This is a genomic window from Billgrantia campisalis (genome assembly GCF_022341425.1).
Taxonomy (GTDB): domain Bacteria; phylum Pseudomonadota; class Gammaproteobacteria; order Pseudomonadales; family Halomonadaceae; genus Halomonas; species Halomonas campisalis.
In genome coordinates this window covers 110697-336244 of the sequence record NZ_JABFUC010000002.1, presented here as the reverse complement: position 1 = coordinate 336244, position 225548 = coordinate 110697, and the positions used below count along the sequence as shown (strand labels likewise).

Annotated in this window: 212 protein-coding genes and 1 other RNA gene (1 of these 213 only partly in view); 115 read left to right on the top strand and 98 right to left on the bottom strand. The window is 66.8% G+C overall.

What is annotated here, in order from left to right; all coding sequences use genetic code 11:
• Positions 1 to 15: 15 nt before the first annotated feature.
• From HOP52_RS03555 to norR, 3 genes are all read right to left on the bottom strand, one after another.
• Positions 16 to 2127, bottom strand: coding sequence for an adenosylcobalamin-dependent ribonucleoside-diphosphate reductase (locus HOP52_RS03555; RefSeq protein ID WP_238975888.1), 2112 nt, complete (start codon positions 2125 to 2127; stop codon positions 16 to 18).
• A gap of 35 nt (positions 2128 to 2162) precedes the next feature.
• On the bottom strand, positions 2163 to 2645 hold the full coding sequence (ubiT, locus tag HOP52_RS03550) for a ubiquinone anaerobic biosynthesis accessory factor UbiT (protein ID WP_238975887.1): 483 nt from the start codon (positions 2643 to 2645) through the stop codon (positions 2163 to 2165).
• A gap of 216 nt (positions 2646 to 2861) precedes the next feature.
• Positions 2862 to 4391: a nitric oxide reductase transcriptional regulator NorR gene (norR, locus tag HOP52_RS03545; protein WP_238975886.1), complete on the bottom strand. Its 1530-nt coding sequence runs from the start codon at positions 4389 to 4391 to the stop codon at positions 2862 to 2864.
• A gap of 152 nt (positions 4392 to 4543) precedes the next feature.
• Here norR and ytfE point away from each other — a divergent pair, with 152 nt between their 5' ends.
• The gene (gene ytfE / locus HOP52_RS03540; protein ID WP_238975885.1) at positions 4544 to 5197 is read left to right on the top strand and encodes an iron-sulfur cluster repair protein YtfE; all 654 of its coding nucleotides are present in this window, start codon (positions 4544 to 4546) and stop codon (positions 5195 to 5197) included.
• Between the two features lie 74 nt (positions 5198 to 5271).
• Here ytfE and hemN read toward each other — a convergent pair whose 3' ends face one another.
• Positions 5272 to 6657, bottom strand: a complete 1386-nt coding sequence (gene hemN / locus HOP52_RS03535) for an oxygen-independent coproporphyrinogen III oxidase (protein ID WP_238975884.1) — start codon at positions 6655 to 6657, stop codon at positions 5272 to 5274.
• A gap of 114 nt (positions 6658 to 6771) precedes the next feature.
• Positions 6772 to 7908, bottom strand: coding sequence for an NnrS family protein (locus HOP52_RS03530; RefSeq protein ID WP_238975883.1), 1137 nt, complete (start codon positions 7906 to 7908; stop codon positions 6772 to 6774).
• A 100-nt stretch (positions 7909 to 8008) separates the two neighbouring features.
• Here HOP52_RS03530 and HOP52_RS03525 point away from each other — a divergent pair, with 100 nt between their 5' ends.
• The 12 genes from HOP52_RS03525 (at position 8009) to HOP52_RS03470 (ending at position 18826) form a co-directional block, all read left to right on the top strand.
• A complete protein-coding gene (locus HOP52_RS03525; RefSeq protein WP_238975882.1) occupies positions 8009 to 8431 on the top strand; it encodes a YbaN family protein in 423 nt (140 codons plus the stop codon).
• 47 nt (positions 8432 to 8478) lie between these two features.
• Positions 8479 to 8916, top strand: a complete 438-nt coding sequence (locus tag HOP52_RS03520; protein ID WP_238975881.1) for an Rrf2 family transcriptional regulator — start codon at positions 8479 to 8481, stop codon at positions 8914 to 8916.
• Between the two features lie 142 nt (positions 8917 to 9058).
• On the top strand, positions 9059 to 9370 hold the full coding sequence (locus tag HOP52_RS03515) for a c-type cytochrome (RefSeq protein WP_238975880.1): 312 nt from the start codon (positions 9059 to 9061) through the stop codon (positions 9368 to 9370).
• A gap of 281 nt (positions 9371 to 9651) precedes the next feature.
• Positions 9652 to 11796, top strand: coding sequence for a transcriptional regulator NosR (nosR, locus tag HOP52_RS03510; RefSeq protein WP_238975879.1), 2145 nt, complete (start codon positions 9652 to 9654; stop codon positions 11794 to 11796).
• Between the two features lie 3 nt (positions 11797 to 11799).
• The gene (nosZ, locus tag HOP52_RS03505) at positions 11800 to 13695 is read left to right on the top strand and encodes a TAT-dependent nitrous-oxide reductase (protein ID WP_238975878.1); all 1896 of its coding nucleotides are present in this window, start codon (positions 11800 to 11802) and stop codon (positions 13693 to 13695) included.
• Positions 13696 to 13747: 52 nt separating this feature from the next.
• Positions 13748 to 15043, top strand: coding sequence for a nitrous oxide reductase family maturation protein NosD (locus HOP52_RS03500; protein WP_238975877.1), 1296 nt, complete (start codon positions 13748 to 13750; stop codon positions 15041 to 15043).
• A complete protein-coding gene (locus HOP52_RS03495) occupies positions 15040 to 15966 on the top strand; it encodes an ABC transporter ATP-binding protein (protein ID WP_238975876.1) in 927 nt (308 codons plus the stop codon). The genes HOP52_RS03500 and HOP52_RS03495 overlap by 4 nt, the downstream gene beginning before the upstream one ends.
• Positions 15963 to 16787, top strand: coding sequence for an ABC transporter permease (locus HOP52_RS03490; RefSeq protein WP_238975875.1), 825 nt, complete (start codon positions 15963 to 15965; stop codon positions 16785 to 16787). The genes HOP52_RS03495 and HOP52_RS03490 overlap by 4 nt, the downstream gene beginning before the upstream one ends.
• A 31-nt stretch (positions 16788 to 16818) precedes the next feature.
• Entirely contained in the window at positions 16819 to 17373 is a 555-nt protein-coding gene (locus HOP52_RS03485) for a nitrous oxide reductase accessory protein NosL (RefSeq protein ID WP_238975874.1), read from the top strand.
• Between the two features lie 58 nt (positions 17374 to 17431).
• Entirely contained in the window at positions 17432 to 17824 is a 393-nt protein-coding gene (locus HOP52_RS03480; protein ID WP_238975873.1) for a c-type cytochrome, read from the top strand.
• 64 nt (positions 17825 to 17888) lie between these two features.
• Entirely contained in the window at positions 17889 to 18443 is a 555-nt protein-coding gene (locus HOP52_RS03475; protein ID WP_238975872.1) for a hypothetical protein, read from the top strand.
• Positions 18443 to 18826 carry a DUF6164 family protein gene (locus tag HOP52_RS03470; RefSeq protein WP_238975871.1) on the top strand — a complete coding sequence of 128 codons (384 nt, stop codon included), beginning with the start codon at positions 18443 to 18445 and terminating at the stop codon, positions 18824 to 18826. The genes HOP52_RS03475 and HOP52_RS03470 overlap by 1 nt, the downstream gene beginning before the upstream one ends.
• Before the next feature lie 56 nt (positions 18827 to 18882).
• Here HOP52_RS03470 and HOP52_RS03465 read toward each other — a convergent pair whose 3' ends face one another.
• Complete coding sequence (locus HOP52_RS03465; RefSeq protein WP_238975870.1) at positions 18883 to 20850, bottom strand: TonB-dependent copper receptor; 1968 nt, start codon at positions 20848 to 20850, stop codon at positions 18883 to 18885.
• Between the two features lie 514 nt (positions 20851 to 21364).
• Between HOP52_RS03465 and HOP52_RS03460 the strand changes: the two genes are divergently transcribed.
• Both HOP52_RS03460 and HOP52_RS03455 read left to right on the top strand, forming a co-directional pair.
• Complete coding sequence (locus HOP52_RS03460) at positions 21365 to 22048, top strand: sulfite exporter TauE/SafE family protein (protein WP_238975869.1); 684 nt, start codon at positions 21365 to 21367, stop codon at positions 22046 to 22048.
• Between the two features lie 11 nt (positions 22049 to 22059).
• Positions 22060 to 23034: a sigma-54 interaction domain-containing protein gene (locus HOP52_RS03455; RefSeq protein ID WP_238975868.1), complete on the top strand. Its 975-nt coding sequence runs from the start codon at positions 22060 to 22062 to the stop codon at positions 23032 to 23034.
• 81 nt (positions 23035 to 23115) lie between these two features.
• Here HOP52_RS03455 and HOP52_RS03450 read toward each other — a convergent pair whose 3' ends face one another.
• From HOP52_RS03450 to HOP52_RS03405, 10 genes are all read right to left on the bottom strand, one after another.
• A complete protein-coding gene (locus HOP52_RS03450; protein WP_238975867.1) occupies positions 23116 to 23529 on the bottom strand; it encodes a copper-binding protein in 414 nt (137 codons plus the stop codon).
• Between the two features lie 71 nt (positions 23530 to 23600).
• On the bottom strand, positions 23601 to 24155 hold the full coding sequence (locus tag HOP52_RS03445; protein ID WP_238975866.1) for a hypothetical protein: 555 nt from the start codon (positions 24153 to 24155) through the stop codon (positions 23601 to 23603).
• Between the two features lie 72 nt (positions 24156 to 24227).
• Positions 24228 to 24611, bottom strand: coding sequence for a cupredoxin domain-containing protein (locus HOP52_RS03440; RefSeq protein ID WP_238975865.1), 384 nt, complete (start codon positions 24609 to 24611; stop codon positions 24228 to 24230).
• Positions 24612 to 24640: 29 nt separating this feature from the next.
• Positions 24641 to 26308 (bottom strand): NapC/NirT family cytochrome c, encoded by a 1668-nt coding sequence (locus tag HOP52_RS03435; RefSeq protein WP_238975864.1) that lies wholly within the window; start codon positions 26306 to 26308, stop codon positions 24641 to 24643.
• A 167-nt stretch (positions 26309 to 26475) separates the two neighbouring features.
• Entirely contained in the window at positions 26476 to 28092 is a 1617-nt protein-coding gene (locus HOP52_RS03430) for a cytochrome D1 domain-containing protein (RefSeq protein ID WP_238975863.1), read from the bottom strand.
• 171 nt (positions 28093 to 28263) lie between these two features.
• Positions 28264 to 29004, bottom strand: a complete 741-nt coding sequence (locus tag HOP52_RS03425; RefSeq protein ID WP_238975862.1) for a Crp/Fnr family transcriptional regulator — start codon at positions 29002 to 29004, stop codon at positions 28264 to 28266.
• A 28-nt stretch (positions 29005 to 29032) separates the two neighbouring features.
• Positions 29033 to 29926 carry a c-type cytochrome biogenesis protein CcmI gene (ccmI, locus tag HOP52_RS03420; RefSeq protein WP_238975861.1) on the bottom strand — a complete coding sequence of 298 codons (894 nt, stop codon included), beginning with the start codon at positions 29924 to 29926 and terminating at the stop codon, positions 29033 to 29035.
• Between the two features lie 16 nt (positions 29927 to 29942).
• Positions 29943 to 30440 (bottom strand): cytochrome c-type biogenesis protein, encoded by a 498-nt coding sequence (locus HOP52_RS03415; protein ID WP_238975860.1) that lies wholly within the window; start codon positions 30438 to 30440, stop codon positions 29943 to 29945.
• On the bottom strand, positions 30437 to 30988 hold the full coding sequence (locus HOP52_RS03410) for a DsbE family thiol:disulfide interchange protein (RefSeq protein WP_238975859.1): 552 nt from the start codon (positions 30986 to 30988) through the stop codon (positions 30437 to 30439). The genes HOP52_RS03415 and HOP52_RS03410 overlap by 4 nt, the downstream gene beginning before the upstream one ends.
• The gene (locus tag HOP52_RS03405) at positions 30985 to 32991 is read right to left on the bottom strand and encodes a heme lyase CcmF/NrfE family subunit (RefSeq protein ID WP_238975858.1); all 2007 of its coding nucleotides are present in this window, start codon (positions 32989 to 32991) and stop codon (positions 30985 to 30987) included. Before HOP52_RS03405 ends, HOP52_RS03410 begins: the two co-directional genes overlap by 4 nt.
• A 501-nt stretch (positions 32992 to 33492) precedes the next feature.
• Here HOP52_RS03405 and HOP52_RS03400 point away from each other — a divergent pair.
• Complete coding sequence (locus HOP52_RS03400) at positions 33493 to 34023, top strand: peptidylprolyl isomerase (protein ID WP_275298061.1); 531 nt, start codon at positions 33493 to 33495, stop codon at positions 34021 to 34023.
• A gap of 108 nt (positions 34024 to 34131) precedes the next feature.
• Here HOP52_RS03400 and HOP52_RS03395 read toward each other — a convergent pair whose 3' ends face one another.
• On the bottom strand, positions 34132 to 34533 hold the full coding sequence (locus HOP52_RS03395) for a VanZ family protein (RefSeq protein ID WP_238975857.1): 402 nt from the start codon (positions 34531 to 34533) through the stop codon (positions 34132 to 34134).
• Positions 34526 to 35608 (bottom strand): uroporphyrinogen decarboxylase, encoded by a 1083-nt coding sequence (gene hemE / locus HOP52_RS03390; protein ID WP_238975972.1) that lies wholly within the window; start codon positions 35606 to 35608, stop codon positions 34526 to 34528. The genes HOP52_RS03395 and hemE overlap by 8 nt, the downstream gene beginning before the upstream one ends.
• Positions 35609 to 35776: 168 nt before the next feature.
• On the opposite strand from hemE, the gene ribA reads away from it, so the two are divergent.
• Positions 35777 to 36412, top strand: coding sequence for a GTP cyclohydrolase II (gene ribA, locus HOP52_RS03385; protein ID WP_238975856.1), 636 nt, complete (start codon positions 35777 to 35779; stop codon positions 36410 to 36412).
• A gap of 9 nt (positions 36413 to 36421) precedes the next feature.
• Here the strand turns inward: ribA and dxs are convergent, their stop codons facing one another.
• Genes dxs through HOP52_RS03370 form a run of 3 tightly spaced genes read right to left on the bottom strand, consistent with a single transcriptional unit; the run spans position 36422 to position 39546 of the window.
• Positions 36422 to 38350, bottom strand: coding sequence for a 1-deoxy-D-xylulose-5-phosphate synthase (gene dxs, locus HOP52_RS03380; protein WP_238975855.1), 1929 nt, complete (start codon positions 38348 to 38350; stop codon positions 36422 to 36424).
• 28 nt (positions 38351 to 38378) lie between these two features.
• Positions 38379 to 39269, bottom strand: coding sequence for a farnesyl diphosphate synthase (locus tag HOP52_RS03375; protein WP_238975854.1), 891 nt, complete (start codon positions 39267 to 39269; stop codon positions 38379 to 38381).
• On the bottom strand, positions 39253 to 39546 hold the full coding sequence (locus tag HOP52_RS03370) for an exodeoxyribonuclease VII small subunit (RefSeq protein ID WP_238975853.1): 294 nt from the start codon (positions 39544 to 39546) through the stop codon (positions 39253 to 39255). Before HOP52_RS03370 ends, HOP52_RS03375 begins: the two co-directional genes overlap by 17 nt.
• A 211-nt stretch (positions 39547 to 39757) precedes the next feature.
• On the opposite strand from HOP52_RS03370, the gene serA reads away from it, so the two are divergent.
• A complete protein-coding gene (serA, locus tag HOP52_RS03365) occupies positions 39758 to 41008 on the top strand; it encodes a phosphoglycerate dehydrogenase (protein ID WP_238975852.1) in 1251 nt (416 codons plus the stop codon).
• Between the two features lie 221 nt (positions 41009 to 41229).
• Here serA and HOP52_RS03360 read toward each other — a convergent pair whose 3' ends face one another.
• Positions 41230 to 43200, bottom strand: coding sequence for an ATP-binding protein (locus tag HOP52_RS03360; RefSeq protein ID WP_238975851.1), 1971 nt, complete (start codon positions 43198 to 43200; stop codon positions 41230 to 41232).
• 156 nt (positions 43201 to 43356) lie between these two features.
• Positions 43357 to 43680, bottom strand: coding sequence for a hypothetical protein (locus tag HOP52_RS03355; protein WP_238975850.1), 324 nt, complete (start codon positions 43678 to 43680; stop codon positions 43357 to 43359).
• A gap of 190 nt (positions 43681 to 43870) precedes the next feature.
• Between HOP52_RS03355 and HOP52_RS03350 the strand changes: the two genes are divergently transcribed.
• Positions 43871 to 44791, top strand: a complete 921-nt coding sequence (locus HOP52_RS03350) for a DMT family transporter (protein ID WP_238975849.1) — start codon at positions 43871 to 43873, stop codon at positions 44789 to 44791.
• Positions 44792 to 44795: 4 nt separating this feature from the next.
• Here HOP52_RS03350 and HOP52_RS03345 read toward each other — a convergent pair whose 3' ends face one another.
• Complete coding sequence (locus HOP52_RS03345; RefSeq protein WP_238975848.1) at positions 44796 to 46040, bottom strand: amino acid deaminase; 1245 nt, start codon at positions 46038 to 46040, stop codon at positions 44796 to 44798.
• 113 nt (positions 46041 to 46153) lie between these two features.
• On the opposite strand from HOP52_RS03345, the gene HOP52_RS03340 reads away from it, so the two are divergent.
• The 4 genes from HOP52_RS03340 (at position 46154) to paaX (ending at position 49705) form a co-directional block, all read left to right on the top strand.
• A complete protein-coding gene (locus HOP52_RS03340; RefSeq protein WP_238975847.1) occupies positions 46154 to 46945 on the top strand; it encodes an enoyl-CoA hydratase in 792 nt (263 codons plus the stop codon).
• A 133-nt stretch (positions 46946 to 47078) separates the two neighbouring features.
• Positions 47079 to 47924 carry an IclR family transcriptional regulator gene (locus HOP52_RS03335; protein WP_238975846.1) on the top strand — a complete coding sequence of 282 codons (846 nt, stop codon included), beginning with the start codon at positions 47079 to 47081 and terminating at the stop codon, positions 47922 to 47924.
• Complete coding sequence (locus tag HOP52_RS03330; RefSeq protein ID WP_238975845.1) at positions 47921 to 48439, top strand: Lcl C-terminal domain-containing protein; 519 nt, start codon at positions 47921 to 47923, stop codon at positions 48437 to 48439. Before HOP52_RS03335 ends, HOP52_RS03330 begins: the two co-directional genes overlap by 4 nt.
• Before the next feature lie 339 nt (positions 48440 to 48778).
• On the top strand, positions 48779 to 49705 hold the full coding sequence (paaX, locus tag HOP52_RS03325) for a phenylacetic acid degradation operon negative regulatory protein PaaX (protein ID WP_238975844.1): 927 nt from the start codon (positions 48779 to 48781) through the stop codon (positions 49703 to 49705).
• A gap of 103 nt (positions 49706 to 49808) precedes the next feature.
• On the opposite strand, the gene paaY is transcribed toward paaX, so the two are convergent.
• Together paaY and paaN are read right to left on the bottom strand one after the other, a co-directional pair.
• Complete coding sequence (gene paaY / locus HOP52_RS03320; RefSeq protein WP_238975843.1) at positions 49809 to 50423, bottom strand: phenylacetic acid degradation protein PaaY; 615 nt, start codon at positions 50421 to 50423, stop codon at positions 49809 to 49811.
• A gap of 241 nt (positions 50424 to 50664) precedes the next feature.
• Positions 50665 to 52344: a phenylacetic acid degradation protein PaaN gene (paaN, locus tag HOP52_RS03315; RefSeq protein ID WP_238975842.1), complete on the bottom strand. Its 1680-nt coding sequence runs from the start codon at positions 52342 to 52344 to the stop codon at positions 50665 to 50667.
• A 397-nt stretch (positions 52345 to 52741) separates the two neighbouring features.
• Between paaN and paaF the strand changes: the two genes are divergently transcribed.
• From paaF to paaZ, 12 genes are all read left to right on the top strand, one after another.
• Positions 52742 to 53515, top strand: a complete 774-nt coding sequence (gene paaF, locus HOP52_RS03310; RefSeq protein ID WP_238975841.1) for a 2,3-dehydroadipyl-CoA hydratase PaaF — start codon at positions 52742 to 52744, stop codon at positions 53513 to 53515.
• A gap of 16 nt (positions 53516 to 53531) precedes the next feature.
• A complete protein-coding gene (gene paaG / locus HOP52_RS03305) occupies positions 53532 to 54323 on the top strand; it encodes a 2-(1,2-epoxy-1,2-dihydrophenyl)acetyl-CoA isomerase PaaG (protein ID WP_238975840.1) in 792 nt (263 codons plus the stop codon).
• Between the two features lies 1 nt (position 54324).
• Complete coding sequence (gene paaH / locus HOP52_RS03300) at positions 54325 to 55854, top strand: 3-hydroxyacyl-CoA dehydrogenase PaaH (RefSeq protein WP_238975839.1); 1530 nt, start codon at positions 54325 to 54327, stop codon at positions 55852 to 55854.
• Positions 55847 to 56314, top strand: a complete 468-nt coding sequence (gene paaI, locus HOP52_RS03295; RefSeq protein ID WP_238975838.1) for a hydroxyphenylacetyl-CoA thioesterase PaaI — start codon at positions 55847 to 55849, stop codon at positions 56312 to 56314. Before paaH ends, paaI begins: the two co-directional genes overlap by 8 nt.
• Complete coding sequence (gene pcaF / locus HOP52_RS03290) at positions 56311 to 57516, top strand: 3-oxoadipyl-CoA thiolase (protein ID WP_238975837.1); 1206 nt, start codon at positions 56311 to 56313, stop codon at positions 57514 to 57516. Before paaI ends, pcaF begins: the two co-directional genes overlap by 4 nt.
• Before the next feature lie 38 nt (positions 57517 to 57554).
• Positions 57555 to 58868, top strand: a complete 1314-nt coding sequence (gene paaK, locus HOP52_RS03285) for a phenylacetate--CoA ligase PaaK (protein ID WP_238975836.1) — start codon at positions 57555 to 57557, stop codon at positions 58866 to 58868.
• Between the two features lie 225 nt (positions 58869 to 59093).
• On the top strand, positions 59094 to 60050 hold the full coding sequence (gene paaA, locus HOP52_RS03280; protein ID WP_238975835.1) for a 1,2-phenylacetyl-CoA epoxidase subunit PaaA: 957 nt from the start codon (positions 59094 to 59096) through the stop codon (positions 60048 to 60050).
• A gap of 12 nt (positions 60051 to 60062) precedes the next feature.
• A complete protein-coding gene (gene paaB / locus HOP52_RS03275) occupies positions 60063 to 60350 on the top strand; it encodes a 1,2-phenylacetyl-CoA epoxidase subunit PaaB (RefSeq protein ID WP_238975834.1) in 288 nt (95 codons plus the stop codon).
• A 19-nt stretch (positions 60351 to 60369) separates the two neighbouring features.
• The gene (paaC, locus tag HOP52_RS03270) at positions 60370 to 61134 is read left to right on the top strand and encodes a 1,2-phenylacetyl-CoA epoxidase subunit PaaC (protein WP_238975833.1); all 765 of its coding nucleotides are present in this window, start codon (positions 60370 to 60372) and stop codon (positions 61132 to 61134) included.
• 23 nt (positions 61135 to 61157) lie between these two features.
• Complete coding sequence (gene paaD / locus HOP52_RS03265) at positions 61158 to 61697, top strand: 1,2-phenylacetyl-CoA epoxidase subunit PaaD (RefSeq protein WP_238975832.1); 540 nt, start codon at positions 61158 to 61160, stop codon at positions 61695 to 61697.
• Positions 61698 to 61705: 8 nt separating this feature from the next.
• Positions 61706 to 62803, top strand: coding sequence for a 1,2-phenylacetyl-CoA epoxidase subunit PaaE (gene paaE / locus HOP52_RS03260; RefSeq protein ID WP_238975831.1), 1098 nt, complete (start codon positions 61706 to 61708; stop codon positions 62801 to 62803).
• A gap of 270 nt (positions 62804 to 63073) precedes the next feature.
• Positions 63074 to 65116: a phenylacetic acid degradation bifunctional protein PaaZ gene (gene paaZ, locus HOP52_RS03255; RefSeq protein WP_238975971.1), complete on the top strand. Its 2043-nt coding sequence runs from the start codon at positions 63074 to 63076 to the stop codon at positions 65114 to 65116.
• A gap of 64 nt (positions 65117 to 65180) precedes the next feature.
• Here paaZ and HOP52_RS03250 read toward each other — a convergent pair whose 3' ends face one another.
• The 8 genes from HOP52_RS03250 to HOP52_RS03215 all read right to left on the bottom strand — a co-directional run bounded on the left by HOP52_RS03250 (position 65181) and on the right by HOP52_RS03215 (position 72507).
• Positions 65181 to 65570, bottom strand: coding sequence for a hypothetical protein (locus HOP52_RS03250; RefSeq protein WP_238975830.1), 390 nt, complete (start codon positions 65568 to 65570; stop codon positions 65181 to 65183).
• A 178-nt stretch (positions 65571 to 65748) separates the two neighbouring features.
• Positions 65749 to 67044 (bottom strand): TRAP transporter large permease, encoded by a 1296-nt coding sequence (locus HOP52_RS03245; RefSeq protein WP_238975828.1) that lies wholly within the window; start codon positions 67042 to 67044, stop codon positions 65749 to 65751.
• Positions 67037 to 67579 carry a TRAP transporter small permease gene (locus HOP52_RS03240; protein ID WP_238975827.1) on the bottom strand — a complete coding sequence of 181 codons (543 nt, stop codon included), beginning with the start codon at positions 67577 to 67579 and terminating at the stop codon, positions 67037 to 67039. The genes HOP52_RS03245 and HOP52_RS03240 overlap by 8 nt, the downstream gene beginning before the upstream one ends.
• A 30-nt stretch (positions 67580 to 67609) precedes the next feature.
• Positions 67610 to 68665 carry a TRAP transporter substrate-binding protein gene (locus HOP52_RS03235; RefSeq protein WP_238975829.1) on the bottom strand — a complete coding sequence of 352 codons (1056 nt, stop codon included), beginning with the start codon at positions 68663 to 68665 and terminating at the stop codon, positions 67610 to 67612.
• Positions 68666 to 69062: 397 nt separating this feature from the next.
• Positions 69063 to 69572 carry a MarR family winged helix-turn-helix transcriptional regulator gene (locus HOP52_RS03230; protein ID WP_422677680.1) on the bottom strand — a complete coding sequence of 170 codons (510 nt, stop codon included), beginning with the start codon at positions 69570 to 69572 and terminating at the stop codon, positions 69063 to 69065.
• Positions 69573 to 69594: 22 nt separating this feature from the next.
• Positions 69595 to 70890: a TRAP transporter large permease gene (locus HOP52_RS03225; protein WP_238975828.1), complete on the bottom strand. Its 1296-nt coding sequence runs from the start codon at positions 70888 to 70890 to the stop codon at positions 69595 to 69597.
• The gene (locus tag HOP52_RS03220; RefSeq protein WP_238975827.1) at positions 70883 to 71425 is read right to left on the bottom strand and encodes a TRAP transporter small permease; all 543 of its coding nucleotides are present in this window, start codon (positions 71423 to 71425) and stop codon (positions 70883 to 70885) included. Before HOP52_RS03220 ends, HOP52_RS03225 begins: the two co-directional genes overlap by 8 nt.
• 26 nt (positions 71426 to 71451) lie before the next feature.
• Complete coding sequence (locus tag HOP52_RS03215) at positions 71452 to 72507, bottom strand: TRAP transporter substrate-binding protein (RefSeq protein WP_238975826.1); 1056 nt, start codon at positions 72505 to 72507, stop codon at positions 71452 to 71454.
• Positions 72508 to 72858: 351 nt separating this feature from the next.
• On the opposite strand from HOP52_RS03215, the gene HOP52_RS03210 reads away from it, so the two are divergent.
• The 8 genes from HOP52_RS03210 (at position 72859) to HOP52_RS03175 (ending at position 81568) form a co-directional block, all read left to right on the top strand.
• Positions 72859 to 73827: an MBL fold metallo-hydrolase gene (locus HOP52_RS03210; protein WP_238975825.1), complete on the top strand. Its 969-nt coding sequence runs from the start codon at positions 72859 to 72861 to the stop codon at positions 73825 to 73827.
• Positions 73828 to 73948: 121 nt separating this feature from the next.
• Positions 73949 to 75685 carry an FAD-dependent oxidoreductase gene (locus HOP52_RS03205; protein ID WP_238975824.1) on the top strand — a complete coding sequence of 579 codons (1737 nt, stop codon included), beginning with the start codon at positions 73949 to 73951 and terminating at the stop codon, positions 75683 to 75685.
• Entirely contained in the window at positions 75672 to 75887 is a 216-nt protein-coding gene (locus HOP52_RS03200) for a DUF2783 domain-containing protein (RefSeq protein WP_238975823.1), read from the top strand. The genes HOP52_RS03205 and HOP52_RS03200 overlap by 14 nt, the downstream gene beginning before the upstream one ends.
• 40 nt (positions 75888 to 75927) lie before the next feature.
• Positions 75928 to 77238: a homogentisate 1,2-dioxygenase gene (hmgA, locus tag HOP52_RS03195; protein ID WP_238975822.1), complete on the top strand. Its 1311-nt coding sequence runs from the start codon at positions 75928 to 75930 to the stop codon at positions 77236 to 77238.
• Between the two features lie 51 nt (positions 77239 to 77289).
• A complete protein-coding gene (locus HOP52_RS03190) occupies positions 77290 to 78324 on the top strand; it encodes a fumarylacetoacetate hydrolase family protein (RefSeq protein WP_238975821.1) in 1035 nt (344 codons plus the stop codon).
• Positions 78325 to 78345: 21 nt separating this feature from the next.
• Positions 78346 to 78990, top strand: coding sequence for a maleylacetoacetate isomerase (maiA, locus tag HOP52_RS03185; protein ID WP_238975820.1), 645 nt, complete (start codon positions 78346 to 78348; stop codon positions 78988 to 78990).
• Between the two features lie 140 nt (positions 78991 to 79130).
• Positions 79131 to 80354 (top strand): multidrug effflux MFS transporter, encoded by a 1224-nt coding sequence (locus tag HOP52_RS03180; protein WP_238975819.1) that lies wholly within the window; start codon positions 79131 to 79133, stop codon positions 80352 to 80354.
• The gene (locus tag HOP52_RS03175) at positions 80351 to 81568 is read left to right on the top strand and encodes an MFS transporter (RefSeq protein WP_238975818.1); all 1218 of its coding nucleotides are present in this window, start codon (positions 80351 to 80353) and stop codon (positions 81566 to 81568) included. Before HOP52_RS03180 ends, HOP52_RS03175 begins: the two co-directional genes overlap by 4 nt.
• 125 nt (positions 81569 to 81693) lie before the next feature.
• Here HOP52_RS03175 and HOP52_RS03170 read toward each other — a convergent pair whose 3' ends face one another.
• From HOP52_RS03170 to HOP52_RS03110, 13 genes are all read right to left on the bottom strand, one after another.
• The gene (locus HOP52_RS03170) at positions 81694 to 82905 is read right to left on the bottom strand and encodes a DcaP family trimeric outer membrane transporter (protein ID WP_238975817.1); all 1212 of its coding nucleotides are present in this window, start codon (positions 82903 to 82905) and stop codon (positions 81694 to 81696) included.
• Positions 82906 to 83076: 171 nt separating this feature from the next.
• The gene (locus HOP52_RS03165) at positions 83077 to 84708 is read right to left on the bottom strand and encodes a thiamine pyrophosphate-binding protein (RefSeq protein ID WP_238975816.1); all 1632 of its coding nucleotides are present in this window, start codon (positions 84706 to 84708) and stop codon (positions 83077 to 83079) included.
• Between the two features lie 34 nt (positions 84709 to 84742).
• Entirely contained in the window at positions 84743 to 86209 is a 1467-nt protein-coding gene (locus tag HOP52_RS03160; protein WP_238975815.1) for an aldehyde dehydrogenase, read from the bottom strand.
• A gap of 17 nt (positions 86210 to 86226) precedes the next feature.
• Positions 86227 to 87024, bottom strand: a complete 798-nt coding sequence (locus tag HOP52_RS03155; protein ID WP_238975814.1) for an aspartate dehydrogenase — start codon at positions 87022 to 87024, stop codon at positions 86227 to 86229.
• 20 nt (positions 87025 to 87044) lie between these two features.
• Positions 87045 to 87839 (bottom strand): SDR family oxidoreductase, encoded by a 795-nt coding sequence (locus HOP52_RS03150; RefSeq protein WP_238975813.1) that lies wholly within the window; start codon positions 87837 to 87839, stop codon positions 87045 to 87047.
• Positions 87840 to 87848: 9 nt separating this feature from the next.
• A complete protein-coding gene (locus HOP52_RS03145) occupies positions 87849 to 88688 on the bottom strand; it encodes an alpha/beta fold hydrolase (RefSeq protein WP_238975812.1) in 840 nt (279 codons plus the stop codon).
• A gap of 31 nt (positions 88689 to 88719) precedes the next feature.
• Positions 88720 to 89241: a cupin domain-containing protein gene (locus tag HOP52_RS03140; RefSeq protein WP_238975811.1), complete on the bottom strand. Its 522-nt coding sequence runs from the start codon at positions 89239 to 89241 to the stop codon at positions 88720 to 88722.
• Positions 89242 to 89498: 257 nt separating this feature from the next.
• Positions 89499 to 90416, bottom strand: coding sequence for a VOC family protein (locus HOP52_RS03135; RefSeq protein WP_238975810.1), 918 nt, complete (start codon positions 90414 to 90416; stop codon positions 89499 to 89501).
• 98 nt (positions 90417 to 90514) lie between these two features.
• Complete coding sequence (locus tag HOP52_RS03130) at positions 90515 to 91315, bottom strand: IclR family transcriptional regulator (protein ID WP_238975809.1); 801 nt, start codon at positions 91313 to 91315, stop codon at positions 90515 to 90517.
• Between the two features lie 408 nt (positions 91316 to 91723).
• Entirely contained in the window at positions 91724 to 93040 is a 1317-nt protein-coding gene (locus tag HOP52_RS03125; protein ID WP_238975808.1) for a TRAP transporter large permease, read from the bottom strand.
• Between the two features lie 25 nt (positions 93041 to 93065).
• Positions 93066 to 93578, bottom strand: coding sequence for a TRAP transporter small permease (locus tag HOP52_RS03120; protein WP_238975807.1), 513 nt, complete (start codon positions 93576 to 93578; stop codon positions 93066 to 93068).
• A gap of 73 nt (positions 93579 to 93651) precedes the next feature.
• On the bottom strand, positions 93652 to 94647 hold the full coding sequence (dctP, locus tag HOP52_RS03115; protein WP_238975806.1) for a TRAP transporter substrate-binding protein DctP: 996 nt from the start codon (positions 94645 to 94647) through the stop codon (positions 93652 to 93654).
• A gap of 46 nt (positions 94648 to 94693) precedes the next feature.
• On the bottom strand, positions 94694 to 95824 hold the full coding sequence (locus tag HOP52_RS03110) for an FAD-dependent monooxygenase (protein ID WP_238975805.1): 1131 nt from the start codon (positions 95822 to 95824) through the stop codon (positions 94694 to 94696).
• Between the two features lie 331 nt (positions 95825 to 96155).
• On the opposite strand from HOP52_RS03110, the gene HOP52_RS03105 reads away from it, so the two are divergent.
• From HOP52_RS03105 to HOP52_RS03060, 10 genes are all read left to right on the top strand, one after another.
• Positions 96156 to 97067, top strand: a complete 912-nt coding sequence (locus HOP52_RS03105; protein WP_238975804.1) for a LysR substrate-binding domain-containing protein — start codon at positions 96156 to 96158, stop codon at positions 97065 to 97067.
• A gap of 367 nt (positions 97068 to 97434) precedes the next feature.
• Positions 97435 to 98415 (top strand): Bug family tripartite tricarboxylate transporter substrate binding protein, encoded by a 981-nt coding sequence (locus HOP52_RS03100; RefSeq protein WP_238975803.1) that lies wholly within the window; start codon positions 97435 to 97437, stop codon positions 98413 to 98415.
• 76 nt (positions 98416 to 98491) lie between these two features.
• The gene (locus tag HOP52_RS03095) at positions 98492 to 98941 is read left to right on the top strand and encodes a tripartite tricarboxylate transporter TctB family protein (RefSeq protein ID WP_238975802.1); all 450 of its coding nucleotides are present in this window, start codon (positions 98492 to 98494) and stop codon (positions 98939 to 98941) included.
• Between the two features lie 72 nt (positions 98942 to 99013).
• On the top strand, positions 99014 to 100537 hold the full coding sequence (locus HOP52_RS03090) for a tripartite tricarboxylate transporter permease (RefSeq protein ID WP_238975801.1): 1524 nt from the start codon (positions 99014 to 99016) through the stop codon (positions 100535 to 100537).
• Between the two features lie 38 nt (positions 100538 to 100575).
• A complete protein-coding gene (locus HOP52_RS03085; protein ID WP_238975800.1) occupies positions 100576 to 102867 on the top strand; it encodes a xanthine dehydrogenase family protein molybdopterin-binding subunit in 2292 nt (763 codons plus the stop codon).
• Positions 102860 to 103726, top strand: coding sequence for an FAD binding domain-containing protein (locus tag HOP52_RS03080; protein WP_238975799.1), 867 nt, complete (start codon positions 102860 to 102862; stop codon positions 103724 to 103726). Before HOP52_RS03085 ends, HOP52_RS03080 begins: the two co-directional genes overlap by 8 nt.
• Positions 103727 to 103730: 4 nt before the next feature.
• Positions 103731 to 104207, top strand: coding sequence for a (2Fe-2S)-binding protein (locus tag HOP52_RS03075; protein ID WP_238975798.1), 477 nt, complete (start codon positions 103731 to 103733; stop codon positions 104205 to 104207).
• Positions 104197 to 104907 carry an SRPBCC family protein gene (locus tag HOP52_RS03070; protein ID WP_238975797.1) on the top strand — a complete coding sequence of 237 codons (711 nt, stop codon included), beginning with the start codon at positions 104197 to 104199 and terminating at the stop codon, positions 104905 to 104907. Before HOP52_RS03075 ends, HOP52_RS03070 begins: the two co-directional genes overlap by 11 nt.
• A gap of 21 nt (positions 104908 to 104928) precedes the next feature.
• Positions 104929 to 105948, top strand: coding sequence for an XdhC family protein (locus HOP52_RS03065; RefSeq protein WP_238975796.1), 1020 nt, complete (start codon positions 104929 to 104931; stop codon positions 105946 to 105948).
• Positions 105949 to 105951: 3 nt separating this feature from the next.
• Positions 105952 to 106551 carry a nucleotidyltransferase family protein gene (locus tag HOP52_RS03060; protein WP_238975795.1) on the top strand — a complete coding sequence of 200 codons (600 nt, stop codon included), beginning with the start codon at positions 105952 to 105954 and terminating at the stop codon, positions 106549 to 106551.
• 230 nt (positions 106552 to 106781) lie between these two features.
• On the opposite strand, the gene HOP52_RS03055 is transcribed toward HOP52_RS03060, so the two are convergent.
• The 9 genes from HOP52_RS03055 to HOP52_RS03015 all read right to left on the bottom strand — a co-directional run bounded on the left by HOP52_RS03055 (position 106782) and on the right by HOP52_RS03015 (position 113872).
• Positions 106782 to 107012, bottom strand: a complete 231-nt coding sequence (locus tag HOP52_RS03055; RefSeq protein WP_238975794.1) for a DUF2798 domain-containing protein — start codon at positions 107010 to 107012, stop codon at positions 106782 to 106784.
• Positions 107013 to 107104: 92 nt separating this feature from the next.
• Positions 107105 to 108310, bottom strand: coding sequence for an NAD(P)/FAD-dependent oxidoreductase (locus tag HOP52_RS03050; protein WP_238975793.1), 1206 nt, complete (start codon positions 108308 to 108310; stop codon positions 107105 to 107107).
• A gap of 12 nt (positions 108311 to 108322) precedes the next feature.
• Complete coding sequence (locus tag HOP52_RS03045) at positions 108323 to 109078, bottom strand: SDR family oxidoreductase (RefSeq protein WP_238975792.1); 756 nt, start codon at positions 109076 to 109078, stop codon at positions 108323 to 108325.
• 1 nt (position 109079) lies between these two features.
• On the bottom strand, positions 109080 to 110111 hold the full coding sequence (locus HOP52_RS03040) for an aromatic ring-hydroxylating oxygenase subunit alpha (RefSeq protein ID WP_238975791.1): 1032 nt from the start codon (positions 110109 to 110111) through the stop codon (positions 109080 to 109082).
• Positions 110112 to 110164: 53 nt separating this feature from the next.
• Positions 110165 to 110509 (bottom strand): recombinase-like helix-turn-helix domain-containing protein, encoded by a 345-nt coding sequence (locus HOP52_RS03035; RefSeq protein ID WP_238975790.1) that lies wholly within the window; start codon positions 110507 to 110509, stop codon positions 110165 to 110167.
• A gap of 4 nt (positions 110510 to 110513) precedes the next feature.
• Entirely contained in the window at positions 110514 to 110831 is a 318-nt protein-coding gene (gene nirD, locus HOP52_RS03030; RefSeq protein WP_238975789.1) for a nitrite reductase small subunit NirD, read from the bottom strand.
• Positions 110832 to 111000: 169 nt separating this feature from the next.
• On the bottom strand, positions 111001 to 111789 hold the full coding sequence (locus HOP52_RS03025) for a GntR family transcriptional regulator (RefSeq protein ID WP_238975788.1): 789 nt from the start codon (positions 111787 to 111789) through the stop codon (positions 111001 to 111003).
• A 182-nt stretch (positions 111790 to 111971) separates the two neighbouring features.
• A complete protein-coding gene (locus HOP52_RS03020; protein WP_238975787.1) occupies positions 111972 to 112178 on the bottom strand; it encodes a DUF2783 domain-containing protein in 207 nt (68 codons plus the stop codon).
• The gene (locus tag HOP52_RS03015; RefSeq protein WP_238975786.1) at positions 112175 to 113872 is read right to left on the bottom strand and encodes an FAD-dependent monooxygenase; all 1698 of its coding nucleotides are present in this window, start codon (positions 113870 to 113872) and stop codon (positions 112175 to 112177) included. Before HOP52_RS03015 ends, HOP52_RS03020 begins: the two co-directional genes overlap by 4 nt.
• Positions 113873 to 113963: 91 nt before the next feature.
• Between HOP52_RS03015 and HOP52_RS03010 the strand changes: the two genes are divergently transcribed.
• The 7 genes from HOP52_RS03010 (at position 113964) to HOP52_RS02980 (ending at position 122076) form a co-directional block, all read left to right on the top strand.
• Positions 113964 to 114785, top strand: a complete 822-nt coding sequence (locus HOP52_RS03010) for a LuxR C-terminal-related transcriptional regulator (protein ID WP_238975785.1) — start codon at positions 113964 to 113966, stop codon at positions 114783 to 114785.
• Positions 114786 to 115140: 355 nt separating this feature from the next.
• Positions 115141 to 116703 (top strand): quinohemoprotein amine dehydrogenase subunit alpha, encoded by a 1563-nt coding sequence (peaA, locus tag HOP52_RS03005; RefSeq protein WP_238975784.1) that lies wholly within the window; start codon positions 115141 to 115143, stop codon positions 116701 to 116703.
• Between the two features lie 21 nt (positions 116704 to 116724).
• Entirely contained in the window at positions 116725 to 118152 is a 1428-nt protein-coding gene (peaB, locus tag HOP52_RS03000) for a quinohemoprotein amine dehydrogenase maturation protein (protein WP_238975783.1), read from the top strand.
• The gene (qhpC, locus tag HOP52_RS02995) at positions 118149 to 118502 is read left to right on the top strand and encodes a quinohemoprotein amine dehydrogenase subunit gamma (protein WP_238975782.1); all 354 of its coding nucleotides are present in this window, start codon (positions 118149 to 118151) and stop codon (positions 118500 to 118502) included. Before peaB ends, qhpC begins: the two co-directional genes overlap by 4 nt.
• A gap of 14 nt (positions 118503 to 118516) precedes the next feature.
• A complete protein-coding gene (peaD, locus tag HOP52_RS02990) occupies positions 118517 to 119602 on the top strand; it encodes a quinohemoprotein amine dehydrogenase subunit beta (protein ID WP_238975781.1) in 1086 nt (361 codons plus the stop codon).
• 87 nt (positions 119603 to 119689) lie between these two features.
• Entirely contained in the window at positions 119690 to 121390 is a 1701-nt protein-coding gene (locus HOP52_RS02985; RefSeq protein WP_238975780.1) for an ABC transporter ATP-binding protein, read from the top strand.
• Positions 121381 to 122076: a S8/S53 family peptidase gene (locus HOP52_RS02980; RefSeq protein ID WP_238975779.1), complete on the top strand. Its 696-nt coding sequence runs from the start codon at positions 121381 to 121383 to the stop codon at positions 122074 to 122076. The genes HOP52_RS02985 and HOP52_RS02980 overlap by 10 nt, the downstream gene beginning before the upstream one ends.
• Here HOP52_RS02980 and qhpG read toward each other — a convergent pair.
• The 3 genes from qhpG to HOP52_RS02965 are packed head-to-tail and all read right to left on the bottom strand — an operon-like array spanning position 121995 to position 126191.
• Positions 121995 to 123350, bottom strand: coding sequence for a flavin-dependent monooxygenase QhpG (qhpG, locus tag HOP52_RS02975; protein WP_238975778.1), 1356 nt, complete (start codon positions 123348 to 123350; stop codon positions 121995 to 121997). The genes HOP52_RS02980 and qhpG overlap by 82 nt on opposite strands.
• Positions 123350 to 124651, bottom strand: a complete 1302-nt coding sequence (locus tag HOP52_RS02970; RefSeq protein WP_238975777.1) for a hypothetical protein — start codon at positions 124649 to 124651, stop codon at positions 123350 to 123352. Before HOP52_RS02970 ends, qhpG begins: the two co-directional genes overlap by 1 nt.
• A gap of 55 nt (positions 124652 to 124706) precedes the next feature.
• On the bottom strand, positions 124707 to 126191 hold the full coding sequence (locus HOP52_RS02965; protein WP_238975776.1) for an aldehyde dehydrogenase family protein: 1485 nt from the start codon (positions 126189 to 126191) through the stop codon (positions 124707 to 124709).
• Between the two features lie 228 nt (positions 126192 to 126419).
• Here HOP52_RS02965 and HOP52_RS02960 point away from each other — a divergent pair, with 228 nt between their 5' ends.
• The gene (locus HOP52_RS02960) at positions 126420 to 128348 is read left to right on the top strand and encodes a sigma-54-dependent Fis family transcriptional regulator (RefSeq protein ID WP_238975775.1); all 1929 of its coding nucleotides are present in this window, start codon (positions 126420 to 126422) and stop codon (positions 128346 to 128348) included.
• A 59-nt stretch (positions 128349 to 128407) separates the two neighbouring features.
• Here the strand turns inward: HOP52_RS02960 and HOP52_RS02955 are convergent, their stop codons facing one another.
• A complete protein-coding gene (locus HOP52_RS02955) occupies positions 128408 to 128827 on the bottom strand; it encodes a hypothetical protein (protein ID WP_238975774.1) in 420 nt (139 codons plus the stop codon).
• Between the two features lie 226 nt (positions 128828 to 129053).
• Between HOP52_RS02955 and HOP52_RS02950 the strand changes: the two genes are divergently transcribed.
• Together HOP52_RS02950 and HOP52_RS02945 are read left to right on the top strand one after the other, a co-directional pair.
• Positions 129054 to 130085 carry an aspartate carbamoyltransferase gene (locus HOP52_RS02950; RefSeq protein ID WP_238975773.1) on the top strand — a complete coding sequence of 344 codons (1032 nt, stop codon included), beginning with the start codon at positions 129054 to 129056 and terminating at the stop codon, positions 130083 to 130085.
• A gap of 91 nt (positions 130086 to 130176) precedes the next feature.
• Entirely contained in the window at positions 130177 to 130824 is a 648-nt protein-coding gene (locus HOP52_RS02945; RefSeq protein ID WP_238975772.1) for a hypothetical protein, read from the top strand.
• Positions 130825 to 130834: 10 nt separating this feature from the next.
• Here the strand turns inward: HOP52_RS02945 and ruvX are convergent, their stop codons facing one another.
• Genes ruvX through gshB form a run of 4 tightly spaced genes read right to left on the bottom strand, consistent with a single transcriptional unit; the run spans position 130835 to position 133781 of the window.
• Complete coding sequence (gene ruvX, locus HOP52_RS02940) at positions 130835 to 131290, bottom strand: Holliday junction resolvase RuvX (RefSeq protein WP_238975771.1); 456 nt, start codon at positions 131288 to 131290, stop codon at positions 130835 to 130837.
• A 28-nt stretch (positions 131291 to 131318) separates the two neighbouring features.
• The gene (locus HOP52_RS02935) at positions 131319 to 131876 is read right to left on the bottom strand and encodes a YqgE/AlgH family protein (RefSeq protein WP_238975770.1); all 558 of its coding nucleotides are present in this window, start codon (positions 131874 to 131876) and stop codon (positions 131319 to 131321) included.
• A 28-nt stretch (positions 131877 to 131904) separates the two neighbouring features.
• Positions 131905 to 132795: an energy transducer TonB gene (locus tag HOP52_RS02930; RefSeq protein WP_238975769.1), complete on the bottom strand. Its 891-nt coding sequence runs from the start codon at positions 132793 to 132795 to the stop codon at positions 131905 to 131907.
• 26 nt (positions 132796 to 132821) lie between these two features.
• Positions 132822 to 133781, bottom strand: coding sequence for a glutathione synthase (gene gshB, locus HOP52_RS02925; RefSeq protein ID WP_238975768.1), 960 nt, complete (start codon positions 133779 to 133781; stop codon positions 132822 to 132824).
• A gap of 159 nt (positions 133782 to 133940) precedes the next feature.
• On the opposite strand from gshB, the gene HOP52_RS02920 reads away from it, so the two are divergent.
• Complete coding sequence (locus HOP52_RS02920) at positions 133941 to 134486, top strand: VOC family protein (RefSeq protein WP_238975969.1); 546 nt, start codon at positions 133941 to 133943, stop codon at positions 134484 to 134486.
• An 18-nt stretch (positions 134487 to 134504) separates the two neighbouring features.
• Here the strand turns inward: HOP52_RS02920 and HOP52_RS02915 are convergent, their stop codons facing one another.
• The 4 genes from HOP52_RS02915 to HOP52_RS02900 all read right to left on the bottom strand — a co-directional run bounded on the left by HOP52_RS02915 (position 134505) and on the right by HOP52_RS02900 (position 137062).
• Positions 134505 to 135263 (bottom strand): CvfB family protein, encoded by a 759-nt coding sequence (locus HOP52_RS02915; RefSeq protein ID WP_238975767.1) that lies wholly within the window; start codon positions 135261 to 135263, stop codon positions 134505 to 134507.
• Between the two features lie 63 nt (positions 135264 to 135326).
• Positions 135327 to 136055, bottom strand: coding sequence for a 16S rRNA (uracil(1498)-N(3))-methyltransferase (locus HOP52_RS02910; RefSeq protein WP_238975766.1), 729 nt, complete (start codon positions 136053 to 136055; stop codon positions 135327 to 135329).
• A gap of 26 nt (positions 136056 to 136081) precedes the next feature.
• On the bottom strand, positions 136082 to 136609 hold the full coding sequence (secB, locus tag HOP52_RS02905; RefSeq protein ID WP_238975765.1) for a protein-export chaperone SecB: 528 nt from the start codon (positions 136607 to 136609) through the stop codon (positions 136082 to 136084).
• A 30-nt stretch (positions 136610 to 136639) separates the two neighbouring features.
• Positions 136640 to 137062 carry a rhodanese-like domain-containing protein gene (locus HOP52_RS02900; RefSeq protein ID WP_238975764.1) on the bottom strand — a complete coding sequence of 141 codons (423 nt, stop codon included), beginning with the start codon at positions 137060 to 137062 and terminating at the stop codon, positions 136640 to 136642.
• Between the two features lie 288 nt (positions 137063 to 137350).
• On the opposite strand from HOP52_RS02900, the gene gpmI reads away from it, so the two are divergent.
• The 3 genes from gpmI (at position 137351) to HOP52_RS02885 (ending at position 141470) form a co-directional block, all read left to right on the top strand.
• Positions 137351 to 138925 carry a 2,3-bisphosphoglycerate-independent phosphoglycerate mutase gene (gene gpmI, locus HOP52_RS02895; RefSeq protein WP_238975763.1) on the top strand — a complete coding sequence of 525 codons (1575 nt, stop codon included), beginning with the start codon at positions 137351 to 137353 and terminating at the stop codon, positions 138923 to 138925.
• Between the two features lie 13 nt (positions 138926 to 138938).
• Positions 138939 to 140108, top strand: a complete 1170-nt coding sequence (locus HOP52_RS02890; protein WP_238975762.1) for a murein hydrolase activator EnvC family protein — start codon at positions 138939 to 138941, stop codon at positions 140106 to 140108.
• 69 nt (positions 140109 to 140177) lie between these two features.
• A complete protein-coding gene (locus HOP52_RS02885; protein ID WP_238975761.1) occupies positions 140178 to 141470 on the top strand; it encodes a S41 family peptidase in 1293 nt (430 codons plus the stop codon).
• Here HOP52_RS02885 and HOP52_RS02880 read toward each other — a convergent pair.
• The 4 genes from HOP52_RS02880 to HOP52_RS02865 form a co-directional block, all read right to left on the bottom strand.
• A complete protein-coding gene (locus HOP52_RS02880) occupies positions 141467 to 142738 on the bottom strand; it encodes a UbiH/UbiF/VisC/COQ6 family ubiquinone biosynthesis hydroxylase (protein WP_238975760.1) in 1272 nt (423 codons plus the stop codon). The genes HOP52_RS02885 and HOP52_RS02880 overlap by 4 nt on opposite strands.
• A 1-nt stretch (position 142739) precedes the next feature.
• Positions 142740 to 143951, bottom strand: coding sequence for a 2-octaprenyl-6-methoxyphenyl hydroxylase (ubiH, locus tag HOP52_RS02875; RefSeq protein WP_238975759.1), 1212 nt, complete (start codon positions 143949 to 143951; stop codon positions 142740 to 142742).
• 85 nt (positions 143952 to 144036) lie between these two features.
• Positions 144037 to 145374 (bottom strand): Xaa-Pro aminopeptidase, encoded by a 1338-nt coding sequence (gene pepP / locus HOP52_RS02870; protein WP_238975758.1) that lies wholly within the window; start codon positions 145372 to 145374, stop codon positions 144037 to 144039.
• A gap of 28 nt (positions 145375 to 145402) precedes the next feature.
• Positions 145403 to 145978 (bottom strand): UPF0149 family protein, encoded by a 576-nt coding sequence (locus HOP52_RS02865; protein ID WP_238975757.1) that lies wholly within the window; start codon positions 145976 to 145978, stop codon positions 145403 to 145405.
• Positions 145979 to 146191: 213 nt separating this feature from the next.
• Between HOP52_RS02865 and HOP52_RS02860 the strand changes: the two genes are divergently transcribed.
• From HOP52_RS02860 to HOP52_RS02850, 3 genes are all read left to right on the top strand, one after another.
• Positions 146192 to 146509 (top strand): cell division protein ZapA, encoded by a 318-nt coding sequence (locus tag HOP52_RS02860; protein ID WP_238975756.1) that lies wholly within the window; start codon positions 146192 to 146194, stop codon positions 146507 to 146509.
• Positions 146510 to 146545: 36 nt separating this feature from the next.
• A non-coding RNA gene (gene ssrS / locus HOP52_RS02855) (6S RNA) lies at positions 146546 to 146730 on the top strand.
• A gap of 9 nt (positions 146731 to 146739) precedes the next feature.
• Positions 146740 to 147381 carry a 5-formyltetrahydrofolate cyclo-ligase gene (locus HOP52_RS02850; RefSeq protein ID WP_238975755.1) on the top strand — a complete coding sequence of 214 codons (642 nt, stop codon included), beginning with the start codon at positions 146740 to 146742 and terminating at the stop codon, positions 147379 to 147381.
• A 372-nt stretch (positions 147382 to 147753) separates the two neighbouring features.
• Here the strand turns inward: HOP52_RS02850 and ilvA are convergent, their stop codons facing one another.
• The gene (gene ilvA / locus HOP52_RS02845; RefSeq protein WP_238975754.1) at positions 147754 to 149268 is read right to left on the bottom strand and encodes a threonine ammonia-lyase, biosynthetic; all 1515 of its coding nucleotides are present in this window, start codon (positions 149266 to 149268) and stop codon (positions 147754 to 147756) included.
• A 337-nt stretch (positions 149269 to 149605) separates the two neighbouring features.
• Between ilvA and rpiA the strand changes: the two genes are divergently transcribed.
• Positions 149606 to 150280, top strand: coding sequence for a ribose-5-phosphate isomerase RpiA (gene rpiA / locus HOP52_RS02840; protein WP_238975753.1), 675 nt, complete (start codon positions 149606 to 149608; stop codon positions 150278 to 150280).
• A 34-nt stretch (positions 150281 to 150314) separates the two neighbouring features.
• On the opposite strand, the gene waaA is transcribed toward rpiA, so the two are convergent.
• From waaA to HOP52_RS02825, 3 genes are read right to left on the bottom strand one after another with little or no spacing between them, the layout of a single operon-like run.
• Complete coding sequence (gene waaA / locus HOP52_RS02835) at positions 150315 to 151616, bottom strand: lipid IV(A) 3-deoxy-D-manno-octulosonic acid transferase (RefSeq protein WP_238975968.1); 1302 nt, start codon at positions 151614 to 151616, stop codon at positions 150315 to 150317.
• 2 nt (positions 151617 to 151618) lie between these two features.
• Positions 151619 to 153049, bottom strand: a complete 1431-nt coding sequence (hldE, locus tag HOP52_RS02830) for a bifunctional D-glycero-beta-D-manno-heptose-7-phosphate kinase/D-glycero-beta-D-manno-heptose 1-phosphate adenylyltransferase HldE (RefSeq protein WP_238975752.1) — start codon at positions 153047 to 153049, stop codon at positions 151619 to 151621.
• Positions 153039 to 154139 (bottom strand): glycosyltransferase family 9 protein, encoded by a 1101-nt coding sequence (locus HOP52_RS02825; RefSeq protein WP_238975751.1) that lies wholly within the window; start codon positions 154137 to 154139, stop codon positions 153039 to 153041. Before HOP52_RS02825 ends, hldE begins: the two co-directional genes overlap by 11 nt.
• Here HOP52_RS02825 and HOP52_RS02820 point away from each other — a divergent pair.
• On the top strand, positions 154138 to 154848 hold the full coding sequence (locus HOP52_RS02820) for a 3-deoxy-D-manno-octulosonic acid kinase (RefSeq protein ID WP_238975750.1): 711 nt from the start codon (positions 154138 to 154140) through the stop codon (positions 154846 to 154848). The genes HOP52_RS02825 and HOP52_RS02820 overlap by 2 nt on opposite strands.
• A gap of 15 nt (positions 154849 to 154863) precedes the next feature.
• Here the strand turns inward: HOP52_RS02820 and HOP52_RS02815 are convergent, their stop codons facing one another.
• Complete coding sequence (locus tag HOP52_RS02815; protein ID WP_238975749.1) at positions 154864 to 155613, bottom strand: protein kinase family protein; 750 nt, start codon at positions 155611 to 155613, stop codon at positions 154864 to 154866.
• Between the two features lie 158 nt (positions 155614 to 155771).
• Between HOP52_RS02815 and HOP52_RS02810 the strand changes: the two genes are divergently transcribed.
• Positions 155772 to 157451, top strand: a complete 1680-nt coding sequence (locus tag HOP52_RS02810; protein ID WP_238975748.1) for a sulfatase-like hydrolase/transferase — start codon at positions 155772 to 155774, stop codon at positions 157449 to 157451.
• Between the two features lie 38 nt (positions 157452 to 157489).
• Positions 157490 to 158305, top strand: a complete 816-nt coding sequence (locus HOP52_RS02805) for a glycosyltransferase family 2 protein (RefSeq protein ID WP_238975747.1) — start codon at positions 157490 to 157492, stop codon at positions 158303 to 158305.
• Positions 158306 to 158375: 70 nt separating this feature from the next.
• Here HOP52_RS02805 and HOP52_RS02800 read toward each other — a convergent pair whose 3' ends face one another.
• A complete protein-coding gene (locus tag HOP52_RS02800; RefSeq protein WP_238975746.1) occupies positions 158376 to 159482 on the bottom strand; it encodes a CDP-glycerol glycerophosphotransferase family protein in 1107 nt (368 codons plus the stop codon).
• Positions 159483 to 159691: 209 nt separating this feature from the next.
• On the opposite strand from HOP52_RS02800, the gene glyQ reads away from it, so the two are divergent.
• The 3 genes from glyQ to gmhB all read left to right on the top strand — a co-directional run bounded on the left by glyQ (position 159692) and on the right by gmhB (position 163540).
• Entirely contained in the window at positions 159692 to 160666 is a 975-nt protein-coding gene (gene glyQ / locus HOP52_RS02795) for a glycine--tRNA ligase subunit alpha (protein ID WP_238975745.1), read from the top strand.
• 2 nt (positions 160667 to 160668) lie between these two features.
• Positions 160669 to 162741: a glycine--tRNA ligase subunit beta gene (glyS, locus tag HOP52_RS02790; protein ID WP_238975744.1), complete on the top strand. Its 2073-nt coding sequence runs from the start codon at positions 160669 to 160671 to the stop codon at positions 162739 to 162741.
• 241 nt (positions 162742 to 162982) lie between these two features.
• Positions 162983 to 163540, top strand: a complete 558-nt coding sequence (gene gmhB, locus HOP52_RS02785; RefSeq protein ID WP_238975743.1) for a D-glycero-beta-D-manno-heptose 1,7-bisphosphate 7-phosphatase — start codon at positions 162983 to 162985, stop codon at positions 163538 to 163540.
• A gap of 195 nt (positions 163541 to 163735) precedes the next feature.
• On the opposite strand, the gene gyrB is transcribed toward gmhB, so the two are convergent.
• The 4 genes from gyrB to dnaA form a co-directional block, all read right to left on the bottom strand.
• Positions 163736 to 166156 carry a DNA topoisomerase (ATP-hydrolyzing) subunit B gene (gyrB, locus tag HOP52_RS02780; RefSeq protein WP_238975742.1) on the bottom strand — a complete coding sequence of 807 codons (2421 nt, stop codon included), beginning with the start codon at positions 166154 to 166156 and terminating at the stop codon, positions 163736 to 163738.
• Positions 166157 to 166159: 3 nt separating this feature from the next.
• Complete coding sequence (recF, locus tag HOP52_RS02775; RefSeq protein ID WP_238975741.1) at positions 166160 to 167284, bottom strand: DNA replication/repair protein RecF; 1125 nt, start codon at positions 167282 to 167284, stop codon at positions 166160 to 166162.
• 57 nt (positions 167285 to 167341) lie between these two features.
• A complete protein-coding gene (dnaN, locus tag HOP52_RS02770) occupies positions 167342 to 168445 on the bottom strand; it encodes a DNA polymerase III subunit beta (protein WP_238975740.1) in 1104 nt (367 codons plus the stop codon).
• Between the two features lie 71 nt (positions 168446 to 168516).
• Complete coding sequence (gene dnaA / locus HOP52_RS02765; RefSeq protein WP_238975739.1) at positions 168517 to 169989, bottom strand: chromosomal replication initiator protein DnaA; 1473 nt, start codon at positions 169987 to 169989, stop codon at positions 168517 to 168519.
• Positions 169990 to 170495: 506 nt separating this feature from the next.
• Between dnaA and rpmH the strand changes: the two genes are divergently transcribed.
• The 5 genes from rpmH to HOP52_RS02740 all read left to right on the top strand — a co-directional run bounded on the left by rpmH (position 170496) and on the right by HOP52_RS02740 (position 175339).
• Positions 170496 to 170630, top strand: a complete 135-nt coding sequence (gene rpmH / locus HOP52_RS02760) for a 50S ribosomal protein L34 (RefSeq protein ID WP_010626003.1) — start codon at positions 170496 to 170498, stop codon at positions 170628 to 170630.
• Between the two features lie 7 nt (positions 170631 to 170637).
• On the top strand, positions 170638 to 171018 hold the full coding sequence (gene rnpA / locus HOP52_RS02755) for a ribonuclease P protein component (RefSeq protein WP_238975738.1): 381 nt from the start codon (positions 170638 to 170640) through the stop codon (positions 171016 to 171018).
• A gap of 112 nt (positions 171019 to 171130) precedes the next feature.
• Positions 171131 to 172819 carry a membrane protein insertase YidC gene (yidC, locus tag HOP52_RS02750; RefSeq protein WP_238975737.1) on the top strand — a complete coding sequence of 563 codons (1689 nt, stop codon included), beginning with the start codon at positions 171131 to 171133 and terminating at the stop codon, positions 172817 to 172819.
• A 101-nt stretch (positions 172820 to 172920) separates the two neighbouring features.
• On the top strand, positions 172921 to 174291 hold the full coding sequence (gene mnmE, locus HOP52_RS02745) for a tRNA uridine-5-carboxymethylaminomethyl(34) synthesis GTPase MnmE (protein ID WP_238975736.1): 1371 nt from the start codon (positions 172921 to 172923) through the stop codon (positions 174289 to 174291).
• Between the two features lie 232 nt (positions 174292 to 174523).
• Entirely contained in the window at positions 174524 to 175339 is an 816-nt protein-coding gene (locus tag HOP52_RS02740; RefSeq protein ID WP_238975735.1) for an EAL domain-containing protein, read from the top strand.
• Positions 175340 to 175447: 108 nt separating this feature from the next.
• Here HOP52_RS02740 and HOP52_RS02735 read toward each other — a convergent pair whose 3' ends face one another.
• From HOP52_RS02735 to rdgB, 4 genes are all read right to left on the bottom strand, one after another.
• A complete protein-coding gene (locus tag HOP52_RS02735; RefSeq protein ID WP_238975734.1) occupies positions 175448 to 176293 on the bottom strand; it encodes a 23S rRNA (adenine(2030)-N(6))-methyltransferase RlmJ in 846 nt (281 codons plus the stop codon).
• Positions 176294 to 176369: 76 nt separating this feature from the next.
• Positions 176370 to 177056, bottom strand: a complete 687-nt coding sequence (locus HOP52_RS02730; protein ID WP_238975733.1) for a YiaD family glycine zipper/OmpA-like lipoprotein — start codon at positions 177054 to 177056, stop codon at positions 176370 to 176372.
• 40 nt (positions 177057 to 177096) lie between these two features.
• Positions 177097 to 178308 carry a radical SAM family heme chaperone HemW gene (hemW, locus tag HOP52_RS02725; protein WP_238975732.1) on the bottom strand — a complete coding sequence of 404 codons (1212 nt, stop codon included), beginning with the start codon at positions 178306 to 178308 and terminating at the stop codon, positions 177097 to 177099.
• Positions 178305 to 178916 carry an RdgB/HAM1 family non-canonical purine NTP pyrophosphatase gene (gene rdgB, locus HOP52_RS02720; protein ID WP_238975731.1) on the bottom strand — a complete coding sequence of 204 codons (612 nt, stop codon included), beginning with the start codon at positions 178914 to 178916 and terminating at the stop codon, positions 178305 to 178307. Before rdgB ends, hemW begins: the two co-directional genes overlap by 4 nt.
• A gap of 727 nt (positions 178917 to 179643) precedes the next feature.
• Here rdgB and HOP52_RS02715 point away from each other — a divergent pair.
• Positions 179644 to 180321: a response regulator transcription factor gene (locus tag HOP52_RS02715; protein ID WP_238975730.1), complete on the top strand. Its 678-nt coding sequence runs from the start codon at positions 179644 to 179646 to the stop codon at positions 180319 to 180321.
• A 183-nt stretch (positions 180322 to 180504) separates the two neighbouring features.
• Here the strand turns inward: HOP52_RS02715 and hemL are convergent, their stop codons facing one another.
• The 4 genes from hemL to HOP52_RS02695 all read right to left on the bottom strand — a co-directional run bounded on the left by hemL (position 180505) and on the right by HOP52_RS02695 (position 185060).
• Entirely contained in the window at positions 180505 to 181794 is a 1290-nt protein-coding gene (gene hemL, locus HOP52_RS02710; protein ID WP_238975729.1) for a glutamate-1-semialdehyde 2,1-aminomutase, read from the bottom strand.
• A 219-nt stretch (positions 181795 to 182013) separates the two neighbouring features.
• Positions 182014 to 182844 carry a bifunctional hydroxymethylpyrimidine kinase/phosphomethylpyrimidine kinase gene (gene thiD, locus HOP52_RS02705; RefSeq protein ID WP_238975728.1) on the bottom strand — a complete coding sequence of 277 codons (831 nt, stop codon included), beginning with the start codon at positions 182842 to 182844 and terminating at the stop codon, positions 182014 to 182016.
• Positions 182844 to 183275 carry a protoporphyrinogen oxidase HemJ gene (gene hemJ, locus HOP52_RS02700; protein ID WP_238975727.1) on the bottom strand — a complete coding sequence of 144 codons (432 nt, stop codon included), beginning with the start codon at positions 183273 to 183275 and terminating at the stop codon, positions 182844 to 182846. Before hemJ ends, thiD begins: the two co-directional genes overlap by 1 nt.
• A gap of 9 nt (positions 183276 to 183284) precedes the next feature.
• A complete protein-coding gene (locus HOP52_RS02695) occupies positions 183285 to 185060 on the bottom strand; it encodes a chloride channel protein (RefSeq protein ID WP_238975726.1) in 1776 nt (591 codons plus the stop codon).
• A gap of 139 nt (positions 185061 to 185199) precedes the next feature.
• Between HOP52_RS02695 and argC the strand changes: the two genes are divergently transcribed.
• The 16 genes from argC (at position 185200) to mgtE (ending at position 200574) form a co-directional block, all read left to right on the top strand.
• Positions 185200 to 186234: an N-acetyl-gamma-glutamyl-phosphate reductase gene (gene argC / locus HOP52_RS02690; RefSeq protein WP_238975725.1), complete on the top strand. Its 1035-nt coding sequence runs from the start codon at positions 185200 to 185202 to the stop codon at positions 186232 to 186234.
• Positions 186235 to 186382: 148 nt separating this feature from the next.
• Complete coding sequence (erpA, locus tag HOP52_RS02685) at positions 186383 to 186736, top strand: iron-sulfur cluster insertion protein ErpA (RefSeq protein WP_238975724.1); 354 nt, start codon at positions 186383 to 186385, stop codon at positions 186734 to 186736.
• Positions 186737 to 187469: 733 nt separating this feature from the next.
• Positions 187470 to 189365 carry a tRNA uridine-5-carboxymethylaminomethyl(34) synthesis enzyme MnmG gene (mnmG, locus tag HOP52_RS02680; RefSeq protein WP_238975723.1) on the top strand — a complete coding sequence of 632 codons (1896 nt, stop codon included), beginning with the start codon at positions 187470 to 187472 and terminating at the stop codon, positions 189363 to 189365.
• On the top strand, positions 189362 to 190027 hold the full coding sequence (gene rsmG, locus HOP52_RS02675) for a 16S rRNA (guanine(527)-N(7))-methyltransferase RsmG (RefSeq protein ID WP_238975722.1): 666 nt from the start codon (positions 189362 to 189364) through the stop codon (positions 190025 to 190027). Before mnmG ends, rsmG begins: the two co-directional genes overlap by 4 nt.
• Before the next feature lie 40 nt (positions 190028 to 190067).
• Entirely contained in the window at positions 190068 to 190838 is a 771-nt protein-coding gene (locus HOP52_RS02670) for a ParA family protein (protein ID WP_238975721.1), read from the top strand.
• Between the two features lie 53 nt (positions 190839 to 190891).
• Positions 190892 to 191815, top strand: coding sequence for a ParB/RepB/Spo0J family partition protein (locus tag HOP52_RS02665; protein WP_238975720.1), 924 nt, complete (start codon positions 190892 to 190894; stop codon positions 191813 to 191815).
• 197 nt (positions 191816 to 192012) lie between these two features.
• Positions 192013 to 192417 carry an ATP synthase subunit I gene (locus HOP52_RS02660; RefSeq protein WP_238975718.1) on the top strand — a complete coding sequence of 135 codons (405 nt, stop codon included), beginning with the start codon at positions 192013 to 192015 and terminating at the stop codon, positions 192415 to 192417.
• 9 nt (positions 192418 to 192426) lie between these two features.
• Entirely contained in the window at positions 192427 to 193254 is an 828-nt protein-coding gene (atpB, locus tag HOP52_RS02655; RefSeq protein ID WP_238975716.1) for a F0F1 ATP synthase subunit A, read from the top strand.
• A 68-nt stretch (positions 193255 to 193322) separates the two neighbouring features.
• On the top strand, positions 193323 to 193550 hold the full coding sequence (gene atpE, locus HOP52_RS02650) for a F0F1 ATP synthase subunit C (protein ID WP_195861500.1): 228 nt from the start codon (positions 193323 to 193325) through the stop codon (positions 193548 to 193550).
• 75 nt (positions 193551 to 193625) lie between these two features.
• The gene (locus HOP52_RS02645; protein ID WP_238975714.1) at positions 193626 to 194096 is read left to right on the top strand and encodes a F0F1 ATP synthase subunit B; all 471 of its coding nucleotides are present in this window, start codon (positions 193626 to 193628) and stop codon (positions 194094 to 194096) included.
• Positions 194097 to 194108: 12 nt separating this feature from the next.
• Positions 194109 to 194645: a F0F1 ATP synthase subunit delta gene (locus tag HOP52_RS02640; protein WP_238975711.1), complete on the top strand. Its 537-nt coding sequence runs from the start codon at positions 194109 to 194111 to the stop codon at positions 194643 to 194645.
• 16 nt (positions 194646 to 194661) lie between these two features.
• A complete protein-coding gene (gene atpA, locus HOP52_RS02635) occupies positions 194662 to 196206 on the top strand; it encodes a F0F1 ATP synthase subunit alpha (protein ID WP_238975709.1) in 1545 nt (514 codons plus the stop codon).
• 70 nt (positions 196207 to 196276) lie between these two features.
• Complete coding sequence (gene atpG / locus HOP52_RS02630; protein WP_238975707.1) at positions 196277 to 197158, top strand: F0F1 ATP synthase subunit gamma; 882 nt, start codon at positions 196277 to 196279, stop codon at positions 197156 to 197158.
• Between the two features lie 65 nt (positions 197159 to 197223).
• Entirely contained in the window at positions 197224 to 198600 is a 1377-nt protein-coding gene (gene atpD / locus HOP52_RS02625) for a F0F1 ATP synthase subunit beta (protein WP_238975705.1), read from the top strand.
• Between the two features lie 25 nt (positions 198601 to 198625).
• Entirely contained in the window at positions 198626 to 199054 is a 429-nt protein-coding gene (locus tag HOP52_RS02620) for a F0F1 ATP synthase subunit epsilon (protein ID WP_238975703.1), read from the top strand.
• Between the two features lie 140 nt (positions 199055 to 199194).
• A complete protein-coding gene (gene mgtE, locus HOP52_RS02615) occupies positions 199195 to 200574 on the top strand; it encodes a magnesium transporter (RefSeq protein ID WP_238975701.1) in 1380 nt (459 codons plus the stop codon).
• 95 nt (positions 200575 to 200669) lie between these two features.
• Here the strand turns inward: mgtE and HOP52_RS02610 are convergent, their stop codons facing one another.
• A complete protein-coding gene (locus tag HOP52_RS02610; protein ID WP_238975699.1) occupies positions 200670 to 200816 on the bottom strand; it encodes a hypothetical protein in 147 nt (48 codons plus the stop codon).
• Positions 200817 to 200887: 71 nt separating this feature from the next.
• Entirely contained in the window at positions 200888 to 202084 is a 1197-nt protein-coding gene (locus HOP52_RS02605; protein WP_238975697.1) for a cation diffusion facilitator family transporter, read from the bottom strand.
• Between the two features lie 245 nt (positions 202085 to 202329).
• Here HOP52_RS02605 and HOP52_RS02600 point away from each other — a divergent pair, with 245 nt between their 5' ends.
• The 6 genes from HOP52_RS02600 to HOP52_RS02575 all read left to right on the top strand — a co-directional run bounded on the left by HOP52_RS02600 (position 202330) and on the right by HOP52_RS02575 (position 209964).
• The gene (locus HOP52_RS02600; protein WP_238975696.1) at positions 202330 to 203142 is read left to right on the top strand and encodes an undecaprenyl-diphosphate phosphatase; all 813 of its coding nucleotides are present in this window, start codon (positions 202330 to 202332) and stop codon (positions 203140 to 203142) included.
• A 33-nt stretch (positions 203143 to 203175) separates the two neighbouring features.
• Positions 203176 to 204246, top strand: a complete 1071-nt coding sequence (locus HOP52_RS02595) for an FAD:protein FMN transferase (protein ID WP_238975694.1) — start codon at positions 203176 to 203178, stop codon at positions 204244 to 204246.
• An 83-nt stretch (positions 204247 to 204329) separates the two neighbouring features.
• Positions 204330 to 205697 carry a bifunctional UDP-N-acetylglucosamine diphosphorylase/glucosamine-1-phosphate N-acetyltransferase GlmU gene (gene glmU, locus HOP52_RS02590; protein ID WP_238975692.1) on the top strand — a complete coding sequence of 456 codons (1368 nt, stop codon included), beginning with the start codon at positions 204330 to 204332 and terminating at the stop codon, positions 205695 to 205697.
• A 26-nt stretch (positions 205698 to 205723) separates the two neighbouring features.
• Positions 205724 to 207559 (top strand): glutamine--fructose-6-phosphate transaminase (isomerizing), encoded by a 1836-nt coding sequence (gene glmS, locus HOP52_RS02585; RefSeq protein WP_238975690.1) that lies wholly within the window; start codon positions 205724 to 205726, stop codon positions 207557 to 207559.
• A 41-nt stretch (positions 207560 to 207600) separates the two neighbouring features.
• Positions 207601 to 208422: a DUF72 domain-containing protein gene (locus HOP52_RS02580; protein ID WP_238975967.1), complete on the top strand. Its 822-nt coding sequence runs from the start codon at positions 207601 to 207603 to the stop codon at positions 208420 to 208422.
• 189 nt (positions 208423 to 208611) lie between these two features.
• Entirely contained in the window at positions 208612 to 209964 is a 1353-nt protein-coding gene (locus tag HOP52_RS02575; protein ID WP_238975687.1) for a sodium-dependent transporter, read from the top strand.
• Positions 209965 to 210075: 111 nt separating this feature from the next.
• Here the strand turns inward: HOP52_RS02575 and HOP52_RS02570 are convergent, their stop codons facing one another.
• Positions 210076 to 210273, bottom strand: coding sequence for a PA3496 family putative envelope integrity protein (locus tag HOP52_RS02570; protein ID WP_238975686.1), 198 nt, complete (start codon positions 210271 to 210273; stop codon positions 210076 to 210078).
• 183 nt (positions 210274 to 210456) lie between these two features.
• Here HOP52_RS02570 and hexR point away from each other — a divergent pair, with 183 nt between their 5' ends.
• From hexR to HOP52_RS02555, 3 genes are all read left to right on the top strand, one after another.
• Complete coding sequence (gene hexR, locus HOP52_RS02565) at positions 210457 to 211320, top strand: transcriptional regulator HexR (RefSeq protein WP_238975684.1); 864 nt, start codon at positions 210457 to 210459, stop codon at positions 211318 to 211320.
• Between the two features lie 231 nt (positions 211321 to 211551).
• Positions 211552 to 213774: a DNA helicase II gene (gene uvrD, locus HOP52_RS02560; protein ID WP_238975682.1), complete on the top strand. Its 2223-nt coding sequence runs from the start codon at positions 211552 to 211554 to the stop codon at positions 213772 to 213774.
• A gap of 130 nt (positions 213775 to 213904) precedes the next feature.
• Entirely contained in the window at positions 213905 to 214993 is a 1089-nt protein-coding gene (locus HOP52_RS02555) for a TRAP transporter substrate-binding protein (protein ID WP_238975680.1), read from the top strand.
• 72 nt (positions 214994 to 215065) lie between these two features.
• Here HOP52_RS02555 and HOP52_RS02550 read toward each other — a convergent pair whose 3' ends face one another.
• On the bottom strand, positions 215066 to 215467 hold the full coding sequence (locus HOP52_RS02550; protein ID WP_238975679.1) for an acyl-CoA thioesterase: 402 nt from the start codon (positions 215465 to 215467) through the stop codon (positions 215066 to 215068).
• Positions 215468 to 215621: 154 nt separating this feature from the next.
• Here HOP52_RS02550 and HOP52_RS02545 point away from each other — a divergent pair, with 154 nt between their 5' ends.
• The 6 genes from HOP52_RS02545 to HOP52_RS02520 all read left to right on the top strand — a co-directional run bounded on the left by HOP52_RS02545 (position 215622) and on the right by HOP52_RS02520 (position 221529).
• Positions 215622 to 216587, top strand: coding sequence for a PstS family phosphate ABC transporter substrate-binding protein (locus tag HOP52_RS02545; protein ID WP_422677682.1), 966 nt, complete (start codon positions 215622 to 215624; stop codon positions 216585 to 216587).
• A gap of 43 nt (positions 216588 to 216630) precedes the next feature.
• On the top strand, positions 216631 to 217764 hold the full coding sequence (locus tag HOP52_RS02540; RefSeq protein ID WP_238975674.1) for an ABC transporter permease subunit: 1134 nt from the start codon (positions 216631 to 216633) through the stop codon (positions 217762 to 217764).
• The gene (gene pstA / locus HOP52_RS02535; protein ID WP_238975672.1) at positions 217761 to 219347 is read left to right on the top strand and encodes a phosphate ABC transporter permease PstA; all 1587 of its coding nucleotides are present in this window, start codon (positions 217761 to 217763) and stop codon (positions 219345 to 219347) included. Before HOP52_RS02540 ends, pstA begins: the two co-directional genes overlap by 4 nt.
• Before the next feature lie 42 nt (positions 219348 to 219389).
• Positions 219390 to 220193, top strand: a complete 804-nt coding sequence (gene pstB, locus HOP52_RS02530) for a phosphate ABC transporter ATP-binding protein PstB (protein ID WP_422677681.1) — start codon at positions 219390 to 219392, stop codon at positions 220191 to 220193.
• 26 nt (positions 220194 to 220219) lie between these two features.
• Entirely contained in the window at positions 220220 to 220948 is a 729-nt protein-coding gene (gene phoU, locus HOP52_RS02525) for a phosphate signaling complex protein PhoU (RefSeq protein ID WP_238975667.1), read from the top strand.
• 92 nt (positions 220949 to 221040) lie between these two features.
• Complete coding sequence (locus tag HOP52_RS02520) at positions 221041 to 221529, top strand: copper chaperone PCu(A)C (RefSeq protein ID WP_238975665.1); 489 nt, start codon at positions 221041 to 221043, stop codon at positions 221527 to 221529.
• 10 nt (positions 221530 to 221539) lie between these two features.
• Here HOP52_RS02520 and phoR read toward each other — a convergent pair whose 3' ends face one another.
• The 4 genes from phoR to HOP52_RS02500 all read right to left on the bottom strand — a co-directional run bounded on the left by phoR (position 221540) and on the right by HOP52_RS02500 (position 225146).
• Positions 221540 to 222835, bottom strand: coding sequence for a phosphate regulon sensor histidine kinase PhoR (gene phoR / locus HOP52_RS02515; protein ID WP_238975663.1), 1296 nt, complete (start codon positions 222833 to 222835; stop codon positions 221540 to 221542).
• 1 nt (position 222836) lies between these two features.
• Positions 222837 to 223526, bottom strand: coding sequence for a phosphate regulon transcriptional regulator PhoB (gene phoB / locus HOP52_RS02510; protein WP_238975661.1), 690 nt, complete (start codon positions 223524 to 223526; stop codon positions 222837 to 222839).
• Positions 223527 to 223653: 127 nt separating this feature from the next.
• Positions 223654 to 224547, bottom strand: a complete 894-nt coding sequence (ubiA, locus tag HOP52_RS02505; protein ID WP_238975659.1) for a 4-hydroxybenzoate octaprenyltransferase — start codon at positions 224545 to 224547, stop codon at positions 223654 to 223656.
• A gap of 29 nt (positions 224548 to 224576) precedes the next feature.
• On the bottom strand, positions 224577 to 225146 hold the full coding sequence (locus tag HOP52_RS02500; protein ID WP_238975658.1) for a chorismate--pyruvate lyase family protein: 570 nt from the start codon (positions 225144 to 225146) through the stop codon (positions 224577 to 224579).
• 108 nt (positions 225147 to 225254) lie between these two features.
• On the opposite strand from HOP52_RS02500, the gene HOP52_RS02495 reads away from it, so the two are divergent.
• Positions 225255 to 225548 carry the start of an FAD-dependent oxidoreductase gene (locus HOP52_RS02495; RefSeq protein WP_238975656.1) on the top strand. 867 nt of this gene lie beyond the right edge of the window, so only the first 294 of its 1161 coding nucleotides appear in the window; the start codon lies at positions 225255 to 225257; the stop codon falls past the right edge of the window.

The window sequence follows — 225548 nt, the reverse complement described above, 5'->3', positions numbered from 1 at the left end:
GCAGTAGGTCGTGGCTTACCACTTGCCATAGGTGCCTTCCTTCAGCGCGTCATAGAGGTTCGCCGCATTGTGCTCCTCGCCGTCATAGATCACCTTCTCGTCGCCCGCGAGCTCCACCGTCTCGCCATTCTCCAGTTCGAAGACGTAGGTGGTGTTCTTGAGGTCGTCCTCGCGCACCAGCACGCCCTGGAAGGCTTCCGGGTTGAAGCGGAAGGTGGTGCAGCCCTTGAGCTTGCTCTCGTAGGCGTCCAGGTAGAGGTCCTGGAACGACTCGAAGGGGAACTCGGTGGGCACGTTGACCGTCTTGGAGATCGCCGAGTCGACCCACACCTGGGCGGCGGCCTGCACCGCCACGTGCTGCTTGGGCGTCACCGCATCGGCGGTGACGAAGTAGTCCGGCAGGTCGCTCTCCACGGCGTCGGCGGCGATGAAGTGGCGATAGGCGGCCAGCTCGAAGGAGCACACCTCGACCTGCTCCTTGGTCTTCTTGCCCGCCTGGATGACGTTGCGGAAGTAGCGGTGCGAGAACGACGGCTCGATGCCGTTCGACGCATTGTTGCCCAGCGACAGGGAGATGGTCCCGGTGGGGGCAATCGAGCTGTGGTGGGTGAAGCGCGCACCGTGCTCGGCCAGCGCCGCCACCAGCTCCGGCTCCACCTCGGCGATCTTCTGCATGTAGCGGCTGTAGCGGGCGTGCAGGATGCGGCCGGGCACCTTGTCGCCGATCTCGTAGCCGTCCTTGGCGAGTTCCGGGCGCTCGCGCAGCATCTTGGGCGTGATCTCGAAGTCCTCGGCCAGCACCGGCGCCATGCCCTTCTCGCGGGAGAGCTCCAGCGCCTGCTTCCAGCCCTCGAGGGCCAGGTTGCGGCTCACCTCCTCGGTGAAGGCCAGCGACTCGGCGGAGCCGTAGGGAATCTTGAGCATGGTCAGGGTCGAGCCCAGGCCCAGAAAGCCCATGCCGTGGCGGCGCTTGGCCTCGATCTCGCGGCGCTGGCCCTCCAGCGGCAGGCTGCTGATCTCCACCACGTTGTCGAGCATGCGGGTGAAGATCGCCACCACCTTGCGATAGCGCTCCCAGTCGAAGCGCGGCTTCTTACCGAAGGGGTCGATGACGAAGCGGGTCAGGTTCACCGAGCCCAGCAGGCAGGCGCCCTCCGGCGGCAACGGCTGTTCACCGCAGGGATTGGTCGCGCGGATCTCCTCGCAGAACCAGTTGTTGTTCATGCGGTTGACCTGGTCGATCAGGATGAAGCCCGGCTCGGCGAAGTCGTAGGTGGAGCGCATGATGGTGTCCCACAGCTCGCGCGCCTTGATCACCTCAACGACGCGGCAGGCCACGCGGCCCTCGTCGTCCACGGTGTAGCCGTCCTCGATCACCGGCCAGTCCCGGTAGATCAGGTCCTCGGGCTTGACGTCGTCCTTCTCGCCGGCGTGCAGCGGGAAGGCCAGTGGCCAGTCGGCGTCGTTCTTCACCGCTTCCACGAACTCGTCGGTGATCAGCAGCGAGAGGTTGAACTGGCGCAGCCGGCCCGCCTCGCGCTTGGCCTCGATGAAGGCGCGCACGTCGGGGTGGCCGACGTCGAAGGTGCCCATCTGGGCGCCGCGGCGCCCGCCCGCCGAGGCCACCGTGAAGCACATCTTGTCGTAGATATCCATGAACGCCAGGGGGCCGTTGGTGCCGGCCCCGGCGCCGAACACGAAGGCGCCCTTGTGGCGCAGGGTGGAGAACTCGTAGCCGATGCCGCAGCCGGCCTTGAGGGTCATGCCGGCGTCCACCACGGAGTCGAGGATGTCGTGCATCGAATCGCGGATGGTGCGCGACACCGTGCAGTTGATCAGGCTCACCGCCGGCTTGTAGTCCTCGGCGCCGGCGTTGGACATGATGCGCCCCGCCGGGATGGCGCCGTTCTCCAGCGCCCAGCGAAACTTGGGCAGCCACTCATCGGCCTTACCGCCCTCCACCGCCGCCAGGGCGCGGGCCACCCGCTCCCAGGTGGCCGCCACGTCCTTGTCCACGGCGCGCCCGTGACGATCCTTGAGACGATACTTGGCGTCCCAGATGTCGCGGGAGGGCACCTGCAGCGGCACCTCGTTGGATGACTTGACGGCCTTGGTGGATGTGCTCATGTAGGGCTCCGGCAGTTCCTTGGATAGGGGCAGGGTCAATCGTCGCGGCGCGCCATGCGCTCCAGGCGTGTCAGCCAGTCGCCGAGCCGTCCCTGGGCCAGGCCCTCCTCGCGGCTGTCGAGGAGGTTCTTGACCATCAGGCCGAGCTCGGTATCACCCTCGATCAGCAGCCGGCGCTGGAAGAACAGCGCATCGGGATCCTCGCGGCGCGTGGCCAGGCACAGGAACTCCCGCCAGCCGCCGCGGATGGTGGCCTCGCCGGCCTCGCGGGTGAGCACCAGGCGCTGGTCCTCGAGGCTCAGCGTCAGCACCACCCCGAGGTCTTCCACGTTGAGGGTGATACGCCGCCCCTCCAGGGCGTCGAACTCGCCCTCGGCGAGAGGCTCGGCGAAGGTGCGGTTGAGCACCGGCTCGACCACGCGCTTCTTGATCGGCAGGGGCACCCGGGGGTCAATGGCGCGAATCAGTTGGGTCGGGGCGGGCGGACGCGGCAGGAATGACAACGGCAACAGGGACATCGCTACTCTCCATGGAATCGAGCCTGTGGAATCGCATGCGGCCACGATAGGCCGTCGAACCGATCATCCTAGGCGCGATACCGGCCGCCTGCACTGATATGCGTCAAGCTCATGCCACTGCCCCGACCGGGGCCTGCGTACCATATATAGACCAGATTCGATGATCAAGCACCATATCTGGATAAAAATTTGCTTTTCCCTCTTGCTTTCCGGTAACTATTTGATCCCCAAGCGGCGCGCAAGTTTATGCAGATTGCTGGGATCGACGGCCAGCCGCCGGGCCGCTTCCGCCCAGCGTCCCTCGCTGGCGCTCAGCGCCTGGCGGATGGCGTGCCGCTGGGCCTGGTCGACCTGCGCGCGCAGCGGCGGCGCCTTCGCGGGTGGCTCCGAATCACTGGCCACCGCCGGCGCCTGGCGTGCCGCACCGGCGGCGACCGGCAGGTCTAGCCCCGCCGCCGCCAGGGTCACGATATCGTCGCGGCGCGCCCCCTGGCTCAGGGCCTTGATCGCTGCCCGGCTGATGACATGCTCGAGCTCGCGCACATTGCCCGGCCAGGCGTAGGCGAGCAGCGCCACCTCGGCGTCCGCCGAAAGCCGCAGGCTGCGCACGCCGAGCCGGGCCCGGTTGATCTCCAGGAAGTGGCCGGCCAGTACCAGGATATCGCCGCCGCGCTCGCGCAGCGGCGGAATCACCACAGGGTAGACCGAGAGGCGATGATAGAGGTCGGCACGAAAGTGGCCGTCGCGCACGCTATCGGCCAGGTGGCGATTGGTGGCGGCGATGATGCGCACGTCGACGCGCCGCGGGGTGTCCTCGCCCAGGCGCTGCACCTCGCCGTTCTGAAGCGCGCGCAGCAGCTTGGCCTGGATGCTCGAGGGCAGCTCGCCCACTTCGTCGAGAAACAGGGTGCCGCCGTCGGCGGCCTCGAAGCGTCCGGCCCGGTCGGCGCTAGCCCCGGAGAAGGCCCCCTTCACATGCCCGAACAGCTCGCTTTCCGCCAGCGACTCGGGCAGCGCCGCGCAGTTGACCTGCACCAGGGGCGCCTCGCCCCGGGACGAGCGCCGGTGCAGGCGCCGGGCGAAGAGCTCCTTGCCGACCCCGGTCTCACCGCTGAGCAGTACCGGCAGGTCGGACTCCGCCACCACGTCCAACTCGCCGAGCAGCCGCTGCAGCACCGGGCTATGGCCGAGGATCTCGCCTCCCTCGCCGGGCTCGACCGCTACCACCTGGCCGTGGTTCGCCATGCGCAGCGCCCGCAGGTCCTGCTCCAGGCGCGTCACCCGCACCGCCGCCTCGATCAGCAGCGCATAGCGTGCCAGCGCCTCGCAAGCGGCCTCATCGAAGGTACCCGCCACCAGCGCATCCAGGGTCAGCACGCCCCAGGGCTCGCCCTCGACGTGCAGGCTGATGCCCATGCAGTCGTGGACGTGCAGCGGCTCACCCGGCCGCTGCTCCACCAGGCCGTCGTAGGGGTCAGGCAGCGTCGAGTCCGGCGGAAAGAGGGTGGTGCGCCGGCTGGTGAGAATGGTCGCCAGGCGCGGATGGCGGGCCACCTCGAAGCGCCGTCCCAGCGCCTCGCGCACCAGGCCGTCCACCGCGACCGGCGCCAGCACACCATCGCGAAGCCGCAGCAGGCAGACCGCTCCGCAGCGAAAGCCCTCTCGCAGGGTACGTACCAGCCGCTGCAGCCGCACGGCGCTGGGCAGGTCGGCGGCCAGGTCCGCCAGCAGGGTGTCGCTCAACACGGTAAAAATCACCTCATAAGGTCAATACAACCCGACTTCATCGCGGTCATTATAACCCCATCCGGCACGACTTCCTTGATAGTCAACGAATTAGAGCCTGGCACGCGTCTTGCTTATCCAACAGGCAACCGCTCACCTTGGAGGAGTCCACCATGACCCTGCTGGAACAATCCGTCGGCCGCATCGCCCTGTCGCTGCCCGGCGCCACGCGCGTCTTCCACGCCCACAGCATCGACTTCTGCTGCGGCGGCAAACTCACCCTACGCGACGCAGCCGAGCGCGCCGGCCTGGATGCCAACAAGCTGGTCGACGCTCTGCAGGCCCTGCCGGCCGGCAGCCCCGACGAGCGCGACTGGCGCGAGGCCAGCAACGCCGAGCTGATCGACCATATCCTGACCCGCTACCACGACGTCCACCGCCAGCAGCTGCCGGAGCTGATCCGCATGGCCCGCCGGGTCGAGCAGGTGCACGGGGAACGCGACACCTGCCCCAACGGCCTGGCCGACCTGCTGACGGTCATCTACCAAGCGATGGAGAGCCATATGCAGAAGGAGGAGCAGATCCTCTTCCCGATGCTGCGCAACGGCATGGCCGCCCAGGCCCAGGGACCGATCGCGGTGATGCGCCACGAGCATGACGACCACGGCGAGAACCTCGAGCAGGTGATGGCGCTGACCGACGACATCACCCCGCCCAAGGGGGCCTGCACCACCTGGCGCGCCCTCTACACCGGGCTCAACGAATTCCGCGAGGACCTGATGCAGCACATTCACCTGGAGAACAACCTGCTGTTCGAGCGAACCTGAAGCGCCGCCTCTTCCCCGCCCACGAAAACGGCGCCCCGCGGGGCGCCGTTTTCGTGTGGTCCCACCACAGGCCGTCACACCGTACGCGAGTAGCGGTTCTCCTCAGGCTTGAGGTAGGCGTCGAAGGCCATGGCCATGTTGCGCATCATCAGCCGCCCGGTCGGCAGCACCTCGATATCGCCGTCGCGGATGGCGAGCAGGCCGTCATCCTGCATTTCCGCCAGCTGCGCCAGGGCGTCGGCGAAGTAGTCCCGGAAGGCGATCCCATGGCGCGCCTCGATGTCGGCGAAGTCGACCCGGCCGTGGCACATCAGGGCGTTGATCACGTCGCGACGCAAGCGGTCGTCGTCGTTGAGCCGGTAGCCGCGCATCACCGGCAGCCGGCCGGCCTCGAGCCGCGCCTGATACTGGGCGGTCTCCTTGACGTTCTGGCTGTAGCTATCGCCCACCTTGCCGATGGAGGTGTTGCCGAGCCCGATCATGTCGCAGTCGGCGTGGGTGGAATAGCCCTGGAAGTTGCGCTGCAGAGTGCCATTCTCCCGGGCCAGGCTGAGCTCGTCCTCGGGCAGGGCGAAGTGGTCCATGCCGATATAGACGTAGCCGGCCTCAGTGAGGCGCCGGATGGTCAGCTCGAGTAGCTCCATCTTGCGCTCCGGGGGCGGCATGTCCTCGGGACGGATCAGCCGCTGGGCCTTGAACAGGTCCGGCAGGTGCGCATAGCTGTAGGTGGCGATGCGGTCCGGGCGCAGGGCGATGATCTTGTCCAGGGTGGCATCGAAGCTGGCCACGGTCTGCAGCGGCAGGCCGTAGATCAGATCGACGCTGACCGAGGCGAAGCCGGCCTCGCGGGCCGCCTGGACCAGCTCGACCACCTGCTCCTCGCTCTGGATGCGATTGACCGCCGCCTGGACATCGGCATCGAAGTCCTGCACGCCGAAGCTCAGGCGGTTGAAGCCGAGCGCATGCAGCTCATGAATCTGCCCCGGGGTCACGGTACGCGGGTCCACCTCCAGGGAGAACTCGCGCTCGGCGGGCGGCGCGAAGTGGAAGGCGTCGTCCAGGGCCGCCATCAGCTCGCCCAGCTGCGCGTTGGTCAGGTAGGTGGGCGTGCCGCCACCCAGGTGCAGCTGGGTCATCCGACGCGAGTCGTCGAACAGCGCGCCCTGGACCTCGACCTCCCGCTTCAGCCAGGTGAGGTATTCGGCGGCGCGCTCGGTGTTGTGGGTGATGATCTTGTTACAGGCGCAGTAGTAGCACAGGCTCTTGCAGAACGGGATATGCACGTAGACCGACAGCGGCTTGGGCGAGGCGGCGCGGTTGCTGCGCTCAGCGGCGGCGCGATAGTCGTCCTCGGCGAAGGCCGTATGGAACTGCGGCGCAGTGGGATAGGAGGTATAGCGCGGCCCCGGGCGGTCGTACTTCTCCACCAGGGGGCGATTGAACAGCAGCGTGTCTTGCATGATCGGAAACAGCCTCTTGAGAAGGGGGCATGGAGCTGGCCATCGCCTCATGCCGTCAGTATGCCATCGGCGGCCGACCCCGTCGCCCGAGGCGCGCCTCATCCTTGCCCGGGGTCAAGTCTGGCGAGGTCGCGCGGGCGGAAGACGCGACAGCCAGTGGCACAGCCGCCAGGCCACCAGCAGCCAGGCCAGACCCCAGGCCGCCGCCGAGCCCCACAGCACCACCAGCCAGGAGCTGCCCGTCTCCAGCGCCCACAGCCGCAGCAGGGCCGCCAGGGCAAACAGCACGGCCAGCGGCACCAGGCTCCACTCCGCCTCGGGGCGCCCCTTGGCGCGCAGGATCACGTGGCGCAGCATGATGGTACTGGCCAGGGTGCCCAGGGCCCCGATGGTGAAGGCGTGCAGCGCGGTGCTGGCGTGGGCCGGCAGCCACCAGGCCCGCGCCAGCAGCAAGAGCCCGATGCCCAGCCAGCCGTAGCCGAGCATCAGCACCAGCAGATCCCGCCGCCCCCGACACAGGCCCGGCCGCCAGCCGCGGATCCTCCACAGCACCAGCAGGCCGGCGGCGGCCACCAGCAACGCGGCCAGCGACTGCAGCCGGGGCCAGAGCATGACGAAGGGCGCCAGCCCCAGCAGCAGAATCAGCGCTGACTCAATGCGCGGCTGGACCCCGGCGCCGGCGAGGCGATGTCGCTGCATCAGGTGGCCGTTGACCGCCGGGGCGATGATCCGCCCGCCCATGAAGGTCATTAGCAGCACCAGCCACAGCACGCTCTGGTGCATCAGCGGGGCCGTGCTGGGCATGTCGTCGAGATAGCGCCAGGTAAGGGTCACCACCGCCAGCAGGCAGATCAGCCCCAGCAGCGGCGACAATAGACGGTTGCGCCACTTCTTGGCGGCGAGAAAGCGCGGCACCAGCAGCGACGCTACCCACAGGGCGAAGGCGCCATCGGCCAGGCTCGCCACGACGCTGCCGGGCCACTCCAGCACCCCCAGCCGCCCCACCAGCCACAGCCCCACCAGACAGCCGAGCCGGGGGCGCGAAATCGGACCTAGCAGGTAGCCGGCGATCACCGCCAGGGCGAAGCCAAACAGCAGCTCCCGCGCATGGGCGGCGGGCGAGGCCAGCTGCGGCACCACATCCAACTGGTGGTAGAGCGAGAGCAGCGACAGCGGCACCATCAGCGCCGCGTGCAGCGCCGCCAGGGGAAACAGCCAGCGCCAGGCCGGCAGCGGCGGGGGAGCCGACACCCGACGATGGTGGGACTGCGCGCGCGCGGGCTTTACATCGACTCGAAACATGCATATAAAATACTACTTAGACGAACCGCTGCCAATCCGCGAGGTCTGAATGACGTCCGTGGTGTCACGACTGGCCTGGCGCTGCCTGGCCTATGGCTGTATCGGGCTGGGCACCGCCGGCCTGGTGGTGCCGCTGCTGCCCACCACCCCCTTCCTGCTGGTGGCCGCCTGGGCGGCCCCCAAGGGGTCGCCGCGCCTGGCGCGCTGGCTGTGGCAGCACCCTCGCCTGGGCCCCACCCTGCACGCCTGGCAGCACCAGCGCGCCGTGCCCCGCCGCGCCAAGCGGCTCGCGGCGGGACTGCTGATGCTGAGTTGGCTGGTGCTGTGGCTGGGCGGCGCGCCGGCGCCGGTGCTGGGACTGACCGCGGTGATCTTCTGCTGCGTGGGCGCCTTCGTGCTGACGCGACCGGATGCCTCACCCCATGACACAGCGCGCATCACCAGGGCGGATGATAGAATATGCCGCTTTTAATGCTTTTTTCTTGATGAGCATCAAGCCCCGATAGTGATGAGACAACCATGCACCTGACTCGCTACACCGACTACGCCCTGCGCGTGCTGATCTACCTCGCCGTGAAGGACCAGGAGCGGGCCACCATCACCGAGATCGCCGAGACCTTCGGCGTGTCGCGCAATCATCTGATGAAGGTGGTGCAGGATCTCAGCCACCGCGGCTATATCACCACCATTCGCGGCAAGAACGGCGGGCTGCTGCTCAATCGCCCGGCGGAGGAGGTGAGCCTGGGCGAGCTTGTCCGGGCGACCGAGCAAGAGCTCGGCCTGGTGGAGTGCTTTCGCGATTCGAACGAGTGCATCATCACCCCGGCCTGCCGGCTCAAGCCGATACTCAATGAAGCACTCGGCGCCTTCATGGCCGTGCTGGACCGCTATACGCTGGCCGACATGCTCGGCCGCCGCCAACCCCAGCTGGCGCAGCTGCTGCAAATCAAGGAATGAGTGAGCGCAGGCACTGCCCTGCGCCGCTATTCTTGTCTACTCTTGATCTACCAAGCAGTATGCATGGAAATATTTCCCAACCCGGCCTCTTGCCCCGTCGGGGCCAGGCCATACCGTGAATAGCACGACCAGGAGAACCTTGATGAACAAGCTGACCACTGCCCTGTTGACCGGCGCCGCCGCCCTGGCCTTCACTGCGTCGGCCCAGGCCGAGCCCGACGGCGAGGCCATCTACAACCAGGCCTGCATGGCCTGTCACATGACCGGCGCCGCCGGCGCGCCCATCAAGGGCGATGAAGCCGCCTGGGCCCCGCGCCTGGAGAAGGGCATGGACGTCATGTATGAACACTCCATTGAGGGCTTCCAGGCCATGCCGGCTCGCGGCGGCCATCCCAACCTGAGCGACGAGGAAGTCAAGGCCGCCGTGGACTTCATGCTCGAGCCGGTGCTCTAAACCACTAGACGAGCGAGGTACCATCGCCTCCCCAATTGTGCCCGCACTCCCCTCAGGCGCCCCTGCTCCAGGCAGGCGGCGCCTTTTTTTGCTCACGCCCCACCCCATGCTTTGTTCGCTACCGACAATGCGGTGCCCGCCTCACACTCACCAGCGAACATGACCCACGTCAATTCGACTTTGCAGGGCAACTGGCATGATGGCACCACAAAGATTCATTTCAGATACATGTTGAAGCCGCTGGGCTGCTCATAGCGGACCCAGCGCTCAAGGGACAGCCCATGTCGACCCGGCACGCCGCCTTCCTGAAACACTCCCTTTCCTGGCTCCTCGGTCTAACCCTGCTGGCGGCCCTGCTGCCCGCCCAGGCCATCGAGCTCGACCAGGTCAAGCCTGGCTTCCCGGAGGCCACGCGACTCTCCGCTGCCGAGGGTGAGCATCCCGCCAAGGCGGTCTATGCCGGTGAGACCCTGCTGGGCTACGCCTTTAAAACCGACGATGTCGCGCCTATTCCCGCCTATTCCGGCAAGCCGATCAACATGCTGGTGGGCTTCGACCTGGAGGCCCGGCTCACCCAGGCCACCATCCTCGGCCACGAGGAGCCAATCATGCTGGTGGGGATCCCCGAACAGCGCCTGATCGACTATGCCGATGCCCACATCCCCCATCACGTCAGCGAGCGGCTGCGCGTGGGCGAGAACCTCGACGCCATCTCCGGCGCCACCGTTACGGTGATCGTGCTCACCGAGACGATCATGCGCGCGGCCCGCCGGGTCGCCGCCGAGCAGGGGCTGATCGACGACCCGCTGGCGACCCCGCCGGCCAAGGTGCGCCACGACGTGTTCGAGCCGGCCGACTGGGAAACCCTGGTGGGTGACGGCACCATTCGCCGGCTTCACCTGACCCACGGCCAGATCGACGAGGCCTTCGTCGGCACTCCCGCCGAGGCCTACGCCAGCGGCGAGGATCCCGAGAGTACCTTCATCGACCTCTACGTGACCTACCTGAATGCTCCGACGGCCGGCCGCAACCTGCTCGGCGACGTGGTATATGATCAGCTCATGGAGCGCCTCGACGAAGGCGAGCACGCCATCGGCGTGATGGCCCGCGGCGACTACTCCTTCAAGGGCTCGGGCTATGTACGCGGCGGCATCTTCGACCGCATCGAGGCCGGCCAGGGCAATACCGCCATCGCCTTTCAGGACAGCGACCACCGTCGCATCGTGCGCATGGGCATCGATGGCGCACCGCGGCTGACCGAGCGAGATATCTTCATCATCCGGGAGGACGCCCAGTTCGACCCCGGCGAGCCCTGGGAGCTGGGCCTGCTGGTGCGCCGGGCCACCGGCGCCCTGGATACCGAGTTCGTGCGCTTCAATGCCGACTACAGCATCCCGGAAGCCTATATCGAGCGCTTCGAACCGCCCGTCGAGGAGGCGCTGTGGGTACAGGTATGGCGCGACCGCACCTTCCAGATCGTGGTCCTTGGCATCGGCCTGACCGTGCTGACCGCCATCATGCTGTTCCAGGACGTGCTGGTGCGTTACCCGCGCATCCTCGAGCCGCTGCGCATCGGCTTTTTGATCTATACCGTCACGTTCATCGGCTGGTACTCGCTGGCCCAGCTCTCGGTGGTCAACATCCTCACCTTCATCCACTCCTTGATGGGCGGCTTCAGCTGGGAGTCGTTCCTGATCGACCCGATGATGTTCATCCTCTGGTCGTTCGTGGCGGTGACGCTGCTGATGTGGGGCCGCGGCGTCTTCTGCGGCTGGCTGTGCCCCTTCGGGGCCATGCAGGACCTGATCAACAAGGCCGCTCGCAAGCTCAAAGTGCCACAGTTCGAAGTGCCCTTCGCCGTGCACGAGCGGCTGTGGGCCATCAAGTACATCATCCTGCTGGGCCTGTTCGCGGTATCGCTTCACTCGCTGGGACAGGCCGAGCGGTATGCCGAGGTCGAGCCCTTCAAGACCGCCGTGACCATGCGCTTCCAGCGTGAGTGGGCTTTCCTGCTCTACGCCCTGGGCCTGCTGGCGATCTCCGCCTTCACCCACAAGGCCTACTGCCGCTACATCTGCCCGCTGGGCGCGGGACTCGCGATTCCCGCCCGCCTGCGCCTGTTCGACTGGCTCAAGCGCCATCGCGGCAGCTGCGGTACCCCCTGCCAGATCTGCGCCAACGAGTGCGAAGTGGCGGCCATCCACCCCGACGGCCGCATCAATGCCAACGAGTGCCACTACTGCCTGGACTGCCAGGTGACCTACCACGACGACCAACGCTGCCCGCCGATGATCAAGCGTCGCAAGCGCTACGAGAAAGCCGCCAGGGTTTCCTCGAAGTCAGGTGGCGTCGAAACGTACCCGGCCGATGCTGCGCAGGGCAGCGGGGCCAAACTGCAGCGCATCCCCACTCTTCAGGAGGAGTGAACCATGAGCGACAAGAACGACCACATCAAAGACCTCAGCCGCCGGCACTTCCTGCGCAACAGCGCGATCACCGGCGTGGCCGGAGCGGGTATCGCCGGCGGCTTCGGCGCCGGCGCCATGATGGGCAGCCGGCCGGCCGAAGCCGCCTCGAACAACGACCACCACGTCGAGCCGGGCGAACTCGACGAGTACTATGGCTTCTGGAGCGGCGGCCACTCCGGCGAAGTGCGCATTCTCGGCGTGCCCTCCATGCGCGAATTGCTTCGAATCCCGGTCTTCAACGTCGACAGCGCCACCGGCTGGGGGATCACCAACGAGTCCAAGCGCGTGCTGGGCGAGAACGCCCCGCTCAACGGCGACACCCACCACCCCAAGGTGAGCTACACCGACGCCCGCTATGATGGCCGCTACTGCTTCATCAACGACAAGCTGAACACCCGCGTGGCGCGTATCCGCCTGGATATCATGCGCGCCGACAAGATCGTCACCATCCCCAACGTCCAGGCCATCCACGGCCTGACCCTGCAGCGGGTACCGAAGACCGAGGACGTCTTCGCGGTAGGCGAGATGATCGTACCGCTGAACAACAACGGCCAGAACATGGACGACACGTCCGAGTACTGGACCATGATGACCTGCCTCGACGCCGACACCATGGAGATCAAGTGGCAGGCGATCGTCGATGGCAACCTCGACAACTGCGACACCGACTACACCGGCCGCTTCGTCGCCGCTTCCTGCTACAACTCCAGCCGCGGCATGACCCTGCCGGAGATGATGGGCCCGGAGCGCGACTGGACGGTGATCTTCGACGTGCCGGCCATCGAGCAAGCGGTCGCCAACGGCAACACCACCACGCTCGGCGACTCGCCGGTCCCGGTGGTCGACGCCCGCGAGCAGGCCCATGACGGCCGCAACCCCTTCGCGCTCTACGTGCCGACCCCGCGCAGCCCCCACGGCGTCAACACCATGCCTCCGGAAGGCAAGTACTGCGTGGTCAGCGGCAAGCTCTCGCCAACCTGTACCGTCATCGAGTGGTCACGGGTCGCCGAATGGTTCGACGGCGGGCTCGACGACCCCCGCGACACCGTGGTCGCCGAGCCGGAAGTGGGCCTGGGGCCGCTGCACACCACCTTCGACGACCGCGGCAACGCCTACACCTCGCTGTTCCTCGACAGCCAGGTGGTCAAGTGGAACGTGGAAGATGCCATCCGTTCCTACAACGGCGACGAGGTCAACTACATCCGCGACCGCATCGACGTACACTACAACATCGGCCACATCAAGGCATCGCTCGCCTGTAGCCGCGACGTCGACGGCAAGTACCTGACCGCGCTGTGCAAGTTCTCCAAGGACCGGTTCCTGCCGGTGGGCCCGATGCACGCCGAGAACGACCAACTGATCGACATCACCGGCCAGCAGATGAAGCTGGTGCACGACGGCCCGACCTATGCCGAGCCCCACGATGCGCTGATGATCCGTGCCGACCAGCTCAACCCGTCACAGGTCTATACGCGGGACGATCCGTACTTCGCCGAAACCGTGGCCATGGCCGAGGCCGACGGCATCGAGCTGGAGACCGCCAACACGGTGGTTCGCGACGGCAACAAGGTGCGGGTCTACATGACTTCGGTCGCGCCGAACTTCGGTCTCACCGAGTTCCGCGTCAAGCAGGGTGATGAAGTCACGGTGGTGGTCACCAATATGGACAACATCGCCGACGTGAGCCACGGCTTCGCCATGGTCAATCACGGCATCAACTTCGAGATCCACCCGCAGCAGACCTCCTCGGCCACCTTCATCGCCGAGAAGCCTGGCGTACACTGGTACTACTGCAGCTGGTTCTGCCATGCCCTGCACATGGAGATGTCCGGCAGGATGCTCGTGGAACCCGCGTGATGTCCCGGGCCGGCCCTGCGGGGCCGGCCCCACAACGATTGAGGTAGCCGCTTTGCTACGACTTATCCTCGGCTGCTGCCTGCTGATGCTGGCAACGCAAGCATTCTCCGCCCAGCGAGTCACCCCCGATGGCGATGCCCTGCAAGCGCGTATCGATAGCGCCCCTGCCGGCAGCGAACTGCTGCTCAGCGAAGGGGTACATTCCGGCGGCATCCTGATCGACAAGCCGCTGACCCTGCGCGGCGAGCCTGGCGCCATCCTCGACGCCCAAGGCGAAGGCGACGTGATTCGCGTCACCGCCCCGGATGTGCGTATCGAAGGCCTGACCCTGCGCAACTCGGGTTTCAACCTGACTGACATGAACGCGGCCGTCCACGCCGAGCGTGGCGCCCACCGAATTCACATCGAAGACACCGTGATGGAGAACGTGGCCTTCGGTGTCTGGCTCTGGCACCTGGAAGCCCCGAGCGTGATCGGCAACCACATCCGCGGCAATACCGACGTCCGCTCCCAGGACCGCGGCGATGCCATCCGCCTCTACAACATCGACGGCGGCCTGATCGCCGACAATGACGTCCGCGACAGCCGCGACGCCATCTACGTGGATACCAGCCGCGACCTGGAATTCCGCAACAACCGCCTGCGCGACTCCCGCTTCGGGATCCACTACATGTTCACCCATGGCGGCAAGATCATCGACAACCACACCAGCGGCACCCGCGCCGGCTACGCGCTGATGATGTCCCGCGACCTCAGCGTGGTGAACAACCGCTCCGAGCGCGATCACAACTACGGCATCCTGATGAACTATGTGAACTACAGCACCATTGCCGGCAACCGCATCAGTGGCATCACCGCCTGGCAGGGGGCCGGCGGTAGCGAGCACGGCGTGACGCTGGGCGCCGAGGGCAAGGCGCTGTTCATCTACAACTCCCAGGCCAATGACATCCACGGCAACCGCCTGGCCCACAGCGAGATCGGCATCCACCTGACCGCCGGTTCGGAAAACAATCGTCTCTACGAGAACGCCTTCATCAACAATCGTCAGCAGGTGATGTACGTCTCGACTCGCCAGCAGGAGTGGTCGGTCGACGGCCGCGGCAACTACTGGAGCGACTACCTGGGCTGGGATCTCGCCGGCGACGGCATCGGCGACACCGCCTATGAGCCCAACGACGCCGTGGACCGGCTCTTGTGGCGCCACCCCAGCGCGCGCCTGTTGATGAGCAGCCCGGCGGTGGTCGCCCTGCGCTGGGTACAGCGCCAGTTCCCGATCTTTCGCGCCCAGGGCGTACGCGACAGCGCTCCCCTGATGCATGAACCCGACCTTGGAGACGCCAGCGCATGAAGCCCGTCATCGAATGCCACGGCCTGACCAAGCGTCATGGCAAACTCACTCGCCTCGCCGATCTCGATCTCCAGGTGCGGGAGGGCGAGGTGCTCGCCCTGCTCGGCCATAACGGCGCCGGCAAGACCACCACCATGAAGCTGATCCTGGGCCTGATCTCGCCCAGCGCCGGATCGCTCTCGGTGCTTGGCGGCGCGCCGGACGGCCCCCACGCCGAAACCCTGCGCCGCCGGCTCGGCTACCTGCCCGAGAACGTCAGCTTCTATGAACAGCTCAGCGGCCGCGAGGTACTGGACTACTTCGCCCGACTCAAGCGGGTCGATCGCCGTCAGGTCGATGAACTGCTCGAGCGAGTCGGCCTTGCCGAGGCCGCCAATCGGCGCGTCAAGACCTACTCCAAGGGCATGCGCCAGCGCCTTGGCCTGGCGCAGGCACTGCTCGGCGACCCTCAGCTGCTGCTGCTCGACGAGCCCACCACCGGCCTCGACCCCTCGGCCACCCGCGATTTCTACGAGACGGTAGGCGAACTGCGAGAGCGCGGCTGCACGGTGCTGCTCTCCTCCCACGTGCTGCCGGGGATCGAACCCTATATCGACCGCGCCCTGATCCTCGGCGCCGGGCGCCGCCTGGCGCTGGGCAGCCTGGAGGAGCTGCGCCGGGAAGCCGCGCTGCCGCTGACGGTACGGGCCCGCGGCAGCTGGCCCGGCACCGACTGGACACAGGGCTGGGACGCGGCCCAAGTCGCCCCGCGCCATCTCAACGGCCACGCCCTCGAGCTGGGCGTTCATCCGACGGCGAAGATGGCCGTGCTGCGCCGACTCACCGAAACACCGGGCGTCGAGGACATCGAGCTGCTGCCTCCGACCCTGGAGCACCTCTATGCGCACTTTTCCGCGCCCCATGACACCGGAGGCCACTCATGAACGCGACCCTGACCGTCGCCCGCAAGGAGTTCCAGGACGGCCTGCGCAACCGCTGGGTACTGGCCATCGCCCTGATCCTGGCCGCCCTGGCCGTGGGTATCGCCTGGTTCGGCGCCGCCGCCAGCGGCGGGATGGGCTTCACCACCCTCTCCACCACCGTGGTCAGCCTGTCGACCCTGGCGGTCTTTCTGATCCCGCTGATCGCCCTGCTGCTGGCCTATGACGCCGTGGTCGGCGAACAGGAGTCCGGCACCCTGCTGCTGCTGCTCACCTACCCGATGAGCCGCACGGCGCTGCTGCTCGGCAAGTTCCTCGGCCACGGCCTGATCCTGGGTGCCGCCACCGTGCTGGGCTTCGGCATTGCCGGCATCGTCATCGGCATCGGCGCCGATGGCATCGACATCGGCCAGCTGGTCTCCAGCATGGGCCTGCTGATCCTCAGCAGCGTACTGCTGGGCTGGGTCTTCATCGCCTTCGCCTACCTGATCAGCGTCTGGGTCAGCGAGAAAGCCCGCGCTGCCGGCCTGGCGCTGGGGGTGTGGTTCCTGTTCGTGCTGGTCTTCGACCTGGGACTACTGGCGCTGCTGGTCAGCGTGCAGGGCGGCGGCGACTGGCTACCCTGGCTGCTGCTGTTGAACCCGACCGACGGCTTCCGGCTGATCAACATGGTCGGCTTCGACACGGCCCAGGCCTATACCGGTGTCACCGCCATCGCCAGCGATATCGACTTCCCGATCAGCTGGCTGGTGCTGGTGATGCTCGGCTGGATTGCCGTTCCCCTGGGGTTCGCCATCCTGCGCTTCCGTCATCATTCGGCCTGACGTCCGCTATCGCTCATCATAGGAGCCCCCCATGATCCGCCTCCCCATTACCGCCCTGGCTCTGTCGACGCTACTGCTGGCCGGCTGCGGCGACAACGATGACGTGGCCCTGGCAGAGGCGCAGCCGATCAGCGACGGCGACAGCTGCCACGTCTGCGGCATGCTGATCGAACAGTTGCCGGGCCCCAAGGGTCAAGCCTTCATGGACCGCGACCAGAGCGCCCGAAAGTTCTGCTCCACCACCGACCTCTTCGCCTTCCTGCTGCAACCGGAGAACGAGCGGCGCATCAGCCACGCCTGGGTGCATGACGTCGGCATCACCCCCTGGTCGACGCCGTCGGACGATGCCTACATCCTCGCCGCCGAGGCCTACTACGTGGTGGAGCATGAGCGCCGCGGCGCCATGGGCCACACCCTGGCCTCGTTCAGCGAGCAGCGTGTGGCAGAGGCATTCCAGGAAACCTATGGAGGACGCATCCTGACCTTCGAGGAGATCGACCTGGAACTGCTCACCGAACTGGGCCGCCAGGACGCCAGCATGTTTCCGGGCGGCGATAGGCATGACAACGGTATGCCAGGCCACTGACCCGGCCGGGGGCGGCCAGCCCTGAGGGACAGCACATGCTCAGCAAGGGGGAATTACAATGTCGACGACGGCTTTCGCTGCAGCCCTGTCACTGGTGGTGATGGCAGCCATCAGCCTGACGGCAAGTGCGGAAAGTACGGCTAGCACGGCAGAAGAGGCGACTGATGCGACAACCCGCGAAGACGCCTTCCGCTACGGCGGCGACCCCGAGCGGGGCGCCGAGATGGCCAAGCTGTGCACCAGCTGCCACGGCTATCAGGGGCGCAGCGTGACCTCCCGCTACCCCAGCATCGCCGGGATGGACGAGACGCGCTTCGTCGAGGGCATGCGGGAGCTGCGCGCCGGCGACAGGGGCCACCGGATGGCCAGCATGACGCGCGGCCTGACCGATCAGGACATCGCCGACCTGGCCGCCTACTACAGCCGCCTCGAGGCGCCCGACGGGCCGTGATGACTCGGCGTGAGGGGGCCGCGAATGCTACCATCCCCGGCCTGACCTCCAGGATGACCGGGCCATGATCCAGACCCTTGCCCCCACGGCGCGCTTCGCCCTGCTGCTGGCCGGCCTGATCGCCGCGCCGCTGGCCGGGGCCACGAGCTTCAATACCAGCGACCTCGAGGCGCACGGTCGCTGGCACTCCGTGACGCTGTCGCTGGGCGATGAGCGCCACTTCCGCGCCCTGGAGCAGCACAGCTACAGCGACACCCTGCTTAGCCTCAACTTCACCCCCGGGGTCTGCGACCTGCCGTGGCTGGAGCTTCGCGTCGAGCTCGATGAGCATCAGGCCGAGAGCCGGGTGGCGAACCTGGTGCCCGCCGATCTGCGGGTCGACCACGACACCATCCACGGCGGCATGGCGGAGTTCATCACCCAGCGGGGCGACAGCGGCTTCTACGTCAACTTCTACCTGAACGAGCAGGCCCTGCTGATCGAGGAGATGCGCCAAGGCGAGACCCTCAGGCTGCGCCTGACCCGGGCCGAAGAGGACTACTGGTTCCTGACCTTCGATCTCGACGGGGCCGATGCGGCCATCGACCGGGCCGAGCGGCAGTGCGAGGCGGCCAGCTGATGGCGACGCTGCTGTTTCGGCTGGCCAACGTCTCCGACGAGGAGGCGTGGGAGGTGCGCCGGCTGCTCGACGAGCACGGCTTCGACACCTACGAGACCCACGCCGGCTTCTGGCGGCTGGGCGTCGACGCCATCTGGCTGCGCGACGACACCCAGCTGGACGCGGCAAGGGAAGTGATCGAGCGCTACCAGGCCGAGCGGCAGGCGCGGGTACGCCAGGAGCATGCCGACCGCATCGAGCGAGGGGAGCAGCCCACCCAGTGGCAACGCCTGCGCCATCACCCCGTCAGGGTACTGCTGGTGGCTCTGGCCGTGCTCGCCATCCTGGCCCTGACCCTGCTGCCCTTCCTGAGACTGATCGAGGCCTTCGGCGGTACATCCTGAACCGCCGAAGGGCGAGTGGCGGTTGGGCACTAATCACCCACGCCGCCACCCCAGGCTTAGAATCGCGTGGTGAGGTTGGCCCATAGGGTCCGCCCAGGCTCATTCACTCGTGCGTCCGTGGCTCCCAGGTCGGCGCTGCCGCGCTGGATATGCTCGGCATAGGCGCGGTCGAAGAGATTGTCCACTCCCAGGGTGACGGTCGTATTCCCGAACAGCTTACGACCGGCATAGACCGATGCCGTGGCAAACCCCGGCAACTCGTCGGTATCCAGGCTGTAGATGGTGCCCTGCCCCTCGGCGATACGATCCTGGCGCATCACGCCGCGCCACAGCACGCCGCCGAAATAGGCATTCTGGGCATAGTCCAGCCCCAGGGTCGCCTCCAGCGGCGGCGTCTGAGCCAGCGGTCGATCATCGGTATCGTTGTTGCTGCGCACCCAGGCCAGCGAGGAGCTCAGACTCCAGCTATCGGTCACGCGTAGCCGGAGATCCGCTTCGGCACCCAGGGTGGTGGCATCGATATTGCGCGCACGGGGGGCATTGCCTGTTTCATCCACCAGGATATAGTCGTCGTACCAGCCATAGAAGAGCGACAGGTTGGCCGTCAGCCGCTCCCCGTTCCAGCTGGCACCGCTATCGAGCTGGGTCAGGGTCTCGGTGCCGAGACCGAAGACCCGATTGCGCTCCCAGAAGTCGCCGGCCCGCTCGGCGCGTCCCACCCCGGCGAACAGACTCACCGGCCGGTCGGCCAGCGCATGCTCGTAGCGGGCGAATCCGCTCCACAGGGTCGAGCGCTGGGCATCACCCCGATCAGCGCCTCCGAAGCCCGCCGGATTGAGCGCCTCGGCCTCGGCGCGGTCGACTCGCAGCCCAACGGTCAGCCAGCTGCGCGCCCCCAGCTCATGCTCCAGTTCGGCAAAGGCACCCAGATCGGTAAACTCGGCTCGCCCGCTGCGCGGCTGTTCACGCCAGCTGGTGGTTCCACGCCAGCGGTGTCGGTTCTCGGTATAGTCCAGGCCAGTGGCCAGATGACTGGCCTCGCCCAGCGCGAGCTCGGCCGATAGCCGCGCTCCCTGGGTGCGCCGGTCGGGGTTGCTGGCCATGGCCATCATCGGCGCCTCACGCAGCCGGAAGTTGTCCATGACATGATCGACATAGTTGTAATAGGCCATGGCCTCGACCTCGGTCAGCCAAGGCGCCAGATTCTGACGTGTCACGCTCAGGGTATAGCCGGTCCGGTCGAACTCGGTACCATCCATGCGGCGATCATCGTAGGCGGCCTCGGCATCGCTGCGATCCACGGCCAGCTCGATGCGGGTATCCACATCGGGGGTCCAGCCAAGGATGGCGGTACCGCTCCAACGGCTGTATTGGGAGTGCACTTGGTTGCCGTCACCGTCCCGGTAGTCGTCCTGGTCGGAGAGGGTGCCGATCAAGCGAACGTAGCCCTCCCGGCTGCCGGCGGTCAGATCGCTCACCAAATCGAAACGGTCATGGCTGCCCAGGGTGGAACTGGCGAATCCCTCCACGGTGGCCTCGGTCAGCACCGGCTTGTCACGCTCGAAGCGTACCACTCCCGCCGGGGCCACCCCGTAGCGCACGCTCTGGGGGCCCTTGATGATCTCCACTCGATCATAGGCCTGGGGGAAGATATAGGCGGTCGGCGGGTCCATGCGTCCCCCGCAGCCCCCCAGGATGCTCGCCCCATCGGCCTGGATGGCCAGCCGCGAGCCGCCCAGGCCGCGCAGCTCCGGGTCGCCGCTGGTGCCCCCCTTGCGGCTGACGGAAAAGCCGGGGATGGACTTGAGGAAGGCGCCACCGTCCTGGGCCGGCAGCGGCAGCCGCGGCTGCCGCGTATCGGTGCGGACCGTATAGGGGTCGCTCATGGCCGGCGCCGTGATGACCAGAGTCGACATGGCCGGCGGGGCGAGCGGCGCCTCACTCGCTGCCATGGCGACCTGCCAGGAAAAGAGGGAGACGGCAACCGCCAGACTCTGGCGGAGAAATTGGGGTTGATGCAGCATGTCAGTGTCTCGAATCGGATAATGGCTGACTTAATTAGCAAAATAGATGCCACTTATGACTCATGACCAAAATTTACGGACAGCGCATTGATTTAAAGGATGTTTTATTGTGCACACCGGAAGCTCTGGCGCCGCTGACTGGCACCTGGCTCACCGCCGAGTAAGCCAAATCCCCGAGCCACTGGGGCAAATGCCGCAACGCCAGCCAGGCGCTGCGCGCCATGCCTGGCGCACGCAAAAAAACGGCCCCGAACGGGGCCGTGCAAGGACTTCTCTCTTACGAAACGGTATCTATTACCCAGCAGTTTCCATGCCAACGTTAGCCATCACTGCCATGAATATGCATCTTGTTGATTTGAAGGGCCTGTCTCCACACTTTCCCGATAACGGCAGGCGACAGCCGCGCCGCCCAATGAGTATGCTTGTGGCATCTGCCACGCCGGCCATGTCAGATGACACAGCAGGGTGAAATGGCACAAGCAGTCGTCACGGCACATTAAGGGAGCTAGCCGTCATGCCGGCTGAGTGGACCATAGCTTTCCTGCTGGGGCTGCTCAGCAGCACGCACTGCCTGGGCATGTGCGGCGGAATCGCCGGCGCCCTGACGTTCAGCCTCTCCCCCGAGGTGCGAGCGAGACCACGCAGGCTGATGGCATTCAACTTGACCTACAACGCCGGACGCATCAGCAGCTATCTGCTGGCCGGCGCCCTGGTCGCCGGCGGCGCCGGGATGCTGAGCAGCGCCGTAGGCGCCACCAACCGCCCGCTGATGGCGTTGCTGGGTGCCACCTTCCTGGTCGCCGTGGGGCTCTATATCGCCGGTTGGTTTCCGCGCTTCGCGCGTATCGAGGCCGTAGGGCGTCCGCTGTGGCAGCGCCTGGAGCCTCTGGGGCGCCGGCTACTGCCGGTGCGCCGCCTCTATCAGGCCTACGGCTTCGGCCTGGTATGGGGCTGGCTGCCCTGCGGGCTGGTCTACTCGGCACTGGTCTACAGCCTGACCACGGAAGACGCCTGGCGCGGTGCGCTGTTCATGCTGTTCTTCGGCCTCGGCACCATGCCGATGCTGTTCACCGTCGGCGTCATGGCCAGCGGCGCGGCGGCGAGACTGCGTACACCGGCCGTGCGTCGCCTTGCCGGGCTGATCATCATCGTGCTGGCCCCGGTGCCGCTGATGCTCACCCATTGGGGAGGGCCATGAAGGGAGATCGGATGAACAGGGTTACGGCAAACCACGATTCACGCTTCGAACTGGTCGGCGAATCCCCCGCGCTGCAGGCGGTAGTGCGCTCGGCGCGCCTGGTGGCCGCGACCGACGCCACCGTGCTGATTCTCGGCGAGAGCGGCACCGGCAAGGAGCTGCTGGCACGCCTGGTGCATCAGAGCAGCCGCCGCGCCCAGGGTCCCTGGATCACCCTGAACTGCGCCGCGTTGCCCGAGGAGCTGGTCGAATCCGAGCTGTTCGGCTACCAGCGGGGTGCCTTCACCGGTGCCCAGGCCGACACCCCTGGCCGGGTGCAGCAGGCCCACGGGGGCACCCTGTTTCTCGACGAGGTGGCGGAGCTGCCGCCGGCGGCCCAGGCCAAGCTGCTGCGCTTTCTGGAGTATGGCGAGTGCCAGGCGCTGGGCGCCGGCCTCGTGGAGCGAGTCGATGTCCGCATCCTGGCCGCCACCCACCAGGACCTGCGCACCCGGGTCGCCGACGGCACCTTCCGCGAGGACCTCTTCTACCGCCTGCACGTGATTCCACTGGAGCTGCCGCCGCTGCGTGAACGCGATGGCGACCTGCCGCTGCTGGCACGGCGCTTCTGCGAGGAGCTCGCCGGTCGCCACGGTGTCGAGCCCCCAGCGCTTGCCAACGGCCTGCTACGCCGGCTCGCCGACCATGGCTGGCCCGGCAATGTTCGCGAGCTGCGCAACCTGATCGAGCGCTGCGTGGTGCTGATGCACGGCCGCTCGATTGACGCTGAGGATCTCCCGAACGACTGGCTGCAGGCGGCCGCGCCCCGCCAGGGCGATGCGCCCTGGCAGCTGCCCGCGGGTGGGGTGAGCCTCGAGGCGCTGGAGGGTCAGCTGATCCGCCAGGCCCTGGAGCAGGCCCAGGGCAACCGCTCCCGGGCGGCCCGGCTGCTGGGACTGACCCGCGACACCCTGCTCTATCGCATGAAGAAACACGCCATCGCGTGACTCCCTTATCGCCTAACCCCTTAACGACCAGGCGCCGCCCTGCTGGGCGGCGCCTGGTCACGCGAGCGGGGTAGCGTCCGTTCAGTGACCGATCGCCTCGCGCAGCGCATCGGGTAGCGTCAACTCGGTACCCTCGGGCAGCGGCTCAAGCCCCTCGGCGTACCAGCGCTGGCCGGCCTCGATGCGGCTGAACATCTGGAAGCTGACCTTGTCGCCCACCTCCAGCGCCGGCACCGCCTCGCCCTCCGGCAAGGCGAGGTGCATGCGCATGGCCATCATCACCTCGGGAATCGCCTCGTGGGCCAGAGTCACCCGGCCCTCGCCCTCGTCGTGCCCCAGGAAGATACCGCGTACCTCGAAGGGCCCCGCCGCGGTCTCTGCCTCGCCGTGGGCGTGATCATGCCCATGGGCGTGGCCGTGATGCCCCTGGTCGGCATGGGCCGCGATGCTGAGCAGGGCGGTCGCCAGCAGCGCCGGCAGTAAGGGTCTTTTCATTGGCCGATGTCCTCAATCGAAAAGCCGCCCCGAAGGGCGGCTGAAAAATGAATCACTGTGGGCGCCGCCGATCAGCGAAACAGCTGGGTATCGAGATACTCCACCGAGAGGTAGTCATCGAAGGACCACAGACGCACGAAACGTCCCCGCTCGGTGACCTCATCGCCCTCGCCGCCCCAGACGTAGAGACTACGGGGCTCCTCGGGCATGCCCTCCTTGAGTTGCTCGAACCACCACTCGGCCAACTCCTCTACCCAGGGCTGGCCGTAGCGCGCCTCGAGCTGCTGCTTGACGGTGGCGTGGTCATCGACCTGGGGGTGGAAGGCCACCACCAGCGCCAGCTGGTCCTGCCCGCCGGGGAAGACATAGCGCAGATCGGTTTCCGGCTCGCCCTCGGTCTGCAGCTCACCGTCGATGATGATATCGCCGTCGTCGGTCTCATGGACCGAGACATTGACCACGCCGTCTCCCTCGAGACGCTCCATCACCGCCTCGGACGACATGCCGAAGTCGGCGCTGCGATAGCCGTCGGGACCTTCCGCCGCCACCGCGGCGCCGGCCGTGGCCAGCGCCAGGGAGGTCAGCAGCCCGGTGACCCAGGCTGCGGGTTGAGTGGTTATCGCCATGCGAACTCCTCTGTTGTCGGTGCGTCACGGCACCGCTTGCTTGCTGCGTGGAACCGGCCGCTCCGTGGCCGGCTACTCGTCCTCGCTGGCCTCGACCACCCGAATCACGCCGTGCATGCCGCGATTCTCGTGGGGTTGGCAGTAGTACTCGTAGGTGCCCGCTTCGTCGAAGGTGCGCTCCCAGCTCTCCTCGGGAAAGAGTCGGCCCGAGGCGATATCCTCCTCCGGGAAGTAGATGTCGTGGTTGGAGCGACGCTCCACATTGAGCCAGCGCACCGTGGTGCCGACGGTTACCTCCAGCTCCATCGGCACGAACTCGTTGTTCACCATGTCCACCACGACCACATCATCGTCGGCGGCGCCGTTAGCGTCTTTCTCGCTGCCGGCCTGGGCCGCCCCGCCGATCAGCAGGGTGGCCAGCAGGCTGACACCAAGGGTGAGAAGCCGTTTGCGCATCGCTACTTACTCCTCTGGTGCCGGGCGCATCACCGGGTGATGCGCGTGGCGTTGATTTCCACCATGTCGTCTTCGAAGTCGCCGGGAATCTCGGCGTCGAAGGCCAGGCCGTACTGCCAGGAAACGTGGTGGAAGCGCGACGAGGCGTAGTCGTCATGCAGGGCCACGTTGAAGCTGTACTTGCCGTCGGTGGAGAGCGGCTTGTCGCCTTCCACGCCGGTGCGCAGGGCACGGGTCAGGTAGGCCGTCCAGACGCCGTCGGCTTCCTCGGCGGCCATGACCACCGCGTCGCTCTCGGAGAGATGACGCTGCTCGAGGATATAGCCGCTTTCGGTCAGCTGATCGCCGCTCTTGAAGCGCGCCACGTCAAGGTAGACACCGCCGCCCAGCAGCTCGGCGATCTCCTCCTCTTCCTTGAGCTTGTCCCAGCCCCCGCGGGCCGCGCCGCGCCGTCCGCGAATCTCGATGTCGGTACGACTCTCGGACAGGTACTTGGTGACACCGTTCATCAGCTCCAGGCGCTCGGCCAGCTCGGTCTCGCTCAGGGCCTCCTCGTCCGGGGCATCCGGCATATAGGTGGAGTCGTGGTGGCAGCTCGCCCAGCAACCGCCACGGTCGGCCATGTCGACGCGATCGTCGGCGAAGCTCACGGTCAGCTTCATGGGGTTGTCGGGGTCCATGCGTCCGCCGTCGACGAAGGGCAGCGGCGCATGCTCGCCTTCTTCCCACTGGAAGCGCATGAACAGGTAGTCGTCGTCGAAGGAGGCCTGCACGGTCATCGGCACATGGCCGCGCTTGTCGCCGAGATCGAAGGTCTCGAACTTCTCGGCGTTGACCGCCATCTGACCGATCTGCTCCTCCTCGCCGGCGTGACACCAGACACAGCGGTCACCAAAGCTGAAGGCGCGGCCGCCACCGTGCTCGCTGCCGTCCTGGATCCACTCGATGGAGGCCTGGCCGGGCAGGAAGAGGGTCACATCGAGTGCCGGGACGTCGTCCCAGTCCAGCGTCGAGGCAATATCGCCCTCGGCCACCACGGCTTCGCCCAGGTCTTCGGCTTCCAGCGGCACTTCGGGCGCACCGCGGTCGAGGTCGGCGTCGGTGTCATGCTCGAAGCGTGCGGCCCATACCGGCGACTCGTCCCAGTCTTCGGGCAGCTCGTGGGCGATGCCCTGGTGGCACTCGATGCAGGTCTGGCCCTGCTCGAAGGCGCGGGCGTGCTCGCGGGCCGCACGGGGCGCCTGCTCCTCTAGATCCATGGCCGACCAGTCGTGGCAGTTGCGACACTCGCGCGAGTCGGTGCGCAGCATCGAGCGCCAGACGTTCTCGGCCAAGTGCAAACGCTTGTCCTCGAACTTCTCCTCGGTATTGATGGTCCCCAGCATCCAGTGCCACACCTCACGGCTGGCCTCGATCTTGCGGATCATCTTGGGTCCCCACTCCCGGGGCACGTGACAGTCGGCGCAGGTGGCCCCCACGCCAGTGGGATTCTGGTAGTGGGCCCGGTCCTTGTACTCCTCGTAGACCCAGGTCATCTCGTGGCAGGCCGAGCTGCAGAACTGCATGCTGTTGGTGGCCACCATCACAGTATTGAAGCCACCCCAGAACAGGATACCGGCAACGAAGAACACCACGGCAGCGCTCAGTGACGCTCCCATGATGGTCAACCTGCGCCAGTTGCGTAGACGCTCCCCCATGATCAATCTCCCGAATTTTTCTTGATACCCGTTGCTTTCATCAGTCTGCCCTGCCGCCTGGTTATAGGTTGTGCGCCGGCCCCTTCTTCAGCCGCTCTGCGCCCTTGCCTGACGCGAAACGGCTGAAGAAGGGGCCGGAGCGCCCTGGGGCGCTCCGGCAGGTCGGCTTAGCTGCGCTTGTACTTAGCCTTGCGGTTGTAGACGTTGAACTTGCCGGTCGGCGTGTTCAGGTTCTCGACGCGACCAATCTCTTCCATGGTCTTGTCGTCATAGATGACGATAGCGCCGTCGTCCTGGTGACCGCGGCCGCGGGCCCAGATGGAGACCCACACCTCGGTACCGGACTGGTCGTACTCCATGTGCAGGGCCACGGCGTCATGCTCGGCGGGACGGTCGGCGACATGGATCGGCGTCAGCTCGCGGGTCTCCTTGTCCATGACCATGATCCACTGGTTGACGTCGGCCTCCGGGTGCATCGACTGGTCGATCCAGACGTGCGGGGAGTCCGGGTGGCTACGCAGGAAGAGCCCCGGGCCGTCGGTCTCGACGGTGCCGCAGATCTCCCAGGCGTGGTCCGGATTGTTCTCCGGATCGGTACCCCAGAAGGTCACGAGGCCTTCACCCAGGTGGGTGGTGCCGGCTACCGGACCACACTCCGGGTCGATCCAGTTGGCGCCCGGCCCCGGGTGCGGGATCTCACCGGTATTGAGCAGGCTGACGAGCTTGCGCTCTACGGTGTCGATGAACGCCATCTTGTGGCTGAAGTTGGCCGCGATCATGAAGTAGCGGCCGGTGGAATCGAAGAAGCCATCGTGCAGGTACTCGGCCGACGCGATTTGGTCCATACGCAGGTTGTCGATATCGCTGTAATCGACCTGCCAGACCTGACCGGTCTCCTTGACGTTGACCAGGAAGGTGGGCGCATGGGGCGTGTCGTAGAGCGCCGCCACGCGGGCCTCGTGGACATACTCGCCCTTGGTGTTGTAGCCGCGGGTAGAGACGACCTTCAGCGGCTCCATGGTCTCGGCGTCGGCGATCACGAAGTGGGGGGGCCAGTAGCCGCCGCCGATGACGTACTTATCCTTCCACTCGCCGTACTTGGACACCGCCACGTCGCGGGCGTCGATGCCGATGAACACCTCGGCGGTCACCTGGGGCGGATCCATCCAGAGGTCGATCTTGGAGAGGCGGCCGTCACGGCCCTGGACGTACCAGAAGCGGCCGTCGGAGCTCGACTTGGCCACGTGCACGGCGTAGCCGGTCTCGGCCTCGGTGACGACTTCCTTGGTGTCGCCGTCGATGATGCCCATGGCGCCACGGTCACGCAGGATGGTGACCATGAAGTTTTCCCAGTTGCGATCGTGCTGGGGCTCATCCGGCCACTGATCCTGCGGCACCACGATTTCCCAGGTGTCGCGGATGTCGGCAAGCGACATCTCCGGCGGCTCTTCCGGGGTCTGCTGGATGTACTTGGAGATCAGGGTGATTTCCTCGGGATCGAGGATGCCGTCGAAGTTGTTCATCCCGCCTTCGGTGCCCAGCGTGATGATGCTCTCCAGGCGACGCTGGCCCATCTCGATAGTGTCCTCGGGCAGCAGGCCCGGACCGGTGGCGCCCTTGCGCAGGGTACCGTGGCAGCCGGCACAGCGCTGGAAGTAGATGTTGCTGGCGCGGTCCATTTCTTCCGCCGTCATTTCCGGTGCCGCGGCCTGGGCGGTGCCCATCATAGCGGCCAGCGGGAAGCTGAGGGCGAAAATCCCCTTGCTCAATGCTCTCTTGTGCATAACGTGCCTCGCTTGGTTTCCCCTTGGGGTAGTGCCTGGCGGGTGTCCGGCAGGACCGATACCGTCAGCTATCGGCCACTACCATCAGCCACCCTCCACCTAGGCTTAGTAGTAGCAGTTTTCGCCCCCCCCTCACTTGACCACTGTCAATTGATGCATCCTGGAGTTGACTTATGTCAGAGGTAGGGGCGAGAAAGTGCTCTGGCGGGTTGTCTCGGCGTCATCGCAGCCGTTGGCGAAACGCAGCAGCGCGGCCACGTCATCCACCTGAACGCAGTTGCGCTCGCAGCGTACGCCGACCTCCTTGAGCCGCGCCATGGCCCGCGAAAAGCTCTCCGGCTTCATACCCAAACGCCCGGCAATCAACAGCTTGTCGCAGGGCAGGCAGACGGTGGCGCGCTGGGCACCGCGTGGGCACAGCGAGACGATGAAGGCGGCCAGGCGCTGGTAAGTGGGCTGATTGGTGAGCTGGTCGAGCTGGCGCACCAGGTAGCGCAGCATCCCGGAGAGATTGGCCAGCAGGTTGAGCGCCAGCTCGTGATTCTGCTCCAGGGTCGAGAGGAAGTGGTCGGCGGTGAAGATCAGCAGCCGGGCATCCTCGGCCACCGCGGCATGCACCGGGAAGCCGAGCCGGTCGAACATCGCCGCCTCGGCGAAGGATTCGCCCCGGGTGAACAGCCCCACCATGCACTCGTTGCCGTCGGGGCTCTCGCGGAACAGCTTGACCCAGCCGTCCAGCACCACGTAGAAGCGATCCGCCGGCTCGCCCTCGCTGAACAGCAGGGTCCCGCGCCGGTAGCTGCGCTCCAGGGCGCCACCGGTCAACAGCGCCAGGGTGTCGTCCTTGAGCCCGGTGAACAGGGGAACCTGCCGAACGGCCTGCAGGGCGTCACGGCTCAGCGGCGTCTTCATGGCCACCTCCTTGGGTATGCAATCGGAATCAACCTTCCTCAGCCGCCCGGGCGAGCTGGGCCAGGTTGCCGCGGATGATCTCGGCCTCCGGGGAGTCCTCATCCAGGGTCCCCAGCAGCCGCTCCCAGTGGCGCCGTGCGGCATCCAGTTCGGCGGCCTGGAAGGCCTGGGTACCGGCCATCCACAGCCCCTGAGCGTGGTCGGGGTCCAGCGCCAGGGCCTGCTCGATCAGCGCCATGGGCTCACCCGCGAGGCTGCCCTGACGCTCCGCCAGTACGTCCGCGTAGCGGGTCAGCAGGTCCGGGTCGCGTTCGCCACCGTGGCGCATCGCCTCGCGGAAGGCGCGCTCCGCCGCCTCCAGGTCGTCGAGAAAGACCAGGGTCCGGCCCAGCAGCACCCAGCTTTCGAGGTCCTCCGGCTCCTGGGCCAGCCGCCCCTGGAGCTGCTGCGCGAGCCGCTCGAATTCACGCTGTAGCTGCTCGTCGGAGGGCGGCGCCTCGCGGGGGGCCGCCTGCATCTCGCCCGGCGGCAGCTGGGTGGCGAAGACCTCGTCGGCGTGGCCCACGCTGAGGTAGATGCCTACCGCCAGGAAGGGCACCGCGGCGACGCTGGCGAAGGCCGCCACCCGGGGCAGGCGCCCGACGCCAGGTCCCTTGGCGGGCACTTCCTCCGGGTCGACGGCTCCGCTGTCGAGCAGCTCGCGCTCCAGGTCGGCCAGGGCGATGTCATACTGCGCCCGAGTCAGGGTCCCGGCCGCCAGGTCCTGGTCCAGCTCGCGGACCCGGTCGCGGTGCACCGCCAGGTTGACCGCCCGCTGGGTATCGGCGTCGTCGCCTGGCGGCTCGCGTAGCAGCGGCACCACCACGAAGGCCAGGGCCAGCAGGCACAGAGCCAGGGCAAACAAGAGAAACAGACCGTTCATCACTAACCTCCCGGCGTCACTCGCCGCGATTGAGTCGCTTGAGCGCGGCGCGCTCCTGCTCGGTAAACTCGGGGCGCTGGGCCATCTGTCGGCGCCCGCGAATGATCTGCCACCAGAAGCCGGCGCCGATCAGCGCCAGCAGGAAGGGGCTGGCCCACAGCACTGCGGTATTGGCCTGCACCGGCGGGCGGTAGCGCACGTAGTCGCCGTAGCGGGCCACCATGAAGTCGACGATGGCGTCGCCGTCGTGGCCGTCGAGGGTCATCTGGTAGACCCGGCGACGCATATCGGCGGCAAGCTCGGCGTTGGACTCGTGAATGGTCTCGCTCTGGCACACCGTGCAGCGCAGCTCGCGCACCAGGGTCTGGTACTGGCGCTGCTGGGCCTCGGTCTCGAACTCAATGGGCTCGCCGATGGCCACCGCCATGGCCAGGCCCGCCGGCAGCAGCCAGGCGACCAGGGCGGCCAGCCACAGCGGCAGGCGGCGCAGCGGTTGGTGAGGGCAATGGCTCATGTCTGGGCGGCCTCCTGCTCCTGTTCGGCGCGAAGTTTCTCGACCAGCGGCAGCACCTCGTCGAGCAGCAGCTGGCGGTTCAGCGGGCCGATGCGCTTGTAGCGGATGACGCCACGGTGATCGAGCACATAGGTCTCGGGCGTGGCGTAGACCCCCCAGTCCATGCCGGCATCGCCGCTCGGGTCATAGGCGATGACCTCATAGGGGCTGCCGCTGACGTCCAGGTAGCGCACCGCCGCCTCGCGCTCATCGCGGTAGTTGAAGGCGTGAATGGGGATGCCGCCCCGGGCCAGCTCCATCAGCAGCGGCTTCTCGGCGCGGCAGGTGCTGCACCAGGTGGCCCAGACGTTGACCAGCGCCACCTCGCCGATGAAGTCCTGCTCGGTGAGGGTGCGCCCGGCGTCCTCCAGCGCCTCCAGCTCGAAGGGCGGCGCCGGCTTGCCTACCAGCGGCGAGGGCAGGTCGCGGGAATTCATCCCCAGGCCGATGAACAGCAGCCCCAGCAGGGCGGATACCGCCACCAGCGGGATCAGCAGGCGTAGCTTCATGAGGAGGTCACCTCGCGGGCGGCCATGGCGTTGCGGGCCTCGGCTTCACGCCGGGCGCCGGCGCGATTGCGCACCAGCCGATAGCGCTTGTCGCAGGCGGCCAGCAACCCGCCGATGGCGAGCAGGATGGCGCCGGTCCACATCCAGAACATGTAGGGCTTGTAGTAGAGCCGGAAGCTCCAGGCGTCCCCCACCAGCCGCTCGCCCAGCGAGACATAGACATCGCGGGTCGGCGCACGGTGCAGCGAGGCTTGGTGCATGGGATTCTGGGGCTGGGTGTCGTAGTAGCGCCGCTGGGGCAGCAGGGTGGCCACCGGATTGCCGTTGCGGGTCACCTCGACCACCGCCTGGTCGGCGTCCCAGTTGGGGCCACGCACCGCCTCCATGCGCTGCAGGGCGAAGTCGTAGCCGGCCGCCGAGGCGCTTTGCCCGGGCTCAAGGCGCACATCGCGCTCTACCTCGTAGGTGTTCACCATGGCGATGGCCACCACGATCAGCGCCAGCCCCACATGGGCCAGGTGCATGCCCATGAAGCTCGGGCGCATGACCTTCCTGAGGCGGGTCGCCAGCGGCTGGCGGGCGCTGCCCATGCGCTTGTGGATATCCAGCAGGGCGGTGAGGATGATCCAGGTGGCCAGCATCAGCGAGAGCGCCGTCAGCGGCCGCCAGGCGCCCACGGTGAGCGGCCAGAGCCCGCCGGCGATCACGCTCACCGCCAGCACCCAGCGCAGCTGGCGGAAGGTCTGCCAGGGGTCGGCCTGCTTCCACATCACCGAGGGGCCGAGGCCCACCAGCAGCAGCAGCGGCAGCATCAGCGGGGCGAACACCGCGTCGAAGTAGGGAGGGCCCACGGAGATCTTGCCGAGCCCAAAGGCATCCAGCGCCAGCGGGTAGAGGGTGCCGATGAATACCGCGGTGCAGGCCACCGCCAGCAGCACGTTGTTGGCCAGCAGCAGCGACTCCCGCGAGTACCAGTGGAAGGCCCCGCCGAGCCCCACCCTGGGCGCCCGCCAGGCATAGACGGTCAGCGAGCCGAGCAGGGTCAGGGCCAGCATGCCGAGGATGAACACCCCGCGCTCGGGGTCGGTGGCGAAGGCGTGGACCGAGGTGATTACCCCCGAGCGCACGATAAAGGCCGCCAGCACGACCAGCGCGAAGGTGATGATCGCCAGCATCAGGGACCAGACCTTGAAGCCGCCGCGCTTTTCTGAGACCGCCAGGGAGTGGATCAAGGCGGTGGCGGTCAGCCAGGGCAGGAAGGAGGCATTCTCCACCGGGTCCCAGAACCACCAGCCGCCCCAGCCCAGCTCGTAGTAGGCCCACCAGCTGCCGATGGCGATTCCCATGGTGAGAAACACCCAGGCCACGGTGGTCCAGGGCCGCGACCAGCGTGCCCAGGCGGCATCCAGGCGGCCGCCGAGCAGGGCGGCGATGGCGAAGGCGAAGACCACCGCCGTGCCCACGTAGCCCATGTAGAGCAGCGGCGGGTGCAGGATCATCCCCGGGTCCTGGAGCAGCGGATTCATGCCGCGCCCGTCGGCCGGACCGGGCACGATGCGATCGAAGGGGTTGGAGGTAAAGACGGTGAAGGCGATGAAGCCCACCGAGACCATCCCCAGCACCCCCAGCACTCGCGCCAGCATCTCGCGCGGTAGCGACTTGCTGAAGATTGCCACGGCGACACCCCAGGCGCCCAGCAGCCAGACCCACAGCAGCAGCGAGCCCTCGTGGCCACCCCACACCGCTGTAAACTTGTACATCAGCGGCTGAGTCAGGCTCGAGTGGCTGGCCACATAGCGCACAGAGAAGTCGCTGACCACGAAGGCCCAGGTCAGCACCGCGTAGGAGAGCGTCAGGAAGACGAACTGGCCGGCGGCCAGAAAGCGACCGGTGCGCATCATGCGCGCATCGCCCCGCTGGGCGCCGAGCAGCGGCAGTATGCTCTGGACCAAGGCCAGGCACAGCGCCAGAATGAGTGCAAAGTTACCGAGTTCCGCCACCATGGATTGGCTACCTCCCGCCTGAATCGACCGAGACAGGATCACCGCACGGTCGGTCAGGATCTGAATATCCCTGGCCGAGGCAGCTGTCGCTTCCGGAAACACTGCCCAAATGCCTACACGAGCGAATCGCTGCGTTGCGCGGTGCGCGGAATCCTCACATATACCCCATATGCTCCGGTTCCTGTGCTCCGTGCGCCTTGCGCTTCATCTCGCTCGGCGATTTGTTCAGCGATTCCTTCCGTACCGGAAAGCCGCCGACTCGACCTGCATGACTGGGATGGTCCGGGGAAAGCCGCATAAAATCCATACGGGATACTTCTTTACTCCGGTCACTTCTGACCCACGTCAAACAATCCCCCGTGGCCGGATGTCGCAGCGCCGATCCCTGCTATGCGATGCCTGACAGCGCCGCCCGGAGCGCTTAAGCTGGCAGCCTATCCATCCTTACAGGAGCCCACCGTGCTGAAACGTACCCTGCTGACCCTTTGCGTGGCCGGCACCCTGCCGCTCGCCGCCCAGGCCGACAACGTCGATGCCGACGTCATCCTGCACACCAACCATGGCCCCATCGCCATCGAGTTGTTCCAGGAGAAGGCCCCGGAGAGCGTCAACAACTTCCTGATCTACGTGCAGGAGGGCCACTACGACGGCACCCTCTTCCACCGCGTGATCGACGGCTTCATGATCCAGGGCGGCGGCTTCGACGAGGACTTCCGCCAGAAGCCCACCCGCGACCCGATCACCAACGAGGCCGACAACGGCCTTGCCAACGAGCGCGGCACCCTGGCCATGGCGCGCACCGGTGCCCCCCACTCCGCCACCGCCCAGTTCTTCATCAACGTCGCCGACAACGCCTTCCTCGACCACCAGAGCAAGCAGTCCGGCCAGACCTGGGGCTATGCGGTCTTCGGCCAGGTGGTGGACGGCATGGAGGTGGTCGACGCCATCCGTCAGGTACCGACGCGCACCCAGGGGCCCTTCCAGGACGCCCCGGAGACCCCAGTGATCATCGAGCGCGCCGAACTGCCCTAACCCAGTTGCCGTAGCCGAGCGGCCACGCCGACACAGCGGCGCCCCGCCACCTTTGCGGTGACGGGGCGCCGATCGTGCTGGGAGAAGGCGCAAGGCGGGTCGTGGCGGTCAGTCCCGCCGACCGGCCCTGTGGTGGCGTAGGGCGTAGAGCACCAGCGCGGCCGTGCCCGCGCCCAGGGTATTGGCGAAGATATCGGCCCAGTCGCCGCCGCTGCGGCCCGGCACCGGAATCTGCAGATACTCGATGACGATGCCGTAGAGCACCACGCCGACAAAGGCGATGGGCAGCCTCACCCCGGCGAGCCCGGCCAGACCCGCGAGGCCGCCGTAGCCGACGAAGTGGTTGAACTTGTCCCAGGGCAGGGTCTCGGGCATCTCGCTGCCCGGGGTCAGGCTGCCCACGGCGATCAGCAGCGCCGCCACGACGGCCAGCACCGCCCACAGGCGGTGCCGGTCACTGCTGTCACACCAATACCAGAGCCTTCGCCAGAAGCCCGGCGTCTCAGGCATGCTGGTGCTGGATGGCGCGATGATACCTGGGGCTCAGCTCGTGCAGCGCCTCCATGAAGGCGGTGACGCGATCCGGGTCGGTGAACTGGCTGATACCGTGCCCCAGGTTGAACACATGCCCCGGGCCATGCCCGTAGCTGTCGAGGATGCGGGCCACCTCGGCACGGATGGCCGCGGGCCGGGCGAACAGCACGTTGGGGTCCAGGTTGCCCTGCAGCGCCACCTTGTGGCCCACCCGGGCACGGGCGTCGGAGAGCTCGGTGGACCAGTCCAGGCCCACCGCATCCGGGCCCGCCAGGGCGATGTCCTCGAGCCACTGACCGCCGTTCTTGGTGAACAGGATCACCGGCACCCGGCGGCCGTCATGCTCGCGAATCAGCCCGGCGACGATCTGCTCCATGTAGCGCAGCGAGAACTCCAGATAGGCCGGCGTGGAGAGCGCCCCGCCCCAGGTGTCAAAGATCTGCACCGCCTGGGCGCCGGCGCGAATCTGGGCGTTGAGGTAGTCGGTGACCGCGCTGGCCAGGGTATCGAGCAGCTCGTGCATCACGCTGGGCGTGTCGTAGAGCATGGTCTTCACATGGCGGAAGTCCTTGCTCGAGCTGCCCTCGACCATATAGGTGGCCAGCGTCCAGGGGCTGCCGGAGAAGCCGATCAGCGGCACGCGGCCGTTCAGCTCGCGGCGAATGGTCGAGACGGCGCGCATCACGTAGTCCAGGTCGCGCTCGGCATCCGGCACCTTGAGCGCCGCGACCTCGGCCGCGGTGCGCACCGGCTTGCGGAATTTCGGCCCCTCGCCGGTCTCGAAGTAGAGCCCCAGCCCCATGGCATCGGGGATGGTGAGGATATCCGAGAACAGGATGGCGGCATCCAGCGGATAGCGCTCCAGCGGCTGCAGGGTCACCTCGCAGGCCAGGTCCTGATGGCGGCACAGGTCCATGAAATCGCCGGCCTCGGCGCGGGTGGCGCGATACTCCGGCAGGTAGCGGCCGGCTTGACGCATCATCCACACCGGGGTGCGGTCTACCGGTTGACGCGCCAGGGCGCGCAGAAAGCGATCGTTCTTGAGTTCCATGCAGGCGGTCATCCACAGGAAATGTCGCGACATTGTAGCGCATCGTTTGGCGCTCGGCTTGACCGAGGCCAAGGTCCTGACCGAGAGGCAGTCGTGAGCGCGGGCGAGGTTCCTGATAGAATGCGCCTTCATCTCCGGCACCGCCGTGGTTCATCACCGAGGTACCCCGTGACGATTCGATTCATCGCCGCCTCCCGGCTGCCCACGCCCTGGGCCACCTTCACCATGCACGGCTTCGAGGACGAGGCCACCGGCAAGGACCATATCGCCCTGACCCTGGGCGACGTGGCCGACGGCGCGCCGGTGCTGGGGCGGGTGCACTCCGAATGCCTGACCGGAGACGCGCTGTTCTCGATGCGCTGCGACTGCGGCTACCAGCTGCAGGAAGCGCTCAAGCGCATCGCCGATGAGGGGCGCGGCGTGCTGCTCTACCTACGCCAGGAGGGCCGCGGCATCGGCCTGCTCAACAAGATCCGCGCCTATCACCTGCAGGACCAGGGGGCCGACACCGTGGAGGCCAACGAGCAGCTCGGCTTCGGCGCCGACCTGCGCCGCTACGACCTCTGCGTGCCGATGCTCGAGCACCTCGGCATCGCCGGCCTGCGGTTGATGACCAACAACCCGCGCAAGGTCGATGCCCTGACCCAGGCCGGCGTCAACATCGTCGAGCGGGTGCCGCTGACCACCGGTCTTAACCCCCACAACGAGCAGTACCTCTCCACCAAGGCCGGCAAGCTCGGCCACATGATGGCGCTGGGCGACTTCACCCAGGCCAGCGATGTGGATATCGAGCGCAAGGGCTGAAACACGTTCTCACTCGCCCAGCCGGGCTCGGATCGCCGCCTCGATACCGGCGGCGTCCAGCCCGCACTCGGAGAGCAGTTCCGCCGGCTTGCCGTGCTCGACGAAGGCGTCGGGCAGGCCCAGCTGAAGCAGCGACACCGACACGCCCTCGGCGGCCAGCAGCTCGCCCACGGCGCTGCCGGCGCCGCCGGCCACCACGTTTTCCTCCAGCGTCACCAGCAGGTCGTGCTCGGCGGCGGCGGCCAGGACCGTCTCCCGGTCCAGGGGCTTGATGGAGCGCATGTTGATATGGGTGGCATCCAGCGCCTCGGCCACGGCCGCCGCGGGACCGTTGAGGCTGCCGAAGGCCAGCAGCGCGACGCGGCCACTGTCGCCACCGGCCTTGCGGCGATGCTGCGCCTTGCCGATGGGAAGGGGCTCCAGGTGGCCGGGAATCGCGGCGCCGGGCCCGCTGCCGCGGGGATAGCGCACCGCGGCGGGACCGGGGTGGTGGTAGGCGGCGCTGAGCATGGCTCGGCACTCGGCCTCGTCGGCAGGGGCCAGCACCACCAGGCCCGGCACGCAGCGCAGGTAGGAAAGATCCAGGCTGCCGTGGTGGGTCGGGCCGTCCTCGCCCACCACGCCGGCGCGGTCGATGGCGAAGGTCACATCGAGATGTTGCACCGCCACGTCGTGGATCAGCTGGTCGTAGCCGCGCTGCAGGAAGGTGGAGTAGATCGCCACCACCGGCTTGGCGCTCTCGCAGGCCATGCCGGCGGCGAGCGTCACCGCGTGCTGCTCGGCGATGGCCACATCGAAGTAGCGCTCCGGGTACTCCCGGGAAAAGCGGATCAGGTCGGAGCCCTCGCGCATGGCCGGGGTGATGCCGATCAGCCGCTCGTCGACGGCGGCCATGTCGCACAGCCAGTCGCCGAAGACGTTGCAATACTTGGGGGCTTTTTTCTTGGCCGGTGCCTGGGGCTTGAGCGGTGGCGGGGCTTCGCCGTTCTTCTCCGGCTCACTCTTTTCCAACTTCGTGATGGCGTGATAGCCGATGGGGTCGGCCTCGGCGGGCAGGAAGCCGCGCCCCTTGCGGGTCTTGACGTGCAGGAACTGAGGGCCCTCCAGGTCGCGGATATTGCGCAGCGTCTGCACCAGGGTCGGCAGGTCGTGGCCGTCGAGGGGGCCGATATAGTTGAAGCCCATCTCCTCGAACAGCGTGGCCGGACTGACCATGCCCTTCATGTGCTCCTCGGTGCGCCGCGCCAGCTCCAGGGCCCCCGGCAGGTGCGCCAGCACCTTCTTGCCCTCCTCGCGCATGGCCAGATAGGGCTTGCTGGCCAGGATACTGGCCAGGTAGCTGGCGATGCCGCCGACGTTCTCGGAGATCGACATCTCGTTGTCGTTGAGTACCACCAGCAGGTTGGCGTCCACGTGGCCGGCGTGGGCCAGCGCCTCGAAAGCCATGCCGGCGGTCAGGGCACCGTCGCCGATCACCGCGCAGACCCGGCGCCGCTCGCCACCGGTGCGGGCCGCCAGGGCCATGCCCAGCGCCGCCGAGATCGAGGTGCTGGAGTGGCCCACGCCGAAGGTGTCGTACTCGGATTCGGCGCGCCGCGGGAAGGCGGCCAGCCCACCGTACTGGCGAATGCTGGTCATCGCCTCGCGGCGGCCGGTGAGAATCTTGTGCGGATAGGCCTGGTGGCCCACGTCCCATACCAGCCGGTCGCGGGGCGTCTCCAGGGCATGATGCAGGGCCACGGTGAGCTCCACTACCCCCAGGCCGGCGCCGAAGTGGCCGCCGGAGACCCCCACGCTGTAGAGCAGGTAGGCACGCAGTTCGTCGGCCACCTGCGCCAGCTGGCCGGCGTTCATGGCCCGCAGCGCGGCCGGCGTGTCCAGGGTGTCGAGCAGCGGCGTGGCCGGGCGCTCGGCGGGAATGTCGTCGTAGAGCTTCATGTGGGCATCTGTCTGTCAGGGAAGCGCATCAGTGGTCACGTTCGATCATGTAGCGGGCCAGTTCGGCCAGCGGCGCGTGGGTATCGCCGAGCGGCGCCAAGGCCGCGACTGCCTCGTCGACCAGCTCGCCGGCCCGGGCACGAGCGCCGTCGAGTCCCAGCAGGCTGGGGTAGGTCGGCTTGTTCCGGGCCGCATCGGCCCCCGACGCCTTGCCCAGGGTATCGGCATCGCCGGTCACATCGAGCACGTCGTCGTGGATCTGGAAAGCCAGGCCGATGGCGCGCGCATAGGCATCCAGCGCCGCCACTCGGGGGTCGTCCTCGGCCACCGCGGTCAGCGCTCCCATGCGCACCGCCGCGCGGATCAACGCCCCGGTCTTGTGGGCATGCATGGTCGCCAGCGCCGCGACGTCCGGGTGCCCCCCCACCGCGGCCAGATCCAGCGCCTGCCCGCCCACCATGCCGTCGCGGCCGGCGGCTTCGGCCAGGGTCAGCATCAGTGCCGGCAGCCGCGGGTGCTCGGCGCGGGCCAGCAGCTCGAAGGCCAGGGTCTGCAGGGCATCCCCGGCGAGAATCGCGGTGGCCTCATCAAAGGCGCGATGCACCGTGGGCTGGCCGCGGCGCAGGTCGTCGTCGTCCATGGCCGGCAGGTCGTCGTGCACCAGCGAGTAGGCGTGGATCAGCTCAACGGCGGCAGCGGGCGCATCCAGCCGCTCATCGGTGGCCCCCAGGGCGCGACCGGCCAGGTAGACCAGCACCGGACGCAGTCGCTTGCCCCCCACCAGCAGGCCATGGCGCATCGCCGCCTCGAGCCGCACCCCGGGTGCGGTGCGCCCCTCGAACAGCGCGGCAAGGCAGGCGTCCACCCGGGCACGGTCGGCGGCCAGGCGCGCCGCCAGTGAGTCAGCGTTCACTATCATCCTCCGCCGATGGCGTGCTGAAGGGATCGAGATCGATGCCGCCATCGGGGCGCTCGATCAGGGTGCGCACCCGCAGTTCGGCTTCGTCCAGCCGCCGCTGGGCATCGCGGGTCAGGCGCACTCCCTGCTCGAAGGCGGCAAGCGACCCTTCCAGCGAGAGTTCGCCGGACTCCAGCCGCTCCACCAGCTGCTCGAGGCGCTCGACGGTGGTGGCGAAGTCGACGGCGGCCGTCTCGCTGGTCGTCGACTCGGTGGGTTGCTCGTCACGCTCTGCCATGGGTCTCGTGCCCGTCGCCGATATATACAGGGGCCACAGTATACACGCTCCCCCCCGGGGGTCGTCTGCCTAGCGTCGACCAAGGTGCAGCGCGTTCATCTTCGCAGCGCAGCATTTTCATCTTCCCGACGCCCCACTGTGCTACCATAAGCGCCCTGTTTTCCCACCTGATCCAGCACGGCTCGCACCACACCAAGGGGTTGATTCGACCATGGCCAAAACGTCCCTGGACAAGAGCAAGATCAAGATCCTGCTGCTCGAGGGCGTCCACCAGAGCGCGGTGGACAATTTCCTGAACGCCGGTTACACCAACATCGAGCATCTGCCGACCTCGCTCGACGAGGCGACGCTGCGCGAGAAGATCCGCGACGTCCACTTCCTCGGCATTCGCTCCCGCACCCAGCTCAATGCCCGGGTCTTCGAGGCAGCGGAGAAGCTCGTCGCCGTCGGCTGCTTCTGCATCGGCACCAACCAGGTCGACCTCACCGCCGCCCTGACACGCGGTATCCCGGTGTTCAACGCCCCCTACTCCAACACCCGCTCGGTGGCCGAGCTGGTGTTGGCCGAGGCGATCATGCTGCTGCGCGGCATTCCCCAGAAGAATGCCCGTGCGCATCAGGGCGGCTGGCTGAAGAGCGCCAAGAACTCCCACGAGGCCCGCGGCAAGACCCTCGGCATCGTCGGCTACGGCAACATCGGCGCCCAGCTCTCGGTGCTGGCCGAGTCGCTGGGCTTCAACGTCATCTACTACGACGTGGTGACCAAGCTCGGCATGGGCAACGCCAACCAGGTGGCGAGCCTCGAGGAGCTGCTGGCCCGCGCCGACGTGGTCAGCCTGCACGTGCCGGAGCTGGCCTCCACCAAGTGGATGATTGGCGCCGAACAGCTGGCGCTGATGAAGCCCAGTGGCATCCTGATCAACGCCTCCCGCGGCAGCGTGGTGGTGATCGAGGACCTGGCCGAGGCACTCAAGGCCCAACGCCTGTACGGCGCGGCCATCGACGTCTTCCCGGTGGAGCCCAAGGGCAACGAGGAGGAGTTCGTCAGCCCCCTGCGCGGCCTGGACAACGTCATCCTCACCCCGCACATCGGCGGCTCGACCCTGGAGGCCCAGGAGAACATCGGCATCGAGGTCTCCGAGAAGCTGGTCACCTACTCCGACAACGGCACCACCGTCACCTCGGTCAACTTCCCCGAGGTCGCGCTGCCGGCCCACCCGGACAAGCACCGCCTGCTGCACATCCACGACAACGTGCCCGGCGTCCTTTCCGAGATCAACCGGGTGCTGTCGGAGAACAACATCAACATCTCCGGCCAGTACCTGCAGACCAACGACAAGGTCGGCTACGTGGTCATCGATGTCGACAAGGCCTACGGCCCCCAGGCGCTGGACGCCCTGCGCCACGTCGAGCACACCTTGCGCGTGCGGGTGCTCTACTCCGAGACCAATTTCGAGGAGTGAAGGCTCAGCGGCCCCTGGCCGGGCCGAGCACGCCAACGCCGCCGTGTCGCCTCGACACGGCGGCGTTCGTTGTGCTGATGGCGACCGCTGTAGTCGCCAGCGATGATGCCAACTCCTCGGAGACGCTGCGTACACGTCCGCATGCTAGTTGCCATAGCTCACGCGGCCATCGCGCAGGGAGAGCAGAAGTTCCAAACCCTGGAGGCACACGTTTGCGGTGTTCATTCGGCCTCCCTTGGGCCGTCTGGCGTCACATAGGCTTGGTCAGGCCGGTTGGGATCATCCTGGTACCGATATACCAGCTCACCCTCCTGGCGCATCGGTGTAATATATTCTTTTTGCAGGTATTCCTGATTTCGCTGCAGTAGCAGAGCGAGCTCGGCCGCACGATATGGCCGCTCGGCACACAGGGCTCGAAGCACCTCACGTACTCGACGCTTATCTCGTGAGCGCTGTCCGATTGCCTCAAGACGGGAAACCAGCCATTCAGGTAGCTCAGCCACCAGCAAGTTCCTAGATAAGCTCCCTGACTCCGGAGGTAAGCTCCCTGACCCCGGAGGCAAGCTCCCTGACTCTGGAGGTAAGCTCCCTGACTCCGGAGGTAAGCTCCTTGACTCCGGAGGTAAGCTCCCGGGGTTGCCAGGCAGGGCCTCGTCCTCCAGCGGCAAACCGACTTGGCTATCCCAAAGGAGAGCTGCACCGCCCGCTGAATCAGGGAAGTGCTCGCCAGGCACGTAATAAGTTGCGGCCCCTCTTGGCACCTGCTGAAGAATACTCAAATCTCGCAGGCGCGTGAGCTGCTGGCTAGCCGCCAGGGTATCGACACGGTTCTGGTCCCGATAGTCGGCGTTGGTGATCCGCCCCGTCTCCCTCACGAACAGCAGCGCACGACACTCCTCCTCGGAAAGCGCCCAGTGGCGGAAGTGCTTTAGCCATTCGACCGCTTCAGCGTCCAGGAAATGCACAAACAGCAGCGTCGCCATGAAGCGATCTTCATTCCGCACCGACTCGAAGACCGGTGGCGTCAGCCCCGCCTGCTCCATCTGCCGTCGCATGACGCGGATACCACTACCTTTGGTTTCCGCGTAGCCAATCTCATGGAGCACGGTGGCCACCACGGGATTGCGCCAGGCGCTTCCGGGCTGGCCCAGTTGCTCAGCCGGCTTGAGCGAGTAGCCGGGGTTTCGTATCTCGATGCGGTTGCTGAACCGAATGACCTGCACAGGCTGGTTGGCACGATAGTTGCGATGCATCACTGCATTAACGATCGCCTCTCGTATCACCTTGGCAGGAATCAGCGGTTTATCTTCTCGCCGAATACTGCCCTGGGGAAGGTGAAAGGCCGAGGGCAGATCATCCATCACAGCGGCCGAGGCGCGGTTGACTAATCGTGGCAGGGTGTCGCGCATGTCGAGGGTGGTGAAACGCTCATCGGGATTCTCGATCCACTCCTTCCCGGTCACACGGATATAGTCGACCCGGTGAGCAGGCATCAGCCGACGTATGGCCATGCGCCGACCGAACAGCAGGATGCCGGCCAGAGTAGGCGTCAGCTCGCCATGCTGCCAAACTGCCGCTCCCAGTGCCTCGAGCAGCTCATCGTCGCTGTAGCCGAGTTCCTCAGCACTGGGGTTCATCTTGCTGCGATCGCGACGATAATCATTGATGGCATCCGGATCGATGTCATCACGGCGTGCGCCGGGTGGCACCGAGCGGTCGAACTCGACCTGGGCGCGCTGCTGATAGAGGAGCTCCAGATCATGCTCGTTGCAGCGATAGTCTCCGTTGGGGCCACGCCGCCAGGCGGCCTTGGGCAGCGCCGATTTCTTGAAATAGATCGGCTTGTCGGCTGGGCGCGCCTCCGGCACCTGAATTACGACCAGCCGCTGACCCTCGATGAACTCTGTCACCGCCTGAACCCGCAGCGGCACATTGAAAACCGAGGCACAGGAGGTCTGGAGGTCGTTCAGTAGCGCATCCGGGTCTGGAACGCCTTCGACACGATAGTGGCCCTGGCCATCACCGGCGACGCCCAGCAACAGGTAGCCACCATTCAAGCCCGGCTCGTTGGCGAAGGCACAGATAGTCTCCAGCATCGACTTGCCGAACTGCTGGCCGCGCTTAGCCTCGATGCGCTCGGACTCGTCCAACAGGCGCAGCTGCGCCAGCAGCTGTGCAACGGAAGCTGTCATGAGCTTGCCTCCTCCGCCTTCTGGCGCCTACGGTGCCTGGGCACTGCCGCTTGCTCTGTGCCACCCGTTCGGCATGGATCTGCGCCAGCAGCTCACTGGCCGGCTCATCGCTCGCATCCTGGGGCACCAGTCGAACCAGCGGCCGGCAAAGCCGTGTTACAGGCGCTGGATCTCGATCAGATGGCCGATGATGGGAAAGCCCGCCTTCCTCGCGGCCTTCTCGGCCTCGAGCTGGGCTTCCAGCTTCGAGATACTGGTGGAGCGATGCTCGAAGACGGTATCCCGCTCGAGGGGGCGGGTGCGCACGGCCAGCTTGACGACGTGACCGGTCTTGAGCGCCTTGGCCGGCTGGCCGGGCGAGCGTGACGCCTCGCTGCGGCGCGCCTTGGGGGCTTCGGTCCTGGCCCCCTTGTCCGGCTTGAGAAAGGCGTCGATCTCACGCCGCATGTTGTGTTCGAAATCACTCAGCTCTGTTCCCATCACACCTCCCAGGACACATGTCATGGCGCTGAGTGTACCAGAACTTGGCGGGACGACGGGGTCGGCGAGGCCAAGGGCGACACCCGCCGGCAAAGCGACTGGCAAACGCGGTTCGACGCGGCAGTGTTTCTTGTGCTAACTGTTAATGTCCGAACAATTTTCTGCCTGCGGACAACCAAAGGGACCCTGGATGCCGACCGGAGCCGCCTATCTGATCGTAGTGCTGGTGTGGGCCACCACACCGCTGGCCATCAAGTGGAGCGCCGAGGCCGGCGCTCCCGTCGGCAGTGTGATGCTGCGCATGTTGATCGCCTTCCTGGCAGGTCTTTTGGTCATGGCGGTGCTGCAGCGCGGCGCAATGCGCTACGACAGGGCGGCACTAGCGAGCTACGCCGCCGCCGTGCCGGGGGTGTTCGGCGCCATGGCGCTGAGCTACCACGCCTCGATGACGCTGCCCTCGGGCATGTTGTCGGTGATGTTCGGCATGGCGCCGCTGATCTCGGGGCTGATCCTCCAGGCACTACCCGGCGCGGTGCGGCTGCGCCGCTGGCACTGGATCGGCTGCGCCCTCGGCGTGGTAGGTCTGGCGGTGGTGTTTGCCGACAGTCTGGCACTCGGTGGCGACCAGTTGGGCGCCCTGGCGATGATGCTGGCCGCGGTGACCCTGTTCAGCGGCAGCGGCATCGCCGTTCAACGCGTTGCCGCCGGCCTGAGGCCGCTGCAGCAGACCCTCGGCGCCCTCGCCCTCAGCCTGCCGTGCTTCTTGATGCTGTGGCTGGCCAGCGGCGAACCCGCCGCCGTGCCGCTGACCACCCGCGGCCTGTGGGCGGTGTTCTACCTGGCGCTGTTCGGTTCACTGCTGGGCTTTCTCTGCTACTTCCTGATCCTCTCGCGGCTGCCCGCCGCCACCGTGGCGCTGGTCACCCTGATCACCCCGATCCTGGCGCTGGGCCTGGGCATGACGCTCAATCAGGAGCAGCCCTCGGCCTCCATGCTCGCGGGCGCGGGCCTGATCCTGGTGGCACTGGGCGCCTACCTGTTCGGCGACCGGCTCACTCGGCTGAAGGCCGCGGGCGAGGCCGCCCGAGCCGATCTCGAGCAACGCCGCTGAGCGCTCAGAAACAGGTGGCGATCACCTCCTCCACCGCCAGGGCCTCGTTGACCCGACACAGCCGGCGCCACTTGTCGAAGGTCAGGCAGGGGTGAGAGGCGCCGAAGGCGATGATATCGCCGACCCGCACCCGGCCGTTAAAGGCCACTAGCTCCTCGTCCCGGGGCAGCGCCACGAAGGCATGCTGGTCCATCAGCCGGGTCACCCGCCAGCCGTCGACCGGCAGAACCCGTTCGGCCTCTCCCCCTTCGCGATAGCGGCGCAGCGGCTCCGGCAGCTGATCGTGGGCGATATCGCGCTTGCCCAGCCCGACGATCGCCAGTCCCGGCTCGGGCAGCGACACCACCTGGGCGAAGACCTCCAGCGCCGGCTTGAGCCCACGGTCGAGCTCCGGGCGCCGCCCCAGCACGTCGCGCTGGGCCTCCCGGTAGATGCCGTGATCGTGGACCACATAGCAGCCGGGGCGCAGCACCGGCACGAAGTGTGCGCCGAGGCGCGCCTCCTGGAGCACCTTGGCGATGAGGTCGTACCAGGCCGACCCGGAGGCGGTGATCAAGGGGGCCGGCGATTCGATCAGGCCGTCGTGATCCAGCGCCTGGGCGGCCTCGACCAGGTGCCAGGCGTAGGCGCGCACCGCCTGCACCGGGTCGTCGCCGTACACCACGCCTTCATAGCCCTCCAGCCCGGCCAGCACCAGCGACTGTTCGCTGTCCACCAACTCGCCCAGCGCCATCACCTCGTCCTGGTCGCGACAGCCGCAGCGGCCGCCCTCAACGCCCAGCTCGATCAGCACCTTCAGGCGCAGGCCGCGGGCGGCAAAGTAGCGCCCCAGCTGGCCGACATTCTCGGCGCTGTCCACCACGCAGTAGATGTCGGCGCCGGCCTCGACGAGGTCGGCGATGATGGCCATGTTGGCCTCGCCCACCAGCTGATTGGCCATCAGCAGACGCATGACGCCGTGGGCGAAGGCCGCCCGACACTGCGGCGCCGTGGCCAGGGTGATGCCCCAGGCCCCGGCGTCCAGTTGGCGCTGGAACAGCGCCGGGGCCATGGTGGTCTTGCCGTGGGGCGCCAGCCGCGCCCCGTGGGCGTCGGCGAAGCGCTGCATCCAGGTCAGGTTATGGGCCAGCGCCGGCTCATGGATCACCGCCGCGGGCAGGCTGACATCCGCCAGCAGCCGGTTGCCGGTCTGGGGCATGCCCTTGTGCAGGGTCTCCCCCTCCGGCGGATAGCGAGTGGAATCGGTCATGGCTCTCTCCCGGGCAGCGCGACGGTGGCACCGTCTTTGGTCGCAAGGGTAACGAAGCCCGCCCTCTACCGGCTAGGCTAATGGCGGGCCATTTCTTATAGAAGGATACGACAATGCCGGTTTCCGACACCGACCGCCCGGTGATTCGCCACGACGAGGCCGGGGTCGCCACCCTGACGATGAACCGTCCGCGCCAGTTCAATGCCCTCTCCGAGGCGATGCTCGAGGCCCTGGGCCAGGAGCTTGCCCGTCTCGCCGAAGACGATCGGGTGCGCTGCGTGGTGATCGCCGCCGAGGGCCGCGCCTTCTGCGCCGGCCACGACCTCAAGCAGATGCGCGCTCATCACGACGAGGCCTACTACCGGGCGCTGTTCGCCCGCTGCGGCGAGGTGATGCAGCGCATCGTCGCCCTGCCGGTGCCGGTGATCGCCCGGGTACAGGGGCTGGCCACGGCCGCCGGCTGTCAGCTGGTGGCTAGCTGCGACCTGGCGGTGGCCGCCCGCTCGGCACGCTTCGCCGTCTCGGGCATCAACGTCGGGCTGTTCTGCTCGACCCCGGCGGTGGCGCTATCGCGCAACGTTGGCCGCAAGCGCGCCCTGGAGCTGCTGTTCACCGGTGAGTTCATCGATGCCGAGACCGCCTGCGACTGGGGGCTCGTCAACCGGGTCGCCGACGACGAGGCGCTGGATGCCGCCCTGGCCGAGCTGACCGCCAGACTCTGCGCCAAGAGCGCCGTGGCCCTGCGCACCGGCAAGGCACTGTTTCAACGCCAGCTGCAGCTGCCGCTGGACGAGGCCTACCGGCTTGCCGGTGACACCATGGCGGCCAACATGATGGCCGACGATGTCGGCGAGGGCATCGACGCCTTCATCGACAAGCGCCCGCCGCGCTGGCGTCACCGCTGAAAGCGGTAAAATGGAAGGCATTTCCGGACTCAAGACAAGGCCGGGCGGAACGGGTATCCTGACGGCATGCCCTTTAAACCGGCCAGGTAGGAGCCTGTCGGGCTCCTAGGCCAACCGGACGGAGAACACCCAGGTGAGTGAAGTCAAACGCAGATCGGCGGGGCGCCCCCCCGGCCCCGGCAAGAGCACCAGCGGCCACAGCCAGTCGCTGGTGCGCGGGCTCAATCTGCTCGAACGGCTGGCCGCCACCCCCGGCGGGCTGGCGCTGTCGGAGCTGGCGGATACGGTCGACCTGGCCCCCTCGACCACCCACCGGCTGCTACAGGCCCTGCAGAGCCAGGGCTTCATCACCCAGGACGCCGAACTCGGGGTGTGGAAGGTCGACGTCAAGACCTTCCGCATCGGCAACAGCTTCCTGGAGGCACGCGACTTCGTGGCCACCAGCCGCCCCTTCCTGCGCCGGCTGACCGCCCAGTCCGGCGAGACCGCCAACCTGGGCATCCGCGACGGCGGCACGGCGGTGTTCCTGGCCCAGAGCGAATCGCCGCAGATGATGCGCATGATCACCCGGCTCGGCTCACGGGCCCCGCTGCACGCCTCCGGCGTGGGCAAGGCGCTGATGGCCTGGCTGCCGGACGACGAGTTCGAGCGGGTGCTGGCCGAACAGGGCCTTTCCCGGGTCACCGAGAACACCCTGCACACCCCCGAGGCGCTGCGCGCCGGCATGGCGGAGGTGCGCCGACTCGGCTACGCCTGCGACCGCGAGGAGCACGCCATCGGCCTGCACTGCGTGGCCGCCTGCATCCATGACCAGCACGGCACGCCCCTGGCGGCCATCTCGGTCTCCGGCCCGGTGGCGCGGATCCCCGAGTCGCGCCTGGCCGACCTGGGCGAGCTGGTACGCGAGACCGCCGCCGAGATCACCGCCCGGCTGGGTGGCAAGGTGCCCACCGCCGAGGCGGTTCGGGAAAAGGCGTGAGGGTGCGGCGTCTCGGCCTTGCCGCCGCCCTGACCCTGGCCGTCGGCGGCGCAGCCTGCGCCGATCAGCCGATGGATAGCGAGTACACCTTCCCTGGTTCAGGCCTGGTGGGCGACCCCGCCCAGGAGCTGATCTGGATGCGCTGCAGCCTGGACCAGCGCTACGCCGAGGGACGCTGCCACGGCGAGGCCGGGCGCTTTAGCTGGCGTGCGGTGCAGGCTCAGGTCGACGCCCTGTCGAGCGCGGAGTGCCCCTGGCGACTGCCACGCTTTCATGAGCTTCGCGGCCTGCTGCAGCCTGGCGCCAGCGGCGGCATGGCCATCGACAGCGAGGCCTTTCCGGATACCCCCGAGGGCTGGTTCTGGAACCAGGTGAGTGCCGGCGGCCACTCCCAGCACGACTGCTTCGTCGACTTCACCGGAGAGGGGCGCACCCGCTGCAACATGGGCGGCGATTTCTACCTTCGCCTTGTCATGCCGGCCAGCGCCGCCACCCCCGCCTGCACGCCACAATAAGCCTATCCTAGCGGCTGGGCTCCAGCTGCCGCTCGAGCTTGCGCATCACGTTCAGCAGGTCGCGATACCCTCCGGCGACCATCCCGGCATCGCGCCTGGGCGATCTGCTACGCGAGACCGCCGCTGAGAGCACCTCTCGGCTGGGTGGGCACGCGCCCGGCTCCTGAAAGCACGACCGGCTTTTCCGCATCAAACGATCTCGGCCGTATCACGTTCCAGCATTGCCCGCTAGCTGAAAGCCGTTACAGGGGCGATAGTTGTGATACAATGGAGCGCCACCTTCCTCCCCCTCTGCCATCAGATCGGTAGGATCACCGAGAAAGGAATCCGGTTCTCACCATGTCGTCAGCCACCGATTGTGTCGCCACCCTCGTCGACCACTTCCAGAAGCGCCGCCCCATTCGGGCCGGCTCGCTGATTATCACTGTCTATGGCGACGCCATCGCCCCGAGGGGCGGCATGGTGTGGCTGGGCAGCCTCTCGAAGTTGGTAGATCCCATCGGCATCAACGAGCGGTTGGTGCGCACCTCGGTCTATCGACTGACCCGGGAAACCTGGCTGCAAGGGGAGAAGGTGGGTCGACGCAGCTACTACAGCCTCAGCGGACCAGGCCGCCGGCGCTTCGAGCAGGCCTTCAAACGGGTCTATCACGGCACCCAGCCCCCCTGGTCGGGCCAGTGGACCCTGGTCTTGCTGACCCAGCTCGAGGCGACTCATCGTCAAAAAGTGCGCGAGGAGCTGGAGTGGTTGGGTTTTGGCCATTTCGCCCCCGGCGTACTCGCCCACCCCACCCTCGATCGCAGCGAAGCCATCGCCGCCCTTCAGGAGCAGGGCGCGGCCGAGGAAGCCATCGTCATGCAGACCAAGGCCATGGAGCCCCTGGCCAGCAAGCCGCTACGTCTTCAGGTTCGCGAAAGCTGGAACCTCGATGCCCTGGCAGATAACTACCAGCGCTTCCTGACCCAGTTTCGCCCGCTTTGGAAGGCGCTGAACGAGGAGAACCACCTCGGCGAGGAAGACTGCTTTATCGCCCGTACGCTGCTCATCCACGAGTACCGCAAGGTGCAGCTGCGCGACCCGCAGCTACCCGATGAGCTGCTGCCCACCGCCTGGGAGGGCCGCAATGCCCACCAGCTGTGTCGCAACATCTATCGCACCATCTATCAGCGCGCCGAACGCTGGCTCGACCGCCACCTGGAAACCGCCGAAGGCCCGCTGCCCGCTCCCGGCCCCAATTTCTACCAACGCTTCGGCGGGCTGGAGTAGGCGCTCCCAGGAGCGCTCCCCGCGCCAGGAACGCCATCACCCCCTGCCATGGCAGGGGGTGTTTGCGTTGCAGACAGCATCAGCCAATCACATCATCTCATGCTCATGACCGGCTCTCCTGGCCCAGGGTCTGCTGCTTGGGCTGGGTGTCACCGGCATTCAGCCGCGGGCGATCGGCATCGAGCTCGGCCAGCGGCTCGCAGGGCTCCAGGCTGTCGCGGCAGCGCTCGGTCAGGCGCTGGTACTCGCGAGTGCCCTGCTGCTTCCAGGCCACTTCCTGGTCGCTGAGCTCACGCTTGACCTTGGCCGGCGCCCCCACTACCAGAGACTGGGGCGGGCACTCGAAGCCGGCCTTGACGAAGGCGGCGGCGGCGACGATAGAGCGCTCACCGATCACGGCGCCATCCATCACCACGGCATTCATGCCGACCATGGCATCCTGGCCCACCACGCAGCCGTGCAGCACGGCACCGTGGCCGATATGGCCATTCTGCTCCACCTTGGTGACGCAGCCGGGAAAGCCGTGCATCACGCAGGTATCCTGCAGGTTGGCCCCCTCCTCCAGCACCAGCTGGCCGAAGTCGCCGCGCATCACCGCACCCGGGCCCACATAGCAGCCCGGGCCGACGATGACATCGCCGATTAGCACGGCGGTGGGATGAACGTAAGCGCTGGGATGCACCACCGGGGTGACCCCCTCGAGTCGATAGCAGGGCATGACACGTCTCCTTTGTTCTCAGTGGGCAGGGGATGTCCGGTGACAGGCTTGCGAGGAGGCGCTGTAAACCCGTCCCTGGGCGCTACATTTGCCCTGCGGCGCTCTCGCGTCCTGCTCCGCTAGCAGGGCCGGTGCTGGCCATCCATGGCCAGCCCGTTCGGAGCAGTGCTCCTCACCCATGGCAAATGACCTCCTCTTCAGCCTGCCCCCGGCGCCCCTTGCCAAGAATGGCTTGGCTTCCTCAGGCCTCGACGGGGGCATGGCGACGGCTCTGCACCACCACGAAGCGGGGCGTCACGAAAGCCTGGTCACACAGGGAGGCGTTGGCCGCCGGGTTGCCGCCGGTCGCATGAAAATCGCTGAAGGCGGCAGACTGATTGACGAAGATGCCGCCGTCCAGATTCAGCGACAGCGGGGCCGCCACGTCCATGGCCAGCCGCTCGAACTGGTCGGCCACGGCGTCATCGGTGGTGTAGGCGCCCAGGGTGATGGCGCCCTTCTCGCCAATCACTTCGCGGGCGAGCTCGATGCTGTGGGCGGTGCTGTCGGTGGCGATCACGAAGCTGATCGGGCCGAAGCGCTCCTCGCTGAAGGCGTCGCGCTGACTGGCATCCACCTTGAGCAGCAGCGGGGTATGGACCCGCGCCTTGGGAAACTGGGCATGCTCGCGGGTCTCACTGTCCAGCAGCACCTCGCCCAGCTCGCGACAGGCCTCGATACGCTGGGCGGTGGCCGGCGCCTGGATGGCACCCAGCACGGCGCAGGCGCGGTCGTTGTCGGAGAGGAACTTCTCGACGGCCTTGGCGAGTGCTCCGGCCACCTCGTCGAAGGAGAGCGGCCCCTCGGCGGTCTGGATGCCTTCTTTGGGCACATAGATCGCCTGGGTGGTGGTACACATCTGGCCGGAGTAGAGGCTAAGGCCGAAGGCCAGGTTCTGGGCCACCGGCTTGATCTGCTCGACGCTGTCGATGATCACGGTGTTGATGCCGGCCTTCTCGGTGAACACCCGAGCCTGGGTGGCGTTGCACTCCAGCCACTCGCCAAAGGCGTTGGAGCCGGTGAAGTCGATCAGCTTCACGGCCGGATTCAGCGCCAGCGCCTTGGTCACCGGGGCCTCGGCGCTGTCGGGCACCAGGCTCACCAGGCAGGGGTCGAAGCCGGCCTCCTCGAGGACCTCCTGGGCGACGCGGGCGGTCATGGCCACCGGCAGGATGGCGCCCGGGTGCGGCTTGAGGATCACCGGGTTGCCGGTGACCAGGCTGGCGAACAGGCCCGGGTAGGTGTTCCAGGTGGGGAAGGTGGAGCAGGCCACCACCAGGGCGATGCCGCGCGGCACGATATGGTAGCGCTTGTCGAGCACCAGCGGATCATGCTTGCCCTGAGGCTTGACCCACTTGGCCGCCGCCGGCACCCGGGACATCGCCTGCCAGGCGTAGGCCACGGCTTCGAGGCCGCGATCCTGGGCGTGGGGGCCACCGGCCTGGAAGGCCATCATCGGCGCCTGGCCACTGGTATGAGTCACCGCCTGAGCGATATCCGGGCTCAGGGCATTGAGCCGCGCCAGGATCTCCAGACAGACGCCGACCCGCGCCTCGGCGCCGGCATCGCGCCAGGCCGGCATGGCCGCCTGCATGGCCGTGATCAGTGCACCCTGCTCGGGCTGGTCATAGGTGACACCCAGCTCGAAGCCGTAAGGAGAAACCTCGGCACCGACCTGTCCTGCCACGGCAGGGGTCTTGAGGGAGAAGGGCTGCCGGAGCAGCGCCTCGAAGCGGGCGGGGGCGCCCTTTACGGCCTCTTCCGGATACTTCTTGATGCTCTCCGGATAGGGGCTCCAGTAACCGCGGGTGGTGATGGCCTCGACGGCCTGGTCGAGGGTCTCGCGATGGCGGTCGAGCATCTGCTGGGCTTGCTGGGACATGCGTGGCTCCTGCCATGGGCAACTTTATTCGATACGAAATATATCGCGAGACTATCCATAGCGTAACGAAACATCAAACCATCCGCCCGAGCCCGCTCCCGGCAAGATGTCGAAAAAATTATAAAAATACTTTTAATATCAAAAAATTAAACAATCAAAACCTCAGCGAACGCTCGAGGTTCGACCATGGTCTAACCTGCCGGTCGCGAGGGGCGTTATAACAAAGCAACCCGCTGACATCAAAGCAAAAACAAGGAAAATCAACTAGAATACGATACAATAAAATCCATCCATCCGATTTGATGCGTATCAAAAAATACCTATACTCGGCCTCATGCCGCCCGCGACAGGCGGCGGCTCACTGCCCCGCTCACGCCGCGCCAGAGATGAGGACACCATGCCGAACCACCTGATCATCGAAGGGCCGCAACTGGGGGTGCTGCGCATCGCCCTGCACCGCCCCGAGGCACTGAACGCCCTCAACACCGCCCTGCTAGCGGAGCTGGCCGAGACCCTGGCCGTCGCCGAGAAGGACGCCGAGGTGCGCGCCGTAGTGATCACCGGCAGCCAGCGCGCCTTTGCCGCCGGGGCCGATATCAAGGAGATGGCCGCCCGCGACCTAGTCGGCATGCTCGAGGACCCCCGCCAGCGCCACTGGGCCGCTATCGCGCGCTTCAACAAGCCGATCGTCGCCGCGGTCAACGGCTTCTGCCTGGGCGGTGGCTGCGAGCTGGCCATGCACGCCGACATCCTGATCGCCGGCGAGGACGCCCGCTTCGGCCAGCCCGAGATCAACCTGGGCATCATGCCCGGCGCCGGCGGTACCCAGCGCCTGGTGCGCGCCGTGGGCAAGGCGCTGGCCACCCAGATGGTGCTCACCGGCGAACCCATCTCCGCCCGCCGCGCCCTGGAGGCCGGCCTGGTCAGCGAAATCACTCAGCCCGAGCTGACCGTGGAGCGTGCCCTGGCCGTGGCCGAGACCATCGCCACCAAGGCGCCGCTGGCCGTTCGTCTCGCCCGCGAGGCCCTGCACAAGGCCGAGGACACCGACCTGGCCACCGGCCTGCGCTTCGAGCGCCACGCCTTCACGCTGCTGGCCGGCACCCAGGACCGCGAGGAGGGCATCCGCGCCTTCCAGGAAAAACGCCCCGCCACCTTCAACGGGCACTGACCACAGGAAATCGACCATGAGTGAAGCGCCCCTGCTCTATACCGTAGAAGACGGCGTCGCCCGCCTCACGCTGAACCGTCCCGACAACCTCAACAGCTTCAACGCCGAGCTGCACGCCGAGATGCGCCAGGCGCTCAAGGCCGCGCGCCAGGACGAGAGCGTGCGCGCCCTGCTGCTCACCGGCAACGGCCGCGGCTTCTGCGCCGGCCAGGACCTCTCGGACCGCAACGTGGCTCCCGGCGCCGAGGCACCCGATCTCGGCGAGTCCCTGGAGAAGCGCTACAACCCGATGCTGCGCGCCCTGCGCGACCTGCCCTTTCCCACCGTCTGTGCGGTGAACGGCGTGGCCGCCGGCGCCGGCGCCAATATCGCCATGGCCTGCGACATCGTTCTGGCGGCCCGCTCGGCCAGCTTCATCCAGGCCTTCTGCAAGATCGGCCTGGTGCCGGACTCCGGCGGCACCTGGACCCTGCCGCGCCTGGTGGGCATGGCCCGCGCCAAGGGACTCGCTATGCTGGGCGACAAGCTCAGCGCCGAACAGGCCGAACAGTGGGGCATGATCTGGAAAGTGGTGGACGACGAGCTCCTGGCCGACGAGGCGCTGACCCTGGCCCGCCACCTGGCCACCCAGCCGACTCGTGGCCTGGCGCTGATCAAGCGCGCCCTGCACGCCAGCGCCGACAACGACTTCGACGCCCAGCTCGACCTGGAGCGCGACCTGCAGCGCCTGGCCGGCCGCACCAACGACTATCGCGAGGGCGTGGCCGCCTTCATGGAAAAACGCAAGCCCAGCTTCAAGGGGGAGTGAGATGCCTGCCCTCGCACCCAGCGACATCATCGCCGTGATCGGCGCCGGCGCCATGGGCGCCGGCATCGCCCAGGTGGCCGCCCAGGCGGGCCATCCGGTACGCCTCTACGACAACAGCGACGGCGCCGCCCAGGCCGGCATCGACGGCGTACGCCGCCAGCTCGAGAAGCGCGTGGCCAAGGGCAAGATGGCCCAGGACGAGGTCGACGCCATCATCGCGCGAATGAGCCCGGCCGCCACCCTGGCCGAGCTGGCCGACAGCCGCTTGGTGGTGGAGGCCATCGTCGAGAATCTGGAGGTCAAGCGCGGCGTCTTCGCCGAGCTCGAGAGCCTGTGCGGCCCCGACACCCTGCTGACCAGCAACACCTCATCGCTCTCGATCACCTCCATCGCCGCGGGCCTCGAGCGCCCCGAGCGCCTCGCCGGGTTGCACTTCTTCAACCCCGCCCCGGTGATGAAGCTGGTCGAGGTGATCTCGGGCCTGGCCACCGACGTCGAGGTCGCCGAGACCCTATACGCCACCGCCGCGGCCTGGGGCAAGGTACCGGTCCACGCCAGCTCCACGCCAGGCTTCATCGTCAACCGGGTGGCGCGCCCCTTCTATGCCGAAGGGCTGCGCCTGCTGCAGGAAGGTGCCACCGACTTCGCCACCCTGGACGCCCTGCTGCGCCAGGCCGGCGGCTTTCGCATGGGGCCCTTCGAGCTGATGGACCTGATTGGCCACGACGTCAACTACGCCGTGACCCGCTCGGTGTTCGACGCCTACTACGGCGACACCCGCTTCGAGCCATCGCTGGTTCAGCAGGCGCTGGTCGAGGCCGGCCGCCTGGGCCGCAAGAGCGGCCAGGGCTTCTATGACTATCGTGACCATGCCGCCCCCACCTCGCCCGACTTCGCCCCCACCGTCGAGGCCGAGCTGCCGCCCCTGATCGCCGAGGGCCAGCTCGGCGCCATCGCACCCTTGGTGGCCCGCGCCGAGGCCGCCGGCCTCGAGGTGGTGCGCCGGGAGAGCGTCTCGGGCCAGGCCCGCCTGCGCCTGGGCGGCCTGACCCTGGCGCTGAGCGACGGCCGCTGCGCCGCCGAGCGCGCCCGGGATGAAGGCGTCGAGGCCCTGGTGCTGTTCGACCTCTGCCTGGACTACGAGCGCGCCAGCGCCATCGCCCTCGCGGCGAGCCCCGGCGTCGACGCCGAGGCCCGCGAGCCGGCCACCGCGCTCTTCCAGCGCCTGGGCCTGGACGTTACCTGGCTTACCGACACCCCCGGCCTCGTGGTGCTGCGCACCGTGGCCATGCTCGCCAACGAGGCCGCCGACGCGGTGCTCCAGGGTGTCTGCAGCGCCCGGGACGGCGATCTCGCCATGCAGGCCGGCCTCAACTACCCCCGCGGCCCGCTGGCCTGGGCCGACGGACTGGGGCTGGCCTTTGTCCACCGCACCCTGACCCACCTGCAGCAGAGCTACGGCGAGGAGCGCTATCGCGCTTCCTTCCTGCTGCGCCGCAAGGCCCTGGCCGAGGAGAGCTTCCATGTCTGAGTCCGCGCTGAGCCCGCAGCAGTTGGCCGAGGCCTGCGCCGACGCCATGTTCTCCCGCGATGGCGCCAGCCAGGGGCTGGGCATGCGCATCGAGAGCGTGGCGCCGGGTCGTGCCGTGCTCACCATGACCGTGCGCCAGGACATGGTGCAGGGCCATGGCAACTGCCACGGCGGTTTCATCTTCGCCCTGGCCGACTCCGCCTTCGCCTTCGCCTGCAATACGTATGACGAGGCCACCGTCGCCTCGGGATGCAGCATCGACTACCTGGGGCCCGGCCAGCTCGGCGACGAGCTCACCGCCACCGCCGAGGAGCGCAGCCGCCGCGGCCGCACCGGTATCTACGACATCACCGTACGCAATCAACGTGGCGACGAGATCGCCCTGTTTCGCGGCCGCTCCTACAAGATCCGCGGCACCGTCCGCCGCCTGGAAGACACCGCCGCCGGAGGAAACGCATGAAAGACGCCCTGATCATTGACGCCATCCGCACCCCCATCGGCCGCTACGGCGGCGCCCTCGCCCCGGTGCGCCCCGACGACCTGGGCGCCGTGCCCCTGCGCGCCCTGATGGAGCGCAACGCCTCGGTGGACTGGTCCCAAGTGGACGACCTCTTTTACGGCTGCGCCAACCAGGCCGGCGAGGACAACCGCAACGTCGCACGCATGTCGGCGCTGCTTGCCGGCCTGCCGGTGGAGGTGCCCGGCACGACCCTCAACCGCCTGTGCGGCTCCGGCATGGACGCCATCGGCAACGCCGCCCGCGCCATCAAGGCCGGGGAGGCCGAGCTGATGATCGCCGGCGGCGTGGAGTCCATGTCCCGGGCGCCCTTCGTGATGGGCAAGGCCGAGCAGGCCTTCTCGCGCAGCGCCGAGATCCACGACACCACCATCGGCTGGCGCTTCGTCAACCGCCAGATGAAGGCCCAGTTCGGCATCGACTCCATGCCGGAGACCGCCGAGAACGTGGCCGAACAGTTCAAGATCTCCCGCCAGGACCAGGACGCCTTCGCCCTGCGCAGCCAGCAGCGCACCGCCGCTGCCATGCAAGCCGGTCGCCTGGCCGAGGAGATCGTGCCCGTGGCGGTGCCACGCCGCAAGCAGGAGCCGCTGCTCGTCGACACCGACGAGCATCCCCGCGCCTCCACGACCCTGGAGCAGCTGGCGGGGCTCCCCACGCCCTTCCGCGAGGGCGGCAGCGTCACCGCCGGCAACGCCTCCGGGGTCAACGACGGCGCCTGCGCCCTGCTGCTCGCCTCGCCGGAGCAGGCCGAACGCTACGGCCTCAAGGCCCGCGCCCGGGTAGTGGGCATGGCCACCGCCGGCGTCGAGCCGCGCATCATGGGCTTCGGCCCGGCCCCGGCCAGCCGCAAGGTGCTCGCCCAGACCGGCCTGACCCTCGAGCAGATGGACGTGATCGAGCTCAACGAGGCCTTCGCCGCCCAGGCGCTGGCCGTGACCCGGGACCTCGGCCTTGCCGACGACGCCGCACACGTCAACCCCAACGGCGGCGCCATCGCCCTGGGCCACCCGCTGGGCATGAGCGGTGCCCGCCTGGTGACCACCGCCCTGCATGAACTGGAACGCCGGCAGGGACGCTACGCGCTGTGCACCATGTGCATCGGCGTCGGTCAGGGCATCGCCCTGATCATCGAGCGCCTCTGAGCGCACACTACAACAACCCCTGCGACCGGAGATCCCCGATGAACCAGCGCGTCAAGCCCATTGACACCGCCAGCCTCGACCCCCTGGAAACCGCCAGCCTCGACGAGCTGCGCGCCACCCAGGTCAAGCGCCTGCAGTGGAGCCTCAAGCACGCCTACGAGAACGTGCCCTTCTACCGTCAGTCTTTTGACCAAGCCGGCGTGCACCCGAGCGACATCAAGAGCCTGGAGGACCTCAGCAAGCTGCCCTTCACCACCAAGGCCGACCTGCGCGACCACTACCCCTTCGGCATGTTCGCCACGCCGATGAGCGAGATTGTGCGCGTGCATGCCTCCAGCGGCACCACCGGCCAGCCTACCGTGGTGGGCTATACCCAGAACGATATCGATATCTGGGCCGACGTGGTGGCCCGCTCCATCCGCGCCGCCGGTGGCAGCCGTAACGACAAGGTGCACGTGGCCTACGGCTACGGCCTGTTCACCGGTGGACTCGGCGCCCACTACGGCGCCGAACGCCTGGGCTGCGCGGTGATCCCGATGTCCGGCGGCCAGACCGAGAAGCAGGTCCAGCTGATCCGCGACTTCCAGCCGGACATCATCATGGTCACCCCCTCCTACATGCTCAACATCGCCGACGAGATGGAGCGCCAGGGCATCGATCCCCGCGCGCTGCCGCTGCGCGCCGGTATCTTCGGCGCCGAGCCCTGGACCAACGATATGCGCCTCGCCCTGGAGCGGCGCCTGGGCATCGACGCCCTGGACATCTACGGCCTCTCCGAGGTGATGGGCCCGGGTGTCGGCATGGAGTGCCTGGAGACCAAGGACGGCCCGACCATCTGGGAGGACCACTTCTACCCCGAGATCATCGACCCGGTCAGCGGCGAGGTGCTGCCGGACGGCGAGTATGGCGAGCTGGTGTTCACCACCCTGACCAAGGAGGCACTGCCGGTGATCCGCTACCGGACCCGCGACCTGACCCGCCTGCTGCCGGGCACCGCGCGCCCCATGCGCCGCATCGACAAGATCACCGGGCGCAGCGACGACATGCTGATCATCCGCGGGGTCAACGTCTTCCCGACCCAGATCGAGGAGCAGCTGCTCAAGATCGATCAGCTCTCACCCCACTACGAGATCGAGATCACCCGCCAGGGCAACATGGACATGGTCCGCGTGCGGGTCGAAGCGTGCAGCAACGATGTCGCCCGGGACCCGGTGGCCTGCGAGCAGTTGGCCAAGCACCTGCGGCACGCCATCAAGACCTATATCGGCATCAGCACCCAGGTGGATGTCTGTGGCGTGGAGGAGGTCATGCGCTCCGTGGGCAAGGCCAGGCGAGTGAAAGATTTGCGTTAATCAAACACAGGGCTGGCGAACCGCGACCGACAAGGCAGTGACCGGTCGCCAGCCGCTCGACCAGACATACCCACCTGAAAACATCGACTTAGACCAAGACAGCAGATAGCGATACATTTTCAGACAGGATTAACATTTTTTCGTGTCACTTTTCGGTTCCGTCTGCTATGCTGCGATAAACAGCACAAGCAGTACTGGCTCAACCTATAACTGGAGAGCATAACCATGTCCTCTGAACAGCAGACTTCCCTTCAAGAAAAGCAGTTTATGCATAAGATCAAGGCGGAAGAGAAAATCGAGCCCAAGGACTGGATGCCCGAAAAGTATCGCAAGAACTTGATCCGTCAAATTTCACAGCATGCGCACTCGGAAGTCATTGGCATGCAGCCGGAAGGCAACTTCCTGACTCGCGCACCTTCCTTGCGCCGCAAGGCGATTCTGTTGTCGAAGATCCAGGACGAGGCGGGCCACGGACTTTATCTCTACAGCGCAGCGGAAACCTTGGGGATTTCCCGTGATGAAATGATCGAGGCGCTGCAGAGCGGCCGGGCCAAGTATGCGTCTATCTTCAACTATCCTGCGCTTACCTGGGCCGACATGGGCGCGATTGGCTGGCTGGTCGATGGGGCGGCAATCGTCAACCAGGTATCCCTGCAGCGTACTTCCTATGGCCCCTATGCGCGCGGCATGATCCGTATCTGCAAGGAAGAGAGTTTCCACCAGCGCCAGGGCTACGACATCATGTTGACGCTGGTCAACGGTAGTCCGGAACAGAAAGCCATGGCTCAGGACTCCCTGAACCGCTTCTACTGGCCAGCGCTGATGATGTTCGGTCCACACGACTCCGAATCTGCGCACTCCGCGAAATCCATGGAGTGGAAAATCAAGCGCGAGACCAACGATGATCTACGCCAGAAGTTCATCGACCAAACCGCTTCCCAGATCGAATTCCTGGGGTTAGAACATCCCGACAAGGAACTCAAGTGGAACGAAGAGCGCGGTCACTATGACAGCGGTGAGATCGACTGGGACGAGTTCCATAATGTGATTGCCGGTAACGGTCACTGTAACCGTCAGCGCCTGGAGCATCACATCAAGGCTCATGAAGAAGGCGCCTGGGTGCGTGAAGCTCTGGTTGCCTACAACGCCAAGAAACAGGCCAAACAAACTGAAGCCGCTTAAGGAGGCACCGTCATGCAAGACAACGCCCTGGAACTCTTCGAGGTCTTTATCCGCTCCAAGCGCGGACTCGATCACAAGCATGTAGGTAGCCTACATTCCGAGGACCACGAGCAGGCACTGGAGTATGCTCGAGATGTCTATACCCGACGCAGCGAAGGCGTAAGCATCTGGGTTGTGAGGTCAGCCGATATCTGCGCCTCTCAAGAGGATGACGCGGAAGATTTTTTCGATCCCAACGATGACAAACCCTATCGGCACGCGACTTATTACACCCTTCCCGATGCCGTCAACAACATGTAGCTGCTGAGGAGAGAGCGTAATGAGTGACACCATCAAGGATGCCACCCTCGAGTATGCGGTCCGCCTGGGTGATGACGCCAACGTCTTGGGCCACCGAATCTCTGAATGGGTGAGTCGCGGTCCTTTCCTGGAAGAGGATATCGCCTATGCCAACGTGGCACTGGACTACATCGGGCGTGCCCGTATGTTCTATGGCTACGCGGCAGAGCTAGCCAACGATGGGCGGACGGAGGACGACTTCGCCTACATGCGCGACGACCGTCAGTACCAAAATCTGCTACTGATGGAGTTGCCAAGGGAAGACTTTGCCTACTCTCAGGTTCGTCAGCTGTTCATCGATATCTATTACGGCTTGATGCTGCCGGAGCTCGTCAAATCCAAGGACGACACCCTGGCGGCCATCGCCGCCAAGGCGATCAAGGAAACCCGCTACCATCTGCGTCGCAGCCGCGATTGGGTGCTGCGTCTGGGCGATGGCACCGAGGAGAGTCATCGACGCACGCAACGCGCGGTGGACAGCCTCTGGGGTTATACCCACGAAATGTTCGAGATGGACGATACCGAGCAGCGATTGGCTGACAGTGGCATCGGCGTCGATATCACCAAGCTGCGTGACGAATGGCATCGACAGGTCAGCGCTATCCTCGCTGAAGCGACCCTGAACTTGCCTGAGGATGGCTGGGCGGTACGCGGTGGCCGCATCGGCTATCACACCGAGAATCTGGGTCACCTGCTGACAGAAATGCAATTTGTTCACCGCTCCTATCCTGGCTGCCAGTGGTAGGCGAGTCTATTTGGTGATTTATCATGAGTGAAATCTCACTAATGCCGGAGGAACAGTACCACCGGTTACAACAGCGGGACACTTCCGAGGTTAAGGAGCTGTGGGATCTGCTCGATGAGGTCAAGGACCCTGAAATTCCGGCACTCAGCATCTGGGATCTAGGGATATTGCGCGACATTGAGCGTCAGGGTGAACATATTATCGTCACGATCACTCCGACCTATTCCGGCTGCCCGGCGATGGATACCATCACCGAAGACGTCAAGGCCGCCCTGAATGCCAAGGGTTATGAAAGTATTGAAGTAAAAATGCAATTATCACCGGCCTGGAGCTCCGAATGGATGTCGCTGGAGGGACGTCGTAAATTGCGCAATTACGGTGTCGCCCCGCCGGAGGATGCGGCTGACTCCGAGGATGGCTTGACTCCCGACGCCCATACGCTTTGTCCACACTGTGGTTCGCGTGATACACGACTCATCAGCGAATTCGGCTCCACCGCCTGCAAGGCACTGTTTCAGTGTCAAGCATGCAAGGAGACCTTCGATTATTTCAAAAAAATATAGGCCACGTGATGTCTGACACGAATTTCTATACGTTGAGAATCGCCGACGTCCAGCCGGAGACTGATACCGCCATTTGCGTGACCTTTGATGTCCCGGAGGAGCTGAAGGAAACATTCGACTTCATTCAGGGCCAGTTTTTGACGCTGCGAACCAACATCGATGGAGAGGACGTTCGCCGCTCCTACTCTATCTGTTCCGGCATCAATGACGGCCATATGCGCGTGGGCATCAAACGCGTCAAGAACGGAAAATTCTCCAACTACGCTAATGATAATTTCAAGCGTGGCATGGAGATCGACGTCATGCCGCCCCAAGGAAATTTCTATACCAAGCTCGACCCTGATAATGCCAAGCGTTATATGTGTATCGCGGCGGGCTCGGGCATCACGCCGACATTGTCTATCATCAAGTCGGTACTCGATGTCGAGCCAAAGAGCAAGGTCACGCTGATTTACGGAAATCGGCGCACGAATTCCGTTATGTTCAAGGATGAGCTAAGCTTCGTCAAAAACCGCTATATGGAGCGCTTCCAGTGGATCAACATCATGGACTACGAAGACCAGGGAGCGGACCTTCTTAATGGCATAATCGATAACAAGAAAGGCTATGCGCTGCAAAAAAGCGGATTAATCGATATCAAGAATGCCGATGAGGCCTTTATCTGCGGCCCTGAAGCCATGATGGCAGAGGTATCACATGGCTTCCGTCTCGAAGGCCTGAGCAATGAGCAGATTCATTACGAACTTTTCGCAAATTCTGCGGAAGATTCCAAGAAGATGCTCGAGAAAGCGCAGCAGCGTATCGAAGAGTATGGTGAGGAGAAGACCAGCAAGGTGACCGTGGTCGCGGATGGCCGCTCGGTGATGTTCGACCTGGCGACGGTAGGCGAGAACATCCTCGACGCAGGCATCGCCAACGGCATGGACCTTCCTTACTCCTGCAAGGCCGGCGTTTGTTCCACTTGCAAGTGCAAGCTGATAGTGGGCGAAGTGGATATGGACGTGACTCACGGTCTTGAGAAACACGAAATCGAAGCGGGCTATGTGCTGAGCTGCCAGGCCCACCCCCTATCCGATGAAGTGACCCTCGATTTCGATCAGCGCTGAGGATCGCCTGACTACCGGATGTGATGGCCAACCGGGCATAGCGGTCGGGTGAAGCCGTTCACGCGACACGGCGGGACGCGCTGGGGATGGCCCGGCTCATCGCTGCGCACCGCGGCGACGAACGACAAGCTGTGCTTGGCGCCGCGGCCAGGCTTTCTCGGTCGCTAGCCGCCCAACTCGCCATCATCGACCGCAATGCGCCCGCTCAGCGTCTCGCTGAGGTCATGCGTGTGCGTCATCAGGTCAACTATTTCACTGGGAGAACGCTTCATGCCAGTCCTTCAGAGTTACATTGCCGGCCAGTGGTTGGGTGAAACCCCCGCCAAGGCCCTGCCAAGCGCCATCAACGGCGACACCATTGCCCATACCCACGAGGAAACCATCGATTTTGCGCAGGTCGTCGACTACGGCCGCAGCACCGGTGTGAAGAGCCTGCTGGCCCTGGATTTTCAGCAGCGCGCGGCGATTCTCAAAGAACTGGCCATCTACATTCAGCAGCGCAAAGCAGAACTGTACGACATTTCTTACCATACCGGCTGCACCCGGGCGGATTCCTGGATTGATATCGATGGCGGCTTCGGCACGCTGTTCACCTACGCTTCCACCGGCCGTAAGGAACTGCCTTCCGGCAACGTGGCCCACGAAGGGCCGGTGGCCCAGCTGGGTAAGGACAACCACTTCACCGGCACCCATATTCTGGTGCCCCGCCGTGGCGTAAGCGTCCACATCAACGCCTTTAACTTCCCGATCTGGGGGATGTTGGAGAAATTTGCCCCCGCCTTCCTGGCAGGCATGCCCTGCATCGTCAAGCCGGCCACCGCCACCAGCTATGTAACCGAAGCCGCGGTGCGTGTCATCAACGACTCCGGCCTGCTGCCGGAGGGCGCTCTGCAGCTGATCATCGGCGGTACCGGAGATCTGCTGGATCGCCTGGAAGAGCAGGACTTCGTCACTTTCACCGGCTCCGCGGATACCGCCCTGAAACTGAAGAGCCATCCCAACATCATGGCACGGAGCATTCCGTTCAATGCCGAAGCGGACTCCCTCAACAGTGCCATCATGGCCCCGGATGTGACGCCGGAAGATGAAGAGTTCGATATTTTCGCCAAGGAAGTCGTCAAGGAAATGACGGCCAAGGCAGGCCAGAAGTGTACCGCCATCCGCCGGGTAATGGTGCCAGCCGAACATCTGGACGCCTTGGCGGACAGGATCAAGCAGCGGCTTTCCAAGATCAGCGTCGGGGACCCGAAAGAGGAAGGCGTACGCATGGGCGCCCTCTCATCCAGCGATCAACTGCGTGACGTCCATGAAGCCATCGACCGGCTGCTGGAAACCAGCGAATGCGTCTTCGGCAAGGACAGTAGCCTCAAGCCGGTGGGCACGGGTGTGGAAAACGGTGCCTTCATCGCCCCGCATTTGCTGATCAACCGCAATCCGCTCGAGGACGGCGGGGCTCACGACATCGAGGCCTTTGGTCCCGTCGCCACGCTGATGCCCTACAACGGCATCGACGAGGCCCTGACCTTAGCCGCCAAGGGCAAGGGTAGCCTGGTGACCACCCTCACCACGAAAAACCCCGCCATTGCCGCAGAGATGATCCCGGTACTGGCGGCCCAGCACGGTCGCCTGCAGATTCTGGACGCGGAAGCCGCCAAGGAGTCCACCGGCCACGGCTCCCCGCTGCCCATCCTCAAACACGGCGGCCCGGGGCGTGCCGGCGGCGGCGAAGAGCTGGGGGGTATCCGGGCGGTTCACCACTACCTGCAGCGCACCGCCATCCAGGGCTCCCCAACCATGGTGGCCGCGGTGACCCGCGAATACGTCCGCGGCGCCAAGGTCATCGAGAATGACGTCCATCCGTTCCGTCGCCATTTCGATGACCTTCAGGTGGGCGAATCCCTGTTGACCCACCGCCGTACCGTCACCGAAGCCGACATCGTCAACTTCGGCTGTCTCTCCGGCGACCACTTCTACATGCATTTTGACGACATCGCCGCTCGCAAGACCCAGTTCGGCCAACGCATCGCCCACGGCTACTTCGTGCTGTCGGCTGCTGCCGGCCTGTTCGTCTACCCGGGCGAGAGCCCCGTCCTGGCCAACTACGGCCTGGACACGCTGCGCTTCATTGCCCCGGTCGCCCCCGGCGACACCATCCGCGCCCGCCTGACGTGCAAGCGCAAGATCGACCAGGGTCGCACCTCACCGGAAGGCCATCCGCAGGGTGTCGTGATGTGGGACGTGGCCGTGACCAACCAGGATGACGAGCTGGTGGCCAGCTACGACATTCTGACACTGGTCGCGAAGCGACAGTAAGGCCTCGGCCTTGGGGGGAGACAAGGGGTCATTGCGCCCCCTGTCTCCCTCTTTGCTTTTCGTTTTACTCCCCCCCCGCACCATGGCCCATGAAGGCCTCGGCGTTGGGGCAAAAATCGCGGCACACCTCGGCATCGGCGTGGTCGCGCATCGCCCGCCAGCAGCGACCGACCGCCTCACAGCGGTTGCAGCTTGCCTCCAGCTCAGCCAGCCCCTCCTCTGCGATAGCGGCCGGGCTCACCGCGAAAGTCGTCATCATCGCTGGCATCAGCACCTCTGAGGGCCGGAAGTCGGCCACCCGGCGATCGTCGAGGGTGCGCGCCAAGGCCCGCTCCAGCGGTGGGTTCAGCGGCTGCTCCAGGTCATGGGCCAGGGCTTCGAGCGCCTCGGGATCATGCCGGCGAAGTTCGCGCACCACGCGCTCCCCCTGGATGTAATCTGACAATCTTTCCATTTTCTCTCTCCTCATCCGGTATCACCAACTGCACACCTTCAGGGTAGCGGAAAGCAAAAAGCCCCAATTTGACTGGAGTCAAATTGAGGCCATTCAAGACACAAAAAATACTATTTCAGGAAATATTTCGTGTCACTTAATAGCTGCAGGATCGGTGCGAGACCGCCCAGGGCTCACGTCAATAAAGCAGCTGGGGCAGGAACAGCACGATCGCCGGGAACAGCAGCACCAGCAGTGCGCGTAGCGTACCCGCCACCCAGAACGGCGTCACCCCGCGGAAGATCGTTCCCGTGGAGACGTCCGGCAGCACCGCTCGCAGCACGAAGACATTCATCCCCACCGGCGGCGTGATCAGGCTGATCTCGATCACGATCACCACCAGGATGCCGAACCACACCAGGTCGTAGCCGAGGCCGGCCACCACCGGGAAGAAGACCGGCACCGTGAGCAGCAGCATCGACATGCTCTCGAACACACAGCCCAGCACCACGTAGATGGCGATGATCACCAGAATCACCACGAAGGGCGCCACGTCCATCCCGCTGACCAGCGCCAGCAGGTCACCCGGCAGCCCCGCCCGGTTGATGAAGTTGGCAAAGATCAGCGCCGTCAGCACCACCGCAAACAGCATCGCCGTGGTGCGCACCGTGTCCATCAGCACGTTCATCAGCACCCGCGGGGTCAGCGCCCGGCGCGACAGGGCGATCAGGAAGGCGCCCATGGCGCCGATGCCCGCCGCCTCGGTGGGGGTGAACACGCCCAGATAGATGCCGCCGATCACCAGCACGAACAGGGCCAGGGTGCTGCCCACGCTCTTCAGCGCATTGATCCGCTCCGACCACGGCACCTTCTCCGCCGCCGGGCCCGCCTCGGGGTCGCGCCACAGTACCCACTTCACCGCGCCAAGATAGAGGAAGATCCCCAGGATCCCGGGAATGAAGCCCGCCGCGAACAGCTCGCGAATACTCGTCTCGGTGAGAATCCCGTAGATCACCAGCATCACGCTGGGCGGAATCAGGATGCCCAGGGTGCCGCCGGCGGCGATCGAGGCCGCGGCCAAGGAGTCCTTGTAGCCGTACTTGCGCATCTGCGGCATGGCCACGCGCCCCATGGTGGCACAGGTGGCGAGGCTCGAGCCGCAGATGGCACTGAAGCCGCCGCAGGCGACGATGGTGGCCATCGCCTGGCCGCCCTTGCGGTGGCCCAGAAAGCCGTTGGAGGCCCGGAACAGCGCATCCGACAGCCCCGCATGGGAGACGAAGTTGCCCATCAGGATGAACAGCGGAATCACCGAGAGACCGTAGTCCATGGCGGTATCCACCACCCGGCGGGCGGCCATGGCCTCGGCGGCACTCCAGTTGCCGGTCAGGTAGTAGAAGCCCACGAAGCCGACGATGCCCATGGCAAAGGCCAGCGGCACCCGCAGGAACACCAGCACCAGCAGCGCGGCGAAGCCGTAGAGTGCTTCAGTCATGAGTCCCTCCCTTGCTCAGCGGGCCGCCCTGCTCGACCACCTTGAGGCCTTCCAGCAGGTAGAGCACCGCCCGCGCCAGGGTCAGCAGCGCCGACAGCGCCAACATGATCGCAATCAGTCCGATCAGGTAGCCGCGCGGGATGCGCAGAAACTCGGTGACATCGCCCCAGTCGAAGGCGCGCTCGGCCAGCGCCCAGACGCGCTGGGCCATGACCCACAGCGCCGCCGTGACCACCAGGTTGACGATCACCTCACGCACCCAGACCAGCCGGGCGGGAAAGATCGCGTCGAGCAGGTCCACGCTGATGTGCTCCTGGCGCCAGCACACCACCGGCAGGGACAGAAACACCAGTGCTGCCAGCATCAGCTGGGTCAGCTCCACGGCGCCGAGAATCGGCGAATTGAAGAAGTAGCGGCCCGTCACGTCCGCCGTGGTCAGCAGCATCATGCCGAAGAGGGTGGCACCGGCCACCCCCTCCAACGTCAGCTGCAGGACCCGGCCGACGCGCGTCGCGCGTGTCGTCAGGGTATGCATGGTCGCCCTCCGTGTGGCGACGGTGAGGACTTACTTGAAATCGTCGGGCACCAGGTCGCCCACGCTATCTTCCTCGGCGGCAGCAACAAGTTGCTCGCGGAAGAACTCAATGGCGGCCATGCCGTCCACACCGCGAGCCTCCACGGAGTCCGCCCACTCGGCGATCATATCGTCGCTGACGCCGCGCAGCGTCTCGAGGTCGTCGCTGCCGAGCTCGGAGAAGGTATGCCCCTGCTCCTCGGCGAAGCTGACGCCGCGCACGTCGGAGACATCCATCATGTAGCCGAACAGGCGCGACAGCCGCTCGCCGGAGACTTCCTCGATGGCCTCACGATCCTCCGGTGAGATCTGATCCCAGATCATCGGATTCACGACGATGGTGAAGCTGCCGCGATAGAAACCGCCGTCCACCTTCAGGGTGTAGGGAAAGACCTCGGCCACGCGGAAGCTGCGCAGGCCTTCGGGAACCAGCATGGCACCGTCGATGACCCCCTGGGAGCCCGCCTCGTAGACGCTGGTGGGCGGCAGGGCCACGCCGGTCAGGTCCAGGGCATTGGAGAGATCGCCCATCACGCCGCCGCCGACGCGGATGCGCTTGCCCTGCATGTCATCGAGGGTCTCGAACTTCTCGCGGCTGAAGATCCAGCCCGGGCCGTGCACGCCGGCCGCCACCACGTCGACGCCGCGATGCTCGCCGCCGGCAGCCAGGTGCTCCTGGTGGGTACGCCAATAGGCGGCGGAGGCGTGCTCGGAGGAGAAGTCCTCGAAGGTGGGGAACTCAGGCAGCTTGGTCAGCTCGAAACGGCCGGTGTTATAGCCGTGGAACACCCAGGTGGCATCGGCGATACCGTCGGCGACCATCTCCATCTGGGAGGCGGGCGGCCCCATGTCGTGGACCACCTCAACGGTGACGCGGCCCTCGGTGGCCTCCTCGATCCAGGATTTCCAGGTCGGCCAGACCATGGTGTTGATGCCGTGGTTGGGACCCGCCCAGGTGCTGACCGTGATAGTGGTCTGGGCCAGGGCGGTCGTGCTCATGATGGCGGCAGTCAGGGTGCCGATCATCAGGCCTGTTGTCTTGTACATTGTGTAGTTCCTCCATCGTCACAGGCAGCGGGCGTGCTCACCGGAAGCAGGGAGTGACTTGCAAGCACCGCAATGCGATACACCATAAGACGCTTTGCTACCGATAAAAGAAACACGTTCTGGCATACAATGCCTTTTCCCAACCCCATAACGCAACGCATCAGCGACCAATAGCTAGTACAACTTAAGTCGAATGCCGAAATAATTTCTTTTTTAACAGCCGGTTAGTAAAAACAATCGGGGTTTAATTCGACAAAGAAAGCCTTGGCAGGCCCCCAGCCCGCATGGGAGATCATGTTACGACCACAAGCCTGAGAGCAAAGAAGCCGGCAACACATTGCTGCCGGCCTGGGGGAGGGGGGAGAAGCCTGGACGGGTACAAGATCGCCAGTCGCGATCAGCCAATACGCTCGAGCTGCCGTTCCAGCTTGCGCATCACGTTGAGCAGGTCGCGATACTCGCCGGCAGTGAGGGTCGCCACCAGTTCCGCTTCCCAGGCCTGAGCCTCGGGAATCAGCTCGGCCAGCAGCGTCCGTCCCGCCGGAGTGAGATGGAGATCGTGCAGGCGCTGGTCGTGGGGCGAGGGGGTGCGCGAAATCAGCCCGCGCGTCTCCAGGGCCTGGACTGCCCGCGAGACGCGGGCCTTGTCCATATTGGTATAGGCGCAGATCTTCTTCGCCGTCAGCTCATCGCAGTGGCTGAGCCAGGCCAGCACCCGCCACTGGGCGATGTTGAGCTGATAGCGCTCCTCATAGAGCTTCGCCAGCGCCTGACTGATACGGTCGGCCAGGCTGTTGAGCCGATAGGGCAGGAACTGGTTGAGATCCAGCTCCTGTTTGGTCTGCGACCCATCGGCACCGACGCCGCCCTCCCTGGCGGCGTCAGCCGGGGTGTCTTCCATGTTCATCGCGGCTCTCCTCGGGCTCACGTCAATAAAGCAGCTGGGGCAGGAACAGCACGATCGCCGGGAACAGCAGCACCAGCAGTGCGCGTAGCGTACCCGCCACCCAGAACGGCGTCACCCCGCGGAAGATCGTTCCCGTGGAGACGTCCGGCAGCACCGCTCGCAGCACGAAGACATTCATCCCCACCGGCGGCGTGATCAGGCTGATCTCGATCACGATCACCACCAGGATGCCGAACCACACCAGGTCGTAGCCGAGGCCGGCCACCACCGGGAAGAAGACCGGCACCGTGAGCAGCAGCATCGACATGCTCTCGAACACACAGCCCAGCACCACGTAGATGGCGATGATCACCAGAATCACCACGAAGGGCGCCACGTCCATCCCGCTGACCAGCGCCAGCAGGTCACCCGGCAGCCCCGCCCGGTTGATGAAGTTGGCAAAGATCAGCGCCGTCAGCACCACCGCAAACAGCATCGCCGTGGTGCGCACCGTGTCCATCAGCACGTTCATCAGCACCCGCGGGGTCAGCGCCCGGCGCGACAGGGCGATCAGGAAGGCGCCCATGGCGCCGATGCCCGCCGCCTCGGTGGGGGTGAACACGCCCAGATAGATGCCGCCGATCACCAGCACGAACAGGGCCAGGGTGCTGCCCACGCTCTTCAGCGCATTGATCCGCTCCGACCACGGCACCTTCTCCGCCGCCGGGCCCGCCTCGGGGTCGCGCCACAGTACCCACTTCACCGCGCCAAGATAGAGGAAGATCCCCAGGATCCCGGGAATGAAGCCCGCCGCGAACAGCTCGCGAATACTCGTCTCGGTGAGAATCCCGTAGATCACCAGCATCACGCTGGGCGGAATCAGGATGCCCAGGGTGCCGCCGGCGGCGATCGAGGCCGCGGCCAAGGAGTCCTTGTAGCCGTACTTGCGCATCTGCGGCATGGCCACGCGCCCCATGGTGGCACAGGTGGCGAGGCTCGAGCCGCAGATGGCACTGAAGCCGCCGCAGGCGACGATGGTGGCCATCGCCTGGCCGCCCTTGCGGTGGCCCAGAAAGCCGTTGGAGGCCCGGAACAGCGCATCCGACAGCCCCGCATGGGAGACGAAGTTGCCCATCAGGATGAACAGCGGAATCACCGAGAGACCGTAGTCCATGGCGGTATCCACCACCCGGCGGGCGGCCATGGCCTCGGCGGCACTCCAGTTGCCGGTCAGGTAGTAGAAGCCCACGAAGCCGACGATGCCCATGGCAAAGGCCAGCGGCACCCGCAGGAACACCAGCACCAGCAGCGCGGCGAAGCCGTAGAGTGCTTCAGTCATGAGTCCCTCCCTTGCTCAGCGGGCCGCCCTGCTCGACCACCTTGAGGCCTTCCAGCAGGTAGAGCACCGCCCGCGCCAGGGTCAGCAGCGCCGACAGCGCCAACATGATCGCAATCAGTCCGATCAGGTAGCCGCGCGGGATGCGCAGAAACTCGGTGACATCGCCCCAGTCGAAGGCGCGCTCGGCCAGCGCCCAGACGCGCTGGGCCATGACCCACAGCGCCGCCGTGACCACCAGGTTGACGATCACCTCACGCACCCAGACCAGCCGGGCGGGAAAGATCGCGTCGAGCAGGTCCACGCTGATGTGCTCCTGGCGCCAGCACACCACCGGCAGGGACAGAAACACCAGTGCTGCCAGCATCAGCTGGGTCAGCTCCACGGCGCCGAGAATCGGCGAATTGAAGAAGTAGCGGCCCGTCACGTCCGCCGTGGTCAGCAGCATCATGCCGAAGAGGGTGGCACCGGCCACCCCCTCCAACGTCAGCTGCAGGACCCGGCCGACGCGCGTCGCGCGTGTCGTCAGGGTATGCATGATCATCTCTCGGGTTGCCGGTCGATTCATTCACTGGCGACTTGGTCGGCGATGCTCTCGCCCTTGGCCGCCTCGGCAAGCTGCTCCTGGAAGAAGGCCAGCGCAGAGGCGGCATCGACACCGCGTGCTCCTACCGACTCACTCCACTCGGACACCAGCTCGTCCCTAACGGTGCGCAGCCGCTCGATGTCTGACTCGGGCACCTGAGTGAAAGTCCCCCCGCGCTCTTCCCCAAATTCGACCCCGCGCTCATCGGACACGTCCATCATGTAGCCGAACAGGCGCGACAAGCGCTCGCCGGAGACCGCCTCGATGGCCTCACGGTCTTCCGCAGAGACCTGATCCCAGAACATCGGGTTCACGACAATGGCGAAGCTGCCGCGGTAGAAGCCGCCATCCACGGTCAGGGTATGGGGTGCGACCTCGGCCACGCGGAAGCTGCGTAGACTCTCCAGGGTCAGCATGGCGCCATCGACCACGCCCTGGGAGGCGGCCTCATAGACGCCGGTGGGTGGCAGGGCCACGCCGGTCACCCCCATGGCATCGGCCAGGCCGCTCATCACACCACCGCCGACGCGCAGGCGCTTGCCCGCCAGCTCGTCGATGGATTCGACCCGGTTGCGGGTGAAGATCTGACCGGGGCCATGCACGCCGGTGGCCAGCACGTCGACGCCACGGTGTTCGTTGGCCTGGGCCAAGTGCTCCTGATGGGTATGCCAGTAGGCGGCCGAGGCATCCTCGGAGGAGAACTCTTCGAAAGTGGGAAATTCCGGTAGCTGAGTGGCGAGAAAGCGACCGGCCATATGCGCATGGAAGATCCAACTGGCGTCGGCGATACCGTCGGCGACCATTTCCATCTGGGAGGCGGGCGGCCCCATGTCGTGAACCACCTCGACGGTCACGCGGCCCTCGGTGGCCTCCTCGATCCAGGATTTCCAGGTCGGCCAGACCATGGTGTTGACACCATGGTTGGGGCCTCCCCAGGTGCTCACGGTGAGAGTAGTCTGGGCCAAGACCGGGCTGGCAATACCGAGACTGGCCACTGCCACGGCGCCAATCATCAGGCGGGTTGCGTTGTTCATCTTGTGCTCCTCGTCGTCACGGGTGGGCGACTGTGCGCCGCGTTGTTGTCGTGGGGTGGGCGCTCACTGAGCTGACATGGCGAAAGAGAGCGCATCGCCCAGTGCATCCTGACGCAGCCACCATGCCCCCAGATGCTTTCTTGCGCAACTAATTTGCCGGCATTAAGCATTATACTTAGGTATAAAAGACGGCAATGATTCATGATCCCAGGCAACTTTATGCCAATTTTTCTGCCTCTTCACAGCGTCGCCGATCTGTGGTTTGCTGGACACATAGTTTCAAACACAACTATGATCTGACGCCATGACGGGCATCCACTGCCCATGACCCTGACAACCCCTGGAGGAACCATGAGCAAGAAGTTCGCTTCCCACGCCGATACCGAAGAGAAGCAGATCAGCTTCACCAAGCTGGCCGAGGGCCTCTACGCGTACACCGCCGAGGGTGACCCCAACACCGGCGTCGTCATCGGCGACGACAGCGTGATGGTCATCGACACCCAGGCCACCCCGATCATGGCCCAGGACGTGATCCGCCGGATCCGCGAGGTCACCGACCTGCCGATCAAGCACGTGGTGATGACCCACTACCACGCCGTGCGCGTGCTGGGCGCCTCGGCCTACGACGCCGAGAACATCTATGCCAGCCAGCACACCTTTGATCTGATCGTCGAGCGCGGCCAGCAGGACTATGAGTCCGAGGTCGGCCGCTTCCCGCGCCTGTTCAAGGGTGTCGACTCCGTCCCCGGCCTCACCTGGCCCAACATCGTCTTCCAGAAGGAACTGACCGTGTTCATGGGGAGCCGCGAGGTGCGCATCATTCACCTGGGCCGCGGCCACACCAAGGGCGACACCATCGTCTGGCTGCCCGAGGAGAAGGTGATGTTCTCCGGCGATCTGGTCGAGTACGGCGCCACCCCCTACACCGGCGACGCCTACCACGAGGACTGGCCCGCCACCCTGGACCGACTGCAGGCCATGGCCCCCCAGAAACTGGTGCCGGGCCGCGGCGACGCCCTGCAGACCCCCGAGCAGTGCCAGGAGGCCATTCAGGGCACCCGTGACTTTCTCAATGACATGTACGAAAGCGTCAAGGCGGGCAAGGCCGCCGGCAAGTCGCTCTCCGAGTGCTATTCCGAAACCTACGCCTTGCTCAAGCCCAAGTACGGCCACTGGGTGATCTTCGACCACTGCCTGCCGTTCGATATCACCCGCTGCTATGACGAGGCCGGCGGCGAGCACCCGGATCCGCGCATCTGGACCGCTGAGCGCGACACCGAGATGTGGCACTCGCTGCAGGAAGCCGTCGAGAACCAGTAAGTTACCACTCACACACCTTGCCGAAGCCATGACTGGCGAGCGGCGCCGGGGCAGGTCACCGCGAGGGTCCACCGCACCCTTGCGAAGGCCTGCCGCCGGAACGGCCGCGGTCGGAGGAAGCATGCCATCTACCTACAACAATCCCGTCTACCCGTATCGACGTCCGCCTGAGCTTGACCGCGACGACATCCGCCACTGCCCGGTGGTGATCGTCGGCGCCGGCCCCACCGGCCTGGCCATGGCCATCGATCTGGCCCAGCAGGGCATCGCCAGCGTCGTTCTCGATGACAACAACACCGTCAGCGTCGGCTCGCGTGCCATCTGCTTCGCCAAGCGCACCCTGGAGATCCTCGATCGTCTGGGCTGTGGCCAGCCGATGATCGACAAGGGGGTGACCTGGCAGCACGGCCGGGTGTTCTTCCAGGAGCGTGAGGTCTACGACTTCAACCTGCTGCCGGAGGAGGGCCACCGCATGCCGGCCTTCATCAACCTGCAGCAGTACTACTTCGAGGAGTACCTGGTCGACCGCGCCGACGAGCTCGCCGATCGCATCGACCTGCGCTGGCTACACAAGGTGGTCGAGGTCGACAGCCAGCCCGAGCGCAGCGAGGTAGTGGTGAGCACCCAGGACGGCAACTACCGCCTGACCTGCGACTACCTGCTGGTGGCCGACGGCGCCAACAGCAAGATCCGCGATCAGCTCGGCCTGGAGAGCAAGGGCCAGATCTTCCAGGACCATTTCCTGATCGCCGACGTGATCATGAAGGCCGACTTCCCCACCGAGCGCTGGTTCTGGTTCGACCCGCCCTTCCATCCCAATCAGTCGGTGCTGCTGCACAAGCAGCCGGACAATGTCTGGCGCATCGACTTCCAGCTGGGCTGGGACGCCGACCCGGAAGAGGAGAAGAAGGAGGAGAACATCCGCCCCCGGGTGCAGGCCATGCTCGGCGAGGACGTGGAGTTCGAGCTGGAGTGGGCCAGCGTCTACACCTTCCGCTGCCGCAAGATGGATGACTATATCCACAACCGGGTGTTCTTCATGGGCGACGCCGCCCACCAGGTTTCGCCCTTCGGCGCTCGCGGCGCCAACGGCGCCCTGCAGAGCACCGAGAACCTGGCCTGGAAGCTGGCCCGGGTGCTCAAGGGCCAGGCCCCCGAGGCGCTGCTTGCGACCTACAACGACGAGCGCCAGCACGGCGCCGCCGAGAACATTCTGAATTCCACCCGGGCGACCGATTTCATCACGCCCAAGAGCCGCATCAGCCGGGTATTCCGCGACACCACCCTGGAGCTGGCCGAGCACTACCCCTTCGCCCGCAGCCTGGTCAACAGCGGCCGGCTCTCGGTGCCCTGTCGCTATGATGGCTCGCCGCTCAACGGCCCCGATGCCGAACGCTATCCGAACGAGCTGCGCCCCGGCAGCCCGGCCAAGGATGCGCCGATTCGACTCGCCGGGCAGAGCGCCTGGCTGCTCAACCAGCTCGGCAACCGCTTCGTGCTGCTGCTCGATGGGCGCGTCGAGAGCGCCCGGGCCGAGCATCTGAAGGCCGAGCTGCAGTCGCTGCTGGATGAGCGCGGCGACCTCGATCTGGTGATCGTCGGGCCGACGCCCCATGCCCTCTCCGAGCTGCCGCGCAGCGCCCTGGTCGAGGACGCCGAGCAGCTGATCGGCGAGCGCTATGGCCTGAGCGCCGGCTCGGCCTATCTGATCCGCCCCGACCAGCACGTGACCGCCCGCTGGCCCGAGGTCTCGGCCAAGGCAATCGGCGAGGCGATGGACCGCGCCCTGGGCGCTCACCTCGCCGCTGTTTCCGAAGATCGCCCCGACCATCAGGGAGGCCGCCATGCCACGGCTTGAACTCGACCCCAACTTCACCGACCCGGACGCCTTCTACGCCGCGCTGACCGACGCGCACCGCGAACGCAGCGAGGAGCAGAGCGAACGCATCAATGCCCGGCTGATCCTGCTGCTGGCCAATCATATCGGCGACCAGCAGGTGCTCGAAGAGGCACTGGAGATCGCCACCCAGGCCGCCGAGCCCCAATCCACCGCCCCCTAGGCCCGGCCACAACAACAGCACGGATGACGAGGAATTCCCCATGACGACCGAGACGCTTGAGTATCAGAGCGGCTTTCGCAACCACTTCTCCAGCGAGGCGCTCCCCGGCGCCCTGCCGGTGGGCCAGAACTCGCCCCAGCGCTGCGCCTATGGGCTCTACGCCGAGCAGCTCACCGGCTCGGCGTTCACCGCCCCGCGCCACCAGAACCTGCGCAGCTGGCTCTACCGCATCCGCCCCTCGGTGCTGCAGAGCGCCTACCGCCCGCTGAGCGTCGAGGGCGTGGCCACGGCACCGCTGGCCAAGCCCGCCGCCGACCCCAACCAGATGCGCTGGGACCCGCTGCCGATTCCCGATGCGCCCACCGACTTCGTCGACGGCCTGCTGAGCATCGCGGTCAACGGCGACGCCGGCACCCAGGCCGGCTGCGGCGTGCACGTCTACGCCTTCAACCGGGACATGACCGAGCGCTTCTTCTACAACGCCGACGGCGAGCTGCTGATCGTCCCGCAACTGGGCACCCTGCGCCTGCGCACCGAACTGGGCGAGCTGCAGGTGGCCGGCGGCGAGATCGCGGTGATTCCCCGCGGCATCAAGTTCCAGGTACGCCTGGCCAAAGGCGCCGACGCCGCCCGTGGCTATATCTGCGAGAACTACGGCAGCCCGCTGGAACTGCCGGGCCTGGGGCCCATCGGCGCCAACGGGCTGGCCAACCCCCGCGACTTCCAGAGCCCGGTGGCGAGCTACGAGGACCTCGAGGGCGACTTCGAGCTGGTGGCCAAGTTCTCCGGGCGCTTCTGGGCCACCAAGCTCGGCCACTCGCCGCTGGACGTGGTGGCCTGGCACGGTAACGTCGCGCCCTACAAGTACAACCTGGCCCACTTCAATACCATCAACACGGTGAGCTTCGACCACCCCGATCCCTCGATCTTCACCGTGCTGACCTCGGCCTCCGACACGCCGGGCATGGCCAACCTGGACTTCGTGATCTTCCCGCCGCGCTGGATGGTGGCCGAGAACACCTTCCGACCGCCCTACTTCCATCGCAATCTGATGAGCGAGTTCATGGGCCTGATCCATGGCGAATACGACGCCAAGGCGGAGGGCTTTTTGCCCGGCGGCGCCAGCCTGCACAACTGCATGTCGCCCCACGGGCCGGACGCCGACACCTTCGAGAAGGCCAGCAATGCCGAGCTGACCCCGCAGTACCAGGGCGATACCATGGCCTTTATGTTCGAGAGCCGCTACGTCTATCACCCGACCGAGGCCGCGCTGAACGCCGAGATCCGCCAGCGCGACTACGTCGATGTGTGGTCGACCCTGCGTTCGCATTTCGATCCCACCAAGCCGTAGCAGCCCCTCCCCCATGGCAACACTTGCCCCTGACGAAAGGACCCAACGACGATGAAACTCGCCACTCTCAAGAACGGCCGCGACGGCGAACTGATCCTGGTTTCCCGCAACCTGAGCCGGGCCGTACATGCCACCGACATCGCTGCTACCCTGCAGCAGGCAGTCGAGAACTGGGACAGCCTGGCACCCAAGCTGGAGCAGCGCTATGCCGAGCTCAACGACGGCAAGGCCGAGGGCGCGTTTGACCTGGACCAGGGCAAACTGCACTCGCCGCTGCCGCGCAGCTACCACTGGGCCGACGGCTCCGCCTACCTCAATCACGTCAAGCTGGTGCGCCAGGCGCGCAACGCCGAGATGCCCGAGACCTTCTGGACCGACCCGCTGATGTACCAGGGCGGTGGCGACAAGTTCCTGGCGCCCACCGAGGACATCGAGGCGGTCAGCGAGGAGCACGGCATCGATTTCGAAGGCGAGATCGCGGTGATCACCGACGACGTGCCCATGGCGGTAACCCCGGAGCAGGCCGCCGGCCATATCAAGCTGATCATGCTGGTCAACGACGTCAGCCTGCGCGGCCTGATCCCCGGCGAGCTGGCCAAGGGCTTCGGCTTCTTCCAGGCCAAGCCGGCCTCGAGCTTCTCGCCGATCGCCGTGACCCCGGACGAACTGGGCGACGCCTGGCAGGACGGCAAGGTGCATCTGCCGCTGACCGTGCACTTCAACGGCGAGAAGTTCGGCGAGCCAGAAGCCGGCCCGGACATGATCTTCAGCTTCCCGCAACTGGTGGCCCATGCCGCCAAGACGCGCTATCTCGGCGCCGGCGCCATCGTCGGCTCGGGCACCGTCTCCAACCCCGACCCCGACGGCGGCCCCGGAAAGCCGATTACCGATGGCGGCGTGGGCTACAGCTGCCTGGCCGAGGTGCGCATGGTCGAGCAGATCCTGCACGGCCAGGCCAAGACCTCCTTCATGCGCTTCGGCGATCGGGTGCGCATCGAGATGTTCGACCGTGAGGGCAACAACATCTTCGGCACCATCGACCAGCAGGTGGTGCCATACCAGACAAAGGTAAGTCAGCCCAAGTAAGCCAGCCCGCGGAGGCACACGATGACGACGCTATACGGCTATTTCCGCTCCTCGGCGGCCTACCGGGTGCGCATCGCCCTGAACCTCAAGGGCCTGGACTATGACCAGGCCCCGGTCAACCTGGTCAAGGGTGAGCAGCGCGGGCAGGAGAATCTCGACCGCAACCCCCAGGGGCTGGTGCCGACCCTCGAGACCGACGACGGCGTGCAGCTGACCCAGTCCCTGGCGATCTGCGAGTACCTGGAGGAGCGCTATCCGGAACCGGCGCTGCTGCCGACCGATGCCGAGGGCCGCGCCCGGGTACGCTCGCTGGCCCAGCTCATCGCCTGCGAGATCCATCCACTCAACAATCTAAAGGTGCTCAAGTACCTGGTAGGCGAGCTGGGGGTGGACGAGGCGGCCAAGCTGGCCTGGTACCGCCACTGGATCACCGAGGGCTTCGCCGCCCTGGAGGCGAGGCTCGCAGGCGAGGACGCCACCGGCGACTTCTGCCACGGTGATACCCCGGCCCTGGCGGACCTCTGCCTGGTGCCCCAGGTGTTCAACGCCGAACGCTTCGAGTGCGACCTCTCGGCCTACCCGACGATCCAACGCATCGTCGCCAACTGTCGCGCGCTCGATGCCTTCCACAGGGCCTCGCCGGCGGAGCAGCCGGATGCGGGCTGAGCAAGCCCGCGGGATTTAGGCTATATTAAGCAGGCTAACGACTAGCGGGTGCCGCTCCTTCCGATGTCTCGAGCAACGAGACTCGAGCCGGGAGAGCGGCGCCCGCTAGTCGTTGTTCGCTTACCCGAGGAGAGACCGATGTGCTGAGGCTGACTTCCCCCGCTACGGTAGTGACCCTGGCGGCGCTGACCGCGCTGGGTCCGCTGGCCACCGATATGTACCTGCCCGCCATGCCTGCCATGGCCGAGGCGCTCGACACCGGTCCCGACCAGGTGCAGCTGACCCTGAGCCTCTATATGGCCGGCTTTGCCGCCGCCCAACTGTTCTGCGGTCCCTTCTCCGACCGCTTCGGGCGCAAGCCGGTCATGATCGCCGGCTTCAGCCTGTTCCTGCTGGCGAGCCTGTTGTGCGCCTTCGCCCCCAGCATCGAGTGGCTGCTGGCCGGGCGCTTCCTGCAGGCACTGGGGGGCGCCACCGGGCCGGTGCTGGGCCGTGCCGCCGTGCGCGACATCTACGGCCCCATCGAGGCCGGCCGGGTGCTCTCCTATATGGCCAGCACCATGTCGCTTGCCCCGGCGGTGGCACCCATCGTTGGCGCGGGGCTGCTGCTGCTCTGGGGCTGGGAGTCGGTCTTCGTGCTGCTGGCGATCTACGCCGCGGCGATGCTGCCGCTGCTGATCCTGGCCTTGCCGGAGCCACTGCCGCCGGAGCGGCGCCAGTCGATCCACCCGAAAGCCATCGTGGCCAACTTTCGCATGCTGCTCGGCCAGCGCACCTTCATGGGCTATACCCTGACCAACGCGGCGGCCTTCTCGGGCCTGTTCGCCTACCTCTCGGGTTCATCGTTCGTACTGATCGACTTTCTCGGCGTTTCGCCGTTTCAGTACGGTCTGTTCTTCACCCTGATCGTGGCCGGCTTCTTCATCGGCACCCTGCTCAGTGGGCGCTACAGCCATCGGCTGGGTCGCGAGCGGCTGGTGGGCCTAGCCACGCTGGTTTGCGCTGCGGGCGGCAGCCTAATGGCTGCATTGTCGCTCTCCGGGGTATTTGCCGCCTGGGCGGTGGTAGGCCCCCATGTCATCTTCATGGTCGGCATGGGCGTATTGATGCCGCAGTCGATGACGGGCGCACTGGCCCACAACCCGCACTGCGCCGGCGCAGCCTCGTCGCTCTTCGGCTTCCTGCAGATGACCATTGCTGCCGTGGTCGGCGGCGCGGTAGGCCAGTTCCACGACGGCACCTCGCGCACCATGGCCATCGTCGTGGCGCTGGGCGGCCTGCTGGCCGTGGCGAGTTTCGTGGGGCTGGTGCGACCCGCCGAGCGGGCCATGGGGGCTCAACAGGCACAGGGGGCAGAGCGTTGAGCGGTACCTCGCCTCCCTCTCGCCTGGTCATCCTGCTGCTCGCCCTGGCCGGCTTCGCCAGCATGGCGTCCATGCGAGTCACCGACGCCATGCTCCCGGCCCTGTCTTATGCCTTCGAGCGCCCGGTGGCCGACGTGGCGCAGAACATCACCCTCTTCGCCATCGCCTACGGTGTCATGCAGCTCGCCTACGGCCCACTGGGCGACCGCCATGGCACGCTGCGGGTCATCGGCCTGGCCACCGTGGCCTGCGCGGTTGGTGCGCTGGGTTCGGCGCTTTCCGGGTCGCTGTCGCTATTGCTGGTGTTTCGCACCCTGACCGGTGCCACAGCCGCCGCCATCATTCCGCTCTCCATGGCCTGGGTGGGTGACAACGTGCCCTATGAGAGCCGCCAGGTGACGCTGGCCCACATGCTCTCGGGTGCGGTAATGGGGCTGATCACCGGGCAGGTGGCGGGCGGTTTTCTCGCCGATACGCTGGGCTGGCAGGCCGCCTTCTTCCTACTGACGCTGCTGTTCCTGCTGGCCGGTGGGCTGCTGCTGGCGATGCTGCATCGCCGCCCCAGTCTCTCCCCGTCCAAGGCGGAACAGGGGGGGGTCGCCTTCGTGGCGCGCCTTGGCGAGATCCTGCGAATCGCCCGTGCCCGGCGCATCCTGGCGCTGGTGTTTCTCGAGGGCATCGCCGCCTTCGGCGCCCTGGCCTTCGTGGCCAGTCACCTCTACGCCAGGCTTGAGGTCTCGCTGACCCAGGCGGGACTGATGGTGGCCCTGTTCGGCGTGGGCGGGCTGATCTTCGCCGCCCTGGCCAGGCCGCTGGTCAGGCGCCTGGGCGAACCGGGCCTGGCCGCCGGGGGCGGCCTGCTGATGGGGGCGGGCTTCATTGGGCTGGCCCTGGCGCCACAGCCGCTGCTGGCCGCCGCCAGCGCCTTTTCCACCGGGCTCGGCTTCTACATGATGCACAGCACCCTGCAGATCAATGCCACCCAGATGGCGCCCACCGCCCGCGGCACCGGCATGGCGGTGTTCGCCGGCTGCCTGTTTCTCGGCCAGTCGGTGGGGGTCAGCCTGGGGGGTATCGTGCTGCGCCTGGCCAATAGCCAATGGCTGCTGGCCGCCGCCGGCGTATGGCTGCTGCTGCTCGGCCTCGCCTTCGCCTGGCTGCTGAGGCAGTGGCGGCAAGCCGAGCGTGAATCCCCCCTGCCATCGCCTCCCTAGCGCCGCAGCCGCCGTCACCAGGAAAAAAGCCGATGGTGGGGCCATCGGCAAAAACGGTAAGCGTCAAGGAAAGACCCGGGGACGGGGCCTGGGCGAGCGGTGCCCGTTCCCCGGGAGGCAGCGCCCTAGAAGTGAAACTGCACGCTGGCCTGGATGCGGCTGGCGTCGTCCGACTCGCCGTTGACCCGCTTGATATCGGAGTGCTGGTACTCGATACCGGTGGACAGGCGCTGATTGACGTCCCAGATCAGGTTGACGAAGGAGTACTGCACGCGATCCAGGCCACTCTGGAAGCCGGCGATATCGTCCGGCAAATCCTGACTGAAGCGAGAAGTACCGACGGCGCTGGACCAGTCGCTGTTCCAGTTATGCTCCAGGGAGACCCCGAAGGCGTGGGAATCAACGCTCTTGAGAGCGCCGTTGGCATCGATATAGGCATCCGGCGTGCGACCACCGGCCACGAAATCCGGCACAAAGCTCAGGTAGCTACCCAGGCCGCTGCCCACGGTGGCGTTGGCCTTGAAGGTCGTGGCATCTCCCATAGGCACTGCCAATTGCGCAGCAAAGCCATAGCCGGTGGTGCTCTCATCCACACCGGTAGTGGCTTCGTTGGTGGAGAACTCACTGACCAGAGCCGAAATACCGAAGGTGCGGCCGAACTGGTAGCGAGCGGTCAGGGTCGGCAGGCGATTCTCGGTCTCCACACCGGCACTGCCGATGGGCGACAGGGCAAAGGAAGGCTCCTCCAGGGAAACCGAGAAGGCGTTGGGCCCGGCCCGGTGAGTGTAGCGAAGCTGATTGGGACGACCGGTGGCATAGCCGATGGGCCCCCCCAGCTTGAGGCTGCGCGGGGTGCCGTGGAAGTGCATGAAGTTGGTCCAGCTCTGCCCGGCCAGGAAACCCAGGTACTCACCATAGGCGTGGCGCAGGTTGAACTTGGCATCGGGCAGGAAGTGTCCCTCGACGAAGGTGGTCACGGTGCCACGATCGGTGCGGGTATGGGTACGGAAGTTGAGCCGCGACTCCTTGCCAGTGAAGGTGGTGCGCCCGTCGGTCTCGTTGGCCGGATTGAGCAGCGCCAACGGATCGGTGGCGTCGCCCTGATCAAAATCGAAATCGTAGTGGGCGTCGAACTTCACATAGCCGCCGAAGGCGACATCGGTATTGGTGCCGGGAATATTGAAGGTGGAGCGATGGTTCCAGGGCGCCCCCACACGACTCGGCTCCCCGGTGACCACCGGCTCTCCAGCGGGGACCACATCGAAGGCCTGGGAAGTGGCAGCAGTTAGCCCCACCGGCAGCATCGCGGCCAGTGCCATTACCTTGTTGTATTTCATTGAAAGTTCCTCTTGAACTTGAATGTCAGGACGTTGGTTGTTGTCGGTTCCACTGAGTGCTTGTCGTTGTTGTCGCGGTCATCACCTCCCCAACTTCGTTTTCCGGCCAAAGCTCCCCCTACCCCCGGCGAGGCGGGGGCGGGCTCGTGATCTCGACGGTTTCTCGGTCGCTCAGTAGAGTGTCTTCTGGGGCGGGCCGGAGAACTTCAACTCGCCGACACTGGGCATGTCCACCTCCACCAGGGCCGGCCCCGGCTGACCCACTGCCTCGGCCAGCACCGCGGCGAAGTCGTCGCCGTGGCTGACCTTCCAGCGCTGGATGCCCATGGCATCGGCCAGCTGCTGGAAGTTCGGGGTGTGCAGCTCGTTGTAGTACTGGCGCCCCTCGAAATACTTCTCCTGGATGCCGCGCATTACCCCGTAGCCGCCGTCGTTCATCACGATCAGGGTCATGTCGAGCTTCTCCTGGGCCATGGTCGCCAGCTCGCCGAGGCCGAGTGCCAGGCCGCCGTCGCCGACCAGGGTGACCACCTTGCGGTCGGGCCGGGCCACGGCACAGCCGATGCCATGGGCCAGGCCCAGGCCGATGGCCCCGGCCAGGGAGTGGATGTTGGTCAGCGGCCGCTCGATGGGCAGCAGGCGGCTGCCCCAGGTGCTGCCGGAGACGGTGATATCGCGCACGAAGATACCGTCCTCGGGCAGGGCGGCACGCACCGCATCGCTGAGCTTGGCGTACTCGCCCACCTGGGTGCGCAGCGCCTGCTCGGCCTGGCTCACCGCCTCGGCCACCGCCGCGTCGTAGGCGGCATCCGGCTTCCGCCCCGCGAGGCGATCGGCCAGGCGACCCAGCACATCGGCGCAGTCGCCGCACAGGAAGGCGTCGGCCCGGTAGTTGCGATGGGCGGCGGCGGGGTCGACATCGATCTGCACCAGGGGCCGCGGCAGCTCGACGGAGTAGGTCTTGGTCTCGTTGCTGCGCAGCCTGGAGCCTGCCACCACCATCAGGTCGCTCTCGGCGAACAGCGCCTCCACCGAGGCGGCGTTGTGGAAGGCACGCAGGCTGCGCGGGTGGCCGTCGGGCAGCACGCCGCGGGCGTGGGTGCTGGAGACCACCGGGATGCCGGCATCCGCCAAGCGCCTGACCGCCTCGCTGGCCTCCAGGGTCCCGCCGCCGATCCACAGCAAGGGGCGCCTGGCCGTCGCGAGCCGCTCGGCCAGCGCATCGATCTCGGCATCGGCGACCGGGGCCGGGGTGGCCGGGGCCACCGGTGAGGTTTCTACCCACTCGACCGGGCTGGCCTGGATGTCGATGGGGATCTCCAGGCTCACCGGCCCCCGCGGCAGGGTCATCGCCTCGCGGATGGCGCGATGCAGCAGGGGCACCGCCTGCTCCGGGGTGCAGACCCGGTAGGCGGCCTTGGAGCTGGCCCGGAGGAAGGTGAGCTGATCCTTGGTCTCGTGGATGAAGCCGGCGTCCCGGTCCAGGTAAGCCTTCTCCACCTGGCCGGTGATGTGCAGCAGGGGCGTGCCGGCGTTGAGCGCCTCGAGCAGGCCGCCGATGGCGTTGCCGGCGCCGGCGCCGGTGCTGGTCAGGGCCACGCCCAGGCTGCCCACCCGGGTGTGGGCATCGGCCATGGTCACCGAGCCGGCCTCGCCGCGGGCGGGCACGAAGCGGATCTTGTCGCGCCGTCCGACGGCGTCGGCGATCGGCAGGTTGTGGATGGAGATGACGCCGTAGACGGCGGAGACCGCATAGGCCTCGAGGGTACGGGCGATCGCTTCGCCGACGGTGATGGTGCTCATGGTGAATTCCTTTGTTGTGGGTGCCGGCGCGGCGTCAGTTGGCCCAGCCCATGGGGGCAGTGCCCAGCCCCAGGTAGAGGCTCTTCTGCTGCATGTAGGCCTGGATGCCCTGGCGCCCCTTCTCGCGCCCCAGGCCGCTCTCCTTGAAGCCACCGAAGGGGGTGGAGATGGCGAACTTCTTGTAGGTGTTGATCCACACCGTACCGGCCTCGAGACGCGCGGCCAGGCGCAGGGCACGCCGGTAGTCCGCGGCCCAGATGCCGGCGGCCAGGCCGAAGACGTTGTCGTTGGCCAAGCCGACCAACTGCTCCTCGTCGTCGTAGGGCAGCGCCACCAGGACCGGGCCGAAGATCTCCTCCTGGCACACCGCGCTGTCGTGGGGCAGCCCCTCGATGAGGGTGGGCAGGTAGTAGCTGCCCCGGGCCAGCTCGGCATCCTGCGGCGCGCCGCCGCCACACAGCACCCGGCCCCCCTCGGCACAAGCCTGGTCCACGTAGGCGGCCACGCTGTCGCGATGGGCCTCGCTGATCAGCGGCCCCAGGTGAGTGCCCGGGGTCTCGGGATGGCCGACGCGCAGGCCGCGGGTGATCTCCAGCAGGCGGGTCATCACCTCGTCGTAGCGGCGACGCGGGACGAACAGCCGCGAGCCGGCGATGCAGGCCTGGCCGGCGGAGCTGAAGATGCCGTAGGCGATGCCCTGGGCGGCCTCCTCCAGGTCGGCGTCCTCGCAGACGATGGTGGGCGACTTGCCACCCAGCTCCAGCGAGGTGCCGATCAGCTTGTCGGCGGCGATATGGGCCAGATGACGGCCGGTATTGGTGCCGCCGGTGAAGGAGATCTTGCGCACCTTGGGGTGGCGCACGATGGCCTCGCCGATCACCCGGCCGCGGCCCGGCAGCACGCTGAGCAGCCCCTTGGGCAGCCCCGCCTCCTCGAACAGCTCGGCCAGCTTGAGGGCCATCAGCGGCGTGGCCTCGGCGGGCTTGAGCACCACGGCGTTGCCGGCGGCGAGCGCCGGGGCGACCTTCTGCATCTCGCTGGCGATGGGCGAGTTCCAGGGCGTGATGGCGGCGATGACGCCGAGCGGCTCGTAGGTGCTCAGGGTCATCAGGTCGGCGCTGCGCGGGGTGGGCAGCTCGCCCTCCAGGGTCTCGCAGGCCGCCGCGAAGTAGCGGGCGGTGCCGGCGGCGCTGGCCACCAGGGCGCGGGTCTCGGCCAGGGGCTTGCCGTTGTCGCGGGTCTGCAGGGCGGCCAGTTCCTCGAGACGCGACTCGATCAGCTGGCTGACCCGATAGAGGATGGTGGCCCGCTGGTGGGGCACCAGGTCGCGCCACTCGGGGCGCCGCCAGGCGGCGTCGGCGGCCGCGATCGCCTCGTCCACGTCCTCGAGACTGGCGGCATTGAGCCGGGCGTTCACCGAACCGTCGGCGGGGAAGATCGAGGTCAGGGGGTCACCTCGTCCGACCCGCCACTCGCCGGCGATGAAGATCGGTTGGGTCATCGTCATGCTCCTTTCGCTCACACCGTCACCGGGTCCAGCACCTGGCGACAGGCGCGGACCACCGACAGGGCGGCGAGCATCGAGGTCTTGGGATTGTGCTCCAGGGGTCGGCCGTTGAGCTCGATACGGAACTCGCCGAAGCGCCCCTGGACGTGGATGCGATGGGTGTTGCGGGTGGCCGCCGGATCGGCGGTGAGGCGCACGGTGGTGGCCTGCATGCCGATCCCGGCCAGGGCGATGGTGGCCGCCACGTTGGCGTTGGCCGGGAAGAGGCGCGCGGCCTCGCCGGCGGTGCCTTCGTAGAAGACCGTCGCCTCGGTGAGGGCGTCCAGGTCCACCAGCTGCTCGGCATGGCTGCCCTTCCAGCTCCCGGGGGCCTTGCAGGCCTCGTAGGTGACGCTTTCCAGGCCGCCCTCCCGGGCGGCGGCCAGGCCATCCATGCCGGCCACGGCACCGGAGAGCACCAGCATGCGCCCGCCGCCCGCCTCGGCGGCCTGGCGCAGGCGGCCATAGAGCGCCTCATCGGCCAGGGCGCCGGTGGCCACGATGGCCAGGGTCAGGCCCCGGCCGAGCACCGCCTCGCCATGCTCGGCGAGTCCGGGCTGGCCGGCGCACTCCACCACCAGGTCGGGACGCCCCTCGCACTGGGTCGTCGAGGAGAGCACCTCGACCCCGGCGCCCAGTTGTTCGCGGGTGGACACCAGCTGGGACTCGGGCACCACCACCCAGGCCAGTTCCAGGCCCGCCGGCAGCAGCCGATGCACTTCCTGGGCCATGGCCCCGTAGCCGATGATCATCAAACGCTTGGTCGTCATTGCGGAGGCGTCCTCGCGGGTTAAAGGTGATGGTTGAAGCCGCCGGAGACGTCGAGTGCGGCACCGGTGGTGAAGGAGGCCAGGGGCGAGGCCAGGAACACCAGGGCGCGGGCCGGCTCCTCAGGGCGCCCCAGGCGCTTCATGGGGATGCCGCGCTTGGCGGCGATGCCGGCGATCCACTGCTCCCAGCTCAGCGACTGGTCGTCGCGGGCCTCGAAGCGCCGCCGCCACTGCCCCGACTCCACCATGCCGAGCAGGATGGAGTTGACCCGGATGCCCTCGTCGACCAGCTCGTGGGCCAGGGAGTGGGTCAGGTTGAGCAGCGCCGCCCGGGCCGCCGAGGTGGCGATCATGTGGGGCTCCGGCTGCAGCGCCAGCAGGGAGTTGACGCAGGTGAGCGAGCCGATCTCGGCGGCGGCCAGTTGCGCCCGAAAGGCGTTCAGCGGGTTGATCACGCCGAACAGCTTGAGGTTGGCCTCGGCCAGCCAGGCCTCCTTGGGGGTGTCGTCGTAGTGGGCCACGTAGCCCTGGCCGGCATTGGCGATCAGCATGTCGGCGCCGCCGAAGCGCTGGGCCACCGCCGCCGCGAAATCCGCGCAGGAGGCCTCGTCGAGCACGTCGCAGGACATCGCCAGCAGCTCGGCGTCGGGGAAGGCCTCACGCAGGCTCGCCTCGGCCGTCGCCAGACGCTCGGCATTGCGGCCGCAGAAGGCCACCCGGGCGCCCTCGGCCAGCAGCAGGCGCACGGTCTCGAGGCCGATCCCCGAGGAGCCGCCGGTGACCACGGCAACGCGTTGTTCGATCAGAAAACTCATGGGGATCTCCTAGGGTGTCTCGGAAGCGTCGGCCACGCCAAGCAGCGGGCGGGCGAAGTCGTCCAGGACCCGGGCGAAGGCCTCGGGTGCATCGATATAGCTGGCATGCCCGGCCCGCGGGATGTCGCGATAGGGCAACCCCAGGCGGCTGGCCAGGCCACGGGCATCCTCGGGCGGGGTGATGCGATCCTCGTCGCCGCACACCACCAGGGTCGGCAGCGCCGGTGCGACCGGCAGGTAGCGTGACAGCAGGTCGTTGGCGAGCATCCAGCCGGCCTGGGCGAAGCCCGCCACATGCAGCTTCTGCATCTCCGCCTCGACCCGGGCGATGTCCGCCGGATCGGCGCCCTCGCGCAGCAGTCGCGGCGCCCGCGCTCGGGCGTAGGCGGCATGGCCCTGGGTCTCGAGCTGGGTCCAGCGGCTGCGGTAGACCTCGTCGCGTTTGGCCTCATCGGCATCGCCGTAGCCCTGGGCCGGGTCCGCCAGCACCACCCCGGCTAGCCGGCCCGGGTGAGCGGCCAGATAGGCGCCGGCCATCATGGCCCCCAGGGAGTGGCCCACCAGCACGCAACGCTCGACCCCGAGCGCCGCCAGCCAGGCCTCCAGGCGCTCGGCATAGTCGGCGGCCGTGGGCGCCTCGTTCGCCAGGGGCTGGCTGTCGCCATAACCCGGGGCGTCCCAGGCCAGCAGGCGATAGCCGGGCAGCCGCTCGGCGAGCTTGGCCCAGGAACCGGCACTGGAGCTGATGCCATGCAGCAGCACCAGGGTCGGGGCCTCGTCTGGCGACCCAGGGCCCCCTTCCCGATAGCACTGCTCTCCCGTCTCGAGCCTCAGGCGTCTGGCGTCCACGACGTCCTCCATTTTCATATGTAGAAAGCGCTTAGTTGCGCTTGACCTTGGACAGGGGATGATCCTCCGGATAGGTGGGGATCTGCGGCCGCGGAGTCCCCAGCATCACGCACATCAGCGCCTCTTCCTCACCGTGGTTGAACAGGCCCCGGTAGATGCGCGGCGGGATGGAGATAACGTCGCGCTCCTCGAGCACGGTCTCCATGGTGTCGTCGCCATCCTTGAGATAGAGGGTGATGGTGCCCTTGAGCACGAAGAACACCTCTTCCACGTCGTCATGGACATGCAGGGGTCCTTCGCACTTGGACGGCAGCACCATGGTGGAGAAGGTGAAGTGCTCGGCGGGAATGGTGTTGGCATCGTCCTTGACCCCGGTGGCGCCGGTGCCGATATAGCGCATCTGGGCACGGCGATACTTGGGGTCGTAGTCGGCCTGGAACTTCAGGGCACTCCAGTCGTACTTGCGTCCCTTGAAGCGGGCGATGCGGGTCTGCATCCACTCTTCGAAAGATACGTTTTCGGGTTTTTTCCAGGTTTCCAGAAGCTCTGACATCGTCGTTTCCTCTCGTTCGGCTACTGATTTATTTCCGTGCCCATTGGCACCACAGCTAATTTTCTTAGATCGGGGCAAAGCGATCCCTAGGACGCCAATTAAAGGCATCTCGATCCGGGACTTTTCATCGCTTTCGACCCCGTATTTAACGGTCTTTCTATATTAGGAGGTAGTCGCGCTTATATCGGGTTATTTATCTGTCTTGTTTTCTCTACCTTGGTTCGTCAGACGTTATTTACCGTTTATCGGGACCACCGTCAGGCTTCCGCTTTCTTCTGCCGACGGGTCTCGGCATCGATACCGCCTTCCACCGCCCACTCGGTGAAAGACTCCAGGGAGTGCTCCATCTCGCGGGGCACCCAGGCCTCGGTGAGGTAGTCCTCGTTGGTGTAGTACTCGAAGGCACCACCAAGGGGGCTATTCACATACCAGAAGTAGGCCGAGGAGATCGGGTGGCGCCCCGGGCCCAGGAAGGTGCTCCACTGCTTGCGGTTCATCGCCAGGCCGCCGCCGATCACCTCGTGGATGTCGCGCACGGTGAAGGCCACATGGTTGAGGCCGGCGCCACGGTGGGGCAGCTTGAGCAGGAAGAGGTTGTGATGCCCTCCGCGGGCCTGCATACGCAGGAAAACGGCACGATCGGTGTAGCGGTCGGAGACGGCGAAGCCCAGTTTGTCGCGATAGAAGGCCTCGGTGGCCTCGAGGTCGTCGACGAAGAACACCGCATGGCCGATGCCGACCGGGGTGGCACGCTCATAGACCGGGCTCGGTTGGTCGACGCGGCGCATGTCACCGTACTGGTTGATCGGGGTGACCTCGAGCGCCACGTCGCGCAATGTGCTGATGCGGACGGCCACCGTCATGCCGTTGGGATCGCGACACTCGATGGCGTCACCCCGGTCGACGAAGCCCGGCTGGTCGGCCAGGCGCGCTTTCAGCGCCTCAAGGGCGGCCGCATCGGCCGCGCCCCAGGTCATGCGCCGCAGGGTCGAGCCGGGCTCGAAGGCCGGCGGCAGCGCCGGGTCGTCCACCGGCGCCAGGCTCAGGCGCGCGCCGTTGAGGGTCTCAAAGGTCGTTTCGTCCACCGGCGAGAGTCCGAAGTCGGTCACGAACCGCTTGCTGACTTCCAGATCCTCGACGCCGAACTCCAGCGCTTCGATGCCAACGATGCTCATGCTCTCACTCCTGCGTCACTCGACGCGGTTGTCGTCTGTCTGGCCCGCGCCTGGGCGTCGGGCGGTTGCTGTCCGGCTGGGCCGGTTCCGTGCTTGCGCTAGGTCCCCTGGCGCTCGGCGACGCTACGGTAGCCAAGCAGTCCGGAGATGGTCGCCGCGGCTTTTTCCACCGGGCCGCGCAGCCGCTCGCGCTCCTCGGCGGGAATCTCGTGGACCGGCACCATGATGCTCACCACCGCCTCGATCTCTCCGTCGGCATTGAAGACGGGGTAGACGATGGAGGAGATGCCGAGCTGAAAGTAGGACTCGGCGATCACGTAGCCGCGACGGCGATCCTCCTGGACTAGCGCCCAGAGCGCCTCGCGATTGGCCGGCGCCCCGGGCTGGCTGTCGGGCAGCGCCTCGTCGGGATAGAGCGCCTCGAACTCCTCGCGGCTCAGGCCGGTGAGCAGCATCCGTCCCAGGGAAGTACGGTGCACCGGCAGGCGAGTGCCGACGCTGACCCGGCGAATAGTCGCATTGGCGGCGCTGACCCGGGCCACGTAGATGACGTCCTGGCCGTCGCGGATGGCGATATGGCTCGAGCAGCCGGTGGCGTCACGCAGCGATTCGATCACCGGCTGGCCCACCTGCACCACGTCCAGCGATGCCACGTACTCGAAACCGAGGCGCAGGACGTTGACTCCCAGGGAGTAGAGCCCGGTGGTCGGATGGCGCCGCAGGAAGCCCATGTACTCCAGGGTCTGGATCGCCCGATAGGCGGTCGCCTTGGGAATGTCCACCCGCTTGGCGATCTCGGCGAAGCTCATCTCCCGATGGTTGCGGCTCAGCTCCATCAGGATGGTCAGGCCGCGCTCCAGGCCGGGGATCAGGTATCTGCGTGCATCTTTGTCACTCATAAAGCGTCCTCTCCTGTGATGGCCGTTCCAGGCACCAGCATACCCCCTGCCCTGGGTGCGCGGCATGTCATGCCCGGGCCGCAGCGGATGTCGTGGTGCGGGAGTCGCTTCCAGCGGGCGAATGGCCAGGCGGAGAGCCGATCTCTATCGATGCAAGCTCTACGCTCCAAACCTCGATGATTCAAATATGAAAACTCATTTATTATTTGATACACTCAAGATAAGTGGTCTCCCGGCCCTTGTCAAGGTCGGATCACACACAAATATCAAAAGCTAAGTCATTGTTTTAAAATTAATAAAATACCCAGCGGCAGCGCCTTGAGGTCGGCGCGCTGTTGATCGGCGACGACGTTGAGGCGGGTCAGGGAGCCTCCCCGACCCGCGATCTGCCGCGGGTCGTTTGGTCTGCTAGCCGAACATCCAGCTGACCGGGCCGGTGACGATCTGCGGAAAGGCGAAGATGATGCCGATCGCCAGGAAGTCGCAGATCAGGAAGGGAATGGCGGCCCGGTAGATGCTGCCCATGGTGGTGCCCTCCGGCGCCACCGCCTTCATCACGAACAGCGCCGCCCCCAGCGGCGGCGAGGTGGAACCGGTCTCGATGGCGAGCAGGAAGAGCACCGCGAACCAGATGGTGTCGAAGCCCATATGATCCACCACCGGCACGAAGATCGGCAGGGTGATCAGCATGATCGGCAGCGGCCCCATGAACATGCCCAGCAGCACCACGGTCAAGATCATGGTCAGCACGATCAGGTGGTCGTTGACCGGCAGGTTCATCACCGCATCCATCATGCCGAAGGTGGCACCGGTGAAGGCCAGCAGCTGACTGAAGGCCACGGCCCCGGCGACGATGAGCAGCACCATCACCGAGATGTTGGCACTCTCGAACATGGAGCGACTGAAGTTCTCCACCGTCAGGCGACGCTTGACCAGCGCCAGCAGGATGGTGGCCACCGCACCGGAGGCGGCCGCCTCGGTGGGCGTCGCCAGGCCGAGGAAGATCACCCCCACCACCGCGAAGACGATGAAGCCGATGGGCAGGATGTTGCGGACGCCCGCACTGACCTTCTCCTTGAGCGGCGTGGGCTGCACATCGAAAGTGGGGGCCAGGTCCGGCTGCAGGGTGCAGCGTCCCCAGATGTAGAGGGCATAGAGTACCGCCATCAGCAGCCCGGGGGCGATGATGGCGATCAGCAGCCGCCCGATGGGCAGCTCGGCCACCACGCCGAGCACCACCGCCAGGGCGCTGGGCGGGATCATGATGGCGAGCCCCGCGGAGCCGATGATGGGCCCCAGCGACATGGGTTTCTTGTAGCCACGGCGCTCCATCTCCGGCGTCAGGCTGGAGCCCAGCAGAGCGATGGCGCCCATGCTGTTGCCGGTGAGGGTGGAGAAGAGCACGCCGCCGCCCACCGCCATGTAGGCGAGTCGGCCGCGCAGCTTGCCGAACCATTTGTCCAGGGTGTCCATCAGGTCGTTGGCGATGCCGGAGCGGAACATCACCTCGCCCATGATCATGAACATGGCGATGGGCACCAGGGTGAAGCTGGTCAGGGCGTCGGTGGTGTTGATCACCAACTGTTCGACGCCCGAGGTGCCACCGAGGAAGAGATAGGCTCCCACCAGGTTGACCACCAGGAAGGAGAAGGCCACCGGCAGACCCAGCATCATCAACACCAGCAGGGCACCGAGAACGAGTGATAGCGTAAGCCACCAATCCATAAAGTCCTCCAGAGAGGGAGCGAGGTCAGCGCTTCAGGCAGGCCACGGCCTGGGCCACGAACTGAATGGCGACCAGAAACAGGCCGAGCGGGAAGACCCAGGTGAGCAGATAGCTGCGCGGCGCCAGCACGGTGGTCTCGCGGATGCCGAACTGGTACTGGTCGAGCGTCACCCCCAGCCCATACCAGGCGGCGTAGAGACAGGCCGCAGCCCCCAGCAGCGCCATCGCGAAGCCGAGCGCTACCCGCCAGCGAGGGGGCAGGCTAGTGGTGATGACATCGATGGCCACGTGGCGATTCTTCTCCAGCAGGTAGGGCGCCCCGAGAAAGGTCATATAGAGCAGCGCATAGCCGCTGAGCTCCACCACCCAGATCAGGGACTGGCCGAAGAAGAGGCGCGACAGGATCTCGGCGAAGACGGCACCGGTGGCGGCGAGGAGCACAGCCGCGCTCACCGCTGCCAGTGCCAGGTTTAAGCGGCTTACGCCCCGCATCAGGAGTGCCAGGAGTAACTTGCCGCGGGAGAGTGACTGTTGCATATCGAGCCACCTGAAGTAGATACATTCGAAGATGCCCCGACCAGGATGGGCCGGGGCATTCCATCAGGACGAATCAATCGACCAGCATGGCCCGCAGTTCCGCCGTCAGCTCATCATTGTCGAGCTGGCCGGCCATATATTCCCAGGCGGCGTCGATGGCGGTCTGCAGGTACTGCTCTGCCTCCTCGCCGTTGAGGGCGATCTCCTCGAAGCCGGCGGCCTCCATCTCGGCATAGCCGTTGGCGATCACCTCGTCCCAGCTGCGATCGATCTCCGGCGCCAGGGTGTAGCGCAGGTACTCGGTCAGCTCCTCGCGGAGCTCGTCGGGGAGCCGTCCCATGGCGCGATCGCTGACCAGGACGCTGAAGCCGGCACGGTAGAAGGGGGGGGTGATGTAGTAGTTGACCACATCGGAGAACTGCTCGGCCCAGCCGATGTTGCCCTGCATGAAGCCGTCGATGGCCCCACGCTCCATGGCGGTGTAGATCTCGCCGATGGGCAGCACCAGGCCATTGGCCCCCAGCGCCTCGATGAACGGCAGGCCGGTGGGGAAGACCCGGATGCGCTTGCGCTTGAGGTCGTCCATGCCGTCGACGCGGTCCTTGAAGAAGAGGAAGAACTGGACGTTGGAGGCGGGAATCTCGCCCAGGTAGTTGAGGCCCCGCTCGGCGTGGATCTCGGTCATGCGGTCGTAGTAGCCGCTCTCGAGGAGCTCCTCGTAGTTCTTGAACGACAGGTTGGAGGAGGTCGAGGACGGCACCAGCCCCGAATAGTAGCTGGGGCTGAGCAGCGCCATGTCGATGGAGTTGTTGCGCACCGCATCGGCGAGGCGGAAGGGCGGCATCACCTCGGGGCCGCCGCGCCAGTTGAGGACCAGGCGCCCCTCGAACTCCTCGTTGACCGCTGCGACGAACTCCCTGAAGCCGTGGGAGACCGCGATGGGCTTGGGGGTGAAGCTCACCACGTTGAGGGTGACCGCATCGGCGGCGGCGGTGAAGGAGAGACCGGCCAGCGACAGGCCGGCGGCGATGTTTGTCAGGGCGACTTTTGTCAGGGTGGAGGTTTTCATGGCTTTCTAGCTCTCTTGTGATTGTGGGGTTGTGGTCGAGAAAGGGTCAGTCGTCCAGGGTCACGCCCCAGGCGTCGTAGCCGTAGACCCAGTCGGCGTTGCCTGCGCCCTTCAGCCAGTCGTTGGCGAGGGAACCGCGCTGCACCTGGGCGGTGCGCGGCTTGCGGGCATTCTCGTAGCGCTGTAGGGCGGTTGGCACCTCGTCCAGGGTCGCCTCGGCGAGGCAGCGGGACAGCACCACCGCATCCTCGATGGCCATGCAGGCGCCCTGAGCCATGAAGGGCACCATGGGATGGGCGGCATCGCCGAGAATGGTCACATGCCCCTCGGACCAGCGCTCCATGGGTTCGCGCACATAGAGCGCCGACTTGGTGACGCTGTCGCAGGCCGCCAGCAGGGTGCGCACGTCGGGATGGAAGTCCCGATAGACCTCGCGCAGTTCCTCGACGTCGCCGGGCAGGGTCCAGGACTCCTCGCGCCAGCCCTCCTGGGGCGTGGTGGCGAAGATGAACACCTCCTCGCCACGGGTCAGCGGGAAGACCACCACCTGAACGTCCGGGGTCGGTCCCCACCACTTGGTGAAGGCGTCCAGGTTCTCGATCTCGGGCACCGCCGAGCGCGGCACCACCGCCCGATAGGAGACCAGACCGGTGAACTCAGGGCTGTCCTCGCCGAACAGCGAACGGCGTACCGCGGAGTGGATGCCGTCGGCGCCGATCACCAGGTCCAGGCGCTCGCTGCTGCCATCCTCGAAATGGACCACCGGCTGCTCGCCGGCCTCGACACTGGCCACCTTGCTGCCCAGGCGAATCGCCTCGGCCGGCAACTTCGCCTCCAGGGCCTTGAGCAGGTCGCCGCGGTGGATAGTCAGCTGAGGCGCCCCGTACTTGGCCTCGGCGGCATCGCTCATGGGCAGCCTGGAGGTGACCTCGCCAGTGTCCCAGGTGCGGCTCAGGCGATGGGTGGGCCGTGCGGCGGTGCGGCGCAGTTCCTCGCCAACGCCCAGGCGGTCCAGGGCGCGCACCGCATTGGGCGTCAGGTTGACGTCGGCGCCGATACGCAGGAACTGCCGGGCCTGCTCGAAGACAATCGCCTCATGGCCCGCCTCACGCAGGGCGATGGCCGCACAGAGGCCACCCACACCACCACCACAGATACCGATTCTTAGCTTTGTCATACCCATTCGCCTCTTCCGGCCTCTTGTTTTACATATGAAACAGAGTTTATTATTTGGATATCCGAACTGTAGGCCGCGCACTGGCCTTTGTCAAACCCTTGGCGAAACGAAACAGCAGATCGATCTTGCGGCTTCCCAGGCACCGCTGACAGACCTCCGACAAGACGCATACCAGCCCGGCCAGCCAACCTGGCAGCGGCCGGATGCGAGGGAGACACAAAGCAGGCGAAGCGAGCCGGGCTTCAGGAAGCGCGGGTCAGCTTGGCGGCCAAGCGCATCTACTAATGCGCCCAATTAACGATCCTATAAACCAAACACGAGCAGCAGACTTATGAAAGATCACCAACTCAAGGCCCTCGTCCAGGTGGCCGACTGCGGCTCCATCCGCGCCGCGGCACGCGCCATGCACCTGAGCCCCAGTGCCCTGACCAAGGCGCTGCGGGAGCTGGAGGAGGACGTCGGCGCCGAGCTACTGACCCGTAGCTACAAGGGGGTCGAGTTCACCCCGGCCGGCAGCGCCCTGCTGATGCGGGCGCGACTGGTGCTCGCCACCCTCGACAAGGCCCGGGACGAGGTCCGCTACCTGCGTGGCGGTGCCGGCGCCAAGATCACCGCGGCAATCACCCCCACCATCGCCACCACCGCCCTGCCCGGGGTGTTGAAGGATTTCGAACGCCTCCAGCCCGATGCCCAGTTGACCCTGATCGAGGGCATGATGACCAGCGTCATCCCCGCCCTTCACGAGGGCAGCATCGACTTCGCCGTGGTGATCACCGACCCGGAGGACCTGCCCCATGACATGGACTTCGAGCCCCTGGGCCTGGTCAGGGGCACGGTGGTGGGTCGCGAGGGCCATCCCCTGGCCGACGCCCAGGCGTGGTCGGAGCTTAAGGACGCCCGCTGGGTACTCAACCTGATCCATGGCAGCACCGGCCAGCACCTGATCGACTGGCTGGAGCGCAGCGGCCTGGAGCGTCCCGTCAACCCGCTGCTCTGCACCTCGCCGACCCTGATGCTGGAGCTGACTCGCCACACCGACCTGATCGGTTTCGGCCCGGAGCCGCTGTTCCTGGACCCCATGTTCAGCGTCGGCGTGCAACGCTTTACCGGGCTCCCTCCCGCGCCACCCATGAGCCTGGGCATCCTCACCCTGAGAGGCGTGCCCTTGAGTGCCGCGGCCCGCCCCCTGGCAGAGCTCTTCGCCCGCCATATTCGCCAACCGACGCCCGTGATCCCTTCCTGAGACCCACCCACCGGAGCCCACCCGGTGGCGATACTTTTTCCGTGATGCTCACTAATGGTGCACACCGATTTCGCTACCCCCCACACCGAAAAGGCGCAAGCAGCACCGCGAAATAGCTAAAAATAACCTTATTTTTCAAAAAATAAGCCACAATATCACCAACTCTTCCCGACCAACCGTTCCCCCCATCACGTCCCTATTCGCCCCCTGCCCCGCTCCGCTCCCCCTTGCCTCAGCTCCCTGGCCGTTTGACTCTTCACGACCCGGGTGCTTAATTCCATCTGTACCAGATACAAAAACAAGTTTCATATATAAATAAACTCTGATCTCCCTGTCGCCACCCCCGAGATCCACCAGGAGAAGAACAATGTCCCTGACCCGCCGACTGCTGTTGACCTCCGCCATCGCTTCCGCCGCCCTGCTCTCCACGGGGCTGCAGGCCGCCACCTATCCCGACAAGCCGGTCACCATCGTGGTCTCCTATCCGCCGGGGGCCGACACCGATGCCATGGCCCGGCTATTCGCCGACCAATTGACCCATCGTCTCGGCCAGCCGGTGGTGGTGGAGAACCGCCCGGGCGCCGGCGGTACCATCGGCAACGGCACCGTGGCCCGGGCCACGGCCGATGGCTATACCCTGCTCTATACCCCCAACCCCTTTACCACGGCGCCCCTGGTGATGAACCTGCCGGAGGGCGCCAGCTACGACGTCCTCGATGGCTTCGACCCGATCATTCTCGCCGGCCATCAGGCGGTGCTGGTGGTGGCCCATCCCGACACCGGCATCGAGACCATCGATGACCTGGTCACCCAGGCCCGCAACGGCCCGAACCTCAGCTATGGCACCCCCGGCGCCGGCTCGCCGATGCATATCGCCGCCGAGTGGCTCAACCGGGAGGCCGAGATCGATGTGCTGCATATCCCCTATCGCGGCGTCAGCCCCATCGTGCCTGACGTCCTGGCCGGACATATCGACCTGGGCTACGTGACCTACGGCCCCGTGGCGCAACTGATCGAGTCGGGGCGCCTCAACCTGGTGGCCATCACCGACCCGCAGCGCTCACCGGTGCTGGAGGGCATCCCCACCATCGCCGAGCAAGGCTATGAGGCGGTTCAACTCGGCGCCTGGCACGGCCTGATGGCGCCCAAGGGCACCCCGGAGGAGATCATCGAGACCCTCAATGCGCAGATGAACGCCATCCTGGAGATGCCCGAGGTGATCGAGCAGATGGCCCGGTTCGGCGCCGTACCCGCCGGTGGCGAGCCGGCGGCCCTGGCCGAGATCAACGCCGATGATTACGCGCGCCTGGCGGCGATCATCGAGGAGCTGGGCATCACCGCCGACTGAGCGCGCCCCGGTGCAGACGACCGGGAGGCGCCCCGCCTCCCGGCCGCTTCTCCCTGCCGACAGCGACGAGAATCCCATGATCGATAGAGACATCAAGAACCTGCTCGGCGGTGGCCTGCTGACCCTGCTCGGCCTCTTCACCGCCTGGTACGCCTACGGCCACTACTCCCTCGGCACCTTCTCCCGGATGGGCCCGGGCTTCCTGCCGGTGATCCTCGGCGGCGTCCTGGCCCTGCTGGGCCTGATCGTGGCCCTCCCCGCCTGGTGGCGCCGCGGGGAGCCCATCCGCGGTGACTGGGCCAGCGCCGGCTTCGTGATAGCCAGCATCGTCGTCTTCGCGCTACTGCTGAAGGGGCTGGGCCTGGTGATCGCCACCATCACCGCGGCCCTGATCGCCCTGATTCCCGATCGCAGCCTCGGCCAGGGCACCAAGCTCAAGGTAGCCCTGGTCATCGCGGCCATCACCTACCTGATCTTTATTCAGGGCCTGAGCATGAACCTGCCCGCCTGGCCCAGGTTGGGCTAACGGCTCAAACCGCCCGGGGAGTCGCGACGTTCGGCTTTCCCCATCCACCCACGTTATCCGGAGGCATGCCATATGGGCACCCTGGAAGCCTTGCTCTTGGGTCTGCAGGATGCGACCCAGCCGACCATGCTGCTCTACTGCTTTATCGGCGTCTTCCTCGGCACCCTGGTGGGGGTGCTGCCCGGGGTGGGCGCCATGGCGGCCATCTCGCTGTTGCTGCCGATCACCTACTACATTCCCTCTACCGCCGCCCTGGCCATGCTGGCGGGGGTCTTCTATGGCTCCCAGTACGGCGGCTCCATCGCCTCGATCCTGCTCAATATCCCCGGCACCCCGGCCTCGGCGGTCACCAGCCTGGACGGCTACCCCATGGCCCGGCAGGGGCGTGCCGGGGTGGCCCTGTTCATCGCCATGTCGGCCTCCTTCGTCGGCTCCATCCTCGGCTTGCTGCTGCTGGCGACCCTGGGACCGGTACTCTCCGAGATCGGCCTCTCCTTCGGCCCCGCCGAGTACTTCTCGCTGATGCTGCTGGGGCTGATCGCCGCCTCGGCGGTGGGGTCCGGCTCCGCCGCCAAGAGCCTGGCCATGGTGGTGCTGGGCCTGCTGCTGGGCATGGTGGGCACCGATATCAACACCGGCCTGGTGCGTTTCAACTTCGGCATGCCGGAGTTGATGGATGGCATCAACCTGGTGGCCCTGGCCATGGGGCTGTTCGGCCTCTCCGAGGTGATCGCCAGCATGCGCCTGAGCGGCGGGGAGCGACGCACCCCGAGTTTCTCGCTGCGCTCCATGCTGCCCGAGTGGCTCGACCTGCGTCGCGCGGTGCCGGCCATGCTGCGCGGCACCGCCATCGGCAGCTTCTTCGGCACCATGCCCGGCACCGCCTCCGGCCTCTCCCCCTTCATGTCCTATGCGGTGGAGAAGAAGCTGGCCAGGGAACCCGAGCGCTTCGGCAAGGGGGCCGTCGAGGGCATCGCCGGCGCCGAGTCCTCCAACAGCTCCGGCGCCATGACCGCCTTCGTGCCGACCCTGACCCTGGGTATCCCCGGCGACGTGGTGATGGCACTGATGCTCGGCGCCATGATGCTCCACGGCATCCAGCCGGGGCCGCTGATGATCTCCGAGAATCCGGTGATGTTCTGGAGCCTGGTGGTCAGCTTCGGCATCGGTAACCTGCTGCTGCTGGTGCTCAACATGCCGCTGATCGGCCTCTGGACCGCCCTGCTTCGCATCCCCTTCAGCATGCTCTACCCGGCGATCATCATCTTCATCTGCCTCGGCGTGTACAGCGTCAACAACAACGTCTTCGACGTCTATGTGGTGGCGGCGATCGGGGTCCTGGGTTACGGGATGAGCCTGCTGAACTTCAGCCCCGCCCCCCTGCTGTTGGGCTTCGTGCTCGGCCCACTGCTGGAGGAGAACCTGCGTCGTGCCCTGCTGCTCTCCCGCGGCGACCCCATGACCTTTATCGAGCGCCCGGTGAGCGCCGGCCTGCTGGCCGTCTGCCTGGCACTGCTGCTATGGGCCGCCGTCTCGGCCATCCGCGGCCTCTGCCGCCAGGCTCATGCCCGCCGCGGTGGGCGTGTCGTCCCCTGAGCCTCCACCAGTCACCGAGAACCCCACAGGAGCGCAAGATGAGTGAATCGCCCATCGGCCGGGATACCCCCCAGGTCAATGCCCGCGCCAAGGTCACCGGCCGCGCCCAGTACGCCGGCGATATCCAGCTACCCGGCATGCTGCACGCCAAGGTGCTGCGCAGCCCCCATCCCCATGCCCGCATCCGGCGCATCGACACCCGGGCGGCCCGGGCCCTGCCCGGGGTCAAGGCGGTGCTCACCGGCGCCGATGCCCCCGACGCCCTGTGGGGTGTCCATCACAAGGAGCGCCGCATCCTGGCCAGGGAGGTGGTGCGCTTCGCCGGCGAGGAGGTGGTCGCCGTGGCCGCCACCAGCGACGAGATCGCCCGGGACGCCCTGGAGCTGGTGACGATCGACTACGAGCCCCTGCCCGCCCTCTTCACGCCCGAGGCCGCCCTGGCCGAGGGCGCCACCGGCATCCATCCGGGGCGCAATAACGTGGCCCACGAGATCGCCTTCGAACGCGGCAGCGTGGAGGCGGGGTTCGCCCAGGCCGACCTGATCCATGAGGCGACCTACACCACCCATGCCCAGTACCCGGGCTACCTGGAGCCCATGGCGACGGTCGCCCAGGTCGATGGCCACGGCCGCTTGCAGGTGTGGGCCTCCACTCAGTCGGTGTTCCTGGCACGGATGCGTTTGGCGGCGGCCCTGGAACTGCCGGTCTCGCGCATCCGGGTGATGCAGACCACCACCGGCGGCGGCTTCGGCGGCAAGATCGTCGAGGACGCCAACAGCCTGATCGCCGCCCTCCTGGCGCTCAAGACCGGCCAGCCGGTGCGCCTGGTCAACAATCGTCTGGAGGACTTCCTGGGCGCCTGCTCGAGCCTGCCCGAGCGCCTCACCCTCAAGCTGGGCATGACCCGGGAGGGCCGCATCGTCGCCAAGGAGGTGACGATCCTCGCCGACTGCGGCGCTTACTGCGGCCTGACCAACGAGGTGATGCACGTCTCCGCCATGCGCAGCGACAATATGCACCGACTGGAAAACGTCAGGTCCCACGCCGTCCTGAGCTATACCCATACGCCGCCCCATGGCGCCTTCCGCGGCTTCGGCGGCACCCAGATGCTGTTCGCCTTGAACAGCCATATCGACACCATGGCCGAGAAACTGGGCCTCGACCCCGTGGCCATCCATCGCCTCAATGCCATCCAGGCCGGCGACACCTCGATCCATGGCTGGGAAGTCGGCAGCACCGGCCTCATGGAGTGCCTCGATCAGTGCACCGAGGCGATCCACTGGGCGGAGAAGCGTGGTCGCCGCGACCAGGCCGGCAGGCGCCGCCGTGGCGTGGGCCTGGCCGCCGCCATGCACGTCAGCGGCAACCGCACCATCGGCAACTGGGACGGTTCCACCGTGGTGGTCAAGCTCAACGAGGACGGTCGCGCCCTCGTGCATAGTGGCGAGTGCGATATGGGCCAGGGCGCCATGACCATGCTCAGCCAGGTGATCGCCCATGAGCTGACCCTGCCCATCGAGCATATCCAGGTGGTGCCGCCGGACACCGACACCTCGCCCTTCGCCATCGGCACCCTGGCCTCCCGGGTGACCATGTCCGGGGGCCATGCCGCCATCCTCGCCGCCCGCAAGGCCAAGGCCCAGTTGCTCGCCCTGGCCGCCGAGCTGTCGGGCCATGCCGAGGAGACGCTGACACTGATCGACGGAGCCGTGCGCCTCCGTGACGCTGACAACGGCGAAATCGTCGCCGACCTGGCGACCCTGGCCCGCCAGCATATCTGGCGCCACGGCGGCGAAGGCCTTCAGGTCTCCGCCACCTGGGATCCCCAGACCCGCATGCACGATGACGACCTCTACGGCAACATCGCCTCCGCCTACTCCTTCGCCGCCCAGGCGGTGGAGGTGGAGGTGGACACCGAGACCGGCCGCGTCGAGGTGGTGGAGAGCTTCGTCTCCGACGACTGCGGCAAGGCCTTCAACCCCCTGGCCATCCACGGCCAGACCAATGGCGCCACGGTGCAGGCGATCGGCTGGGCCCTCTACGAGCAGCTGCAGGTGGAGGAGGGGCGGATCATGAACGGCAACTTCGCCGACTACACCCTGGCCACCGCCGACGCCGTGCCCATGCTGGCCTCCGGCATCGTCGAATCGAACGATCCCAAGGGCCCCTACGGCGCCAAGGGCGCCAGCGAGACCGCCATCCTCCCCGGGGCGGCGGCCATCGCCAATGCCGTCCATGACGCCGTGGGGGTACGCATCACCGACCTGCCCATCACCCCCGAGAAGGTGCTCGCCGCCCTGCGCGCCAAGGAGGATGCCGACCATGCGTGATTTCGATTTCCTGGAGCCCGCCAGCGCCGCCGAGGCGAGCCGCATGCTGCTGGACGAGCCGGAGGAGAGCCGCCTGATCGCCGGCGGCACCGCCCTGATGCTGGGCATGCGCCAGCGCATGCTGTCACCCCGCCGGTTGATCTCCCTGGGCCGCCTCGAGGCCCTGAGGGGCATCGACTTCGATGCCAAGGAGGGGCTGCGCATCGGCGCCCTGACCCGGCATGCGGAGCTGGCCGCCGATCCCGCCGTCCAGACCCACTACCCCATGCTGGCCAGCATGGCCGCCCGGGTCGCCAACCCCCAGGTGCGCAACCAGGGCACCCTGGGCGGCAACCTCTGCTACGCCGACCCGGCCACCGACCCGCCCGGCTGTCTGATGGCCCTGGATGCCCAGGTGGTAATCCAGGGCCCCGACGGCGAGCGGCGCCTCACGATCGAGGCCTTCCTGGTCGACTACTACACCACCGCCCTGGAGCCCGGCGAGCTGATCACCGAGATCCGCCTGCCGCCCCCCGCCGAGGGCGACCGGGGCCACTATGCCCGCCACCTGCGCACCGCGGCGGAGCACCGTCCCCTGGTCAACCTGGCAGCCTGGGTGCGCCAGCGCGGCCACGGCTGTGAAGCGGCCCGGCTTGTCGTAGGCGCCTCCACCGTGGTCCCCACCCGGGTGCCGCAAGCCGAGGCGTACCTGATGGCCCACCCCCCCAGCGAGGCCACGGTGGACGCCACCGCCGAGCTGATCGCCTCCGGCATTACCCCCCTCTCCGACGCCCGCGGCTCGGCGGCGTACCGTCGCGAGATGGTGCGGGTCATCGCCCGGCGCAGCCTGGCCCACCTCTTCGCCCTTCCCCTGGAGTGACGTCATGAGCGAACACCGCATCGAGGTCATCATCAATGGCGAGCCGGTCACCGCCCGGGTACCCGCCCGTCGCCTGCTCAGCGATTTCCTGCGCGACGACCTGGGCCTCACCGGCACCAAGCGCGGCTGCGAGACCGGCATCTGCGGCGCCTGCTCGGTGATGGTCGATGGCCGCCTGGTGAAGTCCTGCCTGAGCCTCGCCGTCCAGGCCGACGGCCAGCCTATCGATACCATCGAGGGCCTGGCCGATGGCGAGACCCTGCACCCCATTCAGGAGTGCTTTATCAACGGCGGGGGCCTGCAGTGCGGCTACTGCACCCCCGGCTTCGTCATGGCCACCTGCGCCCTGCTGGCCGCCAACCCCCGTCCCACCACCGACGAGATACGCCAGGCCTTGAACGGCAACCTGTGCCGCTGCACCGGCTACACCCAGATCGTCGAATCCATCCACCACGCCGCGGAGAAGCTGCATGGAAATTGAAAAGTCCCTCACCCTGGACGCCCCCCCTCAGCAGGTCTGGGAGCTCGTGCTCGATCCCCAGGCGATGTGCGGCTGCGTGCCCGGCATGCAGTCGGTGGAGGTGATCAGCGACGACGAATACGTCGCCCATATGCAGGTCAAGATCTCCTTTATCACCGCCCGCTTCACCCTCAATACCCGCATCGTCGAGCAGGAGGCGCCCCGCTACCTGCGCGCCGAGGGCACCGGCGAGGACGCCTCGGTGGCCAGCTCCCTGACCCAGACCAGCGAGATGTTCCTGAACGAACGCGAGGACGGTGGCACCGACCTGCGCATCAAGGTCAAGGCCGATGTCTTCGGTCGCCTGGGCACCTTCGGCCTGGCGGTGATGAAGACCAAGGCCGACCGCATGTGGGACGAATTCGGCACCAACCTGATCGCCCGGCTCAATGGCGAGGCCCCCGAAGCGGCAGAGACGCCCCGGGCCGCGGCCACCGCCGAGCCCACGCCGACCCGACACCCGGCGCCGAGCACGCCCGCGAACACCGTCGCGCCCCGGGCCGGCTGGCTGGCGCGCCTGCTGGGCCGTGCCCCGGCCCAACCCTCCGCCGAGCATATCCATGTGGAGGTGGAGCGCGGCACGACCCGCATCCGCATCGACTGGCCCGCCCAGCAGTCCGACGCCTGCGCCGCCTGGCTGCGGGAGCTGGTCAAGGCATAACCCGACGCCTGGGAGGCTCCCATGCAGCATCTGGATACTCGCGTGATCGACCGCGCCCTCGACTGGCTCGCCGAGGGGCGCCCGCTATGGCTGTGTACCGTGCTGGCTACCTATGGCTCCTCGCCCCGCGGCCCCGGCTCGCTGCTGGCGGCCGACGATAGCGGCCAGGCCATCGGCTCCCTCTCCGGGGGCTGCGTGGAGGAGGACTTCCTGGCGCGTCTCGGCCGCGGCGAGTTGAGTGGCCCGGTGACCACCCTACGCTACGGGGATGGCGGCATCACCGCCCCCCACCTGCGGCTGCCCTGCGACGGGGTGCTGGAGATCATGGTGGAGCGGTTCCTTCCCACCCCGGCCAACCGGGAGCACCTGCAGGGGGTCGGGCGCGGCCTGCGGGGCGAGGCGCCCCTCTGCCGCGAGGTTTCCCTGACCCTCGGGACCCGCCGCCTGGTGGAGGATGACCAGGCGGCGGAGCGCGTCACCCAGCGCCAGCGGGATGGCGATAGCTGGGCCCGCCTGCGTATCACCCCCAGTATCCGCCTGGTGATCGCCGGCATCTCGCCGGTCTCGGAATACTGCGCCCAGTTCGCCCAGGCCCTGGGCTTCGAGGTGATCGTCTGCGACCCCCGCCCCGAGGCCTGTCGGGCCTTCCCGGTCGCCGGGGTACGGGTCGTGGAACGGCTGCCCTCCCGCTACCTGGCCGAACAGGGGGCCCATGGCGCCACCGCGGTGGTGGCCCTGACCCATGACCCGCGCATCGATGACCTGGCGATGATCGAGGCAGTACGCACCGAGGCCTTCTACCTCGGCGTGATGGGCTCGGCACGCACCTCACAGAAGCGCGCCGAGCGCCTGGCCCGCTCGGGCGGCCTCGGTGCCGACGAGATCGCTCGCATCCATATGCCGATCGGCGTGGCCATCGGCAGCAAGACCCCGGCCCAGATCGCCCTGGCGATCCTCGCCGATCTCCTTGCCCGCTATCACGGCAAGACGCTGAGCGTGGCGCCGGCCCCACAGGCGCCACGCCTAAGCGTGGTGGGTTAGGCCATGGCCCAGTCCCCCCGAGTGGTGGCCCTGATCATGGCGGCGGGCCGGGCGCGGCGCTTCGGTAGCGACAAGCGCCTCGCCCGCCTGTCTAGTGGCGAGACGCTGCTGGCGGCCACCCTGGCGGGGACGCGCTACGCCTTCGTCGAGCGTTTCCTGGTGATCGGTCGGCACGACGAGCCAGGCCGGCGGCTCGCCGACGCGGCAGGGGTCAACTCGCTGGTCGCGCCACACGCCGGCCGGGGACTCGGCTTCAGCATCGCCGATGGCGTGGCCGAACTCCTCCGACGTAACTCGAATGCCGAGGCCCTGGCGGTGGTGCTGGGGGATATGCCGCGCGTCGCCGCGGCGACCTATGCCGCCTTGGTCGCTGCGGCCCACCCCGGGCGTATCGTCCGCCCCGACTATCGGCGCCAGCCCGGGCACCCGGTGCTGTTCGGCCGCGACTTCTGGCCCGCCCTGAGCCGACTGGCCCACCCCGCAGGCGCCCGGGAACTGATCGTGGCAAACCGCCAGGCCCTGTACCCACTCGAGGTAGACGACCCGGGCATCCTGCTCGACGTGGATCGCCCCGGAGACCTCGCCCGCCTCGGCTACCGGTAGCCAACTCCGGCAACTCTCGTATCAAGACCCACGAAGCCAAGCCCATGATCCCTGTCTGTCGTATGCTGATCGCGGTGGCAGCTTCCTGCATCAGACTGCGGGCTTGGTAACAGCCGTCTGGCAGCTTCAGCGGAGGCAGAGCCCTCGACCTTGACGAGGTTCACTGCGCCGGGTCTTGACTTCGCCGGAGTACCGACGCCGTGTCTTCTTGGGCTAGGGAGGACCGCCATTCAGGAAGCGCGGATCAGCTTGGCGGCCAGGCGCAGCACCAGGGGGCGCCCCACGGTGATCAGGGTGAAGGCGATCGGCCAGGAGATCACGAAGGCCTTGGCCCAGCGCCCGGGAAAGCCGGCATCCAGGCCGGTGTTCACCAGGGTGATGGCCAGGGTCATCAGGCCGGCCATGTAGGTGGTCATCAGCACCGAAACCACCAGCGGCTCATAACGAGGCGGAAAGAGCATGAGGAAACTCCGATACATGACCGACGGAGGCGATGTTCCGGCATCGCCTCCTCGGAAAGCGCCGCATTATGTCGCGGGCACCGAGACACCGATCAGCGCAGGGTCATCAGGTTGAAGTCCGGATCAGCCAGTTGCGCCGGGTCCAGTTGCCGCTCGGCGGCGATCCAGCGCTTGCCCAGCTTGATCGCCCGGGGCTGGTCGAAGGCCACCATCTGCACCAGGCGATTGTCGCCGTCCAGGTAGAAGAATACCGGCCCCAGGGGGTCATGACGTACCGCGCAATGGAGCTCACCGCTCGGCACGCCGAGGATCTGGATATTGACGCCATGCTGATCGGACCAGAGCCAGGCCGGCTCATCGTAGTGGGCCTCCTTGCCGAGCATGGCGTCGGCCACCACCCGGGCCTGGTTCTGGGCATAGGCCCAGGACTGCAGGCAGAGCCCCAGATGAGGATGCTGGGAGACGTCCCCGGCGGCAAAGATATTCGGGTCGGAGGTATGCCCGGCGGCGTCCACGACGATGCCCTGCTCGGTGCGCAGCCCGGCCTCTCGGGCCAGTTCCAGGTTGATCTCGACGCCGACGCCCACCACGATCAGGTCGTAGGGCTCGTGGGCCTCGCCGTCGGCGGTGACGGTCACTCGACCGTCGGCCTCCCCGGCGAGCCGGATGTCCTGGCGATTCAGCTCCAGCCCCACGCCGTGGCGTTCATGGAGCTCGCGGATCGCCTCGGCCACCTCCGGGCCCACGCTGCGGCCGCACAGCGCCGGGGCACGTTCGAAGACGTCCACCTCTAGACCCAGCTTGCGCGCGCTGGAGGCCACCTCCAGGCCGATCCAGCCCCCGCCGATGATGCCGATGCGCCGACTCTGCTCGAGCCGTTCCTTGAGCCGGGAGGCGTCGTCCCAGGTGCGCAGGGTCATGACGTTGGCGATCGTCGCCCAGTCGGCCACCGGCATCCGCGGCCGACTGCCGGTGGCGATCAGCAAACGGTCGTAGGGCAGCCGCTCACCGTCGTCGAGCACCACCTCCTGGGCCGCACGATCGATCTCGACGGCGCGGCGAGGCCGGCGCCAGTCGATCTCGAGCGCGGCGAGGCTCGCCTCCGGGAAGAGCCGCGGCAGCGGCTCGCCCTCGGTGACCACGCCCTTGGAGAGCGGCGGGCGCTCGTAGAAGTCGTGGGGCTCGTCGGCCACCACCGTTAGGCGACCCTCGAAGCCCTCGCCGCGCAGCGCCTTGCAGGCGTAGCCGCCGGCCTGGCCACCGCCGATCACCACGATACGCTGGATGTCGCTTGCCATGTTCGTCGCTCCTCAGTTGAAGACGAAGCCACCGTTGATCGGGATCAGCTGGCCGGTGACGAACTTCGCCCAGTCCGACAACAGATAAAGGATAGTGCCGTCCACGTCGTCGGGCTCCTGCTCACGCTTCAGGGCTCGACCCTGGGCGTAGTAGTCGTAGCGCTCCTGGGGCACGTACTCGGTGGCCTCGCAACGGGTCAGCCCCGGCGCCACGGCGTTGACGCAGATCTCGCGCTCGCCGAGCTCTCTGGCCATGGAGCGTGTCATGGCGATCACCGCCCCCTTGCTGGCCACATAGGCCATCAGCCTGGGGGCGCCCCACAGGGCGGTGTCCGAGGCCAGGTTGACCACCCGGCCGCCGCCGGCGGCCTCGAGCAGCGGTACCGCGGCCCGGGTCATCAGCCAGGTGCCACGCACGTTGACCGCCATCACCCGGTCCCACAGGGCCATGTCGTAGTCCATCATGGTATCCCCGCCGACGCCGGTGGCGATGGCGGCATTGTTGACCAGGCCGTCCAGGGCTCCGCCCTCGGCGACCCGGGCCATGCCCGCCTCGATGGAGGCGGGATCGGCCTGGTCGATGACATGCGCCTCGACCTCGGCGCCGCGGCGGCGCAGCGCCGCGGCGGTCTGCTCCAGTTCAGCCTCGAGGATATCGCTGATCACCAACCGCGCGCCCTCGGCGGCAGCGGCCTCGGCGACACTGCGCCCCAGGCCGCGCGCGGCGCCGGTCACCAGGATGCGCTTGCCGGAAAGCATCTGCGCCATGTCAGGCCGCCTGCTGGCGCTGGGCCAGCTGCTTCTTGGCCATCTTCAGCATCACCCGGCGCAGCCGCGAGAGACCCACGTCGTGCTGGTAGAGGTTCTCGTGGTGACGGGCGTCGGGAGCCAGGTTCTCGAGGATGATGCGGTCCTGCTCGAGGACGTCCCAATGCAGTCCCTCGAGCTTGGTGCGGTAGAAGAAGCGCCACACCTGGCGCTGCCAGCCGTCGACCTTGCGCACTCGCCAGAAGAACACCCGGGTGTGCTGCTTGTCCTCGGGCACCGCCATGCCGACGATCCAGAAGGGGCCGCCCGGGCCGAAGCGCTGCTGGTAGGGAATCGACAGGCGCAGCCAGAGGGCGCCGGTGTTGCCGTATTCCACCCAGTCGAAGTTCACCCCGGCCTGGCCGGTCTTCTTGAAGATGAAACCGCTCTCGGTGGGCTCGAGTACCATCTCGGCCTGGCGATCGCCCTCGGCCATGGAGTGCGAATCCGAATGCAGGTAGGTGCCGTGCATGGGGTCCATGACGTTGTCGACGGCGTACTGGTAGTTGCACTTCCAGGTGGCGGTACACAGGAAGTGGCCATAGGTCTCGCCATCGGTCAGCTGCTCCGGTAGCTCCAACTCGCTGGGTTCTTCGTCGGGGGTGGTGCCGAAATAGACGAAGATGGCGCCATGGGCCTCCTGGATGGGGTAGCGACGCACGCAGGCCTGGCCGACCAGCGGGCTGTTGCTGATGGCAGGCACATCGCAGACCTCGCCTGCCCCGTTGACCTCGACGCCGTGGTACCAGCAGGCCAGGCGGTCGCCCAGGTTCCAACCCTTGGACAGGCGGGCGCCGCGGTGGGGGCAGCGGTCCTCGACGGCATGCAGGGTGCCATCGTAGCCGCGCCACAGCACCAGGTTCTCGCCCAGGCGGGTGATGCCGACGGGGTTACTGCCGACCTCCCAACTGGCGGCAACGGGATACCACAGGGAGCGCAGGCCGGTATCCAGGTAATCCTGAACGGCGGTATCGACGGAAGATGCACTAGTCATGTCTCGACCTCGTTATGCGTTGTACTGGGAGAGGAGCACGAAGCTGGGGAGGCTCACCGCCCCAGCACCGCCAGTTCCTGAAGGAAGCTTTCCTGGGTCCAGGCCTGGCCGTTACGGTCGTAGCGATGGTGAGCGTTGAGGCCTTCGACCACGGCCTCCAGCTCGGTCGCGCCCGCGGCGAAGACTTCCTCGAGGGCCGCCACCAGGTCCAGCTCGAAGGCTCCCGGCACGCTGGCGCGGGTCTGCCAGACGGGATTGGCGAAGCCGCCGGGAGCCTCGATGTGGCCCTGGCCGGGTTCGCTGGAGGGAATGATGCGCTGCCAGGTCTTGAGGGCCGGGTTGTAGTCGGAGGTCTTGTCGGATGCGTTGTTGTCGTGGGGCTGGTGGGATGCGGACATGGGATCAGGCCTCCTCGTCGACTTTCAGTTGGATTTCATCATCGATGATGCGCACCGGGTAGACATGCAGGTCGCGGTCGGCGGGTTCGCGCAGGCACTTGCCGGTCTTGATGTCGAAGGTCGCCTCGTGCAGCGGGCACTCCACCTGGCCGTCCTCGACGAAGCCCTGGGACAGCAGGGCATAGGCGTGGGGACAGATATCCTCGAGGGCGTAGAACTCGCCGTCGAGAACGTAGACGCCGATCTCCTTGTCGCCCAGCTTGGCGGAGAAGGGGAAGTCCTCCTGCACTTGGTCGGTCTTGCAGACGGTGGTCCAACTCATGGGGTGGTCCTCGTTGTCGTGGGGTCATGCGCGCTTCATATCATATATGAAACGAGATTTATTATTTGGTCCGTCACAAGAGGAGTATAGACGGCCTTTTTGGCCTGTCAAATACTATATAGTATTCAGAAAGCCAGGGGGCAAGGTGCGACGCGCCGCCCTTCCGGCTTCAGGCGTCGAGCTGCCACAGGGGAGTGGTGAGACTGAGGCGGTAGTCGTTGGGAGGGATGTACATCACCTGCCAGGCCAGCACTCGGCCTTCGGCATTACGGTAGCGGGTCTCCAGGCGCAGCCCGGGGGGCGGCGTCTCGGCCAGCTCCGGGACGATGGCACGCGCCACCGCCTTGGGCAGCCGAGCGTGGCCGATGCGATTCTCCGCCGTGCTCGGTTCGTGGCCCTGGGCCTGCAACAGCGGCAGCACGCTCTCGTGCTCCAGGGTCTCGGCGGGCATGGTCGCGATTTCGCCGGCCACGTCGGTACGCAGGTAGATCTCGGTGTAGCAGTCGAAGGCGCCGTCGATGCGATCCTGGCGGACCAGGTGCAGGTAGCCGGCGGCGCACTCACCGAGCACCTCGACCCAGGCACCGTGGCGCCGCAGCGTCTCTCGCCTCAGCAGCCGAATCAACACCATCCTGACCCGGGTACCATCGGAGCGCAGGAAGGCGAAGGCGGGGGTGGTGATCTCGCGGCGGTGGTTGCCACCAGCGACGAAGGTGCCAAGGCGCCTGCGACGGGTGAGTTCACCGCTATCGACCAGGTCACGCAGCGCCTTTTGCACGGTGCCAAGGCTCAGCGGCAGGGCCGCGGCCAGTTCCTGCTCGGTGGGCAGGCGGGTGCCCTCGGCCAACTCACCCTCGACGATCAACTCGATCAGGGCATCGCGCAGACAGAGGTACTTAGGAGTGCGGGGGGAGTCGGCGAGGTGTCGGGCGACACGCTCAGTAAGCGGGATCAACACGGTAGGGCCTAGGCCTGGACATGGGAGTGCCAGTTTAACCGCTATCGCGCATTAGCGCCCATGCATAGGGACCGCCGAACATAATGCCGGTCCCTAGCCCTTCCCCGCGCCCAGCCCGCAACGGCCTCGGCATCTGGACAGAAACGCCCGCAGCGCTGCATCCGCAGGGGCGAAGCGAGCACTCAGTCAGAGGCGGTCTCGACGACGCCACAACGGGCTTCTTCGATGGCGGCCATCACCGGGTCGAGATCCGGCACGCGGTGGGCCAGCGCCAGCGCCAGCTGGGCCAGGAAGAGCCTCTCTTGCGCCTCGGGCAACTCGTCCAGGGTCTCGGCCAGGCGCTCGTAGACCTTCTCCAGCTCGGCAAAGGGCAGTGTCGGTGCATTCATGATCTCTCTCCTTCCAGTGTCCACCCTTGGGCAAGTTTCAGGGCCGTCTCGAGGGCAGCCGGCGAAAGCGTTTTCCAGCGTGCCGCGATATGCCGGTCGGGGCGCGCCAGGTAGGCGCTGCCGGGCTCGGCGCCGTAGCCGGCAAACAGGCTGCCATCCACATCGACCAGGCTCCCCTCGATGCCCGGTGAGCGCGCCACCCGCAGCAGGGTAAGATCGATGCCCCGGGCCTGGAGCGCCTCGACGCTCTGCTGCAGGGCCGAGTCGACGCGGCCCTCCTCGCTGAAGTGCAGCAGGTTGAAGCCCCTACCCAGATGGTCGAGCAGGAAGTCATCGTCGCCCAGGCGGCGATTGATCAGCGGCGCCCCGGGGACCGGCCCCTCCTCGAAGGCCGGATCGTCGGCCAGGGTCAGGGGGCTTTCGGCGTAGGTGTAGGGGGTGACCTGGCGGGGGTTGGCGAAGCCGCTGGCGTAGTCGTTGTGGAAGGCCAGCGCCAGGGCAGCGTTGCGCATCAGCTGGTAGCCGCGGGTCGGCGGCGTCATGAAGCGGGTGCTCTTGCCGGCATTGGCGAAGACGTCCAGGGTGGCGCCGCGTCGCTCCGGGCTGTAGCTGTCGAGCAGCCGGTCCGGCGCCTGCCCCTTGAGCACGCAGGCCAGCTTCCAGCCGGCGTTGGCGGCATCGGCCAGGCCGTTGTTGAGGCCGCGCACCCCGAAGATCGGCACCAGGTGGGCGCTGTCGCCGATAAACAGCACGCGGCCGTGACGGTAGTCATCCAGCGCCAGGGTGTAGGCCTTGTAGAGGCTCCACCATTCCAGCTCCCAGTCGTCTCCCTCGTGCATCACCTCACGCACGATCAAACCGACCTTCTCGCGGATGCTGGCCTCTTCCACCGCCTGCTCCGGGTCCTCGTCGGGACCGAGCTGGTAGTCGATGCGCCAGATATCGTCGGGCTGCTTGTGCACCAGGATGGTGGTGTCGGGCATTGCGTGGGAATGGAAGAAGGCGCGCCGTTCGGTGGGGAAGTCGGACTTGAGGCGCACATCGGCGATCACGTAGCGCCCCTCGTAGGCCTGGCCGTGCAGGGAGAGGCCCAGGAACTCGCGGATCCGGCTACGCCCGCCGTCGGCGGCCAGCAGGTAGCCGCACTCCAGCCGGTAGTCGCCCTCGGGGGTGGCTACCTCCAGGGTCACGCCGCCATCCTCCTGGCGCACTCCGGTCACCGCGCTCTGCCAGCGCATCTCGATCCGCTCGCTGGCGTGGGCCTTGTCGATCAGGAACCGCTCGATGTACTGCTGCTGCAGGTTGACCATCGGGTAGTAGCGCTCCTGGTCGGAGTGCGGCATCCGGAAGCGGTAGATCTCGCGGTCGCGGAAGTAGGTGCGCCCCTGGGTCCAGCCCAGCCCCCTCTCCTTGAAAGGGGCATCGACGCCGAGCTGCTGGAGGATCTCCAGGCTGTGGCGGGAGATGCAGATGGCCCGGGAGCCGTCGTTGACGGTGGCCTTGTCGTCGAGCACCACCGAGGCGATACCGTGGCGGGCCAGCTCCAGGGCGGCGGTCACGCCCACCGGGCCGGCGCCGACGATGGCCACCGAGTGGCGCACCGTCTCACCGTCCAGTTCGGGAGGACGAACGAAGGGGAAATGCGGATAATCGAAGTAGAGCGAATCGGTTTCCGAGCGTCCGGCGGGTCGCATAGGCACCTCCTGCCAGGGGTTGCGTTGTGGTCCAGTGGCGGCAGAGTAGCCCGGGGCCGGAGGGCCTCCTGTCCCTTGAAAGAGGGGACAGATGTCACCCCCCCCTACGACCATGGTAGCGATCGGCATGGAGAGAGAGGTGCCCGTCAACAGGCTTTCTGCCTGGCCGAGCCTGCTGCCGGCCATGGCGGCCTGCGTGACCCATCTGGGCGGCGAGCACTTCGAAGAGAGCCTGCTGTCTCTGCTGCGCCAGAGTGTCGGCATCGAGCAGTGCATTCTTTTCGTCTTCACCAGCAACGACCGGATGGAGAGCCTGCTGGTGGACAACGCCCGCTACCCCAAGGTCGCCGGGCGCCTCGCCGGCCTCTATGCCGGCGGGCTGTTCCGCCAGGATCCCAACTACCCCTTGCTTCGCCAGCTGGTGGGGGCCGACCCCGGCAAGGAGGGCGTCCGGCTCGTTCCCATGCGCACCGAGGAGATGTCGCCGGCCTACCGTAGCCACCTCTTCGCCCTTCCCGACCTGGCCGACAAGGTCTCACTGCTGATGCCGGCCAACGGGCCGGTGTATTACCTGAACCTCTACCGGGACCTCGACCAGGGGCCGTGTAGCGCCGCCGAGCTCGAGCGGCTGGAAGCGCTCGCCCCCCTGCTGGCCAGCCTCGTGCGCCGCCACTATCGGGAGGCGCGTCCGGCCGCCCTGCCCCTCAGCCCCGAAGAAGCCGTGGCGCTTGCCCCGCTCTCCGAGCGCGAGCGCCAGCTCTGCCTCCAGCTTCTGCGCGGCCACACCCTCAAGACCGCCGCCGCCAAGCTCGACATCGCCCTCTCCACCGCCGAGACCTACCGCAAACGCGCGTACGCCAAGCTGGGCGTACGCTCCAAGGCGGGGCTGGTGGGGCTGTGTCGGCGGGGGTGATTCCCTGCAAATGGAGCAGCCCCGGCACATGGTCAAGTACCGAGACCCGCGCCAGATCCGCCCGGAAAATCAAATCGCACACCGCCCGATGCTGGCCGCGTTCGAGGCGGTAGAGTGTTTCAAGACCATACGCCACTGTTGCAGCTTGGAGCACTCACCCTCCCCTGCACATAGAAAAGCTGAAACAACAAGCCAGAAAAAAACTTCAACCACATGAATATAAACGGCTTTTCAATATTCGGCGCAATGCATGCAAACGAGTAAATGGCACTGGCAAAGCAACACCACGGTGCCGCACGCGACAACGATCGCGGCGAGCATCATGACAACAACAATGCGTGGAGAATTCCCCGTGATGAAACATGCACTTCCCGCAGGGCTATGTAGCCTGGCCCTGCTCATGCCAACTGGCGTTGCTCTGGCCTCCCCCGGCAGCGAGGCCATCGACAGCTACTGTTCCACCTGCCACCAGGCCGACAATGGCTCCCAGAACTGGAGTCGAATCAGCCAGCAGCGCAAGACGCCCGAGGGCTGGGACATGACGGTGGCGCGCATGCAGATCATGCATGGCCTGGAGCTGCCCTCCGAGGCGCGCCGTAACATCGTCAAGTTCCTGGCTGATACCCGTGGTCTGGCGCCCGAGGAGAGTGCCCCCCAGCGCGAGCTGATCGAGCGTCGCCTCAACCGCATCGAGTCCTCCGATCACCCCGAGATGCAGGCAATGTGCGGGCGCTGCCACACCGTGGGCAGAAGCGAGCTCCAGCGACGAGACTTGGATGAGTGGGAACATCTAGTGCACTTCCATGTGGGGCAGTTCCAGACCACCGAATACCAAGCGATGGCTCGGGATCGCGACTGGTTCGGGATCGCCCTCGACGAGATTTCCCCCTGGCTGGCCGAGACCCAGGGCCTGGAGAGTGATGCCTGGGAGGCCTGGCAGCAGGCCGAGACGATCTCTCCCGAGGGCGACTGGCAGCTCTGGGGCCACTGGCCCGGTGAGGGTGACTTCTACGCCGATGTCGTCATCGCCGCCGCCGAAGGCGAGGACGCCTACGCCCTGACCCTGGAGGGCGCCTTTACCAACGGGCGCGAACTCAGCGGTGAAGGGCACGCCATCGTCTACACCGGCTACGAGTGGCGCGCCAGCCTGAGCCTCAATGGCCGTGACTTCAAGCAGGTCCTGGATCTCTCCGAGGAGCGCCCCAGCGGTCGCATCTTCGATGACCATGACGAGGCCCTGGGCATGATGGTGGAACTGTCGCCCCGGGACGCCGCCGAGCCTGGCCTGGCAGCAAGCCTGCCGGCCTCCCTCAAGGCCGGTGCGCGAAGCCGACTGGTATTGCTGGGACATGGCCTCGCGGAAGGCGACGTCGACTTGGGCGAGGGCGTCACTGTGCGCCGAGTCGTCGAGCGCAGCGATAGCCGCCTGGTGCTCGACGTGGAAGCGAGTTCCGACCTGACGCCCGGTTGGCTGCCGGTACGTGTCGGTGACCAGCACCACGAACAGTTGCTCGCCGGCTATCACAGCGTAGACCGCCTGGAGGTGAGCCCGCCGCTCGGGGTGGCACGCATCGGCAACGACAAGACCCCGCCGGTGAGCGGTGTCTTCACCGCTCTTGGCTACCTGGGAGAGGGCGAGAATGCCATTCCCCTGGGCCAGGTGCCGGTGCGCTGGAGCGTGGCGCCCTGGGATGAGATCGCCGAGCGCGACGAGGACGCCAAGTTCGCCGGCGTGCTGGACGCCGCCACCGGGATCTTCTCGCCGGCCGGCGCCGGCCCCAACCCGCTGCGTCAGTACAACGCCAACAGCGTAGGCAACCTGCGGGTCACTGCCAGCGTCGTGGGACAGGAAGCCATGCAGGACGAGGCCCAGTTGATCGTCACCGTACAGCGCTGGAACAACCCGCCGCTTCGCTAACACCAGGACCAGGAGATCTTCATGGGAATCTTGCAAGCGATACCCCAGAACCTGCACCGGGTGGAAGTGGAAGGCCAGCCACTCTGGTTTCATATCCCCACCACCAGCCTCTTCGCACCCGACGCCTTGAGCGAGGAACTTCTGGCCCTGGCCGGTCGCGGGCAGGGGCTCGATAGCCGAGCGCTGCCGGGGCAACTGACGCGTCGGGTCAGTGGCGACGATATCCAGGCGCGCCTGGCGCAGCTCAAGGCCTTGAAGCTGGTCACCGATGGGGCAGTGCAGGCCTACAACCCCACGGTCGAGGTGGAGCAGTTTCCGCTCTCCACCGTGGTGCTCAACGTCAACACCGGCTGCAACCTGAGCTGTAGCTACTGCTACAAGGAAGACCTGGACAATCCCCGGGACGGCAAGAAGATGGACCTGGCCACGGCCCAGGCTTCCATCGAGATGATGCTGCGCGAGGCCCCCCAGCGGGATCGCTACAATATCGTCTTCTTCGGCGGCGAGCCGCTCAGCAACATGCCGCTGATCCGTGAGGTGGTCGACTGGGCCGAGACGCGGATTCACGGGCTGGGTAAGGCGGTGGACTTCACCCTCACCACCAACGCTACCCTGCTGACCGAGGAGAAGATCGCCTTCTTCGACGCCCACCGCTTCGGTATCACGGTGAGCATGGACGGCCCCAAGGCGATCCATGACAAGAACCGCATCGCGGTCAACGGCCAGGGCACCTACGACCTGGTGGCCAGGCGCATCGCGCCGCTGCTGGCCAGTTACCGCTCGCGGCCAGTGGGCGCCCGGGTCACCCTGACCCGCGGCATCACCGATGTGATCGGCATCCACGACCACCTGGTCAATGAGTTGGGCTTCGCCGAGGCGGGCTTCGCCCCGGTCACCTCCGGCGACATGGCCGCCTACAACCTGACCAGCGAGGAGCTCAAGCGAGTCTTCGACGGTATGGTCGAACTCGGTGAGCGTGCCGTGGAGGCCGCCATCGAAGGTCGCGACATCGGCTTCGGCAACTTCAATCAGCTGCTCACCGACCTCTGGGAGGGGCGCAGCAAGGCGGTGCCCTGCGGCGCCGGACTGGGGCTGGTCTCGGTGGACCATGCCGGCGACGTGCATCTCTGCCACCGCTTCACCGGCTCCGAGATGCCCACCTTCGGCAGCGTCCAGGAAGGGCTCGATCACGCCGGCCTCAAGCAGTTTATCGAGGCCAGGAGCGACCGCTCGGAGCGGGGCTGTAGCGACTGTCGGATCCGCAACCTCTGCTCCGGCGGCTGCTATCACGAAAGCTACGCCCGTTACGGCGACCCCATGACGCCTACCTACCACTACTGCGACCTGATGCGCGACTGGGTCGATTTCGGCATTCAGGCCTACGCCCGCATCCTGCGTCATAACCCCGACTTTCTCGACGGCCCCCTGGCCGGGAGGCAAACCGCATGACGGATAACAAGAAGAGCTTGACCGAACTGGGCCTGGCGCCCCTTAACCGCAAGGCCCGTGAGATGGAGCGGGCCGCCACCCAGGAGGCTCTGGAAGAGGTCCAGGCCATGCAGACCATTGCCGGTTGCACCTCCAGCTTCGACCCGGGCTGGGAGGTAGATCCCTTCGGCGGCGTGGCCTCGCTGTGCCAGCCCATGGAGGCGGATCTCTACGGCTGCGCCGACCCCTGCTGGTGGCCGGCCCAAGTGCCGGACACCATGAACACCTACCCCCATTGGGGAGATGGGGCCGACCGCGCCGAGGATGACTGGCGCAAGCTCGATAGCGTCTATCCGGGAGGGGATCAGTGATGAAGAACCCTGTGATGAAGCCACTCAGCCTGACCCTGGCGGGCCTGCTGGCCCTCGCCGCCCAGCCGCTGATGGCCGGTGAAGCTGGTGCCGACGAGGTGCGCGAGTATCTGGTGACCATGGCCCGGCCCAATCAGCTCTACGTGATCGACCCGGAGGCCCAGGAGGTAATCCGTACCTGTGACGTGGAGGGGGCCTTCGGCTCTGGCACTCTGCAACTCTCGCCGGACGAGCGCACCGCCTATCTGCTGCACAACCGTTGGGAAGACGTGGTGGGTATCGACCTCACCAGCTGCGATGAGGTGTTCCGCGCCCGCCAATCCAACGAAGACATACGCGCCAAGTCGATCGCGTCCCTGGCCGTGAGTCCCGACGGTAGCCGCCTCTATACGGTGCAAGACCGGGTACGACGCCACCTGGACCATTACGAGGTGCTCGAGCCACGGCTGGCTGTCTTCGACAGCTCGGCAGGTCTCGATGCCGAGCCTATCGCCACTTTCCCGGCACCGCGTCAGGTGACCACCATGGCTGCCGCCGAGGATGGCTACTTGTATTTGGCCGGGGCCGATATCTATCGGGTCGACCCGGAAAGTGGCGAGACCGAGATCGCCATCGCCAACCGCCACTGGGATCGCCCCGGCTTCAGTCCGCCGGACTCGCTGGCCATGTGGTCCATGGGCGAGGTAACCAATGAATTTTTGCGCCCCTACACGGTGGCGGAGCATCCCGGCGAGGAGGACGAGGCCTGGCACTGGGGTATCAGCCGAGTCGACCTGGCCACCGGCGAGACTGAGAGCAAGGAGATCGCTCCCTTCGAGTTCATCATCTTCTCGATGGTTTCTGACCCTCGGGAGCGGGATATCTTCTATGGCGTCTATACCCAGCTCAGCAAGCTGGATGCTCGCACTCGGGAGATCGTCGAGGTGATCGACCTGGATCATACCTACTACAGCATCAACACCTCCTACGACGGTTCGCGGATCTATCTGGGCGGCGCCTCCAGCGATATCGCCATCTATGATGACGACTTCAATGACCTGGGACGCATTCGCCTGCCCGGTGATATGAGTACCGCAACCTTGAAGGTTGTCCGCTTCTAGGTTGCTGTTGCGTGGTCCTCTTGGCCGGCGCTTGCGAGAGCGACCGGCCCTTTTTGCTGAGGCCATCCCCTAATGAAGAGTGTATCGATGCGCGAGACTGACTCCGCCCATGACTCTGGGGCTTTGCCCTGGGGCTGGCTCTACCGTCCCCTCAAGGCGCGGCGGCTGGCATTGGCGCGGCTGCTAGGGCTCAGCCTGCTGGCTACCCTGTTAGCACTGCTGCCGCCGCTGCTGACCCAGCGGCTGATCGATCAGGGCCTGATGCAGGGTGATTTCACTACCGTCGCCACCTATGTGGCCGCCCTGGTGGTAGTGGGTCTGGCATCCCTGGGGCTGCAGGGACTGACGCGGCTGCAGCATGTGGCGCTCTCTGCAAGGCTCTTGCTATCACTCAGGCGCTCCCTGCTGCGCCATCTGCTTCGCCTGGCCCCGGCCCGCTGGCAGGCCCGCGGGCGAGGGGACCTGATGAGCCGACTGGATGGCGACCTCTCCATCCTCCAGGGCTTTGCCCTGGACGGCCTGCTGGGTGGGCTCTCCAATCTGCTCGGGCTGGTGGGGGCGCTGGCCATGATGGGGCTGTTCAGCCCTACCCTGATGCTCCTTGTGGCGGTGCTTGTACCGATTCAGTGGCTGTGGCTGCGCGCCTGGCGCCCGGCCCTGACCCGACGCCAACAGGCGCTGCGCGAGCAGAGCGGGGACATCTCCGGCTTCTGGCAGGATACTCTGGCCCACGGCCCCTGGTTCCAGGGTCAGGCGCTGGAGGCCTCGCGGCTCAATCGCCTTCAGGGGCTCGGCCACGAGCAGCTGCGGCGGCTCTTGGCGGTGCGCTGGGTGGGCTTTCTCAGCGACATGGGGCCTCAGTTGATCCTCTCCCTGGCCCGGGCCGGGGTGCTGCTCCTGGGCGGCTATCTGGTGATCCAGGGGCGTCTGCAGCTGGGCGAGCTAGTGGCCCTGCTGGCCTACCTGGGCATGGTGATGGCGCCCATCGGCGGCCTGCTGGGGCTCTATGGGGGCTGGCAGCGGGCCCGGGTCAGCGCGGCGCGCCTCGCCGAGCTCTTCGATGAGCCTGCCATGGAGGATCCTTACCGGGGCGAGCGCTCAGTGGGCCCGGGCGAGCTGTGTCTCGAGGGCGTGGGGTTTCGCCACCCCGGCCAAGCCGACTGGCTGCTGGACGGCGTCGATCTCACCCTGGTACCGGGTCAGAAGGTGCTGATCGACGGTCCCTCCGGGGCCGGCAAGAGCAGCCTGATCCGACTTCTTCTGGGGCTGGAAACCCCCGAGGCAGGCGAGATCCGCGTCGATGGTGTGCCGCTGGCCGAACTCTCTCGCCACCATTGGCTCAAGCGGGTGGCTTGGGTGGAGCAGCATCCCAGCCTGCTGCGTGGCAGCCTGGCCGAGACGCTGCGGGCCCTGGCCCCAGAGGCCAGCGAGGACGTACTGCGCGAGGCACTGGGGCGGGTGGGCCTGGGCGACTGGCTGGAGGCCCTGCCGGATAGGCTCAACACCGAACTGGGCGACCTGGGCGGCCGGGTCTCAGGCGGCCAGCGCTCACGCCTGGCCCTGGCTCGGGCGCTGCTCAAGCAGCCCACCCTGGTGCTGCTGGACGAACCCACCGCGGCCCTCGATCCCGACGCCGCCCGGGCCTTCGATGCCCTACTCGACGAGGTGCTGGGCGATACCACCCGGCTGATCATCAGCCACCAGGGGGGGCACTTCGGCAACCTGGACGCCCGCTATCGCCTCGAGCAAGGGCGACTGGTCACGGTGGAGGCGGCATCATGTCTCTAATACCGGCTCTAAGGCCGACCCTGGGCGTGATCGATAGCGGGGTGCCACCGGGCACGGCCCTGGCACGCTTCCACTCGCCCGGTGGCGCCGACGCCGAGGATCGCCTGGGCCATGGGCGGGCTATCCTGGCCACTCTGGGCCACTACCTGCCGCTCTCACGGCTGGGGATCGCCCTCTACAAGCTCTTTGATGCGCGCCTGACCGCCGATGCCGCTTCCTTGGCGGCGGCCTTCGAGTGGCAAGCCGAGGCGCCGCCGGCCTGGCTGCTCTGCAGCTTGGGCCTGCCCCGGGCCGACGAGCGGCTTCAGGCGGCGGTGGCACGCCTGCAGGCCGCCGGTACTCGTATCGTTGCCGCCAGCCCGCGCTTCGGGCCGCCGGTCTATCCGGCGACCTGGTCCGGGGTCATGGCGGTCAGCGGTGCCGCGGGACTGATCCCGGGGCCGCCACAGCGGGGCAGGGACGGACGCTGGTATGCCTGCGTCTGGGGAGCTAGAGAAGCGCCAATAGCAGGAGACGCTTGGCAGCCCTGGCATCAAGGGCCACCCACGGCGGGCACACCACCGCCCTTGGGCGGGGCCAGTTTCGCAGCGGCCCATGCTCTGGGCTACTGGCTGGCCGAGTCGGTGACAGCGCCGGTGGGAGAGGCGGTAGCGGTGGCAACAGGGAGCACCGGCCAGTCGGGGTGATCGTCCCACCACCGAGAAAGCGCGCTGGCCGCGGGGCCGGCGGCGCTGAGCAGCGCTCTCGCGGCAGCAAGGTCTTCGCGCTGCATGGCGGTGACGATCGGGGCCAGCGGTATTCCCGATACGGCCTGTATCCCTAGCGGTTGGTCCGGCGTGGTCACCAGCTCGCGCTCCAGCAGTCGGGTACCCACGATGGCCGGGGCGTGCGTCACCCGGACCCGGGCCCAGGGCTCCGGCAGGTGGAGCGGCTGATGATCGGGCCAGTGGCAGCGCGGCGCCCAGTAGGGGGTGGGGGCGGCGGCCATGGCCTGTCGATAGAAGTCGCGACCCGCCCGGGCGAAGCGCCAGTACTGGGCGTCCTGTCGGCGCTGATGGAAGCGCTCCAGCGGGGCGAGACGGGCTCCCTCGAACAGGCTATTGAGCACCGGCGCCAAGCCATGGGCCGAGGAGAGGGCATTGAAAATGCCCTGACCGGAGAGAGGATCGATGGCCATGGCCGCATCCCCCAGGCGCCACAGGCGTCCTTCCCGCACCCGGGTGCGCCCCAGCATGCTGGGGCGCTGGTAGTGGTGGCGGATTTCGGCCTCGCCCCAGAGCGGGGCCAGGTCGGGCTGGGCAGCCAGCCAGGCGTCGGGGGCACGGCGTGCCGAGCGCAGCGTTGCCTCCGGCAGGGCCAGCTGTAGATACTGCTGGCCATCCAGGCGCGACCACCAGGCCCAGCCGCCCTCGGCCAGCGATAGGGCGGCGCTGGCCGGCGTCGGCTCCGCGGCATCACCGCGCAGTATCCAGGCGGGGGGCGACCAGGGAGCCGCGTCGAGGAAGTGGCGTCGCGCCGCCGCCCGACCCCGGGCGTCCACCCCCCAGGGCGCCGTCAGGACGCGACCATCCGCCAGACGAAGCCGCACCTGGCTGTCGTCACGTCCCAGGTCCGTGATCCGCGCTTCGATCACCGGGATACCGGCCCCGCGCAGATCCGCCAGCAGGGCGGTATCGAAGGCCGGGCGCGGCAGCAGCCATTCGGCGTTGGGGGCCCGTGGCTCGCCGCCCCAGGTGACCCGTCGCGGCAGGGGCCCCACGGCGCAGGCAGCGGCCCGCTGCAGTCTCAGGCTCACCAGGGCCTGGAGCGTGCGCCGGCTGATGCCCTCGATAGCCCGGTAGTCCCGGGCGCGACCTACCAGCGTGACTCGTCTGCCGGCACGATGCAGCAGCATGGCCAGGGCGACCCCGGCGGGGCCGCCTTCGGCGATCAGCACCTCGCTGGCCGCGTCATGGTGCATCAGAAGAAGACCCCCACCAGTAGCTGGGCATAGAAGGACGTAGCGTCGTCGCCGAGCTGAATCCCGCCCTGCGCCGCGCTGCTGTCGGGAGCGTACCAGCCCAGCAGCGGGGAGACATAGAGCCAGTCGGTGGGCAGCCACTCCGCAAAGAGGTTGATTTCCTGCCCGCCCATATCGGGCTGGTTGGCGGTGTCGCGGCTTTCGAAGTCGTAGGCCAGCAGCCCCAGATGCAGGCTCTCGTTGATCGAGCCCTCCAGGCCCAATCGCCATACCTCCGCATTGCTGTTGAAGGGGCCGGCGTAGTTGCCCGCCACCTCGCCCTGGAACCAGGTGCCATAGCCGCGGGTGAAGCCATAGAAGAGCGAGTCCCAGTTCTTGGAGAAGCGGCTATAGCGCAGTGATAGGGTCGGCTGGCCGGGCAGCTCGCGAAAGGTCCAGGCGGGCTCCAGGGCCCAGGCATTCTCGCGGCTCTCCTTGCGCTGATGGGCAAACTCGCCACGCAGGGTCAGGGCCTCATCCAGCAGGCGCTGCTCGACACGCAGTCCATAGACCTTCATACCGTCACGCTCGGCCAGAAAGTCATCGGCCTGGGACTCGTCGATTCCCAGGCCGCGCAGGTAGGTGGCCTCCACCAGGCCGCTACCGTGGTCATGGGCCAGGGTAAAGGCCGCCATCTCGGTGCTGGCCTGGGCCGGATTGTCCGACTCGAACCAGGCGAGCTGGCCCTGCCAGCCGTCGCGGCCGAGTGCCACCATGGCGGTGCGATCGAAGGCCTGGCGGCCGGCCAGGTAGTAGGCGCCACCGCGGTCGAGTTCATCGCCCAGGGCATCGCCCAGGTTGAGGGCATCGCCGGCCACTAGGAAACCATCGCCCAGGGTGATCGACTGGCGTCCTGCCGAGGCGTCCAGGCGCCAGGGTGAGCCGCCCAGAGCCTCGCTGTGGTAACCGACCACGGCATCCTCCAGGTCCAGTTCCCGCTCGTTGCCGGAGGTGAAGCCGGCGGCGTCACCGTCGCCCCAGGTGGCGGTGCCCACGGTGCTGACCCGACCATAGAGGCCACCCTTCTTAGGGTTGAGCTCGGCGCCCAGGGTGACCACCCCCTCCTGCCAGCGGTAGCGGCGCGGCTCGGCGGCGCCGGTGGCATAGCCCCGGTCGCTATGAAAGGCACCCAGCAGTGCCTGGAGGTCGATATCGACGGTGGAGTGGCCGAGATCGGCCATTTCATAGGCCTGGGCGGGCAGGGCAGCGACCAGCAGCAGCCCGCCCAGTGTCCGGCGCGGGAGTCTCTTGTTATTGTGCATTGGGGTTTCTCTTGGAGTGGAAGGGACCCCGGCATCGCGCCGGGGCTAGGACACATCAGATAATCATGACGACGGATTTCTGCTCCGTGTAATGCTCGATCAGCGAGTCGCTGAGCTCGCGGCCGATGCCCGACTGCTTGAAGCCCCCGAAGGGCATGCAGGCGTCGAGCAGGTTATGGCCGTTGACCCAGACGCTGCCGGCCTCGATCTCCGGCACCAGGCGATTGACCGCGGCAAGGTCGTTGGACCAGATGCTGGCGGCCAAGCCGTAGGGGGAGTCATTGGCCAGGGTCACCAGCTCGTCCAGCTCGCGGAAGGTCTGCACCACCACCACCGGGCCGAAGATCTCCTCCTGCACGCAGCGGCTCCCCTGAGCCAGGCCGGTGATCACCGTGGGCTCGACGAAGTAACCGCTGTCGCTGCCCTTGCCGCCGCCGGTAACGATGGTGCCGCCATCGCTGCGGGCTAGGTCGATATACTCCAGCACGCGGCGCTGCTGCTTGGCGGAGACCAGCGGGCCCAGGGTGGTGGTGGGCTCCCAGCCCGGTGCTAGGGTCAGGCCTCGGGCCTGGTCGGCGAGCTTGGCGACGAAGGCGTCGTGGATCGACTCGTGCACATAGATCCGCGAACCGGCGGTGCACACCTGCCCCTGGTTGAAAAAAATCGCTTGAGCCGCACCGGCGGCGGCAGCCCCGACATCCGCGTCGGCCAGCACCATCACCGGCGACTTGCCGCCCAGTTCCAGGGTGGTGCGGGTCATGTTCTCCATGGCGGCGTGGCCGATAAGCTTGCCCACCGGGGTGGAGCCGGTGAAGGCCACCTTGTTGATACCCGGGTGGCCGGCCAGCGCCGCCCCGGCGGTGTGGCCCAGGCCGGTGACCACGTTGAGGGTGCCGGCGGGCAAACCCACCTGCTCGGCCAGCTCCGCCAGCAGCAGGGCGGTCAGGGGGGTATCCTCGGCGGGCTTGAGCACGATGCTGCAGCCGGCGGCCAGCGCCGGCGCCACCTTCCAAACCGCCATCAGCAGCGGGAAGTTCCAGGGAATGATGGCGCCCACCACACCAACGGGCTCGCGGCGGGTATAGGCGACGATCTGCTTGTCCTCGGGAACGAAGGGCATGGAGGGGGTCATGCTGCGCCCCTCGATCTTGGTGGCCCAGCCCGCCGTATAGCGAATGAAGTCGATGGCCATGGCCACGTCCATGTGCCGCGAAAAGGTCACCGGCTTGCCGTTGTCCAGGGTCTCGAGCAGGGCGAAATCGTCGGCACGGGCCTCCAGGGCGTCGGCCAGATCCAGCAGCAGCTTTTCGCGTTGGGCCGGGCGCGACTTGCGCCAGGTGCCGAAGGCCTCCCGGGCGGCGTTCACCGCGGTGTCGATATCGGCGGGATCCCCCGCTGGAACCCGGCTGATCACCTCGGCGGTGGCGGGGTTATAGACATCCAGGGTCTCGCCGCTGGCAGCAGGGCGCCAGTGCCCCCCGATAAAGAGGGCGTGACTCTTGTCGAGCCAGGATTGAAGGGTAGCGGAGGGCTGCGTCATGGTTGTGCTCCTGTGGGGCTGAATTATGATTGTCGAGAGACCGTGCCAGGTGCCACACGGCTCTGTGACTCTTAAGCAAGCCCCATGCCAGTCATGGCATGGCAGGATAATCACAACAATATCAGCATGTTGACGAATGACCGGGAAAGCCTTTCAGCATTGTCGCGTCGCCAGACACGACGGCTGTCGCATCCTGAGACAGTTCGCCGGCCTAGCTGGGAGAGATTCATGATCGCCAGAGCTGCCCTGAGAACCACCAGTGTGATCCGCCAAGCGCATGAACATCTGCGGCGAGGCCATCTACCGGTAGACCTGCTCGATGCCAGCATCGGTCGCTCGTGGCAGCGCTGCCTGGAGCACGGACTCCACCCCGGGCACCAGCCCGACCTGCCACGCCTCAATACCCTCGAGTTGCGCCAGCACCGCGAGACCCATCGCCGCCTGCTCGAGCTGGCCGACCCCCTGGTCAACCAAGTGGCCGAGGACCTACGAGGCTGCCAGTTACTGTTGGTGACGCCAGATGCCACGGTGCTGAAGAGCTATGGCCGGAATTTCGAGCTCAGTGAGCGGTTTCGTATCGGGGCGGGAATCAACCTGGACGAGCGCTCGTTCGGCACCAATGCACCGGCCCTCGCCCTCATCGAACGGGCCCCTGTGCTGGTCAACTCTTGTGAGCATCTGCTGTTCCCCGATAATCCGGTCTCCTGTGTCGCAGCCCCGTTGTTCGACCTCGATGGCGATTGCCTTGGGTTGATCGACCTCACCTTCGAGGCGGATCATCCTCGTCCCGAGATTTTCCTGCGTCGGGTGCAGCAGCTGACCGGGGCTCTGGAGCAGCGACTCTTTCTCCGCCATTACCAGCAGCGCTGGGTGCTTCAGGTGCATGCGTCGTTAGCCGAACTGGATGCTGTGAGCAGCGGCCTGGTAGCAATCAATGACGAGGGGGTGATCCTGGCCGTTGCCCCTCAGGCCTCACAGTGGCTGGGGCAGGATGCCGTGTCACTTGTGGGCAGGCCGATCGAAGCGCTCTTGGGCAGCTCTTGGTCGGCGCTTAAGCGACAGTGCGAGCGTCAATCTGCGTTGTTGGGCCTGGAGCTGACTGGTGGCCGGCTGTTTGGCCGCCTGAATCCTCCCGATCAGTGGCAGCCGGCAGAAGCGTTGCGAATTGCGGCAACGCAGCCCGTCCTGAAGGCCCACTCTTCACGGCTGGATAGCTTGGTCAAAGGTTGGCCGTCTCCCTTGGCTCGGGAGGCACGCCGTGCAGCCAGGGCCTTAACCACCGGGCTGCCCGTGTTGTTGCAGGGCGAGACGGGCACCGGCAAGGAGCAATTGGCCCGAGCGTTGCACGAGAGTGTAGGCGGCAAAGGGCCTTTCGTGGGGCTCAACTGCGCAGCCCTACCGGAGAGCCTGATCGAGGCGGAGCTGTTCGGCTATGGGGAGGGGGCCTTCACCGGCGCCCGCAAGGGGGGCTACGGCGGGCGCCTGGTGCAGGCCAACGGCGGCACGCTGCTCCTTGACGAGATCGGCGACATGCCATTGGCCCTGCAGGCGCGGTTGCTGCGAGTGCTCCAAGAACGGGTGGTAACGCCGCTGGGCGATCACCGGGAGGTGCCCATCGACTGCCGTGTGATCGCCGCCAGCCACCGGGATCTGGAGGCCCGGGTCGAGGCCGGCGAGTTCCGCGAGGATCTCTTCTACCGCTTGGCCGGGGTGGTGGTGGAGCTGCCAGCGCTGAGCGAGCAGCACTCGCTGACCGAAACGATTCGCCGCCGCTGGGCGGCGCTATGCCAGCGCCATGGTCGTGAACTGGCTCTGGATGAGACGCTCTGCGAGCGCCTGGCCGCCTATGACTGGCCCGGCAACTGGAGGGAGCTGGAACACTGCCTGGAGGTGGCCCTGGTGGGCGCCGAGCCAGAGCTTGTGACCCTGACCCTGGAGGCACTCTCGCCACGTTGGCAGCGCAAGCTGGCAGGCAGCCTATCGGCCACCCGGTCGACGATGACCACGGAGGAGGGAACAGAGACCGGGCACCAGGCGCTGCGGGATCTCGAACAGGCGCATATGCGGCGCACACTCGAGGCCCATGAGGGCAACGTCACCGCCGCCGCCCGGGCCTTGGGAGTCAGTCGCTCGACGCTCTATCGGCGGTTGGCGTAGCAGGCTCCTAGGGGCATTCAATCATCAGAAGCCTGACGTCTTGCCATCGCGGCAAGCTATCAACCCCCAGCACGGCGCTCGAACGCCTCGGCGTTGGGGCAGAAGCCGCGGCACTCTTCCACCTCGGCGCCGGCGCGCATGGCCTGCCAGCAGTGGCCCACGACGGGGCAGCGGTTGCAGGTGCGCTCAAGGGCCGCCAGCTCCCGGCCCTCCTCGAAACGCGTTGGCGTCACCCCGAAGCGGGCCATCATCTCAGGCATCAGGGTGCGGGCCGGGATCAGGCCGGCCATATCGCCGTTCGCCAGGCGCTTGGCCATCGCCGCCTCGAAGGGGCGCGTCAGCGGCGTCTGGAGATCGCCCACCAGCTGCTCATAAACGCAGGGGGCTTCGGAGCGGATCTCCCGAGCGACCTGGGAGGCGGAGGCCTCGAAGAAGCGCTCCAGCCAGGTCGATGTACGAGTGTTCTGTGAAGTGGTCATCGCGATGCTCCCGTCAGGTGTTCGTGAATCTGGGTTCAGTATCGTCCCCCGGGAGCCCCGCTGCCTTGACTAGGGTCAAAATAGTTTCAATTGAAACCTATGTCGGAGCAACAGGCGTTGCGATGGGCGTGGCAAGCCCTATCGCGTCCCGCCCTTGCGCTTCGTGAAGCGACGGGCCGGTGGGGTTACACTACGCGCATTCCCCGTCACCACTCCGAGGCCCGCAATGAGCTCCCACCTGCTGTCCATCGACTCCCTGTCCCGCGACCACGTCGACCACCTGTTGCGCCTCGCCGCGCGCATGGAGCCCATTGCCCAGCGCCGCCAGGTGACCCGGGTGCTGGAGGGAGCGGTGCTCGGCAACCTCTTCTTCGAGGCCAGCACCCGCACCCGGGTGAGCTTCAACGCCGCCTTCTGCCGGCTGGGCGGCAGCGTCTGCGATACCACCGGCTTCACCTTCTCCTCCATGGCCAAGGGGGAGTCGCTCTACGACACCAGCCGGGTGATGAGCGGCTACTGCGATGCCATCGTCATGCGCCACCCCGACCAGGGCTCGGTGGCGGAGTTCGCCGCGGCCACCCATGTACCGGTGATCAACGGCGGCGACGGCCCCGGCGAGCACCCCAGCCAGGCGCTGCTCGACCTCTATACCATCGACAAGGAGTTCACCCGTCTGGGCAAGAAGCTCGCCGGCGCCCATGTGCTGCTCACCGGCGATCTCAAGTACGGCCGCACCGTGCACTCGCTGATCAAGCTGCTGTCGCTCTATGAGCCGATGCGTATCACCCTGGTCGCCCCGCCCGGGCTGGAGATGCCCAGCCAGGTGGTCGACCGGGTCGTCTCCCGGGGGCACCGCGTCGAGCAGCGCGAGAGCCTGGCCAGCGACTTCGCCGATGTCGACGTGGTCTATACCACCCGTATCCAGAAGGAGCGCTTTACCGAGGAGATGAACGAGAGTTTCGGCGTGCTTTCCCGGGACTTCACCGTCGACCGCGCCTTCCTCGACCAGCGCTGCTCGGACACCACCATCGTCATGCACCCGCTACCGCGGGACAGCCGTCCCGGCGCCAACGACCTCGACGTGGACCTCAACAGCGACCCGCGCCTGGCGATCTTCCGCCAGACCGACAACGGCATCCCCGTGCGCATGGCGATCTTCGCCAGCCTGCTGGCGGTCGAGGAGCAGATCGAGCACGACCTGCGCCCGGTGCGCTGGTTCGTGCCGAAGCGCCTGGGCGTTGACGACGCTCGCTTCTGACCCACGGCACTTTGCCGGGGATCGCCTATGCTGGGGGAGGACAACACACCGCGTGGCCGACCACGGCGACCGATTAGGAGGCGTACCCCCCATGAACCTGCATCGCGCATACCTTTCCCTGTGTGGCTTCTATACGCTACTGGTACTGATCGGGCTGATCGCCCTGCTGAGAGGCGGCGGCTCGGCGGTGGCGCTGATCCAGCTCGGGGTCGGTAGTGTGGCGGTGATCGGGCTGTGGGGGCATACCCTGGGCAAGGGGTTCATCAACCCGCGGATCTGGCGCCCGCTGGCGGTACTGCTGGCGCTGGGCATCGTCGTCCAGCTGATCGCGGTGTTCACCGCCTCGCTGTCCAACGCGGCCCTGACCTGGTTTCTCTCCACCGCCATCTTCTCGGTGCTGCCGGTCATCGTGCTCTATCGCTACGGCGAGCGGGACCAGCCGCTGTGGGCCTCCCCGGACGAACTCGAGGGCGGCGAGCTGCTGGACGAGCTGCTCTTGGCGCAGCCGGAACTGGTGGTGGAGAAGCACCTCGCCGACCGCCAGGCGACCGTCAGGGTAAGCAAGGCCGGCGAGGAGTACCGCGCCAGCGTCAGCCGCGACCGCGGAGAAGGGGTAGAGGAGTTCGAGGAGCGCTTCCGCCACCCGGCCACCCTGGCGTTCTTCATCGAGAAGTTCACCTGCATCTCGATGGAGGATTTGGCCGCCCAGTACCGCGACGGTGACCCGGCCCCGGCATAGCCTAGCACTTTCAGCGTGTCGGCAGCCCCTCCAGGCGGGCGAACCAGCTTTCGAGGATCAGGACCGCCGCGATGCCGTCGACGCCGTCGTCACGGTAGCTCTTGTCGCGATCGCGCAGGCCGCCTGACTCGCGGGCGATGGCCTTGGCCTCCCGGGTGGAGCCGCGTTCGTCGACCATCTCGCAGGGCTTGCCGTAGCGGCCGTAGAGCCGCTTGCCGAACTTGCGCGCCCGGGCGCTCATTGCCGACTCGCTGCCGTCCATGTTGAGCGGCAGGCCCACCACGAACAGGTCCGGCCGCCACTCCTCCACCAGCCGCGTCACGGCATTCCAGTCGGGAATGCCGTCGCGGGCCGGCAGCGGCTCGAGCGGGCGGGCACTGGCGATCATCTCGTTGCCCACCGCCACCCCGATGCGCCGGGTGCCGAAGTCGAAGGCCAGCACCAGCCGCTCACCCGCCCTGGCCATCAGCGCTGCTCCGTGCTCCCGACAATCCTCACGAGTGCCCCGCCTCGCGGCTCATCAGGTTGAGGTCGATGCCGAGGATGCCGGCGGCGGCGCTGAGGCGCTGCTCCGGCGGCACCTCGAAGAGGATGTCGGCACGCCCTTCCACGGTCAGCCAGGCGTTGTCCATCAGTTCATGCTCCAGCTGGCCGGCCTCCCAGCCGGCGCAGCCCAGGCACACCAGGAACTGCTTCGGCCCCTTGCCCGCCGCCAGCGCCTGGAGCATGTCCATGGAGGTGGTCAGGGCGATGTCCTCGGCCACTTGGATGCTGGAATCCCAGTCTTCACTGGCGCCACGGTGCAGGATGAAGCCACGATCCTTGTGCACCGGGCCGCCGTAGTAGACCGGGGCATTGCCGTGCGGACTCTCGTCGGCCTCCAGCTCCAGCTGCTCGAACAGCGCATCCAGGGTGATGTCCAGTGGATGGTTGACGATCACGCCCATGGTGCCGTTGTCGTCGTGGTCGCACAGATAGCTGAGGCTGCCGGCGAAGTTGGGGTCTTCCAGGTGCGGCATCGCCATCAGGAAGTGATGTTTCAAGCTTTGCATGAGACTCCCGGGCGGCGGACCCATGGCCCTACCGCACGCCGTAGTGATTGCCTTGGCCGAACCGCCAGACGCGCGAGATGGAGAGGCTGTCCAGCTCCCCCATGCCGCTATCGAAGGGCCGGTAGGGAGCCGCGCCATGCACGGTATCCAACGCCGCCTGGTCGAGTTCGGGATGTCCTGAGGATTGTATCACCTCTGCCTGACGGAGCTCGCCATCGCGTCCGATCACCACGCGGATGCGCAGCTGGCCGTGCAGGTCGCGCGGTGCCGGGTGCACGCGGTTGCCGTAGTCCTCCACCCGGCGGGTCCAGTCATCGATATAGCGGGCCTCGGCGGCGCGGTTGGCAGCCAGCCGCGGCGTCTCGTCGGGCGCCCCGGCCACGCCGGGGTCGAGGCCCTGCTCGCGAATGCTGCGGGTGGCCTGGGCGCGCAGGTCGCGTCCCGAGACCGAAGGGGCCGCCGGCGCCGGGTCGGAGCTGGCCTCGCTCACCGGAGGAGCGCTGTCTTGCGCCGCGGGGGGCGATTCGGGATCGCTGGCGGGGTCGGCGGGCGGTGCCGGCTCGTCGGTCGCCGGCTCGACCGGGGTCACCGGCTCCACGGCGCTGTCCGCCGCCTGCTGGGCGGGCGGCGCCGCACTGGGCGCCGCACGGGTCTCGGCCGGGGTCTGGTCGAGGGGGTCACCGGCGGCCTGCTGGTCGGCCTCGGCGATGGCCTCGGCCGCCACCGGCGCCTCGCTCGGCGCGGTCACCAGCACCACGTCGAGGCTGACCCGCTCGGCCGGCGCCGGGACGAACTGCCGGCTGGCCACCACGCCGATCAGCGCCAGATGCAGCAGCAGCGCGGCCGATAACGCCAGCCAGCGGCGGTAAGGCCGGGTGACCGGGGCGTAGCGGATCGGGTCGCTGATGGAAACCGCCATGCAGCAGGGCGCTCCTGGGCCGGGTGTCAGTGGATCAGGCGGCGCGCGACGGCGTCCATCAGCATCCCGGCGATATCGGTGCCGCGCTGATCGTCGATCTCGCGCACGCAGGTGGGGCTGGTCACGTTGATCTCGGTGATATAGTCGCCGATCACGTCGAGCCCCACAAACATCAGACCGTACTCGCGGATCATCGGCTGCACCTGCTCGATCAGCCAGTGGTCGCGTTCGGTCAGCTCGCGGCTGATGCCCTGGCCACCGGCGGCCAGGTTGCCGCGGGTCTCCCCGGCCATGGGCACCCGCGCCAGGCCGTAGGGCACCGGCTCGCCGTCCACCAGCAGGATGCGGGTATCGCCATCCTTGATTTCGGGCAGGTAGCGCTGGGCCATGATCTGGCGTTTGCCGTGCTCGGTCAGCGTCTCGATGATGGCGCCGAGATTGCGCCCGTCGGGCTGCACGTGAAAGATGCCGCTGCCGCCCATGCCGTCCAGCGGCTTGAAGATGACGTCGCCATGCTCAGCGTGGAAGGCGCGCAATACCGGCTCGCTGCAGGCCACCAGGGTCGGCGCGCAGCACTGCGGAAACTCCTGGGCAAACAGCTTCTCGTTGCAGGTCAACAGCGCCCGGGTGGGGTTGACCACCAGCACGCCCTCGCGCTCGGCGAAGCCCAGCAGGTGCACGGCGTGGAGGAAGTGGTCGTCCACCGGCGGGTCCTTGCGCATCAGGATCACGTCGAGCTCGGCCAGCGGGCGCGTCTCCGGCGCGCCCAGCGCGTACCAGCGCTCGGGGTCGCGGAACGCGGCCAGGTCGCGCATCCGCCCATGGGCACGACCGTTCTGGAGGAACAGGTCCTCCTGCTCCATGTAATGCAGCGACCAGCCACGCTCCTGAGCCGCCCACAGCATGGCCAGGGTGGTGTCCTTCTTGTAGGCGAGGCGGGCGATGGAGTCCATCACCACCCCTACCTTGAGGGCGCGTTCACTCATCGGGTCGGGTGTCCACAGTGGGGAGTTGAGTGGGTGCAGTATGCCGCAGGGCCCGGGGCAACACCAAGATCGACCGGCGGACAGGACGCTTGACAACGCAAGGGACTCGCCATAGATTGGTTTCACATGAAACTAAATGCCGCCAATGAGGGCTCCGCCATGATCGATATCCAGCAGATCCACCACGTCGCCTACCGCTGCCGGGACGCCAAGGAGACCGTCGAGTGGTACCAGGACAAGCTCAACATGGACTTCCTGGTCGCCATCGCCGAGGACCGGGTGCCCTCCACCAAGGAGCCCGACCCCTACATGCACCTGTTCCTCGATGCGGGCAACGGCAACATCCTGGCCTTCTTCGAGATTCCCAACTCACCGCCCATGGGCCGTGACCCGAACACCCCGGAGTGGGTGCAGCACATCGCCTTTCGCGTGGCCGACGAGGCCGCCCTGATGGCGGCGAAGGAGGAGCTGGAGGGCAAGGGCGTCGAGGTGATCGGACCCACCGAGCACGGGATCATCCGCTCGATCTACTTCTTCGACCCCAACGGCCACCGCCTCGAGCTGACCTACGAGAAGGGCACCGCCGAGCAGATGCGCCAACTCAAGGAAGTCGCCCCGGCGATGATCGAGGAGTGGTCGAAGACCAAGCGCGCGCCCAAGCACGCCGCCTGGCTGCACGAGGAGGAGTTCAACGGCCTCGACTGAGCCCGCCGCGGCGGCCTGTCAGGCGTCGCCCTCCCGTTGCCCCAGCGTTTCGCAGGCGCCGGGCACCAGGCGAATGCCGGCCGCCTCCAGGGTAATGAGGCGCCGCTTGTAGAGCCGCCCGATGGCCTGCTTGAAGGCGTTCTTGCTCACCCCCAGTCGCGCCTTGATCTCGGCGGCATCGCTCTTGTCGGAGAGCGGCAGGTAGCCGCCGCTCTCGCGCAGCGCCTTGAGCACCTGCTCCCCCACCACGTCGAGGCGTGCCGCACCCGGCGGTAGCAGCGAGAGGTCGAGGCGGCCATCGTCGCGCCGGCGCTTCACGTAGCCGGTGAGGCGCTGGCCGCGGCGCAGCGGCCGGGTCACCTCGTCGCGATAGAGCAGCCCCCAGAAGCGGTGATCGACCACCGCCTTGTAGCCCAGGTCGGTCGCATCGGCGATCACCAGCGTGACCTCATCTCCCGCCGACAGGCCCGTGGCCTCGTCGGTCACGAAGCGGTCAAGCTTCTGGGTGGCCACCGGGCGGCCCTGCTGATCCTCGTAGACCTTGACCAGCACCCGCTTGCCCACGCTGGGGCGAAAGCGCTGCTCCCCAAAGGGCAGCAGCAGGTCCTTGGGATGCCCCCAGTCGAGAAAGGCGCCGGTATCGTTGACCGTGACCACTTCGAGGTAGGCCACCTCGCCGATGGCCACTTTCGGCGCGCGGTAGCGGCGCCGGGAAGCGCTGGAGGATCGGGTCGCAGGCGACCGGCTGGCACGGCGGTCATCGAAGGAGGAAGACATGGCGGGGGTTCCACTGAAGTGTGGCCCCATTATGGCGGCTGGCCACGGCAGGGCAAAGTCGGATCAAAGATCCCCGAAGCGGTGCTGCAGCAGCGCCAGCGCCACCACCGGGGCGGTCTCGGTGCGCAGGATGCGCGGGCCCAGCGACAGCGGCGAGAAGCCGGCGGCCAGGGCGGTCTCGACCTCGGGCTCGGCCAGGCCGCCCTCGGGGCCGATCAGCAGGGCCGCCGTGGCGGGTGCGGGGACCCGTTCGAGTGCGCCCCCGGTGGCGGGATGCAGCACCAGGCGCAGCGCCTCGTCGCGCGCGGCGAGCCACTCGCCAAGGGGGCGCGGCGGGTGCACCCTCGGCACCACGGCACGCCCGCACTGCTCGCAGGCGCTGGCCGCCACCGCCTGCCAGTGGGCAAGCTTCTTGGCCTCGCGCTCGCCCTTCAAGCGCACGTCGCCGTGCTCGGTGTAGAGCGGGGTGATCGCCGCCACGCCGAGCTCGACGGCCTTCTGGATGGCGTAGTCCATGCGATCGCCCTTGGCGATCGCCTGGCCCAGATGCACCGCCACGGGCGACTCGCCCTGCCCGGCTTCGACGGCCTCGACGCGCGCCACCACCCGCTTGCGGGAGGCCTCGACGAGCACCGCCCGGGCCTCACGGCCCGCCCCGTCGAACAGGATCAGCGGAGACCCCTCGCCCAGGCGCAACACCCGGGCCACGTGGCGGGCGGGTCCCTCGGGCAGAACGACGTCGCCGCCGACCTCATAGTCGGCGGCGACGTGGATACGCGGGGCTTTCCTCATGGTCACCAAGGGGCCACCGGTATCCGTTACTGGGTGGTCTGCTCGCCCTGCTGCTGGGCCTGCTCGGCCTCGCGCTTCTTCTTCTGGGCGTAGATCGCCTCGAAGTTGACCGGCGCCAGCATCAGGGGCGGGAAGCCGCCGCGGTTGACCAGGTTGTCGGCACACTCGCGGGCATAGGGGAACAGCACGTTGGGGCAGAAGGCGCCCAGGGTGTGATCCAACTGGGCGCCTTCGATGCCGCTGATCCGAAACAGGCCGGCCTGCTCGATCTCGGCCAGGAAGGAGGTGGTGCCCTCCTCGCTGTGGGTCACCTGGGCGGTGACCTTGATCACCACCTCGTAGAGGTCCTCGCCCACCTTCTGGCTGGAGGTGTTCAGGTCGAGGCTGACCTTGGGCTTGAACGGCTGCTGAAACACGGCCGGCGAGTTGGGCGCCTCGAAGGAGATGTCCTTGACGTAGATACGCTGCACGGAAAACTGCAGCTGCGGCTTGTTCTGCTGATCGGCGGCGGCCTGGCTGTTGCCGCCGGCGCTGGGCTTGTTCTCTTCGGCCATGGAAAAAATCCTTTAGAATGCGGAGTGTAACTACTTCTTGACCACCGGCAGGCCATCGGCCTGCCACTGCATCATGCCGCCCTTGAGCTTGAACACCCGCTCAAAGCCGGCCTTGGTCAGCTTGGCCACCGTGATGCCGGAGCTCTGACCGCTCTTGCAGACCACGATGATCGGCTTGTCCTTGACCTTCTCCAGCTCGTTCAGGCGCTCATCGACGCGGCTCTGGGGGATATTGCGCGCCCCGGCGATATGCCCGGCCTTGAAGTCGCCGGCCTCGCGGGTGTCCACGACCACGGCGTCCTCACGATTGACCAGCTGGGTCGCCTGATTGGACGTCACGCCGCTGGCCGCGCTGTTGCGGACCTCGTAGGCGATCCAGGCGGTCAACACCAGCAGGAAGGCACCCACCAGCAGCGGGTGGTTCATCACGAATTCGAACAGCTGATCGATCATGGGTCCGGAAAACTCTCGTCGGGTACACGGTTAGGGCGATCTGGGCGGCGCCCAGTATACACCAGGTCGAGGCGCCTGGCGGCACGGCCCGTGTGGCACTTCGCCCGGCCATGACGCTCGCCCCTGCCGTGCGCTATGATGCCGCAAGCCGATTCAAGTCGCGACCCCGTAACCCGAGAGACCGCTCGCTGAAGCTGGCCGCCCGCCAGCAGACACGATTCAGCCATGCTCGCATAGCGTCCTCTCTGGCGTCGCCCACTCGACAAGACGATAAGAGGCCCTCTCCCCATGCCCGGTTCCACGACCCAAGCCCCCCGCCCCGTTGCCCTGATCATCCTCGACGGCTACGGGCACAACCCGGACAGCGCCAACAACGCCGTCGCCGCGGCCCGCACCCCGGTAATGGATCGCCTGCAGCAGCAGTGGCCCCACGGCCTGATCCACACCGACGGCCGCTACGTGGGCCTGCCCGACGGCCAGATGGGCAACTCCGAGGTCGGCCACATGAACCTGGGCGCCGGGCGTATCGTCTACCAGGACTTCACCCGCATCACCAAGGCGGTGGAGGAGGGCGAGCTCGACGCCATCCCCGCCCTGACCGACGCCATCGATGCCGCCGTCGCCGCGGGCAAGGCCGTCCACCTGCTGGGGCTACTGTCGCCCGGCGGGGTGCACAGCCACGAGGACCACATCCTCGCCATGGCCGAGCTGGCCGCCCGTCGCGGCGCCACCCGCGTCTATGTGCACGGCTTCCTCGACGGCCGCGACACGGCGCCCAAGAGCGCCCTGGCCTCCATCGAGCGGGTCAATGCGCGACTCGCTGAGCTGGTCGGCGAGGCCAACGGCGGCGTGGCCTCGATCATCGGCCGCTACTTCGCCATGGACCGCGACAACCGCTGGGATCGGGTCGAGAAGGCCTACCGCCTGCTCACCGAAGGGGAAGGCGAGTTCACCGCCGCCAGCGCCGAGGCGGGGCTCACGGCCGCCTACGAGCGCGGCGAGACCGACGAGTTCGTCGCTGCCACCGTGGTAAGCAACGGCGAGGGGCCTGCGACCATTACCGATGGCGATGCGGCCATCTTTATGAATTTCCGCGCCGACCGCGCCCGGGAGCTGACCCGCGCCTTCGTCGAGGACGCCTTCGACGGCTTCGAGCGCCGCGTTCGCCCGCGGCTCGCCGGGGGCAGCCTGGTGACCCTGACCCAGTACGCCGCCGACATCCCCGCCCCGGCCGCCTTCCCCCCGGCCGATCTGCACAACACCCTGGGCGAGGTCATGGAGCAGCGCGGCCTGACCCAGCTGCGCATCGCCGAGACCGAGAAGTACGCCCACGTCACCTTCTTCTTCTCCGGCGGCCGCGAGACCGAGTACCGGGGCGAGACCCGGGTGCTGGTGCCCTCGCCCCAGGAGGTGAAGACCTACGACGAGAAGCCCGAAATGAGCGCCGTCGAGGTCACCGACAAGCTGGTGGACGCCATCGATTCCGGCGCCTACGACCTGATCGTCTGCAACTACGCCAACGGCGACATGGTCGGCCACACCGGCGACTTCGATGCCGCGGTCAAGGCGATCGAAGCGGTCGACGCCTGCGTCGGGCGTGTGGTCGAGGCCATCGAGCGCGCCGGCGGCGCCTGCCTGATCACCGCCGACCACGGCAACGCCGAGCAGATGATCAACCCCGACACCGGCGTGGCCCAGACCGCCCACACCACCTTCGACGTGCCGCTGATTTATGTGGGCCCCCAGCGCGTCCGACTGCTGGACGACGGCCGGCTGTGCGACATCGCCCCGACCCTGCTGACGATGATGGGCCAGCCGATCCCCGACGAGATGACCGGCCGGGTGCTGATCGAACCGGCATGATGCGTCAACGACCATGAGCCGTACCCGGCGCCCTCTGCCCCCCCTGCGGGCGGCACTGCTGGCCCTCGCCCTGGCGCTGGGCGGGGGCTATGCGGCCGGCCTGGCCGCCTCGCCCAGCGAGCGCGAGGCGCGGCAGCGGCTCGACGCCATCGGCGCCGACATCCAGTCGCTCAGCCAGCGGCTTCGCGCCACCCGGTCGGCACAGGATGACGCCTCCCGGGCCCTGCGCGAGGTGGAAACCGACCTGGCCGACACCCACCGCCGCCTGGACGACCTCCAGGCCGAGCGGCGCCAGCTGGGCGACGCGATCGAGGCCCTGGAGGCGGACCGCGACGCCCTGGAGCAGGAGCGCGACGAGCAGGCCGCCGCCCTGCGCACCCAGCTCAACGCCCTCTATCGCCTGGGGCTGAGCCCGCAGCTCAAGCTGCTGCTCAATCAGGACGACCCGGCGCGCCTCGACCGGCTGCAAACCTATCTCAACCACCTGGCCCGGGCCCGTAACGAGCGGCTCGACGAGATCGCCCGGCTCGACCGCGAGCTCGCCGACAACCGGCGTGAGCGGCTCGCACAGCGCGAGCGGCTCGACGCCCTGGCCGAGTCGCTCACCGAGCGCAGTGCCGAGCTCGCCGAGCGCCTGGCCGAGCGCGAGCGCCTGCTGGCCGAGCTCCAGGATCGCTACACCAGCGAGCAGGCGCGGCTGGCCGACCTGGGCCGCGACCGCGAGCGGGCCGAGCAGACCCTCCAGCAGGTCCAGGAGGAACTCGCCCGCCTCGAGCGACCGCCCCCCTCCACCGCCATCGAACGGACCCGGGGCGATCTGCCCTGGCCGGTGCAGGGAGCGGTGGCCTCGGGGTTCCGGCGCAGCGACGGCGTGCACCGCAACGGCATCCTGATCGAGGCCCGGGAGGGCACCCCGGTGGCGGCGGTCCACGCCGGGCGTGTGGTGTTCGCCGACTGGATGCGCGGTTTCGGCAACCTGCTGATCCTCGACCATGGCGATCAGGTGATGACCCTGCACGCCCACCTGCAGCGCTTCGAGGTCGAGGTGGGCCAAGCGGTTGCCCGCGGCGACACCCTCGGCAGGGTCGGCGCCAGCGGCGGCCACTCGGCGCCGGCGCTCTACTTCGAGGTGCGTCGCGGGGGCGATCCCATCGACCCCCAGACCTGGATCGCCCGGCGCTGACGCGGCCCTTCCCCAACCTCCCGGCGGCGAGCTATGCTGGTCGTCTCGTCTCGCTATCGCGGAGTTCGCATGCCCCTCAGTTCCGCCGGGCTCCTGCCCGCCGCTCCCCGTCGCCTGCTGGCCGCCCTGCTGGCGGTGCCGCTCGTCTGGCTGTCGCCGGCCGCCCAGGCGACATCGCCGGGCGACGACCTGCCGCTGGAGGAGATCCAGACCTTCGCCGAGGTGTTCGAACGCATCAAGCGCGTCTACGTCGAGGACGTCGATGATCGCACCCTGCTGCGCAACGCCATGCGCGGCATGCTCAGCGAGCTCGACCCCCACTCCGCCTACCTGGACCGCGACGAGTTTCAGTCGCTACGCGAGTCCACCCAGGGCGAATTCGGCGGCATCGGCATCGAGGTGGGCCTGCAGGACGGCCAGCTGACGATCATCACCCCCATCGACGACACCCCCGCCGCGCGGGCCGGGCTGCAGTCCCGGGACCAGATCCTGCGCATCGATGACACCCCCACCGATCGGCTCTCGCTGCAGGAGGCGGTGACCCTGATGCGCGGCGAACCGGGCAGCGAGCTGAGCCTGACCATCCAGCGGCGCGGCGAGGAGTCGCCGCGCACCGTTACCCTGACCCGCGAGATCATCCGCACCGAGAGCGTAAGAAGCGAGATGCTGGAAACCGGCTACGGCTACCTGCGGGTCAGTCAGTTCCAGTCCCGCACCGCCGACCAGCTGGGCACCGCCATCGCACGCATGGAGCGCGACGGCCCGCTCAACGGCCTGGTGCTGGACCTGCGCAACAACCCCGGCGGGGTGCTGCAGGCAGCGGTGGCAGTGGCCGACGCCTTCCTCGACGACGGCCTGATCGTCTACACCGAAGGCCGCCTGCCCGACGCCGAGATGCGCTTCTCGGCTGGCCGCGATACCGTCGCGCCCGAGGTGCCGCTGGTGGTGCTGATCAACGGCGGCAGCGCCTCGGCGGCGGAGATCGTCGCCGGCGCCCTGCAGGACCAGCATCGGGCGGTGGTGATGGGCACCGAGAGCTTCGGCAAGGGCTCGGTACAGCAGATCATGCCGCTGGGCAACGGCGAGGGGCTCAAGCTGACCACCGCGCTCTACTACACCCCCAGCGGCCGCTCGATCCAGGCCCAGGGCATCGAGCCCGACGTGGAAGTGGTGCGCGGTCGGGTCGAGGTGACCGAAAGCGGCCGCCAGCTGCGCGAGGCCGACCTGGAGGGCCACCTGCGCTCGCAGGACGACCCCCGCGAACGCCACGAAATGAGCGAGCGGCTCCGCGAGGACTACCAGCTCAGCGAAGCCCTGAACCTGCTCAAGGCGCTCAACGTCGTCAGCCAGCGAAGGCGTTAACGGCAGGAGGCCGGTAGGCGGCCCCTATGCCCAATCGCCTGTCGCATCAGCAGCCGCTTGACCGGGGTGAGCCGGTCGACGCCGCTCATGCCCAGGTTGCGGGCCAGGGTCAGCGCCGGGTTACTAGTGCCGAACAGCAGCCGGAAGCCGTCCATCAGCGCCAGCATGGCGGCGTTGTCGCCGCGTCGACGGCGGGCATAGCGCCCCAGCACCCCCGCCTCGCCGATGGCCAGCCCCCGGCGCCGCCCCGCCAGCACCTCCTCGGCGAGCACCGCCGCATCCATCAGCCCCAGATTCACCCCCTGACCGGCCAGGGGGTGAATGGTGTGGGCGGCATCGCCCACCAGGGCGAAGCCGCGCTGCGTGTAGCACTCGGCATGACGCTGGGTCAGCGGCACCGCCATGGCGCCATCCACCACCTCGACCTCGCCCAGGCGATGCGCGAAGGCCGCCCCTAGCGCCTCGCCCAGGGCCTGCGCCGAGAGGCCGGTCAGCCGCTCGGCCTCTTCGGGGGCGGTGGACCAGACGATGGAGCAGTAGCGGTCATCGTCCTCCACGGTCAGCGGCAGGAAGGCCAGCGGGCCGCCGGGCAGGAACACCTGGCGGGCCACGCCACCGTGGGGGCGGGCGTTGCGCACCGTGGTGACCACCGCCACATGGCCGGTGTCCCGGGCGCTGACCTCGATGCCGGCCAGCGTGCGCAGCGGCGAGCGGGCGCCGTCGGCGGCCACCACCAGCGGCGCCGACAGCCGGCGCCCATCCTCCAGCACCACCTCGCGCCCGTCGGGGGTCTCGTTGAGGCCGGCCACGCGGGCCGACAGGCCCAGCGTCACCGACGGCAGCGCGACCAGCCGCGCCTCCAGCGCCGCCAACACCACGTCGTTCTCGACGATATGGCCAAGCACCGGCACCCCGGCCTGGTCCGCCGAGAACGCCACCTCGCCGCTGCCTTCGGCGTCCCACACCTGCATGTGCCGGTAGGGGGTCACCCGCCGTTGGCGCATCCACTCCCAGGCCCCCATGCCCTCGAGCAGGCGCTGTGACACCGGCGTCAGGGCGCTGACCCGCCTCGCCGGCCGGCCACGCCCCACCCGCTCGGCGTCCAGCAGCGTAGGGCGTGCATCGAGCAGGGTCACCGCGACCCCGGCCTCGCCCAGCAGCGCGGCCAGCGCCGCCCCCACCATGCCGCCGCCGACGATGATCGCCTCGCAGCGCTGACTCTCCTGACCGGCTTGCGCCATGTCGTGCTCTCCATGATGTGACTGCATGTCAGCGCTCCAGGCCCATGGCGCGACGCGCCAGGCTGCGGCGCAGCGGGCCGGCCAGGTTGAGGCCGACCAGGCCGGCGGCCCGGGCGTGGGACAGCAGCGGGTGGTCGATGCCGAACAGCCGCACCAGGCCGTCGCTGAAGCGGATGACGCTGTGGCGATCGGCGAAGCGGCGCGCCTCGAAATCGCCCAGGGTCGTCAGGGAGCCGAGCGACTCCCCTCCCTCCAGGGCCTGTTCGAGGGCCGCCACCAGATCCGTCACGCCGCGCAGGGCGAGGTTGAAGCCCTGGCCGGCCACCGGGTGCAGCGCATGGGCGGCATTGCCCAGCACCGCAAGCCCGGGGCGCACCGATTCCCGCGCGGTGATCAGCGTGAGCGGATAGGCGTGGCGGCTGCCCACCCGGCGAAAGCGCCCGGCCCGGTCACCGAAGGCGTCCTGCAGCTCAGCCAGAAAGTCGCCGTCGCCCTGGGCCAGGCGTGCCGTCTCGCGGCCGCTGGCGTGGGTCCAGACCAGCGCCATCTGCTGGCCCGGCAGCGGCAGCAGGGCGATCGGCCCCTCGCGGGTGAAGCGCTCGAAGGCCGTACCGCCGTGGGGGCGGCTCACCTCCACGTTGGCGATCAGCGCCACCTGGTCATAGGGCGCCTCATCGCTGGCGATGCCCAGGCGCGCCTTGAGCCCCGAGCGGCCGCCGTCGGCCAGCACCGTCAGGCCGGCCCGCAGCTGGCTGCCATCGGAGAGCGTCAGGCGGTGCCCCTCGGCCTCGGGCACGATGGCCTCCACCGTCGCCGGGCAGTGCCATGCCAGCGGCAGCGCCGCCAGGCGCCGATGCAGCACGCGGCCCATCCAGGCGTTGGGGACGACGTAGCCCAGCGCCTGCTGGCCGAGCTCCTCGGCCAGCAGGCGGGTCACGCCCAGTCGGCCCCGCTCGCTGACGTGAATCCGGCGAATCGCCGCGGCCTGCTCGGCCATGGCATCCCACAGGCCCATGTCGCGAAAGCGCTCCGCCGAGCCCTGGGCGATGGCGCTGGAGCGCGCATCGAAGCTCGGCTGCCAGGCGGTCTCGGCCAAATTGCCCATCGGCGCGGCCTCGATCACCGCCACCGACAGCCCGTGGCGCTCGATCAGCGGCGCCAGGCAGCAGGCCAGGCTGGCGCCGACCAGCCCGCCGCCGATGATGGCGATATCCACGGGGCGTGGGGCCGCGCGGCTCATGCCCAGGCTCCTCGGGCACCATGACTACCGGATGATAATGCGTAACGTAAATTACGTAACATGCATCGAACTCCCTTTCCACTGATCATTTTCTGGCCATCAGGGCCTCGATATCCTCGACCCGTTTGGGCACCCCCTCGCTGAGCACTTCATGCCCCTCAACGGTGACCGCCACGTCATCCTCGATGCGAATGCCGATGCCGCGAAACGCTTCGGGGAGTTCATCATCGGCGGGCACATAGAGCCCCGGCTCGACGGTCAGCACCATGCCCGGCGCCAGCGGCCTGGGCTCGCCCGCCGGGCGATAGGCGCCGACGTCGTGAACATCCAGCCCCAGCCAGTGGGAGGTAGAGTGCGGATAGAAGCGCTTGATGCTGTCGTCGTCGATGCGCGCCTGGACCTCGCCGGCGAGCAGCCCCAGCCGGATCAGCCCCGCGGTGAGGTCGTGGACCACCCCGGCGTGGATCTCGGCCAGGGTGACGCCGGGTCGCACCGCCGCCACCGCCCGCTCCTGAGCCGCCAGCACCACCTCGTAGAGGGCGCGCTGAGCGTCGCTGAATCGCCCACCGACCGGGAAGGTACGGGTGATGTCGCCGGCATAGAGGTCGAACTCGGCACCGGCGTCGATCAGCACCAGCTCGCCGTCGCGCAGGGCATCGCGGTTCTCGATGTAGTGCAGCACACAGCCGTTGGCGCCGCCACCGACGATGCTGGCGTAGGCCGGGCCGCTGCCGCCCTGCCAGCGAAACTCGTGCTCCAGCTCGGCCTGCAGGTGGTACTCGCCGAGCCCCGGGCGGGCAGCATGCATGGCGCGCAGATGGGCGCCGGCCGAGATCCGCGCCGCATGGCGCATCAGCGCGAGCTCGCTCTCGCTCTTGATCAGACGGGCCTCGTGCAGCAGCGGCGCTACATTAACCAGCGCTTCCGGGGGGCGCGCGCCGCGACGGGCCTTTGCTGCCAGGGCGCTACGCGCCTCCTCGGCGATGGCCATGGCCTCGGGACTGTCCAGAGGCAGATAGAGGGTGCGACGGCCGTCCAGCAGGGCCTCGAGGCGCTCCTCGCGTTCGGCATTCTCGAAAGCCTGGTCGACACCGTGCTCGCGCACGGCGCCCTCGGCCCCCAGGCGGACGCCGGTCCAGGTCTCCAGGGCGGGGTCGCGGTCCTGGCAGAACAGCACGCTCTCACCCTCGCTACGCCCCGGCAGCAGCAGCAGCAGGGCATCGGGCTCGGCAAAGCCGGTCAGGTAGTGAAAGTCGCTGTCCTGGCGGAAGGGGTACTCGCTGTCCCGGGAACGGGTGACCAACGAGGCGCCGGGCAACAGCACCGCGCTGTCGGCGGGCAGGGCCGCCATCAGGGCGCGGCGCCGTGACCGGTACTCGTCGTTGGCGATGGGGGCGGGGCGGGGCAGGGGATCGGGCAGCATCGCGGCTCCTTGGCAATGGGAGTGGGCATCAATGGCGGGTCGGCTCGCTCGCCTCGACCTGCGGCCGGCCCGGGTGCTGCTCGGTGTAGAGCAGCATGGCGGCCATCCGCGCATGTTCGGCCAGGGCGAAGAGGTCGTTCTCGTTCTCGGGGCTCTCCTCGAGGTCAGTCTCCATGGTCGCCAGGACCGACAGGTCCTCCAGCGCCTCGCGCAGCGGCGCCGACCAGCCCTGGCGGGGCGCCTCACCGGCCTCCTCGACCACCTCCAGGAACCCCAGGGTCCAGTCGCGCAGGCCGCGGGCGCGCTCGGCCAGCGAATAGAGCTCGTCGGGCAGCAGCGGCTCGTAGTTCAGGGCGCTGTCGGCCAGCGCCTCCAGGGCCTGCCGGCGCCAGGCCAGCAGCGCCTCGGCGCTGTCGCGATCGCGGGGCTGCTCGACCCCCAGGTCCAGGCAGACCGCCTCCAGCCAGTCGCCGGCGGCGAGGTCGTTGAGCGCCAGGCCGGCGCACAGCCGGCCGTCGAGAAAGGCCGGGGACTGCAGGCTGCCGTGCAGCAGGAACAGGTCGGCGATGGTCGAGAAATCCGGGCGTTCGTCGATCGTGGACATGACGGCTTTCCTTGTGGCAGGCGACGAAGAGCGGTGTCAAGAGAGCCGCCGCGGTGCGTTGACCGCCCAGGAGCGGCTCTCTTATAGTGGTTGAATGACGCCTCTTGACTGGGCACTGTCTGAACGCGCGCCGAACCAGTGCGGGCCGCTCCAGACAGGTCTCTACAGGATGTTAACGTATCGGGCCGCCCCGTGGCCCGCACCGGAGCCCTCATGAGCGATGCCCCCCGTCCCACCGCCGAGATCACCCTGCTGGGTCGGCACTACGTGATCGCCTGCAATTCCGGCGAGGAGCACAAGTTGGACCGCGCCGCCCGCTACCTGGATCGCGCCATGCACGGCATCCATGCCCAGAACAATCTGTTGGGCAGTGAGCGGATCGCCATCATGGCGGCGCTGAACATCACCCACGAGCTGCTCGAGGCGCTGGATGAGCGACGCAGCGGCGAACAGAGCCTGGACCGGCTGAGCGAGCGCCTGGAGCGGGCCCTGGCCAGCGGCCCGACGCCACAGCAAACATCCGGCGAATGACATTGGACGTCCCCGCCAGCTCTGATACGATGAAGGTGTTCCCTGGGGTGTTGGCCAGTCGTTATAGTCCCTCGAGCCTATGCGCAATACCTAGGGCGGCCAATAGCTAGCCGGACCCGTGTGCATGTCCGTGCGACGGAAAGCCTGACGGTTCGGCTGCGGCCACCCACCTTGAACCAAGGGTTCAAGGGCCAGAATGACAGCGGCACTCTGGGGAACCCTATCGCATCATGAACAGCCTGCCTGACCCTCTCGATTTCGACACCCGCGACGACTCACCGGACGCGCGAAAGCGCCTGCGCCGTGCCCTGCGTCGACGGCGTCGTGCCCTCTCTCCGCGGCAGCAGCGCCAGGCCGCCCAGGCCCTGTGTCGCCGCCTGCGCCAGCTGCCCGAGCTGCAGCGCGCTCGCCGCGTGGCCCTCTACCTGCCCAACGACGGGGAGATCGACCCCAGGCCGCTGATCCCGTGGCTGACCCGGCGCGGCGCCCGGGTCTACCTGCCGGTACTCAAGCCGCTGAGCCATAACGTCCTGTGGTTCGTCCACTACCACCCAGGCACGCCGATGGTGCGCAACCGCTTCGGCATCCCCGAGCCCGAGACCCGCCACGGCGCGCACCGGGCACGGCGCCTGCCCGCCTGGGCACTGGACCTGATCCTGCTGCCGCTGGTGGGCTTCGACGACGCCGGCCAGCGCCTGGGCATGGGCGGCGGCTTCTACGATCGCAGCCTGGCCTTCACCCGCCGCCCGGGGCCGCGCCCGCGGCTGATCGGCCTGGCCCACGAGTGCCAGCGGATCTCCCGGCTGCCGAGCGCGCCCTGGGATATTCCGCTGGATGCCATTGCGAGCGACGCCCGCCTTGTTGCTCCCTGAGGCCTAGCCGGCGGCACAACGCAAACGACCGGCCGGTGCGCTGCACCGGCCGGTCGTTTGCATTGCATCTGATCATGGCACTGATGGCCGACTCAGCTACCCGCCAGCGCCTGGGCATAGCCGGTCACCACGACGCCGATGCCGAATGCCAGCACCAGTGCCATGACCAGATCGGGCTTACGCTTCATTATCTGCTCCCTGCAAGTGCGTCCGCCGCAGCGGAGAGTGGACGATGTCGCCCATGGCGACGCGCAGCGTCGACTATAGGGGCTCAGGCACCTGGCTGACAACCACTGGCGGCCAACGATCACCTTTCGAAACACTCGTCATTTCTCGTCTTTGACGTAAGTCAGCGCTTACCCAGGGAATCCTTCAGGCCATGAACAGCCGATAGGCCGAGTTGTCGGACTCCTTCCAGTAGCGATAGCCGATCTCGTCGAAGTGCTCCTCCACGTGGGACCGGTCGCCGTTGGGGATCTGCATGCCCACCAGCACACGGCCATAGGCCGCGCCGTGGTTGCGGTAGTGGAACAGCGAGATGTTCCAGTCGTGGGGCAGGTGGGTGAGGAAATTCATCAGCGCCCCGGGACGCTCGGGAAATTCGAAGCGATAGACCTCCTCCTCGAAGTGCTCCTTGGGGCGGCCGCCGCCGAGATGGCGGATATGCAGCTTGGCGAGCTCGTTGTCGGTGAGATCCTCCACCGGGTAGCCGGCATCGCGCAGCCGTTCGATCACCGCCTGACGATCGTCGCCGCCGGGCTTGACCTGCACGCCGACGAAGATATGCGCCGCCTCCGGGTCGGCGTAGCGGTAGTTGAACTCGGTGACCATGCGCTTGCCGAGGGTCTTGCAGAACTTCTTGAAGCTGCCGGGCTTCTCGGGAATGGTCACCGCGAGGATCGCCTCGCGCTGCTCACCGAGCTCGGTGCGCTCGGCGATATGCTGCAGCCGATCGAAGTTGGTATTGGCCCCGGAGTTGATGCACAGCAGGGTCTGACCTTCGACGCCGGTCTGCTGGATGTACTTCTTCAGCCCCGCCAGGGAGAGGGCCCCGGAGGTTTCCGACACCGCCCGGGTATCGTCGAAGATATCCTTGACCGCCGCGCACATCTCGTCGGCGTTGACGGTGATGACGTCGTCGACCAGGTCACGGACGATGGAGAAGGGCACCTCGCCGATCTGGGCCACCGCCACGCCTTCGGCGAAGACCCCCACCTGGTCGAGCACCACCCGCTCGCCGGCGGCCAGAGCGGCCTTGAGGCAGGCGCTGTCCTCGGCCTCGACGCCGATCACCTTGATCTCGGGGCGCAGGTACTTGACGTAGGCCGCCACCCCGGCGATCAGCCCGCCACCGCCCACCGGCACGAAGATGGCGTCCAGGGGGCCGGCATGCTGATGGAGGATCTCCATGGCGACGGTGCCCTGACCGGCCACCACGTCGATATCGTCGAAGGGCGGGATGTAGGTGTAGCCGTGCTCCGCGATCAGCTCCTGGGCGTGTTCGGCAGCGGCGGCGAAGGCGTCGCCCTTGAGCACCACCTTGGCGCCGCGGGCGCGCACCGCGGCCACCTTGATCTCCGGGGTGATACGCGGCATCACGATCACCGCCTTGACGCCCATCTGCTTGGCCGCCATGGCCAGGCCTTGGGCATGATTGCCGGCGGACGCCGCGATAACGCCCTTGGCCTTCTGCTCCTCGCTCAGCTGGGCCATCTTGTTGTAGGCCCCGCGAATCTTGAAGGAGTAGACCGGCTGCAGGTCCTCACGCTTGATCAGGATGGTGTTGTGAAAACGGCGGGAGAGGAAGGGGGCCGGGGAGATCGGCGTTTCCCGGGCGGCCTCGTAGACCCGGGCCTGGAGAATCTTCTTGACGGTAGCTTCTAGCATCCTGATATCCCAGAGGAGTGACGCGAAGGGCTGTGCTGCAGTGCAGAGAACCCCTATTGGTAGCATTCCCGGAGGCATGGCGTCCAGCGCAGCCCCTCCAGCGAGAGGGCTATCGCAGATGGCAGCATCGCTCCAGGCTGTGCCGGCGACAGGCCTTCGAGGGGGCGCTATGAATACTTCCCTGTAGGCTACCTCGGCCATCCCTGGTCCTCGGACCCCCTCTCCGACCTGTCCCCGGCGCCTTTCGCTCGTGCAGTATTTTGCCCTCATCGGCAGGCTGGCCTCGCTGGACTATAATGGCGCCGCATCCGTCCCCCATCAGACAGCGAGTTCCCCCATGACCCAGGACGAACTAAAGGACGCCGTGGCCGCGGCCGCCATCGACGAGATCCGGCCCTGGCTCGAGCGCGACACCGTGCTCGGCGTCGGCACCGGCTCCACCGCCAACCTGTTCATCGACCGCCTGGCGGCACTGCGTGACGACTTCAAGGGCGCCGTGGCGAGCTCCGAGGCCAGCGCCGAGCGGCTGCGCGGCCACGGCATCGAGGTGTTCGAGCTCAACAGCGTGGGCACGGTGCCCTTCTATATCGACGGCGCCGACGAAGTGAACGCTCACTTACACATGATCAAGGGCGGCGGCGCGGCCCTGACTCGGGAGAAGATCGTCGCCGCCTGCGCCGAGCGCTTCATCTGCATCGCCGACGCCTCCAAGAAGGTCGAGCGCCTGGGCGAGTTCCCGCTGCCGGTGGAAGTGATTCCCATGGCGCGCTCCTACGTGGCCCGGGAACTGGTCAAGCTCGGCGCCGATCCGGTCTACCGGGAGGGAGTGGTCACCGACAACGGCAATCCGATCATCGACTGCTTCGAGTTCATGATCGACGACCCGGTGGCCATGGAGGCGCGCCTCAACGCCATCGTCGGGGTGGTCACCAACGGGCTCTTCGCCGCCCGCGGCGCCGATGTGCTGCTGCTCGGCACCGAACACGGCGTCGAGCGGCTGACGCCGGCCTGATCGGCGCCGAACCCGAAGCGACGTGAGTGATCGCTCACTTCGTTTCCATCAGCCGCGATAGGCCGGTCATGGTACGCACCAGGGCGCCACGATTGGCCGCGATCACCGCCTGGCCCGCCTCGGCCAGGCGGTGACGCTCGGCCTCGTCATCGAACAGCGCGAAGAGCACACGGCCCAGCGCCTCGGCGTCGGCGACCTCCACCAGGGCGTCGGCCTCGCGCAGGGTCGCCGCCACCTCGGCGAAATTGGCCAGCTCCGGGCCGGTGAGCACCGGCACGCCCATGGCCGCCGGCTCCAGCAGGTTGTGCCCGCCCACCGGCACCAGGCTGCCCCCCACGAAGGCCAGGTCGCCGACCCCGTAGAGAGTGAGCAGCTCGCCCATGGTATCGCCCAGGTAGATCGCGGTGGCGGCCCCGGGCCACTCGTCCCGGGAACGCCGCGCCAGCGCCAGGCCCCGCTCGGCACATAGCGCCGCCACCCGGTCGAAGCGCTGGGGGTGGCGCGGCACCAGGATCAGCAGCGCATCGGGGTAGTGCGCGCGCAGCCGGGCATGGACGTCCAGCAGCAGCTCATCCTCACCCGGATGCGTGGAGCCGGCCACCCAGACGGGACGCGCCCCCAGTCGGGTGCACAGCTGCCGGCTGCGGGTCTCGGCCACGGGGTCGGGTGTCAGGTCATACTTCAGCGAGCCCACCACCTCGCTGCGCCCGGCGGCCATGCCCAGCGCCCGGAAGCGCCCGGCGTCGGCCGCGGACTTGGCCGCCAGCCAGTCGACATGGCTCAGCGCCTCCTGCATCAGCGGGCGCAGGCGGCGGTAGCCGCGAAAGGCGCGGGGCGAGAGTCGGCCGTTGACCACCGCCACCGGCACCCCGCGCCGGCCGCAGGCGGCCAGCAGGTTGGGCCACAGCTCGGTCTCGAAGAGGATCGCCAGCGCGGGAGAGAGGCGGTCGATGAAGCGCCGCGCCGCGCCGGGAAAGTCGAGCGGCACGAAGTGATGACTCACTTCGCCGCCAGCCTCGGTTTGGCGAAGCCCCTCAGCCAGGGCGGCGGCACGCTCGGCGCCGGTGGCGGTCATGGTGGTGATCACCAGGCAATGCCCGGGAAAGCGTTCGAGCAGCGCCTCGATCAGCGGACGGGCGGCCAGCACCTCGCCCACCGAGGCGCAGTGCAGCCAGATCCTGCGCCGGTGGTCGGGTGGCGAAGGCAGGTAGCCCAGCCGTTCGCGCCGGGGGTGAGTGGGCAGTTGCTCACGCCAGACGCGCCGCCAGATCAGCGGCGACAGCAGATAGAGCGCCGCCGAGTAGAGGTGCCTCGCCCAGGGGCGCCCGGCACGCACCCTCACGCCTCGCGGTCGAGGATGGTGGCGATCATCGCCGTGGTGGAGACGCCGTCCTCGAAGTCGAGCACGGTCACCTCGCCGCCATTGGCGCGTACCGCCTCGCCGCCGGCGATCTGCTCGGGGCGGTAGTCGCCGCCCTTGACCAGCACGTCCGGCAGCACCGCCTCGATCAGCCGTGCGGGGGTGTCCTCGCCGAAGGGCACCACCCAGTCCACGGCGCCCAGGCCCGCCAGCACCTGCATGCGCCGGGCCAGGGGGTTGATCGGCCGCTTGGGCCCCTTGAGCCGGGCGATGGAAGCGTCGTCGTTGATCGCAACGATCAGCCGGTCACCGAGCCGACGGGCATGCTCCAGATAGGCCACGTGGCCGGCGTGCAGGATGTCGAAGCAGCCGTTGGTCATCACCACCCGTTCACCACGGGCCTGGGCGGCCCGCACCGCCTCGATCAGGGGCCGCTCCTCGATCACCCCGAACTCGGCCAGCTTGTCGCCGTGCAGGGCGGTGTAGAGCTCGGCGATGGAGAGGGTCGCCGTGCCCGGCTTGGCCACCACCAGGCCGGCGGCCAGGTTGGCCAGGGTCATGGCCTCGGGGAAGCCGTGGCCGGCGGCCAGCGCCAGGCCCAGCACGCCGATCACGGTATCCCCGGCGCCGGTGACGTCATACACCTCCCGGGCCCGGGTCGGCAGATGCAGCGGCTCGTGGTCGGCGCGGATCAGGGTCATGCCCTTCTCGCTGCGGGTGATCAGCAGCGCCTCCAGCGCCAGCTCGTCTCGCAGCGCCTCGGCCTTGGCGGCGAGCTCGGCATCGTCGCGGCAGGGGCCCACCACCCCCTCGAACTCGGTCAGGTTGGGGGTGATCATGCTGGCGCCGCGGTACTTGCCGAAGTCGCTGCCCTTGGGGTCGACCAGCACCCGCTTGCCGGCGGCACGCGCCAACTCGATCAACGCCTCCACCCGGTTGAGCGTGCCCTTGCCGTAGTCGGAGAGGATCACCAGGTCGCAATCGGGCAGCGCCTGCTCGACCCGGGCCAGCAGGCCGCGGGTATCCACCTCGCCGAGCCCCTGCTCGAAGTCCAGGCGGATGAGCTGCTGATTGCGGCTCACCACGCGCAGCTTGGTAATGGTGGGGATACCGATGCTGCACTCGAAGTGAGTGCTCACTCCCGCCACATCGAGCGCCGAGCGCAGCCGTTCGCCATTGTCGTCGTCACCGACCAGGCCGGCCAGGGCGGCATGGGCCCCCAGCGAGGCGATATTCAGCGCCACGTTAGCCGCCCCGCCGGGACGATCCTCGCTGTCGCGTACCTGCACCACCGGCACCGGGGCCTCCGGCGAGATGCGCAGGGTGCCGCCATGCCAGTAGCGGTCGAGCATCACGTCGCCCACCACCAGCACACGGGCCTGCTCCAGAGCGGTCAGATCAAGCTTCATCGGGGGTCTCCGTCTGCGCGCCATGGGCATCCCGGGCGAGGAGCACCGCCTCCAGCCGGTCGATGACATCTTCGGTGCGAATCAGCGACATGGCGTCGGGATGGCGCACCCGCTGCCCCCAGGCCAACTGCTCGGGCTCCTTGTGCAGGTAGGTGCGCACCGCCTCCGGATAGCGGTTCACCGTCTGGGCCCGCCAATGGTAGGGCCCGGTGCGATCCAGGTTGGAGGTGGCATAGAGGCCGACCACCGGGGTACCCAGCGCATTGCCCATGTGTACCGGCCCGGAGTCGGGGGCGATCACCGCCTCGGCGCCATCGATCAGCGCCAGCAGCCCCTTGAGCGAGCTTTTGCCGATGGCGTCGTGCACCGCTTCCGGTCGGCTGAGGGCCTGGATCCGCTCGCCCATCTCGCGCTCCTGGGTGCTGCCGCCACCGGTCAGTACGGTGGCGATGCCGTGCTGGGCCCAGGCGTGTTCGATCACCGCGGCATAGCCCTCCGCCGACCAGTTGCGGAAGTTGCGTACCCGCAGGCTGCTGCAGGGGCTGATCACCAGGTAGCGCCCCGTCCCGGCGATCTCGCGGGCTTCCTGGACGGCGCTTTCGGGAATCGGCAGGTTCCACTCCAGGGAGAGGTCCTCCACGCCGAGCAGCCGGGCGAAGTCGAGAAACGACTCCACCACGTGGGCGCGGGGATGCGGCGCCAGCTGGCGGTGAATGAACCAGTGCTGGGCATCCTTGGAGCGCGCCTTGTCATAGCCGACCCGCACCTCGGCCTTGATCCCCAGCGACAGCACGCTGGCCCGCAGCGCCTGCTGCATGTGCAGCAGCACATCGAAGCGCCTGTCCGACAGCTCGCGCCAGATGGCGCGCATGCCGGCAAGGCCGGTCGCCTTGTCATAGACGATGAACTCGACCCCCGACAGGCCCGCCAGTAGACTGTGCTCGGCCTTGCCGATGATCCAGGTGATACGCGCCTCGGGCCACTGGCGCTGGAGGGCGCGCACGGTCGGCACCAGATTGCAGACATCGCCCAGGGCGGAGAGCCGCAGTATGGCAATATGGCGGGGTCGGGCAGGCAGAGGATGCTTCATGCGCTTGGCAACATATCGGACGGGAAAGACGGTCATTCTATATGATGCAGGCAGTGTATGTGACGCCGACATGGCGCCACAACTCGGCCCGACGCTGCTCGACCCGCAGCACTGGCGCCAGCAGGGTCGGGTGGTGGGGGAAGCGCCGGGGCGCGGCAGCAGCCTCTTCCTGGACGCCGGTGCCGAGCAGTGGGTGCTGCGCCCTTACCGTCGCGGCGGCCTGGTGGCGACGGTCAGCGAGGCGCGCTACCTGTGGCTGGGGCTCGAGCGCACCCGCGCCTTTCGCGAGCTGCGCCTGACCGCCGACCTGCACGAGCGCGGCCTGCCGGTGCCGCGGCCGGTGGCGGCCGGGGTGACCCGCCACGGGCTAAGCTACGAGGCGGCGCTGCTCACGGTGCGCATTCCCGGCGCCCGTGCGCTCGCCGAGCGGCTCGCGGAAAACCGCGCCGACGCCGCCCTGCTGACATCCGTTGGCGCCACCATCCGCCGCTTTCACGATGCCGGCCTCGACCACGTGGATCTCAATGCCCGCAACCTGCTGGTCGACGATGACGGCAAGACCTGGCTGATCGACCTGGATCGCTGCCGCATGCGCCCCAGCGGAGGCCATGTCCCGGGCAACCTGGCGCGGCTGGCGCGCTCACTGCGCAAGCTTGGCCACCCCCAGGCGATGGCCGCCATCCTCGAGGGGCACCGGGGGGGAGAATAGCCCCGGCGCAACGGCTCACCCCTTGCGCCATCCCGTCAACTTGCGCTTGGCAGCCTTGCGCAGGCGCCGCGTACAGGAGAGCCCGGCCTGCAGGGCATTGGCCAGGCGAAAGGCGCGGGAGTCACGCGTTGCCTGGTCGAGATAGCGATAGCCGAAGGGCATGCTTTCGAGAAATTTACTGTACTCCATCAGCAGCCGAATCCTGGTCAGGAAGCGTGGCCGCTGCATCTTGAAATCGATGAAGCGGGCCTGGCCCTCATCGATGATGAAGTTCTGCGCCTGGGGATCGCCGCGCAGGTAGCCATGTCCATGCAGTTCGAGCAGCGCCTCGGCCACCGCCCGGGTATCGCGGCTCGTCGCCTGCCGGCCCGCGACATAGCCGTACAGGAAGAAACCGTCCACCACTCGCCCCGCCTCACGCCGCTCGGCGCCCAGTATCGGCTCGGGGCCCCTCGCCCCAAGGTGATCGAGCGTCGCGATGCTGCGATGCTGACGAATCGATTCCCCGGGGCGAAACAGCGTCAGGAAGCGCTCCCAGGCGCGACGATTACGGGCGCGAGGCACCTTGAGCACCAGGTCACGACCGCCAATGGCGACCCGCGCCGCCCAGCAGTGGCGACTGTCCTTCAAGGGCGTCACCACCCGGTAGCGCCGCTCAACCACGGCCCGCACCAGGGAGACCGCCTCGTCGTCGGTCACACTGGCCTCGAGGCGGTAGCCGTCACACTCCAGCCTCCCGGGGCCGGCACTCGCTGTACGTTGCATTGCGCGTCTCCCGCTGCAGGCAGAACCGGCGGCCGGCATATGCCAGTCGCGTCGTATCGGGGGGGCTTTCCACGGCTACCTGAACGCGGGGCACCCTGTTAAGGTGGCCCTATCATTACGAGCTATCATCACGAGCCAGACGATACCATAGATCGATCATGCCGACGCCGCCGAAACACCTGGCCCTGCCCCATCCCCGCTGGTGGTCCCTACTGGTCATGGGCCTGTGTGTGGGCTACGCCATCACCACCCTGACCCGCCTCTCCACCTGGTGGCTACCGCTGATTGCCACCGCCTGGATCGGCCTGGGCGCCCTGCTCCGCTGGGGGGCACCTCTGAGCTACCAGCCGCCCGCTCAGGGTCGCAGGCTCTGGCCCTGGTCGCTGCTGCCCATTGCCCTGTGGGGGCTGTACGTCTATCTGGCCGACAGCTTCGGCATCGTCGACGTGGGGGCCGTCTACTTCCACCTGCAGGCCGGGATGACCGACCACGGCGGCGTCGGCCGCATCGGCGCCGCCGTGGTCTACTGCCTGTCGATGCTGGCCCTGCTGGCGGCCATTGTCTGGCTGACCCGGCACGACCACCGCTGGCGGCGCGCCGAACCCTTGCTGGCCATCGTACTGCTGGCCAGCAACCCCCTGCTCTACGGCATCACCCAGCGCGGCGCCGCCATCGTCACCGACGACGGCGCCTGGCTCAATCGCCAGTACGTCGAGCCGATGATCCTCGAGACTCCCGAGACGCCGCCGAACCTGCTGCTGCTCTACCTGGAAAGCATCGAACGCACCTATGCCGACCGGGAGCGCTTCGGTGACGCCTACGCCGACCTGGATGCCGTCGGCGAGCGCGGCCTGGTCTACGAAGGGGTGCGCCAGATCAACAATACCGGCTGGACCATGGCCGGCATGATCGCCAGCCAGTGTGGGACACCGCTGATGCCCGCCGGCCTACTGCATGACCGCCAGTTCACGCCACTGGACAAGGTGGTGCCCGGGGTCGATTGCCTCGGCGACCTGCTCGCGGAAGAGGGCTACCGGCTCGCCTACCTGGGCGGGGCCAGCACCGCCTTCGCCGGCAAAGGCATCTTCTACGAGGACCATGGCTTCGAAACGGTGCTGGGGCGCGAGGAGCTGCAGCCACGGCTGGAGGACCCGGATTACGTCAATAGCTGGGGCCTCTATGACGATTCGCTCTACGATTTCACCATCGAGGAGATCCGCCGCCTCAACGAGGGCGACGGACCCTGGGGCGTGGTCAACCTGACCATTGCCGGCCATGCACCGCATGGCTACCCGGCCCAGGCCTGTATCGATCGCCAGGGAGAGTTCAACGGCATCGACATCCTCTACTCGGTGGAGTGTTCGGCATGGCTGGCCAGGGACCTGATCGAGCGGCTGGAACGCGAAGGCCTGCTGGACAACACCCTGGTGATACTGGTCAGCGACCACCTCACCATGCGCGTTTCGGCCTGGGATGACCTGATCCAGGGTGACCGCGACAACACCTTCATGCTGTTGGGGCCGGGCATCCCCGTTGGCCGTGAGCAGCGGGAAGCCTCCATGGTGGATGTCTTCCCCACCATTCTGGAAGCCATGGGGTTCACCATCGACTGGCACCGCGCCGGCCTCGGGGTATCGCTGCTCTCCGATGAGCCGACTCTGGTCGAGGAACATGGCAAGCCGACGCTGCATGCCCGGATGCGTGAGGAAACGGCGCTTCAAGAACGACTCTGGGAAGGCCTGGTCCCGGAACGGCGCCAGACCGAGGCCAACACCGGGCAAGAGCAGGTCGTCGAGACGCCCGACGATGCGGCCCCGGACGAAGACATCTATCCCTGACAGGGGCAAAATCACCATGACACAGACAGCCACTCTCCATGCAGCCTGACGCGTCCTCCCCACACCGCCACACCCTCTCGGTCTGCATCATCGCCAAGAACGAGGCCGACCGGCTACCGCGCTGCCTGGCGTCAGTAGCCGGCATCGCCGATGAAATCATCGTCCTCGACAGCGGCAGCACCGACGGCACCGTGGAGGTGGCAAGGCAATATACCGACAAGGTATGGGTGACCGACTGGCCCGGCTTCGGGATCCAGAAGCAGCGCGCCCTCGACCGGGCCAGCATGGACTGGGTGCTCTCCATCGACGCCGACGAAGCGCTGGACGAGAGCGCCCAGGAGGCGCTGGAAGCGCTGCTGAGCAGCCCCCGGATCGAGGAGACCGCCTTTCGGATCAAGTGGCTGGTGGTGCGTCATGGCAAGGGCCTCAAATTCGGGCGCAGTGCCCGCGCACCGTTGAGGCTGTTCCGCCGCGAGGGGGCCAGGTTCACCGATGCCCAGGTGCATGAAACCATTGTCCCCGCTCCCGGCAAGATCGGCCGGCTGCCCGGCAGGCTGCTGCACTTCACCGCCCGCGACTATGGCCATGCCCTGGAAAAGAACGCCAAGTACGCCTGGTTGGGCAGCCAGAAGTACTTTGCCAAGGGCAAGCGAAATCGCAGCCTGCTGCTGGTCTGCCTGAGATCGCTATGGACCTTCTTTTTGATCTACGTCCTGCGCGGTGGCTTTCTCGACGGGCGCATCGGCTTCATCGTGGCCATGAACTACATGCAGGGCAATTTCAACAAGCATGCCGGCCTGTGGCTGCTGACCCGCGAAGAGCGCCAGGACGAAGAGCCCCGCGATACCCCCTGAACCACCGTGCTCGGGGCGGACGAGAGATGGTCACGGCTTGCTTGGTTTTGCTTGGTTGGGCCAACAACGCCTAGCCGGGCTTCCAATAGCCCAGCTTGCGGCGCTCCTTGAGGTTTCGCAGTCCATTGCGGGGCTTGGCCTTGAGTCCCGCCCGTCCCTGCCGCAGACAGGCATCGGCGGCATCCAGCACGCGCTCGCTGGAACGCCCGTCGGTGTAGGGATGCAGCTCCCCGGCCAACGCTCCGATACGCCCCATCAGCTCAGCGGGCTGCGACAACGCCTCCTCGATAGCGCCTTCCAGCGCCTCCGGTCGGGTCACATCCAGCAGGTGTGACCTGTCTCCTCGACTCTGGTTGCGAAACGTCACCACCGGCTTGTGCTGCAGCAGAAACATCAGCATCACCGAGGAGGTGTCGCACACCATGACATCCGAGGTGCGCAGCAGCGGCAGGATGTTGCGGGTTTCGATGAAGCTCAGGCTGTCGTCTTCCAGGGAGCGATAGGCCTCGACCACCGCCGGGTCCATCTTGGGATGAAACTGGATCAGCCACTGCCACCTGCCCGTATCGCGCAGGCGGCGGACGGTCTCCAGCAGATGCGGTGCGCAGCTCAGCCGCGGCGTGAAGGTGGAGCACAGCAGGATGCGCGGGCGGCCATCCCTCGCCGGCAGGTCGGGCTCACGCCCGGCGGGCATCTCGGGACGGAACAGCGGGTCCAGGGCCGGCCAGCCGGTTTCGACCACCCGAAAGTGACCGTGCTCGGCCGCCCGGCGCGCGAAACCCTGGGTGTCGCCGGGGCCATGGGTGCAATAGAGATCGAAGCAGCCGCGAATATTGAAGTGGCCGCGATCGTCGCTGCGCCCCGCCTTGGCGACATTGAAGCCGTGAAACACGGCTACCTTCAAGCCGGGAATGAAGGACGGCACCATATTGCCCGGCACCAGCACCACCTCGGGGCGCCAGGCCCTGACGGCGGCCACATCGCCGAGTTTAACCTCCCCGGGCTCCAGGTGTTCCGGGTCGACCTCTGGGCCGGCGAAGAACCACCTAGCCTCCCCGCCGCGGGCCCGGATGGCGGCTTGCAGTGGCCTCAAGATTCCATAGGCATAGTTCTGCTCGGCATAGAGCAGAAAGCGAGTGGCCCTTGGCTGCGGCTCCTTGGCGGCTATCGTGGTCATCGAGAATCCATGGCGCTGTCGCTGGGTACTGTGGGGAGTCGGTTCCCCTCTCGCCCGAACGGGCGCCATCATGATAGCGCGCCCCCCGTCACGACACGAGCACGAGCCAACCGGTGGCATGGCATCGCGGCCTGGCGGCACCTATAACCGACTAGCGGCTGCTTGTATACTTGATGCCCTGTGAATTCATGGCCAACGGTGCTTTCCCAATGACTCTCTCGACACCCTCGTCGACGCCTGAGGCGTCGACTTTCCAGGGCCTGATACTCGCCCTGCAGCAGTACTGGGCCGAAAAAGGCTGCGTGGTGCTTCAGCCCCTGGACATGGAGGTCGGTGCCGGCACCTTCCATCCCGCCACCTTCCTGCGCTCCATCGGCCCCGAGACCTGGAACGCCGCCTACGTGCAGCCCTCCCGCCGCCCCACCGACGGACGCTATGGCGAGAACCCCAATCGCCTGCAGCACTACTACCAGTTTCAGGTGGTGATGAAGCCCTCCCCCGCCGACCTCCAGGACCTCTACCTGGGCTCGCTCGAGCGCCTCGGCATCGACCCGCTGGTGCACGATATCCGCTTCGTCGAGGATAACTGGGAGTCGCCCACCCTGGGGGCCTGGGGCCTGGGCTGGGAGGTATGGCTCAACGGCATGGAGGTGACCCAGTTCACCTACTTCCAGCAGGCCGGTGGGATCGAGTGCTACCCGGTCACCGGGGAGTTGACCTACGGCCTCGAGCGCATCGCCATGTACCTGCAGAACGTCGACAGCGTCTACGACCTGGTGTGGGCCATTGCCCCGGACGGCTCCCGGGTCACCTACGGCGACGTCTACCTGCAGAACGAGCGCGAGCAGTCGGCCTTCAACTTCGAACAGGCGGACGTGCCGGCCCTGTTCGGCGCCTTCGACCATCAGGAGCGTGAGTGCGCCAAGCTGCTCGCGGCCGGCCTGCCCCTGCCTGCCTATGAGCAGGTGCTGAAGGCCTCGCACACCTTCAACCTGCTCGATGCCCGCCACGCCATCTCGGTCACCGAGCGCCAGCGCTATATCCTGCGCGTGCGCACCATGGCCCGCGACGTGGCCCACGCCTACTACGATTCACGCAAGGCCGCCGGCTTCCCCATGGCCCCCGAGGCCCTGCGCCAGGAGCTTCTGGCCGACCAGCCGCTTGCCGAAGAGGGAGACGCTTGAGCATGGCAGCCACCACCTTTCTGATGGAACTGGGCGTCGAGGAACTTCCCCCCGGCGCCATCGACACCCTCTCCGATGCGCTGGCCGAGGGCATCCGCCGCGGGCTCGATGAGGCCGGGCTCGCCTTCGATACCGTTCAGGCCTGGGCCAGCCCGCGCCGCCTCGCCGTCCAGGTCGGCGCCCTGGCTGACAGGCAGCCGGATCGCGAAGTCGAACGCCGCGGCCCGGCACTGGCGGCCGCCTTCAAGGATGGCCAGCCCACCAAGGCCGCCGAGGGCTTCGCCCGCTCCTGCGGCGTCGAGGTGGCGGACCTGATTCACCTGGAGACCCCCAAGGGCACCTGGCTCGGTTACCGTGAGCGCCAGCCGGGCGAGGCCACCACCGCCCTGCTGCCGGCTATCGTCGATAAGGCCGTGGCCGCTCTCCCGGTGCCCAAGAACATGCGCTGGGGCGCCTCGCGCATCGAGTTCTCCCGGCCGGTCCACTGGCTGGTGATGCTCTACGGCAGCGAGGTAGTCGAGGCCGAGGTGCTCGGCCTGACGGCCTCCCGCACGACCCGCGGCCACCGCTTCCATGCGCCCGCGCCCATCGAGCTGTCCCATGCCGATGACTACCTGGCGGCCCTCGAGGAGGCCTACGTGCTGGCCGACCGCCAGCGGCGCCGCGAGCGCATTCGCGAACAGGTACTGGCCGAAGCCGAGGTACAGGGCGCCCAGGCGGTGATCGACGAGCAGTTGCTCACCGAGGTCAGCGGTCTGGTCGAGTGGCCCGTGGCACTCACCGGCAGCTTCGACGAGCGTTTCCTGGAGGTCCCGGCCGAGTGCCTGATCTCCTCGATGAAGGCCAACCAGAAGTACTTCCACCTGCTCGACGACCAGGGGCAACTCAAGCCGCTGTTCATCACCATCTCCAACATCGACAGCGCCGACCCGCAGCAGGTCATCGAGGGCAACGAGAAGGTGATCCGCCCGCGCCTGGCCGATGCCGTTTTCTTCTATGACACCGATCGCAAGCGCCCTCTGGCCTCGCGGATCGACGAACTCTCCAGCGTGCTGTTCCAGAAGCAGCTCGGCACCCTGGCGGACAAGTCGCATCGCACCGCGGCGGTGGCCGCCTTCATTGCCGGCCGCATCGATGGCGACGTGGCCCAGGCCCGGCGCGCCGCCGAGCTCGCCAAGTGCGATCTGGTCACCGAGATGGTGCTGGAGTTTCCCGAGCTGCAGGGCATCATGGGCCGCTACTACGCCGTCCATGACGGCGAACCCGCCGAGGTCGCCCAGGCGCTGGAGGAGCAGTACCTGCCACGCTTCGCCACGGACACCATCCCTGAGACCCGCACCGGTCGCGCCCTGGCGCTGGCCGACCGCCTCGATACGCTGACCGGCATCTTCGGCATCGGCCAGCGCCCCAGCGGCACCAAGGACCCCTTCGCCCTGCGCCGCGCCGCCATCGGCGTGCTCAACATCCTGGTCAAGGGCGAGCTTGATCTCGACCTGCGCGAGCTCCTGGAGCTGGCCGCTGCCCAGCACCAGGAACTGCCCTATGCCGAGGACCTGGTCGACGAGGTGCTGGGCTACATGCTCGACCGCTTCCGGGCCTGGGCCCTGGACGAAGGCATCGAGGCGGAGATCTACCTGGCCGTTCGGGCCCGCCCGGTCACTCGGCCGCTGGACTTCGCGCGACGCCTGCGGGCGGTTCACGCCTTCGCCCAGCGCGACGAAGCCGCGGCGCTCGCCGCCGCCAACAAGCGGGTCTCCAATATCCTGACCAAGCAGGGCCATTCGGGTCAGGGCACGGTCAACCCTGAGCTGCTCCAGGATACGGCCGAGAAGGCCCTCTACGAGACGCTGGCGGCGCGACGCGACACCGTCATGCCGCTGTTTGCCAAGGGCCATTACCGCGAGGCGCTGGACGCCCTGGCCAGCCTGCGGGCCCCGGTCGACGACTTCTTCGACCGGGTCATGGTCATGGCCGACGACGAGGCGGTGCGGGACAACCGCCTGGCACTGCTGGCCACCCTCCAGGCGCTGTTCCTGGAGGTCGCGGATATCGCCTTGCTCCCACATCCGCACTAAGCGCCCCGTCGGTAGCCCCTAGAGGCCGGCAAGCATCCTGCTTGCCGGCCTTATTCATATCCCCCCTGTGATGCCAAACCCGGCGATGTTCCACGTGAAACATGTCAGGGGCGCTCGACCTCAGCAGGGGGGAACACTGCCTGGCGACTCGCCCCTCACCCTCTGAGCCCCGCACTTGGCAGCGCATGTTTCACGTGAAACACTCCTCACTTCACCTTCTGCCCCCGGAGACAACCGCGCCATGCCCGAAGCCCGCCGCCTGGTGATTCTCGACCGCGATGGGGTCATCAACCAGGACTCCGAGGCCTATATCAAGTCCCTGGATGAGTGGCTCCCCTACCCACGGGCGATCGAGGCGATCGCCCGGCTGAGCCGCGCCGGCTGGACCATTGCCGTGGCCACCAACCAGTCGGGCATCGCCCGTGGCTACTACGACGCGGCGACCCTGGCCGCCATGCATGAGGAGCTCGAACGCCAAGTCGCCGCGGCCGGCGGTGAGATCGCCCATATCGCCTACTGTCCCCATGGACCCGACGACGGCTGCGACTGCCGCAAGCCCCTTCCGGGGCTGCTGCAGCAGATACGCGAAGCCCTGGGGCTGGAGAGCCTGAGCGGCAGTTGGATGGTCGGCGACAGCCTTCGAGACCTGGAGGCAGGAGAGGCCATGGGCTGTCGGCCGGTGCTGGTCAGGACCGGCAAGGGGAAGCGCACGGAGAGCCAGGGCGTCGGGCTGGAGCAGGCGCTACGGTTCGATGATCTGGGCGGCTTTGTCGACTGGTTGCTGGCAAGGGAAAGTTAGACCCGGGAGGGGCGAGGGGCGAGGGGCGAGGGGCGAGGGGCGAGGGGCGAGGGGCGAGGAAAAAGGGGAAATCAAGGAGTCGGGATAGGCTTCCAATTTACCTCGAAAAATTGAAAAGGCCCGCCATCGATATCGACGGCGGGCCTTTGCTCGGGGCTTGGCGCTTAGCGGTGTTTCACGTGAAACACCCGCCGCTCACACATCCAGATTGGCGACCAGGGCATTGCGCTCGATGAAGTCGCGGCGTGGCTCCACTTCGTCACCCATCAGGGTGTTGAACATCATGTCGGCGGCCACAGCGTCTTCGATCGACACCCGCAGCAGGCGGCGGGTATCGGGGTTCATGGTGGTATCCCAGAGCTGCTCGGGATTCATCTCTCCCAGCCCCTTGTAACGCTGGATCGACAGGCCTCGCTGAGCCTCGCTCATCAGCCACTCCAGCGCTTCGTAGAAGGTGGCCACCGGCTTCTGTCGCTCACCGCGCGCCACATAGGCGCCCGCTTCCAGCAGCCCGTCGAGGGTAACGCCGAGTGCCGCCATGGCCCGGTAGTCGGCGCTGGTGAAAAAGTCGATGCCCCATACATAGTCGGTGCTCACCCCGTGGGCGGTCAGCGTCACCGCGGGCAGGAAGAGCTCACGCTCGGTATCCTCTTCGAGCCGGAAGGTGTAGCGCGGCCCCCCCTCATAGGCCACCAGTGCATCCATCTCCTTCTGCAGGAAATCGATCCAGTTCTGCATGGTTACGCGATCCTTGAGGCTGGCTTCACCCTCCAGAGTCGCCGCATGGACGACCTTGCGCAGCACCTCATTGGGATAAACGCGCGACAAGCGATCGATGCGCTTCATCACGTCGCGATACTGATTGACCAGCGACTCCAGCTGGGCACCCGAGACGCCGGGCGCATCGGGATTGACGTACAGCCGGGTGCCGTCCATCGCCGTGGTGGTAAGGTAGTCGATCAGCGCCTGTTCGTCTTTGAGGTAGAGTTCTTGCTTGCCGCGCTTGATCTTGTAGAGCGGCGGCTGGGCAATGAACACATGGCCTCGCTCGATCAACTGCGACATCTGGCGGAAGAAGAAGGTGAGCAGCAGCGTGCGGATATGCGAGCCGTCCACGTCGGCATCGGTCATGATAATGATCGAGTGATAGCGCAGCTTGTCGGGGTTGAACTCCTCACGCCCGATACCGCAACCCAGAGCCGTGATCAGGGTGCCGACTTCCGCCGACGAAAGCATCTTGTCGAAGCGGGCCTTCTCCACGTTGAGGATCTTGCCCTTGAGGGGCAGGATGGCCTGGGTACGGCGATCACGGCCCTGCTTGGCGCTACCGCCGGCGGAGTCGCCCTCGACCAGGAACAGCTCGGAAAGGCTCGGGTCCTTCTCCTGACAGTCTGCCAGCTTGCCGGGCAGGCCGGCGATATCCAGCGCCCCCTTGCGGCGGGTCATGTCGCGGGCCTTGCGCGCCGCCTCCCGGGCACGCGCCGCGTCGAGCATCTTGTTGACGATCGACTTGGCTTCGTTGGGCTTCTCGATCAGGTAATCGGCGAACAATCGCCCCATCTCCTGCTCCACCGCCGTCTTGACCTCGGAGGAGACCAGTTTCTCCTTGGTCTGGGAGGAGAACTTCGGGTCCGGCACCTTCACGGAGATAATCGCGGTCAACCCTTCCCGGGCATCGTCCCCCGAGGTATTGACCTTGGCCTTCTTGAGCAGACCCTGCGACTCGATGTAGCCGTTGAGGGTACGCGTCAGCGCCGCGCGGAAACCGGCCAAATGGGTGCCACCATCCCGCTGGGGAATGTTGTTGGTATAGCAGAAGATATTCTCGGCAAAGGAGTCACTCCACTGCATCGCCACCTCCACTTCCACGCCATCCTCGCGCACGGCATTGAAGTGGAATACCGGATTGAGCACCGTCTTGTTGGTGTTCAGGTGGTCGACGAAGGCCTTGAGGCCCCCTTCGTAGTGAAACAGCTCCTCCTTGCCGCTACGCTCATCGATCAGGCGAATGGCGACCCCGGAGTTCAGGAACGACAGCTCGCGCAGGCGCTTGGCCAGGATATCGTAGTGAAACTCGATATTGTGGAAGGTATCCGGCGAGGGCTTGAAGTGGACGCGGGTGCCACTTTTCTCCGTCTTGCCGACCACCGACAGGGGCGCCTGGGGCACCCCATGACGATAGATCTGCTCGTGGACCTGACCGGCCCGCCAGATCGTCAGCTTGAGCTCTTCTGAGAGCGCATTGACGACCGAGACGCCGACCCCGTGCAGCCCGCCGGACACCTTGTAGGAGTTGTCGTCGAACTTGCCGCCGGCGTGCAGCACCGTCATGATCACTTCGGCGGCCGACACCCCTTCGCCCTCATGGATATCGGTGGGCACACCGCGGCCGTTGTCGCTGACGGTCACGGATTCGTCGGGGTGAATGATCACCCGAATCTCGGAGCAATAGCCGGCCAACGCCTCGTCGATGGAGTTGTCCACCAGCTCGAACACCATGTGGTGAAGGCCCGTCCCGTCATCGGTATCCCCGATGTACATGCCTGGACGCTTGCGTACGGCATCCAGCCCCTTGAGAACCTTGATGCTCGTTGAGTCGTAAGCCTGCTCGCTCATTGACTACTCCGTCATGAAGTCTATCTGTGCCGGCGGCACTAGCTGCCCTGCACCCTCGGCCGAGTGTTTCACGTGAAACATCGCCACCGGGGTATGGGACTGCCATAGCCCCACCAGGGCATCGTGTTCAACGCTGGTGATGAATGCCTGACAGCCCATCGTCTCCAGCAGTCGACAGAAGACGCGGCGGTGGGACACATCGAGCTCGGCCGGCAGGTCATCGACCAGGTAGAGGCAGGTGCGACCCGTCGTCGCCTCCAGCAACCGGCCCTGGGCCAGCTTGAGCGCACTTACCACCAGCTTCTGCTGGCCGCGAGACAGCACCTCCACCGCCGGGTAGCGCCCCAGGCGAATGCGCAGATCGGCACGCTGCGGACCCTGCTGGGTGAAACCCATCTGATGGTCCGTGGCGCGCCCCTCTTCCAGCACCTGCAGCAGGCTGCGCTGTCGATCCCAACCTCGGGCATAGCGGAGGGTCAGGCCTTGCAAATCCAGCAGGCTGGCCAGCGTCTCCTCGAAGACCGGCAGGAAAGCCGCCATCCATTCGCTGCGCAGGGCGTCGATGCGTTCGCCGCAATCGGCCAGTTCACGCTCCCAGGCCGCCAGCGAGTTGACATCCATTCTATCACGCCTGAGCAGCGCATTCCGATGTTTCAGGGCGCGTCGGGCCCGGCGCCAGGCCTCGAAAAAGTCGTGTTTCACGTGAAACACACCCCAGTCGAGAAACTCGCGCCGCCCCGCCGGAGGGCCCTCGAGCAGGCGGAAGGCGTCGGGATTGACCAGCTGCAGCGGCATGGCCTCGATCAGTTGCGCCAGCCGCTCGACCCGCTCACCCGCCATGCGCATCTCGAGCTCGGCGGCGTCCCGGGCCCGGCGAATCCCGACCGGCAGCGGCGGATCACCCGCGAGCCGCGCGAAGAGGGTCATCTCCGCGGCATCGTGGGCAATGGCGTTGCGTAGTTGGCGAGTGCGAAAGGAGCGCCCCATGCCGAGCACATGGATACCCTCGAGCAGACTGGTCTTGCCGCTGCCATTGGCGCCGCTGATCAGGTTGATGCCCGGACCTGGCACTAGATCAACGGCACCGAGGTTTCGCAAGCCACTGAAAGATAGATAATTTATCTGCATATCAGCCGTGACGCCTGGGGCATCCAAGCGGCGCCTGCCCGCCAATGACGAGAAAGATCAGAGCCGCATCGGCATGACCACATAGAGCGCATCGCCGCCACCCGGCTCCTCCAACAGGGCACTGCTGCTGGAGTCGGAGAGGGTCATCTGCACCCGGTCCTCATCCAGCACGTTGAGCACGTCGATGAGGTAGCCGACATTGAAACCGATCTCCAAGCCGGCCCCGCCATACTCGACCGACACGTTCTCCTCGGCCTCCTCCTGCTCGGGGTTGTTGGCCATGACCTGCAGGTTGCCCTCCTTGAGATGCAGGCGAACACCGCGATACTTCTCGTTGGACAGGATCGAGGTGCGCGATAGCACCTGACGCAGCTCGGTGCGATCGGCAATGAACACCTTGTCGCCCCCCTTGGGCACCACACGCTCATAGTCGGGGAACTTGCCGTCGACCAGCTTGGAGGTGAAGGTGAAGTCGCCGGTGTGGGCGCGCACGTGGCTGCTTCCCAGGGTCAGCGTCACCGGCTCATCGCTGTCATCGAGCAGGCGCACCAGCTCGAGCACCCCCTTGCGCGGTACGATCAGCTTACGTGCCGGCTCCACCTGAATCTCGGCGGGACCCGAGCAGACGGCCAGGCGGTGCCCATCGGTGGCCACGGTGCGCACCAGCCCGGCGCCCAGTTCGAGCAGCATGCCGTTGAGGTAGTAGCGCACGTCCTGCTGGGCCATGGCGAAGGAGGTGGCATCGATCAGGTGCTTCAGCGTGCCGCGCGGCAGGCTGAGCTCGACGTCGCCCTGGGCGTCCTCGATATTGGGAAACTCGGCCACCGGCAGGGTGGAGAGGGTGAAACGCGAGCGAGCGCTGCGCAGCACGGCACGCCCCTCCTCCAGGCTGAACTGCAGCTCGGCCTGATCCGGGAGCGACTTGCAGATATCCATCAGCTTGCGGGCCGGCACGGTCACCGCCCCCGGCACCTCCACCTGGGACGCCGCGGTCCGCCCGATCAGCTCGACTTCCAGGTCGGTGCCGGTCAAGGCCACCTGATCCTGGTCGACCTGAATCAATACGTTGGACAGCACCGGCAGGGTCTGGCGGCGCTCTACCACCCCGGCCACCAGCGCCAGTGGCCGAAGCAGGGCTTCGCGGGAAATGGAAAACTTCATGTCGGCTCCACGTCTAAGTCCTGAAGAAGGGTGACAGGCGGCTGGTCCCGCAGGACCAAACGACCATACGCCTAGCTGGTCAGCAGGCGCAGCAGGTTCTTGTAGTCCTCGCGGATATCCGCGTTCTCTTCCTGCAGTGCCTGAACCTTGCGACAGGCATGCAGCACCGTGGTGTGATCGCGCCCGCCGAAGGCATCGCCGATTTCCGGCAGGCTGTGGTTGGTGAGCTCCTTGGCCAGCGCCATGGCCACCTGGCGCGGCCGTGCCACCGAACGCGAGCGGCGCTTGGAGAGTAGATCCGCCAGCTTGATCTTGTAGTACTCCGCCACCGTGCGCTGGATGTTATCGACGCCAACCTGCTTGTCCTGAAGCGCCAGCAGGTCCTTGAGCGATTCGCGAATGAAATCCTGGGTGATCGGCTTGCCCATGAAGTGCGAATCGGCGATGACCTTCTTCAGCGCCCCCTCCAGCTCGCGCACATTGGAGCGAATCTTCTGGGCGATGAAGAAGGCGGCATCGTGGGGCAGGTCGACCTTGGCCTGGTCGGCCTTCTTCATCAGGATCGCCACTCGCGTTTCCAGCTCCGGCGGCTCGATGGCCACGGTCAACCCCCAGCCGAAGCGCGACTTGAGGCGCTCCTCGACACCGCTGATCTCCTTGGGATAGCGGTCGGAGGTAAGGATCATCTGCTGACCGCCCTCGAGCAGGGCGTTGAAGGTATGGAAAAACTCCTCCTGGGAGCGCTCCTTGCCGGCGAAGAACTGGATGTCATCGATCAGCAGCGCATCGACGCTGCGGTAGAAGCGTTTGAAGTCGTTGATGGCATTGAGCTGCAGCGCCTTGACCATGTCGGCGACGAAACGCTCGGAGTGCAGGTAGACCACCCGGGCGTTCTCGCGACGCACCGCCAGGGCATTGCCTACCGCATGCATCAGGTGGGTCTTGCCCAGGCCCACGCCGCCATACAGGAACAGCGGGTTGTAGGCCCCGCCGGGATTCTCGGAGACCTGCCGTGAGGCGGCGCGGGCCAGCTGGTTGGACTTGCCTTCGACGAAGGTCTCGAAGGTGAAATTGGGATTGAGCCCGCTGCTGTGCTTGAGGCTGCCCTCGACCTGCACCTCGCGCTCACCGCCGGAACGCCGCGCACCGGCGGCATCTTCCCGCATCTGGTCGATCTCGCGCTCATCGCCGACATCCCCGCGAGGCGCGGTCTGCACGGCGGGCCCCAGCGGAGAGCGCGGACTGGCCGATACCGGGGTGCCCAGCTCACGAGGCTGCGGCATGGGCGCCGCCGCGCGGCGACTCCCGACGGTCAGCACCACCCTGGGCGGTTTGGCAGGGGCCAGCTCGCGAAGCAGTTCATTGATACGCTTGGCGTACTTGTCACCGACCCAGTCGCGCACGAAGCGATTCGGTGCCAGCAGCCGAAGCTCATTGGACTCCCCCTCCTCCGCCTGGAGCGGACGGATCCAGGTATTGAACTGCTGGGCATTCAGCTCATCCTGCAGGTAATCCAAGCACTGTTGCCAAAGAGCGAGCGACACGCGACCTCACCGTCCGGTTGATGAATGACCGCACATTGTAGCCTTGCCAAGACAGGTTATCCACACGCCCGACGCCACGATGACAGCCTGTGGAAAACGCCAGCGCCGGGCCGAGGCGAACGGCGTGGGAGAGCGGAATAAATTGTCGGCTGTGGATAACTTTTCCCGCCAGGCGCTGCCGCCTGGCCGCCAGCCAACCGCTTGATCGCAGTTTTTCCACTGCCAAACAACATCCATAAAACACTGAACAAAAAGGGTTTTTACTGGTTATTCACAAGATGCGTCCCCAATATTAACCACAGCATGAAGAAACTCATGCGGGGTAACCAGTGAAGCGCAAGGCTTGCCGCCTGCCATGAGACCCAACGGAAAAATTGCACCCGGCGGCCGAAATCACTACAATTTCCGGTCTTGAACCGAATCTCCCCGGGTTCCGGCAGGAACCCGGACGTCTCCTGTAAGACTAAGACGTACCGTCCAAACACACCACGTGGGAATCAAGAGTTATGAAACGTACCTTTCAGCCCAGCGTCCTGAAGCGCAAGCGTGTGCACGGCTTTCGTGCGCGCATGGCCACCAAGAATGGCCGTGCCGTTCTGGCTCGTCGTCGCGCCAAGGGCCGCAAGCGTCTAAGCGCCTGATCGCGGATTGCGCGTGTCCGGTCATCATGGCTTTCCCCCGCGGCTGCGGCTGCTGACCGCTGGGGATTACCGACAGGTCTTCGATCACGCTGCATTCAAGGTTCATGGCAAGGGGCTGATGGCCCTGGCATGCCCAAACGGGCTGGGCCACCCCCGCCTCGGCCTGGTCTTCAGCAAGCGAAACGTCCGCCGAGCCGTCGATCGCAACCGCCTCAAGCGGCTCGCTCGCGAATCCGTCCGTCTTCAGCAGCACCGGCTACCCGCCGTCGATATCGTACTGCTGGCCCGACGGGGCGCTCATGAGCTGGACAACGCGACGCTTCACCGCCAGCTGCACGGCATGTGGCGACGCCTTGAACGGGACGTTCACAAGTCGATGGCATCCTGACCGGATCCGCCGGCCGCCGTCACGATAGCCTGCCCTGGGCAGGCTTTCGCGTATTGGCCTGCAATGCGTACCGTTCCAGCGGCATGTTCACTACCCACCGGGCAGAACCCTCATGGACGTAAAACGACTCCTATTGCTGATTCCACTGGCCGTGCTCGCCTATCTGATCGTCGTGCAGTGGAACCAGGACTACGGCCAGGTAGCCCCTGAGCCGGAAGCACCCACCTTTACCACCACCGCCCCCGATGAGGAAGCAGCGCGGCCTGACGCGGACGATCTGGCGGTTCCCGCGGCTCCCCGGGCAGAAGATGACGTGGCTGCCGAGATGCCGAGCGAGCCGGTACGTCCCGACGGCACCCGTGACCTGGTGGCCGTGGTCACCGACGTGCTGGACCTGCGCATCGACCCCCAGGGCGGCGATATCATCTACGCCGCCCTGCCCCAGCATCTCATGACGCTGGGTTCGGATCGCCCCTATGTGCTGCTCTCCGACAGCGAGACCCGCAGCTACGTGGCACGCTCCGGGCTTCAGCTCGACGGTCATTCGGGGCGCATCAGCTTCACGCCGGAAAGCACCAGCTATCAGCTGGCGGATGGCGATAACCGCCTCGACGTCGACCTCACCGCCGAAGTCAACGGCGTCGATATCATCAAGCGCTTCAGCTTCGAGCGCGGCCGCTATGCGGTGGACGTCAGCTACCACCTGGCCAACAACACCGAGGTGCCGGTCACCGCCCGCTTCATCGGTCAGCTGGCAAGGGACAACAGCCCCGACCCCTCCAGCGGCGTGGCGCTGGGCATGAGCTCCTACCTCGGCGCGGCCTTCTCCTCGCCGGAGGATCGCTATCAGAAGGTCGACTTCGACGATATCCAGCGCGGCCGCTTCAACAACGTCGACGTCCAGGGCGGCTGGGTGGCGATCCTTCAGCACTACTTCGTCTCCGCCTGGGCACCGCCCCAGAACCAGCAGAACCTCTACTACGCCACCACCGACTCGCGTAACCGCAACGTGGCGGCCTTCGCCGGGCCGATGAGCACGGTGGCCGCCGACGGCGAGGCGCGTCTGGGCGCGACCCTCTACGTGGGCCCCAAGGTCCAGAGCCATCTCGAGGAAGTGGCCCCCAACCTGCGCCTGACCGTGGATTTCGGCTGGCTGTGGTTCATTGCCAACCCGCTGTTCTGGCTGCTTGACCAGATCCACAGCATCGTCGGCAACTGGGGCTGGTCCATCGTGCTCCTGACCGTACTGGTCAAGCTGGCCATGTGGCCGCTCTCCGCCAAGGCCTACAAGTCCATGGCCCGCATGCGCAAGCTGGGTCCGGAGATGCAGCGTCTCAAGGAACAGTATGGCGACGACCGCCAGAAGATGTCCCAGGAGATGATGAAGTTCTACCAGAAGGAGAAGATCAATCCGCTGGGGGGCTGTCTGCCGATCCTGGTGCAGATGCCGGTGTTCATCGCGCTGTACTGGATGCTGCTGGAGTCGGTGGAGCTGCGTCATGCGCCCTTCATGTTCTGGATCCAGGACCTGTCGATCCGCGACCCGCTGTTCATCCTGCCGATCCTGATGGGCGCCTCCATGTACGTGCAGCAGCTGCTCAACCCGACCCCGCCGGACCCCATGCAGGCGAAGATCATGAAGATGCTGCCGATCGTCTTCACCTTCTTCTTCCTGTGGTTCCCGGCCGGCCTGGTCATCTACTGGGTGGTCAACAACATCATCTCGGTGGCACAGCAGTACGTGATCACCCGCAAGATCGAGAACGACCCCAGCGTCGGCAAGGGCATGAAGACCAAGTAGCCGCGGTCTTCCCCCAGTCGCCAGACCCCCGCCCCAGCGCGGGGGTCTGGCGTTTGGTGGCATCGAAACCGACAATGAGGCCTAGTCACGAGGAGAGCACCATGCCCGAGCCCCTGTATGTGCCGGACACCATTGCCGCCCTGGCCACCCCGCCGGGGCGTGGCGGTGTCGGCATCATTCGCGTCTCAGGCCCCGCCTGCGCGGCGATCGCCGAGGCCATGGTGGGCCACTGCCCTGCCCCGCGGCGGGCCCACTACGGCCCCTTCCGCGGCGCTGCATCGGTGATCGACGAGGGCATCACGCTGTTCTTTGCCGGCCCCCACTCCTTTACCGGCGAAGACGTGCTGGAACTGCAGGGTCACGGCGGCCCGGTGATCATGGACCTGCTGCTCGAGCGCTGTGTCCAGCTGGGCGCCCGCCTGGCACGCCCCGGCGAATTCTCCGAGCGCGCCTTCCTCAACGATAAGCTCGACCTGGCCCAGGCCGAGGCCATCGCCGACCTGATCGACGCCAGCTCACGCACGGCCGCCGAGAATGCCCTGCGCTCGCTGCAGGGCGAGTTTTCGCGGCGGGTCGAGGCCCTGGTCGCACGGCTCATCGAACTGCGCATGTACGTGGAGGCCGCCATCGATTTTCCCGAGGAGGAGATCGACTTCCTGGCCGATGGCAGGGTCGCCGATCACCTCGCCGGCGTCATGGCGGAGCTCGCCGAGGTCCGTGCTGCAGCCGGCCAGGGCGCGCTGATCCGCGAGGGCATGAGCGTGGTGATCGCCGGACGCCCCAATGCCGGCAAGTCGAGCCTGCTCAACGCCCTTACCGAGCAGGAAACCGCCATCGTCACCGATATCGAAGGCACCACCCGGGACGTGCTGCGTGAGCATATCCACATCGACGGCATGCCGCTGCATGTGATCGACACCGCCGGCCTGCGCGACACCCCGGATGCCGTCGAGCGGATCGGCGTGGCCCGCGCCTGGGCCGAAATCGAGAAGGCCGACCGGGTGCTGCTACTGGTCGATGCCGCCGCGACGGATGCCACCGATCCCATGGCGATCTGGCCCGAGTTCGTCGCCCGCCTGGCCGATCCCTCACGCCTGACCCTGGTACGTAACAAGATCGACACCAGCCACGAAGCCCCGGGACTCGAGTTATCCACAGCCACGCCAATCGCCCGGCTGTCGGCCAAGACGGGAGAGGGTGTGGATAACCTTAAGGCCCACCTGAAGAGCGTCATGGGCTATAGCGCCACCACCGAGGGCCGCTTCTCGGCCAGGCGACGCCACCTGGATGCCCTGGATCGGGCGAAGCGAGCCCTCACTAACGGCGAAGAACAGCTGGCCGGCTTCGGCGCCGGGGAACTGCTCGCCGAGGACCTGCGCGACGCCCAGCAGGCGCTGGGCGAGATCACCGGCGAGTTCAGCGCCGACGATCTATTGGGAGAAATCTTCGGTAGCTTCTGCATCGGCAAATAGCATCGCATAGCGCCTGGCAGTCGGCGCTGAGGCGCCGGCCCACCCCCAGGGCTGCTGGGCGAGACCTGCGCCAGCTTCTGTATCAGCAAGCAAGGCACCTAAGCAGCAATGCAAGACCATCCACCCTGTCATCGACGCAGGCATGGAGCCGACTCTTGAAGTAAAAGAGGCTTTACATAATCAGTGCTAATGATTATCATTTACTAAAGTATGGGGGAATAGGAGTCCACGCATGCCGGGGAATACAGAAGCGGAACCCGCCACCTGCCACCAGGAACGGAGCGCTGGCGATACGTCGAACTATCCACGGCACATGGGCGTCGAGTATCAACCGATCATCAATACCAAAAACGACCGGGAGCATGGTTACGAAGCGCTGGCCCGCTTCTGGAACGAAGCGCAGCAGCTGGTTCCTCCCGACAAGGTTTTCGGGCAACTCCATCACGATGCTTCGCTGCTGCTAGAAGTCGAGGAAAAAGCGAAACGGATGCAGGTCGCCCATGCCCCCGCCCATGGTCAACTATTCCTCAATCTAGATCCTCATGCCTATCATTCAGGAAACTCGCGGTATGAAACCCTGTTCCGACATCTACAATCGCGACCCCATGTTGTCGTCGAGCTGATTGAAAACAGCAATCACAGTGAAGGGCTGCTTTCCGAGCGGCTGGCGGCTCGACTGGCCAAGGCGAAACTGGAGATAGCCGTTGACGACCTGGGCGCCGAAGGCAGTATGGTCTCATTTCCAGTGCTGATGGCGGCGAAATACATCAAGCTGGATCGATCCTGGATGCTTCGTCGCAACGATGATGCCTACATCACGCTACTGGAAACCTTGATCGATTATGCCCGGCGCAGCAACAAGTGGACCGTGCTGGAAGGCATTGAAAGCGAAGCCGACCTTGGATTCGCCCGGCAGCTTGGGGTCGATTTCGTTCAGGGTTTTCTGTACCGCGAGCGATTCAGTCTGATCCGGCCAGCACACCAAGAGTGCGGCAACCCAATGCTGACACATCGCCCAACCCAGCCCGAGCTATGCCCATACGAATGAAGCCGGGGCGGTGACTCGACTCCTGCCCCCTCCGATGAACAGCAGCCTGCACCGCAAAGGGAGCCTTCTCACAGTGCTTTGCAGCGGAAAGGGGCGCAGAGTGAATGCTTACTCTTCCACCCACCAGTCGGCCCGGTAGCGACAGGCATCCCCCAGCAGCGGTGCGATGTGCACCATGGCCGCGGCGAGCGCCTCGTCGAGCCCCCAGGGCGGATTAACCACCAGCATCCCGCTGCCGAACATGCCGCGCTGTTCATCCGGCTCTCTCAGAGTCAACTCGCTGCGCCAGACCTTGCGCAGCCCGCCGTCGCGAATGCCTTCGAGAAGCTCGAGGTGACGCGCCGCCGGCAGCAGCGGATACCACACCAGCACGACCGCATGGCGCACCTTGCGCATCACCGCCAGCACCGTCTCGGCCACCTCACGATACTCCGTCTTGCGCTCATAGCTGGGATCGATCAGCACGCAGAGTCGCGGCGTCACCACCGGCAGGCGCTGCACCAGCCCGCTCAGCCCATCGCCGTGCAGGCGCCGCGCGCCGGGGGGCAGCGGCAGCTCGGCCAGATGATCATGCTCACCGGGGTGCAGCTCGAACAACAGCGCCCGATCTGCCTCGCGCAGCGCCTCGATCAACCACCAGGGCGAGCCCGGATAGTGGCTCAAACGCCCCTCGGCCTCCTGCGCCCGACTAACCGCCGCCAACCAGGCGGCCAACAGTGGATCGGCGGTCAAGCGAGCGCGCTGCTGCCATAGCGGTAGCACGCCCTGGCGGTACTCGTCGAGCCGGCGGGTCTCCTCGGCCGCCAGCGGATAGAGCCCCCGGCCGGCATGGGTATCAATGAACGTAACCGGCGTTTTTTTACGTAACATATGCTGCTGGACGGCATACAGCGTCAGGTGCTTGTGAACATCGGCAAAATTGCCGGCATGGTAGGCGTGCTGGTAGGAGAGCATGGAAGAATCCGTGATTCGGCAAGCAAAGGGGCCCGCCACCTCGCGATGACGGGCCCCGGAGCAGGGTTGCAGGGGGTCACATCTGCTGCGGGAACTGCTCCTCAATGGGCGAGAGGGTGATCTCGACGCGACGGTTCTGGGCCCGGCCCTGCTCGGTGGCGTTGCTGGCCACCGGGCGACTCTCACCGTAGCCGGTCATGTAGAGCCGATTGCGCGCCACACCCGACTGGGCGAGGTAGTTGCCTACCGATTCAGCGCGGCGCTCGGAGAGGCGCTGGTTGTAGCCGGCATCGCCGGTGCTGTCGGTGTGCCCGGCGATATTGACCCGCGTGTCCGTGTACTGGTTCAGCACGGACGAAACGTCGTTGAGGGCGTTGCGGGCGCTGGGAGTCAGCTCGCTGGAATCGAAGCCGAAGGTCACGCCGCTCGGCATGTGGAGCACAATGTCGTCACCGCGGCGGTCCACGTCGATTCCGGTGCCCTGCATGCTGTGGCGCAGCTGCTGCTCCTGGCGATCCATATAGGCGCCGATACCGGCACCGGCGGCGGCACCAACGGCGGCACCGATCAGCGCACGGTCGCGGCGACTGGTGCTGCCGCTTCCCGACAGCGCCCCGGCAGCGGCACCTACCGCAGCACCTACGCCGGCCCCAGTCGCCGCAGTGGAGCGCTGGGTCTGGCCGGAATAGGGATCGGTGGTCGCACAGCCCACCAGCAGGATAGCGGTGGCCACAGGAACGATCAGGCGAAAGGGTTTGAGCATATATCTCTCCTGGAGAGTCAGGGTATTATCCGAAAAGCGCCTAGTGATTCGTACCGGCCCGATTGGCGGCGATCAGATTAAGCAGCTCATTCAAGAATAGTAGACCTTGAGGCGAAGCTTGCAGTCGCTGAGCATCTTCCATGAGAAGTCCTTTTTTCCGAGCCTGCGTCAGACACCCCAGCAGCGCCGCCTCGGGGCGCCCGGTATGGGCGTGCCAGTCCGATAGGGGCACGCCCTCAACGAGGCGCAGGGCATTCATGGCGAACTCCAGCGGCAGCTCGGCCTCCTCGACCATTACTCGTCCCGCCACGAAGCCCCGGGGATCACGGCGTCGCTGCAGATAGCTCGTCGGTTGCCGCGCCTTCCAGCGCCTTTCAATGTGCAGGGGCTCGGAGCCACTCTCACTCGACCGGCTCAGCTTGCCATGGGCCCCGGCGCCGATGCCCAAGTAGTCGCCAAACCGCCAATAGTTGAGATTATGACGCGAGCGGTGGCCACGGCGGGCATAGGCGGAGATCTCGTAGCGCCTAAGCCCGGCCTCCTCGAGGCGGGCATGGCCCAGGTCCTGGATATCCCAGAGCACTTCCTCTTGCGGCAGCCGCGGGGGACGTGAATAGAACTCGGTGTTGGGCTCCAGGGTGAGCTGGTACCAGGAGAGATGCTCCGGCGCCAGGGACAGCGCCTGCTCAAGGTCGGCCAGGGCAAGCGTTGGCGTCTGCCCCGGCAGACCGTGCATGAGGTCCAGGTTGAGGTTGTCGAAGCCGGCACGACGGGCCTCATCCACCGCCGAGCGGGCATCGTCGCCGCTATGAATACGGCCTAGTGCCTGCAGCTGGGCATCCTGAAAACTCTGCACGCCCAGCGACAGCCGGTTGATGCCCGCCCGGCGATAGCCCGCGAAGCGGCCGCGCTCGAGGGTCCCCGGATTGGCTTCCAGGGTGATTTCGATGTCCGAAGCCAGCGGCAATCGCCGGGCCAGCGCCTCGAACAGTGCGGCGTAGAAGGCCGCCGACATCAGGCTCGGGGTCCCACCACCGATGAACACGCTGACAAGCTCACGCCCGGCGGCCAGCGGCAGGTCGGCATCCAGATCCTCGATAAGCGCCGCCAGATACTCCCTCTCCGGCAGGTCGGCACCGCGCCCCACGCCATGGGAGTTGAAGTCACAGTAGGGGCACTTGCGCACACACCAGGGCACATGCACATAGAGCGCCAGGGGAGGCAGCCCCGAGTCGCGGCCGGCCGGGATCACGCCGACACCGTCTCGCGCAGGGCGCTGACCAGGGCCTGAAGCGCCCGCCCGCGGTGGCTCAGGCGATTCTTGGTATCGGCCGGCAGTTCGGCCACGCTCATGCCCTGGTCGGGTAGCCAGAACAGCGGATCATAGCCGAAGCCTCCCTCGCCGCGTGGCTGCGCCAAGACTTCCCCTTCCCAGCTGCGTTGGACGATCAGCGGCACCGGATCCTCAGCATGACGCAGGTAGACCAGCACGCACCAGTAGCGCCCGCTGCGCTGGCCGTCGGGCACCGCCGAAAGCGCCTCCAGCAGCTTGGCGTTGTTGCGCGCATCGCTCTTCGGCTCGCCACCGTAACGTGCCGAATAGATGCCCGGCTGGCCACCCAGGGCATCGACCTCAAGGCCGGAGTCATCGGCAAGCGCCGGCAGCCCGCTCACCCGGCTGGCCTCACGGGCCTTGAGCAGGGCGTTCTCGACGAAGGTAAGGCCTGTCTCCTCCACCTCGGGCACATCGAACGCTGCCTGGGGCCGGACATCCAGCCCGAGAGGCTCCAGCAGCTGATTGAATTCTCGCAATTTTCCGGTATTGCCACTGGCTAACACCAACGTTCGCTTCGACGCCACCTTCATGCTCCTCAGATGTTGCGGGTAACCTGGGCGTAGATTACGGCATATCCACGAAGGGGAAAATGATAGCCGCCTGCCAGGCTGCTTCACACCGCGGAGGGTGCGGGTCAGAAGCCGTGCCATTGGGAAGGAGCCGGCGCCAATTTTTCGGGCTCGTGAAGCAAGGCTCATAGCGATTTCCGGATACATTGTAACTTATCTTTACAAATCCTGGAAATGGGTCAATGATGAGAACTGATGGCATGGGATGGTACGGAGAGCTATGCAGTTCTCATGAAACCCGTATGCCAGACAATAACGGAAGTAGCATGAAATCCATAGAGAATGCCAGGAAAAAACATATAAAATTCAACACAGTGTGCGAAAAATCATGAACCCTATGCTGGGCGGAGGTTCGTACTATAGCGACTGATGCATGAGATATCTAATCTCACAGAATATCAGTTTCATCATAGTTCCATGGCTATTATTTCAGCGAAGTAGAGATTAACAAATACACCGCTGATACCTGGCGGTAACACAGGGGGAAAAGATTGATCAAAATACATTAATTTAGCTTTCTTAGATTTTAATTCTGCTCGCCTGCGGCAAGGGTAGTAACGGATATAACTAGGGGGGATGGCGTTAGACAAAACGCATCCGGTGAACCCATGAAATTTCCGCCCCTCGCATAGAGGACAATCTATTACATGATTTATAAATTAGGGGTTCCGGAGGGATCGTCATGGAGCAGAGCCAACAAACCATTCTACTTGTCACTGACATTAACCCTCAGTCAAAAATATTTATTGAATACATGCAGACACAGCTTGACCAGAAGATTATTGCTGTAAACGACCATGAGGAGATACCTGCCGAAGCCAAGCATGCGATGCTGATTGTATTAGACCTCAACCATCTGGTTCAAGAAAGCTTACAGCGCTGGCAGAAGGTCGCTGATGCAGATAAAAATATCTGTATTGCTGCCTTCAATGTCCGCGATGAAGATCATGCAATTGAGCTTCTGTCAACCCTGAATTTACAGGGGATCTTCTACCGAAAAGATAGTATCGAGCTGATCTGCAAGGGACTCAATGCCTTGCAGAATGGCTGCATGTGGATGTCACGCTCCCTAATGTCGAGAATGCTAAGCATACTAAGACAACAGCAAATGAACTCTTACCGTCCCGCCTGCGGCCTGACTCAGCGTGAGCTTGAAATCATAGGACTATTGGGAACCGGTTCTACGAATGCAGAGATAGCGGAAAGGCTGTTTGTCAGCGAACACACGGTGAAATCCCACTTGTACAATATATTCCGAAAAATCAAAGTTCACAATCGGTTGCAGGCCATGAACTGGGCAAGAAAGAACCTTTTCAGCGTTCCACCGAGTCCCAAGAGGCCGCGAGAAGTCAACCACTGATGACCGAGAAGCCAGACACCGACACTGTGACTTCATGGGACATCAAGCAGGAGTGTTTCGCCAGGCTCCGGCCAGTAGCCGCTCGAGAACGGTGTCTTGAGCGAGAATATCCACAGGCGGATACCGATATCCACCTGTGGAACCATCAATTCAACGACTGCCCTTTGTCGTGGCGTCGCGCCCTCAGGACAGTTGGACGGCCGCGAACGCCTTCTCGGCGGCGTCCAGGGTCAGCTGGATATCTTCCGGGGTATGGGCGCTGGACATGAAGCCCGCCTCGAAGGCCGAGGGGGCAAGGTAGACGCCCTGGTCGAGCATCGCCGAGAAGAAGCGCCGGAAGGCCTCGGCGTCGCAGGCGGTGGCCTGGGCGAAGTTGTCGACCCGCGACTGGCCGGTGAAGAAGAGCCCGAACATGCCGCCGACGTGCTGGGTGATCATGTCGACGCCGGCGGCGTCGGCGCGCTCCTGAAGGCCGTGGCACAGGGTCTCGACCCGCTGGGCCAGGGCGTCGTGGAAGCCCGGCTCGCGCAGCTTGGTCAGCAGGGCGATACCCGCAGCCATGGCCAGCGGATTGCCGGAGAGGGTGCCCGCCTGGTAGACCGGCCCCAGCGGCGAGATATGCTCCATGATCTCGCGCTTGCCGCCGAAGGCGCCCACCGGCATGCCGCCGCCGACGATCTTGCCCAGGCAGGTCAGGTCGGGGGCGACCTCGTAGTAGGCCTGGGCACCGCCCATGGCAACCCGAAAGCCGGTCATCACCTCGTCGAAGATCAGCACGCTGCCGTGTTCGTTGCAGACCCGGCGCAGGGTCTCGAGAAAGCCCGGCTGCGGCGGGATGCAGTTCATGTTGCCGGCCACCGGCTCGACGATAATGCAGGCGATCTCGTCGCCGATCTCCTCGAAGCAGGCCTCGACGGCATCGGGATCGTTGTAGGAGAGCGTGACGGTATGCTCGGCCAGTGAGGCAGGCACCCCTGGCGAACTGGGTTCGCCGTGGGTCAGGGCGCCGGAGCCGGCCTTGACCAGCAGCGAGTCGGAGTGGCCGTGATAGTTGCCCTCGAACTTGACGATCTTGTCGCGCCCGGTGAAGCCCCGCGCCAGGCGGATCGCCGACATGGTGGCCTCGGTGCCCGAGTTGACCATGCGTACCATCTCGATGGTGGGGATCATCTCGCAGATCAGGTCGGCCATGGTGGTCTCGATGGCCGTGGGCGTGCCGAAGGAGAGGCCCTGGTCGAGCCGCTCGCGCACCGCACCCAGCACCTCGGGGTCGGCATGGCCGGTGATCATCGGCCCCCAGGATCCCACGTAGTCCACGTAGCGCTTGCCCTCCACGTCATACAGGTAGGCGCCTTGGGCCCGCTCCATGAACACCGGCGGCCGATGCAGTCCCTTGAAGGCGCGCACCGGAGAGTTCACCCCGCCGGGAATATGACGGCTGGCCTGTTCGAAGAGCTGTGCGGAAGTGGTCATGAATGCCTCTTTTGCTGTCGCGTTGGAAAGTGGGAGAGCGGCTCACCTTGAGCCTGTCAGCTTGTGGATAGAATAGGGGATAAGCTTGGCGTGAGCAGTGAAATCCCGGTGATCATCGGCCATCTTGCGCATGCTGCCGACCTATTCCCGTCATTCTGTGGGCAGCGGCCCGCCTTGACCAGCCCCGACCCTCGACAAGACCTTCCACCTTGCCGTCGGTCAAGTCGAGGGGGCAACCGGCAGCGCTGCGATGCGATTCGGCAGCGCCTGATCGTGCCCCGGCTGCCAGCCCCGGCTCAAGGCCTGCCAGGTAAAGGCCTGGGCTTGTTGGCAAGCGTCGCGCAGGGACTCACCGGCCGCCAGCCGCGCCGCCAGCGCCGCGGCCAGGGTGCAGCCGGAGCCGTGATAGCGGCCCGCCAGGCGCGGCCAGCGCCACGCCTGGCGCTGGCCCTGGGTGAACAGCACCTGCTCGACCCGGTCCGCCGGCACCCGCGCCTCGGGATCGTCGGTACCAGTCACCAACACCGCCCGACAGCCCAGGGCAATCAGGCTGTCTGCCCGGGCGGCATCATCGCCTGTCTCCGGGTCGGCCAGGCGCGCCAGCTCCAGGCGATTGGGCGTCAGAATATCCACAAGAGGAAGCAGCCGGCGGCGGAAGGCCGCCAGCAGCCCATCTGTGGATAACTCACTTCCACCGCCGGCCTTGAGCACCGGATCCACTACCACCGGGACGCCGGGATGGGCCTCAAGGATCGCCGCCACTGCCTCCAGGCTGGCGGAGCTCGCCAGCAGCCCCACCTTGATGGCGGCGATCTCGAATTCGTCCAGCGCCTCGGCCATCTCGCCGATCAGGGTCGCCTCGACGGGCACCACCGAGCGCACGTCGCGACAGTTCTGCACCGTCAGTGCCGTGGGGATGGTCAGCGCCCAGCCGCCGCAGGCGGCCACGGCCTCCCGGTCGGCCACCAGGCCGGCGCCACCGGTGGGATCGTGTCCCGCCAGCACCAGCACCACCGGTGGCCGCGACAGAGTGGGTTCGCCGCTGGCCATCAGAACGGCTTGAGCACGGCCAGCAGCACGATCGCCAGCAGGGCGATCACCGGGAGCTCGTTGAACCAGCGGAAGAATACATGGCTCTTTTCGCAGCGCCCGGCGGCAAACTGCTTGAGATAGATCAGGCAGACATGGTGATACCCCACCAGCCCCACCACCAGCAGCAGCTTGACGTGCATCCAGCCCTGGCCGAGCCAGGCCGGCATCAGGATCAGCAGCCAGGCGCCCAGCCCTACCACGGCAATCATCGAGGGCGTCATGATTCCACGATAGAGCTTGCGCTCCATCACCGTGAAGTAGTCGATGGCCTGCTGCTCGCCCTTCTCGCGGGCCATGGCGTGATAGACGTAGAGCCGCGGCAGATAGAAGAGGGCAGCGAACCAGGTCACCACGGCGACGATGTGCAGGCCCTTGATCCAGAGATACATGGCAGTCCTTTAGGCGGGTGGGGAAGCGTTGAGGCGGTAGTAGCGCTCGATGGCATCGCGAGTGATGATACCGGAAATGCGCTTGTGCTTCGGCCGATGGCCGTGCTCCACGTAGAGCGCATCCACCGCCTGGTCGTTGAGCCGCTCGAAGGCCTCCGAGAGCGTCGCCTGAAGGTGAATCGGCGCCATCTCCAGGCGCTGGCCGGGAATCTCCAGCAGGTCGATCAGCCCGCCCTCCCCCTTGGCCTGCTCGACGATCTGCTCGTTCATCAGCGCCCGCGCCAGGTCCGCCGCCTTCAGCGCCAGGGTCGGCTTGTCGTCGGTGGAGCGCATGATCAGCACCCAGACCGGCTTGGCCTCGAGCAGGGCGCGGGCCTGGTCGTGAGTCACCATGCGCGGCGTACGCACCAGGCTACGCTCCATCACCGCCGGCACCGAGACCCGAGACAGCGCCTGCATCAGCGGCTGCTGCAGCGGATGCAGACCGTTGCGGGTAACGCTGATGAAGAAACCGTCGCAGCGGCACAGCTGGCGCGAGGTCAGCCCGGAGATCACCACCGCCAGCATCCCCGGCAAGATAATCTGGGGGTTGTGGGTCAGCTCCAGCAGCGCCATCAGCGCCGCCAGGGGCGCCTGCAGCACCGCCCCCATCATCGCCGCCATGCCCAACATGGCATAGAACCCCGGTTCGGCGGTCAGGTGCGGCGACAGCCAGGCCCCGGCCAGCCCCGCCAGAGCACCGGCCGCGGCGCCCACCACCAGCACCGGGCCGATGATGCCGATGGGAATGCCGCTGGCCACGGTGATGGCGGTGAGCAGCAGCTTGGCCACCACCAGCGCCAGCAGCACGTCCACTGCCAGCTCACCGCTCAGCGAGGCGGCCAGGCTGTCGTAGCCGATCCCCTGCACCTCGGGATACCACCAGGCCACCACGGCGGTGGCCAGCCCCACCGCACCCAGGCGCAGCCACACCGGCCAGTGGTCGACCCGGTGGCCGCTGCGGGAGACATGGATGAATAGCCCCGCCAGCAGGCCGATGAACAGCGCCGTGACCACGATCCAGGGCAAGTGAGTCAGCGAGCCCAGGCTGACGCTGGGCACCTGGAAGGCCGGTTCGGAGCCGTACACCAGCATGGCCACCAGGGCGCCCATGGTCGAGGCCAGGATCACCGGCATGAAGCCGGCGATGGTGTACTCCATCATCACCACCTCCATGGCGAAGATGACCCCGGCGATCGGCGTATTGAAGGAGGCGGAGATTCCCGCCGCGGTGCCGCAGGCGACCAGCACCCGCAGGCTGTTGTGGGGCAGGCGCAGGTGCTGCCCCAGGCCGCTGGCCGCCGCGGCCCCCAGGTGGATGGCGGGCCCCTCGCGACCCGCCGAGAGCCCGCCGATCACCGAGACCACGCCGACCCACCACTGATTGAGCCAGTTGCGCAGGGGAAAGCGCCCCTGGTGGTAGGTGAGCCGCTCGATCACATGGCCCACGCCGAGCTTGCGGGCCGCCGGCGGCTGGCGCCACAGGAAGACCCCGATGATGGTCACCGCGGCCAGCGGCAGGGCGGCGCGCAGCAGCGGCGAGAGCCCCTCGAAGGCTTCCGGGTCGCCGTCGGGCATGAAAGTGAAGGCACCGAGTTCCAGCAGCAGACGGAACCCGACCATCAGCGCGCCTGTCAACAGCCCAGACACGACCCCGAGCACACACAGCTGTGGCAGGGCATCCACGTTGGCGAGCTGGCGGCGAAAACCTTCCAGGCTCGAGTCGAAGCGTGGGAGTCGCGGCACGGCGGTCTTCCTGTGGCCTGTAGGGTGGGCGGTCGAGTCGTCGCCCTCTCTCTTGTGTATCATAACCCCAGGGCGTCGTCCCAGTATCGGGGCACCCAGCCGCTTCAGGCCACTGTCCATCAATAAAGAGGAGTCCATCGTGATCAAGGTCGGAATCGTCGGCGGCACCGGCTATACCGGGGTCGAACTGCTCAGGCTGCTGGCCCAGCACCCCGAAGTGGAGGTAGACGCCATCACCTCGCGCTCCGAGGCGGGCATGCGGGTGAGCGACATGTACCCCAACCTGCGCGGCCACTACGACGAGCTGGCTTTCAGCGAGCCCGACGCCGAGCGCCTGGGCGCCTGCGATGCGGTGTTCTTCGCCACCCCCCACGGCGTGGCCCACGCCCTGGCCGGCGAACTGCTGGCCAAGGGCACCCGGGTCATCGACCTCTCGGCGGACTTCCGGCTGCGCGACACCGAGGAGTGGGCCCACTGGTACGGCCAGCCCCACGGCGCCCCTCAGCTGCTCGACGACGCCGTCTACGGCCTGCCGGAGGTCAATCGCGATGCCATTCGCCAGGCCCGGCTGATCGCCGTGCCCGGCTGCTACCCCACCGCCGTGCAGCTCGGCCTGCTGCCGCTGCTCGAGGCCGGGCTGATCGATGCCGACCACGTCATCGCCGACTGCAAGTCGGGCGTCACCGGCGCCGGCCGCGGCGCCAAGGTGCCCTCGCTGATGGCCGAGGCCAGCGAATCGATGAAGGCCTACGGCGCCTCCGGCCACCGCCACCTGCCGGAGATCCGCCAGGGCCTGACCGAAGCCGCCGGCCGCCCGGTGGGGCTGACCTTCGTGCCTCACCTGACGCCGATGATCCGCGGCATCCACGCCACCCTCTACGGCCGTCTGACCGCCGAGCCCGGCGACCTCCAGGCGCTGTTCGAGACGCGCTTCGCCAGTGAGCCCTTCGTCGACGTCATGCCCGCCGGCAGCCACCCGGAGACCCGCAGCGTCAAGGGCGCCAACCTCTGCCGGCTGGCGGTGCACCGGCCGGGCAACGGTGACACCGTGGTGGTGCTGGCGGTGATCGACAACCTGGTCAAGGGCGCCTCCGGCCAGGCCATCCACAACCTGAACCTGATGTTCGGCTTCGATGAACGGGCCGGCCTGGCCGCCCCGGCGCTGATGCCCTGATCTCACACCCCCAGGGCTATCGCAGTTACGAAAAGCGAGGAATGCAAGCTATCTGTGATAGCCCTCCCCCCAGCAAAAGTTGACCCCTTTGCTGGGGATTGGGGATAATGGCCGGTCGAATTTCCCATTTCCCCCAAGGGAGCTCTCCATGAGCGGTGCCGAATCCTTTGTTCCCACTCCCCTGCTGCTGTCCGACAGCGCACGCAAGCGGCTCCAGTCGCTGATCGAGGAAGAGGGCAACAGCCAGCTCAAGCTGCGGGTCTATGTGACCGGCGGGGGCTGCTCCGGCTTTCAGTACGGCTTCGACTTTGCCGAGGACGTGGGCGACGACGACGCCCTGATCGAGTTCGGCGAGGTGGCGCTGGTCATCGATGAGCTCTCCTACCAGTATCTGGTCGGCTCCACCGTGGACTACGAGGAGGGGCTGGCCGGCGCTCGCTTCCTGGTCCAGAACCCCAACGCCACCACTACCTGTGGCTGCGGCGCCTCCTTCATGGTCTAAGCCTTGGTTCATGGTCTAAGCCCAGGCGTTGACCGCCGCCGGTTCCCCCACCTGAGCGTGCTCGACAACGTGACCCTTGCCCCCATGCAGGTACGCGGCTGGAGCCGCGATTGATGCTCTTCGACGACGACCGGACGCGCAGCTTCCTCTCCCGGGTGCTCAAGCACTGAGTCATCCGAGAACGTTGCCAACCGGCTCTCACCTCCCGCCTGATCCTGCCAAAAAACGGCCCTGTCGCTTGCGACAGGGCCGTTTTTTGGCCTGTGGACAAGATTTTTCCCTAGCCCCCTCCAATCGGCCGCCAGGCCCCGCCGCTGGCGGCTTGGATCAAAATGCGCGCGGTTGTTCACAGCCACGGTAACAAGCCCGGTACCCAACGGTGGACAAGCGGTGTCCAACTGGCGCTGTGGACAAGCAGCGCTTTTGCCCACAGGCTCACCACCGCTCGTCCGCAGCCAGTCAGCCCTTTTCCACGGTTTTTGGCAACAAGCCATCTTGTTGATAGATTTGCGGGATATCCACTTATCCACGGGTTTTGTCCACACCAGTAGTTACAACCACAGCAGAACTTCTCTTTATATATATTCTGTTTTTACTTAGTGAGACGACGGTTCGGCTCGGAGGCGATCCCGGGTGTGGAAAACCCTGACGATTACCCACAGGAGGTTTATACTGCCGGGCTGATTTCATTCCCTGACTGGAAGACGGCGCCGCGGCGCCAACGAGGTGCACCTTGGATTACCCCGACCGCTTTGACGTCATCGTCATCGGCGGCGGCCATGCGGGAACCGAAGCCGCCCTGGCCTCCGCCCGCATGGGCTGTCAGACCCTGCTGCTGACCCACAACATCGAGACCCTCGGTCAAATGTCCTGCAATCCCGCCATCGGCGGGATCGGCAAGAGTCATCTGGTCAAGGAGATCGATGCGCTGGGTGGCGCCATGGGACTGGCCACCGACCTGGGCGGTATCCAGTTCCGCATGCTCAATGCCCGCAAGGGCCCGGCGGTTCGAGCGACGCGTGCCCAGGCCGATCGGGTCCGCTACAAGGCGGCGATTCGGGGGATGCTGGAAAACCAGCCCAACCTGACGCTCTTCCAGCAGGCCGCCGGCGACCTGATCGTCGACGGCGACAGCGTGCGCGGGGTGGTCACCGAGACCGGCATCCGTTTCCTCGGCGAGACCGTGGTGCTGTGCACCGGCACCTTCCTCGGCGGGGTGATCCATATCGGCCTCGACCAGAGTCGCGGTGGACGCGCCGGGGACCCGTCCTCCAATGCCCTGGCCGAGCGGCTGCGCGCCCTGCCGTTTCGCGTCGACCGGCTCAAGACCGGTACGCCGCCGCGGCTCGACGCCAAGAGCGTGGACTTCTCGGTGCTCGAGGAGCAGCCCGGCGACAGCCCGACGCCGGTGATGTCGTTTCTGGGCCGCCGCGAGATGCATCCCCGTCAGGTGAGCTGCCATATCGCCCATACCAACGCCCAGACCCATGAGTTGATCCTGGCCAACCTGGACCGTTCGCCCATGTATTCCGGGGTGATCGAGGGCGTGGGGCCGCGCTACTGCCCCTCCATCGAGGACAAGGTGCACCGCTTCGCCGACAAGGCGAGCCACCAGGTGTTCATCGAGCCGGAAGGCCTGGACACCCATGAGCTCTACCCCAACGGCATCTCCACCTCGCTGCCCTTCGATGTGCAGCTGCAGGTGGTGCGCTCGATCCAGGGCCTGGAAAACGCCCATATCACCCGGCCGGGCTACGCCATCGAGTACGACTTCTTCGATCCCCGGGATCTCAAGCACTCGCTGGAAACCAAATTTATCCACAACCTGTTCTTCGCCGGCCAGATCAACGGCACCACCGGCTACGAGGAGGCCGGCGCCCAGGGACTGCTGGCCGGGCTCAACGCTGCCCGCCGCGCCCAGGGCCTGGACGCCTGGTATCCGCACCGCGACCAAGCCTACCTGGGGGTGATGGTCGACGACCTGATCACCCTGGGCACCCGGGAGCCCTACCGGATGTTCACCTCCCGGGCCGAGTACCGCCTGCTGCTGCGGGAGGACAACGCCGACCTGCGACTCACCGAGTCCGGCCGCGAGCTGGGCCTGGTGGACGATGTGCGCTGGGCGGCGTTTAGCGCTCGCCGCGAGGCCATCGAGCGCGAGAGTGCGCGGCTCAAGGCCAGCTGGGTGCAGCCCGGCACGCCCGCCGCCGAGGCGGTGGCGGCCAAGACCGGCAAGGCGCTCGCCCGGGAGTACAGCCTGATGGATCTGCTCAAGCGCCCCGAGCTCGGCTACCCCGACGTGGCCGGCCTCGTCGGCGAGCCCGTCGACGATGAGTCGGTGGCCGAACAGGTGCAGATCCAGGCCAAGTACCAGGGTTACATCGACCGCCAGCAGGAGGAGATCGACCGGCTCAAGCGCCACGAGGCCACGCCGCTGCCCGCCGATCTCGACTACGCCAAGGTCGAGGGGCTCTCCCATGAAATTCGCCAGAAGCTCAGTGAGACGCGACCGGAAACCCTGGCCCAGGCCTCGCGGATTTCCGGCGTCACCCCGGCGGCAGTCTCCATCCTGTTGATTCATCTCAAGAAGCGTCGACTGCTCGATGACAGCCGGGTGGCCAACGGATGAGCGATGCCGTTTCACTCCGCCTTGCCGAGCGCCTCGACCAGGGGCTCGACGCCCTGTCCATCGTTGTCGAGGCGCCTCAGCGTGAGCGGCTGCTGGCCCTGCTGGCCTTGTTGCACAAGTGGAATCGCGCCTATAACCTCACCGCGGTACGCTCACCCGATGAGATGGTCGCCAGGCACCTGCTCGACAGTGCCGCCGTGCTGCCCTTCGTCGGCGACGAGCCGCTGCTCGACGTGGGCGCCGGGCCGGGGTTGCCGGGGCTGGTGCTGGCCATTCTCAGACCCGAGCTCGCCGTGACCCTGCTCGACAGCAATGGCAAGAAGGTGCGCTTCCAGCGCCAAGCGGTGATGGAGCTCGAGCTCGCCAACGTCACCCCGGTGCAGGCGCGCGTCGAGGCCTTCGCACCGCCCGGCGACGGCTACGGCCAGGTGATCTCGCGGGCCTTCGCGAACCTCGGCGACTTCGTGCGGCTGACCGCCCATCTGCCCGCGCCGGGCGGGCGCTGGCTGGCGATGAAGGGGCCGGGTGCCGATGACGAGCTCGCCGGCCTCCCCGAGGAGGTCGCGGTGAGCGAACGCCATGTCCTGTCGGTGCCCTTCACCGAAGGGCGGCGTCAGCTGCTGATTGTCGAGCGTCGAGGTTCCACCCACGGTCGCCCCTGAGGCGCCGTCACCAGGGAAGTGCGGAATGAGGGAGTCGCCCGTGACCAAGATTATCGCCGTGACCAACCAGAAGGGTGGCGTGGGCAAGACCACCACCGCCGTCAACCTGGCGGCCAGTCTGGCGGCGCTGGATCGTCGCGTGCTGCTGGTCGATCTGGACCCCCAGGGCCATGCCACCATGGGCAGCGGTATCGACAAGTACGAGCTGGACGGCAGCGTGCTGGATCTCCTGCTCGGCGAGAAAACCGCCCCCGCGGTGATTCTCGACTGCCCGGCGGCCGGCTATGCGCTGGTGCCCGGCAACGGTGACCTGACCGCCGCCGAGGTCGAGCTGCTCGATCGCCAAGAGGGCCGCGAGCGCTGCCTGGTGGATGCCCTCGAGGCGGTGGCCGGCGAGTACGACGTGGTGCTGATCGACTGCCCGCCGTCGCTCAACATGCTCACCGTCAACGCCCTGACCGCCGCCGACGGCGTGCTGATTCCGCTGCAGTGCGAGTTCTACGCCCTGGAGGGGCTCTCGGCGCTGCTCGATACCGTGGAGCAGATCAAGGACAGCGTGAATTCGTCGCTGGCCATCTACGGCATCCTGCGCACCATGTTCGACAGTCGCAACAGCCTCACCCGCGACGTCAGCAAGCAGCTGCGCGACTACTTCGGCGAGGCGCTGCTCAAGACCACGATTCCGCGCAACGTGCGGGTCGCCGAGGCGCCCAGCCACGGGCTGCCGGTGACCAAGTACGCGCGCTTCTCGCGGGGCAGCCAGGCCCACCGGGTACTGGCCAAGGAGCTGATCCGCCGGCTGTCACTGTGAGCGGCGCCTCGGCGAAGCCTGGTAACACACCTTGCTGTGATGAGGGAAAGTCGATGACGCGTAAACGCGCCCTGGGCCGTGGCCTGGATGCCCTGATCGGTGCCAATGCCCGGCGCCGCGAAAGCCTCGAACTGCCTGAGATCGAAGCCCCGCCCCCCGGGGCGGACGAGGCCGCCATGGCGCCGGCGGCCGCGGTCGCCGAGGAGCGTCTGGAGCGCCTGCCGCTGGGCCAGCTGTCCCGCGGCAAGTACCAGCCGCGCCGCGATATCCAGCCCGAGGCCCTCGAGGAGCTGGCCGACTCGATCCGCGCCCAGGGCGTGATGCAGCCCATCGTGGTCAGGCCCATCGGCGAGGCGCGCTATGAGATCATCGCCGGGGAGCGCCGCTGGCGCGCCGCCCAGCTGGCCGAGCTCGACACCATTCCGGCGGTCATCCGGGAAGTCACTGACGAAGTCGCCCTGGCCCTGGCACTGATCGAGAACATCCAGCGCGAGAACCTCAACCCGGTGGAAGAGGCGCTGGCGCTCAAGCGGCTGATCGACGAATTCGAACTCACCCAGCAGCAGGTGGCCGACGCCGTGGGACGCTCCCGGGCGCAGGTCACCAACCTGCTGCGACTGCTGGCGCTGGACCCGGAGGTCCAGACCCTGCTCGAGCGCGGTGATCTGGACATGGGCCATGCCCGCGCCCTGCTGGCGCTTTCCGGTCCCAAGCAGCGGCGGGCCGCCCACGAGGTGGTCAACCAGGACCTCACCGTTCGCCAGACCGAGGCGCTGGTCAAGCGCCTCGCGGCGGGGGGGCCGAAGAGGGCCGAGAAGGCGCCGGCGAGCCCCGACGTGACCCGCCTGGAGACCCGCCTGGGAGAGCTGCTCGGGGCCCCGGTATCGATCCAGCACGGCCGCGGCGGCAAGGGGCGGCTGACGATCCGCTATACCAGCCTGGATGAGCTGGACGGCATCCTCGAACGCATCCGCTAATCATGCGTGGCCCGAAGTGAATGTCGACAATCCCTGCACCTTTGGTCGCAAGTGGCAGGTTTCGCGAGCAAAAGGCCTGTTGTCTGGTTGAAGGGCCTACCCCGCTTCCCTATAATCCGCCGTTGTTTGCCTGAGTGTCACGCTCGGCTCAGCCGGCACCCAAACCCTGCTTCGGCGGGGCAGGAAATGTCGACAGGATGCACAGACACGCTGCCATGAGGCGCCGGCGCCCGGACTTCACCCGACTGTTCCTGGCACAGGGTCTCGCCACCTTGAGCGTGGCGTTGCTGGCCACCCTGCGCCACGGCCTGGAGGGCGCAATGTCGGCGCTGCTGGGCGGACTGGTCAGCCTGCTGCCGACGCTCTATTTCGTCTGGCGAGGCCTCAGGACCCGCGGCGCAAAACGGCCCCGGGTCAGCGTGATGAACCTGTACCAGGCAGCAATGGGCAAGTTCGGTTTGACGGTGGCGCTGTTCGTGGTGGTGTTCGTGACAGTGCCCCCCTCAAACCCCGCTTTTTTCTTTGTCGCCTATGTGGCGGCCCAACTCATGCACTGGCTGACACCCTGGCTTATGCGTGACCGGCCGACCCCACGAACCTGAGGAAGCAGTATGGCAGCAGATAATGAGATGTCCGCCATCTATTACATACAGCACCACCTCCAGAACCTGACCTTCGGCAGGCACCCGGAAAACGGCTGGTCGCTGGCCTCCACCTCTGCCGAAGCCACCGAGATGGGGTTCTGGGCGATCCACCTCGACACCATGGGCTGGTCCATCGCCATGGGCGTGCTGTTTTTGGGGGTCTTCCGCAAGGCCGGCCGGATGGCCACCACCGGCGTGCCGGGGATGCTGCAGAACGGCGTGGAGATGGTCATCGAGTTCATCGAGAACCTGACCCGCTCCACCTTCCACGGCAAGAACGCCAACATCGCCCCGCTGGCGCTGACGCTGTTCATGTGGATTCTGCTGATGAACACCCTGAAGATCCTGCCGGTCGACTACTTCCCGGAGCTCTTCGGTCGCCTGGGCTTCGAGTACATGAAGATCGTGCCCACCACCGACGTCAACGCCACCCTGGGCATGGCCTTCGGTGTGTTCTGCCTGATCGTCTTCTATAGCTGCAAGGTCAAGGGCGTGGGCGGCTTCGCCAAGGAGCTGTCACTGACCCCCTTCAACCACTGGTCGCTGATTCCCTTCAACCTGGTTCTCGAGGTGGTTGGCCTGATCGTGAAGCCAATCAGCCTTGGTCTGCGTCTCTTCGGCAACATGTTTGCCGGCGAGGTGATCTTCATCCTGATCGCGCTGCTGCCGTTCTGGGCGATCTGGCTGCTGGATGTGCCGTGGGCGATCTTCCACATCCTGGTGGTATCGCTGCAGGCGTTCATCTTCACGACCCTGTCGATCGTGTACCTGAGCGCCGCTCACGAGCACCACTGATTGAGCAACGCTTGCACGTCAACCAACCCCTAACCCCTTAACCCAAACTCACTATCAGGAGCACTACCATGGAAATCGTCTACATTGCTGCGGCCATCATCATCAGCGTCAGCGCCCTGGCCACCGGTCTCGGTTTCGCCCTGCTCGGCGGCAAGCTGCTCGAGTCCACCGCACGCCAGCCGGAGCTGGGCGACCAGCTGCAGACCCGCACCTTCATCATGGCCGGCCTGCTCGACGCCGTGCCGATGATCGGTGTCGGTATCGCGATGTACCTGATCTTCGTCGTCGCCGGTTAACGACAGCACCGAGCGCCACGGCGCTCGGTTTGCTTCTATACCCGGTCGCCACGAACCAGTCAGAGGTACATACCCGTGAATATCAATTTGACGCTTATCGGGCAGACGATCGCCTTTGCGATCTTTGTCTGGTTCTGCATCAAGTACGTGTGGCCGCCGATCAGCTCTGCGCTCCACGCGCGCCAGAAGAAGATCGCCGATGGCCTCGACGCGGCCAGCCGCGCGTCCCGCGACCTCGAGCTCGCTCAAGAGCAGGCGGCTCAGACCCTGCGTGAAAGCAAGGAGCAGGCGTCGCAGATCCTCGAGCAGGCCCACAAGCGCTCGAGCCAGATGATCGAGGAAGCCCGCGAGCAGGCCCGCGCCGAAGGCGAGCGCCTGGTAGCCGGCGCCCGCGCCGAGATCGATCAGGAAATCCATCGCGCCAAGGAAGAGCTTCGCGCCCAGGTGGCCACGCTGGCCATCACCGGTGCCGAGCGCGTCCTGGAAGCCTCCGTCGACGAGAAGGCACACCGCAAGCTGCTCGACAAGCTTGCCGCCGAACTGTGAAGGAGGTGACCCATGGCGGAAACATCTACCGTCGCACGCCCCTACGCCAAGGCCGCATTTGAGTTCGCGCGTGACCAGAAGGCGTTCGACGCCTGGTCAGAGCTGCTGCTCAAGCTGGGCCAGGTCGTCGCGGAGCGTGATGCGCAGAAACTGATCGCGAGCCCCAAGCTGGCCGGCGACCGCAAGGTCGAGATGGTCATCGAGCTGGCCGACGTCAAGGTCGATGAGGCCGGACGTCGCTTCCTCGATACCCTGGCCGACAAGGGGCGCCTCACGGCCCTGGGCGCCATCGCCGAGCAGTTCGAACGGCTGCGCGCCGACTACGAGAAGCGCGTCGACGTCACCGTGCTTTCGGCCTACGAGCTCGACGACAAGCAGCAGCAGAAGCTCGCCGGTGCACTCAAGAAGCGCCTGAATCGCGAAATCTCCATTACCACTCAGGTGGATCCGAAGCTTATCGGAGGCGTCATCCTGCGCGCCGGCGACACCGTCATCGACGGGTCGGTGCGCGGTCGACTGAACCGCCTCTCCGAAGCCCTTACCGCCTGAGTTTGAGGGACATGGCATGCAGCAACTGAATCCTTCCGAGATCAGCGACATCATCAAGCAGCGTATCGAGAAGCTTGACGTCGCATCCGAAGCCCGCAATCAGGGCACCATCGTCAGCGTCTCCGACGGCATCGTGAAGATCCACGGCCTCGAGGACGCGATGTTCGGTGAAATGATCGAATTCCCCGGCAGCATCTACGGCATGGTGCTCAACCTGGAGCGCGACTCCGTGGGCGCCGTGGTACTGGGCGACTACCTGCAGCTGGAAGAGGGCATGACCGCCAGCTGTACCGGTCGCATCCTCGAGGTGCCGGTGGGCCCCGAACTGGTCGGCCGCGTGGTCGACCCGCTGGGCACGCCGATCGACGGCAAGGGCGACATCGACGCCAAGATGACCGACGCGGTGGAAAAGGTCGCCCCGGGCGTCATCACCCGTCAGTCGGTGGACGAGCCGATTCAGACCGGTCTCAAGTCGATCGACGCCATGGTGCCGATCGGCCGTGGTCAGCGTGAGCTGATCATCGGCGACCGCCAGATCGGTAAGTCGGCCATCGCCGTCGACGCCATCATCAACCAGAAGGGCAAGGGCGTCACCTGTATCTACGTGGCCATCGGTCAGAAGCAGTCGACCATTGCCAACGTGGTACGCAAGCTCGAAGAGCACGGCGCCATGGAGCACACCATCGTGGTCGCCGCCGGCGCCGCCGACCCGGCCCCGATGCAGTTCCTGGCCCCCTACGCCGGCTGCACCATGGGCGAGTACTTCCGCGACCGTGGCCAGGACGCCCTGATCGTCTATGACGATCTGACCAAGCAGGCCTGGGCCTACCGTCAGGTCTCCCTGCTGCTGCGCCGTCCGCCGGGCCGTGAAGCCTACCCGGGTGATGTCTTCTATCTCCACTCGCGCCTGCTCGAGCGTGCCGCTCGCGTCAATGTCGAGTACGTCGAGAAGTTCACCAACGGCGAAGTGACCGGCAAGACCGGCTCGCTGACCGCGCTGCCGATCATCGAGACCCAGGGCGGCGACGTCTCGGCCTTCGTTCCGACCAACGTGATCTCGATCACCGACGGTCAGATCTTCCTCGAGACCGACCTGTTTAACGCGGGCGTCCGTCCGGCCATCAACGCTGGTCTGTCGGTCTCGCGGGTGGGCGGCTCGGCCCAGACCAAGATCATCAAGAAGCTGGGTGGCGGTGTGCGTCTGGCACTCGCCCAGTATCGCGAGCTGGCGGCCTTCTCGCAGTTCGCCTCCGATCTGGACGAAGCGACCCGCAAGCAGCTGGAGCACGGTCAGCGCGTCACCGAGCTGATGAAGCAGAAGCAGTACTCGCCGCTCTCCGTGGCCGAGATGGGGGTGTCCCTGTACGCCGCCAACGAAGGCTTCCTGGACGACGTCGACGTCAGCAAGGTGCTGGACTTCGAGCGTGCCCTGCACGACTACATGAAGTCCGAACATGCCGAGCTGCTAGATCAGATCAACCAGACCGGCGACTACAGCAAAGAGATCCAGGAAGGCTTGAAGTCGGGTCTCGAGAAGTTCAAGGCCACTCAGAGCTGGTAAATGCCGCCGGCCCACCCGTGACGGGTGGGCCCTGGACATCTTCTGAGGGTCAAGAACGAGGTAGATCGCTATGGCAGCTGCAAAAGAGATACGCACCCAGATCGGGAGCATCAAGAATACGCAGAAGATCACCAGCGCCATGGAAATGGTCGCTGCGTCGAAAATGCGTAAGGCACAAGATCTGATGAGGGCCAGCCAGCCCTACGCCCGGCAGATCCGCAACGTCGTGAGCCATATTGCCGACGCCAACCCCGAGTACAAGCACGATTACATGATCGAGCGCGACGCGAAGCGGGTCGGCTACATCGTGGTCTCCACCGACCGCGGCCTGTGCGGCGGCCTGAACGTCAACCTGTTCAAGGCCGTGCTCAGGGATGCCAAGGCGTGGCGCGACAAGGGGGCAGAGCTCGATTTCTGCGCCCTGGGCAGCAAGGCCAGCGGCTTCTTCAAGAGCTACGGGGGCAACCTGGTGGCGGCGAAGAGCGGCCTGGGCGAGTCGCCCGAGGTCGAGGATCTGATCGGTAGCGTCAAGGTCATGCTGGATGCGTATGACGAGGGGCGCCTGGATCGGCTGTTCGTGGTGTACAACGAGTTCGTCAACACCATGACGCAAAAGCCGGTGGTCAGGCAGATATTGCCCCTGTCTCCCGATATGGGAGCGGATGCGGATCACGATGAAAACAAGCGTCCCGGTAGCTGGGACTACCTGTATGAGCCGGATGCCAAGGCGCTGCTCGATAGTCTGCTGGTTCGTTTCATCGAATCGCAGGTCTATCAGTCGGTGGTCGAGAATGGCGCCTGCGAACAGGCCGCGCGAATGATCGCCATGAAGAGCGCCACTGACAACGCCGGCGGTCTGATCGACGACCTGGAGATGGTGTACAACAAGGCCCGTCAGGCCGCCATCACCCAGGAAATCTCCGAGATCGTCGGTGGCGCCGCCGCCGTATAGCGCCAGGGGAGGGGCTGCCCTCCCGGCATGCAGGTTTCATTATCAGGTATTTGAGAGGAACCAAGATGAGCGGACGTATCGTACAAATCATCGGCGCGGTGATTGACGTAGAGTTTCCGCGGGACGATGTTCCCAAGGTCTACGACGCGCTGAAGGTCTCGAATGTCGAGACCGTGCTCGAAACCCAGCAGCAGCTGGGCGACGGCGTGGTGCGCACCATCGCCATGGGCTCCACCGAGGGCCTCAAGCGCGGCATGGAGGTCGCCAACACCGGTGCCGCCATCTCCGTGCCCGTTGGCAAGGAGACACTGGGTCGCATCATGAACGTGCTCGGCGAGCCGATCGATGAAGCGGGTGAGATCGGTGAGCAGGAGCGCATGCCGATCCACCGCAAGCCCCCGACCTATGCCGAGCAGGCCGCTTCCAACGAGCTGCTCGAGACCGGCATCAAGGTCATCGACCTGGTCTGTCCGTTCGCCAAGGGCGGTAAGGTCGGCCTGTTCGGCGGCGCCGGCGTGGGTAAGACGGTCAACATGATGGAGCTGATCCGCAACATCGCCACCGAGCACAGCGGTTACTCGGTGTTTGCCGGTGTCGGTGAGCGTACCCGTGAGGGTAACGACTTCTTCCACGAGATGACCGAATCCAACGTTATCGACAAGGTATCGCTGGTCTACGGTCAGATGAACGAGCCGCCGGGCAACCGTCTGCGCGTGGCCCTGACCGGTCTTACCATCGCCGAGAAGTTCCGCGATGAAGGCCGCGACGTGCTGCTGTTCGTCGACAACATCTACCGCTACACCCTGGCCGGTACCGAGGTATCCGCACTGCTGGGCCGTATGCCCTCCGCGGTAGGCTACCAGCCGACCCTGGCCGAGGAGATGGGCGTTCTGCAGGAGCGTATCACCTCCACCAAGACCGGCTCGATCACCTCCGTACAGGCCGTCTACGTGCCCGCGGATGACTTGACCGACCCGTCGCCGGCGACCACCTTCTCGCACCTGGACGCCACCGTGGTACTGGCGCGCTCCATCGCCGAGCTGGGTATCTATCCGGCCATCGACCCGCTGGACTCCACCTCGCGTCAGCTCGATCCGCTGGTTGTCGGCGAAGAGCACTACGACACCGCCCGCGGCGTGCAGAACGTGCTGCAGCGCTACAAGGAGCTCAAGGACATCATCGCGATCCTGGGCATGGACGAGCTGTCCGACGAGGACAAGCTGGCCGTGTCCCGGGCGCGTAAGATCCAGCGCTTCCTGTCGCAGCCGTTCTTCGTCGCCGAGGTGTTCACCGGGGCCCCGGGCAAGTACGTGTCGCTGAAGGACACCATCCGTGGCTTCCAGGGCATCCTCGCCGGTGAGTACGACGAGCTGCCGGAGCAGGCCTTCTACATGGTGGGCAGCATTGACGAGGCCGTCGAGAAAGCCAACCAGATGAAGTAAGGCCGTCCACCAGGGGGACTTCGCTATGGCGAACAGCTTCAAGTGCAACATCGTCAGCGCCGAAGAGGCGATCTTCTCGGGTGAAATCGAGCAGCTCGTCGCGTCCGGCATGCTGGGCGACCTGGGCATTCTGCCCGGGCACGCCCCGCTGCTGACCGAGCTTCAGCCAGGTCCGATTCGGGTGATCCACGACGGCGGCGCGGAAGAGAACTTCTACGTCTCCGGCGGCTTTTTGGAAGTGCAGCCGGACGTGGTCACCATCCTCGCCGATGCGGCGTCTCGGGCCGGTGACCTCGACGAGGCCGCCGCCGAGGAAGCCCGTCAGCACGCGCTGAAGGCCTTCAACGAGAAGTCTGCGGAGCTGGATTACAGCCGCGCCGCGGCCGAACTCGCTGAAGCCGTGGCTCAGCTGCGGACCATCCAGCAGCTGCGCAAGAAAGCCGGCAAGGGCTGATTTCGGTCCACTGCCGTTTATAGCGCCCCTCGAACAGTGTTCGGGGGGCGCTTTTGGTTCTGTTATGATGATTGCCAAGATGTCGCAGCCGGCCGAGGCTGGCCGGCATATCCCACTTGCAGAGGCGTCAGGAGGATGCCATGTCCTTGAATGAAACCCTGACCGAACAGAAAGACGCCCTGGTGTCTGCGCTCAAGGCGGAGGATGGCGACCAGCTCGATAGCCTGCTGCCGGAGATGCGCGCGGCGGATATCGCCGAGATACTCGAGCATATCGCCGAGGAGGAGGAGGACCGCCAGAAGGTCTTCGCCCTGCTGGACCAGCTGCCTATCGAGCGGCGCGCCCATATCATCGGCTACCTGCCGGACGATCTGCAGGAAGCGCTGGCCCAGGAGATGGGCGACGATACGCTGCTCTCGGTGCTGGAGGAGATGAGCGCTGACGAACGCGCCGATCTCTTCAACCTTCTCGGCGAAGACCGCCGCGAGACGCTGCTGCGGCGCATGGCGCGCCAGGAGCGCGAGGACCTCAAGCGCCTGGCCAGCTACGAGGAGGGCACCGCCGGGGCGATCATGACCTCGGACTACGTGGCGATCCCCAGCGGCATGACGGTCTCCCAGGCGATGATGCGGGTGCGCCAGACGGCCCCGGACGCCGAGACCGTCTATCAGCTCTATATCATCGAGCCCGACGGCAAGCTGGCCGGCACCCTGTCGCTGCGCCAGCTGATGGTGGCCAGGCCCGGTGCCCAGGTCGACGACCTGATGATCAAGGACGTGATCAGCGTGCCGGTGGACGAAGAGCAGGAGGAGGTTGCCCGGCTGATCGCCCGCTACGATACCTTGGCCGTGCCCGTCATCGATGCCGAGGAGCGGCTGGTGGGCATCGTGACCCACGACGATGCCATGGACGTGGCCGAGGAAGAGGCCACCGAGGACATGCACAAGGGTGTGTCGGTGGGTAAGCTGGAGGGTGGGCTGCGCAGCGCCAGCCTGTTCGACCTCTACCGCAAGCGCATCGTCTGGCTGGTGCTGCTGGTATTCGCCAACATCTTCTCCGGCGCCGGCATCGCCTACTTCGAGGAGACCATCGAGGCCTATATCGCCCTGGTGTTCTTCCTGCCGTTGCTGGTCGACTCCGGCGGTAACGCCGGCTCCCAGGCCGCCACCCTGATGGTGCGCGGCATGGCCACCGGCGACGTGCGCAGCCGTGACTGGGCCAAGCTGCTGGGCCGCGAGGTGTTCGTCGCCCTGGGGCTGGGCCTGACCATGGCGCTGGCCGTTTCGGTGGTGGGGGTGTTCCGCGCCGGCACCGAGATCGCCCTGGTGGTCGCCATGAGCATGGTGCTGATCGTGATCGTCGGCAGCCTGATCGGCATGATCCTGCCATTTATTCTCAACCGTTTGGGCTGGGACCCGGCCACCGCCTCGGCGCCGCTGGTGACCTCCATCGCCGACGCCTCGGGGGTGCTGATCTACTTCGCCCTGGCCACGGCCGTGCTCGGCTTGCCGGGTGTCTAGCCGGCAGGCGATGTAAACAAGGAACGGCGCCTGCAGGGCGCCGTTCGGCTTTTGGGCTGCGCGTCCAGGCGTACGCTGATGGCCGTGAGCCTGGGTCAGCTGTCGGCGGGGCGGCGGTCGGGAATCTCACTTCTGTCGCGGGTAAGAAAGGAGCGAATCGCCACGAACAGGATCACGCTCAGCAGCAGTGAGAAGGGAATGGCGATCAGGGAAACGGCGGGCACAATCATCTCGGCGGCCACGGGAACTCCAAGGCTGGGTTAGACGCAGGGGAGCCTCTATCTTTCGGGAAGGGTGACGCTCTGTCAACGCTTCAGCGCAGCAGCTTGACCACCTCGACATCGCCCAGCCAGGAGAGCTCGCCGGCCTGTTCGGCCAGGCGCTCGGCCAGGTCCGCCTCGAGCGGGGGGCCGGCGCGGTCGTCGAGATAGACCACCACGCTGATTCGCTCGTCGAGGTAGTGCAGCCGGATGTCGCGGATCTGCGGCCAGCAGGGCAGCGACGACCAGCGCGCCGCCAGCGCCTGTTCGACCTCGGGGCGCAGCGGCAGGCCCGGGAAACGGCTGGGATCGCCTTCCCCTTCGTCATCCTCCGGGTCGATATGGAAAGTGACATCGCTCAGGGCGGGGTAGCTGCGGCGCAGCCGCCGGCTCACCTCGTTGCCGATCTCGTGGGCTTCCGAGACGCTGATTCGTGGCGCTACCACCACGTGGAGGTCGACCATGGCGTGTCCGGCCGACTGGCGGGTGCGCAGGTCGTGAACGCCACGCACGCCGGGGACGCTGCAGGCCATCTCGTGCATCTGCTGCTGGGCATCCTCGGGCAGGGCGGTGTCGACCAGCTCCCGGGCCGACTCCCACAGCAGGTCCCAGCCCACCTTGCCCACCAGCAGGCCGACGATCACCGCGGCCACGGCATCCAGCCAGCCGACGCCGAACTGGGCGCCGACCAGCGCCACCAGGACCACCGCGGTGGAGAGCACGTCCGAGCGCGAGTGCCAGGCGTTGGCCTCGAGCAGTTTCGAGCGCACGCGCTTGGCGATGCGCATGGTGTAGTGAAACAGCGCCTCCTTGGCGAGCAGGGCGGCGAGTGCCAGCAGCATGGCCCAGATCCCCGGGGCCGCGATATGGGTGCCCGCGAACAGCCGCTGCAGGCTCGACCAGGCGATGGCCCCGGCCACGAAGATCAGCACGCTGCCCAGCAGCAGGGTGGCCAGGGTCTCGATGCGGCCGTGGCCGTAGTGGTGGTCGTGATCGGGCCCCTGTCGCCCGTAGTGGGTGGCGGCCAGCACGAAGCCGTCGGTGATCAGGTCGGAGAAGGAGTGGATGCCGTCGGCCACCAGCGCCGCCGAGCCCACCAGGGCGCCGACGATGACCTTGGCGAAGCCCAGCACCCCGTCCAACCAAGCGGCGATATAGGTGGCGCGCTTGGCCTCGCGGGTGTCGCGGGCCTGCTGCTGATGGCGGTCGTGCCCGGCATCGTGGTGCCGGGTCGGGGCTTGGGCGGTCATGGCATCCACTGTCGCTTGCTCTGCGGGGATTCTCGCACTTCCTCCCGAGCTGGTGAAGATGCCCAGACCTGTTGAAGACGTCCTGTCGGTTGAAAGAGACAGCGCCAAACGAAGGGGGGGGGCGCGCCGAGGCGGCGTGGCGGACAAGCGGCGATGAGGCGTGTATCCTCTGCGCGTTACGCCGCCCCGGGCCCTTCGGGCCGCTGCCGGCGGGGCCTTGCTCGCAACTGCTATGGGATCGCCATATGGATTGGCTTCAGGTCGTCGTGCTCTCCATCGTTCAGGGGCTGACCGAATTTCTGCCGATCTCCAGCTCGGCCCACCTGATTCTGGTGCCGGTACTCACCGACTGGGAGGATCAAGGGCTCGCCTTCGACGTGGCGCTGCACCTGGGCAGCCTGACCGCGGTGGTGCTCTATTTCCGCCATGAGCTGGCGCGCATGAGCGCCAGCTGGGTTGGCTCCTTGCGGTCGGGGGCCTGGCGCAGGGGCGGCGGCGACCCCGATGCGCGGTTGGCCTGGTGGGTGCTGCTGGCCACCCTGCCGGTGTGCGTGATCGGCTTCACCTTTCGCGACCAGGTGGCGCTGGGCATGCGCTCGCCGGTGCTGATCGGGGTGAGCCTGATCGGCTTCGGCCTGCTCTTGGGCTATGCCGACTGGCGCCGGCGCGGCGGCAAGAGTGAATACCAGTTGGGCCTGAAGGAGGTCCTGATCATCGGTGGCGCCCAGGCGCTGGCGCTGATTCCTGGCACCTCGCGCTCGGGGATCACCATCACCGCGGCGCTGCTGCTGGGCATGACCCGGGAGGGGGCCGCACGCTTCTCCTTTCTGCTGTCGATCCCGGTGATCGCCCTGGCCGGTGGTCTGGAGGTGACCGGCCTGATTCGCGACCCGCGCCCCATCGATCTGCCGGCGCTGACGGTGGGCACACTGCTGGCGGGCCTCAGCGCCTACCTGTGCATCCACTACTTCCTGGTCGCCATCAAGCGGATCGGGATGCAGCCTTTCGTGGTCTACCGCATCGTGCTCGGCCTGTGGCTGCTGTGGGTGTTCTGGTAGCCATACTCGCTATCCATTGAGGGAGTCTTGTTCATGTACCGTTCTTCCCCCCTCGCCGCGCTGGCGGCCCTGGTCATGGGACTGCTGCTGGTCGGCTGTTCCGAAAGCGATCGCCCGCTGGATTCCCCGGTGCGCCTGGAAGGCGCGATCTTCGGCTCCTTCTACCAGGTCACCATCGCCGACCCCCTCACCCAGGGCGAGGCCCTGCGCCTGGAAGCCGGTATTCAGGAGACCCTCGAGAGCGTCGATGCGGCCATGTCCATCTATCGTGACGATGCCGAGCTGATGGCCTTCAACCAGGCCCCACTGGGGGAGTGGCAGCCGCTCTCCGACGAGCTGATCGAGGTGCTGGCGATCAGCCAGGCGGTGGCCGAGGCCAGCGACGGGGCCTTCGACGTCACCATCGGCGGGCTGGTCAACCTGTGGAGCTTCGGCTCGGAGGGCCGGCCCCGCGAGGTGCCGGACACGGCGGTGGTCGCCGAGCGCCTGGCCGTGGTGGGGCCCGACAGCATCGAGGTGGACGTCGAGGGGCTGCAGGCGCGGCGGCTGCGCGATGTCTTCGTCGACCTGGGCGGGGTGGCCAAGGGCCACGGCACCGACCGGGTGGCGGCCTATCTCAACGGCGAGGGCATCGAGCACTACCTGGTCAACCTGGGCGGCGACCTGATCACCCGCGGCTATCGCGACGGCGAGAGCCAGGCGTGGCGCATCGGCATCGAGGCGCCCCTGGACGACCGGCAGCAGGCCCAATATATCCTGCCGCTGGAGGCCATCTCGGTGGCTACCTCCGGGGACTACCGTAACTACTTCGAGGAAGACGGCCAGCGCTATTCTCACACCCTCGACCCGCGCACCGGACGGCCCATCGACCACCGCCTGGCCTCGGTGACGGTGGCCCACCCCTCCAATGCCTGGGCCGACGCCTGGGCCACCGCGCTAATGGTGCTGGGCGACGCGGAGGGGGCCGCCCTGGCCCGCGAGCACGACCTCAAGGTGCTGATGCTGATACGTGAAGAGGATGGCTGGTCCAGCGCGGTCAGCCCGGCCTTTGTCGACTTCTTTGGTGAGTCGCTGGTCGAGGAGCTGGAACTGGAGATTCGCTAGCCGGACGACCGCCACCCGGCGGCAAGGCTGGCTCAGGTGAAGCGCTACACTGTAGCGGAGCAAACCAGGCACAAGGAGTCATGATGAGCCTCGATGTGGTGATACTGGCGGCCGGGCAGGGCACGCGCATGCGCTCGACGCTTCCCAAGGTGCTGCACCCGCTGGCCGGCAAGCCGATGGTGCGTCATGTGATCGATACTGCCCGCGGCCTCGATGCCGACCGGACCCATGTGGTGGTTGGCCACGGCGCCGATCGGGTTCGTCAGGCCCTCGATGATTGCGCGGTCCACTTCGCCCTGCAGGCCGAACAGAAGGGCACCGGCCACGCGGTGGCCCAGACCCTGGAGGCGCTGGGCACCGGCAGGGTGCTGGTGCTCTATGGCGATGTGCCGCTGATCCGCCGCCAGACCCTCGAGGCGTTGCTGGCCGAGGTCGACGAGCGGCGCATGGCGCTGCTCACCGTGACCCTCGACGACCCCAGCGGCTACGGCCGCATCCTGCGCAACGCAGCGGGCGAGGCGGTGGCGATCGTCGAGCACAAGGATGCCAGCGAGCATGAGCGCCAGGTGCGCGAGTGCAACACCGGCATCATGGCCATGACCGCCGATCAGCTGCGCCGCTGGCTGCCCCAGCTCTCCGCCGACAACGCCCAGGGCGAGTACTACCTGACCGACGTGATCGCCATGGCCGCCGCCGAAGGGGTGGCCATCGCCACCGCTCAGCCGGCCAGGGCGCTGGAGGTCGAAGGGGTCAACAACCGCGCCCAGATGGCGCGGCTCGAGCGTGCCTTCCAGGCCGAGCAGGCCGAGCGGCTGATGAGCGAGGGCGTGGCGCTGCTCGATCCGGCCCGTGTCGACGTGCGCGGCCGGCTGAACTGCGGCCACGACGTGGAGATCGACGTGGGCTGCGTGTTCGAGGGCGAGGTGGAGCTGGGCGAGGGGGTGCGCATCGGGCCCTACTGCGTGATCCGCGACAGCCATATCGGCGCCGAGACGGTGATCGAGGCCCACAGCGTCATCGATGGCGCCGTGGTGGCCGGCCGCAACCGGATCGGGCCCTTCGCCCGGCTGCGGCCCGGTTCGCGCCTGGCGGTGGGTGCCAAGGTGGGCAACTTCGTCGAGACCAAGAACGTCGAGGTGGGCGAGGGCAGCAAGATCAACCATCTAAGCTATGTGGGTGACGCCCGCCTGGGGCGCGACGTCAACGTCGGCGCCGGCACCATCACCTGCAACTACGATGGGGCCAACAAGCACCGTACCGAGATCGGCGACGGCGCCTTCATCGGCTCCAATACCGCCCTGGTGGCGCCACTGAGCGTCGGCCAGGGCGCCACCGTGGGGGCGGGGTCGACCATCAGCAAGGACGTGCCCGACCACGCCCTGGCGGTGTCGCGCGGTCGCCAGCTCAGCAAGGCCGACTGGCCGCGTCCCACCAAGACAACCGAACGCTGACCCCGGGCTTCGCGAGGAGATAGCAGATGTGTGGAATCGTTGGCGCCGTTGCCCAGCGCAAGGTGCAGGGCATCCTGCTCGAGGGGCTCAAGCGGCTGGAGTATCGCGGCTATGACTCGGCCGGCATGGCCGTGCTGTCGCCCCAGGGGGCGCTGCAGCGCTGCCGGGCGGCGGGCAAGGTGGCCGCGCTGGAAGCGCGGCTAGAAGAGGCCCCCCTGGCCGGCCAGTCCGGCATCGCCCATACCCGCTGGGCCACCCACGGTAGGCCCAGCGAGGCCAACGCCCACCCGCATCAGTCCGGCGAGCGGCTGGCGGTGGTGCACAACGGCATCATCGAGAACCACGAGCAGCTGCGCCGCGAGCTCGAGGCGGCGGGCTACGTTTTCACCTCCGAGACCGATACCGAGGTGATCGCCCACCTGGTGGCACGGGAGTACCGCGACGCCGGCGACCTGCGCGGCGCGGTCCAGGCGGTGCTGGCCCGGCTCGATGGCGCCTATGCCCTGGCGGTGATCCACGCCGACGAGCCCGGCGTGATCGTCGGCGCCCGCAAGGGCAGCCCGCTGGTGGTGGGCGTGGGGATCGACGAGGCCTTCCTGGGCTCCGACCCGCTGGCGCTGCTGCAGGTCACCGACCGCTTCAGCTACCTGCAGGAGGGCGACGTGGTGCGGCTCTCCGCGGCGGGCCGGGTCGAGGTGTTCGATGCCGCCGGCGCCCCCGTTACGCGTGAGGTGCAGACCTTCGAGCACGGCGACGGCGCGGCCAGCAAGGGCGACTACCGCCACTTCATGCTCAAGGAGATTCACGAGCAGCCGGCGGTGATCGCCGCCGCCCTGGAGGGGCGGCTCGGTGAGCGCAGCGCCCTGGTCGAGAGCTTCGGGCCCGATGCCGAGGCGCTGTTCGCGCGGGTGCGCCAGATCCATATCGTCGCCTGCGGCACCAGCTACCATGCCGGCATGGTGGCGCGCTACTGGCTGGAGCGCTATGCCGGGGTGCCGGTGCAGGTGGAGGTCGCCTCGGAGTATCGCTACCGCCAAGTGGTGGTGCCGGAGGATACCCTCTTCGTGACGCTCTCCCAGTCCGGCGAGACCGCCGACACCCTGGCCGCGCTGCGCTACGCCCGCGAGCGCGGCTATCTGGCCAGCCTGGCGATTTGCAACGTGCCGGGCAGCTCCCTGGTGCGGGAGTCCGACCTGACCCTGATGACCCAGGCGGGCCCCGAGATCGGCGTGGCCTCCACCAAGGCCTTCACCACCCAGCTCACCGCGCTGATGCTGCTGACCCTGGCGCTGGGGCGCATCAACGGGCTCGACGAGGGGGTGCAGGTCGAGCTGGTGACCGCCCTGCGCGCGCTGCCGGGGCTGGTGGCGCGGGTGCTGGAACTGGACGGCGAGATCGAGGCACTCTCCGCGGCCTTCGCCGAGAAGCATCACGCCCTCTTCCTGGGCCGCGGGGCGCACTACCCCATCGCCCTGGAGGGGGCGCTCAAGCTCAAGGAGATCTCCTATATTCACGCCGAGGCGTACCCCGCCGGTGAGCTCAAGCACGGCCCCCTGGCGCTGGTGGACAGCGAGATGCCGGTGATCTCGGTGGCGCCCAACGATGAGCTGCTCGACAAGCTCAAGTCCAACCTGCAGGAGGTCAGGGCGCGTGGCGGTGAGCTCTTCGTGTTCGCCGACGAGCAGGTGGGGCTCGAAGAAGAAGCGGGCATTCATGTGCTGCGCCTGCCCCATGTCCACGAGGCGCTGGCGCCGATCCTCTACACCCTGCCGCTGCAGCTGCTCAGCTACCACGTGGCGGTGCTCAAGGGCACCGATGTGGATCAGCCGCGCAACCTGGCCAAGAGCGTGACGGTGGAGTGACGCCGCCTGATGCCGCGCCGCGCCTGTTTCTCGGCCTGCCCATGTGGGCCAACGCCGAGTGGCGCGGCAGTCTCTATCCGCCCCATGGCGGCGGTCTCGAGGAGTATGCCCGGGTGTTCAGCGCGGTGGAGGGCAATACCACCTTCTACAGCGGTGCGCCGAAAGCCGAGACGGTGGCGGCCTGGGCACAACGGGCCCCGCCCGGGTTTCGCTTCTGCTTCAAGCTGCCGGGTGCGCTGACCCACCGACGGCGCCTGCTGGACATCGAGGCCGAGTTCGAGGCCTTCGTCGATGCCCTGGCCCCACTGCGGGATCGCCTGGGGCCGCTGATGGTGCAGCTGCCGCGGGATTTCGGCCCTGCCGAATTGCCGCGGCTGGCGGTCCTGCTGGCGCGCTGGCCGGCGGGGCTTCCCTGCGCCGTGGAGCCTCGCCACCCGGCGTTTTTCCACAAGGGCAGTGACGAAGTCGCCTTCAACCGATTGTTGATAAGTCACGGGGCCAACCGGGTCATGCTCGACGTGCGGCCGCTTTTTGCCACCCCGGCCAACGGCCATCCCGGCTTGATCCAGGCCCAGCGAGAAAAGCCGAAACGCCCGTTACACGTGATTTCCACGGGATCCAACCCGCTGATCCGCTACATCGGCCACCTCGATCCGAGCCTCAACGATGCCTATTTCAGTCCCTGGATCGAGCGCCTCGCCTTGTGGATAAAACAGGGGATAACCCCTTTCCTATTTGTGCATACCGCCGATAATCGCCAGGCCCCGGAACTGGCGCGACATCTCCATGGTCGGCTGATAACAGCCTGCGGCCTGGCGCCGCTGGGCGACTTCGCCGGCGAGCGGCAGGCGTCGCTGTTCTGAAGCTGTATGGTTTTCTTGACGCTTACCTTCCCCGGGCGACGGGAAGTGCCAAAATCATTGGTCGCCCGGCTGGCCACCAAGCGTATGATCGGATAGATTTGCCGTCTTCTGGGCAAAAACCTATCGGTTATTACTCTGTTTTTTGCTCTAGGGCACATCAACAACCAGATACACAACAACAGGTGATTCATGTCAAAACTCGTCCACGCCCAGTGGTCGTCGAAGATGACCTTTGTGCTCGCCGCGGCCGGTTCCGCGGTCGGGCTGGGTAATATCTGGCGCTTCTCCTACATGGTCGGCGACAACGGCGGCGCCGCCTTCGTGCTGGTCTACCTGGCCTGCGTGGCGGTGGTGGGCCTGCCGGTGCTGGTCGCCGAGTGGCTGATCGGTCGCCGCGGCCAGAAGAACCCCATCAACGCCATGTCGGAGCTGGCGCATAAGCGCGGGCAGACCAAGGCCTGGGCACTGGTGGGGGTCAGCGGGGTGCTGGCGGCCTTCCTGATTCTCTCCTTCTATAGCGTGATCGGCGGCTGGTCGCTCTCCTATACGCTCAACTCGGTGACCGGCGCCTTCACCGGCCAGGATGCCGATGGCGTCGGCGCCATCTTCAGTGGCCTGCTCTCCAGCCCCGGCCTGCTGCTGATGTGGCACACCGCCTTCATGGCGCTGGTGATCTGGATCGTCGCCCAGGGCGTGACCAAGGGTCTGGAAGGCGCGGTGCGCACCATGATGCCGGCGCTGGTGGTGCTGATGCTGATGCTGGTGCTGGTCGGCTACGGCATGACCACCGGCCACTTCGGCGAGGCCCTGGCCTTCATGTTCCGCCCCGACTGGAGCGCCCTGACCGGTGGCGTGGTGCTGGCCGCCATGGGCCAGGCCTTCTTCACCCTGTCGCTGGGCATGGGCATCATGATGGCCTACGGTTCCTACCTGGGTGAGGACGTCAAGCTGCTGGGTACCGCCCGCACGGTGATCATCCTGGATACCGGTATCGCCCTGCTGGCCGGTCTGGCGATCTTCCCCATCGTCTTCGCCAACGGCCTGAGTGCCGGCGAAGGGCCGGGGCTGATCTTCGTCACCCTGCCGCTGGCCTTCGGCAACATGACCGGTGGCATGATCCTCGGCCTGATGTTCTTCCTGCTGCTGACCTTCGCCGCCCTGACCTCGGCCATCTCGCTGCTCGAGCCGGTGGTGGAGTTCGTCGAGGAGCGCACCCCGCTGACCCGCGTAGTGGCCACCGTGGCCGGCGGCGTAGCGGTCTGGGCACTGGGGATTGCGGCACTGATGTCGTTCAACGTCTGGGACGTGCCGATCCTGTTCGGGCTCAACGTCTTCGACCTGCTGGACACCTTCACCAGCAAGTTCCTGCTGCCGCTGACCGGCCTCGGGGCCATCGTCTTCGTGGCCTGGGTGCTGGATCGCAAGAGCGTGGCCAGCGAGCTCAACCTTGCCGGGGGCACCGAGCAGCTGTGGTCGGTGGTGGCGCGCTATATCGCCCCGCTGGGCATGCTGGTGGTGTTCATCAACAGCTTGCTGGGGTAACGCCCCATGCCCCGTCGCGCCGGAGACTCAAGGGCGCGACGGGTGCGTGGCCCCGAAGATGGGGCCAGGTGGGTCTCGCATGATCAGTCGGCCGCCTGCGGGCGGCCGACGTCAATGTGTCTCGTCGTCGAGATCGGCGATGTCCCGCTCGAGCTGCTTGAACTCCTGGTGCAGTTCGATGCCGCGGCGCGCGCGCAGGTTGCGCTGGGCGGCACTGCGAGAACGCTGCTCGTGCTCGGCGACGTTCATGCTCATGAAGATGTCGAGAAGTTCGCTCTTGACGGAGGATAGGCGTTCGACATTACGCATGATCGACTCTCCCTTCGTGATGCTCTCTTCTTTTTCTTACCCTTCTTACTATACCCCACTTGACAGAATGATGACGAAGTGGGTCATTCTACGCTGCGTCGCCGAAACTCCCATAGCGGGGTCGTGATGGGGCATACTGTCTCGGGTCAAGACGAGAATCGATGGTCAGCTAAGGAGTTCAGCGTGAGCCGCGCCCTGTTCGATGAGATGAGACGCCGCATGGAGCACTTCCGCCGCTCCGAGCAGAAGGTGGCGCGCTATGTGCTGCGTAACCCCGAGGAGGTGATCCACATGCGCATCGTCGACCTGGCCACCGAGGCCAAGGTCAGCGAGCCCACCGTGGTGCGCTTCTGCCGGGCGCTGGGCTGCAACGGCTTCCAGGACTTCAAGCTCAAGCTGGCGCAGATGCTGGCCTCGGGCAGCCAGTTCGCCCAGTTCTCGATGAACGACGACGACTCCGTCGCCGAGTTCTCCCAGAGCATCTTCGACTCCACCGTGGGCACCTTGCTGTCGGTGCGCGACCGGCTCGACAACGATGCCCTGGGCCGGGCGATCAACGCCCTGGCGATGGCCAATCGGGTCGAGTTCTACGGCTTCGGCGCCTCCGGCGCGGTGGCCTACGACGCCCAGCACAAGTTCTTCCGCCTGCAGATCTCCACTGCCGCCTACGCCGACCCGCACATGCAGAACATGTCGGCGGTGACGCTGAAGGAGGGCGACGTGGTGGTGGCCATCTCCCAGACCGGGCGCACGCGGGCGCTGGTGGCCAGCGTGCGCCTGGCCCGCGAGGCCGGCGCCACGGTGATCGGGCTATGCCCGAGCGGCTCGCCGCTGGCCGAGGAGGTGACCCTGCCGCTGTATATCGATGTCCACGAGGACACCGAGATCTATACGCCGATGAGCTCGCGCATCGCCCACCTGGTGCTGGTCGACGTGCTCGCCGTGGGCGTGGCCAAGACCCGCGGGCCCAAGCTCGCCGAGCAGCTCAAGGCCGTCAAGAAGAGCCTCAATCCGCTGCGCTTCCCGGAGCAGGACGGCAAGCCCTAGGCCTTCGGCCAGCTACAAGCTACAAGGAGCGAGCTACAAGGAACCCCGTTGTAGCTCGCCTCGGGGGCTCATTACACTGCTTCGCCCCTCGCCCCTCGCCCCTCGCCCCTCGCCCCTCGCCCCTCGCCCCTCGCCCCTCGCCCCTCGCCCCTCGCCCCTCGCCCCTCGCCCCTCGCCCCTCGCCCCTGTGCTAAGCTATTCGCCCATTTTCCGAGCAGCGATGCTTTCCCCATGGATGACGTCACGGCGATTCTCGATCAGTTGAACCCGGCCCAGCACGAGGCGGTGAGCGCTCCCCAGGGCAATATGCTGGTGCTGGCCGGGGCCGGCTCCGGCAAGACCCGGGTGCTGGTGCATCGCATCGCCTGGCTGATGCGCGCCGAGGGGCTCTCGCCCTATGCGGTGCTCGCCGTGACCTTCACCAACAAGGCGGCCCGGGAGATGCGTACCCGCCTGGAGGCGCTGCTGGGTCTCTCGCTGCGCAACGTCTGGGTGGGCACCTTCCACTCCATTGCCCACCGGCTGTTGCGCACCCACTGGCAGGACGCCCGCCTGCCTCAGCACTTCCAGATCATCGACAGCGACGACCAGCTGCGGCTGGTCAAGCGCCTGCTCAAGGACCACCGCATCGACGACGAGCGCTTCCCACCGCGTCAGGTGCAGTCGTTCATCTCCGGCTGCAAGGAGGAGGGGCTGCGCCCCCACCAGGTCGACGCCCACGGTGACGCCTACATGGGCCAGATGGTCGAGCTGTACGAGCGCTACCAGCTCACCTGCGAGCGCGGCGGGCTGGTCGACTTCGGCGAGCTGCTGCTCAGAAGCCTCGAGCTGTTGCGCGACAACCCCGCGCTGCTCGCCCACTATCAAGAGCGTTTCGCCCACGTGCTGGTCGACGAGTTCCAGGACACCAACACCCTGCAGTACGCCTGGCTCAAGCTGCTCTCCGGGATGACCACGCCGATGACCGTGGTCGGCGACGACGACCAGTCGATCTACGGCTGGCGCGGCGCCCGGATCGAGAACATCCGCCGCTTCGAGCGGGAGTTTCCCGATACCAAGACCGTGCGCCTGGAGCAGAACTACCGCTCCACCAGCGCCATTCTCGAGGCGGCCAACGCCCTGATTCGCCACAATACCGAGCGCATGGGCAAGGAGCTGTGGACGGCCGGGGCCCGCGGCGAGCCGATCTCGGTGTATGCCGGCTTCAACGACCTGGACGAGGCGCGCTATATCGTCGATACCCTCAGGGAGAGGGTCGACGAGGGCTTTGCCCGCCGCGAGATCGCCATCCTCTACCGCTCCAACGCCCAGTCGCGGGTGCTGGAGGAGAGCCTGATCCGTCAGGGGGTGCCCTACCGCATCTACGGCGGCCAGCGCTTCTATGAGCGACTCGAGATCAAGAACGCCCTGGCCTACCTGCGGCTGTTGCTCAATCGCGACGACGACGCCTCCCTGGAGCGGATCATCAACGTGCCGGCCCGCGGCATCGGCACCCGCACCGTGGAGCTGCTCCGCGATCGGGCGCGCCATGCCGAAGTATCGCTGTGGCAGGCGCTGCACGACGGCCTGGCCGACGGGTCGCTGAAGGGACGCGCGGCCACGGCGCTCACGGCCTTCGCCGACCTGGTCGAGCGTCTCGACAACGAGACGGCCGGCATGGCGCTGCACGAGATCATCGAGCACGTGCTGACGGTATCGGGGTTGATCGAGCACCACCGCAGCGAGAAGGGCGAGAAGGGCAGCCAGGCCAAGGGCGAGATGCGTGTCGAGAACCTCGAGGAGCTGGTCAACGCCGCCCGCGCCTTCACCCAGGGCGAGGCCCTGGACCCGCCCGAGGCGGGCGAGGGGGGAGCGGCCCTGGAAGCCTTCCTGGCCGAGGCGGCGCTCAACGCCGGGGACCACGAGGCCGATGAATTCGAGGACTGCGTTCAGTTGATGACCCTGCACTCGGCCAAGGGGCTGGAGTTTCCGGTGGTCTTCGTGGCCGGCGTGGAGGAGGGGCTCTTTCCCCATCGCATGTCGCTGGAAGAGCCCGGCCGCCTCGAGGAGGAGCGCCGGCTCTGCTATGTGGGCCTGACACGCGCCATGCGCAAGCTCTATCTCACCTACGCCGAGATCCGCCGGCTGCACGGCAAGGAGACCTTCCAGCGACCGTCGCGTTTCCTGCGCGAGCTGCCCGAGGAGTTCCTCGAGGAGGTGCGCCTGCGCGGCCAGATCTCGCGCCCGGTGACTGCCACCCGGCCCGCCGTGGGGCTGTCGCGGCAGACCTCGGTCGCCCCCGGCGGTGACCTGCCGAGCCTGAGCCTGGGCCAGCGCGTCAGCCACCCGGTGTTCGGCGAGGGGGTGATCCTCAATGCCGAGGGCGAGGGGCAGCGGGCCCGGGTGCAGGTGAGCTTCGAGGGCGAGGGTGACAAGTGGCTGGTGTTGGGGTTTGCCAAGCTGACGCCATTGTGACGCGTCCCGTTGACGTCTACGTCAAAAGCCTGACTTGTTGCCAAAATCGTCACTGACGCATACTCCAGGGTGGACACACTGCGCCATGCAGAGCGCAGGCCAGAATAATCACCCTGGAGTCATGCCCGTTATGCAACGTCGCCACTTCCTCAAGACCGCCGGCGTCACCGCCGCCGGCGTCGCCGCCGCGCCTTTCGTTTCCACCGCCCAGGCCCAGGAGACCATCACCTGGAACATGGTCACTTCCTGGCCGACCAACTTCCCTGCCCTGGGCACCGGTGCCAACGATTTCGCGCGGCGCATCGAACAACTCTCCAACGGCCGCATGCGGGTGCGCGTGCACGGCGCCGGCGAGCTGGTGCCTGCCATGGAGGTCTTCGATGCCGTCGCCGCCGGCACCGCCGAGATGGGCCACTCCGCCGCCTACTACTGGCGCGGCAAGGTGGCCGCCTCGCAGTTCTTCACCGCCGTGCCCTTCGGCATGAACACCACCGAAAAGAATGCCTGGCTCTACCACGGTGGCGGCCAGGAACTGTGGGACGAGATCTACGCCAAGCACAACCTCAAGCCCTTCGCCGTGGGTAACACCGGGGCGCAGATGGCCGGCTGGTTCAAGAAGGAGATCCACTCGCTGGCCGACATGCAGGGCATCCGCCTGCGCCTGCCGGGGCTTGCCGGCGAGGCCATGAACGGCATCGGCGTGACCACGGTGAACATGCCCGGCGGTGAGATCTTCACCTCCATGCAAACCGGCGTGCTGGATGCCGCCGACTGGGTGGGCCCCTACAACGACATGGCCTTCGGCCTGTATCAGGTGGCCGACTACTACTACACCTCGGTATGGAACGAGCCCACTGCGGTGCTGGAAGGCACCGTTAACCTGGACGCCTGGAACGCCCTGCCCGACGATCTCAAGGACGTGGTGCGCGAGGCGGCCAAGGCGTCCAACCTGGGCATGATCAGCGAGTTCGCCTACCGCAACGCCCAGGCCCTGGAGACCCTGGTCGACGAGCACGGCGTGCAGCTGCGCACCTTCCCGGACGACGTCATGGAAGCGCTCTTCGACTCCTCCCAGAAGGTCATCCAGGCGCAGGTCGAACGCGACCCCGACTCGGCCAAGGTCTACGAGTCCTACCTGGCGTTCCAGAAGCTGGTGCGGCCGTTCAGCGATATCGGCGAGTATTCTTATCTCAAGGGGCGGGATCATGTAGGAGCGTGATCCCCATCCGCATGATCGACAAGGGCGCCGCGGGGCGCCCTTTGTCGTCGTGGGGAGCGGCCAGCGGGTGGCTCAGCCCTGGCGCACCCCGCGGATGCGGCCGTTGTCGTCCAGCGCCACCATCACGAAGCGGGCCTCGGTGACCTTGTTGAGCTCCTCGCCCCGGTCGTGGGGCGGGCGGATCCACACCTCTACGTCGATCTTCACCGAGCTATGGCCGATCTCGCGCACCGCGGTGTAGATATGGACCATCGACCCCACCCGCACCGGGCACAGGAAGTCCATGGTTTCGATGGCCACGGTGGCGTTGCGGCCGTGGGCCTCGCGGCCGGCGGCCAGCTCCGCGGCCTGGTCCATGTGGCTGACCAGCCAGCCGCCGGGGATGTCGCCGTAGAGGTTGGTGTCCTGGCGGGTGGCCAGCAGCTTGAGGGTCAGTTGGCCCTGGGGGGCGGGCACATCGTCGAGATCGGTCATGGAATATCGTAAGCTCGGCTTGTTGTTGTCGATGGACGTTGCGGTCGGCCGTACATATTGCAATGCAGCGCGGTCGGTTCGTGGCCATCTTATACGCCAAGGTCGCCCCGGCTCCAGTGCCGGTGTCTCTTGCTGAGGTGTCAATGGCATGCGGATGATTCGATTGCGCCGCCGGCACGGCGGCTGGGCGCTGATCGGCGCCCTGGCGCTGGCCTGGCTGCTGTCGCTCCAGGCGGTCGGTGCCCGCGCCGAGGAGCCGGTGGGCACCCTGGGGGCGCTGGGCTCCGACACCCTGGCGGGGCTGATGCTGCGCTGGGGCGAACAGCTCAGCGACCGCCACCCCGGGATTCGCCTGCAGCTGCAGGTCAGCGGCTCGGCCAGTGCGCCGCCGGCGCTGACCGCCGGTACCACCCGCCTGGGCCCCATGTCGCGGCCGATGACCGAGGCCGAGCGCGGGGCCTTCGTGGCCCGACGCGGCTATCCGCCGCTGGCGGTGGAGGTGGCGCGGGACGCCCTGGCGGTGGTGGTGCATCGCCATCATCCGCTGGAGGCGCTGACCCTGGCCCAGGTCGATGCGATCTTCTCGCGCACCCGCCGCTGCGGGGCCGAGGCGGCGATCACCCGCTGGGAGCAGCTGGGGCTCGAGGCGCCGGTCGGACGCATCGCGCTGCACGGTCGCAACCTGGCCTCGGGCAGCTACGGCCTCTTTCGTCAGCGGGCACTGTGCGTCGGCGAGTACCGGCCCCGGCTCAACGAGCACCCCGGCTCGGCCGCGGTGGTGGCGGCGGTCACCGAGAGCCGCGAGGCCATCGGCTATGCCGGGCTCAATCACCTGACTCCCGGCGTCAAGCCGCTGGCCCTGGTGGATGAACAGGGCCGGCGCCAGCTGCCGGAGGTCGCGCCGGTGCGGCGCGGCGACTATCCGTTGGCGCGCTCGCTGTATCTCTACCTCAATCTGCCCCCTGGCGAGACGCTGCCGGGGCCCGAACGCGCCTTCCTCGACCTGGTGCTCTCGGCCCAGGGCCAGGCCACGGTGGCGGAGCTGGGCTTCGTCGCCCTGTCCGAGGAGATGATCGCGGACCAGCGTCGCCGCCTGGGGCTCGGGGCGATGGCACCGTGAGGCTGTCACTCAAGTGTCATCAAAGTGGCGTACCCTATCGACCATGATCGCACCTCCTCCCGCGCCGCCGTCGTCCCGCTCGCCGTGGCGACGGGTGGTCGACCGCCTGGCCACCGGCCTGATCGCCGCCGGCGGTATCGGTGTGATCGTCGCCCTGCTGGCCATTGGCGCCTTCCTGGCGCTGGAGGTACTGCCGGCGCTGCTCAGTGGCAGCCTGAGCCGTGAGCAGGTCGTCGCCTCGCTCACGCCCCTGGCCTGGGGCACCCTCAAGGCGGCCTTCTGGGCGCTGGTGTTCGCCATTCCCCTGGCCCTGGGGGCCGCCATCCACTCGGCGGCCTTCATGTCCCAGCGGCTGCGCAGCCGCCTCAAGCCGACCCTGGAGCTGATGGAGGCGCTGCCCGGGGTGGTGATCGGTTTCGTGGCGGGGCTGGTGCTGGCCCCCTGGGTGGAGCGCCACCTGGCCGGCGCCCTGGCACTGCTGCTGGTGCTGCCGCCGGGGGCGCTGCTGGCCGGCGGACTGTGGCGCTGCCTGCCGACGCCGCTGCGCCGACGCCTGCCGCTCGCCTGGGCCGGTCTGTGGCTGGTGCCCTGGCTGGCGCTGCTGGGGCTGGCCGCCCTGACCCTGGCGCCGGCGCTCGAGGCGGGGTGGTTCGCCGGCGACCTGCGCGGCTGGCTGGATCGCGAACTGGGGCTCGACTACGCCAGCCGCAATGCGCTGATCGTCGGCCTGGCCATGGGCTTCGCGGTGATGCCCAGCGTCTATGCCCTGGCCGAGGACGCCCTCTCCGGGGTGCCGGCGAGTCTCGGCGAGGGCGCCCAGGCGCTGGGGGCGTCGCGCTGGCAGACGCTGTGGAAGGTGGTGCTGCCGACGGCGGCGCCGGGGATCTTCGCCGCGGTGATGATCGGCGCCGGGCGTGCGGTGGGCGAGACCATGATCGTGCTGATGGCCAGCGGCAACACCGCACTGATGAGCCTTAGCCCGCTGGAGGGCATGCGCTCCATGGCCGCCGGCATCGCCATCGAGCTGCCCGAGGCGGTGCCCGGCAGCGACCCCTATCGGCTGCTGATGCTGGCTGCCCTGCTGCTGTTCCTGTTCACCTTCCTGGTCAATACCCTGGCGGAAGCGGTCCGGGACCGCCTGCGGCGGCGCTACCGGCGGCTGGGAGGCGGCGCATGAGCCGTGCTGTCCGATCCGGGGCCCGGCGCGCTCGTCTGCCGCGTGGCGAGGGCCCCTGGGCCTGGCTGGCCGCCGGCAGCGTGGCGCTGTCGCTGCTGCTGCTGGGTGGGCTGCTGACGCTGATTGCGGTTAGCGGCCTGGGCCATTTCTGGCCCGCCTCGGTGAGCCTGCTCGAGCTCGACGACGGCCGGCAGCTGGCCGGCCGCGCGGTACGCGAGCTGCCGCTGCCGGAGGGCGAGGGGCGCGAGCGGCTCTATTTCACCGGCAATCGCGACCTGGACGGCCAGGTGTGGCACTGGCTGGCGGTGGAGCGTATCGCGGCCAGCGAACGCCCGCCCGAGCTGGTGGTGTTGGAGCGTCGCCGCTTTGGCGACTTCATCGGCCGGCTGGTGGCGGTGGTCCCGGCCGACCGCGTGCAAGCGGCGGCAGCCGCTGCTGCGGCAGACGAGCCGGAGGCGTGGGCGGCGCTCGGCTCGCGCCTGGACGCGCTCGAGGCGCTGCGCGCCGAGCGCGAGACGCTGCGCCGGGGGGTGATCCTGCCGCTGGTTCGCCAGCTGGAGGCGGACCCCGAAGACCGCGCCGCCCGGCGCGAACTGGCCCAGGCCAATGCCCGCGCTAGGGTGCTGGCCGCCGCCATGCAGGGCGAAGTGGCGATCCTCGAGAGCGTCGACGGGCGCCGCCTGGTCCAGCCGCTGGACGAGGTGCTGCGCGCCTGGCGACCCAATGCCATGTCGCTGCCGGAAAAGCTCGGCGCCTGGTCACGGGGGCTGTGGCGCTTTCTCTCCGAGGGGCCGCGCGCCGCCAACACCGCCGGCGGCGTGTGGCCGGCGATCTTCGGCACCGTGCTGATGGTGCTGCTGATGTCGGTGGTGGTCACGCCCTTCGGGGTGCTGGCGGCGGTCTACCTCAACGAGGTTGCCCACCAGGGGCGGCTGACTCGCTGGGTGCGCATCGCGGTGCGCAACCTGGCCGGGGTGCCCTCCATCGTCTACGGCGTGTTCGGGCTGGGGGTGTTCGTCTACGGCATCGGCGGCTCGCTGGACGAGTGGTTCTTCGACGAGCAGCTGCCCTCGCCGACCTTCGGCACCGGTGGGCTGCTCTGGGCGTCGCTGACCCTGGCGCTGCTGACCCTGCCGGTGGTGATCGTGGCCACCGAAGAGGGGCTGGCGCGGATTCCCGTGCATCAGCGCGAAGGGGCGCTGGCGCTGGGCGCCACCCGGCTGGAGATGCTGGCGCGGGTGGTGCTGCCCATGGCGGTGCCGGCGATGCTCACCGGGGTCATCCTGGCCATCGCCCGGGCCGCCGGCGAGGTGGCCCCACTGATGCTGGTGGGGGTGGCCAAGCTGGCCCCCCAGGTGCCGGTGGACGGGGAATTCCCCTTCCTGCATCTTGATCGCAAGTTCATGCACCTGGGCTATCACCTCTACGACACCGCCTTTCACGGCGACGATGTCCAGGCGGCCATGCCGGTGGTCTACGCCACGGCGCTGCTGCTGGTGCTGGTGGTGCTGGTGCTTAACCTGACTGCCATATTCATGCGCCATCATCTCAGGGCGCGTCACGGGGCGCTGCCGCGCCATTGAGGAGGAGCCAGCCGAGCGATGTCCGTGCAGCCATTCCAGACCATGCCGGTATCCCGGCGGCCGGCGGGGCCGATCATCGACGTCTCGCCCGAGGCCAGCAGCCTGGAGATCGAGAACCTGACCCTGGCCTACGCCGGCAAGCCGGCCCTGCGCGAGCTGACGCTGCGCATTCCCCGGCAGCGGGTGACGGCCTTCATCGGCCCTTCGGGCTGCGGCAAGTCGACCCTGCTGCGCGCGCTCAACCGGCTCCACGACCTCAACGAAGCGGTCAGCTGGCGGGGCTCGATTCGCCTCGAGGGGCAGGATATTCACGCCCCCGAGGTGGCCGTGGATGAGCTGCGCCGCCGGGTGGGAATGGTGTTCCAGGCACCCAACCCCTTTCCCATGTCGATCTACGAGAACGTCGCCTTCGGGCTGCGCCTGCGGGGCGGCCTGTCGCGGCGTCGCCTGGACGACATCGTCGAGTGGGCGCTCAACGCCGCGGCGCTGTGGGATGAGGTCAAGGACCGCCTGCGCGCCTCGGCCTGGTCGCTCTCCGGCGGCCAGCAGCAGCGCCTGGTGATCGCCCGCACCCTGGCGGTGCGCCCCGAGGTGCTGCTGCTCGACGAGCCGGCCTCGGCGCTCGACCCGATCTCGACGCTCAAGATCGAAGAGCTGATCAGAAGCCTGAAGTCGCAGCTGACCCTGGTGCTGGTCACCCACAACATGCAGCAGGCGGCGCGGGTCTCGGACTACACCGCCTTCCTGCACGAGGGTGAGCTGGTGGAGTACGGCCCCACCGATGATGTCTTCACCAATCCGCGCCTGGCGCGCACCGAGAACTACATCACCGGCCGCATGGCCTGACCGGCCTTTGGCCCGAGGAGAGTCCGATGGATATCACCAGCGACACCCATAGCCAGCATATCTCGCGTCAGTTCAACCAGGAACTGGAGGAGCTCAAGACCCAGCTGATGACCATGGGCGGCCTGGTCGAGCAGCAGATCCAGGAAGCGGTCAAGGCGCTGATCGACGGCGACAGCCGGCTCGCCGAGAAGGTCCGCGACAACGACCGCGCGGTCAACGAGATGCAGCTCACCATCGACGACGAGTGCACCCGGGTATTGGCGCGCCGCCAGCCGGCGGCCTCCGACCTGCGCCTGGTGCTGGCGGTGATTCGCGCCACCGCCGACCTGGAGCGCATCGGCGACGAAGCCAGCAAGATCGCCCGCAACGCCCTCTCCCTGATCGAGAACGGCACCCAGGTGCGCGGCCTGGTCGAAGTGCGCCATATCAGCGAGCACGTGCGCAAGATGCTGCGCGATGCGCTGACCGCCTTCGCCCGCTTCGACACCGAGCTGGCGCTGCAGGTGGTTCACGAGGACGAGTCGGTGGACGACGAGTACGGCAGCGCCATGCGTTCGCTGATGACCTTCATGATGGAGGACAGCCGTGCCATCGGTCCGGTGCTCAGCGTGATGTGGATCCTGCGTGCCCTGGAGCGGGTCGGCGATCACGCCGACAACCTGGCCGAGTACGTCATCTACCTGGTCAAGGGGCTGGATATCCGCCATATGGACCCGGACGAGCTCGACGAGAACACCCTGTCGCGCAAGGGGTAAGGGGCGCGGCCGTTGCGCGGCGGATCAACGCGGGAAACTGCTATCATCCCTGTGGATATCGGTTTTCCCAAGGTATGACAAGGAACTTGCCCATGCGCCTGACCACTTCCCTGATGCTGGCCGCCGGCCTGCTGCTGGCCACGCCGGCCCTCGCCCACCATGAGTACCGGCTCGGCGACGTGCGCATCGCCCACCCCTTCGCCACCCCGGCCCCGCCGACCGTGCCCCACGGGGCGGCCTACCTGGATATCACCGTGGAGGGCGACGAGTCGGCCGTGCTGGTCGGCGCCAGCACGCCGGCCAGCGAGTCGGTGGAGCTTCACGATATGGCCATGGAAGACGGCGTGATGCGCATGCGTCAGGTGGCGCAGATCGAGGTGCCCGGTGGCATCATCCAGACCATGCGCCCCGGCGGCGGCTACCACCTGATGCTGATCAACCTGGTGGCCCCGCTCAAGGAAGGCGACCGCTTTCCGCTGACCCTGGAATTCGCCGAGCGCGGCGAGATCGTGGTGGAGGTGCGGGTGCAGAGCGCCGGCGAAGGCAGCGCCGACGCCGACGCCCACCACCACGATCATTGAGTGGGAGCGACTAGCCGTCCGCGACTAGCCGTCCAGAAGGGAATACCCCGCGAAAGCGTGCCCCCTGTCCCGGCTGGGAGGCGATCTCCAGCCGGGCATCGTGGCGCAGCAGCACGTGCTTGACGATGGCAAGCCCCAGGCCGGTGCCACCGGTGGCGGTGCTGCGCCCCTTGTCGACCCGGTAGAAGCGCTCGGTGAGCCGAGGGAGATGCGCGGGGTCGATGCCCTCGCCGTCATCCTCGACTTCCAGGCAGGCGCCCTCGGGGTGGGGCCTCCAGCGCAGCACGATGTGGCGGCCCTCGCCGGCGTAGCGCACGGCGTTGAAGGCCAGGTTGGAGGCGGCACTGCGGATCTCCTGCTCGCTGCCGATCAGCCGCTGCGTTGCGTCGACCTCCAGGGTGATCCGCTGGCGGCCGCCGGAGAGCGCCTCGGCGTCGCGGCGGACGCTGTCGAGCAGTGCCCCGACATCCAGCGGCGCGTGATCGCCGCCGCTCTGGTCGATCTCCAGCCGTGACAGCAGCAGCAGGTCGTTGACCAGGTTCTGCATACGCGTGGTCTGCGCCTGCATCTGGCCGAGCCCCCGGGCCAGGCGCGACGGCAGCGCCTCGGCATGGTCGGCGTAGGTCTCCAGGTAGCCGGCCAGCACCGTCAGCGGCGTTCTCAGCTCATGGGAGACGTTGGCCACGAAGTCGCGACGCATCTCCTCCAGGCGATGCAGGCGGGTGATGTCGCGGGCCATCAGCAGCCGCTCGTCGTCGCCGTAGAGGGTGATCTGGCACTGCAGGATCATGCGCTCGTCGATGGGCGAGGGCAGGGTCAGCGGCTCGCGGTAGTCGCGGGCGTTGAAGTAGGCGACGAAGCGCGGGTCGCGCACCAGGTTGGTGATGTGCTGGCCGCGGTCGTGGGCCGCCTGGAGCCCCAGCATGCGCTCGGCGGCGCTGTTCCACCACTCCAGGTCGCCGTGCTGGTCGAGCATCACCACGCTGTCGCGCATCGCCTCCGAGGACTCCTGGATGCGGCGCAGGGCGGTTCTCAGGCGGCTCTGGGTGTGGCGCTGGCCCTTCTGGTAGCGGTACAGGCGGTCGAACAGCTCACCCCATAGCCCGCCCGCCGTGGGCGGCTCGCTCTGGGGGTGGCGGGTCAGCCAGCGGTGCAGGGCGTGGAGCTTGCGCAGATGGTAGAGCAGGCAGGCGGCGAGCCCCGCGGCCAGGCCCGGTGCCGGCGCCGAGAAGAGCCAGCCGACCAGGCTGCCTGCGGCGGCCAGCCAGGCCAGGCGCCACAGCTCACGGCTCCACGGGCGGGTCACGTCAACCCTTGGTGGAGAACCGGTAGCCGGTGCCGCGCACGGTCTGTACCAGGTGCTGGTGGCGCTCGCCCAGCGCCTTGCGCAGGCGGCGGATATGCACGTCCACGGTACGCTCCTCCACATAGACATTGCCGCCCCACACCTGGTCGAGCAGCTGGCTGCGCGTATAGGCGCGCTCCTGGTGGGTCATGAAGAACTGCAGCAGGCGGTACTCGGTGGGACCTATCTCAAGCGCGCGGCCGTCGGCGCTGACCCGATGGCTGACCGGGTCGAGCTCGAGCCCTTCGACCGCCACCGGGTCTTCCACGCCCTGGGGGGTGGCGCGGCGCAGCACCGCCTTGAGGCGTGCCACCAGCTCCCGCGGCGAAAAGGGCTTGGTGATGTAGTCGTCGGCCCCGGCCTCGAGTCCCTGGATCTTGTTGTCCTCCTCGCTCTTGGCGGTGAGCATGATGATCGGGATCTCGCGGGTGGCCCCCTCGCGCTTGAGCCGCCGGGCCAACTCGATGCCGCTGGTGCCGGGCATCATCCAGTCGAGCAGCAGCAGGTCCGGGCGGTGGTCCACCACCATGGCATGGCCATCCTGGGCGTTGTCGGCTTCCAGTACGCTGTAGTCGGCCATCTCCAGCGCCACGGCGATCATCTCGCGGATCGGCGCCTCATCATCGACGATCAGAACGGTCTTGGCGGTCATCCCGGAGCCTCATGATCAGTAACGGGTCGATGACGATCACAGCATGACAGTATGACATTGACGTGACAGTGGCGCCCTTCTACCGAGCACCGCTCGGGCTGATCTGGCGGCAAGCCTTCGCGTCTCGTCAGGCCCCCAAGTCCGGCCACAGGGCGAGCGCCAGGCCGGCGAACATCAGCAGCCCCGACCAGTGGTTGTTGAGAAAGGCCTGGAAGCAGCGGTCGCGGTCGCGGCTGCGGATCAAAAACTGCTGATGCACGAAGGTCGCCGCCATGGCCGCCAGGCCCAGCCAGAAGAAGCCGCCCAGGCCCAGGCGCAGCCCCGTCCAGGCCAGCAGGCCCAGGGTGATCCCCTGCAGCAGGCCGATCATCAGCCGGTCGGCGCGGCCGAACAGCACCGCCGTGGACTTGATGCCGATCTTCAGGTCGTCGTCGCGGTCGACCATGGCGTACTCGGTATCGTAGGCCACCGTCCAGGCCAGGTTGGCGGCGAACAGCAGCCAGGCCTCGACCGGCACATGGCCCAGCACGGCGCCGAAGGCCATGGGAATCGCCCAGGAGAAGGCGGCGCCGAGGAACAGCTGGGGCAGGTGGGTGTAGCGCTTCATGAAGGGGTAGATGAAGGCCAGCGCCACGCCCACCAGCGACAGCAGGATGGTGAAGAGGTTGGTGAACAGCACCACCACGAAGGCGGCCATCACCAGCATCAAGAACAGCGCCTGGGCCTCCCCCTCGCTGATGCGCCCGGTGGCCAGCGGGCGGTTCCGGGTGCGCTTGACGTGGCCGTCGAAGTGGCGGTCGGCATAGTCGTTGACCACGCAGCCGGCGGCCCGCATCAGGTAGACCCCGGCGATGAAGATCAGCAGCAGGCGGCGTTCGGGCAGGCCCTGGGCGGCCACCCACAGCGCCCACAGGGTCGGCCACATCAGCAGCCAGGTGCCGATGGGGCGGTCCAGCCGCATCAGATGCAGGAAGTCGGGAATCCGGGCGAGGCCGGTGGGGTGCATCACGGAACGGTCCATCGAAGCCTCCTCAGTCGATGGCGCTCATCCTAACGTGAAGGCAGACCCAGTTCATCTGCCATGGCGTCGAGGAAGAACTCCTGGACCAGCACCGCGAAGCGCCCGTGGCGGAACACCGAACGCCGTCCCCAGGGGCCGCGTGCCGGATGGAAGGGCGCCGGGCCCGCAGTGATCTCGATGGGACTGCGCGCCAGGTCCGGCTGGCGGAACAGCCAGCTGCCCAGGGAGCGCTCGCCCAGGCGGTCCAGGCGGCTTCCACGCAGCTGGGCCAGCGGCGCCACCGAGCGCGCCACCACCCAGGGCTGGCCCTCCAGGCACAGCGCCACCTCGCGCAGCCAGGCCAGTCGCCCTGGGGTCAGGCCCAGCGCCCGGGCCTCGTCGGGGCGCGGGCGGCCCAGCCGCTGGTCGAGCAGCCGCACCCGGAAGGTGCGCCCGGCGCCGGCCTCGATCAGCCGCGCGGTGAGCGAGTCGCGGGAGGCCACCCAGGCCCACCAGTCAGGACTCATCTGCGGTTGGGCGGCCGCCAGCGGTCGCCAGCGCAGCAGCCGGGGCGTCGCCGGGGGAGGCGGCCCGGGGCGGGCCGTGCATCTGCGGGTCACCGTGTCTCTCCAGGTCGTTCGCGGGGCGCATAGTGTACCATGCGGCCCAGACACGGTTCCCCGGGGCGGCCGGCGCTTGCCTGGCCCCCACAGCATGAGAGGAGTTCCATGGCCGCTCCCCTGACAATCGTCGGCTCCGGCATGGCGGGACTGGGCCTGGCGCGCCAGCTGCGCGCCAAGGACGGTGACCGCCCGATTACCCTGATTACCGCCGACAGCGGCGACGACTACGCCAAGCCGCTGCTCTCCACCGGCTTTGCCAAGCGGCTGCCGCCGACGCGTCTGGCCGCGCGCCCGGCGCTGGAGGCGGCCGAACAGCTGAACCTGGTGATGCGCACCCACACCCGGGTGGAGGCCATCGACCCGGTGTCGCGCACCCTGCGCCTCGGCGAGGAGCGCCTG

Coding starts and splice junctions, on each gene's coding strand:
- HOP52_RS03555 (WP_238975888.1), bottom strand. CDS start 2,127: ATGAGCACATCCACCAAGGCCGTCAAGTCATCCAACGAGGTGCCGCTG.
- ubiT (WP_238975887.1), bottom strand. CDS start 2,645: ATGTCCCTGTTGCCGTTGTCATTCCTGCCGCGTCCGCCCGCCCCGACC.
- ytfE (WP_238975885.1), top strand. CDS start 4,544: ATGACCCTGCTGGAACAATCCGTCGGCCGCATCGCCCTGTCGCTGCCC.
- hemN (WP_238975884.1), bottom strand. CDS start 6,657: ATGCAAGACACGCTGCTGTTCAATCGCCCCCTGGTGGAGAAGTACGAC.
- HOP52_RS03525 (WP_238975882.1), top strand. CDS start 8,009: ATGACGTCCGTGGTGTCACGACTGGCCTGGCGCTGCCTGGCCTATGGC.
- HOP52_RS03520 (WP_238975881.1), top strand. CDS start 8,479: ATGCACCTGACTCGCTACACCGACTACGCCCTGCGCGTGCTGATCTAC.
- HOP52_RS03515 (WP_238975880.1), top strand. CDS start 9,059: ATGAACAAGCTGACCACTGCCCTGTTGACCGGCGCCGCCGCCCTGGCC.
- nosR (WP_238975879.1), top strand. CDS start 9,652: ATGTCGACCCGGCACGCCGCCTTCCTGAAACACTCCCTTTCCTGGCTC.
- nosZ (WP_238975878.1), top strand. CDS start 11,800: ATGAGCGACAAGAACGACCACATCAAAGACCTCAGCCGCCGGCACTTC.
- HOP52_RS03495 (WP_238975876.1), top strand. CDS start 15,040: ATGAAGCCCGTCATCGAATGCCACGGCCTGACCAAGCGTCATGGCAAA.
- HOP52_RS03490 (WP_238975875.1), top strand. CDS start 15,963: ATGAACGCGACCCTGACCGTCGCCCGCAAGGAGTTCCAGGACGGCCTG.
- HOP52_RS03485 (WP_238975874.1), top strand. CDS start 16,819: ATGATCCGCCTCCCCATTACCGCCCTGGCTCTGTCGACGCTACTGCTG.
- HOP52_RS03480 (WP_238975873.1), top strand. CDS start 17,432: ATGTCGACGACGGCTTTCGCTGCAGCCCTGTCACTGGTGGTGATGGCA.
- HOP52_RS03475 (WP_238975872.1), top strand. CDS start 17,889: ATGATCCAGACCCTTGCCCCCACGGCGCGCTTCGCCCTGCTGCTGGCC.
- HOP52_RS03470 (WP_238975871.1), top strand. CDS start 18,443: ATGGCGACGCTGCTGTTTCGGCTGGCCAACGTCTCCGACGAGGAGGCG.
- HOP52_RS03465 (WP_238975870.1), bottom strand. CDS start 20,850: ATGCTGCATCAACCCCAATTTCTCCGCCAGAGTCTGGCGGTTGCCGTC.
- HOP52_RS03460 (WP_238975869.1), top strand. CDS start 21,365: ATGCCGGCTGAGTGGACCATAGCTTTCCTGCTGGGGCTGCTCAGCAGC.
- HOP52_RS03455 (WP_238975868.1), top strand. CDS start 22,060: ATGAACAGGGTTACGGCAAACCACGATTCACGCTTCGAACTGGTCGGC.
- HOP52_RS03450 (WP_238975867.1), bottom strand. CDS start 23,529: ATGAAAAGACCCTTACTGCCGGCGCTGCTGGCGACCGCCCTGCTCAGC.
- HOP52_RS03445 (WP_238975866.1), bottom strand. CDS start 24,155: ATGGCGATAACCACTCAACCCGCAGCCTGGGTCACCGGGCTGCTGACC.
- HOP52_RS03440 (WP_238975865.1), bottom strand. CDS start 24,611: ATGCGCAAACGGCTTCTCACCCTTGGTGTCAGCCTGCTGGCCACCCTG.
- HOP52_RS03435 (WP_238975864.1), bottom strand. CDS start 26,308: ATGGGGGAGCGTCTACGCAACTGGCGCAGGTTGACCATCATGGGAGCG.
- HOP52_RS03430 (WP_238975863.1), bottom strand. CDS start 28,092: ATGCACAAGAGAGCATTGAGCAAGGGGATTTTCGCCCTCAGCTTCCCG.
- HOP52_RS03425 (WP_238975862.1), bottom strand. CDS start 29,004: ATGAAGACGCCGCTGAGCCGTGACGCCCTGCAGGCCGTTCGGCAGGTT.
- ccmI (WP_238975861.1), bottom strand. CDS start 29,926: ATGAACGGTCTGTTTCTCTTGTTTGCCCTGGCTCTGTGCCTGCTGGCC.
- HOP52_RS03415 (WP_238975860.1), bottom strand. CDS start 30,440: ATGAGCCATTGCCCTCACCAACCGCTGCGCCGCCTGCCGCTGTGGCTG.
- HOP52_RS03410 (WP_238975859.1), bottom strand. CDS start 30,988: ATGAAGCTACGCCTGCTGATCCCGCTGGTGGCGGTATCCGCCCTGCTG.
- HOP52_RS03405 (WP_238975858.1), bottom strand. CDS start 32,991: ATGGTGGCGGAACTCGGTAACTTTGCACTCATTCTGGCGCTGTGCCTG.
- HOP52_RS03395 (WP_238975857.1), bottom strand. CDS start 34,533: ATGCCTGAGACGCCGGGCTTCTGGCGAAGGCTCTGGTATTGGTGTGAC.
- hemE (WP_238975972.1), bottom strand. CDS start 35,608: ATGGAACTCAAGAACGATCGCTTTCTGCGCGCCCTGGCGCGTCAACCG.
- dxs (WP_238975855.1), bottom strand. CDS start 38,350: ATGAAGCTCTACGACGACATTCCCGCCGAGCGCCCGGCCACGCCGCTG.
- HOP52_RS03375 (WP_238975854.1), bottom strand. CDS start 39,269: ATGATAGTGAACGCTGACTCACTGGCGGCGCGCCTGGCCGCCGACCGT.
- HOP52_RS03370 (WP_238975853.1), bottom strand. CDS start 39,546: ATGGCAGAGCGTGACGAGCAACCCACCGAGTCGACGACCAGCGAGACG.
- serA (WP_238975852.1), top strand. CDS start 39,758: ATGGCCAAAACGTCCCTGGACAAGAGCAAGATCAAGATCCTGCTGCTC.
- HOP52_RS03360 (WP_238975851.1), bottom strand. CDS start 43,200: ATGACAGCTTCCGTTGCACAGCTGCTGGCGCAGCTGCGCCTGTTGGAC.
- HOP52_RS03355 (WP_238975850.1), bottom strand. CDS start 43,680: ATGGGAACAGAGCTGAGTGATTTCGAACACAACATGCGGCGTGAGATC.
- HOP52_RS03350 (WP_238975849.1), top strand. CDS start 43,871: ATGCCGACCGGAGCCGCCTATCTGATCGTAGTGCTGGTGTGGGCCACC.
- HOP52_RS03345 (WP_238975848.1), bottom strand. CDS start 46,040: ATGACCGATTCCACTCGCTATCCGCCGGAGGGGGAGACCCTGCACAAG.
- HOP52_RS03340 (WP_238975847.1), top strand. CDS start 46,154: ATGCCGGTTTCCGACACCGACCGCCCGGTGATTCGCCACGACGAGGCC.
- paaX (WP_238975844.1), top strand. CDS start 48,779: ATGTCGTCAGCCACCGATTGTGTCGCCACCCTCGTCGACCACTTCCAG.
- paaY (WP_238975843.1), bottom strand. CDS start 50,423: ATGCCCTGCTATCGACTCGAGGGGGTCACCCCGGTGGTGCATCCCAGC.
- paaN (WP_238975842.1), bottom strand. CDS start 52,344: ATGTCCCAGCAAGCCCAGCAGATGCTCGACCGCCATCGCGAGACCCTC.
- paaF (WP_238975841.1), top strand. CDS start 52,742: ATGCCGAACCACCTGATCATCGAAGGGCCGCAACTGGGGGTGCTGCGC.
- paaG (WP_238975840.1), top strand. CDS start 53,532: ATGAGTGAAGCGCCCCTGCTCTATACCGTAGAAGACGGCGTCGCCCGC.
- paaH (WP_238975839.1), top strand. CDS start 54,325: ATGCCTGCCCTCGCACCCAGCGACATCATCGCCGTGATCGGCGCCGGC.
- paaI (WP_238975838.1), top strand. CDS start 55,847: ATGTCTGAGTCCGCGCTGAGCCCGCAGCAGTTGGCCGAGGCCTGCGCC.
- pcaF (WP_238975837.1), top strand. CDS start 56,311: ATGAAAGACGCCCTGATCATTGACGCCATCCGCACCCCCATCGGCCGC.
- paaK (WP_238975836.1), top strand. CDS start 57,555: ATGAACCAGCGCGTCAAGCCCATTGACACCGCCAGCCTCGACCCCCTG.
- paaA (WP_238975835.1), top strand. CDS start 59,094: ATGTCCTCTGAACAGCAGACTTCCCTTCAAGAAAAGCAGTTTATGCAT.
- paaB (WP_238975834.1), top strand. CDS start 60,063: ATGCAAGACAACGCCCTGGAACTCTTCGAGGTCTTTATCCGCTCCAAG.
- paaC (WP_238975833.1), top strand. CDS start 60,370: ATGAGTGACACCATCAAGGATGCCACCCTCGAGTATGCGGTCCGCCTG.
- paaD (WP_238975832.1), top strand. CDS start 61,158: ATGAGTGAAATCTCACTAATGCCGGAGGAACAGTACCACCGGTTACAA.
- paaE (WP_238975831.1), top strand. CDS start 61,706: ATGTCTGACACGAATTTCTATACGTTGAGAATCGCCGACGTCCAGCCG.
- paaZ (WP_238975971.1), top strand. CDS start 63,074: ATGCCAGTCCTTCAGAGTTACATTGCCGGCCAGTGGTTGGGTGAAACC.
- HOP52_RS03250 (WP_238975830.1), bottom strand. CDS start 65,570: ATGGAAAGATTGTCAGATTACATCCAGGGGGAGCGCGTGGTGCGCGAA.
- HOP52_RS03245 (WP_238975828.1), bottom strand. CDS start 67,044: ATGACTGAAGCACTCTACGGCTTCGCCGCGCTGCTGGTGCTGGTGTTC.
- HOP52_RS03240 (WP_238975827.1), bottom strand. CDS start 67,579: ATGCATACCCTGACGACACGCGCGACGCGCGTCGGCCGGGTCCTGCAG.
- HOP52_RS03235 (WP_238975829.1), bottom strand. CDS start 68,665: ATGTACAAGACAACAGGCCTGATGATCGGCACCCTGACTGCCGCCATC.
- HOP52_RS03230 (WP_422677680.1), bottom strand. CDS start 69,572: ATGAACATGGAAGACACCCCGGCTGACGCCGCCAGGGAGGGCGGCGTC.
- HOP52_RS03225 (WP_238975828.1), bottom strand. CDS start 70,890: ATGACTGAAGCACTCTACGGCTTCGCCGCGCTGCTGGTGCTGGTGTTC.
- HOP52_RS03220 (WP_238975827.1), bottom strand. CDS start 71,425: ATGCATACCCTGACGACACGCGCGACGCGCGTCGGCCGGGTCCTGCAG.
- HOP52_RS03215 (WP_238975826.1), bottom strand. CDS start 72,507: ATGAACAACGCAACCCGCCTGATGATTGGCGCCGTGGCAGTGGCCAGT.
- HOP52_RS03210 (WP_238975825.1), top strand. CDS start 72,859: ATGAGCAAGAAGTTCGCTTCCCACGCCGATACCGAAGAGAAGCAGATC.
- HOP52_RS03205 (WP_238975824.1), top strand. CDS start 73,949: ATGCCATCTACCTACAACAATCCCGTCTACCCGTATCGACGTCCGCCT.
- HOP52_RS03200 (WP_238975823.1), top strand. CDS start 75,672: ATGCCACGGCTTGAACTCGACCCCAACTTCACCGACCCGGACGCCTTC.
- hmgA (WP_238975822.1), top strand. CDS start 75,928: ATGACGACCGAGACGCTTGAGTATCAGAGCGGCTTTCGCAACCACTTC.
- HOP52_RS03190 (WP_238975821.1), top strand. CDS start 77,290: ATGAAACTCGCCACTCTCAAGAACGGCCGCGACGGCGAACTGATCCTG.
- maiA (WP_238975820.1), top strand. CDS start 78,346: ATGACGACGCTATACGGCTATTTCCGCTCCTCGGCGGCCTACCGGGTG.
- HOP52_RS03170 (WP_238975817.1), bottom strand. CDS start 82,905: ATGAAATACAACAAGGTAATGGCACTGGCCGCGATGCTGCCGGTGGGG.
- HOP52_RS03165 (WP_238975816.1), bottom strand. CDS start 84,708: ATGAGCACCATCACCGTCGGCGAAGCGATCGCCCGTACCCTCGAGGCC.
- HOP52_RS03160 (WP_238975815.1), bottom strand. CDS start 86,209: ATGACCCAACCGATCTTCATCGCCGGCGAGTGGCGGGTCGGACGAGGT.
- HOP52_RS03155 (WP_238975814.1), bottom strand. CDS start 87,024: ATGACGACCAAGCGTTTGATGATCATCGGCTACGGGGCCATGGCCCAG.
- HOP52_RS03150 (WP_238975813.1), bottom strand. CDS start 87,839: ATGAGTTTTCTGATCGAACAACGCGTTGCCGTGGTCACCGGCGGCTCC.
- HOP52_RS03140 (WP_238975811.1), bottom strand. CDS start 89,241: ATGTCAGAGCTTCTGGAAACCTGGAAAAAACCCGAAAACGTATCTTTC.
- HOP52_RS03135 (WP_238975810.1), bottom strand. CDS start 90,416: ATGAGCATCGTTGGCATCGAAGCGCTGGAGTTCGGCGTCGAGGATCTG.
- HOP52_RS03130 (WP_238975809.1), bottom strand. CDS start 91,315: ATGAGTGACAAAGATGCACGCAGATACCTGATCCCCGGCCTGGAGCGC.
- HOP52_RS03125 (WP_238975808.1), bottom strand. CDS start 93,040: ATGGATTGGTGGCTTACGCTATCACTCGTTCTCGGTGCCCTGCTGGTG.
- HOP52_RS03120 (WP_238975807.1), bottom strand. CDS start 93,578: ATGCAACAGTCACTCTCCCGCGGCAAGTTACTCCTGGCACTCCTGATG.
- dctP (WP_238975806.1), bottom strand. CDS start 94,647: ATGAAAACCTCCACCCTGACAAAAGTCGCCCTGACAAACATCGCCGCC.
- HOP52_RS03110 (WP_238975805.1), bottom strand. CDS start 95,824: ATGACAAAGCTAAGAATCGGTATCTGTGGTGGTGGTGTGGGTGGCCTC.
- HOP52_RS03105 (WP_238975804.1), top strand. CDS start 96,156: ATGAAAGATCACCAACTCAAGGCCCTCGTCCAGGTGGCCGACTGCGGC.
- HOP52_RS03100 (WP_238975803.1), top strand. CDS start 97,435: ATGTCCCTGACCCGCCGACTGCTGTTGACCTCCGCCATCGCTTCCGCC.
- HOP52_RS03095 (WP_238975802.1), top strand. CDS start 98,492: ATGATCGATAGAGACATCAAGAACCTGCTCGGCGGTGGCCTGCTGACC.
- HOP52_RS03090 (WP_238975801.1), top strand. CDS start 99,014: ATGGGCACCCTGGAAGCCTTGCTCTTGGGTCTGCAGGATGCGACCCAG.
- HOP52_RS03085 (WP_238975800.1), top strand. CDS start 100,576: ATGAGTGAATCGCCCATCGGCCGGGATACCCCCCAGGTCAATGCCCGC.
- HOP52_RS03080 (WP_238975799.1), top strand. CDS start 102,860: ATGCGTGATTTCGATTTCCTGGAGCCCGCCAGCGCCGCCGAGGCGAGC.
- HOP52_RS03075 (WP_238975798.1), top strand. CDS start 103,731: ATGAGCGAACACCGCATCGAGGTCATCATCAATGGCGAGCCGGTCACC.
- HOP52_RS03070 (WP_238975797.1), top strand. CDS start 104,197: ATGGAAATTGAAAAGTCCCTCACCCTGGACGCCCCCCCTCAGCAGGTC.
- HOP52_RS03065 (WP_238975796.1), top strand. CDS start 104,929: ATGCAGCATCTGGATACTCGCGTGATCGACCGCGCCCTCGACTGGCTC.
- HOP52_RS03060 (WP_238975795.1), top strand. CDS start 105,952: ATGGCCCAGTCCCCCCGAGTGGTGGCCCTGATCATGGCGGCGGGCCGG.
- HOP52_RS03055 (WP_238975794.1), bottom strand. CDS start 107,012: ATGCTCTTTCCGCCTCGTTATGAGCCGCTGGTGGTTTCGGTGCTGATG.
- HOP52_RS03050 (WP_238975793.1), bottom strand. CDS start 108,310: ATGGCAAGCGACATCCAGCGTATCGTGGTGATCGGCGGTGGCCAGGCC.
- HOP52_RS03045 (WP_238975792.1), bottom strand. CDS start 109,078: ATGGCGCAGATGCTTTCCGGCAAGCGCATCCTGGTGACCGGCGCCGCG.
- HOP52_RS03040 (WP_238975791.1), bottom strand. CDS start 110,111: ATGACTAGTGCATCTTCCGTCGATACCGCCGTTCAGGATTACCTGGAT.
- HOP52_RS03035 (WP_238975790.1), bottom strand. CDS start 110,509: ATGTCCGCATCCCACCAGCCCCACGACAACAACGCATCCGACAAGACC.
- nirD (WP_238975789.1), bottom strand. CDS start 110,831: ATGAGTTGGACCACCGTCTGCAAGACCGACCAAGTGCAGGAGGACTTC.
- HOP52_RS03020 (WP_238975787.1), bottom strand. CDS start 112,178: ATGAATGCACCGACACTGCCCTTTGCCGAGCTGGAGAAGGTCTACGAG.
- HOP52_RS03015 (WP_238975786.1), bottom strand. CDS start 113,872: ATGCGACCCGCCGGACGCTCGGAAACCGATTCGCTCTACTTCGATTAT.
- HOP52_RS03010 (WP_238975785.1), top strand. CDS start 113,964: ATGTCACCCCCCCCTACGACCATGGTAGCGATCGGCATGGAGAGAGAG.
- peaA (WP_238975784.1), top strand. CDS start 115,141: ATGAAACATGCACTTCCCGCAGGGCTATGTAGCCTGGCCCTGCTCATG.
- peaB (WP_238975783.1), top strand. CDS start 116,725: ATGGGAATCTTGCAAGCGATACCCCAGAACCTGCACCGGGTGGAAGTG.
- qhpC (WP_238975782.1), top strand. CDS start 118,149: ATGACGGATAACAAGAAGAGCTTGACCGAACTGGGCCTGGCGCCCCTT.
- peaD (WP_238975781.1), top strand. CDS start 118,517: ATGAAGCCACTCAGCCTGACCCTGGCGGGCCTGCTGGCCCTCGCCGCC.
- HOP52_RS02985 (WP_238975780.1), top strand. CDS start 119,690: ATGCGCGAGACTGACTCCGCCCATGACTCTGGGGCTTTGCCCTGGGGC.
- HOP52_RS02980 (WP_238975779.1), top strand. CDS start 121,381: ATGTCTCTAATACCGGCTCTAAGGCCGACCCTGGGCGTGATCGATAGC.
- qhpG (WP_238975778.1), bottom strand. CDS start 123,350: ATGCACCATGACGCGGCCAGCGAGGTGCTGATCGCCGAAGGCGGCCCC.
- HOP52_RS02970 (WP_238975777.1), bottom strand. CDS start 124,651: ATGCACAATAACAAGAGACTCCCGCGCCGGACACTGGGCGGGCTGCTG.
- HOP52_RS02965 (WP_238975776.1), bottom strand. CDS start 126,191: ATGACGCAGCCCTCCGCTACCCTTCAATCCTGGCTCGACAAGAGTCAC.
- HOP52_RS02960 (WP_238975775.1), top strand. CDS start 126,420: ATGATCGCCAGAGCTGCCCTGAGAACCACCAGTGTGATCCGCCAAGCG.
- HOP52_RS02955 (WP_238975774.1), bottom strand. CDS start 128,827: ATGACCACTTCACAGAACACTCGTACATCGACCTGGCTGGAGCGCTTC.
- HOP52_RS02950 (WP_238975773.1), top strand. CDS start 129,054: ATGAGCTCCCACCTGCTGTCCATCGACTCCCTGTCCCGCGACCACGTC.
- HOP52_RS02945 (WP_238975772.1), top strand. CDS start 130,177: ATGAACCTGCATCGCGCATACCTTTCCCTGTGTGGCTTCTATACGCTA.
- ruvX (WP_238975771.1), bottom strand. CDS start 131,290: ATGGCCAGGGCGGGTGAGCGGCTGGTGCTGGCCTTCGACTTCGGCACC.
- HOP52_RS02935 (WP_238975770.1), bottom strand. CDS start 131,876: ATGCAAAGCTTGAAACATCACTTCCTGATGGCGATGCCGCACCTGGAA.
- HOP52_RS02930 (WP_238975769.1), bottom strand. CDS start 132,795: ATGGCGGTTTCCATCAGCGACCCGATCCGCTACGCCCCGGTCACCCGG.
- gshB (WP_238975768.1), bottom strand. CDS start 133,781: ATGAGTGAACGCGCCCTCAAGGTAGGGGTGGTGATGGACTCCATCGCC.
- HOP52_RS02920 (WP_238975969.1), top strand. CDS start 133,941: ATGATCGATATCCAGCAGATCCACCACGTCGCCTACCGCTGCCGGGAC.
- HOP52_RS02915 (WP_238975767.1), bottom strand. CDS start 135,263: ATGTCTTCCTCCTTCGATGACCGCCGTGCCAGCCGGTCGCCTGCGACC.
- HOP52_RS02910 (WP_238975766.1), bottom strand. CDS start 136,055: ATGAGGAAAGCCCCGCGTATCCACGTCGCCGCCGACTATGAGGTCGGC.
- secB (WP_238975765.1), bottom strand. CDS start 136,609: ATGGCCGAAGAGAACAAGCCCAGCGCCGGCGGCAACAGCCAGGCCGCC.
- HOP52_RS02900 (WP_238975764.1), bottom strand. CDS start 137,062: ATGATCGATCAGCTGTTCGAATTCGTGATGAACCACCCGCTGCTGGTG.
- gpmI (WP_238975763.1), top strand. CDS start 137,351: ATGCCCGGTTCCACGACCCAAGCCCCCCGCCCCGTTGCCCTGATCATC.
- HOP52_RS02890 (WP_238975762.1), top strand. CDS start 138,939: ATGAGCCGTACCCGGCGCCCTCTGCCCCCCCTGCGGGCGGCACTGCTG.
- HOP52_RS02885 (WP_238975761.1), top strand. CDS start 140,178: ATGCCCCTCAGTTCCGCCGGGCTCCTGCCCGCCGCTCCCCGTCGCCTG.
- HOP52_RS02880 (WP_238975760.1), bottom strand. CDS start 142,738: ATGCAGTCACATCATGGAGAGCACGACATGGCGCAAGCCGGTCAGGAG.
- ubiH (WP_238975759.1), bottom strand. CDS start 143,951: ATGAGCCGCGCGGCCCCACGCCCCGTGGATATCGCCATCATCGGCGGC.
- pepP (WP_238975758.1), bottom strand. CDS start 145,374: ATGCTGCCCGATCCCCTGCCCCGCCCCGCCCCCATCGCCAACGACGAG.
- HOP52_RS02865 (WP_238975757.1), bottom strand. CDS start 145,978: ATGTCCACGATCGACGAACGCCCGGATTTCTCGACCATCGCCGACCTG.
- HOP52_RS02860 (WP_238975756.1), top strand. CDS start 146,192: ATGAGCGATGCCCCCCGTCCCACCGCCGAGATCACCCTGCTGGGTCGG.
- HOP52_RS02850 (WP_238975755.1), top strand. CDS start 146,740: ATGAACAGCCTGCCTGACCCTCTCGATTTCGACACCCGCGACGACTCA.
- ilvA (WP_238975754.1), bottom strand. CDS start 149,268: ATGCTAGAAGCTACCGTCAAGAAGATTCTCCAGGCCCGGGTCTACGAG.
- rpiA (WP_238975753.1), top strand. CDS start 149,606: ATGACCCAGGACGAACTAAAGGACGCCGTGGCCGCGGCCGCCATCGAC.
- hldE (WP_238975752.1), bottom strand. CDS start 153,049: ATGAAGCTTGATCTGACCGCTCTGGAGCAGGCCCGTGTGCTGGTGGTG.
- HOP52_RS02820 (WP_238975750.1), top strand. CDS start 154,138: ATGCGCTTGGCAACATATCGGACGGGAAAGACGGTCATTCTATATGAT.
- HOP52_RS02825 (WP_238975751.1), bottom strand. CDS start 154,139: ATGAAGCATCCTCTGCCTGCCCGACCCCGCCATATTGCCATACTGCGG.
- HOP52_RS02815 (WP_238975749.1), bottom strand. CDS start 155,613: ATGCAACGTACAGCGAGTGCCGGCCCCGGGAGGCTGGAGTGTGACGGC.
- HOP52_RS02810 (WP_238975748.1), top strand. CDS start 155,772: ATGCCGACGCCGCCGAAACACCTGGCCCTGCCCCATCCCCGCTGGTGG.
- HOP52_RS02805 (WP_238975747.1), top strand. CDS start 157,490: ATGCAGCCTGACGCGTCCTCCCCACACCGCCACACCCTCTCGGTCTGC.
- HOP52_RS02800 (WP_238975746.1), bottom strand. CDS start 159,482: ATGACCACGATAGCCGCCAAGGAGCCGCAGCCAAGGGCCACTCGCTTT.
- glyQ (WP_238975745.1), top strand. CDS start 159,692: ATGACTCTCTCGACACCCTCGTCGACGCCTGAGGCGTCGACTTTCCAG.
- glyS (WP_238975744.1), top strand. CDS start 160,669: ATGGCAGCCACCACCTTTCTGATGGAACTGGGCGTCGAGGAACTTCCC.
- gmhB (WP_238975743.1), top strand. CDS start 162,983: ATGCCCGAAGCCCGCCGCCTGGTGATTCTCGACCGCGATGGGGTCATC.
- gyrB (WP_238975742.1), bottom strand. CDS start 166,156: ATGAGCGAGCAGGCTTACGACTCAACGAGCATCAAGGTTCTCAAGGGG.
- recF (WP_238975741.1), bottom strand. CDS start 167,284: ATGCAGATAAATTATCTATCTTTCAGTGGCTTGCGAAACCTCGGTGCC.
- dnaN (WP_238975740.1), bottom strand. CDS start 168,445: ATGAAGTTTTCCATTTCCCGCGAAGCCCTGCTTCGGCCACTGGCGCTG.
- rpmH (WP_010626003.1), top strand. CDS start 170,496: ATGAAACGTACCTTTCAGCCCAGCGTCCTGAAGCGCAAGCGTGTGCAC.
- yidC (WP_238975737.1), top strand. CDS start 171,131: ATGGACGTAAAACGACTCCTATTGCTGATTCCACTGGCCGTGCTCGCC.
- mnmE (WP_238975736.1), top strand. CDS start 172,921: ATGCCCGAGCCCCTGTATGTGCCGGACACCATTGCCGCCCTGGCCACC.
- HOP52_RS02740 (WP_238975735.1), top strand. CDS start 174,524: ATGCCGGGGAATACAGAAGCGGAACCCGCCACCTGCCACCAGGAACGG.
- HOP52_RS02735 (WP_238975734.1), bottom strand. CDS start 176,293: ATGCTCTCCTACCAGCACGCCTACCATGCCGGCAATTTTGCCGATGTT.
- HOP52_RS02730 (WP_238975733.1), bottom strand. CDS start 177,056: ATGCTCAAACCCTTTCGCCTGATCGTTCCTGTGGCCACCGCTATCCTG.
- HOP52_RS02715 (WP_238975730.1), top strand. CDS start 179,644: ATGGAGCAGAGCCAACAAACCATTCTACTTGTCACTGACATTAACCCT.
- hemL (WP_238975729.1), bottom strand. CDS start 181,794: ATGACCACTTCCGCACAGCTCTTCGAACAGGCCAGCCGTCATATTCCC.
- thiD (WP_238975728.1), bottom strand. CDS start 182,844: ATGGCCAGCGGCGAACCCACTCTGTCGCGGCCACCGGTGGTGCTGGTG.
- hemJ (WP_238975727.1), bottom strand. CDS start 183,275: ATGTATCTCTGGATCAAGGGCCTGCACATCGTCGCCGTGGTGACCTGG.
- erpA (WP_238975724.1), top strand. CDS start 186,383: ATGAGCGGTGCCGAATCCTTTGTTCCCACTCCCCTGCTGCTGTCCGAC.
- rsmG (WP_238975722.1), top strand. CDS start 189,362: ATGAGCGATGCCGTTTCACTCCGCCTTGCCGAGCGCCTCGACCAGGGG.
- HOP52_RS02665 (WP_238975720.1), top strand. CDS start 190,892: ATGACGCGTAAACGCGCCCTGGGCCGTGGCCTGGATGCCCTGATCGGT.
- HOP52_RS02660 (WP_238975718.1), top strand. CDS start 192,013: ATGCACAGACACGCTGCCATGAGGCGCCGGCGCCCGGACTTCACCCGA.
- atpB (WP_238975716.1), top strand. CDS start 192,427: ATGGCAGCAGATAATGAGATGTCCGCCATCTATTACATACAGCACCAC.
- atpE (WP_195861500.1), top strand. CDS start 193,323: ATGGAAATCGTCTACATTGCTGCGGCCATCATCATCAGCGTCAGCGCC.
- HOP52_RS02640 (WP_238975711.1), top strand. CDS start 194,109: ATGGCGGAAACATCTACCGTCGCACGCCCCTACGCCAAGGCCGCATTT.
- atpA (WP_238975709.1), top strand. CDS start 194,662: ATGCAGCAACTGAATCCTTCCGAGATCAGCGACATCATCAAGCAGCGT.
- atpG (WP_238975707.1), top strand. CDS start 196,277: ATGGCAGCTGCAAAAGAGATACGCACCCAGATCGGGAGCATCAAGAAT.
- atpD (WP_238975705.1), top strand. CDS start 197,224: ATGAGCGGACGTATCGTACAAATCATCGGCGCGGTGATTGACGTAGAG.
- HOP52_RS02620 (WP_238975703.1), top strand. CDS start 198,626: ATGGCGAACAGCTTCAAGTGCAACATCGTCAGCGCCGAAGAGGCGATC.
- mgtE (WP_238975701.1), top strand. CDS start 199,195: ATGTCCTTGAATGAAACCCTGACCGAACAGAAAGACGCCCTGGTGTCT.
- HOP52_RS02605 (WP_238975697.1), bottom strand. CDS start 202,084: ATGACCGCCCAAGCCCCGACCCGGCACCACGATGCCGGGCACGACCGC.
- HOP52_RS02600 (WP_238975696.1), top strand. CDS start 202,330: ATGGATTGGCTTCAGGTCGTCGTGCTCTCCATCGTTCAGGGGCTGACC.
- HOP52_RS02595 (WP_238975694.1), top strand. CDS start 203,176: ATGTACCGTTCTTCCCCCCTCGCCGCGCTGGCGGCCCTGGTCATGGGA.
- glmU (WP_238975692.1), top strand. CDS start 204,330: ATGAGCCTCGATGTGGTGATACTGGCGGCCGGGCAGGGCACGCGCATG.
- glmS (WP_238975690.1), top strand. CDS start 205,724: ATGTGTGGAATCGTTGGCGCCGTTGCCCAGCGCAAGGTGCAGGGCATC.
- HOP52_RS02580 (WP_238975967.1), top strand. CDS start 207,601: ATGTGGGCCAACGCCGAGTGGCGCGGCAGTCTCTATCCGCCCCATGGC.
- HOP52_RS02575 (WP_238975687.1), top strand. CDS start 208,612: ATGTCAAAACTCGTCCACGCCCAGTGGTCGTCGAAGATGACCTTTGTG.
- HOP52_RS02570 (WP_238975686.1), bottom strand. CDS start 210,273: ATGCGTAATGTCGAACGCCTATCCTCCGTCAAGAGCGAACTTCTCGAC.
- uvrD (WP_238975682.1), top strand. CDS start 211,552: ATGGATGACGTCACGGCGATTCTCGATCAGTTGAACCCGGCCCAGCAC.
- HOP52_RS02555 (WP_238975680.1), top strand. CDS start 213,905: ATGCAACGTCGCCACTTCCTCAAGACCGCCGGCGTCACCGCCGCCGGC.
- HOP52_RS02550 (WP_238975679.1), bottom strand. CDS start 215,467: ATGACCGATCTCGACGATGTGCCCGCCCCCCAGGGCCAACTGACCCTC.
- HOP52_RS02545 (WP_422677682.1), top strand. CDS start 215,622: ATGATTCGATTGCGCCGCCGGCACGGCGGCTGGGCGCTGATCGGCGCC.
- HOP52_RS02540 (WP_238975674.1), top strand. CDS start 216,631: ATGATCGCACCTCCTCCCGCGCCGCCGTCGTCCCGCTCGCCGTGGCGA.
- pstA (WP_238975672.1), top strand. CDS start 217,761: ATGAGCCGTGCTGTCCGATCCGGGGCCCGGCGCGCTCGTCTGCCGCGT.
- pstB (WP_422677681.1), top strand. CDS start 219,390: ATGCCGGTATCCCGGCGGCCGGCGGGGCCGATCATCGACGTCTCGCCC.
- phoU (WP_238975667.1), top strand. CDS start 220,220: ATGGATATCACCAGCGACACCCATAGCCAGCATATCTCGCGTCAGTTC.
- HOP52_RS02520 (WP_238975665.1), top strand. CDS start 221,041: ATGCGCCTGACCACTTCCCTGATGCTGGCCGCCGGCCTGCTGCTGGCC.
- phoB (WP_238975661.1), bottom strand. CDS start 223,526: ATGACCGCCAAGACCGTTCTGATCGTCGATGATGAGGCGCCGATCCGC.
- ubiA (WP_238975659.1), bottom strand. CDS start 224,547: ATGGACCGTTCCGTGATGCACCCCACCGGCCTCGCCCGGATTCCCGAC.